Raw genomic sequence first — 227,029 nt, 5'->3', positions numbered from 1 at the left:
CCGGCCATGCCGGTTTCCAGCGACCCCAGGCAGCCCAGCTCGCCTTCAACCGAAACGCCGCAGGCGTGAGCCATGGCGACGGTTTGTTGGGTCACGCGGACGTTGTAGTCGTAGTCGGTCGGCGTCTTGCCGTCTTCGCCGAGGGAGCCGTCCATCATGACCGAGCTGAAGCCCAGTTGAATCGAGCGCTGGCAGACGTCAGGGCTGGTGCCGTGGTCCTGGTGCATGCACACCGGGATGTGCGGGAATTCTTCGATCGCGGCCAGGATCAGGTGACGCAAGAACGGCGCGCCGGCGTATTTGCGAGCGCCGGCCGAAGCCTGGACGATCACCGGGGAGTCAGTCTTGTCAGCGGCTTCCATGATGGCGCGCATCTGCTCAAGGTTGTTGACGTTGAAGGCTGGAACGCCGTAGCCGAACTCGGCTGCGTGGTCCAGCATCTGGCGCATGCTGATAAGTGCCATTGTGTGTGTCTCTCCCGGTTGAGGGTCGTTAATCGTGCCAGCCTGCCGGAGCGGCGGCGGCTATTCAAGTGATTGCAGATCGGGGGTTGAGGCCCGGTCTGGTGATTCGATAAAGCAAATTCTGAGAACTACGCAGAACTCTGTGGGAGCGAGCTTGCTCGCGAATGCATTTCAACATTCAACACAACTGCAAGCTGAACCAGTGTTTTCGCGAGCAAGCTCGCTCCCACATTGGGATCCGCTTCCACATCAGATCGGTGGTGTGTCAGTTACTGCGCCTTGCAGCCGCGGCCAATCAGGTCATTGGTGGCGACCCAGTACACCAGGCCTTCGTCACCCTTGACGTGAAACGCCAGCATGCCGTCGCTGTACAGCACGCCCGAAGCGCCCGGCTCTTCTTTCAGGCGATAGACCTGATCACCGCCGCCCAGTCGAACATCGACTTCCTTCTGGCCGGCATCGGCGTAACGCCACAGCACTTTGGCCTGGCTGTCGCAGGTCCAGGTGGTCCAGTTGTCCGCAGGCGCGGACGACTGAAACAGGTTCATCTGCGCGCAACCGGTCAACAATGCCAACGCCGCAATGGCGATCAAGCCTTTCATCCGTGTTCCTCGACTGACAGCGCACGCCGCCAGCCCTGCGTTAAAGAGTCAGACCGGTCAAGGACAACCATGTTCCTTGGCCGGGGTTTGCGTCTCGTATTTGTCCAGGCCGTCCGGCCCCGAGCGCTTGTTCAGCACCGGGTTGGTTTCAGCCTGCCAGTCGGCCTGGTAGCAGCCTTTCTGCGCTGCATCCGGCGCGGGCGTGGCCTCGGCCTTCGGGTTACTCCCGCAGGCCGCCAGCGTACCGGTCAGCAACAACAGCGCTAACGACTTGACCATCTGAACACTCCTTTGCCTGGCCAACCGGGCGGCCTCAGGCCTTGGCCCGGCTTTCCAGGACCTCAACGGCTGGCAGCACCTTGCCTTCGACGAATTCGAGGAACGCGCCACCACCGGTGGAAATGTAGGAGATTTGCTCGGCCACGCCATATTTATCGATGGCCGCCAGGGTGTCGCCACCGCCGGCAATGGAGAACGCGGCGCTGTCAGCGATGGCCTGGGCCAGCACTTTGGTGCCGTTGCCGAACTGATCGAATTCGAACACGCCGACCGGGCCATTCCACAGAATGGTTTTCGACGATTTCAGCAGTTCGGCGAAGTTGGCCGCGGTTTGCGGGCCGATGTCCAGAATCATGTCGTCAGCGGCAACGTCAGCGATCAGCTTGACGGTGGCTTCTGCGGTTTCGGCGAATTCTTTGGCGACGACTACGTCCACCGGCAGCGGCACGCTGACCTTGTCGGCGATGGCGCGCGCGGTGTCCAGCAGGTCCGGCTCGTACAGCGACTTGCCGACCGGGTGACCGGCGGCCGCCAGGAAGGTGTTGGCGATGCCGCCGCCAACGATCAGTTGATCGCAGATCTGGCTCAGGCTGTTGAGGACGTCGAGTTTGGTCGACACCTTGGAGCCGGCAACGATCGCAGCCATTGGCTTGGCCGGTGCGCCCAGCGCCTTGCCCAGTGCATCCAGCTCAGCGGCCAGCAGCGGGCCAGCCGCGGCGACCTTGGCGAACTTGGCAACACCATGCGTCGAACCTTCAGCGCGGTGAGCAGTGCCGAAGGCGTCCATCACGAACACATCGCAAAGGGCGGCGTATTGCTGGGCCAGGTCGTCGGCGTTCTTTTTCTCGCCCTTGTTGAAGCGCACGTTTTCGAACAGCACGATGTCGCCGGCCTTGACGTCAACGCCGCCCAGGTAATCGGCCACCAGCGGCACTTCGCGGCCCAGAGCCTTGCTCAGGTAGTCAGCGACTGGCTTGAGGCTGTTCTCGGCGGAGAACTCGCCTTCGGTCGGACGGCCCAGGTGCGAACACACCATCACCGCCGCGCCTTTTTCCAGGGCCAGCTTGATGGTCGGCAGCGAAGCCAGGATACGCGCATCGCTGGTGACAACACCGTCCTTGACTGGGACGTTGAGGTCTTCGCGGATCAATACGCGCTTACCTTGCAGATCGAGGTCGGACATCTTCAACACGGTCATGGGTCGCACTTCCTGAGTAACTGTTCTTAGAGAGCAGGTTTTTTTGAAATCGCTGTTTGCAGATAGTGGTCTGCAACGTCCAGCATTCGGTTGGCAAAACCCCATTCGTTGTCGAACCAGGCCAGGATGTTCACCAGTTTGGGGCCGGAAACACGGGTCTGACTGGCATCGACGATGGCCGAATGTGGGTCATGGTTGAAATCACAGCTGGCGTGCGGCAACTCGGTGTAGGCCAGCAGTCCCTTGAGCGGGCCGCTGGTGGCGGCTTCACGCAGGATCCGGTTGACCTCGCCCGCATCGGTCGCGGTGGCGGTCTGCATCGTGATGTCGAGGCAGGACACGTTGACCGTCGGCACGCGTACGGCTTTGGCCTGAATTCGCCCGGCAAGTTCCGGCAGCAGGCGCTCGATGCCACGCGCCAGACCAGTGGACACCGGGATCACCGACTGGAACGCCGAACGGGTGCGGCGCAGGTCTTCGTGGTGATAGGCGTCGATCACCGGCTGATCGTTCATCGCCGAGTGAATCGTGGTGATCGACACGTAATCCAGGCCGATCGCCTTGTCCAGCAGACGCAACAGCGGCACACCGCAGTTGGTGGTGCAGGAGGCGTTGGACACCAGCAGTTCATCGCCGGTCAGGCAATCCTGATTGACACCGTAGACGATGGTGGCGTCGACATCCGCCTCGCTGGCCATCGGTTGCGAGAACAGCACGCGGGGCGCGCCGGCGTCGAGGAAACGCTGGCCGTCTTCACGGGTGTGGTAGGCGCCGGAGCATTCGAGCACCAGGTCGGCGCCCAGCGCCGCCCAGTCGATGCCTTCGGGGGTGGCACTGCGCAGGACCTTCACGCAGTCGCCATTAATATGCAGACAATCGCCTTCTACACGCACTTCGCCGGGAAACCGGCCGTGAGTGGAATCAAAGCGTGTCAGGTATTCGATGCTGGCCATGTCCGCCAGATCATTGATCGCGACAATTTCAAACCCGGCCTTCTCGCCACGCTCGAACAACGCACGCAAGACGCAACGACCAATCCGGCCGTAGCCGTTGAGTGCAACTTTGTAGGGACGCGGTTGAGGCATGGGGTTCTCGATAGTATTCGCTAACAACACAACCCCATGTAGGAGTTGCCGGAGGCTGCGATCTTTTGATCCTGTTTTTAGATCAAGATCAAAAGATCGCAGCCTTCGGCAGCTCCTACAGGGAACGCGGCGACTTGGGTCGCCGCGCTATGTTTTAGTCTTCCAACAGCTCTTCAGCCTGACCCAGGATGTTGTCCAGGGTGAAACCGAATTCTTCGAACAGTGCCGAAGCCGGCGCCGATTCGCCGTAGGTGGTCATGCCGATCACGCGACCTTCCAGACCCACGTACTTGAACCAGAAGTCGGCGTGAGCCGCTTCGATTGCGATACGTGCGCTGACCTGCAGCGGCAGAACCGATTGCTTGTAGCCGGCGTCCTGCGCATCGAACACGCTGGTGCAAGGCATGGAAACTACGCGCACCTTGCGGCCTTGCCCGGTCAGTTTGTCGTAGGCCTGAACGGCCAGACCGACTTCCGAACCGGTGGCGATCAGGATCAGCTCAGGCTCGCCTGCGCAGTCCTTCAACACGTAACCACCGCGGCTGATGTCGGCGATCTGGCCGGCATCGCGTTCCTGATGCTGCAGGTTCTGACGCGAGAAGATCAGCGCCGATGGGCCGTCCTTGCGCTCCAGCGCGTTTTTCCAGGCCACCGCCGATTCAACGGCATCGGCTGGACGCCAGGTGTCGAGGTTCGGCGTGGAACGCAGGCTGGTCAATTGCTCGATCGGCTGGTGCGTCGGGCCGTCTTCGCCCAGACCGATGGAGTCGTGGGTGTAGACGTGGATCACGCGCTTCTTCATCAACGCCGACATGCGCACCGCGTTGCGCGCATATTCCATGAACATCAGGAAGGTCGCGCCGTAAGGCACCAGACCGCCGTGCAGGGACACGCCGTTCATGATCGCGGTCATGCCGAATTCGCGCACGCCGTAGTACATGTAGTTGCCGCTGGCATCTTCAGCGCTGACGCCTTTGCAACCTTTCCACAGGGTCAGGTTGGAACCGGCCAGGTCAGCCGAACCGCCGAGCAGTTCCGGCAGCAGCGGGCCGAACGCGTTCAGGGTGTTCTGGCTGGCTTTACGGCTGGCGATGGTTTCGCCTTTGGCCGCGACTTCAGCGATGTAAGCCGAGGCTTTTTCCGCGAAGTCAGCCGGCAGTTCGCCGCTCAGACGACGGATCAGTTCGTTGGCTTCGGTCGGGAATGCAGCAGAGTAGGCAGCGAAGCGCTGATCCCATTCGGCTTCGGCGGCACGACCTTTTTCCTTGGCATCCCACTCGGCATAGATGTCGGCCGGGATTTCGAACGGGCCGTGGTTCCAGTTCAGCGCCTGGCGGGTCAGAGCGATTTCCGCGTCACCCAGTGGGGCGCCGTGGCAGTCTTCCTTGCCCTGCTTGTTCGGCGAACCGAAACCGATGGTGGTCTTGCAGCAGATCAGGGTCGGCAGCGGGCTCTTGCGCGCGGTTTCGATGGCGGTCTTGATCTCTTCCGGATCGTGACCGTCGACGTTGCGGATCACCTGCCAGTTGTAGGACTCGAAACGCTTTGGCGTGTCATCGGTGAACCAGCCTTCGACTTCACCATCGATGGAAATACCGTTGTCATCGTAGAAGGCGATCAGCTTGCCCAGGCCCAGCGTACCGGCCAGGGAAGCGACTTCGTGGGAAATGCCTTCCATCATGCAGCCATCACCGAGGAACACGTAGGTGTGGTGATCAACGATGTTATGGCCAGGACGGTTGAACTGCGCGCCCAGAACCTTTTCAGCCAGCGCGAAGCCGACGGCGTTGGCCAGACCCTGACCCAGCGGGCCGGTGGTGGTTTCGACGCCCGGGGTGTAGCCGAATTCCGGGTGACCCGGGGTGCGGCTGTGCAGTTGACGGAACTGCTTGAGGTCATCGATCGACAGGTCGTAACCGGTCAGGTGCAGCAGCGAGTAGATCAACATCGAGCCGTGGCCGTTGGACAGCACGAAGCGGTCACGGTCGGCGAACGACGGGTTGCTCGGGTTGTGCTTGAGGTAGTCGCGCCAAAGTACTTCGGCGATATCTGCCATACCCATAGGGGCACCGGGATGGCCGCTGTTGGCTTTTTGCACGGCATCCATGCTGAGGGCACGAATGGCGTTGGCACGCTCACGACGGCTAGGCATCGCTGATCTCCTGGGTGTGAATAGATTGAAACGGAAAAAAGGAGGGCATTTTCCCTCACCGGAGCGCCTCGGGGCAATGACAGATAGTCATCCGAAGGCGTTTTTCCCGTGCTGGACGGCGGTTTCGTCTGGTGAAACCTTTCCGCTGTTCGTTTGTAGAGTTAACCAGTCAGTGAGAAGTGCCATCTATCGAGCAATATCAAAACTTTTTGATATTGCCCTTGCGGCGATTTCCCACCGTCACTAGACTGCTGCCCCATGAACTTACGCGTGCCTTCCATTCGCCATGACGATTGCGACGAGCTGGCGGTCCTGTGCAAGGCCGGTGGCGACCCGCTGCGCCTGAATGTATTGCGCGCGCTGGCCAACGATTCGTTCGGCGTACTGGAGCTGGCGCAGATTTTCGGCATTGGTCAGTCAGGCATGAGCCACCACCTCAAGGTGCTGGCCCAGGCCGATCTGGTAGCGACGCGCCGTGAGGGCAACGCGATTTTCTATCGCCGCGCCCTGCCCCACACTGAATTGCTGGGCGGCAAGTTGCATGCAGCACTGTTAGAAGAAGTCGACAATCTGGCGCTGCCGGAGGACGTGCAGGCACGGATCGCTCAGGTCCACGGGCAACGTGAAGCCGCCAGCCAGGATTTTTTCGCCCGGGTCGCAGAAAAATTCCGCGCCCAGCAAGACTTGATCGCAGGCCTGCCGCAGTACCGCGACAGCGTGCTGGCCCTGCTCGACAAACTGAACTTCAATGGTGCTGCCACGGCCATTGAAGTCGGCCCCGGCGATGGTGCTTTTCTGCCGGAACTGGCCCGCCGCTTCGGCACCGTAACCGCGCTGGACAACAGCCCGGCGATGCTCGAACTGGCGCGTCAGGTATGTGAACGTGAACGGCTGGCTAACGTCAGCCTGCAATTGGCCGATGCATTGAATGGCTCCAGCCTTCAGGCCGATTGCGTGGTACTGAACATGGTGTTGCACCATTTCGCCGCGCCGGCCGAAGCGCTCAAGCACATGGCCGGCCTGCTGCAACCGGGCGGTAGCCTGCTCGTGACAGAGTTATGTAGCCACAACCAGAGTTGGGCCAGGGAGGCCTGCGGTGATCTGTGGTTGGGGTTTGAACAGGACGATTTGGCCCGTTGGGCCACCGCTGCGGGACTCGTTCCCGGGGACAGCCTCTATGTAGGCTTACGTAATGGTTTCCAGATCCAGGTTCGCCACTTTCAGCGACCGGCTGGCGACACTCACCATCGGTAAATTCAGGAAAACATCGAGATGAGCGAATACTCCCTCTTCACCTCCGAGTCCGTGTCTGAAGGACATCCGGACAAAATCGCCGACCAGATTTCCGATGCGGTGCTGGACGCCATTATCGCCCAGGACAAACACGCACGCGTTGCCGTGGAAACCCTGGTCAAGACTGGCGTTGCCATCGTGGCCGGTGAAGTGACCACCAGCGCCTGGGTTGATCTGGAGCAGATCGTTCGTGACGTGATCTGCGACATCGGCTACACCAGCTCCGAAGTCGGCTTCGATGGCGCGACTTGCGGCGTGATGAACATCATCGGCAAGCAATCCCCTGACATCAACCAGGGTGTTGACCGCGCCAAGCCTGAAGATCAGGGTGCCGGCGACCAGGGCCTGATGTTCGGCTACGCCAGCAACGAAACCGACGTGCTGATGCCAGCGCCGATCACCTTCTCGCACCAGCTGGTGCAGCGTCAGGCCGAAGCCCGCAAATCGGGTCTGCTGCCGTGGCTGCGTCCAGACGCCAAGTCGCAAGTGACTTGCCGCTACGAAGGCGGCAAGGTTGTCGGTATCGACGCCGTTGTACTGTCGACCCAGCACAATCCTGAAGTGTCGTACAAAGACCTGCGCGAAGGCGTGATGGAGCTGATCGTCAAGCACGTGCTGCCTGCCGAACTGCTGAGCAAAGACACCCAGTTCCACATCAACCCGACCGGCCAGTTCATCATTGGCGGCCCGGTAGGTGACTGCGGCCTGACCGGTCGCAAGATCATCGTCGACAGCTACGGCGGCATGGCCCGTCACGGCGGCGGCGCGTTCTCCGGTAAAGATCCATCGAAGGTTGACCGTTCGGCAGCCTACGCCGGCCGTTACGTTGCCAAGAACATCGTCGCTGCCGGCCTGGCCGAGCGTTGCGAGATCCAGGTGTCCTACGCCATCGGTGTCGCTCAGCCGACTTCGATCTCGCTGAACACCTTCGGCACCGGCAAGATCAGCGATGACAAGATCATCAAACTGGTGCGTGAAGTGTTCGACCTGCGTCCATACGCAATCACCACCATGCTCGATCTGCTGCACCCGATGTACCAGGAAACTGCAGCCTACGGCCACTTTGGTCGTGCTCCGCAGACCAAGACAGTTGGCGAAGACACCTTCTCCACCTTCACCTGGGAAAAAACCGACCGCGCCGACGCTCTGCGTTCCGCTGCTGGTCTGTAAGCCCTCCCCGGCTGCAAAAAAAGCCCCGCACGGTTCGCGCCGTGCGGGGCTTTTTCATGCTTGCCAGGATCAAAAGATCGCAGCCTTCGGCAGCTCCTACAGATGAATGCGCTCCCCTGTAGGAGCTGCCGAAGGCTGCGATCTTTTGATCTTCATCGCCGAAACAAGAGGAAAAACTCCCACTCGACGTGGCTGAAAAATCCTGACTACCCTTCAAATTATCCCCATGAGCAAGGACGCTCACGATGCGCTTTTCTGTTTTGCTTTTTCTCAGTCTCGTAGGCCTGAGCAGCCACGCCACCCAATGTCCGAACTGGCCTGCCGCTCAGGCGCAAAACGAAATCACCGCCCTGCAACAGCAGATCGACCAATGGGACGACGCCTACCACCGCCAAGGCCGCTCGCTGATTGCCGACGAGCTCTACGATCAATCGCGCCTGCGGCTCAACCAATGGCGACAGTGCTTCCAGCAGCATTCAGCGCCCGAACCTTTGCGCACTGCCTCAGGCGCCATCGCTCATCCAATCGCCCACACCGGTCTGGACAAGCTTCACGAAGCCGTCGCCGTTCAAGCGTGGTTGAAGAATCGGCAGGATGTCTGGGTACAACCCAAGGTCGATGGTGTGGCCGTCACGCTGATCTACCGTCGCGGCCTGTTGCAGCAAGCGATCAGTCGCGGTGACGGCATCAGCGGTCAGGACTGGACAGCATCGGCGCAAAAGATCGGCGCCATTCCGCAACATCTGACTCAACCGCTGGACTTGCTGGTGCAAGGCGAACTCTATTGGCGCCTGCAGCAACATGTGCAAGCCAGCGCCGGCAGCGTCAATGCCCGCGCCACCGTTGCCGGGCTGATGAACCGCAAAACCTTGAATGCCGAACAGGCAGCCGGAATCGGCCTGTTTGTCTGGGACTGGCCACAAGGGCCAGCGAGTCTGCCGGAAAGAATATCGACGCTGGCAACCTTGGGATTCGCCGCAACGGCGCCATTCAGCCAGGCCATCGCCAACTTTGCCGATGCACAAAAATGGCGCGAGCATTGGTATCGATCGCCTCTGCCCTTCGCCACCGACGGCATTGTCCTGCGCCAGAGCCAGCGCCCACTGGCCGAGCGCTGGCAGGCAAGCGCGCCCTACTGGGCCGTCGCCTGGAAATACCCGTTTTCCCGAGCGCTGGCCGAGGTGCGCAAAGTGAATTTCAAAGTCGGCCGCAGTGGACGCATCACTCCGGTATTGGAGTTGTCGCCGGTGATGCTCGATGACCGCGAGATCAAACGCGTCAGCGCCGGCTCCCTCAAGCGCTGGCAGACGCTGGACATCCGCCCCGGTGATCATGTGGCAATCAGCCTGGCCGGCCTGACCATCCCGCGACTCGACAGTGTGGTGCTGCGCACTACCGAACGAGCCGCTCTCGATATTCCTGACAAGCGTGATTTCCACGCCCTGAGCTGCTGGCAACCGACTCCCGGTTGTGAAAGCCAGTTTCTCGCGCGCCTGACCTGGCTCAGTGGCAAACAAGGGCTGGCGCTGCAGAATGTCGGACGCGGCACCTGGGAGAAACTTCTGGAAACAGGCCGCCTGAACAACCTGCTGGATTGGTTGACCCTCGACGAGCCAGAGCTTGCTAACATTGCCGGCTTCGGCGAGCGCAGCAGCGCACGTCTGATCAACAGTTTTCACAGCGCCCGCCAACGGCCGTTCACCCAGTGGCTCAAAGCCTTGGGTTTACCGCCAACCGGTCAGGCACAGCTGGCCGACTCGTGGCAGGCGCTCGCACAACGCGACACCGAACAATGGCAGGCAGAGGCTGGAATCGGCCCGGGCCGCGCGGCGCAATTGAGCGCATTCTTCCGCGATCCGCAGGTGCTGGCCTTGAGTGAAACCTTACGCGCCGCCGGAATCGACGGCTTCTGATCACCCAATTCCGGCAGCCGGGAACCGAAGGAACGTCAGACGCTCAAACAGCGCAGTGCCACCGACCCGATTGCCTTCGCACATGGAGCTTTTATGAAATTTCTTGCACCGCTCGCTTTGCTGACCCTCTGTGGCGTTTTGGCCGCACCTGCGATGGCCGACGAAGATGCACCGGGCCTGACCGGTTGCGCCGCGAAGAAGCAGGGCATCATCAATCAGCTCGAACAGGCCAAATCCCGGGGCAACACCGATCAGCAGGCCGGTCTGCAAACCGCTCTGGATGAAGTGACCAAGAACTGCACCGATGCCGGCCTGAAGAAAGAACGCGAAAACAAGGTGCTGGAAGCCAAGCACGAAGTCAGCAAACGTCAGGCTGATCTCGACAAGGCGATGAAGAAAGGTGATCCGGAGAAGATCGACAAGCGCAAAAACAAACTCGCCGAGTCGCGCAAAGAACTGCAGGATGCGCTGGACCAGATCGATAAGTAACCGAAGGTTTGGTGAGGGAGATTTATGTGGTGAGGGGATTTATCCCCGATGGGCTGCGCAGCAGCCCCAAAACCATTCAATCGAGTCTTTCAGAAAGAACAGCAGGTTCACGACGGCTGCGCCGCCGATCGGGGCGGTGCGACGTTTCGCTAAATCCCCTCGCCACAATTGCTCAGCAGTTCAATGATCCCGAAACTCTTTATGGCAAGCGCTGCAGGCATCTTCGACTTTCTGCACCGCCGGTCCCAGGTTGCCGGCCTTGTACGGCTGAACCTTGCTGGCGATCACCAGTTCACCGGTGGCCGCCTCAAGGTTACGGGCCAATTCCTGAAAGCGGGCCTGACGCAGCCAGACATCGTCTTTGGCGCTGGTGTGATCCTCTTCGCGCACCTGCGGGAAATGCTTCCACGGCTCATGAGACAACGCATCAAGCTTCACCGCGCCTTCGGCGAATTTCGGCCCGTCGAACGGAATGCGTCCGCGCAACATGCCGCCCAGGTCTTCACCGGTCTTGAGCATCTGCTTGAAGATCGACTTACGTTGACCCAGCGGCGAATTCGGATCGACGCCGCCACAGGCGGACAAGGTCAGACAGGCCAGCAATACAACAGTAATTCTTTTAAGAGTCATGGTGGCTTCAGGTCACGGAATTCGGCGGCCAGTATCCTCGCGTCGCCGTCAAACACCAATAGCCCTATTAAAAATACGGGTTGCCCGAGCGCATGGAGCACTCGGGCAACCGGCACAGGAATCACTCCATGAACAGCCGTTTCAAGGCCTGGCGTCACCCGCTGATCGCAACCCTGCCGCTGCTGGCAATCCTTGCTGGCTGTACGGGCGGCGACAATGCCAAACCGAAAACCCACGCCTTGGCGACTTATTCCAGCGCCACCTGGGAAGCCCTGCCGGCGGTGTCCGACAGCGACCTGGTCGCCGGTTTCGGCTCGTGGCGCAGCGCCTGCACCCGACTCAAGGCTGATCCGATCTGGGGTGGCACCTGCGCGGCAGCCGCCAACGTGCCGCAGAGCGCCGGCGAAATTCGCGCGTTTCTCAAGCAGAACCTGGATGTGTTCGGGTTGCGCGCCGAACACGACAACCCCAACGGCCTGATCACCGGTTACTACGAGCCGGTCTACCCCGGCAGCCTGACCCCCACCGAAACAGCCAACGTGCCGGTATATGGCGTGCCCGAAGACATGATCATCGTGTCGCTGGACAGCATTTACCCCGAACTCAAGGGCAAGCGCCTGCGCGGTCGCCTCGAAGGCCGGGTGCTCAAGCCGTATGACGACGCCGCAACCATCGAATCCAAAGGCGTCAAAGCCCCGGTAGTGGCGTACCTGACCGATCCGATGAACCTGCAGTTTTTGCAGATCCAGGGTTCCGGGCGAATTCAGACACCGGACGGCAAACAACTGCGCATCGCCTACGCCGACCAGAACGGCCACCCGTACCGACCGATCGGTCGCTGGCTGGTGGAACAGGGCGAGTTGAAGAAAGAAGACGTGACCATGAGCGCGATCAGCAATTGGGCCAAGGCCAACCCGTCGCGCATTCCGGAGCTGTTGGGCAGCAACCCGAGTTATGTGTTCTTCACCCGTAACCCGGACAGCAACGAAGGCCCACGTGGTTCACTGAACGTACCGCTGACCGCCGGGTACAGCGCGGCGGTGGATCGCAAGGTGATTCCGTTGGGCAGTCTGCTGTGGTTGTCGACCACCCGTCCGGATGGCACCGCTCTGGTTCGCCCGGTCGCGGCGCAGGACACTGGCGGCGCGATTGCTGGCGAGGTGCGCGCGGACTTGTTCTGGGGCACCGGCGACGCAGCCGGGCAACTGGCCGGGGACATGAAACAGCAGGGGCAGATCTGGATGCTCTGGCCTAAAGGTGCGGCGTTGCCGCAAGTGCCCCAGGTCGCCGACAAACCTTGAAAAGCAAAAGATCGCAGCCTGCGGCAGCTCCTACAGGGGACATGTATCAACCTTGTAGGAGCTGCCGCAGGCTGCGATCTTTTGATCTTGCTTTACCTATACCGATACAAAGAAGAACGCAGCAATCAGCCCCATCCCGACGAACCACACCAGCGACCGCAAGATCGCCCAGTCCGCCAGATAGCAAATGATGTACAGCAGACGACTGGTGATAAACAGCACCGCCAGCACATTCACGGTCACTAGCTGCGCCGTTCCCACCAGATGCGCAACAATCACTGCGGCAGCAAATGCCGGCATCACTTCGAAGCTGTTCAGCTGCGCCGCATGCGCCCGTCGGGCGACGCCGCCCACGCTATCGAGAAAGTCCCGAGGATCATGATTGTCACTGAGCCGGAAACCGCCCGAGACCTTGGCCACAATCGTGCACACATACGGCAGGAAAATCGCGATCAATACACACCACAGAGCCACCGTCATAACGCCGTCCTTTTTCGAGTGTTGGAAATGGCGGGCGGTCAGAACTTCATTACCAGCATGCCGATCAGCACCAGCCCACAGGCTAAGAGCCGCGGTCTGCCGAAAGGTTCTTTCAGGTACCGCATGCCGAACAGCACCACCAGGATCACGCTGATTTCACGCAAGGCCGCCGCTTCGGCAATCGAGCCCAACTGCATCGCCCACAGCACCAGAGCGTAGCTGAACAACACGCAGAACCCGACCGCCAGCCCCAGCTTCCATTGCTCGCGCCAGAACACCAGAAATGCCGGGCGTTTGGCGACCCACGCCAGCAACGGAAACGGCCAGGCGCTGAGCAGTGTGACCCAGACCAGGTAATCCAGCGGATGCGACCAGCGCCGCAAGGCCTGGCCATCGATGTAGGTGTAGCAACCGATGCACAAGCCGATCAGCGCCACCACCGGCAGCATCGACCACGGCAAATGTTTACCACCACCGCCCTGCCAGAGCAGGCAGACCATGCCCAGCGGAATCAGCATGATCCCGAAGATCTGCTGCGTGGTGAGCACTTCGCCGGCGAAGATCAGGGTCAGCGCCAGTACCACCAGCGGCGACAAGCCGCGCATCAAGGGATAGACCAATCCGAGGTCGCCGACCCGATAAGCCTGGATCAGCAGATAGCGATACAGCAGCTCGAATGCTGCCGACGCCAGAATCCACGGCCAGATTTGCGCCGGTGGCAGGCTGATGAATGGAAAGGCCAGCGCCACGAACAACAGCGCCACCGTGTCCATGCACGCCACCACCAACAGCCGTTCGGCACTGAACTTGATCAGGGTATTCCACGTCGCATGCAACAGCGCCGCCATCAACACCAGAACTGTCGCCGCCACGTCCCACTCCTTGATTTTTTGTTGACCCTACACCAATGCGTACCACTGACCAACCGAGGGATGTGATTGTGTCCCCACCCCGAAACAGCCCATCCAACTTTCGCGCCGAAGAATCGGGGCGCTGTCTTTCCCCCCATCCAATGGAGCCCGGATGCTAGAACTTGTAGCCGCTTTTATCTGCCTCACCACCCTTCTCACCTTCGTCAATTACCGCTTCATCGGCCTGCCGCCGACCATCGGCGTCATGGTCACCGCGCTGATGTTCTCCCTGTTGCTGCAAGGCCTGAGTGTGCTCGGCTACCCCGGCCTCGAAGAACGCGTGCAGCAACTGATCGGCCAGATCGACTTCGGCGACCTGCTGATGAACTGGATGCTGTCGTTCCTGCTGTTCGCCGGCGCCCTGCACGTCAACCTCAACGATTTGCGCAGCTATCGCTGGCCCATCGGCCTGCTGGCGACGTTCGGCGTGCTGATCGCCACCGCTGTGATCGGCAGCCTCGCCTATTACATTTTTGCCCTGTTCGGCTGGCACGTGAGCTTCCTCTACTGCCTGCTGTTCGGCGCGCTGATTTCGCCGACCGACCCGATCGCGGTACTCGGCGTACTGCGTACCGCCAATGCCTCGAAACCGCTGAAAACCACCATCGTCGGCGAGTCGTTGTTCAACGACGGCACGGCGGTCGTGGTGTTCACCGTGCTGCTGGGCATCGCTCAGTTGGGTGAGACGCCGACCCTCAGCGCCACGGCCATGCTGTTCGTCCATGAAGCCCTTGGCGGCGTGCTGTTCGGCGGGCTGATCGGTTATGGGGTGTACCGGATGATCAAAAGCGTCCAGCAGCATCAGATCACGGTGATGCTGACCCTGGCGCTGGTGATCGGCGGTTCGGCGATGGCCACCGAGCTGCACGTCTCGGCGCCGATTGCGATGGTGGTGGCCGGCCTGATCATCGGCAACCTGGGGCGCAACCTGGCGATGAACGACATGACCCGCAAGTACCTCGACGGCTTCTGGGAGCTGCTCGATGACATGCTCAATGCGCTGCTGTTCGCACTGATCGGCATGGAGCTGTTGCTACTGCCGTTCAACTGGGCGCACGTGGCGGCGGCCAGTTTGCTGGCGCTGGCGATCCTGCTTTCGCGTTTGCTGACCGTGGCCCCGGCCATCGTTCTGCTGCGCCGCTGGCGCACAGTGCCGCGCGGCACCATCCGCATTCTGACCTGGGGTGGTTTGCGCGGCGGGGTCTCGGTGGCACTGGCGCTGGCCCTGCCGCTGGGCCCGGAGCGCGATCTGCTGCTGAGCATCACCTACATTGTGGTGCTGTCGTCGATCCTGTTGCAGGGTCTGACCATCGGCAAACTGGTCAAGCACGCCACCCGTGACGAGCCGACGACCATGGCTGAACCCGCACACCACTGATCATTTTCTGATCTGCTGCGGGTCAGGCTTTTCGGCCTGATCCGCAGCCCCTTTGGCCTTGCCTGTTTCCTTTGGCGCACCGCTTTCGCTGCGGATCTGCGCATGGCTGATCAGGGCAAAGATGCAACTGCCGCCGATGATATTCCCCGCCAGCGTCGGACCGGCAAACACCATCCAGAAATCACTCCACGGCAACTCGCCGGCAAACACCAGATACGAGACTTCTGCCGAACCGACCACGATGTGGGTGAAGTCGCCCAACGCCATCAGATAAGTGATGAGGATGATGATCCACATCTTCGCGCTCTCCATGGACGGGATCATCCAGACCATGGTGGCGATCATCCAGCCGGAGACGATGCCCTTGGCGAACATCTGGCTGGCGTGGTTCTCCATGACCTTGCGGCCGATTTCAAGGAAGGCGTGATCGGTCTTGGTGTCAAAGATCGGCAGCTCGAGCATCACGTACGCCACCAGAATCGTCCCGCACAAATTGCCGAACAGGACGACGCCCCACAAGCGGATCAACCGGCCAAAATTGGCCAGGGTCGGTTTGGTCATCACCGGGAGGACGGCGGTCAGGGTGTTTTCGGTGAACAGCTGCTGGCGGGCGAGAATCACCGCGAGGAAACCGGCACAGTAGCCGAAACTGGCGATGACCTTGAATTCGTCGCCCTCGGGCAGGCGCGAATTGAGCAGGCCCATGCCCATCAGCGACAGGCCCATGGTCAATCCGGCCGCGAGCGCCGACCACCACAACGCGGCGATGCTGCGCTCCAGTTCCTGATCGCCCTGAGTGCGGATGATTTCATGCAGAACCGCTGCGCGAGGCGGCTGGTTTTTCTCGACTTCATGTTGTTCATCGGTCGAGAGATTGGGGGTCTTGCCGTCTGTCGGGGTGGTCATGGCGTGGGAACCGGGTGGGGGGGCTTTCAGCTACGACCCTTGCCGTTCGGAATACGTTCTGTAGGAGCTGCCGAAGGCTGCGATCTTTTGATGTTGCTCGACCAAAACAAAGTCAAAAGATCGCAGCCTTCGGCAGCTCCTACAGGGCTTGCATTACTTGGTGACGAGCTCATCTTCCTTGAACTGATCTTTGACGTACTTGATCTCGGTCCGCCCGTGCGGCGCCGGCAGGCCGTCTTCGCCGAGGTTGACGAAGACCATCTTCTCGACCGTGAGGATGCTCTTGCGGGTGATCTTGTTGCGCACTTCGCAGGTCAGGGTGATCGAGGTGCGGCCGAACTCGGTGGCGGTGATGCCCAGTTCGATGATGTCGCCCTGGCGCGAGGCGCTGACGAAGTTGATTTCGGAAATGTACTTGGTCACCACGCGCTGATTGCCCAATTGGACGATCGCGTAGATCGCCGCCTCTTCGTCGATCCAGCGCAGCAGGCTGCCGCCGAACAGGGTGCCGTTGGGGTTCAGGTCTTCGGGTTTTACCCATTTGCGGGTGTGGAAATTCATGTTCACTCCTGAGCGTTTGCCGAAAGATGGCGCCATCTTGGCAGAGCGGGCGGTCAGGCTCCATGAGCCTTCTACTATGGTCGCTATTAACGATCTTCATCTGGCCGACAGAAACCCTTTGGAAGATCAGTCTAGACGGCTATAATCGCCCCCGTTTCAAAACGGTAACCTTCACTTGCTACCGTTTTCCCGCCACCTGTCCGAGGGGCGCTGCAGCAGGATCAACCTGTCAGGCTCGGATGGGGCGTTGACTGGCCACGGCCGGACACTAAACGCACAACGGCGCCCATTCGCATACATTACGAATGGAGGCTCTTCATGAGCGCTGTTATCACGCCTGCAGATTTTAACGATTACAAAGTTGCCGACATGTCCCTGGCCGCCTGGGGCCGTCGCGAAACCATCATCGCCGAGTCGGAAATGCCGGCACTGATGGGTCTGCGCCGCAAGTACGCCTCCGAGCAGCCGCTCAAGGGCGCGAAAATCCTCGGCTGCATCCACATGACCATTCAGACTGCCGTGCTGATCGAAACCCTGGTTGCCCTGGGTGCCGAAGTACGCTGGTCGTCCTGCAACATTTTCTCGACTCAGGATCAGGCCGCTGCGTCCATCGCCGCTGCCGGCATCCCGGTTTTCGCCTGGAAAGGCGAGACTGAAGAAGAGTACGAGTGGTGCCTGGAGCAGACCATCCTGAAAGATGGCCAGCCATGGGACGCCAACATGATCCTCGACGACGGCGGCGACCTGACTCAGCTGCTGCACGACAAGTACCCACAAGTACTGGATCGCGTTCACGGCGTGACCGAAGAAACCACCACCGGCGTTCACCGCCTGCTGGACATGCTGGCCAAGGGCGAGCTGAAAATCCCGGCGATCAACGTCAACGACTCGGTGACCAAGTCCAAGAACGACAACAAGTACGGCTGCCGTCACAGCCTGAACGATGCGATCAAGCGTGGTACCGACCACCTGCTGTCCGGCAAGCAAGCGCTGGTCATCGGTTACGGTGACGTGGGTAAGGGTTCGGCCCAGTCCCTGCGTCAGGAAGGCATGATCGTCAAGGTTTCCGAAGTTGACCCGATCTGCGCCATGCAGGCCTGCATGGACGGTTTCGAACTGGTTTCGCCGTTCATCGACGGGATCAACGACGGCACCGAAGCGAGCATCGACAAAGCGCTGCTGGGCAAGATCGACCTGATCGTGACCACCACCGGTAACGTCAACGTTTGCGACGCGAACATGCTCAAAGCCCTGAAGAAGCGCGCTGTTGTCTGCAACATCGGTCACTTCGACAACGAAATCGACACCGCTTTCATGCGCAAGAACTGGGCGTGGGAAGAAGTGAAGCCACAGGTCCACAAGATCCACCGTACCGGCCCGGGCGCTTTCGATGCACAGAACGACGACTACCTGATCCTGCTGGCCGAAGGCCGTCTGGTGAACCTGGGTAACGCCACCGGTCACCCGAGCCGCATCATGGACGGCTCGTTCGCCAACCAGGTACTGGCGCAGATCTTCCTGTTCGGCCAGAAGTACGCCGACCTGTCGCCAGCCCAGAAAGCCGAGCGTCTGACCGTTGAAGTACTGCCGAAGAAACTCGACGAAGAAGTGGCCCTGGAAATGGTGCGCGGCTTCGGCGGCGTGGTCACTCAACTGACCAAGCAACAGGCTGACTACATCGGCGTCACCGTCGAAGGCCCGTTCAAGCCGCACGCTTACCGCTACTGATTGGCTGAGCGTCAACGCGGTGTGCCTGGCGCACCGCGTTGCCTGACTGGCGCTGCTGACCGCTCTGTGTAGGAGCTGCCGCAGGCTGCGATCTTTTGATCTTCAAAGATCGCAGCCTGCGGCAGCTCCTACAGGGGTACAGCGTCCGGCTTACGTGTTTCCAAGGGTATGACCATGTCCCAAGACCGTCGCTACAGCTTTGAGTTCTTCCCGACCAAGACCGATGCTGGGCATGAAAAACTGCTCAACGTTGCCCGTCAGTTGGCAACGTACAACCCCGATTTCTTTTCCTGCACCTACGGCGCTGGCGGTTCGACCCGTGATCGCACTCTCAACACCGTTCTGCAGCTGGAAAGCGAAGTCAAAGTACCGGCCGCACCGCACTTGTCGTGCGTCGGCGACAGTAAAGACGACCTGCGCGGACTGCTGAACGAGTACAAGGCTGCCGGCATCAAGCGCATCGTTGCCCTGCGCGGTGACCTGCCATCCGGCATGGGCATGACCAGCGGCGAGCTGCGTCACGCCAATGAACTGGTGGAATTCATTCGTGAAGAAACCGGTGATCATTTCCACATCGAGGTTGCCGCTTATCCGGAGATGCATCCGCAAGCGCGCAACTACGAAGACGATCTCGCCAACTTCGTGCGCAAGGCCCGCGCCGGCGCCGACAGCGCGATCACCCAGTACTTCTTCAACGCCGACAGCTACTTCTACTTTGTCGACCGTTTGCAGGCGCTGGGCGTGGACATTCCGGTGGTACCGGGGATCATGCCGATCACCAACTACAGCAAGCTGGCGCGTTTCTCCGATGCCTGCGGTGCGGAAATCCCGCGCTGGATCCGCAAGCAACTGGAAGCCTACGGCGATGACAGCCAAAGCATTCAGCGCTTCGGCGAGCAAGTTGTCAGCGAAATGTGCGAACGCCTGCTGCAAGGTGGCGCACCAGGGCTGCACTTCTATTCCATGAACCAGGCCGAGCCTAGTCTGGCGATCTGGAATAACCTGAAGTTGCCGCGCTAAAAAGCATCAAAGCACAATCAAAAGATCGCAGCCTTCGGCAGCTCCTACAGGGGTGTCGTGGCTGCGATCTTTTGCTTTTGAATCCCCGAATTAGAGCTTGTGCAGGCACTTTCTGGCTCTTTCGCGTTTCTCGTCGTAATCTCAAGCCATGCCTTTGATCGCGCAATTATTCACGGTGCTGGTTTTTGCTTGCCTGAGCTTTGCCGCTCGGGGCGAGAAGTTGCGTATTGTCACCGAGCCGTGGGCACCTTACGTGTACGAAGAGGATGGCAAGAACCTCGGGCTGGACTACGAAACCACCGCCATTGTGTTCAAGCGCCTGGGGATTGAGGTCGAATGGCAGTTCCTGCCGTGGAAACGTTGTCTGTCGATGCTCGAAACCGGCCAGGCTGATGGCGCGCTGGATATTTTTCACAGCGATGAGCGCGATGCCACCCTGCTCTACCCCATCGAACCGCTGTCGGACGTCGAGTTCGTGATGTTCTACGCCAACGACCGGCCACACCCGTTCAGCAAACTCGAAGAACTCAAAGGCCTGACCATCGGCACCTCGCCGGGTTATCTGTACAGCCCTGACTTCAGCGAATCGACACTGTTCACCCGCGAACCGGCGCCAACCCACGAAGCCAACTTCGGCAAACTGCTGCGCGGGCGTATCGACTTGCTGATCACCGATCGCCGCGTCGGTCAGCATTTGCTCGATCAGTTGAATATCCGCGATCAAATCAGCGAAAACCCTACAGTGATCAGCCGCCAGAGCCAATATCTGGCCGTTCGCCGCAATGCCGGGATGGATCTGCTGGTGGCGCGTTTTGGCGCCGAGCTCAAGCGCTTCAAGCGCGAACCGGCCTACGCCGAGCTCAGCGCACGCTACGGCGCAGCCCCGGTCGATGCCGCGCCAATGAGCAACGTCTCGGCCAGCCGCAAAACCGTTGAGCAGCAGGAAAGCAGCGCGCAGTGATTGCTCTGTTATACTCCGGCGTTCCCGCCAGGCTCACGCCCGGACGCCCGGAACCGTAACAGGCCTCCAGTCCCGCTACAGCGCAGCTTTTCAGCCCGCGCGAGCGCTCCTGACGTGCCTTCGAGACCGCAGCAGGACCGGACGGGATCGCGTCCTCTTAAACGCGATTCGCGCCAGGCAAGACTCCCATTGGGCCAAGCCCTAACTAAAACAGGATTACTCATGTCCTTTGCTTCCCTCGGTCTCTCCGAGGCTTTAGTCCGTGCCATCGAAGATGCGGGCTATACCGAGCCTACTCCGGTGCAACAGCGGGCCATTCCCGCCGTGTTGCAAGGTCGCGACCTGATGGTTGCGGCACAGACAGGTACCGGTAAAACCGGCGGTTTCGCCCTTCCGATCCTGGAGCGGTTGTTCCCCAACGGTCACCCGGACAAATCCCAGCGTCACGGCCCGCGCCAACCGCGCGTCCTGGTCCTGACCCCGACCCGCGAACTCGCGGCCCAGGTTCACGAGAGCTTCAAGATCTACGCCCGTGACCTGAAATTCGTCAGCGCCTGCATCTTCGGCGGTGTCGGCATGAATCCTCAAGTCCAGGCCATGTCCCGTGGCGTTGACGTCCTCGTCGCCTGCCCGGGTCGCCTGCTTGACCTCGCCGGCCAGGGCAGCGTTGACCTGTCCCACGTCGAAATCCTTGTCCTCGACGAAGCCGACCGCATGCTCGACATGGGTTTCGTGCACGACGTGAAGAAAGTCCTCGCGCGTCTGCCGGCCAAGCGTCAGAACCTGCTGTTCTCGGCGACCTTCTCCAAAGACATCACCGACCTTGCCGGCAAGCTGCTGCACAACCCGGAACGCATCGAAGTCACGCCGCCGAACACCACGGTCGAGCGCATCGAGCAACGCGTGTTCCGTCTGCCGGCCAGCCACAAGCGTGCCCTGCTGGCGCACCTGATCACCGCCGGCGCCTGGGAACAGGTGCTGGTGTTCACCCGCACCAAGCACGGCGCCAACCGTCTGGCCGAATACCTGGACAAACACGGCCTGCCGGCTGTGGCGATCCACGGCAACAAGAGCCAGAACGCCCGCACCAAAGCCCTGGCCGACTTCAAGGCCGGTGAAGTGCGCATTCTGGTAGCGACCGACATCGCTGCTCGCGGTCTGGACATCGACCAGTTGCCACACGTGGTCAACTTCGAGCTGCCGAACGTCGATGAAGACTACGTGCACCGCATCGGCCGTACTGGCCGTGCCGGTCGTTCGGGCGAGGCGATCTCGCTGGTCGCGCCGGACGAAGAAAAACTGCTGAAAAGCATCGAACGCATGACCAAGCAGAAAATCGCCGACGGCGACCTGATGGGCTTCGATGCCAGCACCATCGAGGCCGAGAAGCCTGAAGTGCGCGAGCGTCCGGACATGCGCAACCCGCGCAACTCCCGCGGTCCGCGCGGCGACGGTCCGAATGGCGGCGGCGGTGGCGGCGGTCGTAAAGACAAAGGCAAAGACAAGGGCAAGGAAAAACCCGCCGGCGAACGCGGCGAGCGCCCTGCCCGTCAGCAGAAACCACGCGAAGGCACGCCGGCCCGCGAACAGCGTCCGAGCCAGCCACCACGCGCTGCTGCGGATCGTGCACCGGACGAGTTCCTCGACGACGATATCGATAACTTCGGTAACCGCGTCGATTACGTGCCGAAAGCTGCTCCAGCCGGTGGCCGTGGCCGTCGTCCGGGTGCTCCGGCACAAGGTGCAGGCGCAGGCGCTCCACGCGGTGGTCAATCGCAAGGTCGCCAGAACGGCCCGCGCAACAGCAATGGTTCGAGCACCGGCACTCCGCCGGGCAAACGCAACGGCCCGCGCAACGGCGCTCCGCGTGACGGCCAGGGCCGTCGTGACGAGTCCTCGCGCAACCGCCGTCCGGCTCGCGACGATCAGCAACGCGCCGAACCGGCCGTGCAGAACCCGCGCAGCACCGGGCCGAAGATCATGCACAAGGAGTCCAAGGCTGACCGCTTCCCGACACCTGAGCAGCTCGATCAACTGCCGACCCGTCCGCGCGGCGAAAAACCAGCCTTGCTGACCCGCAATCGCTGAGTTATCGCAGCCATTAAAAATGCCCCGGTTCGAAAGAGCCGGGGCATTTTTTATGCCGTCACGAATATCCCTGAATCACCGCATGTCCCCCTGTGTAGACCCAACACTGTGGAGAGGGGATTTATCCCCGATCGGCTGCGAAGCAGTCGCAAAACCATTCAACGCGGTATGCCTGATACCCTCGGTTGACGGTCATGGGGCCGCTGCGCGACCCATCGGGGATAAATCCCCTCGCCACAAAAGCCCGTACCACAGTGTGGATGTGTGCGTGTGGCGGGCAATAAAAAACGCCCTCGGCCTTACGACCGGGGGCGTTTTAGTGTGGCAGCGAAGTTATTTCGCTTTCACACCTTCAAACGAGATGTACAGGTCGACCTTGTCGGACTGTGGACCCAGATCCATCATCTTGCCGAAATCAGAGCGCTTGATGCTGGTGGTGCCTTCAAAGCCGGCACGGTAGCCGCCCCATGGATCCTTGCCTTCGCCCAAGAACACGGCCTTGACCACGATTGGCTTGGTCACGCCGTGCAGGGTCAGGTCGCCGGTCACGTCGGCAGTGTCTTTGCCATCGGCGTTCTTGCCGGTGGATTTGACGCTGGTGGAGACGAACTTGGCGTCAGCGTATTTGCCCACGTCCAGGAAGTCTTTGCTGGAGATGTGCTTGTCGCGCTCGGCGTGGTTGGTGAACACGCTGGCGGTTTTCACGTTGAATTCGATTTTGCTGTCTTCAGGCTTGGCGGCGTCAAAGCTGAACTTGCCGTCGATGTCCTTGAAGGTACCGGTGATGTAGCTGTAGCCCAGGTGGCTGATCTTGAAGTCGACGAAAGCGTGCTGGCCTTCCTTGTCGACGGTGTAATCAGCAGCCATCACGTTCGCGGACAGTACGGCAGAACCGATTGCCAGAGCGGCCAGAGTCTTTTTCAACATGCTTTCTTTTCCTTTGAGTCGAGGTTGAATTTCAGGCTTTGCGACCGAGCATTCGCGTCAGGGTCGCATCACGATCGATAAAGTGGTGCTTCAATGCTGCCAACGCATGGAGACCGGAAAAAATTACCAGCGCCCATGCCAGCCAGAGATGAATCACCCCAGCGGTATCTGCCTGATCCGGTAGCCCGGAAACCAGTGCAGGCACTTCAAACAGACCAAACACCGGAATCCCGACACCGTCTGCGGTGGAAATCAGGTAACCGGCAAGCATCACAGCGAACAGCCCGACGTACAGAAACCCGTGGCCGAATTTGGCGCCGATGCGGGTCATGCGGCTGTAGCTTTGCAGCGTCGGTGGCGGTGGGCTGATAAAGCGCCACAACACCCGCAACACCATCACACCCAGCAGCACCAGACCGATGCTCTTGTGCAGATCCGGCGCGTCTTTGCGCCAGCTGCTGTAGTAATCCAGCCCCACCATCCACAGACCCAGCGCAAACAGTCCGAAGACCGCCAGCGCCACGCCCCAGTGCATGAAGATGCTGACCCAACCATAGCGTGAAGCAGAGTTACGTAGCTGCATTGCCCAAATCCTGTGAGAACTGCGAACCAAGACTAGCGAGTTATCTATCGAATTAAAGCGGAAAATTTTGCTTTGAAATATCGAGAAATACGATCAAGAGTCTGTAAGTGGCTTGTTAAGGAAAGATTAACCGGGAAAAGTGTGGCGGGATGTCAGGTGGAAGATCCTGATGATGTGCTGTATGAACAGGCCTCATCGCGGGCAAGCCCGCTCCCACAGTGGACAATAGCGCACACAAACTCTGCGCTCACCGCAAAACCTGTGGGAGCGGGCTTGCCCGCGATGAGGTTCTCACAGGCAATAAAAAAGCGCGGCCGTAGCCGCGCTTTTCATTCACCGCAAAGCCTTACTGCGCTTTGCTGTCCGTGCCTGCCGCCGGAGCCGGCGCTGCAGTCGGTTTCGCCGCTGGCTTCTTCGCCGGCTCAGCCTTTTTCGCCGCAGGCTTGGCCGGGGCCTTTTTCGCCTCGGTTTTCGCTGCAGGCTTCTTCGCCGCAGGCTTGGCTGGCGCTTTCTTCGCCGGCTCGGTTTTCACCGGAGCAGCGGGTTTCGGCGCTTCTACCGGAGCTGGCGCAGGGGCTGGAGCCGGTGCAGGCGCTGGGGCTGCTGGAGCTGGAGCCGGCTCAGGCGCCTTCACAGGTTCTGGCTTCTTCTCGTCATCCGAACCGCCAAACAGGTTGCTGAAGAAGTTGCCCTTCTTCGCCGCCACGGCACCCGCCGCGCCTGCCGCTGCTGCGGCCGGAACCACTTTGACCGGTTCAAACGACTTGCCGGCGGCCAGGTCTTCAACCTGACTGGCCGCACGCTGACCAGTGCGCAGCGCGCCTTCCAGGGTGCCCGGATACAGGGTGTCGGTGTGCTCGCCCGCGAAGGTCACGCGTTGCAGCGGACGCTCCCACAGGCGCCAGAACTTGCTGATCTGGCCCGGACCGTAAGCCAGGTAAGCGCCGCCCATCGACGGATCGGTGCTGTAACGACGGATTTCATAACCGGTGAACGAGCCACGGGCCTGTGGATAAAACGCGTGCAGACGGATCAGCACCTGATCGACCATCTGCTTGTCGCCGAACGCCTGCATCACGCGGGCGTTGTCGCCGGACAGGTTGATCACCACATTGGCGCCGCCCTTCAGCGCCGGCTCGATCCAGAGCATGCCGAGGCCGGCGTTGCTGTAGATCTCACCGGACATACGCGCCTTGCTTTCCCACACCGGCGTCTTGAACTTCAACATGATCTGGTCGCGCCAGCCGTAGTTGGTGCCCTTGATCGCGGCCAGATGCTGGGCGTCCAGTGCCGGGGTCAGCGCAATCTTGTTCAGCGCGCGCAGCGGCACGGCCAGCACCACGTAATCAGCCTGGTAGCCGACACTGCCGACCTTGACGGTCACGCCATCCTTGTCCTGAGTGATCGCCGACACCGGCGAGTTGGTCTTGATGGTCTTGATCTGTTTGACGAAAGCCTGGGCCAGCACCTGGCTGCCGCCGACCAGACGCGAAGCACGCAGGTCGCGGTCGGAGACGCCGCGATACACACGGTTCTGCTGGGCGAAATACAGCAGCGACAGGCGCGAAGGCTCGTCGTAGTGGGTGCGGATGTCCTGGTTGATCAACTGACGCGCGGTGGCCGGCAGGTTCTGCTTGTCGAGCCAGCTCGACACGTTGATCTGGTCCAGCGCATGCAGGGTGTTGGTCGCGGCCGGGTTCTGCGGGTCGTCGATCGAACGGGCCAGATCGTCGAGGGTTTTCTGATAGCGCTTCAAGGCATCGGCGGTGGCCGGTTGCTTGGTCGCCAGATCGGCTGCGGAGAAATACTCGCCGTCGATCAGATAACCCGGGGTACGCACGAATTCAGGGGCCGGCGTGGTGCTCAGCTTGAAGGTCGAGACGTATTTGTTCAGCACCGGCTGGGTCTTGTCGTTGCCGATCCACTCGCTGGTGGCCATACCCGAGCGACCGCCCAGGCTCGGCTTGGCTTCCAGCAGGGTGACCTGCCAGCCCTTGTTTTGCAGCTCGTAAGCCGCGGTCAGGCCCGACAGGCCGCCGCCGATCACGATTGCGGTTTTATCCTTGGCCAGCGCCGTAACGCTGAACAGCCCCAACATCACCAGCGCACAGGCGCGCAGCCAACCGACAGACATTCAGCGAACTCCGGAAATACACGTAGGAAAAAAGCAGTTTTGCGGGTCAGACGACCCAAAGAACCGCGAAGAATACGTCAGCCATCAAAACGCCGCCAGCGACGTCTATCGGCCCATACAAAGTAGCTCAATCGACGCAATGGGTTGTCCCGGCGCGATGCATTGCATAGGCTTGCGCGATTGTTTGCCCGCGCCTGGCGCGAGCCGCCTCGAGGAGACTGTAAATGGGCCTGAATAACCAGTGGATGCAACGCGACCTCGCGGTGCTGTGGCATCCCTGCACCCAGATGAAAGACCACGAACAGCTGCCGCTGATCCCGATCAAGCGCGGTGAAGGCGTGTGGCTCGAAGACTTCGAAGGCAAACGCTACCTCGACGCCGTCAGCTCCTGGTGGGTCAATGTGTTCGGCCACGCCAACCCGCGCATCAACCAGCGCATCAAGGATCAGGTCGATCAGCTCGAACACGTGATTCTCGCCGGTTTCAGCCATCAACCGGTGATCGAACTGTCCGAGCGTCTGGTGAAGATGACCCCGGAAGGCCTGAACCGGGTGTTCTACGCCGATAACGGTTCGTCCTGCATCGAAGTCGCGCTGAAAATGAGCTTTCACTACTGGCTCAACCGCGGCCAGCCAAACAAGAAACGCTTCGTCACCCTGACCAACAGCTACCACGGCGAAACCATGGCAGCGATGGCGGTCGGCGACGTGCCGCTGTTCACCGAAACCTACAAAGCGCTGCTGATGGACACCATCAAGGTGCCAAGCCCGGATTGCTATCTGCGCCCCGAAGGCATGAGCTGGGAAGAACATTCGCGCAACCTGTTCGCCGCCATGGAACAGACGTTGGCAGAGCATCATGACAGCGTGGCGGCAGTGATCGTCGAACCGTTGATTCAAGGCGCCGGCGGCATGCGCATGTATCACCCGGTGTACCTCAAGCTGCTGCGCGAAGCCTGCGACCGCTACGGCGTGCACCTGATTCACGACGAAATCGCCGTTGGCTTCGGCCGCACCGGCACGATGTTCGCCTGTGAACAGGCTGGCATCCGTCCGGACTTCCTCTGCCTGTCCAAGGCCCTGACCGGCGGCTACTTGCCACTGGCGGCGTGCCTGACCACCGACGAGGTCTACAGCGCGTTCTACGACGACTACCCGACCCTGCGCGCCTTTCTCCACTCGCACAGCTACACCGGCAACCCGCTGGCCTGTGCGGCGGCGCTGGCGACGCTGGATATCTTCGAGCAGGACAACGTCATCGAGAACAACCAGGCACTGGCCCGGCGCATGGCCTCGGCCACTGCGCATCTGGTCGATCACCCGAATGTCTCGGAAGTGCGGCAGACCGGCATGGTGCTGGCGATCGAAATGGTCAAGGATAAAGCCACGAAAGAGGCCTACCCTTGGCAGGAACGTCGCGGTTTGAAGGTGTTCCAGCATGCGCTGGAGCGCGGCGCGCTGCTGCGGCCGCTGGGCAGCGTGGTGTATTTCCTGCCGCCGTACGTGATCACCCCGGAGCAGATCGACTTCCTCGCCGAAGTCGCCAGCGAAGGCATCGACATCGCCACTCGCGACAGCGTCAGCGTGGCGGTGCCGAAGGATTTCCACCCCGGTTTCCGTGATCCGGGCTGATGTCCATCAAAAGTTTGAGAAGAACCCTGTGGCGAGGGGATTCATCCCCGATGGGTGGCGAAGCCGCCCCAAAATCAGCAATCGCGGTGATTCAGAATAACCGCGCTCTATGATTTCACGACTGCTGCGCAGCCGATCGGGGATAAATCCCCTCTCCACAAAGCTCTGCACTACAGCCAATACGTGCCAATTTTTAGAGACCCACCATGAGACTGTCCCGCTTCTTTATCGACGCCCCCCTGAGCACCGGCGAACACGGACTGCCGGAAGCCCAGGCGCATTACATCAGCCGCGTGCTGCGCATGGCCGAGGGCGATGCGGTGCAGTTGTTCGACGGTTCCGGCCATGAGTTTCGCGGCGCGCTGGTGGAAGTCGGCAAGAAACGCGTCGTCGTACAGATCGACGAGCAGTTCGCCGGGCAGATTGAATCGCCGCTGCAGATCCACCTCGGCCAAGGCCTGTCCCGGGGCGAACGGATGGACTGGGCGATCCAGAAAGCCACCGAGCTGGGCGTGACGGAAATCACCCCGATCTTCAGCGACCGCTGCGAAGTGCGCCTGAAGGACGAACGCGCCGACAAGCGCCTGCTGCACTGGCGTCAGGTGGCGATCAGCGCTTGCGAGCAATGCGGTCGCTCGCGGGTGCCGGTGATTCATCCGCCGGTGTTGTTGGCCGACTGGCTGAAGCAAACCCAGGCCGAGTTGAAACTGGTGCTGCACCCGGTGGCCGAGCCGCTGGTGAGCCATGCCAAACCGGCGACCCTGGCGTTCCTGATCGGCCCCGAAGGCGGCTTGTCCGACGCCGAAGTCGAGCAAGCCAAGGCCAACGGTTTCCACGCCGCCCGCCTCGGCCCACGTGTGCTGCGTACCGAGACTGCGCCGGTGGTTGCACTGGCAGTGGCGCAGCAACTGTGGGGTGATTTCTAACCCGTCACTGCACCGGATCACTGATCGGTTTGGCGATGATTGCCTTGAGTTCGCTGGTCATCGGGAACTCAAGGTTCAAGCCTTTCGGCGGGATCGGCTGTTCGAACCACTTACGGTAGATCCCGTTGATCTCCCCCGAGCTGTACAGATCGGCCAGCGCGCCGTTCACCAGCGCGAGGAATGGCGGATCATCCTTGCGCACCATGCAGCTGTAGATTTCCCGCGATTGCTCCTCCCCCACCACGATCCAGTTGTGCGGGTCCCGCGCCTTGGCCCGCTCGCCGTAGAGCAATGCGTCGTCCATGTAGAAGACCGCTGCCCGTCCCGATTGCAGCATCTGAAAAGCCTCGCCGTGATCCTTGGCGCTGATCACGAACATGTTCAGTTTATGGTCGAGGTTGTAGCTCTTCAGATAGCGCTCGTTGGTGGTGCCGGCGGTGGTCACCACGTTCTTGCCGCGCAGGTCATCGAAGCTGTGGATGCCGCTGTCCTTTGCGGTCAGCAACTGCCCTTTGACGTAGATGAAACCGTAGGAGAACGCGACCTGTTTCTGCCGCTCGGCCGTCACCCCGGTGGAGCCGCACTCAAGATCAACCGTGCCGTTCTGCACCAGCGGAATCCGCGTCTGCGACGTCACCAGGTTGTACTTCACCTTCAGCTCCGGCAACGCCAGTTGCTGCTTGATCCGCTCGACAATCTTGCCCGCCAGCTCCACCGAATACCCCATCGGCTGCCCGGTGTGATCGCCCACATACGAGAACGGCACCGACGCATCGCGATAGCCCAGGGTGATGCTGTTGGCGCTGGCGATCTTGCCAAGCGCGCCGGTCAGCGGCACTTCATTGGCCTGTGCCTGGGCGCCGATGAACAGCGCCAGTGTGCAGCCGAGCAACGTGATTTTTTGCATTGTTATTCTCCGTTGTGGTTGGGGTGTTTTAGCAGAAACTGTCACGCCGCACGGGGATTGAGCCCGTGCAGGTCAATGGATGTACGCTGCTGACCGATCAGTTCGCTGAGCAACTGCCCGCTGCCGCAGGCCAGGGTGAAACCGAGCGCGCCGTGGCCGAGGTTGAGCCACAGATTGCGATACGCCGTGGCGCCCAACAACGGTACGCCGGTGGGGGTGGCCGGGCGCATGCCCGCCCATTCCACAGCCGCGTCGTAATTGCCGGCATCGGGAAAGGTGTCGCGGGCCTGGCGCTTGATCAGTGCCAACCGCTCGGGATCTACCGCCGGGTCGAAACCGACGATGTCGACCATCGCCGCCACCCGTAACTGTTCGCCGATGCGCGCGTAGACGATCTTGCGGTCGTAGTCGGTGATGCTCACGTCCGGCGCCCGATGCTCATCGCCGATCGGCACGGTCAGGCTGTAACCCTTCAGCGGATACAGCGGCAGGCGCAGGCCGGGCAGCGCCAGCAAAGGGCTTCGGTGCCCGGCGGCGATCACCAGTTGTTCAACTGGCAGGGTTTCGTTGCCAAGCTCAATCGCCGTAACGACGCCGTGGCTGTGGCGAATGCCGGTGACTGCCTGACCGAGGCGAAACTTGCAGCGACCCGACGCCGTCAATCGCGCCGCCAACTGCTGGCAGAAGGCGTGACAGTCGCCGACTTCTTCATCCGGCGTGTAGATCGCGCCTACAAACGGCGCATCGGTCAGTGCCGGTTCCAGCTGCGCACATTCGGCGGCGGACAACACCTGTTGTTGCTGCGGATCGGCCAAGCCCTTGCGCGCATGGTCGAAGCTGGCGGCATTGCGGAAGGTCACCAGTTTGCCGTTGCGCCGCCAGTTGAAACCGATGAGCCCGTCATCCTCGCGCCAGCGTTTCAGCGTGCTCTGGCTGAACAGCGCCAGACGCAACAGATGCGCCGCGTTTTCCCGGTTGACCGAGGTGCGGCAGGCGGCGAGAAACGACGCCATCCAGCGCCACTGCGCCGGGTCCAGACGCGGGCGCAGCTTGAGCGGCGAGTCGCCGCGCAGCATCCAGCCGATCGCCTGCAACGGCACGCCGGCATCGGCCAGCGGCGCCACATAGCGGTAGGACAACTGGCCGCCGTTGGCGAAGCTGGTTTCGCTGCCCAGCGACTGCCGCGCCTCGACCACTGTTACTTCGAAACCGTCGCGCACCAGCGCATAGGCCGTTGCCAACCCGATCACGCCGCCGCCGATGATGCACACACGCTGAGCCATGTCCGTCCCTATTTCTATGTGAAGACGAGGCTGAGGTTAGGATGAGGTGACAGGCGCCGAACAATGAATAAAGATGCCAGACCTATAAACAAAGGTTATGGACTCGCCATGCGCCTTCGCCACATCGAGATTTTTCAGGCCATTCGCCAGACCGGCTCGGTCAGCGCCGCTGCGCAATTGCTACACGTCTCTCAGCCGGCGGTGACCAAAGTGCTGCAGCACGCCGAGCAGCAGTTGGGCTTTCCGCTGTTTCTGCGGGTGCGCGGTAAATTGCAGGCGACTCCGGAAGCGCTGGAGCTGGAGCGCGAAGTCGACAAGGTCACGGAAAGTCTGCAAGGCGTGCGACGCCTGGCCCAAAGCCTGCGCCGCGAGCCCGGCCACAGCCTGCGGATCGGCGCGACCCCGGCGCTGGCGCTGTCGCTGCTGCCGCCGGCGATCCGGCAATGGACGGCACAGTTCCCGGACATCGCCTGCGAACTCTCCAGCGCCCACAGCCGCGAGCTGATGCAGAACCTGCTGATGCGCGAAGTGGACGTGGCCCTGACGTTGCAGTTGCCGGATCATCCGGGATTGAAGGCGCAGGCATTGGCCTCGGGCGTGTTGGTGGCGCTGGCGCCGAAAGGTTACTGGCCGGAGGAAGAAGCCGGTCAGCCGTTGCCGCTGATGGCGTTGGCGGGAGCACCGCTGATCGGGCTATCCAGCGCCGACCCGCTGGCTGCCCGACTCGACAGCTACCTGGAAGCGGTCGTGCCACCGCCTCGCGTGCGGATCGCCGTGCAGACGTATTCGCTGGCGCGGGCGATGGTGGAGTCTGGCGCCGGGGTGGCTGTGATCGACCCTTTCACGGCACTCGGTGCTTCGCCGACCAGCACCGTAATCCGCCCGTTGGCGCCGCCCTTGCCGATCACGTTGTACGCAGTGACCCGCGCCACCGAACCGCCACCGCATACCCTCGGCGACTTGTTGCAGATATTCAGCAGACGCGCGCAGATACAACTGCAAACCCTGGTCCCTGTGGGAGCTGGCTTGCCAGCGATTGCGGTGGCCCCATCAACACATGAGTGACTGACAGTCCGTCATCGCGGGCAAGCCCGCTCCCACAGGATTTGTGATGTTCTAAAGGACATAAAACAGAATCGCCACAAAGTGCAGCAGACTCCCGGCGATCACAAACAAATGCCAGATCCCATGCGCATGGCGTAACCGGTGATCCAGGGCAAAAAAGATGATCCCCACGGTGTACAACACCCCGCCCGACGCCAGCCAGGCAAACCCTGCCGTGCCCAGCGCCGCGATCAACGGTTTGACCGCCACCAGCACGATCCAGCCCATCACTGCGTAGATCACGATCGACAGGATTCGCGCTTCGGAGCGTGGCTTGATCTCCTGCAGGATGCCGATCAGCGCCAGCCCCCAGACAATCCCGAACAACGTCCAGCCCCACGGCCCGCGCAACGTCACCAGGCAGAACGGCGTGTAGCTGCCGGCGATCAGCAGATAGATGGAAAAGTGATCGACCTTCTTCATGATCGCTTTCTTGCGCCCGCGCACGCTGTGGTACACGGTCGAAGCGCTGTAGAGCACCAGCAAGGTAAAGGCGTAGATCGCCACGCTGACGATCTTCCACGGACTGCCGTCGAGGCTGGCAATCACCAGCATCCACACGCCGCCGATAAACGCAGCCACGGCCCCGACCAGATGCGTCCAGGCGTTGAGTTTTTCCCCGTGATACATGTGTCGCTCACCTCAAGATTCGTTACCGCAACGCGCAAGGCTCGGGCCTTGAGCGTAAAAGCGCAATGTTTCCGTTTAAAAGATCAAAAGATCGCAGCCTCCGGCAGCTCCTACAAAGAGCGGCGCATACCGGGCACAATCGGTTGATACCAAAAAGAGTCCGCGCCATGCTGATCGACGAAGAATTGACCCTGAAAAAACTCGAGGTGTTCCTCGCCTTCATGCGCACCGGCAATCTGGCGCGTGCCGCAGCCGAGTTGCAGACCAGCAATGTCAGCGTGCACCGGGCGATCCATTCGCTGGAAAGCGCCCTGCGCTGCCCGCTGTTCAAGCATGAAGGGCGCAACCTGACGCCACTGGAAAGCGCCTACGTGCTCGAAGAACGCGCGCAGAAGCTGATCCAGGACGTGGTCGAGAGTGTGCGCCTGACCCGCGAGGCCGCCGGTTTCTCCGCTGAACGCTTCAAACTCGGCTCGCTGTACTCGCTGACGGTGAAAACCGTACCGCAACTGATCATGGGCCTGAAGATCCGCCGCAGCGAACTCAACATCGACCTGATCCTCGGCTCCAACATCGACCTGCTGTACAAGCTGAAGAACATGGAAGTCGACGCGATTCTGGTGTCGCTGGACGACACCGTCAGCGACCCGGACTGCGAGCAGATCCCGCTGTTCTCCGACGACATTTTCCTCGCCACACCGGCAGATTCAAGGTTCGCCCAACGCAGTGAAGTCGATCTGGCCGAGGTGCGCGACGAAACCTTTATCACCCTGACCCAAGGCTTCGCCACCCATCAGGACGGCATTCGGGTATTCAAGCAGGCGGGGTTCGAGCCAAAGGTGGCGATGCAGGTCAACGACATCTTCACCCTGCTGAGCATGGTCAGCTCCGGGGTCGGCTATGCGCTGCTGCCAGGAAGGATTGCGGCGGTGTACGAGAATCGGGTGAAGCTGATCCCGTTGCAGGAGAAGTACCGCTTGCAGCAGCACATTGGCGTGGTGTTCTTGAAGGCCAAGGAGCGCGATCCGAATCTGCTGGCGTTGCTGGCGGAGTGTCGGATGTATGCCAATCGCCAGGTTTGAGACCGCGTCGCCTGCATCGCTGGCAAGCCAGCTCCCACAGGGTTTTGTGCTGATTCAGAAATCTTCTTACAACACAAAACCTGTGGGAGCTGGCTTGCCAGCGATGGCGTTAGACCCGACAACACAGAATCCGAAAGTCAGCCCACAATCCCGCGAACAATGAAGAACAACAGCGAAGGCCCAAGCAAGCACCCAAGCCCGGTGTGGAACGTCGCCGTCAACGCCCCATAAGGCACCAACCGCCGATCCGTCGCCGCCAGCCCTGCGGTCACCCCACTCACCGTCCCGGCCAGACCACCGAACACCATCGCCGAGCGCGGGTTATCCAGGCCCATCCAGCGCGCCGCGACCGGCGTGCCGACCATCACCAGAATCGCCTTGATCAACCCGGTGGCAATCGACAGCGCCATCACATCCGAGGTCGCGCCAATCGCTGCGCCAGTCACTGGGCCGACGATGTAGGTCACCGCGCCCGCGCCGATAGTGGTCATGCTCACCGCATCGCGATAGCCGAAGGCCCAGGCCATGCACGCGCCGACAATGAACGGCAACACCGTACCGAGCAGCAGCGCGATCACGCCAATCAACCCGGCCTTCTTCGCCTCGGTCGCCTGCACTTCGAACGCCGTGGCGACAATCGCGAAATCCCGCAGCATCGCCCCGCCCATCAGGCCGATGCCGGAGAACAGCGTCAGATCCGCCAGGCCTTTTTGCCCGCCAGTCAGGGTGCCGCCGACCCAGGCCAGCACCAGACCGATGACGATGGCAATCGCCGAGCCATGAATGCGCCCGAAGGTCAGGCGCTTGGAGAGAATCACCGAGACCCACATGATCACGCCGACGAAAGCGAACGCGGTAATCAGGCCGTTGTGTTCCAGACCGTTTTCAATGAGTGCCCACATGTCAGCGACCTCCTACCGGGGTACCGACCGGGGTGACTTCCACCGGTTCGTCGGGCAATGGCTCACCTTTATGAGTGCGGCTGATCAGGGCAATGGTGCAGCCACACACCACCACCGAACCGATGGCCGCCAGCACCGCCACCGGGCCGCCGTGCAGGGCGGTGACGACGTTCTGTTGCGCGGCCATCGCCACCACCACCGGAATGTACATCGCGCCCCAGAAGCCGACGCCCATCTCGCAATCCTTGGTCATGCCGCCGCGTTTCTGCATCCACAACCGCGCGCAGATCAGCAGGATCATGGCGATGCCGACCCCGCCGACGTTGGATTTGACGCCCAGCAACACGCCGAGCATGTCGCCCATGATCACCCCTGCCAGCGTACAGATCGCCAACAGCGCCACACCGTAAATAATCATTGTTGTAGTCCTCAAAGTGCATCGTCGAATGTTGTTTTTGTTGTTCGAAGCCTGAGTCGCGGCGGTTTAGGGTCGGCGGTCTCCCTCCTCTCGCAACAGCGCCTGCAGGGTATCGAGCCGCGCACTGTCGAAAGCAGTGACCGTGCCCGATTCGAACACCCGGCGCGCCAGCCCGGTCAGCACCGCACCGGGCGGCAGTTCGATTTGTAAACGTACGCCGCGCTCGTAAGCGCTTTGCACGGTGCCGCGCCAGTCCACCACGCGGCACATGTTGAAAGCGAGGTCATCACGCAGGGCTTCAGGCTTGATCAGCGGACGCGCGCGACTGCCACTCAGGTAAGCGATTGTCGGGCGCTTCAGTTCAACCTTGGCGAAGGCTTCGGCGAGGATTTGCGCAGGTTTTTCCAACAGCGGACAGTGCGACGGCACGCTCACCGCCAGACGTTTCGCCAGACCGGCGCCACGAATGCGCGCCAGTTCCGCCACCGCTTGCATCGCCTTGTCGCTGCCGGCAATTACCACCTGGTTATCGGCATTGATGTTGGCCAGGTACACCGGCGACTCCGCGCTGTGCACCTGCGCCAGCAGCGTTTCGACGGTGGATAACTGCAGACCGATAATCGCGGTCATGCCATAGCCCTGTGGATAAGCCTGCTGCATCAACTCGCCACGCAGGCTGACCAGATGCAACGCATCGCTGAAGCTCAGCGACCCGGCGACCACCGCTGCCGGGTACGCGCCGATGGACAGACCGGCGACGTAATCCGCCGTGAGTCCGTCCTGCAGCAACTGCCGCGAGGCAGCAACCCCGGCGATCAACAGGCACAGCTGAACCGGCCTTGTCGTGCGCAATGCTTCGCCGCAGTCCAGCAGCAAGACATCTTCACCGAGCACGTCGCTGGCCTCGGTCAAGGTTTCCCGAGGCAAACGCTGGAGCATGCCCGGTTGCTGCGCGCCCTGGCCGGGGAACACCAACAGTCTGCTCACGCTGCCTGCTCCTGCAGGTTCCACGGGTCAGCGACCAGACAGGCTTGATGCTGGTTTTTCAGCAGCACCCGGGCCGAACCGCTGGCCCATTCGCGTAGCGCCACAGCACCAAACGGCGTCTGCAATTGCATGTCCACTCGACACACGGCTTGATCAAAGAGCTCGACCAGTTTGCGTGCCTGATTACGCGTGATCATCTGCGGCGTACGCAAGATCAGATCGAGATCGCTGGCCGCGTGCATCGCCCTAAAACCACTGGCCAATTCAAACCCGACGCTGCCGCTGATACCCCAGACCCAACCGCAGTCATCAAGCATTGGCCGCAGTTGTTTGAGGGCCTGCATCACTGGCAGATCGCGCTCGCAATCGACATGACAAAGCGCTTCGGGGCTGACCCGACAGGCAATCGAATCGAGCGCCATAAACGCCGCCAGCCGCTGCTCACGCAACACACCGCGAATGCCCACCGCGATCCAAGCTTCAGCGCTCACCGCCCGCCGCACGACCACCGGTTGCCCGGCAGCCAGCGATTCGACTGCCCACTGCGGCGCATCCGCCGGCAACTGCGCCGGGGTCATGCCCCACAACAGATCGTGGGCCAGTGGCAGGTTCACCACTGCGCCCTCAGCAGTTCACGCACACGGCTGGACGCTTCACGATTTTTCGCGCCGAGACGCTTGCGCAAGTCAGTGCTGGAGATATCGTCGATGGCCTGTTTCAGGCATTCGGTCACCCGCGCCAGATCCTCCGCCGTCGGCTGCTCGATCTGCTGCACCGAGAGGGTTTCCCAGAGCAATCCGAGGCTGGCGTAGCTGTCGATGTCATAGGCCATCGGCGGCACGCTGGCGGCCAGTGCTTCCAGTTCCTCGACACTGCGCAGCGTCACTCGCGCCGCCGAGGCCTTGCCCATCGCATGCACCATCACCCCGGGATCGCGCAGGGCAATCAAGCGGTTGGCCTGATAACCGTGGGCCAGAAACGCCCCGGACATCGCCTTGCCCACCAGCAGCGCAATCACCGGATGCCCGGCCAGACGGGCGCGGGCATAACTGTCCGCCGCCCCGGCCAGGGCCTGATGAATGCCGAGGGCTTCTTCGCGACGACCGTAAGCCTGGCTCGGTACATCGACGATGGCGATGATCGGGCGTTTCCGTGTGTTGTCGCGATCTGCCGTGATTGCGTCATCCACCGCCTTGGCCAGGCCCCAGCCTTCGAGCAATCCGACTTCGCCGTTGCGAGCCCGTGGAAAACGGTTGTCGGGGTCAGCGACCACAGCGATCAATCGTCCGAGTTCACCGTCAGCAACCTTCAACGAGGGCGGCAAACCTTCGACCGCTTTCGTACCAACGCTCAGGGCGTTGAACCAGTTCAAACCGCGCACGGAATAACCACTCATGAGCGCTCTCCTTGATACAGATCGCGAACCACCGCAGGCTCGATTTGCTTATCGGTGTCCAGGCTCGCCAGACGTTCCAGGAACCAATCGGCACGCTGACTGCGCGGCCGCGTTGGCAAACCCTGTTGCAGCAACGCACCGACCTGCTGACGAATCTGCGCCACATCATCAGCGACATAACGATCCACCAGCTCACTGGCGAACCGCTGCTCGCCACCGGTCAGGCTCCAGATGAAGGGCCGGTCGCGGGAGTCGTATTCCTCGATCCCGGCTTCCTGCTCGATCACCTGCGGGCCATTGAGGCCGAGGCGCGCTTCCTGGGTCACCAGCAAATAGCTGCACAACGCAGCGGTAATCGACATGCCGCCGAAACAGCCGACGCTGCCCGCCACCACACCGACCACCGGTTGGTACTGCTGCAAATCGACAATCGCCGCATGAATATCGGCAATCGCCGCCAACCCGAGATTGGCTTCCTGCAAGCGCACGCCACCGGTTTCCAGCAGCAACACGGCGCGCGTCGGGATGCCTTTGCGGTTGTCTTCGGCGGCCAGTTCCAGCGCGCCGGCAATCTTCGCCCCGCCGACTTCGCCGAGGCTGCCGCCCTGAAACGCGCCCTCGATGGCGGCGATCACCACCGGCAAGCCGTCGAGGCTGCCTTTGGCAATCACCACGCCGTCATCGGCTTGCGGTACCACGCCCTGGCGTTCGAGCCACGGCGACATGACCCGTTGAAACGGGTCGAGCAATTCGCGGAAGGTCCCGGCATCGAGCAAGGCTTTCGCCCGTTGCCGCGCTCCGAGTTCGACGAAGCTGTGCTTGTGCAACAGCGCTGCGCTGTCAGTCATGGCCGATCTCCTCGAAACCTTGTTCCAGACGCAGACGCACCACCCCCGGCGTGGCGCCGAAATCGTGAATATCGATGGCCATCGCCGGCGGTGTGGTGCCGTCGAACATCCGCGCGAACAGGTGCTGCCAGCGCTGCTGCGCACCGTTGACCGAGGTCTGCACATTGATCGTCAGCTTGCCGGCCAGCCCCGGTTCGATCAGCACTTCCAGATCACCCGAGCCGACACAACCTACCAGCGCGCGCCCGCGTGGCGGCTGCCCGGCGGGGAATTCAAAGGATAAGGTTTCCATCAAAACGCTCCCTGAAGGATGCCATCGCGCTCGATTCGATCGAGCAGCAGCGTGGCGGCGAGCAAGTCGGCGGCGCCACCGGGCGAGGCATTCAATGCAATGAGTTGTTGATCCAGTGCGTGCAGGCGTCGACGCCCGCCGAGGCTGGCGCTGCCGCCGGAGTCGAGCACCGCTTGCGCGCCTTGTTGCATGGCGTGCAGGCCTTGTTCACCGGCGCGGTAGAGCACGCAGGTGTCGGCCAGATCGGTCATGATCGCCAGCAGCGCATCGAGCCGGGCATTCTGTTCGCCGTGGCCGCTGGCGCGGCTGCGTTTGAGTTGCGGCAGGCCACGTTGCAGCACGGACGGGAAGCCGAGTTGCGCTTCCTCACGGGCACCGCGTGCGCCGTAACGCAGGGCGACCTGAGCGCCGTGGCTCAGCGGTTTTGGTGCGTAGCGGTCATCGAGTAATGCCAGACGTGCGGCGCGAACAGAGACGGCGTTGGCGCTTGAGGATTTCGGTTCCAGCGCAGCGGCGGTCACCAGTAATCCCAGGGCCCAGATTGCGCCGCGATGGGTATTCACACCATTGGTGGTCGCGAGCATGGCTTGCTCGCCTTCGCGACCGGTGCGACCAATCGCTTCGCGCAACGGTAATCCGACTTCGCCCATGGCGCTCGCGGCTTCAGCCATTTCCTTGAACGCCGGCCACAACGACAACGCCGAAGCGTGCATCAGGCCCAGGTGCAGATCGGTGTGCGCGCCATTGCCACGCTGGTCGACCAGCGCCGGTTTCGGCGAGAGATCGGCTTCGTCGATCAGCGCATCCACCGCCAGATCGGCCATGCGTTCGCTCAGGCTCAGGGGTTTCGCTTGCAGATTGAGTGCGTGCATTACCAGCTCCTGAACTTGGCGGGCGGGTTGTACAGGCCGCCGGACCACTCGACCAGATCGGCCACGCTTTTCGCCGCCAGCAGTTCGCGGGTGGCGTCGGTGCGGCGGATGCCGAGGTCTTCGGGCAAGGCGATCAGGCCTTCGCGGCGCATGCGTTCGGTGTCTTTCGGGTTGTGGCGCAGGCCGATGGCAGTCACGCCCGCAACCGCAGCGATCATCGCTTGGCGTTCTTCCAGCGAGCGCGCCTTGTACAGGTAGGCGATGCCCTCTTCGGTGAGCAGGTGGGTAACGTCGTCGCCGTAGATCATGATCGGCGCCAGCGGCATGCCGCTTTTCTTCGCCACTTCCACCGCGTCGAGGGTTTCGACGAAGGTCGGTTTGCCGCCCTCCTGAAAGGTCTCGACCATTTGCACCACGAGTTTCTTGCCGCGTTCGAGCATCGGTTGCTGTGAATCGTCGTGGCGCATGTCGAGCCACGCCGGGGTGCCGTGACGCCGACCGCGCGGGTCGTGGCCCATGTTCGGCGCGCCGCCGAACCCGGCCAGGCGCCCACGGGTAACAGTGGAGGAATGGCCATCGCCGTCGACTTGCAGGGTCGCGCCGATAAACAGGTCCACCGCGTATTGCCCGGCCAGTTGGCAGAACATCCGGTTGGAACGCAGCGAGCCGTCGCGCCCGGTGAAGAACACGTCCGGGCGCGCGGCGATGTAGTTTTCCATACCGAGTTCGGTGCCGAAGCAATGCACGCTTTCGACCCAACCGCTCTCGATCGCCGGGATCAGGGTCGGGTGCGGGTTGAGCGTCCAGTTGCGACAAATCTTGCCTTTGAGGCCGAGGGATTCGCCGTAGGTCGGCAGGATCAACTCAATGGCAGCGGTGTTGAAACCGATACCGTGGTTGAGCGACTGCACGTTGTGTTTTTCGTAGATCCCGCGGATCGCCATCATCGCCATCAACACGTGCACCGGTTTGATGTGCCGTGGGTCGCGGGTGAACAGCGGTTCGATGTAGAACGGCTTGTCGGCCACCACCACGAAGTCGACCCACGAGGCCGGGATATCGACGCGGGGCAGTTCGCTGACGTCATCCACCAACTGGTTGACCTGAACGATGACGATGCCATCGCTGAACGCCGCCGGTTCGATCAGTGCCGGGGTGTCTTCGGTGCTGGGGCCGGTGTAGATGTTGCCGTTGCGGTCAGCCATGAACCCGGCCGAGAGCACGACGTTGGGGATCAGATCCACCACCAGCCGCGCGTAGAGTTCGATGTAGGTGTGAATCGCGCCGATTTCCAGCAGGCCGTCTTCGAGCAACTGGCTGATGCGCAGGCTTTGGGTACCGGCGAAGGAGAAATCGAGCTTGCGGGCGATGCCGCGTTCGAACAGATCCAGATGCTCGGAGCGACCGACGCTGGGCATGATCATGTGCAGATCATGCAGCTTGGCCGGATCGGCTTTGGCCAGCGAACGGGAAAGGAAATCCGCCTGCTTCTGGTTGTTGCCCTCCAGCACCACCCGGTCGCCGGGATGAATCAGCGCTTCGAGCGCGGCGACGATCTTGTCGCTTGGCAGTACCACACCGTCGGCCAGCCCGCGCACCTTGTCGAGACGCCACTGCTTCTCGTCACGCCGCCGCGTCCAGCGCGAGTCGGGGGAAATTGTTGTTGTCATGCTCACTCCACGGGGTTCGCTGTCGTGGAGCTACCTTAGGAGTGTCGGGTGGGGGCATCAATCAAGCGCGGTGGTGAATCATTACGATGAGCGTAACGTTTGACGACGCCTTCGCGAGCAAGCTCGCTCCCACAGGGTTTTGGGTTGTTCAATCACTATGTGACAACCCAAATCCCCTGTAGGAGCTGTCGAGTGAAACGAGGCTGCGATCTTTTGATCCTCAGAATCAAGATCAAAAGATCGCAGCGTGCCGCAGCTCCTACAGGGGAAGGCATTGCGCTTCTCAGTTCGTCGGCACCAACTTATCCAACACCCGATTTACCGCCAGCTCCGCCACCATCACCACCTGAGCAATGCCCTGCAGCGTCTTGCGGTGCGTGCCTTGCACCAGCGCCGCATGATTGTTGAGCATGACCGTGGCCGAGCCGAGGGATTCACTGGCGTCGGCCAACAGGGATTCACTGTCGGCGTCGGGGTTGGCCATATACAGCGTGTTGGGGGTGTAGGGCGTGGCCATGAGGTCGGGTTTTGGCGGGCCGAGGTAATGGTCGAGCGCGCGTTCGGCGGCTTCGTGGAATTTCTTTGATTCGGGGGCTTCGTAAGGGGATGCCGTGTCGGTGACCGGCGGGTTTGGCGTTACTTTGAACATGGACGACTTTCCTCTGTTGAGGCTGCGACTTTGCTGACTCAACTGGCCCTATCGCTGGCAAGCCAGCTCCCACAGGGTTTTGTGTGACTCACAAAATCCGAATACGACGCGGACACTGTGGGAGCTGGCTTGCCAGCGAAGAGGCCAGTCAGGGCAGCACAAAGGCTGGATCAGTGAACCAGCCCAGCCTCCACCAACAACTGCTCCAACCCCAACAAATCCGGGACCTTGGCCACCTGTTCCCCGACCTGCACCGCCGCCTGCTCCAGCGCACACAACGGCACATCGACATAACTCAACTGACTGTCGAGCTTGTACGAACGCGGAATCCCCTGCACCAGCAGCGCAATGAATTTCAGCTGCGGCAAGCCGCCGAGGGCGTTGAGGATGACGATCCGCGCGCGTTCGCCGATAACGATTTTCTGCCCGCACGCCGACTCGAAACTCAGCAGCGGAATCTGCCGCTCCCGCCAGCTCACCCGCCCCAGGTACCACGGCGGCGTGTCGAGGTCGAAGGCGCTGGCCTGGTAGTCGATCAGCTCGGCGACGGCGACGTTGGGCAGGATCAGGTTGCGGTCGGCCAGTGGCAGCAACAGGCCTGTGAGTTGGCTGCTGCGCGCGTTGTGGCGGCGCTCATGCATGTTTCTTGCTCCAGTGGGCAATGCTTTCGAGCAGCACCGATTCCTGATACGGCTTGCCGAGGTAGTCGTTGACGCCGATGGCCATCGCACGGTCGCGGTGTTTCTGCCCGGTGCGCGAGGTGATCATGATGATCGGCAGGTGCTGCAGACGTTCGTCGTGGCGCACCTGGGTGGCGACTTCGAAGCCGTCCATGCGCGGCATTTCGATGTCGAGCAGCATCAGGTCGGGCATGTGTTCTTCCAGCAGCAGCATGGCATCGACGCCGTCCTTGGCGGTCAGCACGTTCATGCCGTGGCGTTCGAGCAATCGGCTGGTGACCTTGCGCACGGTCACCGAGTCGTCGACCACCAGTACCAGCAGGGGTTTCTGCGGCTCACTGTCGATGTCCGCCTGCGCCGGATGCTGGGCGATCCGCGCCTGCATCGCGCGGATCGGCGCGAACAAATCAAGAATCAGCACCACCCGACCATCGCCGAGAATCGTCGCCCCGGACACTCCTTGCACCGCCGCGAACTGCGGGCCGAGGCTCTTGACCACAATCTCGCGAGTGCCGGCCATCGCATCGACCTGCACCGCGATGTGCCGGTCATTGCACTGCACCAGCAGCACCGGCAACGGCAGGCTCTGGCCGAGCAGTTTGGGGCGTGGCGCGGTTTTCAGCAGCTCGCCCAGATAGCACAGTTCGTAGCGCTGACCGGCGTAGTGGTAGCTCGGCGGGTCGTTGCGGTAGTGCGCCTCCAGATCATTCGGCAGCACGCGGACGATGCCTTCGATGGTGTTCAGCGGAATCGCGTACTGATCCTCACCACACTGCACCATCAGCGCGCGGTTGACCGACACGGTGAACGGCAGACGAATACGGAAATGCACACCCTGCCCCGGCACCGAGTCGATGCTCATGGTGCCGCCGAGCTGGCGGACTTCCTCATGAACCACGTCCATGCCGACGCCGCGCCCGGAAATCTGGGTGATCTTTTCCGCGGTGGAAAAGCCCGGCTGCAGGATGAACTGCAGCACGTCGCGGTCGCTGATCTCGGCGTCCGGTGCGAGCAGGCCGCGCTTGATCGCCTTGCGCCGCACCGCGTCCAGCGGCACCCCGGCGCCGTCGTCACGGATATCGAAAACGATGTCGCCGCCCTCGCGGGACAGGTCCAGGCTGATTGTGCCCTGCGCTGGTTTGCCCGCCGCCAGCCGCACTTCGGCAGACTCCAGGCCATGGTCGACGGCGTTGCGCAGCATGTGTTCCAGTGGCGCCGCCATGCGCTCCAGCACGTTGCGGTCCATCTCGCCTTCGGCGTTGTCGATGATGAAGGCGACGTCCTTGTTCAGCTCTTCGGCGACCTGCCGCACGATGCGTTTGAGGCGCGGCAACATCCGTTCGAACGGCACCATGCGCGTGCGCATCAGGCCTTCCTGCAACTCGGTGTTGATCCGCCCCTGTTGCTGCAACAGGTTCTCGGCGTCGTGGTTGCGGCGCTCGAGGGTTTCCTTGAGATCGAGCAAGTCGGAGGCGGATTCGAACAGTGCCCGCGACAGTTGCTGCAACTGCGAATGGCGGTCCATTTCCAGCGGGTCGAACTCTTCGTAACCGAGGCGTTCGGCATCGACTTGCTGACGGCTGAGAATCCGTCCCTGGGTTTCAGTGTCGAGCCGGCGCAACTGATCGCGCATGCGTTCGATGGTGGTTTCCATCTCGTTCAGCGCGGTTTGCGCATCGCTGACCTGCTGCTCGATACGCCCACGGAAAATCGAAGTTTCGCCGGCCAGATTGACCAGTTCATCAAGCAGTTCGGCGGAGACCTTGACCATGTCCGCGCCGGCATCGGCGGCAGGCACCGCAGGCTCGGTCTTGGCCGGCATCGGCAGCAACGGCGGCGTGTCGGGGGTCGCCGGATGGCTGAAATTCTGGATCGCGTTGATCAGCCGATCCGCCGGCGGGCAGGGCTGCCCGGCGCGCACGCCGTCGAGCATCTGCGCCAGGCGGTCATGCCCGCGCTGCACCAGCGCGAACAGTTCGGCGGACGGCTGCAGCACGCCGGTGGCGAGGCTTTCGTAAAGGAATTCGAGCTCATGGGCGAGGTCGCCGATCGGGCCGATCTCGACCATCCGCGCGCCGCCCTTGAGCGTGTGCAGATCGCGCAGCAGGGTTTCCACTTCCTGCCGATTGCCCGGCTCGGCCTGCCAGCGCAGCAACGCCGCGCCGGAGCTTTCGATGATGTCGAAACCCTCTTCGAGGAAGATGTCCAGCAGCTCCGGATCATGCGCCGCGCTGTCTGATTCAGCCGTCGGTTGCGCCGCTTCGGCAGTACCGGCGGCGCCCTGGCGGAACTGGCGGATCGTCTCGATCAGATCCTGCGCCGGGCGCAATGGTTGATGCGCCTGCAACTGCTCCAGCAACAAGGCCAAGCGGTCATGGCCCTTGTGCAGCAAGCGGCCCAGCGCATCGCTGTGACTGTAGCGACGATCCACCAGCCCTTCGTAAAGGCTTTCCAGCTCATGGGCCAGATCGCCGATGGCATCAACCTCGGCCATCCGCGCGCCACCCTTGAGCGTGTGCAAATCGCGCTGCAACGACGACAGCGGCGCAGCGTTGTCCGGGTCGCTCAACCAGCGTTGCAGGGCTTGCCCGGCACTGTCGAGAATGTCTACCGCTTCTTCGAGGAAAATCTCGACGATCTCGTCGTCCGGCGCAGTCTCGACATTGGCGCGGGACAGTTCGGCGGTGGCGGCACCCAGTTCGCTGATGCTCAAAGTGCGGCTGCCGTCGCTGCGGATCAGCCCCATCGCCGTCGGATCGAGGCTTTCATCGAGCAGTTCGTGCAAGGCGCGGATGCGCTGCGGCTGCGGGGTGATTTCCTGGCCGGCAGCCAGTTCGTCGAGCATGTTGATCAGCGCTTCATGAGCGTTCTGCGCTTCGTGGAAAAACCTGTCGCTGACCGCCAGGCTGCTTTCTTCGACGGCGCCATACAGGTCGAGCAAGGCTTCGCACAACACATCCACCGGCAGCAGATCGGCGAGGTGTGCGCCTTCGCCCAACGTGGTCAGCTCATCCAGCAGCGCACTGAGTTCCTGGCGCTCGCCGGGGTGTTGCTGCCAGCGTTGCAACAGGCTTTCGGCATCGAGCAGGATGTCCATGCCCTGGGCGAGGAAGTTGTTGATCAGTTGCGGATCGCGCTTGATCCGCAGGCCGGTGTTCGGCGCGCTGAGGATCGCTTCCAGACGTTCGGCCAGCAGCGTTTCGGTGCGTTTGATCAGCGACTGCGCACCGACAATCGGCGCCAGCGGATCGTGCTTGAGCTGGCGCAAACCAACGCGGAACAGGCCTTCGGCTTCGAGGAGCAATTCCACTTCATCCAGATCCAGTGGCAACTGATGCGCCTTGAACTCCCGCGCCAGTTTATCCAGCGGCGCGGCCAGTTCGGCAATCGGCAATACGCCGGCCATCGACGCACTGCCCTTGAGCGTGTGCAAGGCGCGCTGCAATTCGTCGCTGGCCGGCAGCGGCACATGCTCGGCGGCCTGATCGAGGAAGCGGTTGAGGCTGGCGAGGTGGGTTTCGGCCTCGTTGCGGAAGATCTCCAGCAACAGCGGATCGAGGGCCGCCACATCGTCGACGTCTTCGGCCGCCAGCGGCTCGACGCCTTTAGCCAGCGCATGCGCGCGGGCCGCCAGTTGATCGACATCGCTGCGCTGCCGCTGGCGCTGAGTGGCGAATTCGCTGATCAGTTCCGGCAGCAACAACACCGTGTCGGTGAGCAACTGCTGCACCTGCGCACCGGGCTCGACGCTGTGTTCCAGCACGCGGTTGAGCAGGTTTTCCACCGCCCAGGCCAACTCGCCAAGGATCAGCGCACGAACCATGCGCCCGCTGCCCTTCAAGGTGTGAAAAGCGCGGCGCAGTTCGGTCAGGGCGGCGCGGTCATGAGTGTCAGCCGTCCAGCGCGGCAGGTATTCGTGCAGGACTTCGAGGACTTCGTCGGTCTCTTCGAGGAACACTTCGCGCAGTTCATCGTCCACCGGTGCTTCATCGCGCGGCGGCGGCATCAGGCTGCCGGGGGTGATCAAGGCCGGCGGGTTGACTGCCGATACCGGACTGGCCAGCACCTCGGCCAGTGACTGCACGGTCTGCGGATCGTCCAGCGCCTGCAGGTCCTGCATCACCAGCGCTTCGCTGGGGCTGAGTACATCGTCGAGCAACGGCACGTGAGGTTCGCCGGGTGGCTCGTCAGGAAAGAAACCGAGGCTGACGAGGCTCTTCTGTGCAACATCCAGCAGTTGTTCATTCGGCGCTTGCGGGTCGTCGCTCAGGCGTTCGAGGTAATACTCGAGGCTGGTGATGACGTCGGCCAGATTATCCAGTTGCTGCCAGCCCGGCTGGTGCGGATCCAGCAGCAGGTGTTCGCGAATGAAGCTGTTGCAGGCTTCGACCAGACTCGCCGCCCGGCTCAGCGGAATCATCGCCAGCGCGCCGCGCACCTGGGTCAGCAACTCCGGCAACGGTTGCAGTTGCTGGCGATCCCAGTCGGCGTCGATGTAATCGACGATCATGTCCTTGGCCTGTTGCAGGCAGATGCGCGCTTCCTTGATCACGATCTGATGGATCTGCGTCAGGTCGGTGGTCGGCAGGCGCGCGTCTTCGGGACTTTCCGGCTCGACGGTGCCGACCATTCCGGCGAGGTTGGCTTCGACGTAGAGCAGCGCGCCGGCCACGTCCATCAGGGTCGCGTCATTCGGCTCGCGCTGGCCCTGAGCGAGGCTGAGGACCACCGCCAGTTGATCGATGATGACTTTGCGCGGCTGGCCAAAACCGAGCACCGCGAGGGTGTCGGCGATCTGCCGCAGCGGCGCCAGCAGGCTCTCCAGATCAGCAGTGTGCTGACGGTCGCTGCGCACGAACAGGTCGAGGCGCTCCTTGACCCGCACCAGCTCTTCGCACAGCGCCGCCAGCACCGAGCGCATCGCATCGCGGTCGGGGCCGGCCAGGCGCGCGCGTTCTTCGTCGACCATCGCGCTGTCGGGCAACGCGTCGTCCAGGGAGTAGCGATCTTTCATGGTCAGCATCTGCCCGGTGGGATGTTCGGCTTTGGCAATATAGAACAGCAGGCTTTTCAGCAACTCCGGCGGGGGCGGCTGATTGAGGCCGCGCGGGCCTTGTTCGAGCAGGCGCTTGAGTTCCTTGTCGGCGTCCTTGAACAGGCTGCGCAGCGCCGGACTGTTGGCGATGGCGCCTTCGCGCATGCCTTCGACCAGCGCTGAAGCGACCTGCCACAGCGGGCTCAACGGCGCATTGGCGCTCAGCGCTTCGAGGCGCTGGAAGACTTTCGCCAGGTAGTCGAGGTGTGTCTGGTCGTCCTGCTCGCGCAGCAACCCGACCAGCGCCATCTGCAGCATCTGGCGCAACTTGCGCAATACGTTGGGCCACTCGGCCGGCTCCAGCGCGGCCAGCGCTTCTGCGCTCAACGGCGGCAGGTCCGGCAATGGCGGGCTGAACAGGCTGGTTTCCGAGAGCAGGCTGTCGCCGCGCGCACTGCGCAGGTCGTTGATCAGCGGCAGCACCACCAACGGCAAGTCGCGGCGGGCGCTCTGCACCCGATCGAGGTAGATGGGCAATTGCCCGAAGGCTTGCAGCAGCAGGTGCAGGGCTTCGTCGCGATGGGCGACGCGCCCCTGCTGCAAGGCTTCGACCAGATGCTCCATTTCTTCGGCCAGCAACGCCGCGCCGTAGAACTCGACCATCTGCAAACTGCCGTGCACCTGATGGATATAGCCCAGGCACTCATCCAGCCCCGGCGCGGCCTGCGGGTCATCGAGCACGGTTTCAATCGCTTGATGCGCCTGCCTCAGCGTTTCGGCAATTTCACCCTTGACCCATTCGAGGGCCACGTAGTCGTGCCGGTCACCCATAACCACTCCACTCACGCCTTGTCCGTCGCGGACGCCGACGGCAAGGTGAAACCGGATACCGAACGGCGCAGCTGACTGGCCATCTTCGCCAGGTTGCCGATGCTCTCTGCGGTGGCGGTCGAGCCAGACGAAGTCTGCGAGGTGATCTGCTGGATCACGTTCATCGTCAGCGAGATTTGCCCGGCCGACGAGGTCTGCTGCTGTGCCGCGTTGGAGATGCTCTGGATCAGCGCCGCAAGGGTTTTCGAAACACCTTCGATTTCTTCCAGCGCCACACCGGCATCCTGCGCCAGTCGCGCGCCACGCACCACTTCGGTGGTGGTCTGCTCCATGGAAATCACCGCTTCGTTGGTGTCGGTCTGAATCGCCCTCACCAGCGTTTCGATCTGCCGGGTGGCGGCGGACGAACGTTCGGCCAGTCGCTGCACTTCATCGGCAACCACGGCAAAACCGCGTCCGGCGTCCCCGGCCATCGACGCCTGAATCGCCGCGTTGAGCGCGAGGATGTTGGTCTGGTCGGCAATGTCGTCGATCAGGCTGACGATGTCGCCGATTTCCTGCGACGACTCGCCCAGACGCTTGATGCGCTTGGCGGTGTCCTGAATCTGTTCGCGGATGTTGTCCATGCCGTGGATAGTGTTGTGCACCACCTCGTTGCCCTTGTTGGCGATTTCCACCGAGCGCTCGGCCACCGCCGAGGATTCAGCGGCGTTGGCCGAGACCTGATCGATGGACTGGGCCATATCGCTGATCGCGGTCGAGGCTTCGGAAATCTGCTGCGCCTGATGCTCCGAGGCCTGGGCCAGGTGCATGGCAGTGGCCTGGGTTTCCTGCACGGCGGCAGCCACCTGGCCGGCGGTGAGGTTGATGGTCGCGACCAGATCGCGCAGTTGGTCGACCGAATAGTTGATCGAGTCGGCGATGGTCCCGGTGAAGTCTTCGGTCACCGAGGCGGTCACCGTCAGGTCACCGTCGGCGAGGTCTTCGATCTCGTCGAGCAGGCGCATGATCGCGTTCTGGTTACGCTCGTTCTTCTCGGCGGTCTCGCGCAACTGGCGGTTGGTTTCGCGGACCATGACCATGCCGATCAGGATGATCGAGGCCAGTGCCAGCAAGCCCAGGACGTAGCCGCCAATGGTGTCGGTGCTGCGTCCGCCGGCAAGGTTTTCGAAACCGCTGGCGAGGTGCGAAGCCTCATCGAGCAGGGTCTGCGACAGGCTGAAGATGTTGCTCGCCGATTCACGGACCTTGAACAGCTCCGGCGAGGTTTCGAGGATTTCGTCCACGGAGCCGGAGACGAACTGGAACAGCTCGGAAATTTCACTCAGGCGCGCACGGGCATCGCGGTCTTCGACCTGGCTGATTTTCAGGGTCGGGTTGCCCTGCAACATACCGTTGAGCACCTGGCCGAAACGGGTGGCGTCGCGGCCAAAAGCGTCGGCCGCCTGCTGCGAGTTTTCGTCGCCAGCGAGTACGGTGTTGACCGCGCCGAGAATGCGTTCGGCCAGCAGCGATTGACGCTGGGCCATCGCCACTTGCGCCGCCGGGGCGCCGCGTTGCAGGAGAATTTCGACGACTTTTTCGTATTCGATCTGCAACTGCGGCACGGTTTCGGCCAGGGTCGCGGCGACCTGATGCAGCGAGAGTACGGTCTGTTCGCTGGAGAGAATCGCGTCGGTGTTTTTCAGCAGGCGTTCCCAATCCAGCTGCACCGCGCGCATTTCCGGGCGCACGGCGGCTGGCGCGGGTGGCAGGCCGGTGGCCGGGTCGCCCTTCTTCAGGTAACCCCAGCGCTGGGCAAAATCGTTGCGCGCATCGCTCAGCAGCTTGAACGCAGCGGCCTTGCCGGCGGCGGCCTCGGTGGCGTTCTTGGCGATGCGTTGCGACAGCACGCGCAGCTCACCGGCGTGGCCGATGTACTGCTTGTCGTAATTGGCCTGGGTGTTGAGGTAGGCGAAGTTGGCGAACAGCAGCATGATGAACACGATCAGTGCGATGAACAGCACGATGATCTGCGAACGACTGCGCGACCCTTCTGCCGACTTGCCTGTTTTTGCTTTTGTCATCGGTCCTCGCCTATGAAACCTGCCACGGTCCACTGTGGGATTTGTGGTGAGGGGATTTATCCCCGATGGGTCGCGCAGCGGCCCCAAAACTGAGTGGTATCTGGAACATCGCGAATGCAGGTTTTGGGTTGGCTTCGCCAACCATCGGGGATAAATCCCCTCGCCACAGACTCCCACCCCATAGATTTATGGTGCTTCGGCTATATCGCGACGCTCATGAACACCGGCGATTTGGCCAGCGCAAACAGGCTGAACACCCGCCAGTTCTGCTCACGCCGGAAATAGCCTTTGACGAACTCGGCCTTGGAGCCCTGGCGCTTGCTGATCGAGATCGGTTCGAAGCTGTCCTGCTCGAAGTGCTGCAGACCGAACACCTCATCCACCAGCAACCCGGCGAACACATCGTTGTGCTCCACCACCAACACACGCCGCTGTTTGCGCAGCGGTGACAGTTCGTGGCCGAAGAAACCACACAGGTCCATGATCGGCAGCAAGCGGCCACGCAGGTTAGCCACCCCTTTGACCCATGGCTTGACCCCGGGCAATTGAGTGCAGCGTGGTTCGTGCAGCACTTCGCTGACTTCACCCATCGGCGTCACGTACCAGTGCTCGCCGAGGCGAAAACCAATGCCGCTCCAGCGGTCCTGACGGCCGGGCTGCGACGGCAGGTCCGCCGCCAGCAGACGGCAGCGCTGGTCGATCTGCCACAGCAGCTCGAACGCGGTCAGCGACTGGTTCATGGCCGCGCGATCAACCGGCCAGCACGTTGTTCAGGGTCTTGATCAGCATGTCTTCTTCGACCGGTTTGGTCAGGTAATCCTTCGCGCCCTGGCGCGTGCCCCAAACCTTGTCGGTTTCCTGATCCTTGGTGGTGATGATGATCACCGGGATATGGCTGGTCTCGGCATCCTTGGTCAACTGGCGGGTGGCCTGAAAACCGTTGAGGCCGGGCATGACGATGTCCATCAACACTGCGTCGGGTTTTTCCTGACGGGCCAGGGCCACGCCGTCGGCGCCGTTCTCGGCCTTGAGCACTTCATGGCCGTGCTTTTCCAGCATGCCGGTGAGTTTGTACATTTCAGTCGGCGAATCATCGACGATCAGGATACGTGCCATGGTCTTCCCCATTTTTCTTGTCGACACCCGGCCCGCTGGCCGAGCGTCACTGTACGTGTCTTACTGCGGCAAAACGGCGGCAAAGCCCGGAACGTGGGCCTGAATCGCGTCGAGCAGTTCTTCCTTGCTGAAAGGCTTGGTCAAAAATTGATCAGAACCGACAATCCGCCCCTTGGCCTTGTCGAACAGCCCGTCACGCGACGACAGCATGATCACTGGCGTGGCCTTGAACGCACTGTTGTTCTTGATTAAAGCGCAGGTCTGATAACCATCCAGACGCGGCATCATGATGTCGACAAAAATGATCCCGGGGTGGTGGTCGGCGATCTTGGCCAGGGCGTCGAAACCGTCGATCGCCGTGATGACCTCGCAGCCCACATTTTTCAACAGCGTTTCGGCGGTGCGACGAATCGTTTTCGAGTCATCGATCACCATGACCTTCAAGGCGCTGGACTGCTGTTCCATAAGGGGGCTCTACCGTCGCCTTTGCGAATCAAATTGTCCGTTTTGCGATGAGTAATGGCTGGAAACCCTTGATGCTCAAGGGCCAGCACGCTATGCCAGCCTTTTTAGCACAGTCTCCAGATGCAATCTATCGACGGGTTTTTCCTTGACCGAAAACCCGCCCGGAGCCACTCTGGCGGCACTTTTTCAATACCGATCCGGTAGCCAATTTTCGAGGAAAACCCAATGAGCGTTCGCGTCGGGATTGTCATGGACCCTATCGCCAGCATTTCCTATAAAAAGGATAGCTCGCTGGCCATGCTGCTGGCCGCGCAGAAGCGTGGCTGGGAACTGTTCTACATGGAACAGCGCGACCTGTATCAGGCCGAAGGTCAGGCCCGGGCGCGCATGAAGCCGCTGAAAGTCTTCGCCAACCCGGAAAAATGGTTCGAACTGGACGCCGAGCAGGACAACCTGCTGAGCGACCTGGACGTGATCCTGATGCGCAAGGATCCGCCGTTCGACATGGAGTTCGTCTACTCCACCTACCTGCTGGAACAGGCCGAAACCGCCGGCGTGCTGGTGGTCAACAAACCGCAGAGCCTGCGCGACTGCAACGAGAAGCTGTTCGCCACGCTGTTCCCGCAGTGCACGCCGCCGACCATCGTCAGCCGCCGCGCCGATGTGCTGCGTGACTTCGCCGCCAAGCATGGCGACGTAATCCTCAAGCCGCTGGACGGCATGGGTGGCACTTCGATTTTCCGTCATCGCGCCGGCGACCCGAACCTGTCGGTGATTCTGGAAACCCTGACCGCCCTCGGCAATCAGCAGATCATGGGCCAGGCCTACCTGCCGGCGATCAAGGACGGCGACAAACGCATCCTGATGATCGACGGCGAGCCGGTGGATTACTGCCTGGCGCGAATTCCGGCTCAAGGCGAAACCCGTGGCAACCTCGCGGCCGGTGGTCGTGGCGAAGCGCGGCCGCTGACCGACAAGGATCGCTGGATTGCCGCCCAGGTCGGCCCGACCCTGCGCGAGAAAGGTCTGCTGTTCGTCGGTCTGGACGTGATCGGCGAAAACCTCACCGAAATCAACGTCACCAGCCCGACCTGCATCCGCGAAATCGACAACGCTTTCGGTACCGATATCGGCGGCATGCTGATGGACGCGATCGACAAGAAGCTGCAAGCCGCCGGCAAAAAGCCACAAGCTTGATGCACATCACATGCAGTCTGTCGCTTGAAGCGTGAAGCCCAAGGCGCGAAACCAACATTGCGTTATCATGCGCAGCCTCTGAAAAACGCGATGTTGGTTTTCTTGTCATGACCCTCCCGTCCGATCTGCCCGCAGAACTCGCCCAGCGTGGCGTGCGCCCGGCCGATCGCCTCGGATTTACCCTGTTTCTCGCGGCGCTGATTCATTTGGCGCTGCTGCTCGGCGTCGGCTTTACCATGGTCGAGCCCAAGCAGATCAGCAAAACCCTGGAAATCACCCTCGCCACCTTCAAGAGCGAAACCAAGCCGAAAAAGGCTGATTTCCTCGCTCAGGAAAACCAGGAAGGCAGCGGCACCCTCGACAAGAAGGCGATTCCCAAGACCACCGAGGTCGCGCCGTTCCAGGACAATCAGGTCAAGAAGGTCACCCCGCCCCCGGCCGCCAAACCGGAAGTGCGCGAAGCGGCGCCCAAGGCTGCGGTGACCACCGTGGCGCCGAAACAGCAAAAGGCGCCGACCAAGAAAGAAGAAACCAAAACCGAGACCAAACCCGCGGTCAACGCGCCGACATTCGACAGCTCGCAGCTGTCCAGCGACATCGCCAGCCTCGAAGCGGAACTGGCCAACGAACAGCAACTGTACGCCAAGCGCCCGCGCATTCACCGCTTGAGCGCGGCCTCGACCATGCGCGACAAGGGCGCCTGGTACAAGGACGACTGGCGCAAGAAGGTTGAGCGCATCGGCAACCTCAATTACCCCGAGGAAGCTCGGCGCAAGCAGATCTACGGCAACCTGCGCCTGATGGTCTCGATCAACCGCGATGGCTCGCTGTATGAAGTGCTGGTGCTGGAGTCCTCCGGCCAGCCGCTGCTGGATCAGGCGGCGCAGCGCATCGTCCGACTGGCGGCACCGTTTGCACCGTTTACCGGCGATCTGTCGGATATCGACCGACTGGAAATCATCCGCACCTGGAAATTCGCCCGGGGCGACAAGCTTTCCAGCAACTGACCGCCGGCATACAGGTTTTTTGTGGTGAGGGGATTTATCCCCGATCGGCTGCGAAGCAGTTGCAAAACCAGCACACGCGGTATGTCAGGCATATCACGTCAATGGATTGAGGGCCGCTTCGCGCCCCATCGGGGATAAATCCCCTCACCACAAAGGTTCAACTTCAACAATGGATCTGCGTTGTTCTCTGAACCTCAGCTTGTCAGTTCGCCCCTTGAACGCCACACTATCGCTCATGAAAAACGTCAGCCCCAGCTACCTCAAGCATCACTTCCTGATCGCCATGCCACACATGGCCGACCCGAACTTTGCCCACACCTTGACCTACATCGTCGAGCACACGGCCAATGGCGCCATGGGGCTGGTGGTCAATCGACCGCAAGAGCTGAATCTGGCTGACATCCTCGAGCAATTGCGCCCGGACATCGATCCGCCAGCGCTGTGCCAGCATGTGCCGATCTTCATCGGCGGCCCGGTGCAGACTGATCGCGGTTTCGTCCTGCACCCGGCCGGCAAGACCTTTCAGGCCACCGTTGAGCTCGAAGGTGATCTGGCGCTGTCCACTTCGCAGGACGTGCTGTTCGCCATCGCTGACGGCGTGGGCCCGGCGAAAAGCGTGATCACCCTCGGCTACGCCGGTTGGGAAGCCGGGCAACTGGAAGCCGAGCTGGCCGACAACGCCTGGCTGACCTGCCCGTACGACGCCGACATCCTGTTCAACACCAGCAGCGAGCTGCGCCTGGAAGCGGCGGCACGGCACCTGGGGATCAACCTCAGCCTGCTGACCAGTCAGGCGGGGCACGCCTGATGGCCCTGCGCCTGATTCTCGGCTTCGACTACGGCACCAAACAGATCGGCGTTGCGGTCGGCCAGGTGATTACCGGCCAGGCCCGTGAGCTGTGCACCCTGAAAGCGCAGAACGGCGTGCCCGACTGGAATCAGGTCGAAGCGCTGTTCAAGGAATGGAAGCCCGACGCCGTGGTGGTCGGCCTGCCGCTGAACATGGACGGCACGCCCAGCGAGATGTGCCTGCGTGCGGAGAAATTCGCCCGCCGCCTCAATGGCCGTTTCAATGTGCCCTTCTATACCCACGACGAACGCCTGACCACCTTTGAAGCCAAGGGTGAGCGACTGGTGCGTGGCGGGCAGAAAGGCAGTTACCGCGACAACCCGGTGGACGCCATCGCCGCCGCTCTGCTGCTGCAGGGCTGGCTCGATGAAAACACTGCATTGTTTGAATCCTGACAAGCGCTTCGGCGCTTTTCTTTTGGTTATAAACCCAGCCACGTCCGGCAGGACGCGGCTCGGAATCACGAAGGAGCATCCATGAGCCTGCCCAATCCCGCCGATCTGATCAGCCAGATGGCGACCCGCCTCAAGGCGCACCTTGCACAGCGTGATATCAGCGAACCGCGTTACATCGGCATCCGCACCGGCGGCATCTGGGTCGCGCAGGCCCTGCTCAAGGAATTGGCCAGCGATGCGCCATTGGGCACGCTGGATGTTTCCTTCTACCGCGACGACTTCAGCCAGAACGGCCTGCACCCGCAAGTGCGCCCCTCGGCCCTGCCCTTCGAGATCGAAGGCCAGCACCTGGTGCTGATCGATGACGTATTGATGAGCGGCCGGACCATCCGCGCCGCCATGAACGAACTGTTCGACTACGGCCGCCCGGCCAGCGTGACCCTGGTCTGCCTGCTCGACCTGGACGCCGGCGAGCTGCCGATCCGCCCGAACGTGGTCGGCGCGACCCTGTCGCTGGCCGCCAATGAGCGGGTCAAGCTGTCCGGCCCGGAGCCGCTGACGCTCGAACTGCAAGACCTGAATTCCTAACCCGCCCTTATTGAGAGTCCCCCTCGCGATGACGCCTCTAGATACCAAGCGCCCGCTGCAGCTCAATGATCAGGGCCAGCTGCGCCACTTCCTCTCGCTCGACGGCCTGCGCCGCGAGTTGCTGACGGAAATCCTCGACACTGCCGACTCGTTCCTCGAAGTCGGTGCCCGGGCGGTGAAGAAGGTCCCGTTGCTGCGCGGCAAGACCGTGTGCAACGTGTTCTTCGAAAACTCCACCCGTACCCGCACCACCTTCGAACTGGCGGCCCAGCGGCTGTCGGCGGACGTGATCACCCTGAACGTGTCGACTTCGTCGGCCAGCAAGGGCGAAACCCTGCTCGACACCCTGCGCAACCTCGAAGCGATGGCCGCCGACATGTTCGTCGTACGCCACGGTGATTCCGGCGCCGCACATTTCATCGCCGAGCATGTCTGCCCGCAGGTGGCGATCATCAACGGCGGCGACGGCCGTCATGCGCACCCGACCCAGGGCATGCTCGACATGCTCACCATCCGTCGGCACAAGGGCGGTTTCGAAAACCTCTCGGTGGCGATTGTCGGCGACATCCTGCACTCGCGGGTCGCGCGCTCGAACATGTTGGCCCTGAAGACCCTGGGCTGCCCTGACATCCGCGTGATCGCGCCGAAGACCCTGCTGCCGATCGGCATCGAGCAGTACGGCGTCAAGGTCTACACCGACATGAACGAAGGCCTCAAGGACGTCGACGTAGTGATCATGCTGCGCCTGCAGCGTGAGCGCATGAGCGGCGGCCTGCTGCCGAGTGAAGGCGAGTTCTACCGCCTGTTCGGCCTGACCACCGCACGTCTGGCCGGGGCCAAGCCCGATTGCATCGTCATGCACCCGGGGCCGATCAACCGTGGCGTGGAAATCGAGTCCGCGGTGGCCGACGGCCCGCACTCGGTGATCCTCAATCAAGTCACCTACGGCATCGCCATCCGCATGGCCGTGCTGTCGATGGCCATGAGCGGGCAAACAGCGCAACGTCAATTCGAGCAGGAGAACGCCCAGTGAAGCTCAGCATTCTCGGCGCCCGCGTCATCGATCCAAGCAGCGGCCTGGATCAAATCACCGATATCCACGTTGAAGCCTGCAAGATCGTCGCCCTCGGCGCCGCACCCGCCGGTTTCACTGCCGTTGAAACCATCGACGCTCAAGGCCTCGTTGCCGCGCCCGGGCTGGTCGATCTGAACGTCGCCCTGCGCGAACCGGGCTACAGCCGCAAAGGCAGCATCGTCAGCGAAACCCGCGCGGCGGCGGCGGGCGGTGTGACCAGTCTGTGCTGCCCGCCGAAAACCAAACCGGTACTCGACACCTCGGCCGTGGCCGAACTGATCCTCGACCGCGCCCGCGAAGCCGGCAACACCAAGGTGTTTCCGATCGGCGCGCTGAGCAAAGGCCTGGACGGCGAACAGCTGGCAGAGCTGGTGGCGCTGCGCGACGCCGGGTGTGTGGCGTTCGGCAATGGTCTGGAGAGTTTCCGCAACACCCGCACCCTGTGCCGGGCACTGGATTACGCGGCCACTTTCGACCTGACGGTGATTTTCAATTCGCAGGATCACGATCTGGCCGATGGCGGTCTGGCCCATGAAGGTGCCGTTGCCAGTTTCCTTGGCTTGCCGGGCATTCCGGAAACTGCGGAAACCGTGGCCCTCGCTCGCGATCTGCTGCTGGTCGAGCAGACCGGCGTGCGCGCGCACTTCAGCCAGTTGACCAGCGCGCGCGGCGTGGCCCTGATCGCTCAGGCGCAGGCCCGTGGCTTGCAGGTCACGGCGGATGTCGCCCTGTATCAGCTGATCCTTACCGATGAAGCGCTGATCGACTTCAGCAGCCTGTATCACGTGCAACCGCCGCTGCGCACCCGCGCCGACCGCGACGGCCTGCGTGAGGCGGTGAAGTCAGGGGTGATTTCGGCGATCTCCAGCCATCACCAGCCGCATGAGCGCGACGCCAAACTGGCGCCGTTCGGCGCGACCGAGCCGGGCATCAGCAGTGTGGAATTGCTGCTGCCGCTGGCGATGACGCTGGTTGAGGATGGCTTGCTGGACCTGCCGACCCTGCTGGCGCGCCTGAGCACTGGGCCTGCGGACGCGCTGCGTTTGCCGGCGGGCAAACTGGAAGTCGGTGGTGCGGCGGATATCGTGCTGTTCGACCCGAAAGCCTCCACCGTGGCCGGCGAAGGCTGGCTGTCGAAGGGCGAGAACTGCCCGTTCCTCGGGCACAGTCTGCCGGGTGTGGTGCGCTATACGCTGGTGGACGGGCGGATCAGCCACCAGGCGTAACCGGCTGCTGAGGGACATTGTGGCAAGGGGATTTATCCCCGATGGGCTGCGCAGCAGCCCTCGATCTACAACCGCGGTGATTTCAGTTCCTCCGCGGTTGAATGTTTTAGGGCCGCTACGCGCCCCATCGGGGATAAATCCCCTCGCCACAGGTTACTGAAAGGCGCCGCGATTCTGCGCGTTGCGCACCGAAACCTGATCATTCAGCGTCCAGAAGTCATACAGCACCCCGACAAAGAACAACCCGCCGGTCAGCAGATACAGCAATCCACTGATCCACTTGCCCTGGTACATCCGGTGCACGCCGAACACGCCCAGGAACGTCAGCAGAATCCACGCCACGTTGTATTCGATCGGCCCTGCGGTGAAACGCAGATCCGCCTCGCGATCCATTGCCGGGATCAGGAACACGTCGATCAGCCAGCCAATGCCCAGCAGACCGAAGGTGAAGAACCAGATCGTCCCGGTCACCGGCTTGCCGTAATAGAAGCGGTGAGCGCCGGTGAAACCAAAAATCCACAGCAGATAACCGATGATTTTGCTGTGCGTATCCTGCGGTGCAGCGACCTGCTGATAGCGGTTCATGAAGACCTCGATTCACACGATAGATAAATTTTCTTTAATTCTTTGTGACTTTTTTACATGTAGCCGACGTACGGCAAATGTTACCGTGTCGTCCGTCAAAGCCTTATAGCACCGGACTTCTGTCCGACAATTGCGTCCGTTTGCCGCTTGTTTGGTTCCGTTGCGCTCCGATGGAATCGACCAACGGCCTCGGAAGGGACAAAAAAGCTGTTATAAAGTTGCGCGCTACCACCTAAGAGCCACGCCTAATGCGACCATTTTTCAAGACATGGCTAACTATTTGCCTATTAATGCCACTGGCCGCCCACGCCACCAATCGTGAGCAACGTCTTCCCAACGTTAACGGTTTCACTCCTAAATCCCATGCTTCGGCTCCTTCGAGCAAGAGCAGCAAACAAACGAAACACACCACGCTCGCCAGCAAGAATCACGGCAAGCTGGTGCCACCGATGGCCAACAAGGAAAGCAGCAACGTCCTGAGCCGTGCGGTGAACGTCCTCGGTACTCCCTACCGTTGGGGCGGCAGCAGCCCAAGTAAAGGCTTCGACTGCAGCGGTCTGGTCAAATATGCATTCAACGACGCCACGTTCGACCTGCCACGCACCTCTAACGCCATGGCCAGCGGGCATGGTGAGAAAGTCGAACGCAAGGACCTGAAACCGGGCGACCTGATTTTCTTCAACATCAAGAGCCGCCGGGTCAACCACGTTGCCATCTACCTGGGCAACGACCGCTTCATCCACGCACCACGCCGTGGCAAAGCGGTCAGCATCGATACGCTGAACAAGCCGTACTGGGAACAGCACTACGTGGTTGCCAAACGTGTGCTGCCGAAAGAACCGGGCGGCAAGCAGATGCGCGTGGTTCAGCGCTAAGCTTTCTAATCAAGATCAAAAGATCGCAGCCTTCGGCAGCTCCTACACAAATCACTGTAGGAGCTGACGAAGGCTGCGATCTTTTGCGTTTGGCCTTTAGAAATTATCCGGCGTACGCGCCTTCTCCCGCGCATGCTCGCGGCTGATCAAGCCCTTGGTCACCAGATCCTTCAGGCACATGTCGAGTGTCTGCATCCCCAACGACCCACCGGTCTGAATCGCCGAATACATCTGCGCCACCTTGTCCTCGCGGATCAGGTTCCGGATCGCCGACGTTCCCAGCATGATTTCGTGCGCCGCCACCCGCCCGCCGCCGATCTTCTTGATCAGCGTCTGCGACACCACGGCCAGCAGCGACTCGGACAGCATCGAACGCACCATGGACTTCTCATCACCCGGGAACACATCGACAACCCGGTCGATGGTCTTGGCGGCCGACGTCGTGTGCAGCGTGCCGAATACCAGATGCCCGGTCTCGGCGGCAGTCAGTGCGAGGCGGATGGTTTCCAGGTCGCGCATCTCGCCCACCAGAATCACATCCGGGTCTTCGCGCAGCGCCGAGCGCAATGCCGTGGCGAAACTGCGGGTATCGCGATGGACTTCGCGCTGATTGATCAGGCATTTGCGCGATTCGTGGACGAACTCGATGGGGTCTTCGATGGTGAGAATGTGATGATGGCGATGGGTGTTGAGGTAGTCGATCATCGCCGCCAGCGTGGTCGACTTGCCGGAACCGGTCGGCCCGGTCACCAGCACCAGCCCGCGTGGCGCATCGGTGATCTTGCGAAACACATCGCCCATGCCGAGGTCTTCCATGCTCAGCACTTTCGACGGAATGGTGCGGAACACAGCGCCGGCGCCACGATTCTGGTTAAACGCATTGACCCGAAAACGCGCGACGCCGGGAACCTCGAACGAGAAATCCGTTTCCAGGTGTTTCTCGAAGTCGACGCGCTGGGTGTCGTTCATGATGTCGTAGATCAATTCGTGCACTTGCTTGTGATCCAGCGCCGGCAGATTGATCCGCCGCACATCGCCATCGACGCGGATCATCGGCGGCAGACCGGCCGACAGGTGCAGGTCGGAAGCGCCCTGTTTGGCGCTGAACGCCAGCAGTTCAGTGATATCCATAGCGTCCCTCAATTCCAGTAGAATGCCGCGAACCTTCAGACCGCCGGCGCCTCTTGATGTCCACGATAGCAGACAACATTCTCCAGGTTAGTTCGCGTATCCAGGCCGCGACCAAAGCGGCCAGTCGTGACGAACACAGCGTCCAGTTGCTCGCCGTCAGCAAAACCAAACCGGCGCAGGCCCTGCGTGAAGCCTACGCCGCCGGCCTGCGCGACTTTGGCGAGAACTATCTGCAGGAAGCCTTGGGCAAACAGCTCGAACTGGCCGACCTGCCCTTGATCTGGCACTTCATCGGCCCCATTCAATCGAACAAGACTCGCGCCATCGCCGAGCATTTCGACTGGGTGCACTCCGTGGATCGCCTGAAAATTGCCCAACGCCTGTCCGAACAGCGCCCGGCCGAGCTGCCGCCGCTGAACATCTGCATTCAGGTCAACGTCAGCGGTGAAGCCAGCAAGTCCGGTTGCACCCCGGCCGACCTGCCGGCGCTGGCCGAGGCCATCAGCACCCTGCCCCGGCTGAAATTGCGCGGGCTGATGGCGATTCCCGAGCCGACCGAAGATCGCGCCGAACAAGACGCCGCTTTTGCTGCCGTGCAACGTTTGCAGGCCAGCCTGAATCTGCCGCTCGACACACTTTCCATGGGCATGAGCCACGACCTCGAGTCGGCCATTGCCCAAGGCGCCACCTGGGTGCGGATCGGTACCGCCCTGTTTGGTGCCAGAGATTACGGTCAGCAATGACCGACAGCCATCTGAAAAAGGACCTGACATGAGCAACACACGTATTGCCTTTATCGGTGCCGGCAACATGGCCGCCAGTCTGATCGGCGGCCTGCGGGCCAAGGGTCTGCAAGCCAGCCACATTCGCGCCAGCGATCCGGGCGAAGAGACCCGCCAGCGCGTCAGTGCCGAACATGGCATCGAAACCTTCGCCGACAACGCCCAGGCCATCGACGGTGTCGACGTGATCGTGCTGGCGGTCAAGCCACAGGCGATGAAAGCCGTGTGCGAAGCCATCCGCCCGAGCCTGAAACCGCAGCAACTGGTGGTGTCGATCGCCGCCGGCATCACCTGCGCGAGCATGACCGCGTGGCTCGGCGAGCAGCCAATCGTGCGCTGCATGCCGAACACCCCGGCGCTGCTGCGTCAGGGCGTCAGCGGTTTGTACGCCACCAGCGAAGTGACTGCCGAACAGCGTCAGCAGGCTGAAGAGCTGCTGTCCGCCGTGGGCATTGCGCTGTGGCTGGACGAAGAGCAGCAACTCGATGCCGTGACCGCCGTCTCCGGTTCCGGTCCGGCGTACTTTTTCCTGCTGATCGAAGCGATGACTGCCGCTGGCGTCAAACTCGGCCTGCCAAAGGAAATCGCCGAACAACTGACCCTGCAAACGGCACTGGGCGCCGCGCACATGGCGGTATCCAGCGATGTCGACGCTGCCGAACTGCGCCGCCGCGTGACGTCGCCAAATGGCACCACAGAGGCCGCGATCAAATCATTCCAGGCTAACGGCTTCGAAGCCCTGGTAGAAAAAGCACTCGGCGCCGCCGCGCACCGCTCGGCCGAAATGGCCGAACAACTGGGCAAATAAGGAGCCTTACATGATTGGATTGAACACTGCAGCGGTTTACGTGCTGCAAACCCTCGGCAGTCTGTACCTGCTGATCGTGCTGTTGCGCTTCGTTTTGCAACTGGTGCGGGCGAATTTCTACAACCCGCTGTGCCAGTTCGTGGTCAAGGCCACCCAGCCGCTGCTCAAGCCGCTGCGCCGGATCATCCCGAGCATCTTCGGCCTCGACATGTCTTCGCTGGTGCTGGCAATTCTGGTGCAACTGGCCTTGATGGCCCTGACCCTGCTGCTGACCTACGGCACCACCGGCAACCCGCTGCAACTGTTCATCTGGTCGATCATCGGCGTGACCGCGCTGTTCCTGAAGATCTTCTTCTTCGCCCTGATCATCAGCGTGATCCTGTCGTGGGTCGCCCCAGGCAGCCACAACCCGGGCGCTGAACTGGTCAACCAGATCTGCGAGCCGGCGCTGGCACCGTTCCGCAAGATTCTGCCGAACCTCGGCGGTCTGGACCTGTCGCCGATCTTCGCCTTCCTCGCGCTGAAGCTGATCGACATGCTGGTGATCAACAATCTGGCGGCGATGACGATGATGCCGGAAATCCTGCGCCTGCTGATGTGAGCTGGTTTCGCTGGGACGGGGACGACTTGATCCTCGAATGTCATCTGCAACCGGCAGCCCGCAGCGATGATTTCGCCGGGCTGCACGGCGATCGCCTGAAGATCCGCCTCACGGCGCCGCCGGTCGAGGGCAAGGCCAATGCGTATCTGATGGGTTTTCTGGCCAAGGCGTTTGGCGTGTCCAAAAGCCAGGTCAGTTTGCTCAGCGGCGAGTTGAACCGGCAGAAACGGGTGAAGATCTGCTCGCCGAAGAAGCTGCCGGATTTGCCCGGATTGATGCGTCCAGCCTGATCCACTGTGGTGAGGGGATTTATCCCCGATGGGTCGCGAAGCGGCCCCCTTGTTGTTGCCAACCCCATTCTTCCGGCACGGCCAAAGATGGCAGGGCTGCTACGCAGCCATCGGGGATAAATCCCCTCACCACAAGGACTTCGTTCAATCAACGATCAGGCCTTATCGTTGCTTGCCGCTAACCCCCCCGGTCTTTAGACTTACGCCTCATTTCAACGAGAGCAGGGTCGATGCCAGCTGCCTTTCCCCCCGATTCTGTTGGTCTGGTGACGCCGCAAACGGCGCACTTCAGTGAACCTCTGGCTTTGGCCTGCGGCCGTTCGCTGCCCGCCTACGACCTGATCTACGAAACCTACGGCACGCTGAACGCACAGGCGAGCAACGCCGTGCTGATCTGCCACGCCTTGTCCGGGCATCATCATGCCGCCGGCTATCACAGCGTCGACGACCGCAAGCCCGGTTGGTGGGACAGCTGCATCGGCCCGGGCAAACCGATCGACACCAACAAATTCTTCGTGGTCAGCCTGAACAATCTGGGCGGCTGCAACGGCTCCACCGGCCCGAGCAGTATCAATCCGGAAACCGGCAAGCCATTCGGCGCCGACTTCCCGGTGCTCACCGTGGAAGACTGGGTGCACAGCCAGGCGCGTCTGGCTGACCGGCTCGGCATTCGTCAGTTCGCCGCCGTGATCGGTGGCAGCCTCGGCGGCATGCAGGCCTTGCAGTGGACGATCACCTACCCGGATCGCGTGCGTCACTGCCTGGCTATCGCCTCAGCGCCCAAGCTGTCGGCGCAGAACATCGCCTTCAACGAAGTCGCGCGTCAGGCGATCCTCACCGACCCGGAGTTCCACGGTGGCTCGTTCCAGGAAGCGGGCGTGATCCCCAAGCGCGGGCTGATGCTGGCGCGGATGGTCGGGCACATCACCTACCTGTCCGACGACTCGATGGGCGAAAAATTCGGTCGCGGCCTGAAGAGCGAAAAGCTCAACTACGACTTCCACAGCGTCGAGTTCCAGGTCGAAAGCTATCTGCGCTATCAGGGTGAAGAATTCTCCGGGCGTTTCGATGCCAACACCTATTTGTTGATGACCAAGGCGCTGGACTACTTCGATCCGGCGGCGAACTTCGACGATAACCTGGCGAAAACTTTTGAAAACGCCACCGCCAAGTTCTGCGTGATGTCATTCACCACCGACTGGCGCTTCTCCCCGGCCCGCTCGCGGGAACTGGTGGACGCGCTGATGGCGGCACGCAAAGACGTGAGCTATCTGGAAATCGATGCGCCACAGGGCCACGACGCCTTCCTGATTCCGATCCCGCGCTATTTGCAGGCGTTCGGCAATTACATGAACCGAATTACGGTGTGAACAAGCCATGAGAGCTGATCTGGAAATCATCCAGGAATGGATCCCCGCCGGCAGCCGCGTGCTCGACCTCGGCTGCGGCGACGGCGAACTGCTGACCTGGCTGCGCGACAACAAGAACGTCACCGGTTATGGCCTGGAAAACGACGCCGACAACATCGCCGAATGCGTGGCCAAGGGCATCAACGTCATCGAGCAGGACCTGGACAAGGGCCTGGGCAACTTCGCCAGCAACAGTTTCGACATCGTCGTCATGACCCAGGCCCTGCAAGCCGTGCATTACCCGGACAAGATCCTCGACGAAATGCTCCGGGTCGGTCGTCAGTGCATCATCACCTTCCCCAACTTCGGTCACTGGCGCTGCCGCTGGTATCTGGCAAGCAAGGGCCGCATGCCGGTGTCGGAATTTCTGCCGTACACCTGGTACAACACGCCGAACATTCACTTCTGCACCTTCGAAGACTTTGAAGAACTTTGTCGCGAACGTGATGCGAAGGTCATTGATCGGCTTGCCGTGGATCAACAGCACCGCCACGGGTGGGCCAGTAAGCTATGGCCTAATCTGTTAGGTGAGATTGGTATCTACCGCGTCAGCAGCCCGGTGCTTGCAGATCATCGGATCGCGGTCTGAACCACGACATTTCGAGGAGAACGATCATGGGTCGCTTGATTACTGTGCTATTGGCCGCCTGCCTGAGTCTGTCGGCGGTGGCCGCCGATGCCATCAAGGGCGAACGCAAGGAAGTGTTCGGTGACGTTACCGTGCATTACAACACCTTCAACTCGACCTTCCTGACACCCGAGATCGCCAAGGCAGCCGAGCTGATCCGCAGCAAGAACCAGGGCGTGATCAACGTCTCGGTGATCAAGGACGGCAAACCGCTGATCGCCAACGTCACTGGCACGATCAAAGACCTGACCAGCCAGAGCGTGACCCTGAACTTCCGCCAGGTCACCGAACAAGGCGCGATCTACTACATCGCCCAGTACCCGGTGGAGCAGCAGGAGACCCGCACCTTTGAAATCAAGGTGCAGAACGGCGACAAGATCAACACCATCAACTTCAACCAAGAACTCTTTCCCGGCGAATGATGAACCTCACGCAACTCGTACTGGCCAGCCATAACGCCGGCAAACTCAAGGAACTCCAGGCCATGCTCGGCGATTCGGTGCAACTGCGCTCGATCGGCGAATGGAGCAAGGTCGAACCGGAAGAAACCGGTCTGTCGTTCGTCGAGAACGCGATCCTCAAGGCGCGCAATGCCGCGCGCATCTCCGGGCTGCCGGCGCTGGCGGACGATTCCGGCCTGGCGGTGGATTTCCTTGGCGGCGCGCCGGGCATCTACTCGGCGCGCTATGCCGACGGCAAGGGTGATGCGGCGAACAACGCCAAACTGCTCGACGCGCTTAAAGACGTGCCGCAAGCCGAGCGCGGTGCGCAGTTCGTCTGCGTGCTGGCACTGGTGCGGCATGCCGATGATCCGCTGCCGATCCTCTGCGAAGGCCTGTGGCACGGGCGCATCCTGACCGCCGCCAGCGGCGAGCACGGTTTCGGCTACGACCCGCTGTTCTGGGTGCCGGAGCGTGACGTGTCCAGCGCCGAACTGAGCCCGGCCGACAAAAACCAGATCAGCCACCGCGCCCGTGCAATGGATCTGCTGCGCCAGCGTCTGGGTTTGAAATGACCGATAGTCACCCCGCGTCGTCGCTGATCATCGGCGGCGCCTCTTCGCCTCGGGCGCCGCTGCCGACGCTGCCGCCTCTGGCGCTGTACATCCACATTCCGTGGTGTGTGCGCAAATGCCCGTATTGCGACTTCAACTCGCACACCGCCAGCCCGGTGCTGCCGGAAGTGGAATACGTCGACGCGTTGCTGGCCGATCTCGATCAGGACCTGCACGCGGTGTATGGCCGTGAAATCAGTTCGATCTTCCTCGGTGGCGGTACGCCGAGTCTGTTCAGCGCCGAAGCCCTCGGGCGCCTGCTCAAAGGCGTCGAGCAGCGCATCCCGTTTGCGCACGACATCGAGATCACCCTGGAGGCCAATCCAGGCACCTTCGAGCAAGAGAAGTTCGTCGCGTACCGCAAGCTGGGGATCAATCGCCTGTCGATCGGCATCCAGAGCTTCCAGCAGCAGAAACTCGAAGCCCTCGGCCGTATCCACAACGGCGACGAAGCGGTGCGCGCGGCAGGTATGGCGCGTCAGGCCGGGTTCGATAACTTCAACCTCGATTTGATGCATGGCCTGCCCGACCAGTCGCTGGACGATGCCTTGAGCGATCTGCGCCAGGCCATCGAACTGAAACCGACGCACATCTCCTGGTATCAGCTGACGCTGGAACCGAACACGGTGTTCTGGAACCAGCCGCCGGTGCTGCCGGAAGACGACACGCTGTGGGACATTCAGGAAGCCGGACAAGCGCTGCTGGCCGCGCACGGTTACGCACAATACGAAGTCTCGGCCTACGCCCAGCCCGGACGCCCGGCACGGCATAACCTCAATTACTGGAGTTTCGGCGACTTCATCGGCATCGGCGCCGGCGCCCACGGCAAGCTCAGCCATCCGGACGGGCGCATTGTGCGCACCTGGAAGACGCGCTTGCCAAAGGACTATCTCAACCCGGCCAAGAGCTTCCAGGCTGGCGAAAAAGCGCTGAGCAACGATGAGATGCCATTCGAGTTCCTGATGAATGCCCTGCGCCTGACGGCCGGGGTGGAATCGCGCCTGTATCCGGAACGCACCGGCCTGCCGCTGGAAAGTCTCGCCGAACACCGCCGCGAGGCCGAACAAAGCGGCCTGATGCAGGTCGAACCGTCACGTCTGGCGGCCACCGAGCGCGGACAACTGTTCCTCAACGACTTGCTGCAGAAATTTCTGAGCTGAGCCTGACGCCCGCCCCAAGGAAAAACCCATGGATTTGATACTCGACCTGCTCGCTACCGTGTCCCGCTGGAGTCGCAGCAATCTCTCGGAAATCGCCCTGGCCCTGGTGGGCTGCCTGCTGGTGCTGTTCGGTGCCGACTTCAAAGGCTGGGTCGAGCAACGCCTGGGCAGCATCGCCGGCGCCCTGCGCGTACCGTTGATGGCCCTGCTGTGCGTGATCGGCAGCGGTGCCGCGCTGATCTACGCGACGCCGTGGGTGGTCAAGGGCCTAAGCCAGTTCAACAACTACAGCCTGGCGCCGGTGTTGCTGGTGGTGCTGGTGTTGATAGGCGTAGTCGCCGACCGCCGCTGATCTTTCAGTACCCCCAAAACAACTGTAGGAGCTGCGGCACGCTGCGATCTTTTGATCTTCAAATCAAGATCAAAAGATCGCAGCGTGCCGCAGCTCCTACATTCGATTGCGTCAAGAGACAGGGAAGTTCATGAGCAAAAAACTGTTGGACGAGACAAGCAAATTTCTCAGCTTCGTATTGCGCCACGAACCTCAGGCGATCGGTCTGGTGCTGGATTCTGAAGGCTGGGCGAATATCGACGCACTGATCAGCGGCGCTGCGCGTGACGGTCGTGAACTGGATCGCGAACTGATTGAAGCGATCGTGACAAGTAGCGACAAGAAGCGCTTCTCGATTTCCGAGGACGGCCAACTGATTCGTGCGGTTCAGGGCCACTCAACGAAAAGCGTGGATCTGCAGTTCGAGCAGAAACAGCCACCGCAAACGCTGTATCACGGCACAGCAACGCGCTTTCTTGATTCAATCAAAGAACAGGGTCTGATCCCGGGATCACGCCATCACGTGCACCTTTCCCAAGACATCGGCACCGCTTCGGCCGTCGGGAAGCGCTATGGCACCGTGGTGATTCTGCAAGTCGCCGCACGGCAGATGGAAGAACAGGGCTTCAAGTTCTTTCATGCCGAAAACGGCGTCTGGCTGACAGAGCATGTACCGGTGCGCTTCATCTCTACCCTGTAATTTCTCGAACACCCAAAACAACTGTGGGAGCGAGCTTGCTCGCGAAGGCGTAGTGTCAGTCAACTCAGCGTTGAATGATCCATCGCATTCGCGAGCAAGCTCGCTCCCACCGTTTTTATTGCATGTTGCTTAAGCGATTTTCTCGAACTTCAGATCCCACACGCCATGCCCAAGACGTTCGCCGCGGCGTTCGAACTTGGTGATCGGGCGTTCGGCCGGGCGCGGTACGCATTTGCCGTCTTCGGCGAGGTTGCGGTAACCCGGGGCGACGTTCATCACTTCCAGCATGTACTCGGCGTACGGTTCCCAGTCGGTGGCCATGTGCAGGATGCCGCCAACCTTCAGCTTGCTGCGCACCAGTTCGGCGAAGGACGCCTGAACGATGCGACGCTTGTGGTGACGGCTCTTGTGCCACGGGTCCGGGAAGAACAGCATCAGGCGATCGAGGCTGTTGTCGGCGATGCAGCGGTTGAGCACTTCGATCGCGTCGCAATCGTAGACGCGCAGGTTGGTCAGGCCCTGAGTCAGCACGCCGTTGAGCAGCGCGCCAACACCCGGACGGTGCACTTCAACACCGATGAAGTCCTCATCCGGCGCCGCCGCGGCCATTTCCAGCAACGAATGGCCCATGCCGAAACCGATCTCCAGCGAGCGCGGCGCCGAACGGCCGAACACTTGATCGTAATCCACCGGCGCGTCGGCCAGCGGCAGCACGTACAGCGGCGCGCCCTGGTCCAGACCACGTTGCTGGCCTTCGGTCATGCGCCCGGCGCGCATCACGAAGCTCTTGATGCGGCGGTGTTGGCGCTCGTCGCCCTCTTCCGTCTGGAGAGGCGTGTCGTTCGATTCAGTCATCAATGGCTCTTACTTGATCAGACCATCCAGCGGCGAAGAGGCGCTGGCATAGAGTTTTTTCGGCATGCGGCCGGCGAGGTAGGCCAAGCGGCCTGCGACGATCGCGTGTTGCATGGCTTGGGCCATCATCACCGGTTGCTGAGCATGGGCGATGGCCGAGTTCATCAGCACCGCGTCACAGCCCAGTTCCATGGCGATGGTGGCGTCGGAGGCGGTACCGACACCGGCATCCACCAGCACCGGAATCTTGGCTTCTTCGAGGATGATCTGCAGGTTGTACGGGTTGCAGATCCCCAGACCGGAACCGATCAGACCGGCCAGCGGCATGACCGCGATGCAGCCGATTTCCGCCAGTTGGCGAGCGATGATCGGGTCATCACTGGTGTAAACCATCACGTCGAAGCCTTCCTTGACCAGCGTTTCCGCGGCCTTGAGGGTTTCGATCACGTTGGGGAACAGGGTTTTCTGGTCAGCCAGCACCTCCAGCTTCACCAGATTGTGACCATCGAGCAGTTCACGAGCCAGGCGGCAGGTGCGCACGGCCTCGATAGCGTCGTAGCAACCGGCGGTGTTCGGCAGGAAGGTGTAGCGATCCGGCGACAGCACTTCGAGCAGATTCGGCTCGCCTTCGATCTGGCCCAGGTTGGTGCGGCGCACGGCGAAAGTGACGATCTCGGCACCCGAGGCTTCGATGGCCTGGCGGGTTTCTTCCATGTCACGGTACTTGCCGGTACCGACCAGCAAACGCGACTGGTAAGTACGACCGGCCAGGACGAAAGGCTTGTCGCTACGAACGATGCTCATGGGGAATCCTCTTTAGGGGTGAGGGTCTTGCAGAATTCTGTGCCCTTGCGGGCCGGGCGACTAGCCGCCGCCGATGGCGTGCACCACTTCAACATGGTCGCCGTCATTGAGAACGGTGTCGGCATGCTGACTGCGCGGGACGATATCCAGATTGAGTTCAACTGCCACCCGCCGACCGGTCAGGTCCATACGGGCAATCAGGGCCGCAACGGTTTCACCGTCGGGCAGTTCAAGGGATTCGCCGTTCAACTGAATGCGCATGCGCCAGGCCGCCATCATTTTTAGGGGGTGGCATTCTAGCCCGATCATGACCTAAAGGTCAGCACCAAGCGTCAAGCGGTTTACTGCAGGCGCCAGGCGGCAAGCCCAAGGCACAGCCAGCCGACCAGAAACGCCAGACCGCCGAACGGGGTAATGATGCCGAGCTTGCTGATGCCGGTGGTGGTCAGCACATACAGACTGCCGGAGAACAGCAGGATACCGAGGGTGAACGATGCCCCCGCCCAAGCGACGAGACGCCCCTGAATCTGCGAGGCCAACAGTGCAACACCAAACAACGCCAAAGCGTGCACCAGCTGATAGGTCACGCCAGTGTGGAAAATCGCCAGATACTCGGGGGTCAGGCGGTTTTTCAGGCCATGAGCGGCGAAGGCGCCAAGGCCCACACCGGTAAAACCAAAGAAAGCGGCCAGCATCAGAAAGCCACGCAGCATGTGGAACTCCAGTCAGACTCGTTCGGCAGGGTCTGTATAATGGCCCGCTCCATCGGTTCGGCCAAGCCATCTCTATGCTGCGTTCACTTTTGCGTCGTCTCACGAAGGCCCTGCTCTGGTTCGCGGGCGGCAGTGTATTGCTGGTGTTGCTGTTTCGCTTCGTGCCGCCGCCGGGCACGGCGCTGATGGTCGAGCGCAAGGTTGAATCCTGGGTCGACGGCGAGCCGATTGACCTGCAGCGCACCTGGAAACCGTGGGACGAGATCTCCGATGACCTCAAGGTCGCGGTCATGGCCGGCGAAGATCAGAAATTTCCCGAGCACTGGGGTTTTGACTTCGGCGCGATCCAGGCGGCGTTGGCCCACAACGAACTCGGCGGTTCGATTCGCGGCGCCAGCACCCTGAGCCAGCAAGTGTCGAAGAACCTGTTTCTGTGGTCGGGGCGCAGCTATCTGCGCAAAGGCCTGGAGGCCTGGTTTACTGCACTGATTGAAGTGTTCTGGCCCAAGCAGCGGATTCTTGAGGTTTATCTGAACAGCGTCGAGTGGGATGACGGGGTGTTTGGTGCCGAAGCGGCGGCGCGCCATCACTTTGGTGTGAGCGCCAAGTCACTGTCGCGGCAGCAGGCGAGTTATCTGGCGGCGGTGCTGCCTAACCCGCGCGTGTGGAGTGCGAGCCATCCGACAGCTTATGTATCGCGCCGGGCCGGGTGGATTCGCCAGCAGATGAGCCAGTTGGGCGGGACCAGTTATTTGCTGGGGCTGGATGATTCGCGTCGGGCGCCTTGGGCGCAATAGCCCTCACTGTTCTTATAGACACTGAAAATCCCTGTGGGAGCGGGCTTGCCCGCGATAGCGGTAGTTCAGCCACCATCTACATGACTGACCCGACGCCATCGCTGGCAAGCCAGCTCCCACAGGGATTAATGCCGCCCTGACATATGCGCATAAAAAAACGCCCCGATCATCGCTGATCGGGGCGTTTTTGTTTGCCTGAGCGCCGGTTACGCGGCGATCGACAACTTGAGCTTGTTCATCGCGCTCTTCTCGAGCTGACGGATCCGCTCGGCCGACACGTTGTACTTCTGTGCCAGGTCGTGCAGCGTGGCTTTCTCTTCTGCCAGCCAGCGCTGGTAGAGGATGTCACGGCTACGCTCGTCCAGCACTTCCAGCGCTTCGTGCAGGTTGTGGTTGGAGTTGTCGCTCCAGTCGGCATCTTCCAGTTGACGCGCCGGGTCGTACCGGTGGTCTTCCAGATAGTTGGCCGGCGACTGGAAAGCACTGTCGTCGTCAGCTTCTGCAGCCGGGTCGAAAGCCATGTCATGGCCGGTCAGGCGACTTTCCATCTCGCGCACTTCACGCGGTTCGACGCCGAGGCTTTCCGCCACACGGTGGACTTCCTCGTTGTTCAGCCATGCAAGACGCTTCTTCTGGCTGCGCAGGTTGAAGAACAGCTTGCGCTGGGCCTTGGTGGTCGCGACTTTCACAATGCGCCAGTTGCGCAGGATGAACTCGTGAATTTCCGCCTTGATCCAGTGCACGGCGAACGACACCAGACGCACACCCATTTCCGGGTTGAAGCGCTTTACAGCCTTCATCAGGCCGACGTTGCCTTCCTGGATCAGGTCAGCCTGAGCCAGACCGTAGCCGGAATAGCTACGGGCGATGTGTACGACAAATCGCAGGTGGGCGAGCACCATCTGCCGAGCCGCCCCAAGATCCTGCTCATAGTAGAGACTCTCGGCCAGTTCACGCTCCTGCTCCGGCGTCAGCAATGGAATGCTGTTGACGGTGTGCACATAGGCTTCCAGGTTCGCACCCGGAACCAACGCGTACGCAGGTTGCAAAGAATTGGTCATGCGAAAAAACCTCCCACTTACATACTCGTGCCTCTCGGCACTGCGAAAAATTGACCGGGAATTCAAGTGCAAGTTCCCAAAAAAACCGCAAGGTCAATCACGCGCAAAAAAGATTCTACTTCGGCGCCAGCTCCCTGAGATGACGTGCGACTGCAATCCATGCACCGATATAACCCAACAGCACCGCGCCAAGCAAGAGCGACAGACCGTCGGCAACTGGCACTCCGGCCAGCGCGAAATCACTGCCGTACAAGCCGGCCAGTCCAACCACCGCGTCGTTCAGCCAGTTCAGGCCGAACGCCAGCACACCCCAGGACAGAACCCCCGCACCGAAGCCATACAACGCGCCCATATAAAGGAAGGGGCGACGTACATAGCTGTCAGTGCCGCCGACGAGTTTAATCACTTCTATCTCTGTGCGGCGGTTTTCAATATGAAGACGAATGGTATTGCCTATCACCAAAAGTAATGCAGACACCAAAAGCACCGTCAGACCGAAGACAAAACGGTCACCGAGCTTGAGGATGGCGGCCAGACGCTCGACCCAGACTAGATCAAGTTGCGCCTGTTGTACCTTCGGCAGCTCGGAAAGTTTTTGTCTTAATGCTTCCAGAGTCGGCTTGTCGACCTCGTTCGGGGTCACCAGCACCACGCCCGGCAGCGGGTTCTCCGGCAGCTCGCGCAGGGCTTCGCCCAGACCGGACTGCTGCTGAAACTCTTCCAGCGCCTGATCACGACCGACATATTCGGCATCAGCGACGCCGGGCATGCCTTTGATCTGCTCGCGCAACGACTCGCCCTGCGCGGGCGTGGCATCCAGTTGCAGGTACAACGAAATCTGCGCCGCCCGCTGCCACGAACCGCCGAGACGCTCGACGTTGTTGATCAGCAGCGACAGGCCCATCGGCAAGCTCAGCGCCACGGCCATCACCATGCAGGTGAAGAAGCTGCCGATCGGCTGCTTGCCAAGGCGACGCAGGCTGTCGAGCAGGCTGGCGCGGTGACTTTCAATCCACGAACGCAACAGCGTGGAGAAGTCCGGGCCATCGTCATCGTCGTGTTTTTTCTTCTTCGGCGGTTGCGGGTCGGCGGCCTTCGGGGCCACGCGCTCGGAAACCTTCGGACTGCGTGTCGCACTCATACGCCGGCCTCCCCGTCGCCGATCAGTCGGCCGCGTTGCAAGGTCAGCATGCGGTGCCGCATGCGCGCAATCAGGGCCAGGTCGTGACTGGCGATCAGCACGCTGGTGCCCAGCCGGTTGATGTCTTCGAAGACGCCCATGATCTCGGCCGCCAGGCGCGGGTCGAGGTTACCGGTCGGTTCGTCCGCCAGCAGCAGCGCCGGACGGTGGACGATGGCGCGGGCGATACCGACGCGCTGCTGTTGACCAGTGGACAGGTCGCCGGGGTACAGATCGGTTTTATCCGACAGCGCCACGCGCTCCAGCGCCGAATCGACGCGCTTGGCGATCTCGGCCTTGGACAACCCGAGAATCTGCAGCGGCAGCGCGACGTTGTTGAACACCGTGCGATCGAACAGCAACTGGTGATTCTGGAACACCACGCCGATCTGCCGGCGCAGGAACGGAATCTGCGCGTTACTGATGGTGCTCAGGTCCTGCCCGGCCAGCAGCAGTTTGCCGCTGGTCGGACGCTCCATCGCCAGCAACAGGCGCAACAGCGTGGATTTACCAGCACCGGAGTGACCGGTGACAAACAGAAACTCGCCACGACGGACTCGAAAGCTCAGCTCATGCAAGCCGACGTGACCGTTCGGGTAGCGTTTACCGACCTGTTCGAAACGAATCATGAACGCTCCCGCTCGGCAAACAGTGCCTGGACAAAGGGTTCGGCTTCAAAGGTACGCAGATCGTCGATGCCTTCACCGACGCCGATGTAGCGGATCGGCAGGCCAAACTGCTTGGCCAGGGCGAAAATCACCCCGCCCTTGGCGGTGCCGTCGAGCTTGGTCAGCGCCAGGCCGGTCAGTTCGACGGTCTGGTTGAATTGCTTGGCCTGGTTGATGGCGTTCTGACCGGTGCCGGCGTCGAGCACCAGCAACACTTCGTGCGGCGCGTCGGCGTCGAGCTTGCCGATCACCCGGCGAACTTTCTTCAGTTCTTCCATCAGGTTGTCTTTGGTATGCAGACGACCGGCGGTGTCGGCGATCAGCACGTCAATGCCACGGGCCTTGGCGGCCTGCACGGCGTCGAAGATCACTGAAGCCGAGTCCGCGCCAGTGTGCTGGGCGATCACCGGGATCTTGTTGCGCTCACCCCAGACCTGCAACTGCTCAACGGCAGCGGCGCGGAAGGTGTCACCGGCGGCGAGCATGACTTTCTTACCTTCCAGCTGCAGCTTCTTCGCCAGCTTGCCGATGGTGGTGGTCTTGCCGGCGCCGTTGACGCCAACCACCAGAATCACGAACGGCTTGGTCTGCGAGGCGATTTTCAGCGGCTGTTCGACCGGTTTCAGCATCGCCGCCAGCTCGGCCTGCAGCGACTTGTACAGCGCGTCGGCATCGGCCAGCTCCTTGCGGGCGACCTTCTGAGTCAAGCGCTGGATGATCTGCGTAGTGGCTTCGACACCGACGTCGGCGGTCAGCAGACGCGTTTCCAGCTCATCGAGCAAATCGTCATCAATGGTTTTACGGCCGAGAAACAGGCTGGCCATGCCCTCGCCGATGCTGGCGCTGGTTTTCGACAGGCCTTGCTTGAGGCGGGCGAAAAAGCCGACTTTGGTTTCTTCGCTGCGCGGGGCTTCCACTGGCGTTTCAGCGACGACTTCTACCGGCACCACCGGAGCAGCGACGACCGGTGCAGGTGCAGGCTGCTGAACGACCGGCGCAACAGGGGCGACGAACACCGGGGCCACGGGTTCGGGAACAACCTGCGCAGGCTCGACAACCGGCTCAACCACTGGCGCCGGAGCGACTTCAGGGACGAACGCGGCAGGCGCCGGAATCGGCGGCGTCACATGCGGCGCGGCCTCTTCGACCAACGCCACCGGCTCTTCCGCCACCGGCAAGGTCAGCCACGGCTCGACCGCCGGCGTCAGTGACAGCTCGGCCGCCACCGGGGTTTCAGGTTCTGGCTCGGGCTCGACCGGTTGCAGCACCGGCTCGGCAATCGGCAGCACGATCGGCGCCGGCTCTTCTTCTATAGCAGGCGCTGGCGTCGGAGCCGGTTCAGGAATCGCGGGCGGCTGTTCGACGACGGGTTCCTGCGGTTTCTTACGCAGCCATCCGAACAGGCTTTTCTTCTCGCCAGCCGCAGCTGGGGTCTTCTTGTCGTCGTTGGAACCAAACATGGAGGACGGCTATCTCACGGTAGCGACGCGCCATAAGGGCGCCCCGGCAAATAAATATTCGATGCAGAACAGACTGTGTTTCATCCAGCTTGTTCACGCGCAACATTTTGTCGAGGCGCCAGCGGCACCCCAAAGATTCGTATTAACGAAGGACTAAACCGGAAAAATCGGCGAAAAAGCGAAGTCTAGTCGATAAACCGCAGCTTTCTGCCGCCAACCTATACAACCGGATCAGGCCTGAAAACCTGATAGGCGTGGTCGCCGGTAAAACGGATCAGTATCCTAGCACCCTCTCGCCCGCCGACGCTAAGACCAAGCGGGCAGCCCAACAGGTTAAAAAACAAATGAATGCTCTAGCCCGCCGCGCTGCAGGCCTGCTGCTCAGCACAGTCTGCTTGCCCCTTTCGGCCCTGGCGGCCGACCCGCAACCGACCCACGAATTCACCCTCGACAACGGCCTGAAGATCGTCGTGCGCGAAGACCATCGCGCGCCAGTCGTGGTATCGCAGGTCTGGTACAAGGTCGGCTCCAGCTACGAAACCCCGGGCCAGACCGGTCTGTCCCACGCGCTCGAGCACATGATGTTCAAGGGCAGCGAGAAAGTCGGCCCCGGCGAAGCCTCGCTGATCCTGCGTGACCTGGGCGCCGAAGAAAACGCCTTCACCAGTGACGACTTCACCGCCTATTACCAGGTGCTGGCCCGCGACCGTCTGGGCGTAGCGTTCGAACTGGAAGCCGACCGCATGGCCAATCTGCGCCTGCCGGCTGACGAATTCGCCAAGGAAATCGAAGTCATCAAGGAAGAGCGCCGCCTGCGCACCGATGACAAGCCGATGTCCAAAGCCTACGAGCGCTACAAGGCGATGGCTTACCCGGCCAGCGGCTACCACACGCCGACCATCGGCTGGATGGCGGATCTTGACCGAATGAAGGTTGAGGAGCTGCGTCACTGGTATCAATCCTGGTATGTGCCGAACAATGCCACGCTGGTGGTGGTCGGCGACGTCACCCCCGATGAAGTGAAGACCCTCGCCCAGCGCTACTTCGGGCCGATTGCCAAGCGCGACGTACCGCCAGCGAAGAAACCGCTGGAACTGGCCGAGCCGGGTGAGCGCCAGATCACCCTGCATGTGCAGACCCAACTGCCTAGCCTGATGCTCGGCTTCAACGTGCCAAGCATTGCCACTGCTGAAGACAAGCGCTCGGTCAACGCCCTGCGCCTGATCTCGGCGCTGCTCGACGGCGGCTACAGCGGGCGCATCCCGACGCAACTGGAGCGCGGCGAAGAGCTGGTTTCCGGCGGTTCGTCGAGCTACGACGCCTACACCCGTGGCGACAGCCTGTTCACCCTGTCGGCGACGCCGAACACGCAGAAGAACAAGACCATGGCGCAAGCTGAAGCCGGTCTGTGGAAACTGCTGGAACAACTGAAAACCACCGCACCGTCCGCCGAAGAGCTGGAACGCGTGCGGGCACAGGTTATTGCCGGCCTGGTGTTCGAACGCGATTCGATCACCAGTCAGGCCACCGCCATCGGCCAACTGGAAACGGTCGGGCTGTCGTGGAAGTTGATGGACACCGAACTTGCCGATCTGGAAAGCGTAACCCCGCAAGACATCCAGAACGCCGCCAAGCTGTATTTCACCCGCGAACGTCTCAGCGTCGCCCATGTCCTGCCACTGGAGACGACTCATGAGTGAGCGCAAATCCCCACGCCTGCTGCTCGGTTTGATCGCCATCGCCGTGATCGGCTCTGCCGCGTTCTATCTGATGCCCGGAGTCAAACCCGACGCCAGCGAAGCGCTGGACAACGCCAAGACCAGCCAGAAGCTGCAATCGCTGGCCGAACTCGACGGCAAGGCCCCGGCCAGCCGCAAGCTCGACGTGCAAACCTGGAACACCGCCGAAGGCGCCAAGGTGCTGTTCGTCGAAGCCCATGAGCTGCCGATGTTCGATATGCGCCTGATCTTCGCCGCCGGCAGCAGTCAGGACGGCAATGCACCGGGCCTGGCAGTCCTGACCAATGCCATGCTCAACGAAGGCGTGGCCGGCAAGGACGTCGGCGCCATCGCCCAAGGCTTCGAAGGCCTCGGTGCGGATTTCGGCAACGGCGCCTACAAGGACATGGCGCTGGCTTCGCTGCGCAGCCTGAGTGCCGCCGACCAGCGCGAGCCGGCGCTCAAGCTGTTCTCCGAAGTGGTAGGCAAACCGACGTTCCCGGCCGACTCCTTCGCGCGCATCAAGAATCAGATGCTCGCCGGTTTCGAGTACCAGAAACAGAACCCCGGCAAACTCGCCAGCCTTGAGCTGATGAAACGTTTGTACGGCGACCACCCTTACGCGCATTCCAGCGACGGCAACCCGCAGAGCGTGCCGAAGATCACTCTGGCGCAACTGCGTGAGTTCCACGCCAAGGCCTACGCGGCGGGCAACGTGGTGATCGCGCTGGTCGGTGACCTGTCGCGCGCCGAAGCCGAGGCGATTGCCAATCAGGTCTCCGGCGCCCTGCCGAAAGGCCCGGCATTGTCGAAAATCGCCCAGCCGCAGGAACCGAAGGCCAGCGTCAATCACATCGAGTTCCCGTCCAAGCAAACCAACCTGTTGCTCGCGCAACTGGGTATCGACCGTGACGATCCGGATTACGCGGCGCTGTCGATGGGCAACCAGATCCTCGGTGGCGGCGGTTTCGGCACCCGGCTGATGAGCGAAGTGCGCGAGAAGCGCGGCCTGACCTACGGCGTGTATTCCGGGTTCAGCCCGATGCAGGCTCGCGGCCCGTTCATGATCAACCTGCAGACCCGCGCGGAAATGAGCGAAGGCACGCTGAAACTGGTGCAGGACGTGCTCGCCGATTATCTGAAGACCGGCCCGACCCAGAAAGAACTCGACGACGCCAAGCGCGAGCTGGCCGGCAGCTTCCCGCTGTCCACCGCAAGCAACGCCGATATCGTCGGCCAACTGGGCGCCATGGGCTTCTATAATCTGCCGTTGAGCTATCTGGATGACTTCATGCGTCAGTCCCAGAGCCTGACTGTCGAGCAGGTCAAAGACGCGATGAACAAACACCTGAGCACGGACAAACTGGTCATCGTCAGCGCTGGCCCGACCGTGCCGCAAAAGCCGTTACCGGCCCCATCTGATAAACCTGCCGAGCAACCGCTCGGGGTTCCGGAGCATTAATGGCTACTCGTCCTAAAAAACCTGCGCAGAACGTTCACAACGGTGTGAACCAGCTGCGCATCATCGGCGGCGAATGGCGCAGCCGTAAACTGAGCTTCCCCGATGCGCCGGGGCTGCGCCCGACGCCGGACCGCGTGCGCGAAACCCTGTTCAACTGGCTCGCGCCGTATGTGGCCGGGGCCAAAGTGCTGGACCCGTTCGCCGGCAGCGGCGCGCTGTTTCTTGAAGCACTGTCGCGTGGCGCGGCCATGGGCCAGGCGCTGGATGCCAGCCACGTTGCCGTGTCGAGCCTGAAGGAACACCTCGGCACCCTGCGCTGCACCAACGGCCAGGTGCAGACCGCCGACGCGCTGCGTTATCTGGAGACCCAGGTCGCCACGCCGTTCGATCTGGTATTTCTCGATCCGCCGTTCAACCAGAACCTGTTGCCAGCGGTCTGCACCTTGCTGGAAGAACGCCAATGGCTGGCGCCGGATTCGTGGATCTACACTGAAAGCGAGACCGCGCCTTCGACGCTGGGCCTGCCGGGCAACTGGCGCCTGCACCGCGAGCAGAAATCCGGGCGGGTGTACTACGCGTTGTGGCAACGTATGGCCGTTAACTGAAAATATTGAACAACCCTGTGGCGAGGGAGCTTGCTCCCGCTGGACTGCGCAGCGGTCCCCAAAAGGGCCGCTTCGCGCCCCAGCGGGAGCAAGCTCCCTCGCCACAAAAGGTGTGTGTCCTCTGGAAACTGAACGCTTCACCCCCGCCCTCGGCCTCGGTAATCCGCACCTGCAAACCTTGTGGGGGCCGCTGTGGCGCAAAACCGTCCACCTTGATCGCGAGCGTGAACGCCTGTGGCTGGATGACGGCGACTTCCTCGACCTCGACTGGCATGGTCCGCACAGCGCCGAGGCCCCGTTGGTGCTGGTGCTGCATGGGCTGACCGGTTCTTCAAATTCACCTTACGTCGCCGGGATCCAGGCCGCGCTCGCCGCCCAAGGCTGGGCCAGTGTCGCGCTGAACTGGCGCGGCTGTTCCGGCGAGCCCAACCTGCTGCCGCGCAGTTACCATTCCGGTGCCAGCGAAGACCTCGCCGAAGCCATCAGACACCTGCGCGCCAAGCGCCCGCTGGCGCCGCTGTATGCGGTTGGTTATTCGTTGGGTGGCAATGTGTTGCTCAAGCATCTGGGCGAGACCGGCAGCGACAGCGGCGTGCTCGGTGCGGTGGCCGTGTCGGTGCCGTTTCGGCTTGATCAGTGTGCCGACCGCATTGGCCAGGGTTTCTCCAAGGTCTATCAAGCGCACTTCATGCGCGAGATGGTCGCCTACATCAAGAACAAGCAGCGCCAGTTCCAGCATGACGGGCGTGAGGATGGCCTGGCAGCCCTGGCGGCGCTCGGTTCGCTGGAGAACATGCGCACCTTCTGGGACTTCGACGGCCGGGTCACCGCGCCGCTGCACGGTTTCACCGATGCCGAGGATTACTATCGACGGGCGTCGAGTCGTTACTTTCTCGGTGAAATCCGCACCCCAACCCTGATCATTCAGGCGGCTGACGACCCGTTCGTGTTTCCGCACAGTTTGCCGACTGCCGAGGAGCTGTCCACCAGCACCCAGTTCGAATTGCAAGCCAAGGGCGGGCACGTCGGCTTTGTCGATGGCACGTTGCGCCAGCCCGGCTATTACCTGGAACGGCGCATTCCGCAATGGCTGGCCCGTGTGACGTCGTGAGCGATCAGGGCGAGTCGATCCGCTTCTGGCAAACCGCGCCGCTGGCCGGGGTCGAGTTGCTGTCGGCTCGCTACATCGAGCATCGCTTCGCCCCGCACGTCCACGACGGTTATGTGATCGGCATGATCATGGCCGGCGCCCAGCGTTATCGCTATCGCGGCGCCGAACACCTGGCCGGCAGCGGCACGCTGGTGCTGATCAATCCGGACGAATTGCACACCGGGCACAAGGGCACTGAGGATGGCTGGCTGTACCGGGCGTTTTATCCCGATACCGGACAGATCGTGTCCTTGCTCGAAGAACTGGAACTGCCCTGCGCGCCGATGCCGGCGTTTGGCGCGACGCTGTACCGCGACCCGGATCTGGTCAACGGCTTCTGTCAGTTGCACCGTTTGCTGGAAAGCCCCGCCACCGCACTGCAACAGCAGACGGTGTGGCGCGAAATGATGATGCTGTTGTTGCAGCGACATGCGGCGGTGCAGATCAACGGCAGCCCGGGCAAGGAACATCGCGCGGTGGTGATGGCCAAGGAGCTGCTGCACGCGCAACTGGCGGCGCCGCCATCGCTGGAAGAACTGGCGGCCGCTGTGAATCTGTCGCCCTTCCACTTCGCCCGTGTCTTCCGCCGCGCCACCGGCATGCCGCCGCACACCTGGCTGATGCAGCAGCGCATCGCCACGGCCCGGGGTTTATTGCAGAGTGGTTGCCTGCCGGTGGAAGTCGCCATGCAGTTGGGTTTTGCCGACCAGAGTCATCTGAGCCGGCAGTTCAAGCAGGTGTATGGCGTGGGGCCGGCGGCGTATCGCAGTGCCCGCGTGGAGCGCTAAAAGATCGCAGCCTGCGGCAGCTCCTACAGGGAAATGCATTCCAATGTAGGAGCTGCCGAAGGCTGCGATCTTTTGATTTTAATCGCCTGTGGCAATGCCCCGAGCAGGCTCGTTGATCCATTCACTCCACGACCCGGCATACAACGAACCCAGCGGATACCCCGCCAGGCACAACGCAAACAGGTTGTGACACGCCGTCACCCCGGAACCGCAATAAGCGACCAGGTCCGTCGGCGAACGCTCGCCGAGTTTCGCCGCAAAACGCTGCTTGAGCTGCTCCGCTGGCAGGAACCGCCCGTCGCTGCCGAGGTTCTCGGTAAACGCCGCGCATTGCGCCCCGGGAATGTGCCCGGCAATCGGGTCGATCGGTTCCACCTCACCCTTGAAGCGCGGCAAGGCCCGGGCATCGAGCAATGTCAGCGACGGCTGCGTAAGGCGCTTGTGCAATTGCTCGGCGCTCAGCAGCAGTTTCATGTCTGGCTGACCACTGAAGTTGCCCCGGCTGACCGACGGCGCATCCAGGCTCAGCGGCAACCCCGCCGCGTGCCAAGCCTTGAGGCCGCCGTCGAGAATGAACACGCCATCGCGCTTGCCCAGCCACGCCAGCAACCACCAGGCCCGGGCCGCATAGGCACCGGGGCCGTCGTCGTACAAAACCACGTCGCTGTCGGCATTGATGCCCCAGGCCTGCAGACGCTCGATCAACGCCGCCGGCTCGGGCAACGGGTGACGTCCGGTCACGCCTTTGACCACTTTGCCACTGAGGTCGCGTTCAAGGTCGGCGAAGCGGGCGCCGGCGATGTGCCCTTCGGCATAGCTGCGCTGCCCGTAGTCCGGGTCTTCGAGGGCAAAACGACAATCGAGAATCACCAGCCCCGGCTGCTCCTTGCGGGCATCCAGTGCGGTCGGGCTGAGCAGTTGCGCAATCGGCATGACGGACTCCTGTGAGCGACTTCGAAATGGGTTACCGCCCTTCCTCGAGGGCCTGGGCCAGCGGTACGTAGAACTCGTCGAACAAGGCATTCACCTCTTCGCGGGCCTGATCGGTGACGAATCCGGCTTCCAGCACCAACACCTGATACACGCCGCGCTTGATGGCCTGCTCGCTGAGGTGGTTGGAGTTTTCCCGGGTGGTGCACAGAAAGCGCACCCACGAGGTGAGGATGATCCAGGCATTGATCGTCAGGGATTCGATCTGCACCCGGTCCATCTTGAGAATGCCCGCGGCGACAAAGCCCTCGTAGATCGCCATGCCCTGGATCACGCAGCGCTGGGAAAAACGCCGGTAGCGCGCGGCCAGATCCGGGTCACTGTCGAGCAGGTGTTCCAGATCCCGATGCAGAAAGCGGTAGCCCCACATCGCCGACAGCAGCTCCTTGAGGTAATAGCGCTTGTCTTCGACGGTAGCGGCACGCCCCTGCGGCGGGCGCAGAAAGCTGTCGACCAAACTTTCGTACTCACTGAACAGCACGGCGATGATCGCCTGCTTGTTGGGGAAGTGGTAGTACAGATTGCCCGGAGAAATCTCCATGTGCGCGGCAATGTGATTGGTGCTGATGCTGCGCTCGCCCTGCTGATTGAACAGTTCGAGGCTGTTCTGCACGATGCGCTCGCTGGTTTTTATTCGTGGGGCCATGGCTTGAGCTTTAATTCAGAGTGCGGTGAGGGGCATCTTACGACCTAACCGGAATTGGATAAAACAAAGCTGTGTCGGGAAGTCATTTGACTTTCTAGAGCATAGACTCTAAAAAGTCCTCACTACAATAAATCCGGAGCCGACGATGACTGCCGACATTGCTTATCTGCAAACGCTGCAACAGCCCCTAGAAGAGCTGGATCGGCTGTTCGCGGCACAGCGCGCCGCCTACACAGCCAACCCGATGCCACCGGCGGCCCAGCGTCAGCAATGGCTCAAAGCGTTGCGCGAGATGCTCAGCAATGAGCGCCAGGCCTTGATCGACGCCATCAGCGCAGATTTCAGTCATCGCAGCGCCGATGAAACCCTGCTTGCCGAGCTGATGCCCAGCCTGCACGGTATCCATTACGCCAGCCGCCACCTCAAGGGCTGGATGAAGTCGTCGCGACGCAAAGTCGGCATAGCCTTTCAGCCGGCGTCAGCGAAAGTCGTGTACCAGCCGCTCGGCGTGGTCGGCATCATCGTCCCGTGGAACTACCCGCTGTATCTGGCCATCGGTCCACTGGTCGGCGCACTCGCGGCGGGCAACCGGGTGATGCTCAAACTCAGCGAATCGACCCCGGCCACCGGCCAACTGCTCAAAACCCTGCTGGGACGAATTTTCCCCGAAGACCTGGTCTGCGTGGTGCTCGGCGAGGCCGACATCGGCGTGGCGTTCTCCCGTCTGCGCTTTGATCACTTGCTGTTCACCGGCGCCACCAGCATCGGCAAGCATGTGATGCGCGCGGCGGCGGAAAACCTGACCCCGGTAACACTCGAACTGGGCGGCAAGTCCCCGGCCATTGTCTCCGGCGACGTACCGCTCAAGGACGCCGCCGAACGCATCGCCTTCGGTAAAACCCTCAACGCCGGCCAGACCTGCGTCGCGCCCGATTATGTGCTGGTGCCGCAAGACCGTGTCGGCGCGTTCGTCGAAGCCTATCGCCAGGTGGTCAACAATTTCTATCCGACCCTCGCCGACAACCCGGACTACACCGCGATCATCAACGAGCGCCAACTGGCCCGGCTCAACAGTTATGTCAGCGACGCCACCAGCAAGGGCGCGCTGCTGATTCCGCTGTTCGAACAAGGCCAGGGCCGGCGCATGCCGCACAGCCTGCTGCTGAACGTCACCGACGAGATGACCGTGATGCAGGACGAAATCTTCGGCCCGCTGCTGCCGATCGTGCCGTATCAGGATCTCGATCAGGCGTTTGCCTACATCAATCAGCGCCCGCGTCCTCTGGCGCTTTACTACTTCGGCTACGACAAACGCGAACAGAACCGCGTGCTGCACGAAACCCACTCCGGCGGCGTGTGCCTGAACGACACCTTGTTGCACGTGGCGCAGGACGACATGCCATTCGGCGGCATCGGCCCGTCGGGCATGGGCCACTATCACGGCCACGAAGGCTTCCTGACTTTCAGCAAGGCCAAGGGCGTACTGATCAAACAGCGCTTCAACGCCGCGAAGTTGATCTATCCGCCGTACGGCAAATCGATCCAGAAACTGATCCAGAAGCTGTTCATCCGCTAATCGTCGTCACCGCCGGGTAATAACAACAATGCACCCAAGCCTGACCGAAACACCTGCCCTGTCGCGCCGTGGCCTGCTGAAATTCAGCCTCGGTGCCACTGCGTTCCTCGCCACCGCCGGCCTTGGCGCCAGCCTCAGTGGTTGCTCATCGAGTGTCGCGGCCAATGGCTTCGTCACTTTGCGCGACGGCGACCTGCTGTTTCTGCGCGCCTTGATTCCGATCATGCTCGAAGGCGCCGTGGACACCGAGAAAATGCCCGGTGCGGTGGATGGCACTCTGAAGTCGCTGGACTTCAGCCTCGATCACCTGTCGCCGGAGATGCTCAAACTCACCCGACAACTGTTCGACGTGCTCGGCATGGCCGTCACCCGCGGGCCGCTCACCGGGATCTGGGGCAGTTGGGAAAACGCCAGCCCCGAGGCGATGCGTCACTTCCTTGAACGATGGCAGAACAGTTCATTGAGCCTGCTGCGCATGGGCCATAGCTCATTGCAGCAAATGGTGATGATGGCCTGGTACACCCGCGCCGAGTCCTGGGGCCATTGCGGCTACCCCGGCCCGCCCACGGTCTGAAATCGAGTCGCGCCCTTCGCGAGCAGGCTCGCTCCCACATTTGCAATGCGATTCCCCTGTGGGAGCGGGCTTGCTCGCGAAGAGGCCCGCCAGAACAACAAAAACAAGAGAACCTGATCCATGCCCGTACCCGACCCGTTCCGCGAAGGCCTTGCCCGTGGCTGGAAAACCTACAACGGCGCACAACTGACCGACGACCTGACGCTGCAAACCGACGTGGCCATCATCGGCAGCGGTGCCGGAGGCGGCACCACGGCGGAAATCCTCAGCGCCGCCGGTTACAAAGTGCTGCTGATCGAAGAAGGCCCGCTCAAGACCAGTTCCGACTTCAAAATGCTTGAAGACCAGGCCTACAGCAGCCTCTATCAGGAAGGCATCGGCCGCATGAGCAAGGACGGCGCGATCACCATTCTGCAGGGTCGTGCGGTGGGCGGCACCACGCTGATCAACTGGACGTCGAGCTTCCGCACGCCCGAGCCGACCCTCGAACACTGGGCCAGGGAACACAACGTCAAAGGCCACAGCCCGGCCGAGATGGCGCCGTGGTTCGAGAAAATGGAACAGCGCCTCGGCGTCGCGCCATGGAGGGTCCCGCCCAATGCCAACAACGACGTGATCCGCAAGGGCTGCGAGCAACTCGGCTACAGCTGGCACGTGATCCCGCGCAACGTGCGTGGCTGCTGGAACCTTGGCTATTGCGGCATGGGCTGCCCGACCAATGCCAAGCAGTCGATGATGGTCACCACCATTCCGGCGACCCTGGAAAAGGGCGGCGAGCTGCTGTACCTGGCCCGCGCGGAAAAACTGTTGATCAGCGGCGACAAAATCACCGGCCTGCAATGCGTGGCGATGGACGAGCGCTGCGTCGCGCCGACCGGACGCAAAATCACGGTCAAAGCCCGGCATTACGTGCTGGCGGGCGGCGGCATCAACAGCCCGGCCCTGCTCTTGCGTTCAGACGCGCCGGACCCGCATCAGCGCCTCGGCAAACGCACCTTTTTGCATCTGGTTAACATGTCTGCGGGGCGCTTCGACGAGGTGATCAATCCGTTCTACGGCGCGCCGCAGTCGATCTACTCGGATCATTTCCAGTGGAAAGACGGCACCAGCGGGCCGATGGGCTACAAACTCGAAGTGCCACCGCTGCAACCGGCACTGGCGGCAACGCTGCTCGGCGGTTTCGGTACGCAGAACGCCGAACACATGGCTGATCTGCCGCGCACGCACGCGATGCTGGCGCTGCTGCGCGACGGTTTCCACCCGGACAGCCCCGGCGGCAGTGTCGAACTGCGCGGTGATGGCTCGCCAGTGCTCGACTATCAAGTCTCGTCTTACGCCTGGGAGGGCTTGCGTCGCGCGTTTCACAGCATGGCCGAGATCCAGTTCGCCGGCGGCGCGAAAGCGGTAATGCCGATGCACGCCGATGCGCGCTACGTGAACACCCTGGCCGAGGCGCGCAAATTGATCGACGGTCTGAGCCTTGAGCTCTATCGCACGCGGCTGGGCAGTGCCCACGTGATGGGCGGTTGCGCAATGGGTGAAGACCCGAAAAACGCAGTCACCGACAGCCTTGGCCGGCATCATCAACTGAGCAATCTTTCGGTTCACGACGGCTCGCTGTTCCCCACCAGCATTGGCGCCAACCCGCAATTGTCGGTGTATGGACTGACCGCACAACTGGCGACATCCCTCGCCGATCGGCTGAGAAATCCGTGAAAAAAACGGTTTATCGCGTCGTCTATAGTGCTTTCTTACCCAACAGGCGACTTGGCCGACCGGGACGGCTGCGATACCATCCGACTCCCCAACGGACTCCCGCCAGGACGACGCGATGAACCGAGTGTTGTACCCAGGTACCTTCGACCCTATTACCAAAGGGCATGGCGATCTGGTCGAACGCGCCTCGCGCCTGTTCGATCACGTGATCATTGCGGTCGCCGCCAGCCCGAAGAAAAATCCGCTGTTCCCGCTGGAACAACGGGTTGAGCTGGCTCGCGAGGTCACCAAACACCTGCCCAACGTCGAAGTGGTCGGCTTCTCGACGCTGCTGGCGCATTTCGCCAAAGAGCAGAACGCCAATGTGTTCCTGCGCGGTCTGCGTGCGGTGTCGGACTTCGAATACGAATTCCAGCTGGCCAACATGAACCGCCAGTTGGCCCCGGACGTCGAGAGCCTGTTTCTCACCCCGTCCGAGCGTTATTCGTTCATTTCCTCGACGCTGGTGCGGGAAATCGCCGCGCTGGGCGGCGATATCAGCAAGTTCGTGCACCCGGCCGTGGCCGATGCCCTGACCCTACGCTTCAAAAAGTAGGAGCTGCCGAAGGCTGCGATCTTTTGCTTTTAAAGATTGCAGTCTCGTGCACTTGATCGCAGCCGCGTGCACTGTTCTCGCCAATGCGGCACAATTGCGCGCATTGATTTATTGCGCCCGGGCCTGCCGCCCCGGCTGGAGTTAGCATGTCCCTGATCATCACCGACGATTGCATCAACTGCGACGTCTGCGAACCCGAGTGCCCGAACGCCGCCATTTCTCAAGGCGAAGAGATCTATGTGATCGACCCGAACCTGTGCACCCAGTGCGTCGGCCATTACGACGAACCGCAGTGCCAGCAGGTCTGCCCGGTGGATTGCATTCCACTGGACGAGGCGCATCCGGAGACTGAAGAACAGTTGATGGAAAAGTACCGCAAGATCACCGGCAAGGCCTGAGTCCTTCAGCGCCTGTTCCGACGCCATCGCGGGCAAGCCCGCTCCCACAGGGTTGTGTGGTGATACACAAATCGTGTGAACACCGAAATCCTTGTGGGAGCGGGCTTGCCCGCGATGAGGCCATCAATGACACCGCTGATCTCGGATCAGCTCACTCACGCTGCTCAAACCCCTCCCCCGTACACCCCAGACACCGCACAAAAGCAGCTTTCGCCGGATCCACCACCAGCGCCTGTCCCGCATCGCCTACCCCGCCACCCAGCGCGGTAAACGGCAATGACACCACAAACACCCCCGCACCCAGCACCGTTGCCACCACCAATAAAGGTCGGGCAATCAGCAAATCGCCGATCATGGCGTAGGCGGGAGGGTTCTGAATGGCGTAGCGCGGATCACCGCTGCCGTTTTCCGTGGCCTGAACGGCCAGGCTGGAACACAGCAGCAGTGTGACAAACAGGGCTTGCAAGGACTTCATGGCACGATCCTTCGGGCTGAACAGTGAGACCACTCACTATAGACCGTAGGACTTTTTCAGCTTTTTGCCTCAGGTCTGACAGCGCGGACAGAACACACTGGCCCGTTGCCCCAGCTTCACTTCCCGCAGACCGGTGCCGCAGACCTTGCAGTGCTCACCGCCACGACCATAAACGAAGAGCTCCTGCTGGAAGTACCCCGGTTGCCCGTCGCCGCCAATGAAATCACGCAACGTGGTGCCGCCGCGCTCGATGGCCGCAGCGAGGATGCGTTTGATCTCGATCGCCAGCTTCAGGTAACGCGCCCGGGAAATGCTTTTGGCTTCGCGGCGCGGATCGATCCCGGCGGCGAACAGCGCTTCGGTCGCGTAAATGTTGCCGACGCCGACCACCACCGCGTTGTCCATGATGAACGGCTTGACCGCCATCGAACGCCCGCGTGACAACTGGAACAGGCGCTCGCCGTCGAACAGATCGGTCAATGGCTCCGGCCCGAGGCGAATCAGCAGTTCGTGATTGAGCGGATCGGTACTCCACAGCATCGCACCGAAGCGGCGCGGATCGGTGTAGCGCAGGGCCAGCCCGGATTCCAGCTCGATATCGACATGCTCATGCTTGGCCGCCGGCATCCCGGCCTCAACCAGCCGCAAGTTACCGGACATGCCCAAGTGGCTGATCAGCGTGCCGACTTCGGCGTTGATCAGCAAATACTTGGCCCGCCGCTCGACCAGCACGATGCGCTGTCCGGACAGGCGCACATCGAGGTCTTCGGGGATCGGCCAGCGCAGCCGGCGATCCCGCACGATCACCCGGCTGACGCGCTGGCCTTCCAGGTGCGGAGCAATGCCCCGGCGGGTGGTTTCGACTTCCGGCAGTTCAGGCATGGCGTCCTCGAATCAATGCGCGCCGAGGTCGCGGATGGTCTGTTTGAGGGTTTCGAAATCGTAGTCCGACAGGCCCACGTAATCGAGAATCAGCGCACCGATGCTGTTCCACTCGTGGTCCTCGGTCTGATTGCCCAGCACCCGATACGACGCACAGATGTGTTCGGCCATCTTCAGGATCGCCAGCAGATTCTTCATCTGGCTGTTGCGCGAGGATTCGTCGCTGAAGATCGCCAGCGCATTGTGGTGATTGGCGATCGCCGTGCTGACATGTTCCGGCAGGCGCCACGACTTGGCGGTGTAATAGCCCACCACCGCGTGGTTGGTGTTGAACTCGCTGTTCTCGGTGTCCACCACCCGGCATTCGGCGCTGGCGTTGGCGTAAGCCTTTTCCAGTACCGACATGTAGTTGGGGAAGCGCTGCAGCATCAACGGCACGCCGCAATCGTGGAACAGGCCCAAGGCGTAGGCTTCATCGCCGGCCTGGGTGCCGATGCGCTTGGCCAGGGTCAGGCACGTCATCGCCACGTCCTGGGCGGTATCCCAGAAACGGTTGAGGGTGACGATGGTGTCGTCGTTCATCTCGCCCTTGATCGACTGCGCGTTGATCAGGTTGATGATCGAACGGCTGCCCAACAGGTTCACCGCACGCTGGATCGAGGTGATCTTGTTGCTCAGGCCGTAATACGGCGAATTGACGATTTTCAGCAGCGAACCGGACAGGCCGGGATCCTGAGAGATCAGCTTGGCGATCACCTCCAGGTCCGGGTCGGGCATGTACTGCTCCATTTGCAGATCCACCATGATCTGCGGCTGCGCCGGCACACTGATGCCTTGCAGGGATTGTTGAATCTGTTCGGTGGTCAGCTCTTGGGACATAAGTACACACTCTGGGACAGGCGGCGATTCTAACCTCTAAAAACCGCACGACGACACACCAGTGGGCAATTGTCAGGAACTTTCATTCGCGCTCAGGCTTCGGACTCTGTAAGGCCGACCGGACAATCAAGCACCGGCTCGGCGGTAATTTCCCGCAGACTCAGGAGCTTATCGATGACTACCTCCCTCACCGGCAAACGCGTTGCCATTTTGGTAACAGACGGTTTCGAACAGGTCGAGTTGACCGGCCCCAAGCAGGCACTCGAGCAGGCCGGCGCCCAGGTCGACATCCTTTCCGCCGAGGCCGGCAAGGTCAAAGGCTGGCACCACGACAAACCGGCGGATGAGTTCAAGGTCGACCAGACCTTTCAAGGTGCCAGCAGCGAGCAGTACGACGCGATCGTCCTGCCGGGCGGCGTACAGAACTCCGACACCATCCGCATCGACCAGGACGCCCAGCATCTGGTGAAAACCGGGGCCTCCGCCGGCAAACCGATTGCGGTGATCTGCCATGGCGGCTGGTTGCTGATTTCCGCCGGGTTGGTCAACGGCAAAACCATGACCAGTTTCAAGACACTCAAGGATGACCTGGTGAATGCCGGGGCCAACTGGGTCGACAAGGAAGTGGTCAAGGACGGTCATCTGATCAGCAGCCGGCAGCCGGATGATATTCCGGCGTTCAACAAGGAGCTGATCGACGCGCTGTCAGCCTGATCCGTGGGCTACTGAATTCATGTGGTGAGGGGATTTATGTGGCGAGGGGATTTATCCCCGATGGACAGCGCAGCTGTCCCAAATCGATTCACGCGGTCAGTCAGACAACTGCGTTCGGGGTTTGCGGCTGCTATGCAGCCGATCGGGGATAAATCCCCTCGCCACAGTAAACTCCTTCATCACTGATTGCCCTTGCCACATGTCCACTCACCAGCCAATCAGGCCGAGCAACACGCTATACTCCCGCTCTTTTTTCCGGAGCGACGTCATGTCCCTGCCTAGCCTGCGCCTTAAAGCCAACGCCGACCGTCGCCTGCGCAACGGCCACTTGTGGGTCTACAGCAACGAAATCGATGTGGCCGCCACGCCACTGCACGGCTTCAAGGCCGGCGATCAGGCGATCCTCGAAGCCGCTGGCGGCAAGCCGCTGGGCATCGTCGCCATGAGCCCGAACAACCTGATCTGCGCGCGTCTGCTGTCGCGCGACATCAAGTTGCCGCTGGACAAGTCGCTGCTGGTGCACCGCCTGAACGTGGCCCTGTCACTGCGCGAGCGTCTGTTCGACAAGCCGTTCTACCGCCTGGTCTACGGCGACTCCGATCTGCTGCCAGGTCTGGTAGTCGACCGTTTCGGCGACATCCTCGTCGTGCAGATCGCCTCGGCGACCATGGAAGCGCATAAAGATGCTGTGATCGCTGCACTGACCCAAGTGCTCAAGCCGAGCGGCATCCTGTTCAAAAACGATTCCGCCGCCCGTGATGCCGAAGGCCTCAACCGCTACGTCGAAACCGTGTTCGGCCTGGTGCCGGAGTGGGTAGCCCTGGAAGAGAACGGTGTGAAATTCGAAGCGCCGGTCATTGGCGGCCAGAAAACCGGCTGGTTCTACGACCACCGCATGAACCGCGCCCGCCTCGCCCCTTACGCCAAAGGCAAACGCGTCCTCGACCTCTATAGCTACATCGGTGGCTGGGGCGTGCAGGCTGCTGCGTTCGGCGCCAGTGAAGTGTTCTGCGTCGATGCATCGGGCTTTGCCCTCGACGGCGTCGAGCGTAACGCCGCGCTGAACGGCTTCGCCGACAAGATGACCTGCATCGAAGGCGATGTCTTTGAAGCGCTGAAGGAACTCAAGGCCAGCGAAGAACGTTTCGACGTGATCGTTGCCGATCCGCCTGCGTTCATCAAGCGCAAGAAAGACATGAAGAACGGCGAAGGCGCCTACCGTCGCCTGAACGAGCAAGCCATGCGCCTGCTGACCAAGGACGGCATTCTGGTCAGCGCTTCATGCTCCATGCACCTGCCGGAAGACGACCTGCAGAACATCCTGCTGACCAGCGCCCGTCACCTGGACCGCAACATCCAGTTGCTCGAACGCGGCGGTCAAGGCCCGGACCATCCGGTACACCCGGCAATCGCCGAGACTCGCTACATCAAGAGCATCACCTGCCGTCTGCTGCCGAACAGCTGATAGGCTCATGAAACGGGGAGCCTGCGGGCTTCCCGTTGCTTTACGGCGATGCAATATCGTCGAATTCCTTTCCTTTTCCTACAACTAACTTCCTACATGTACGCAGGACATTTCCCTGCGCGTTGAATTTCAAGAACTAATACTTACAAACTTGACCTTGCAGCACATCCACTCCGACAAAATTAATAGAAATTTCCTACCCAAGTATCGCTTGCCAATAATTCATTACAACCTATTATTAAGTTGTCACCACGACGGTGACATTCACTCTCAATGAACAAGGAGTTCATACTTATGAAAGCAATTACTCTGGAAACCAACAAAATCGCAAACCTGGCTTTTCTGGTTGCGCCTAAAGCCCGCTAAGTAAACCGGAACGCTGGGGAGTGCCGGCACCCCAGCGTTCTTTCGACTACGCCCAGAGTGATGAATACAACATGTACATCAATCCTTATTTATTCATATTGCCGCGCTCGCCCGGACAAATAGTCTGGAACTACAAAGACCACACTCAACATGAACTGGACCTGAGCTACTCTTGTCGACTTGCACAACTAATCAATAATCCGGAACAGTTCGACAGACGCAACATAATAGACTCACAACTTCTAAACGCAGGCATATTAACCGTTGCAAAAATAGACAGTCCGCCATGGGGCTGGGACGAGCTGTCGAAGATTTATCATATTGGTACCCAGAACATTCCCTGCGAACAGACGCCCCAGAATATTCATGAGTGGTCCAGGCAATACCTGAACCATTGCAGTGCGGTGCTGACCACACCGGCACCCGCTCAAGATCGCTCGATACTTGAAGACGCACCTCGAATCGCCCTCCCCGCCTCTGCGGCCCTGACCGTCGCCAGCCTGGGTAATGTCCTGCGCTTGAGAAAAACCTGCCGCTCCTTTACTGGCGAAGCGATCACGCTCGGCGACGTCGGCACGCTGATGTATCTCACACTGGGTTTTCTTCACCATCGCGACCATGACCGCGACGAAAGCATCGCCGAAGGCCTCGGCGCCCGTCGCAGCAGTCCCTCCGGGGGTGGACTGAATGCCTGTGAAGGCTTTCTTCTGGCACGCAATATCGAGGGTCTTGAACCGGGCCTCTACGCCTATCACCCGGCAGAACACGCGCTCACCCGGGTCAACCCATTGCCCGAACCTGCGCTCGGCCATTTGCTGGCGGGCCAGCATTTCATCAATAACCTGCCTCTGGGCCTGTTCATCACCGCTCGTTTCGACAAGCTCTGGTGGAAGTATGAACACTCGCGCGCCTATCGCATGGCGTTCGTCGAGGCGGGTCATCTGTCGCAGACCTTTCAACTGGTGGCCACGGCGCTGGGCCTGGGAACGTGGCTGACCGGGGCATTCGCTGATCGGCAGGTCGAAGCCCTGCTCAAGCTCGAAGGCAGCGCTGAACAACCGTTGTTCTTTGTCGGCTGCGGTGCCAGCGACGGTCAGGCAATGTGTCAGGAAATGCGCGAGCTGTTGCTGGAGACGCGGACATGAACGTGCCATCCACGGATCTTCCCGAAGCGCCAACGTCCTGGGCGCTTCGATTCACCCTCGGCGACTGGAACAACCACGCTTCGGTACGCACCAGCCGGCACGACTACCAGTTGCCGGAAGACCTGCCGTTGCAACTGCAGACCCGCTTCTGGTTCCCGCCGGCCTTCCTGCCGTATCTGTCCCATCCGGCCATCGAAGCCGCAGGCAGCAAGGTCATGCATCGGCTGGCAGCCAGCCACCTGGTGCACTTCCTGGACTACACCACGCTGCTTGAACACCGCATCGTCAACCGCGCCGTGGAAACCATCGTCCACGGCGAGTTGCCCGCCTACATTCCTTCACGGATGAAAACCGCCGCGCTGCAACTGTATACCGACGAGGGTTATCACGCGCTGTTCTCCCATCATCTGGCCGAACAGATCGCCGAACTGCATGGTTTTACCGGTCGCCCGCAGATGCCGCTGCGCATCACTCGCCTGACCGGCCAGATTGCCCGAACGCCGGAGAGTAAACGCCCACTGGCATGGTTTCTGCTGGGTTTCGTCTCGGAAACCATCATTGCCCGGGAGCTGCTGGATGTGTGTCGGGAAACGCTGGTCAGCAGCGTGAATGACATGTTGCGCGATCACCTCGCTGACGAAGCGCGCCACAGCCGGTTTTTTTCCGAAGTCTTCCACTACCTCTGGTTGACCCTGAACAGCCGCCAGCGCGCCTTCGTTGCCAGAACCTTGCTGGAGACCCTGGCGACCTTCTTCGAAGTGGACGAGCAATGGCTGCACCAAAGTCTGCGCCGCGCCGGTATCGGCGAAGGTGCGATCAAGGAAATCCTCGACAGCCTGACCAACGAGCACGCCAGCCGCCAGCGTGCCAGATCCGGAGCCGTGGCCACACTTGCCGCACTCGAAAGGGCCGGATTTTTCGCGCTACCCAACAACCGCAAACTTTTCGCCAAGGCAGGACTGATCGATGCGTGAAGGAAGAAAGGCAGTCACAACCCGACAACGCCGCGGGGCGGTCAGTCTGCTGTTGGCCATGGTGCTGCTGGGTGTGTTTCCGCTGGATGTTCTGCTGCCTTCGTTCCCGGCGCTGGCCGAACACTTCGCCCGCACTCCAGCCGATATTGCCCTGTCGATCAGCCTGTTCGCCGTGGGCATTGCCTTTGCCCAACTGGTGATCGGGCCGTTGTCCGACGTCATCGGGCGCAAGGGACTTTTACTCGCCGGGATGGGAGTCTCGATCCTCGGCGCCATCGGTTGCGTGATGACCAGTCACTACACGCTGTTCATGACCTTTCGCATCGTGCAGGCCATCGGCTGCGGCTGTTTTGTCCTGTCGCAGGCGCTGGTACAGGATCTGTTCGATGGCAAGGAGCGCGATCGCCTGCGAATCCTGATGGTGACCGCCACCGGGATCTTCATCTCTCTGTCACCGCTGGCTGGCAGCTTCCTGCAAGCGACCCTGGGTTGGCGCGGAAGCTTCTGGCTGTTCATCGTTTTGGCGGCAGTGGTGTTGCTCAAAGCCTGGCTGTTTCTGGAGGGTGGGCGGCCAGCCGCCAAGGCTACACCGCTCAATTTTCTCAGCGCCTATCGACGGGTGCTCAGGGATTTCGAGTTCGTCGGCTATTGGCTGATCTCGGCTTTCGCGTTCGCCTGCCACTTCTCGTTCATCGTCATTTCGCCGTTGATCTTCATGGATCAATTGCAGCTGTCAGCCTACGACTTCTCACTGATCCTGCTGATCTACGGTGCGGCCTATGTTGCTGGCGGGATCGTCGCCACACTGCTGAGCCGGCGAATCTCGCCGGGAAAGCAAATGGTGGTGGGGCTGAGCCTGATCCTGCTGGCGGGGCTGGTGATGTTGTTCATGGCCAGGCACCTTGCGCTCTCAGCGACCACAGTGCTGATTCCGATGTTGATCTGCACCGCCGGCACCACTATCACACGCCCTGCAGCCACCTCGCGGGCCATGGGCCTGTTTCCCGAGAATGCCGGCACCTCGGCCTCCGCCGGCAGTACGATCATTTTCATTTGTGGTGGCTTGATCAGCGCCTTGATCAGCCTGAGCCCAAGCAACCTGCAAGCCACCCTTGGCTACTGTTTTGTTCTGCTCAGTTGCATCGCACTGGCATTGAACAAGCGGATCAGCCATCGCGCCAGCGTCATCGAAAACGGCGCCGTCACGCCCTCTGGCAGCGATTGAGCCTGCCAGTCGTCCTGCCACACGCACCGTCGGCACTGGAACAACGCTTTGCGCCATTCCCTCCGGGCGCCAGCGGTGTAGAATCGGCTGATTCATCGCCATTCATCCCCCGGCGGGTTTATGAGCTCAGGCTGAGGCAAGCGGCGATCCCGCAAAGTCATCGGCAACATCCAGGACACACGGCCATTTCTGAGTGTTCCAGACGTCAATAGAAGCTCACTCCCTTTTGATACCTGATTTAGCCGCCCGGAGTGCTCCATGCCAGATTACCGCTCGAAAACATCCACCCACGGCCGCAACATGGCCGGCGCCCGCGCACTGTGGCGCGCCACCGGGATGAAAGATGACGACTTCAAGAAGCCGATCATCGCCATTGCCAACTCCTTTACCCAGTTCGTGCCGGGCCACGTGCACCTCAAAGACCTCGGTCAACTGGTCGCTCGTGAGATCGAACGCGCCGGTGGCGTCGCGAAAGAATTCAATACCATCGCCGTGGATGATGGCATCGCCATGGGTCACGACGGCATGCTGTATTCGCTGCCGAGCCGCGAGATCATCGCCGACTCCGTCGAATACATGGTCAACGCCCACTGCGCCGACGCCATCGTCTGCATCTCCAACTGCGACAAGATCACCCCGGGCATGCTGATGGCCGCCCTGCGCCTGAACATTCCGGTGATCTTCGTTTCCGGCGGCCCGATGGAAGCCGGCAAGACCAAACTCGCTTCCCACGGCCTCGACCTCGTCGACGCCATGGTGATCGCCGCCGACTCCAGCGCTTCTGACGAGAAGGTTGCCGAGTACGAGCGCAGCGCCTGCCCGACCTGCGGTTCATGCTCCGGCATGTTCACCGCCAACTCGATGAACTGCCTGACTGAAGCCCTGGGCCTGGCATTGCCGGGCAACGGTTCGACCCTCGCGACCCACAGCGACCGCGAGCAGCTGTTCCTGCAGGCCGGCCGCACCATCGTCGAGCTGTGCAAGCGCTACTACGGCGAAAACGACGAGTCCGTGCTGCCGCGCAACATCGCCAACTTCAAGGCGTTCGAGAACGCGATGATGCTCGACATCGCCATGGGCGGTTCGACCAACACCATCCTGCACTTGCTGGCTGCGGCTCAGGAAGCCGAGATCGATTTCGACCTGCGCGACATCGACCGTCTCTCGCGCAGCGTGCCGCAACTGTGCAAGGTCGCGCCGAACATCCAGAAATACCACATGGAAGACGTGCACCGCGCCGGCGGCATCTTCAGCATCCTCGGTTCGCTGGCCCGTGGCGGCCTGCTGCACACCGACCTGCCGACCGTGCACAGCCGCAGCATGGAAGAAGCCATCGCCAAGTGGGACATCACCCAGACCACCGACGAAGCCGTGCATCACTTCTTCAAGGCCGGCCCGGCGGGCATCCCGACCCAGACCGCGTTCAGCCAGTCGACTCGTTGGGAAACCCTCGATGACGACCGTGAAAACGGCTGTATCCGCAGCTTCGAACACGCCTATTCGAAAGAAGGCGGCCTGGCCGTGCTGTACGGCAACATCGCTCTCGACGGTTGCGTGGTGAAAACCGCCGGCGTCGACGAGTCGATCCACGTCTTCGAAGGCAACGCGAAGATCTTCGAAAGCCAGGACAGCGCGGTGCGCGGCATCCTCGCCGACGAAGTGAAGGAAGGCGACATCGTCATCATTCGCTACGAAGGCCCGAAAGGCGGCCCGGGCATGCAGGAAATGCTCTACCCGACCTCGTACCTGAAGTCCAAAGGTCTGGGCAAAGCCTGTGCGTTGCTCACCGACGGTCGTTTCTCTGGCGGTACTTCCGGCCTGTCGATCGGCCACGCTTCGCCAGAGGCTGCGGCCGGTGGCGCGATCGGTCTGGTGCAGGACGGCGACAAAGTGCTGATCGACATTCCGAACCGCTCGATCAACCTGTTGGTCAGCGATGAAGAACTGGCTGCACGCCGGGTCGAGCAGGACAAGAAAGGCTGGAAACCGGTCGAACAGCGTCCACGCAAAGTGACCACCGCCCTGAAGGCCTACGCCCTGCTGGCGACCAGCGCCGACAAGGGTGCGGTGCGTAACAAGGCGATGCTCGACGGGCTGTAAGTTTTAGCCGTCGAATAAAAATGCCCCGCCAAGTGCGGGGCATTTTTTGCCTGATCGAATCAATGGGTGAACATGGGGGCCCCATCGCTGGCAAGCCAGCTCCCACAGGGATTTACGGTGTTCTCACCATTTGTGTTTCACCTTGGACACTGTGGGAGCTGGCTTGCCAGCGATGGGAGCGACCCGGTCTTACTGAATGTCCTCTGGCTTGACGATCACCCAGTTTTTGTCCGCCGTCACCGGCAACCCTTCCTTGGCCTGGGCCGCCGCGTGCTTGGCCATCATGCCGTTCAATTGAGTCATGTATTTGTCCTTGCGGTTGACCCACAAGTGAATGCCGCCCTTGGCTACATCCACATCGTGGAACAGCATGTAGCCGTCGCTGCTCGGGGTGTCGCCGCCCACCAGTACCGGTTTTTTCCACTCGTCGATGTAGGTCAGGATCGCCGCATGCTTGCCGGCCATCCAGGTCGCCGGGGTCCACAGGTACGGCGTCAGTTCGAGGCCGAGGTTGGCCTTCTCGTCATACTTGCCGGCGGTGATCTGTTTGCGCGCAGTGGTCAGTTCGCCGGTTTCGCGGTTCTTCAGCAGCGTGGTCACGCCGATCACGTTTTGCGGTTTGACGTTGTAGCCGTACTTCGGATCGGCCGCGACCATGCGTACCAGTTCTTCCGAGGCAGCGGTCATCACGTAGACCTCGATGCCATTCTCCATCAACTTGTTGTACAGCTCGGCCTGGCCGGTGAAGACTTTCGGCGGCTGCACATCGAGGTTCTTCACCACGTCGCCGTCGTAATAGGTCGCCGGCACCGGTTTGCCCGACGCCATCAGCTCATCGACGTAGCCTTTGAGTTCCTTGAGGGTAAAGCCGGAGAACACCTGCGCCACCCACGGGTAGCAGACCATGTCGTCGACTTCGCACAGGCGATAGTAGTAACTGAACAGGCTTTCCTTGTGGTCGGCGGTGTCCTTGAACGGCATCAGCTTCAGGGAGGGATCGAGTTTGTCGCGGGTGATCAGGCCCTTGTTTTCCATGAACGGCAGCAACGACTCTTCGAGGTCATAGCGGTAACTGGTGTTGTCCATGTCGAACACCGCGTAGTTACCTTTGTTGGCGTTGGCCGCGATCATCGCGTCCAGTGCCTTGGCCTGATCCGCCGGCCAGTGCTTCAGATCGGTGGCGAATGCGTGGGCGGCCAAGCCCAATCCAAGCACCACAGCGAGCATTTTCGGTGCGAACTTCATCGACGTTTTCTCCCTGACTGAAAGACATCGACGCTAACAAATAAGTGTGACAGTCCTCGTCTGTCAGCGACCGCTTACGTCTCCTCAACGCCAGTTGCATTGCCGAGAGCGACAAGCGCTTATTCCAAAAACGACGGACGACCTGCTATTTCGGTATTAATTCATTGGAAATCAAACTGTTAGGCTTGCCGGTTCGCAGTTGCCCCAGAAGGTGACTGGCACAAGTCTTATCGGAGTCTTCATGAATCTGCCGCTGATCCTCAATCTGCTGGTGTTCCTCGCCCTGCTCTTCGGTCTGGCGCAAACCCGCCACACGACGTGGAGCCTGGCGAAAAAAGTCCTGCTCGCACTGGTGCTGGGCGTGGCGTTCGGCGTGGCCCTGCACACCGTTTACGGTGCCGGCAATCCGGTGCTGAAAGCCTCGATCGGCTGGTTCGATCTGGTCGGCAACGGTTACGTGCAGTTGCTGCAAATGATCGTGATCCCGCTGGTGTTCGCTTCGATCCTCAGCGCGGTGGCACGTCTGCACAACGCGTCGTCGCTGGGCAAGATCAGCTTCCTGACCATCGGCACGCTGCTGTTCACCACCGCGATTGCGGCGCTGATCGGTATCGGCCTGACCAACCTGTTCGGCCTCACCGCCGAAGGCCTGGTCGCCGGTACTCAGGAAATGGCCCGTCTGCAAACCATCCAGACCGACTACGCTGGCAAGGTCGCCGACCTGAATGTGCCGCAGCTGCTGCTGTCGTTCATTCCGCAGAACCCGTTCGCCGACCTGGCCCGGGCCAAGCCGACCTCGATCATCAGCGTAGTGATCTTCGCGGCTTTCCTCGGGGTCGCGGCGCTGCAACTGCTCAAGGATGATGCCGAGAAAGGTCAGAAAGTGATCAACGCCATCGACACTTTGCAAGCCTGGGTGATGCGTCTGGTGCGTCTGGTGATGAAGCTGACCCCGTACGGCGTGCTGGCGCTGATGACCAAAGTGGTCGCCGGTTCCAACCTGCAAGACATCATCAAGCTCGGCAGTTTCGTCGTGGTTTCGTACCTCGGTCTGGGCCTGATGTTCGTGGTGCATGGCCTGCTGGTGTCAGCGGCCGGGATCAACCCGCTGCGGTTCTTCCGCAAGATCTGGCCGGTGCTGACGTTCGCGTTCACCAGCCGTTCCAGCGCGGCGAGTATTCCGCTGAGCATCGAAGCGCAGACCCGTCGTCTGGGCATTCCGCAGTCGATCGCCAGTTTCGCCGCCTCGTTCGGTGCGACCATCGGCCAGAACGGTTGCGCCGGCCTGTACCCGGCGATGCTCGCGGTGATGGTGGCGCCAACGGTCGGCATCAATCCGCTGGATCCGCTGTGGATCGCGACGCTGGTGGCAATTGTGACCCTGAGCTCGGCCGGTGTGGCCGGTGTGGGTGGCGGCGCGACGTTCGCCGCACTGATCGTGCTGCCGGCGATGGGTTTGCCGGTGTCACTGGTGGCGCTGCTGATTTCGGTTGAGCCGCTGATCGACATGGGCCGTACGGCGTTGAACGTGAGTGGTTCGATCACGGCCGGTGCGATTACCAGTCAGGTGATGCAGCAGACGGATAAAGCGCTGCTGGATGCGGATGAGCATGCGGAGCTTGCTCAGGCTTGATGTAAAGCAAGATCAAAAGATCGCAGGCTTCGCCAGCTCCTACAGGGGACATGCGTAAACCTTGTAGGAGCTGCCGCAGGCTGCGATCTTTTAGGCTTTTTCCCAGACTTCGAAGTTGTACGCGGGCTTGTCGCCCTCAGCCGGATTCGGCACGTTCGACACCAGCTTCCACTGGTTCAGGTCAAACTCCGGAAACCACGCATCCCCTTCCGGGCTCAGCGCCACACGGGTCAGATACAGACGATCGGCCTGCGCCAGCCCTTGCGCATACAACTGCGCGCCGCCAATCAGCATCAACTCATCGACGCCCTGCGCTTTCGCCCATTCCTCGGCACGCACCACCGCGGCTTCCAGCGACGGATACACCTCCGCGCCTTCCAACACCAAATCTGGCTGGCGGCTGACGACGATGTTCAAGCGCCCCGGCAGCGGACGACCGAGCGAATCCCAGGTCTTGCGGCCCATGATGATCGGCTTGCCGAGGGTCGTGGCCTTGAAGTATTTGAAGTCCCCCGGCAGGTGCCAGGGCATGCTGTTGTCGACGCCGATCACACGGTTTTCACCGAGGGCTGCGATCAGGCTGAGGGGGAGTGATTTAGTCATGCCGGCGAGGATACCAGAGCCTCGCTTGACCCGATAAGCGCCACAGCGGTTATGCTCACTGCTCAATCGAGCAACGGAATGGCGCGTGACTGAACTGACTCCCCTGCAAAACCTCTGGTTGACGGAAACCATCCGCCTGCGCGAAGAACACGCAGGTACCCTGGAGGATCTGGAAGCCAATCGACTGGCCCGCGCGGCCGGCGGCGATCTGCCGAGCCGTATTCAGCGCCGGGCGGCGTGGCTGGCCGAGCGCGACGGGCTGAGCACGGCACTCAAGCACTGGCTGCAGGGCGCGCGTCTGGCGCTGGTGCTGCTGGTGATTTTCGCGCTGCTGAGCGGCGCCGGACTGGCCTTCGCCGCACTGAGCCCGTCACCGGTGAATGTGTTCTGGGCCTTGGGCAGCCTGCTCGGGTTGAACCTGATTCTGCTACTGAGCTGGGCGCTGGGGCTGATCTTTGCCGGAGAACACGGCGCCACTCTCGGGCGCCTCTGGTTGTGGCTCAGCGAAAAATTCGCTCGCGATGCCAAAGCCGCGCAACTCGCGCCGGCCCTGCTACTGATGCTGCAACGCAAAAAACTCAATCGCTGGGCCCTCGGCACATTGGTCAATGGCCTGTGGTTGCTGGCGATGCTCAGCGCACTGGTGCTGCTGCTGATGCTGATGGCGACCCGGCGCTATGGCTTCATCTGGGAAACCACCATTCTCAGCGCCGACACCTTTATCAACCTGACCCAAGCCCTCGGCGCGCTGCCGGCGCTGCTCGGCTTCAACGTGCCGACCGTAGAGATGATCCGCGCCAGTGGCGACGCGGCGCTGGGTATCGAAAGCGCGCGACAGGCCTGGGCGACCTGGCTGGTTGGCGTGCTGGTGGTCTACGGCGTGCTGCCGCGTCTGCTGCTGACGCTGTTGTGTTTCTGGCGCTGGAATCGCGGCAAAGCCGCGCTGGCGCTGGACCTGAACCTGCCCGGTTACGCCCAGTTGCGTGAACGGCTGATGCCGACCAGCGAACGCCTCGGCATTAACGACGCGGCACCTGAGCAGTTGCATCGCGTCGAAAGCAGCGTCAGCGAACACGCCAGCGAGGGCGCCCTGCTGGTCGCCATCGAACTCGACGATCAACGCTCCTGGCCGCCAGCGCTGCCGAAAACCGTGAGCAACGCCGGAATCCTCGACAGCCGCGAATCGCGCAACAAACTCCTGGAGCAACTCAGCCGTTTCCCTCCGGCACGCCTGCTGATCGCCTGCGATCCACGGCGCTCGCCGGATCGCGGCAGCCTCGCGCTGATCGCCGAACTGGCGCGCAACGCCAGCGCCACCCGCGTCTGGCTGCTGCAAGCACCGCCCGGTGAAGCGCTGGACAGCGCCCGCCTGGGCGACTGGCACGTCGCGTTGCAACAACTGGAGCTGCCGTTCGCCGATTGCGCACCGATGAACTGGCTGGAGAACGGTCATGACTGATGCCCGCAAAGCCCCGCTGAAACTCGCGGTGGTCGGCCACACCAACGTCGGCAAGACCTCGCTGCTGCGTACACTGACCCGCGACGTCGGTTTCGGCGAAGTCTCGCACCGGCCCAGCACCACTCGACATGTCGAGGGTGCGCGGTTGTCGGTGGACGGCGAGCCGCTGCTCGATCTTTACGACACGCCGGGGCTGGAAGACGCCATTGCCCTGCTGGATTTTCTCGAGCGTCTGGAGCGCCCCGGCGAACGCCTCGACGGCCCGGCGCGACTGGCGCGGTTTCTCGACGGCAGTGAGGCGCGCCAGCGTTTCGAACAGGAGGCGAAAGTCCTGCGACAGCTACTCGCCTCTGACGCCGGTCTGTATGTGATCGACGCCCGCGAACCGGTGCTGGCCAAGTATCGTGACGAACTCGAAGTGCTGGCCAGTTGCGGCAAACCGCTGCTGCCGGTGCTGAATTTCGTCAGCAGCGCCAACCATCGCGAACCGGACTGGCGCGAAGCGTTGGCGCGGCTCGGCCTGCATGCGTTGGTGCGGTTCGACAGCGTTGCGCCGCCGGAAGATGGCGAGCGGCGCCTGTACGAAAGCCTCGCGCTGCTCTTGGAAAACGCCCGGCCGCAACTGGAACGCTTGATCGCCGATCAACAGGCCCAGCGCCTGGCGCGCCAGCAAAGTGCGGCACGCCTGATCGCCGAATTGCTGATCGATTGTGCGGCGTGCCGGCGCAGCGTGGTCAGCGACGCCGAGCAGGAACAGCAAGCCATCAGCGAACTGCGCAAAGCCGTGCGTCAGCGTGAACAGAAATGCGTCGAAGCGTTGCTCAAGCTCTATGCGTTTCGCCCGCAGGATGCGGCGGCCAGTGATCTGCCGTTGCTCGATGGGCGTTGGGGCGATGATCTGTTCAACCCGGAAACCCTGAAGCAACTCGGCGTGCGCGTGGGCGGCGGGATTGCTGCCGGTGCCGCAGCCGGGGCTGGCGTGGATTTGCTGGTCGGCGGAATCACCCTCGGCGCTGCGGCGTTGGCCGGTGCGATTGCCGGCGGCGCGCTACAGACTGCGCGCAGTTATGGCAGTCGCCTGCTGGGCAAGATCAAGGGCCAGCGCGAATTGACCGTGGATGACGGGGTGCTGCGGCTGTTGGCGTTGCGCCAGCGGCAGTTGCTGCTGGCGCTGGATCAGCGCGGGCATGCGGCGATGGACGCGGTTCAGGTCGCCACCCCGCAGGACAAGAGCTGGCGCGAAGGCAAGTTGCCGGATGCGCTGAGCAAGGCGCGGGCGCATCCGCAGTGGTCGTCGCTCAATCCGCATGCGAAGTTGAATCAAGCGGAGCGGCAGGAGCAGATTGAGTTTCTGGCTGCAGATTTGTAGCGCCCGGACTGACGCTATCGCTGGCAAGCCAGCTCCCACAGTGTTCTCGGTGAAACCTGTTTTTGTGACCAACCGAGATACCTGTGGGAGCTGGCTTGCCAGCGATGGCAGCCACTCGGTTCCAAGACCTAAGAAGACAAAAGACGCACCGCTTTCTCCTTAAACACCTGAAGGTCAATTACCGGTATATCCATCTCCTTGGCCAACTCATCCCACTGCCGCATGCGCAAACTCACGGCACACAACGGATCACGCTCGAACGCATCAGCCTCGGCCTCCGTCATCACCCCGCCCTGATACTCCAGCGTCCGGCGACTCGCTTCACTCAGGCGTTCGAAATACCCAGGCTCACGCAACGTCAGGTAACGCTTGGCCTCAACGTGATATTGCACCAGCCGCGCCAGGCGCTCGCTGAATCCGGCCTCACGCAAATAGTCCGCACCCAGGCGCTCATGGCTGACCACGCCATAGCCGCCCATGTTCTCGGCGCCCTCGGCACACAAATGGCCGATGTCATGGAAGAACGCCGCCAGCACCACTTCATCATCAAACCCTTCAGCCATAGCCAACTGCGCGGCCTGAGACATGTGCTCGATCTGCGACACCGGCTCGCCGATGTAGTCGCTGTTACCGAAGCGTTCGTACAAGTTGAATACCCGGGCGACAATTTGTGGGTGATCCATCAGATTTCCTCCAGCAACCGCGCGACATTGCGTTCGGCCAATGCCGGGCCGACGCTCATGCCGACGCCGGTGTGCATCAACGCCACACTCAGCCCCGGTGCCGGGCGCAGCAACGAAAACGGTCCCGGCCCCCGGGCACCGTAGACGCCCTGCCAGCGCTCGAGCACTTGCACCTTGCAGCCCAGCGTCTGTTCGGCCAGATCGAGCATCCAGTTGTCCACTTGCTCGGCATTGAACGGCGACGGATCGCTGCCGTAATGGTGCGAGTCGCCGATAATCAGCTCGCCATACGGCGTCGGGCTGATCAGCAGGTGAATGCCGTTGTCGTGCAGGTGCGGCTGTTCACGCAGGATCTGCGCCTGCACCACCGCCGCTTGCGGCAGGTCGGCGAAAGCGCCGTAGTGCACGCAGCTCAAACCGGTGAGCAGGGCGTGTTGCAGATTCAGCTCGACTTGCGGTTTGGCGCGGAGCATTTGCAGGCGGCAGATCTGCGGATCGAGCGCGGCAATCGGCTCGGCCAGCAGGGTCTGATAATCGTGGCCGGAGCAGACGATGATCTGCTTCGTCGTGAAACTGCCGGCGGTGCTGTGCAGGCGCCCGGGTTCGACGTCGCGCACCAGCGTCGAGAAGTGAAACTCGACGCCGAGGTCGCGGCGCAGGTAGTCGATCAGCGCGGGGATTGCTTCGCGCGAGTACAGCTGTTGATCGTCCAGGCCGTGCAATGCAGCACGGTGGTGACTGAACTGGCCGTGGTACAGATCACGCAGTGCGGCGCCACGCAGCAAGGCCACGTTGTAACCGTGCTCCACGGCGCGACCGTTGCAGAAAGCTTCGAGCACGTGTTCTTCGGCTTCGCTGCGGGCGAACAGGTACGAGCCGTTGCGCTTGATGTGCAGACCGGCGAGTTGCGCCCAGTCGCCCCAGATCTCGCGGCTGGCCTTGGCCAGTTCGAGCATCTGGCCCGGCGGCTGGCCGGTGACCAGCGCCTGACCGAAGTTGCGCACCGAAGCGCCGAGGGGCGTGGCGGTGCGTTCGAAAACGCTGACCTTGAGGCCGCGTTTGGCGGCGGCGTAAGCGTGGGACAGGCCGAGGATGCCGGCGCCGACGATCAACAGATCTTTGTGTTGGGTCATTTAGAGGTGTCCTGAATGAGAGACCGTCATCGCTGGCAAGCCAGCTCCCACAGGTATCGAGGTGTTCACAAAATTCGTGTTCACCGCAAAACCTTGTGGGAGCTGGCTTGCCAGCGATGAGGCTCTGTCAGTCGATAAGATCTTACTTGGCAGCTACTTTCTCGGACTTGCCGTCATAGCGCTTGCGCCATTCGGTAAGGATCTCGTCGCGATTCTTCGAGGCCCAGGCGAAGTCGTTCTTGATCAGGCGCTGCTCGTAGTCGGCCGGCAGTTCGGTCTGCGGCTTGGCGATGCCCGGCTGCGCAAGAACCGCGAAGTTCTCCTTGTACAGATCCATCGCCTCGGCGCTGGTGGAGAAGTCCGCGAGTTTTTTCGCCGCGTCTTCATGCGGCGTGCCTTTGATCACCGCAGTCGCTTCGATCTCCCAGCCCAGGCCTTCTTTCGGCAGGATGATGTCCAGCGGCGCGCCCTGGCGTTTCAGCTGTACCGCCGGGTATTCGAAGGAAATGCCGATCGGGAACTCACCCGCAGCAGCCAGTTTGCACGGCTTGGAACCGGAGTGAACATACTGGCCGATGTTCTGGTGCAGACCGTCCATGTAGGCCCAGCCCTGTTTCTCGCCGAAGGTTTGCAGCCATGCGCTGACGTCGAGGAAACCGGTGCCGGAGGATGCCGGGTTCGGCATGACGATCTTGCCCTTGTACTCAGGCTTGGTCAGATCCTGCCAGCTCACCGGTTTACTCAGTCCCTGCTTCTCGGCTTCGACGGTATTGAAGCAGATGGTCGCGGCCCACACGTCCATCCCGACCCAGGCTGGCGGGTTGGCGGCGTCGCGGTAGTTCGCGCCGATCTTGCCCAGATCCTTCGGCGCGTAGCTTTGCAGCATGCCCTGCTGATCGAGGATCGCCAGGCTCGAAGCGGCCAGGCCCCACACCGCGTCAGCCTGTGGACGGGCCTTTTCGGCCAGCAGCTTGGCGGTGATGATCCCGGTGGAGTCGCGCACCCACTTGATCTCGACGTCCGGGTTGGCCTTTTCGAACGCAGCCTTGTAGGCGGTCAGTTGTTCGGCTTCGAGGGCGGTGTACACCGTCAACTCGGTTTTTGCCGCGAAGGCATTCAGGCTGAAAGTAGCGAGCACAGCAGCGGCCAGGGCCATAGGCTTGAACATGATCGTTTTCCTGTCTTGAGTTGAGGTTGGGAAAATCAGTGACCGGGCGCGGTTTGCCGCCAGGCCTGGGAACGGCGCAACAAGCCGCGCGAAGCCCACGCCAGCAGCAAGGACACGCCCGCCGAGGTGAACAGAATCAGGGTCGACATCGCTGCCGCGCCGCCGACGTTGCCAGCGTCGTCCATGTTCAACACCGCCACCGCCGCGAGGATGGTGTCGGGGCTGTAGAGGAAGATCGCTGCGGAAACCGTGGTCATCGCCGAGACGAACAGGTAGCGCACGATGTCCAGCAGCGCCGGCAGGCAGATCGGCACGGTGACGCGCAGGTAGTGGCGGTACAGCGGCGCCTTGAGCGACAGCGCGGCGGCCTCGAACTCGGCGTCGAGCTGGCGCAGCGCGGTGGTCGCGGTCATTTGTGCGGTGGTCAGATAGTGAGCAATGGTGCAGACGATCAGCAGGGTCATCGTGCCGTACAGCACGTGCAGCGGGTTGCCGCTGAGGTTGAAGAAGAAGACGTAACCCAGACCGAGCACCAGCCCCGGCACTGCCATCGGCACGAAACTGAGCATGCGCAACGTCAGGTTGAGGCCGCGTTGGCTGCGGGTTTTCTCCATCAGGTAAGCGCCAGTGAAGATCAGCACGCTGCCAATCAGCGCCGTGCCCAGCGCCATCTTCAAGCTGTTGCTGTACGCAAGCCAGCCACCGCCGGCGGTCTCGTTGAACTGATAGTGATTGAGCGACAGCGACAGGTTGTACGGCCAGAACTTCACCAGCGAGGAAAACACTGCCATGCCGAACACCAGCAGCAACGCCGCACTGATCAACAAAACAATCGCCAGATAGCAGCCATCACGCAACTTCGACGGCGTCGGTTTGAACACTTGTGCACGGCCACTCATGGAATCGCCGTGACGCCGACGCAACCAGGCATCGACGCCGAAGCTGAACAGCGCCGGCAGCAACAGCACCATGCCGATCAACGCACCGCGGCCGAATTGCTGCTGGCCGACCACGGCTTTGTAGGCCTCCAGCGCCAGCACTTGATAGTCGCCACCGACCACCACCGGCACGCCGAAATCGGTGATGGTCAGGGTGAACACCAGACAGAACGCGGCGAATACCGCTTGCCGGGTCGCCGGCCAGGTGATGCTGCGAAAGGCTTTCGCCGGACTGGCACCCATGCTCGACGCCGCATCGAACAGCCGCGCATCGGCCAGCGTCAACGCCGACAGCAGAATCATCAACGCATGGGGAAAGGTGTAGATCACCTCGCCCAACACAATGCCCCAGAACCCGTAGATGTTGTCCGAGAGCAGTCCACGCAACATGCCTTGGTTGCCGAACAGATAAACCAGTGCGATACCCGGCAGCATCGACGGCGCCATCAACGGCAGCAGGGAGATCCCGCGCCAGAGGCCCTTGGCCGGAATCAGAGTGCGCTGCAGAGCGTAGGCAAACAGGTAGGCCAGCGGGACGACGATGGCCGCGACGCTGAGGGAAACCTTCAGGCTGTTGCCGAGCAGCCAGTGGAAATTCTCGCTGTTCACCAATTCCTTCGCAGCGAGCCAGCCACCGCCCTGCCCGGCCTCGCTGCTGAAGCCGCGCCAGAAGATCGCCAGCAACGGCAGCAAAACCGCGACACCAAGCAGCAACAACAGCACGAGTTTGCCGCCGAGGACGAAGATCCGGTCACCGACCTCGGCCCCGGACACTCGCCGCGCCTGCTTGTGCGGTAGCGGCAGTGCGATGTTCGCGCTCATCAGGCAAACACCTGCAGGCTGCGCGGTGGCAAGGCGACCATGATCTGCTGGGCGCCGAGGCGCGGCATGGCTTCCGGCGCCAGTTCGGCGAGCAGAGCGTGGCCCGGCAGTTGATCGAGTTCGAAGCTCATGCGGCAGCGATTGCCGAGGAACGTGATCTCGCGAACCTTGGCCGGGAACAGGTTTTCTTCGTGCACCAGCGGATTGACGTTGATCGCTTCCGGACGGCAGAACAGTCGGCCCGAAGCGCCGCTCACGCTGCCATCCGCCAGACGCACATCCATCCCGCCAACCCGGGCGTGACTGGCGCTGCTGCGCTGGAACGGCAGCCAGTTGCCCTGCCCGACGAACTCGGCCACGAACGGCGTGGCCGGGCGGTTATAGATGTCCTGCGGGGTGGCGTACTGCTCGACCCGACCGTTGTTCATCACGGCGATGCGGTCGGCCATCAGCATGGCTTCGTCCTGATTGTGGGTGACCATCAGGGTGGTGATGCCGAGGTTGCGCTGCAATTGGCGCAGTTCGGTGCACAGATGCTCGCGGACGCGGGCGTCCAGCGCCGACATCGGCTCATCAAGCAATAACAGCGACGGCGCCGGGGCCAGGGCGCGAGCCAGCGCGACTCGCTGTTGCTGACCGCCGGACAACTGGCCTGGGTACTTTTTCTCACTGCCGCTGAGGCCGACCAGCTCCAGCATCTGCCCGACGCGACGGCGTACTTCGTCACGACCACTGCCGGCGAGGCCGTAGGCAATGTTCGCTTCGACGGTCAGATTGGGGAACAGCGCGTAGGACTGGAACAGGATCCCGTAATCCCGGGCCTGCGGCGCAAGGTGCGAGACGTCGCGGTCGCCGAGGTACAACTCGCCGCTGTCCTGCTTCTCCAGCCCGGCGATGCAGCGCAACAGCGTGGTCTTGCCGCAGCCCGACGGGCCGAGCAGGCACACCAGCTCACCGGCGGCGACGTCGAGGGAGACGTTATCCAGTGCGGTGAAGGCGCCGAAGCGTTTCTGCACGCCGCGCACTCTCATCGGCGCACCGGGATTGGTCAGGGCAGTTGCGATGGCAGGATTCATGGACAGACCTCATCAAGCAGATGGGGCCAATCCTAGAGTTGTAATGCGTCCGTCATGTGGCAGTGAGGCAAAAACGGCCGATAGTGGTATTCGGGGATTTTGGTTGAAAGTCAAAAGATCGCAGCCTTCGGCAGCTCCTACAGGGTACGCATTCCAACGTAGGAGCTGCCGAAGGCTGCGATCTTTTGATATTCAGGCCGGGGACATTTCCTGAGCCAAGCCGAGGAAGGCCGCCGGCAACCGCGCACCCTTGCGCTCCTTGAGGCAATACAGGTACTCGGGAATCTGCGGCGCATTCTCGATGGTCAGCACGCGCAACTGCGGATCATGCGGCACTTCCTGGCGGGCAATGATGCTGATGCCGATATTGCGCAGCACCGCCTCGCGGATCGACTCACGGCTGCCGATCTCCAGCAACGGGCCAAAACTGACCCCGGCGCTTTCCAGCAACTCCTCGGTCAAACGGCGGGTGGTCGAACCCGACTCGCGCATCAGCAAGGTATGCCCGGCCAGCGCACTCAACGCCACATGCTCCTGCGCCGCCAGCGGATGATTGCGATGCACCGCCAGCACCAGCGGATCGCTACCCAATACCCGGCGAATCAACCGCGCATCCTCAAGCAACTGCGACGACGCCGCGACATCGACCCGGTAATCCTCCAGCGCTTCGAGCACCTGCTGCGAGTTGCCGATTTCCACCGACACTTCCACCTGCGGCAGACGCTCGCGGAAGGTCTTCACCAGATCGAGGATGTAATACGGCGCAGTGGCAGCGATGCGCAACGTGCCCTGCACCTGACCGCTGTTGCGCAGGAAGAACTCGATGTCGGCCTCCTGCTGCAACAGCGTCTTGACCATCGGCAGCAACCGCGCGCCTTCGTCGCTGACACTCAAACGACGGCCGCCACGGTAGAACAGCTCCACCGAATACTGGCTTTCCAGATTGCGAATCTGCGTGGTCACGGTGGGTTGGCTGAGGCCGAGCTTTTTCGCCGCCAGCGTAATGCTGCCCAGGCGGGCGACCATATAAAACGCTTTCAGCTCGGCACTCAGCACAACCATCCCTCATCGTTTATTTACGCAGCAGGCGCAAACCGTTGAACACCACCAGCAGGCTCACGCCCATGTCGGCAAACACCGCCATCCACATGGTGGCGAGTCCGGCGAAGGTTACCGCAAGAAAGATAGCCTTGATCACCAGGGCCAAGGCGATGTTCTGTTTCAGGATGCTCGCGGTGTCGCGCGACAGGCTGATGAACGCGGGGATCTTGCGCAGATCGTCGTCCATCAGGGCGACATCGGCGGTTTCAATCGCGGTGTCGGTGCCGGCGGCCGCCATGGCGAAACCGATCTCGGCGCGGGCCAGTGCCGGGGCGTCGTTGATGCCGTCGCCAACCATGCCGACCCGATGCCCCTGTGCATAAAGCTCTTCGATAGCCTGCAGCTTGTCGGTCGGCAGCAAGTCGCCCTTGGCCTGATCGATACCGACCTGCGCGGCAATCGCCTGCGCGGTGTGAACGTTGTCGCCGGTCAGCATCAAGGTTTTCACGCCCAGTGCGTGCAACTGGCGGATCGCTTCGCGACTGGATTCCTTGACTGTGTCGGCCACGGCGAACAGCGCCAGCGGACCAGAACTGTCGAGCAGCAACACCACGGATTTGCCCTGTTTCTCCAGCGCAAACAGCTTCTCTTCGAGTTGCGGCGAGCACAGGCCCAGCTCCTCGACCAGACGGTGGTTGCCCAAGTGATAGGTCTGGCCGTTGACCTGGCCCTTCACGCCACGACCGGCCAGCGCTTCGAAGTTATCCACACTCAGCACGGCGAGGTTTTTATCCACAGCCGCATTGGCGATCGCCAGCGACACCGGGTGATCGGAGCGCCCGGCCAGCGCGGCGGCAATCGCCGGAGCGCTGGCGTCAGCGGTCGGGTTGAGCGACAGGTAATCGGTCTGCACCGGTTTGCCGTGGGTGATGGTGCCGGTCTTGTCCAGCGCCAGATAATCGAGCTTGAAACCGCCCTCCAGATAAACGCCGCCCTTGACCAGAATCCCTTTGCGCGCCGCCGCCGCGAGGCCGCTGACGATGGTCACCGGGGTGGAGATCACCAGTGCGCACGGGCAGGCCACCACCAGCAACACCAGCGCACGGTAGATCCAGTCGAACCACACCGCGCCCATGAACAGCGGCGGAATGATCGCCACGGCCAGCGCCAGCACGAACACCACCGGGGTGTAGATTTTCGAGAATTGATCGACGAAGCGTTGGGTCGGAGCGCGCGCACCCTGCGCCTGCTCGACGGCGTGGATGATCCGCGCCAGGGTCGAGTTGTTCGCTGCCGCAGTCACCGTGTACTCCAGCGAGCCGGCCTGGTTGATGGTGCCGGCGAAGACTTTATCGCCGATGGTTTTCTCCACCGGCAAGCTTTCGCCGGTGATCGGCGCCTGATCGATGGTCGAGCTGCCGCTGACGACTTCGCCGTCCAGGGCGATGCGCTCGCCGGGTTTTACCCGTACACGGGCGCCGAGTTCGACGCTTTTGACCTCTTGTTCGATCCAGTTGCCATCGGCCTGCTGCACCGTGGCTTGTTCCGGGGTCATTTGCATCAGGCCGCTGATGGCGTTGCGCGCACGATCCAGCGAGCGCGCTTCGATCAGCTCGGCCACGGTGAACAGGAACATCACCATTGCCGCTTCCGGCCACTGCCCGATCAACACCGCACCGGTCACCGCGATGCTCATCAGCGCATTGATGTTGAGGTTACGGTTCTTCAGGGCGATCCAGCCCTTTTTATAGGTGGTCAGGCCGCCGCTGAGGATCGACACCAGCGCAATGATCGCCACCACCCAGGTCGGCGCGGCGTTGGTGAAGTGAATCACTTCGGCGGCGAGCGCACCGAAACCGGACAGCGCCAACGGCCACCAGTGTTTTTTTACCGGCGCTGGGGTCGGGGCTTCGTCGCCCGCCTCCAGCGGCTCGGCGTGCATGCCCAGCGAGGTGATCGCCTCGGTGATCGGCGCGGTGTCCGGCAGATTGTGGGTCACGCCGAGCACGCGGTTGATCAGGTTGAATTCCAGTTGCTGCACACCGGCCAGTTTGCCGAGTTTGTTCTGGATAAGCGTCTGCTCGGTCGGGCAGTCCATCGCTTCGATGCGGAAGCTGCTCAGTCGGGCGTCAGCACTGGTTTTCTCGCTCAGTTGCACCAACGCAGGCGCAGCAGCTGTCGACGAGCAGCAAGAATCTTCGTGCGAATGAACCGGTGCCGGTGCTGCGGCTTTCGACCCGCAGCAGGAATCGCCGCCATGTTCGTGCTTATGCAAAGGCTGCAATTTATGGCTGTGGCTATGATCGTGCCCGTCGCCGGGCTTGTGGGTGTGCTGGGAATCGCTCATTGGTCGCGTCCATGAAGGTGCCTGTTGCCAAGTAAAGACCCTGTAGCCACTATAGGGTCAAGCACCCATTTGGAGATGGCCGTCATGAAGATCGGAGAACTGGCGAAACTCACCGACTGCGCCGTGGAAACCATCCGCTATTACGAGCGCGAAAACCTGCTGCCGGAACCGGCGCGCAGCGATGGCAACTACCGCGTCTACACCCAGGCCCACGCCGAACGCCTGACCTTCATCCGCAACTGCCGCACCCTCGACATGACCCTCGAAGAAATCCGCAGCTTGCTGGCCATGCGTGACAGCCCGCAGGATCAGTGTGCAAGCGTCAATACGTTGATCGACGAACACATCCAGCACGTGAAAGCGCGGATTGATGGCTTGCTGGCGCTGCAGACGCAACTGCTCGACCTGCGCCAACGCTGTGGCGAAGGGCCGGGGGCGGATCAGTGCGGGATTTTGCAGCGGCTGGAGGTGAGTGGTGGCGTCGTCGCAACCGAAGTCGAACATTCCCACGTAGGCCGCAGCCACGGCCATTGACAACACCACAAAATATTGTGGGAGCTGGCTTGCCAGCGATAGCGGTTTTACAGACACATCAATGTTGAATGTGCTGCCGTCATCGCTGGCAAGCCAGCTCCCACAGGTTTAATGGCAGTCTGTCAGACCGCCATTGGCGCGGTCATCGGCGCGTGGTGCTCGTAACCTTCCAGCGAGAAATCGCTCGGCTCCACCAGCTCCAGCCACTCCGGCTGGTATACACCGGTCTTGGCAAACTCCGGCACGCGGTCGGAGATTTTCAGTTTTGGCATGGCGAACGGCTCGCGCTTGAGCTGTTTGTTGAGCATGTCCAGATGGTTCTCGTAGACGTGCGCATCACCGATGAAATAGGTGAACCAGCGCGGCGTGTAACCGGTCAGGCGCCCGATCAGGCTGAGCAGCGCGGCGCCTTCGGTGAGGTTGAACGGCGTGCCCAGACCCAGGTCGTTGGAGCGGATGTACAGGGTCAGGGAGATCTCTTTGGTCTCTACATTCGGATGGAACTGGTACAGCAGATGGCATGGCGGCAGGGCCATTTCATCGAGCTGGGCGCAGTTCCAGCCGTGGAACAGGATGCGGCGGCTGCCCGGATCCTTGATGATCGTGTCGACGCACTGGCGCACCTGATCGATGGCTTTGTACAGCACCACATAGGCCTGGCCGTCTTCCTCGCCCTGGGCGATCTGCTTGTAGCCGTTGCTCAGAGTCTGTTCGATGGCGGCGGTGTTGCTCAGCGGGATCTGCTTGTACGCCGGCCATTTGCGCCATTGCACGCCGTAGATTTCGCCGAGGTCGTCTTCGCCCTGACGGAACGGGTTGGCCAGCCACTGCGCGTTTTCGTTGGCGTTCTGGTCCCAGACCTTGCAGCCCAGCGCACGGAATTCAGCGGCATTGTTCACCCCACGCAGAAAACCGCACATCTCGCCGATGGCCGATTTGAAGGCCATCTTGCGGGTGGTGATCGCCGGGAAACCTTCCTGCAGATCGAAACGCAGCATCGCACCCGGGAAACTGATGGTGTTGATGCCGGTGCGGTTGGCCTGTTTGGTGCCGTTCGCAATGACGTGCGAGACCAGTTCGAGATATTGCTTCATGAGTTACCTGTGTCCTTTGAGCCCCGGCGTCGCGCGCCGGGGTTCGTAGTTTAAGCGGTCGGCGCGAGCGGCGCTGCCGGCGCACGACGATAGGCCAGCCAGATCAGGAATAGCCCGCCGACAATCATCGGCACGCACAGCACTTGGCCCATGGTCAGCCAGTTCCAGGCCAGGTAGCCCAGTTGCGCGTCCGGCACGCGGACGAACTCGACGATGAAACGGAAAATGCCGTAAAAAAGCGCGAACATGCCCGATACCGCCATGGTCGGGCGCGGTTTACGCGAGAACAGCCACAGGATCAGGAACAGCGCCACGCCTTCGAGCGCGAACTGATACAGCTGCGACGGGTGACGCGGCAGCTGCGCCGGATCGCTGAACGGCGGGAAGATCATCGCCCACGGCACGTCGGTCGGCTTGCCCCACAGCTCGGCGTTGATGAAGTTACCGATACGCCCGGCGCCCAGACCGATCGGCACCATCGGCGCAACGAAGTCCATCAGCTGGAAGAAGGTCTTGCCGTTACGCTTGCCGAACCACAGCGCGGCGAGCATCACCCCGATGAAACCGCCGTGGAACGACATGCCACCCTTCCACACTTCGAAAATCAGCGTCGGGTTGGCGATGTAAGCGCTCAGGTCATAGAACAGCACGTAACCCAGACGTCCACCGACAATCACCCCCATCGACAGCCAGAACACCAGATCGGAGAGCTTCTCCTTGGTCCAGGTCGGGTCGAAACGGTTGAGCCGGCTCGACGCCAGCAGCCATGCGCCGCCGATGCCGACGAGGTACATCAGGCCGTACCAGTGGATTTTCAGCGGACCGATGGCCAGGGCCACCGGGTCGATCTGCGGGTAAGGCAGCATTGCGACTCCTCGTTAGAGTTGAAACCAAAATTCCCGGGCGACGCTGCCACCTCAGGATTAAGCCAGGATTGCGGCCTGCTCTGAACCAGAGGCTCAGAGCAGGAAATTCAGACCCACGCAGAACAGCAAAGCGGCGAACAGCCGTTTCAGCAAGCGCGGCGACAACTTGTGCGCCAGACGCGCGCCGAGACGGGCGAACACCATGCTGGTCAGGGCAATGCCCAGCAGCGCCGGCAAATAAACAAAACCGAGACTATGCGGCGGCAACAACGGATCATGCCAGCCCAGAATCATGAAACTTAAGGCACTGGCCAGCGCAATCGGCAGGCCACAAGCCGACGACGTCGCTACGGCTTGCTGCATCGGCACGCTGCGCCAGGTCAGGAACGGCACGGTCAGCGAGCCGCCGCCGATCCCGAAAATCGCCGAGGCCCAGCCAATCACACTGCCGGCCACGGTCAGACCGAGTTTGCCCGGCACCGTTCGACTGGCCTTGGGTTTGACCTCCAGCGCCAGTTGCACGGCAATCACCAAGGCGAACACGCCGATGATCTTCTGCAGGTTCGGCCCGGAAATCGCCTCGGCGGTCAGCGCCCCAAAACCGGCGCCGAGCAGAATGCCCACGGTCATCCACATGAAGATCGGCCAGCGCACCGCACCACGTCGATGGTGTTCACGCACGGCATTGACCGAAGTGAAGATGATGGTCGCCAGCGATGTCCCTACCGCCAGATGCGTGAGGATCGACTGATCGAATCCCTGCAAGGTAAAACTGAACACCAGCACCGGGACAATAATGATCCCGCCGCCCACCCCGAACAGCCCGGCCAGCACGCCCGCACAGGCGCCCAACGCCAGATAGAGCAGAAATTCCATGACCGTCTCCCAGACGCATCCCCAAAACCGGAGCGGCATGGTAACGGATGCATGCCCTTTGGCTCCACTGACGATGGATGCACGGACGCCGACTGCGTAGAGTGAGCAAAAAACACACAAGGACCACCTTATGTGCCTGATCGTTTTCGCCTGGCGTCCGGGCCATGCCCAGCCGCTGATCGTCGCGGCCAACCGTGACGAGTTCTACGCCCGCCCGAGCCTGCCGCTGGCGCCATGGACCGACGCGCCGCACGTACATGCCGGGCGCGATCTTGAGGCGGGCGGCACCTGGTTGGGGATCGGCGCCAATGGGCGCTTTGCCGCGCTGACCAATATCCGCGATCCGCACCAGCCTCCGGCGCGTAAATCGCGGGGCGAGCTGGTGGCGCGGTTTCTCGCGGGCGATGCGTCGATTGATGATTATTTAAGCGATGTGGTCGCGCGCTCGCCGGAGTACGCCGGGTTCAACCTGCTGCTGGGCAATGCCCACGAGCTGTGGCACTTCAATGCGCGAACGTCCGAGCCGGTGATGCTCCAACCCGGGGTTTACGGGCTGTCGAATGCCGGGCTGGATACGCCGTGGCCGAAACTGCTCAAGGCCAAGGCTGCCCTGAGCGCGGTGCTGGACGATCCACAACCTGCGCGGTTGCTGGAGTTGCTGGGCGATGCGCAAACCGCACCGTTTGCCGAACTGCCGGACACCGGAGTCGGGCTGGCGACCGAATCACTGCTGTCGAGCGTGTTCATTGCCAGCCAGAGTTACGGGACGCGGGCGAGTACGGCGTTGATTGTGCAGGCGGACGGCACGCGGCGGATGGTCGAGCGCAGTTTCGGGCCGTATGGCGGCCACTTGGGGGCGGTGGAGCTTGTGGTTTAGCGGTGCCGGATAGAACGCCATCGCTGGCAAGCCAGCTCCCACAGGTATCTTCGTTGTTCACACATTTTTAGTGTTCACAGGAGATCCTTGTGGGAGCTGGCTTGCCAGCGATGAGGCCATCAGCCTTTTAAAGGGCCTTGTTGACCGCCGGCGGATTCATCTTCGACAAGCCGAGATTCTTCAGCGCCAGTTGCAGCGAGCTGTGGATAACCTGCGGATTGTCGATGGTCATCAGCTCGGCCAGCAGGTCCTTGGCCTTGCTCAGGTTGATCTGGCGCAGCATCCACTTCACTTTCGGCAGGTTGGTGGCGTTCATCGACAGGCTGTCGAAGCCCATCGCCATCAACAGCACCGCCGCTGCCGGATCACCCGCCATTTCGCCGCAGATGCTCACCGGCTTGCCTTCGGCATGCGCGTCGCGCACCACAGTCTGCAGGGCTTGCAGCACCGCCGGGTGCAGGTAGTCGTAGAGATCGGCCACTCGCGGGTTGTTGCGGTCGACCGCCAGCAGGTACTGGGTCAGGTCGTTGGAGCCGACCGACAGGAAGTCCACCTGGCGCGCCAGTTCCCTGGTCTGATACACCGCAGCCGGAATCTCGATCATCACCCCGATCGGCGGCATCGGCACGTCGGTGCCTTCGTCGCGCACTTCGCCCCAGGCACGGTGGATCAGGTGCAGGGCTTCTTCGAGTTCGTGGGTGCCGGAGATCATCGGCAGCAGGATCCGCAGGTTGTTCAGGCCTTCGCTGGCCTTGAGCATCGCACGGGTCTGCACCAGGAAGATTTCCGGGTGGTCGAGGGTCACGCGAATCCCGCGCCAGCCGAGGAACGGGTTGTCTTCCTTGATCGGGAAGTACGACAGCGATTTGTCACCGCCGATGTCCAGACTGCGCATGGTCACCGGTTGCGGGTGGAACGCGGCGAGCTGCTCGCGGTAGATCGCCAGTTGTTCCTTCTCGCTTGGGAAGCGCTGGTTGATCATGAACGGCACTTCGGTGCGGTACAGGCCGACACCCTCGGCGCCGCGCTTCTGCGCCCGCGCCACATCGGCCAGCAGACCGGTGTTGACCCACAACGGCATGCGGTGCCCGTCGAGGGTCACGCACGGCAGGTCACGCAGGGTATCGAGGCCCAGCGCCAGTTGTTTCTCTTCTTCGACCACCTCGGCGAACTGCTTGCGCAGCACGTCGCCAGGGTTGGTGTAGACCTCGCCGCGGGTGCCATCGACGATCACTTCGATACCGTCGACCTTGGCGTACGGCAGATCGACCAGGCCCATCACCGTCGGAATGCCCATGGCCCGGGCCAGGATCGCGACGTGGGAGTTGCCCGAACCGAGGACCGACACCAGACCGACCAGCGTGCCTTCCGGCACCTCGCCGAGCATCGCCGGCGTCAGTTCTTCGCTGACCAGAATGGTTTTTTCCGGGTAGACCAGGTTCTGCTGACGCTCTTCCTGCAGGTAAGCCAGCAGGCGCCGGCCAAGGTCTTTGACATCCGACGCACGCTCGCGCAGGTAGGCGTCGTCCATCAGTTCGAAACGGTTGACGTGCTCAGTGACCACCTGGCGCAGCGCGCCCTGGGCCCACTGGCCGGTCTTGATCACGGTGGTGATTTCGCTGCCCAGCGAGGCATCGTCGAGCATCATCAGGTAGACGTCGAACAGCGCGCGCTCTTCCGGACGCAACTGGGTCGCAAGTTTGGCGGACAAGGCGCGCATGTCGGCGCGCACGCCTTCGATGGCGGTCTTGAACAGCGCCAGTTCGGCGTCGATGTCGGTGATGTGCTTGTCCGGCACCACGTCCAGATCCGCTGGCGGCAGCATCACCACGGCAGTACCGACGGCAGCACCCGGCGAACCCGGTACGCCGACGAACTTGGCTTCCTGAATACCCTTGCCCTGACGGCCCAGGCCACGGATCGAACCGGTGGCCTCGGCGTGGGCGATCACGCCAGCGAGCTGCGCGCTCATGGTCACGAGGAAGGCTTCTTCACCTTCATCGAACTGGCGGCGTTCTTTCTGCTGGATGACCAACACGCCGACGACGCGGCGGTGGTGAATGATCGGCGCCCCGAGGAAGGAGGCGTAGCGCTCCTCGCCGGTTTCGGCGAAGTAGCGGTAGCGCGGGTGATCCGCGGCGTTTTCGAGGTTCAGGGGTTCTTCACGCGTGCCGACCAGACCCACCAGACCTTCGTTGGGTGCCATGCTGACCTTGCCGATCGAGCGCTTGTTCAAGCCCTCGGTGGCCATCAGGACGAAGCGGTTGGTCTCGGGATCAAGCAGGTAGACCGAGCAGACCTGGCTGCCCATGGCCTCTTTGACGCGCAACACAATAATCCCCAACGCCGCCTTGAGATCCTTGGCGGAGTTAACTTCCTGGACGATCTTGCGCAGCGTATTGAGCATGGCTCGGGGTCGAACTCCGTCGTCAGTCGCGCGCTAAAAGGCGCGGGGCAAGCTCTTTGAGGGCGCGTCGATACACCTCGCGCTTGAATGTCACCACCTGGCCCAACGGATACCAATAACTGACCCAGCGCCAGCCATCGAACTCCGGTTTACCGGTCAAATCCATCCGCACCCGCTGCTCGTTGGAGATCAGGCGCAGGAGAAACCATTTCTGTTTCTGGCCGATGCACAGCGGTTGGCTGTGGGTACGCACCAGACGTTGCGGCAAACGATAGCGCAACCAGCCCCGGGTACAGGCCAGTATTTCAACATCTTCACGTTCCAGGCCAACTTCTTCGTTCAGCTCGCGGTACAAGGCGTCTTCCGGCGTCTCCTCGGGGTTGATTCCCCCTTGCGGAAACTGCCAGGCATCTTGATTGATACGGCGAGCCCATAGCACCTGGCCGGCGTCATTCGTCAGAATGATCCCGACATTGGGGCGGAAACCATCGGGGTCGATCACGGCAACAACCTCGCAAACGCATGTCGCCGCATTGTTCCACAAAGCTTGATAAGGCGGCAACGAAGGTTCCTACCTTATGTGCACTCTTGTGAAAAGACCGTATTCTTGTCGCCTTTTTACTGACTTTTCAGCGGGTAACTGCAATGCGCCTGGCTCTATTCGATTTGGACAACACCCTTCTGGGCGGCGACAGCGATCACGCCTGGGGCGACTATCTGTGCGAGCGCGGCTTCCTCGATCCGGTGGCGTACAAGCAGCGTAACGACGAGTTCTACCAGGATTACCTGGCCGGCCAGCTGGATAACGCCGCGTACCTGAACTTCTGCCTGGAAATCCTCGGTCGCACCGAAATGGCCGTGCTTGAGCAGTGGCATAACGATTACATGCGCGACTGCATTGAGCCGATCATGCTGCCCAAGGCGCTGGAGTTGCTGAAACAGCACCGTGACGCCGGGGACAAACTGGTGATCATCACCGCCACCAACCGCTTCGTCACCGCGCCGATTGCCGTGCGTCTGGGCGTTGAAACCCTGATCGCCACCGAGTGCGAGATGGTCGATGGCCGCTACACCGGGCGCAGCACCGACATTCCGTGCTTCCGCGAAGGCAAGGTGACGCGCCTGAATCGCTGGCTCGACGAAACCGGGTATTCGCTGGATGACAGCTATTTCTACAGCGATTCGATGAATGACCTGCCGCTGCTGGAGCAGGTGGCGAACCCGGTGGCCGTGGATCCGGATCCGAATCTGCGGGCCGAGGCCGAGAAGCGTGGCTGGCCAGTCATTAGTCTGCGCGGCTGATATAGCTATCGCTGGCAAGCCAGCTCCCACAGGTCTTTCAGGTGGTCACACCATTTGTGTTCGCTACAGATCCTGTGGGAGCTGGCTTGCCAGCGATTGAAGCAACGCGGTCTCAAGCCTTAAACAGGCTTGGCGCCCATCAACCCGGCAATGGCGATAAAGCAGACAACACTGAACAACGCCAAGGCAAAAGTGAACCTGCCAACGCCGCCCGGCGCCTTGCGCAAGCGATTCAAGCGCACCAGCAACCAGAACCACGCCAGCGCCGCCACGGTGTACAGCACGCTGGAGGCCAGCAGCCAGGTCTGCCCCAGCGGCCAGCCGACCAGATGCACCATGCCCCAGCCGGTGAACGGCATGCTCAACAACGCCAGGCCCATCAACAGCCAGATGAACACCCGTGGCCGTTGCAAGGTGCGGCTGCCCGCCGTTGCATCACCTTTGCGTTTTGCCAGAAAAACCCAGACTCCCAACCCGAGCGCACCGGCCAGCAACACTACAGTGGCGACAATGTGCGCGGCTTTCAGGGCAGTTAACGTTTCCATTGTTCGATTTCCTCAGGGCCTGCCCATCAGCGTAGCCGCTTAGCCAAGAAACAACTGATAGGCCGGGTTTTCGCTTTCATCCCAGTACGGATAACCGATTTCCTCAAGCGCCGCCGGCACCAGATGGCGCTCGTCATGCGGTACTTGCAGGCCCGCGACCACCCGGCCGTCAGCTGCGCCGTGGTTGCGGTAGTGGAACATCGAGATGTTCCAGCGCCCGCCGAGCTTGTTGAGGAAGTTGAACAGCGCGCCCGGGCGTTCCGGGAATTCGAAGCGGAACACCACTTCGTCGATCACGTGCGCTGCGTGGCCGCCGACCATGTGGCGGATGTGCAACTTGGCCAGTTCGTTGTCGGTCAGGTCGAGTACCGGGAAACCCTGCTCGGTCAGGCTCGCCAGCAGCGCGCTGCGCGGGTCGTTTTCCGGGTGCGTCTGCACGCCGACGAAGATGTGTGCTTCGCTGCCGGTGTTGTAGCGATAGTTGAATTCGGTGATCTGGCGCTTGCCAATCGCTTCGCAGAAGGCTTTGAAACTGCCGGCCTTCTCAGGAATGGTCACGGCGATGATCGCCTCGCGACCCTCGCCCAGCTCGGCGCGCTCGGCGACGTGGCGCAGGCGGTCGAAATTGACGTTGGCTCCGGAGTCGATGGCGACGAAGGTCTGGCCACTGACGCCGCGCAGTTCGACGTACTTCTTGATCCCGGCCACGCCCAAGGCGCCGGCAGGTTCGGTGATCGAGCGGGTATCGTCGTAGATATCCTTGATTGCCGCGCAGATCTCGTCGGTGCTGACAGTTATCACTTCGTCGACGTAGTCTTTGCAGATGTCGAAGGTGTGCTGGCCGATCTGTGCCACCGCCACGCCGTCGGCGAAGATGCCCACGGTCGGCAGTACCACGCGCTCACCGGCGGCCATGGCCGCTTGCAGGCAGTTGGAGTCGTCCGGCTCGACGCCGATGACCTTGATGTCCGGACGCAGGTATTTCACGTACGCCGCGATACCGGCAATCAGACCGCCGCCGCCAACCGGCACGAAGATCGCGTCCAGCGGTTGCGGGTGCTGGCGCAGAATTTCCATCGCCACGGTGCCCTGCCCGGCAATGGTGTGCGGATCGTCGTACGGGTGGATGTAGACGTAGCCCTTTTCATCGACCAGTTTCAGCGAGTAGGCCAGCGCTTCCGGGAACGAATCGCCGTGCAGCACGACTTTGCCGCCGCGCGAACGCACGCCTTCGACCTTGATCTCCGGAGTAGTCTTGGGCATGACGATGGTCGCTTTCACGCCCAGCACTTTCGCCGCCAGCGCCAGACCCTGCGCATGGTTGCCCGCCGACGCGGTGACCACGCCACGGGCGCGCTCTTCGTCGGTCAGCTGGGTCAACTTGTTGTAGGCGCCGCGAATCTTGAACGAGAACACCGGCTGCAAGTCTTCACGCTTGAGCCAAATGTCATTGCCCAGCCGCTCGGAGAGCTGGCGAGCGTTCTGCAGCGGGGTTTCTACGGCAACGTCATAAACGCGCGAGGTGAGGATCTTTTTGACGTACTGTTCGAGCATCGGAAAGCATCACTGGCGATTGGGCGGGACCGACGAGTCTAACCCGGCTTTTGCCCGGGCGACCACACTGAACAGGGGGTTTTAGCCGGGGCGAACAGTTTGTGATGTAAACCTCATTGTGGTGAGGGGATTTATCCCCGATCGGCGGCGCAGCCGTCGTCAACCTGAGAGCGCAATATTTGCGAGGGGTGCTGGGAGCGCTTCGCCCTCCATCGGGGATAAATCCCCTCACCACAGGAGTTTTCGCCGGGCATGGGGGCTATAATGCCGGCCTTTCCGAACTCACCTTGCCCGCTTCCGGAGCCCGCATGACCCAGGATCAACTCAAACAGGCAGTGGCTCAGGCCGCCGTCGACTTCATCCTCCCGAAACTCGATGACAAGAGCATCGTCGGGGTCGGCACCGGCTCCACCGCCAACTGCTTCATCGATGCGCTGGCCCAGCACAAGGGCGCGTTCGATGGCGCGGTCGCCAGTTCCGAAGCCACTGCCGCGCGCCTCAAGGGCCACGGCATTCCGGTGTATGAGCTGAACACTGTCAGCGACCTGGAGTTCTACGTCGACGGCGCCGACGAGAGCGACGAACACCTGAACCTGATCAAGGGCGGCGGCGCCGCCCTGACCCGCGAGAAGATCGTCGCGGCCGTGGCCAAGACCTTCATCTGCATCGCCGACGCCAGCAAACTGGTGCCGGTGCTGGGCGAATTCCCGCTGCCGGTGGAAGTGATCCCGATGGCCCGCAGCCACGTCGCCCGCCAACTGGTGAAACTGGGCGGCGACCCGGTGTACCGCGAAGGCGTGCTGACCGACAACGGCAACATCATCCTCGACGTGTTCAACCTGCAGATCACCAACCCGGTGGAGCTGGAGGCGCAGATCAACGCGATCGTCGGCGTGGTCACCAACGGTTTGTTCGCGGCGCGCCCGGCGGATCTGCTGTTGCTGGGCACCAGCGAAGGTGTAAAAACGCTGAAGGCTGAGTAAGCAGAGACTGCCCGCCATTTGTAGTCAGATGCAAAACCTGTAGGAGTGAAACCTGTGGCGAGGGGATTTATCCCCGATGGGCAGCGAAGCGGCCCCAAGAGCTGGGACCGCTGCGCAGTCCATCGGGGATAAATCCCCTCGCCACAGAGCTCACTCCTACTTTTTTGTGGTGTTGATCAGTTTTGCGCAGGTTTCCTGAAGACGTAAAACAGGTTCGGCTCACTCACCAGATACAACGTTCCGTCATCATCCATCGCCATGCCTTCGGCTTGCGGCACGCTCTTGTGCAAACCCTGCCGGCCCTTGTTCAGCGACAAGGTGCTCAGCGGACGTCCATCAACATCCAGTTCCAGAATCAGCCCCGACTCGTCGGACAGCGCCAACAAATGGCCGCTGCGCTCGTCGTATTGCAGGCTCGACAGATCGCGCACGAACATCCCCGCATCGCGCTTGGGATTATTGATCACGTGCACCGCGTAGGATTTTTCTGGATTGAAGTGCGGAAATCCGTGCACTTCATAAATCAGCATCGGGTCGCGCTCCTTGGCCACGAACAGGCGTTTGCCCACCGAGTCATACGCCAGGCCCTCGAAGCCCTTGTTGCCGCTCATGTGCACGCCAAGTGTCATCTGTTCGGCATCCGCCGCATCGAGGAAGGTCGTGTCCTGCTCAAGATGCACCTTGATCAGCCGTTGCTCTCGCTCGTCGGTGATCACATAGGTGTCGGCACTGATGAACTCCACCGCTTCGGCATCGCCAAAGCCGATCAGTGCGATGCGCCGCAGGAGCTTGCCGTCGAGCGACAACTCGACCAATTCGGCGTGCTTATTGGTCACGGTGAACAGGCTTTTGCGCAGCGGATCGTAGGTCAGCGCCGACACATCGTCGTTCAGCCCGTCGATGACCCTAGCCTCGACCTCGACCCGGTACTGATCCAGACCGATGGCCTGGCTGCTTAACGGTTGCCACACACTGTGCAGGTTGAACCAGGCGCGCTCGAACAGGCGCAGGTATTGGCCGATCGCGATCAACGCGATCAGGGCAATCACTGACAGGATGGCAAACAGGGGCTTGGGACGGGCAAGTCGACGCATTCAGGCAGGCTCGGGATCAAAACAGGCGGATGAAATATCACGCCTGTCTGAACTGAAGCTTAATGGCCACTTGCCTCAGGCCACAAGACGCCCCTGTGTAGGAGCTGCCGCAGGCTGCGATCTTTTGATCTTGAAAACAAAAGCAAAAGATCGCAGCCTGCGGCAGCTCCTACATGAGGGTTAGTGAAAGGTGGTTATTTCTGCTTTTCGAAGCGATAGAACAGGTTCGGCTCACTGACCATGTACAGCGTACCGGCGTCGTCCATGGTCACGCCTTCGGCGCGGGGAATGGTGCTCTTCAAACCGTTGAAGCCGCCCAGCAGGGTCATGAAGCTGACTTGCTCGCCCTTCTCGTCCAGCTCCAGCAACAGATGCGAATCAGCGGACAGCACCAAGGTGTGGCCGGTACGCGGGTCGATGGCCAGCGCCGAGAGGTTGCGGATATCCAGCTCATCATTGGCCAGCTTCTGCTTGTCACCCTTGAGGATCTGGCTGCCGTCGCTTTTCCAGGTGAACAGCGCCGGCGGCCGCTCTTCGCCCAGCAGCAACTGCTGGTTGCGCGGATCCCAGGTGATTGCCTCAAATGCCTTGTTCTGGTTTTTCGACGGACCGAGGTCGTATTTCGGGAAATCGGCGATATTCAGTTCGCGGGTATTGGCATCGACCTTGACGATGGTCAGCAGGTGTTCGCGCTCATCGACGATCGCCATCAGGCCGTTTTCCAACACGGTCACGCCTTCCGGATTGCTCCAGCCCACCAGCGGCATCTTGCGTAGCACATCACCCTGCAGGGTCAGTTCGACCAAAAACGGGTTCTTGCCCATCACTGAAAACAGGGTTTTGGTCTGCGGGTTGTAGGACAGGTCAGAGGCCTCGTCCTTTTCCATGCCCGGCAGCAGTTTGCCGTCGATGACTACACGATAGTCCGGCAACCAGATGCTCGCTTTTTGCTCGGCCTGGCTTTCGAAACGCTCGCGCAACCAGAGCAGGCCACGGTCGTCCCAATGCATGGCAAACGCCAGGCCATACGCGGCGGCAAGCACCAGCAACAGCCAGACATACCAGCGCAGGGCAAAACGTGAGCGACGAGGAGGATTGAGCTGTGTTTGAGCTGACATCAGGGACGCGTTCCGAAAATTCAGGCTATGGGTAATAGCACAAAGAGGCCGGCTCAGACGCCAGAATGAGAGGAATTATCCGGACAGAATGTGAAAAAAACGGCAAATGGCGGCATTGCCGTGCGCTGCCAGCCATCTTCCGGGCACCACAAAGCAATGTGGGAGCGAGCACTGTGGTGAGGGGATTTATTCCCGATGGGCTGCGAAGCGGCCCCAAAAACTGGGACTGCTGCGCAGGCCATCGGGGATAAATCCCCTCACCACAACAGGCTCGCACACAGGGTGTTACCGTTTCGCGGTCAGCGCACGCTGCTGCTGAAGCTGCTCGCGCCAACCAGTTCCAGCACGATGTCGTCGCCGACGTTCAGCGGGCCGACGCCCACTGGCGTGCCGGTGAGGATCACGTCGCCGGCCTGCAGCGAAAAGCAGCCGGCCATGTGCTGGATCATCGGCACGATCGGGTTGAGCATCGCGCTGCTGTTGCCGTCCTGACGCACTTCACCGTTGATGGTCAGGCGAATGCCGATGTCGGTCAGGTCTGGGAACGTGCTGCCGACCACGAACGGGGCAATCACCGCCGCGCCGTCGAACGACTTGGCGATTTCCCATGGCAGGCCCTTGGACTTGAGCTCGGCCTGCTTGTCGCGCAGGGTCAGATCCAGCGCCGGAGCGAAACCGGAGATCGCATCCAGCACTTCTTCGCGGCTCGGTTTGGTCGACAGCGGCTTGCCGATCAACACGGCGATTTCCGCTTCGTAGTGCACCGAGCCGCGCTCGGTCGGAATGCTGAACCCGCCTTCCAGCGGCACCACGCAACTGCCCGGCTTGATGAACAGCAACGGTTCGGTAGGCACCGGATTGTCCAGTTCCTTGGCGTGTTCGGCGTAATTACGGCCAATGCACACCACTTTCCCGATCGGGAAGTGAATGCGCGTGCCGTCGACGTACTGGTGCTGATAGCTCATTTACCGACTCCTGCCTTCATTGATTCAGGGGATTGCCAATCAAACCGCGAAGATCTTGCCCGGGTTCATGATGCCGTTCGGGTCGAACACCGCTTTGACCGCCTTCATGTACTCGATTTCGACCGGCGAACGGCTGTACGTCAAGTAGTCGCGCTTGGTCATGCCCACGCCGTGTTCGGCGGAGATCGAACCGTTGTATTTCTCGACGGTTTCGAACACCCACTTGTTGACGGTCGCGCACTTGGCGAAGAACTCATCCTTGCTCAGGTTATCCGGCTTGAGGATGTTCAGGTGCAAGTTGCCGTCACCGATATGGCCGAACCAGACAATTTCGAAATCCGGGTAATGTTCACCGACGATCGCGTCGATTTCCTGCAGGAATGCCGGGACTTTCGACACGGTGACCGAGATGTCGTTCTTGTACGGCGTCCAGTGCGAGATCGTCTCGGAGATGTACTCGCGCAACTTCCACAGGTTGTGCAGCTGGGTTTCGCTCTGGCTCATCACGCCGTCCAGCACCCAGCCCTGCTCGACGCAGTGTTCGAAGGTTTCCAGCGCGGTGTTGGCCACTTCTTCGCTGGTTGCTTCGAATTCCAGCAACGCATAGAACGGGCACTCGGTGTCGAACGGCGCCGGTACGTCGCCACGGCCCAGCACTTTGGCCAGGGCCTTGTCGGAGAAGAATTCGAACGCGGTCAGGTCAAGCTTGCCCTGAAAGGCATGAAGCACCGGCATGATCGAGTCGAAGTCGGCGGTGCCGAGGACCATCGCGGTGAGGTTTTTCGGCGCGCGATCCAGACGCATGGTCGCTTCGACCACAAAACCCAAAGTGCCCTCAGCACCAATGAATAACTGGCGAAGGTCGTAACCGGTGGCGTTCTTGATCAGGTCTTTGTTCAGCTCCAGCACATCACCCTTGCCGGTGACCACTTTCAGGCCAGCGACCCAGTTACGGGTCATGCCGTAGCGAATCACCTTGATCCCGCCGGCATTGGTGCCGATGTTGCCGCCAATCTGACTGGAACCGGCCGACGCGAAGTCCACCGGGTAATACAGGCCGTTTTCTTCGGCGACGTTTTGCAGGTGTTCGGTGACCACGCCGGGCTGGCACACGGCGGTGCGATCGGTAAGGTTCACGTCGAGAATCTGGTTCATGTAGTCGAACGACACCACCACTTCGCCATTCGCGGCGACGGCGGCGGCGGACAGCCCGGTGCGCCCGCCCGACGGCACCAGCGCCACTTTGTGGGTATTGGCCCAGCGGACGACGGCCTGCACCTGCTCGATGGTCTTGGGAAACACGATGGCGCTCGGCGCGGGCGCGAAGTGCTTGGTCCAATCCTTGCCGTACGCATTCAGGGAGTCGGCGTCGGTCAGGACCTTGCCAGGCTCGACCAGGGTCTTCAGTTCATCAATCAGGGCAGGATTGGTCATCGACAGAACTCTCGAACAATTCATGGTCATCCTGAAGACGCTTCACGTCGCAGGAATGAGTGTTTCGCGGGGTGGCTATGCTAGCATACCGACCCCGCAGGCCAGTGCCCAAGGCCAGTTCTGCGGTGACGGCTTTCTTGCCGTGCGGGTCAGCTCCAGGCTGCTCCCCTCCCTGCCATTTTTCTCCGGGATACAGGTTTACGCAGATGAGCAAGACTTCTCTCGATAAGAGCAAGATCAAGTTCCTTCTTCTCGAAGGCGTCCACCAATCGGCTGTCGACGTCCTCAAGGCGGCGGGCTACACCAGCATCGAATACCTGACAGGCTCCTTGCCGGAAGCCGAGCTCAAGGAAAAGATCGCTGATGCTCACTTCATCGGCATTCGTTCGCGCACCCAACTGACCGAAGAGATCTTCGATCACGCGAAGAAGCTGGTCGCGGTCGGCTGTTTCTGCATCGGCACCAACCAGGTTGACCTGAGTGCTGCCCGCGAGCGCGGTATCGCCGTGTTCAACGCGCCGTACTCCAACACCCGCTCCGTCGCGGAACTGGTGCTGGCCGAAGCGATCCTGCTGCTGCGCGGCATCCCTGAGAAAAACGCTTCCTGCCACCGTGGCGGCTGGATCAAGTCCGCAGCCAACTCCTTCGAGATCCGTGGCAAGAAACTCGGCATCGTCGGCTACGGCTCGATCGGTACGCAGCTGTCGGTTCTGGCGGAAGGCTTAGGGATGCAGGTGTTCTTCTACGACACCGTGACCAAGCTGCCGCTGGGCAACGCCACTCAAGTCGGCAACCTGCACGAGCTGCTGGGCATGTCCGACATCGTCACCCTGCACGTTCCGGAAACCGCTGCGACCCAGTGGATGATCGGCGAGAAGGAAATCCGCGCCATCAAGAAGGGCGGCATCCTGATCAACGCCGCGCGCGGCACCGTGGTCGAGCTGGACGCCCTGGCGGACGCGATCAAGGACAAGCACCTGATCGGCGCGGCCATCGACGTGTTCCCGGTAGAGCCACGCTCCAACGACGAAGAGTTCGAAAGCCCGCTGCGTGGCCTGGACAACGTGATCCTGACCCCGCACATCGGTGGCTCGACTGCCGAAGCCCAGGCCAACATCGGTCTGGAAGTGGCGGAGAAACTGGTCAAGTACAGCGACAACGGTACTTCGGTGTCGTCGGTGAACTTCCCGGAAGTGGCCCTGCCGGCTCACCCTGGCAAGCACCGTCTGCTGCACATCCACGAGAACATTCCGGGTGTAATGAGCGAGATCAACAAGGTCTTCGCCGAAAACGGCATCAACATCTCCGGTCAGTTCCTGCAGACCAACGAGAAAGTCGGTTACGTGGTGATCGACGTCGACGCCGAGTACTCGGAGCTGGCGCAAGAGAAGCTGCAACACGTCAACGGCACCATCCGCAGCCGCGTGCTGTTCTGATCGAACGCCGAGCAATGAAAAAGGGAGCCTTCGGGCTCCCTTTTTCATGCACCGCCGGAAACTTATTTGACGTTGACGGTGATTTTCTTCGAGACGATTGGCGGATCGAACGGCATGTGGCCGCTGTCGCCCAGTTCCAGCTGCAAGGTGTGCTTGCCCGGGGCCAGTTTGATCGTGGCCTCGGTCTGCGCCTTGCCGAAGTGCATGTGATTGGCGTCATTCGGAATCGGTGCGCCCGCCGCCGGCATTTGGTCGACGTCGATCAGCAGGTGATGGTGACCGGTGTTCTTGGTAACGTCACCGGCCGGTGCCAGCGCAACGTCCTTGACCCCGAACTTGACCTTGAACTCCTGAGAAACCGTGGCCCCGTCTTCGGGAGAAACGATGAACACTTCGGCACCTTTAGGCGCCGGGGTCGCTGCACTGGCCAGCACTGAAACACCCATCAACAGGCCAGCCAAGGCTGCTCGTGACATAAACGTTTTCATTCTCTTCTCCAGTTTTTCCGTAAAATCCGCGCGGTCATGACAACTTCATGACCATTCGTTGTCGAAGGCACTCGACAACCATAGCAAAGCGAGCCTGACTCAGAGCATCGCAATAATGATTTCAAAGGAGTGACCATGCGCCTTCTGCCTGGCCTGATCTGCCTGCTACCCCTTTTGAGCCCACTGGCTCACGCCGAACTGATTGATGACGTCAACGACCGTGGCGAGTTGCGCATTGCCCTTGAGGCTAATACACCGCCCTTCAATTTCAAGGATGGCGACACACTCACGGGGTTCGAGGTCGAGCTTGGGCAACTGCTGGCCAACGAGCTGGATGTACGCGCCGACTTCATCGTCACCGACGAAGCCGACCTGCTCCAGGGCGTTGAAAGCGGCAAGTACGACGTCGCGCTCAACCACATAGCACTGACACCTGAACTCAAGGATCGTTTCGACTTCAGCGAGTCTTACGGCAAGGTCGACTCGCAGCTATGGGCGAAGAAAGATGAGCAGCCACGGCCAATGGTGCTGGTGCAGGCGCTGACTGAAGAGAAGCCGAAAGCGACCCAGGTGGAGCTGGCGATTCCGTTTCAGAAGGGTAATCCGGCATTTCACGCCAGCCTGGAAGGTGCGTTGCAGCGGATCAAGGCCGATGGGCGGTTGGCGGCGCTGTCCGCGAAGTGGTTCACCGAACCGTAGGAGCGGCCGCAGGCTGCGATCTTTTGATCTTGATTTTGAAGATCAAGAGATCGCAGCCTCGTTTCACTCGACAGCTCCTACAGGGGGTTTGTGGTGGGCTTTTAGTCGAGGTGGGTCAGGGCCATTGCAGCTTGTGGCAGCTCCAGCTCACTGAAAACTTGAACCCCATGGCGTTTGAGCAGCGCAGCCGTCACGCCTTCTCCCGAGACCTTCACCCCACTGAACGTCCCGTCATAAGTCAGCAGATTCCCGCAGGAAGGGCTGTTGGCCTTGAGCACCGCGACGCGGATGCCGTGTTTGTGCACCAGCGCCAGCGCTTGCTGCGCGCCGTCGAGAAACTGCGCGCTGACGTCCTCGCCTTCGGTGGTGATCACCGCCGCCTTGCCATCGAGCACGTCGGTGCCCTGCCCGCCGGGGATTTCCGCCGCAGCACGCGGGGTCGGCAAACCACCGGCCACTTCCGGACACAGCGGCACTACACGGCCTTCGGCGATCCACTGTTCGAGCAAGTCGAACGGCCCGCTGGCCCCGCCGTCGTAACGCACGCGGTGGCCCAACAGGCAGCGGCTGACCAGAATCTTCTGCATCTCAGAACGGCTCGTTGCCACGGCGACGAAACCAGCCGGTCAGCGACAGGCGTTCGCGCTGCGCCGGCAACACTTCATGCGGTACTTCGCCAGAGAGGAACACCACCAGACAGCCGCCGGTGGGTTGCACGTCATGCACCCGGTCTTCGCTCAGGTACATGCGCAACTGACCGCCGTCTTCCGGCAGCCAGGCGTCATTGAGATAGACCACCGCCGAGACCATGCGCCGGTCATCGTCGCGAAAACGGTCGACGTGCTTGCGGTAGAACGCGCCCGGCGGATACAGGGCGAAGTGGCACTCGAAATCCTCAAGCCCGAGGAACAACCCGCGATTGAGCGCCTCGCGCAGACTCTCCATCAGATTCAGATAACGGTCGCTGGCCTCGGCCTGGCCCGGGTCGATCCACTGGATGTGGTCGCCACGAATGCCCTCGCGAATCTCCGAAAACGGCCCACGGCCTACCGCTGCCGGCGCCAGTTCGCCCTCGGCCTCACGTTTGCGGCACTCGGCCGCCAGCTCACGGGTCAAACCCGCGGGCAGGAAAATGTTCTGCTGCGACCAGCCATGCTCGGCCAGGTCGTCGACGATGCGTAACAGCAGCGGGTGTTCAGAGGATATTTGCATGGCGCGCATAGTATGCCGGCGGCAGGAAATCCGACAGAGCCACGCGGCGGCTTGATACGAATTCTCGACAAGTACCGGCACCGCACGGAGAATAGTCCGCTGCTGACAGGAGTCCCTATGCGCCGTTTGCTTTTTTCACTGTTGATGTTCTGCGTTTTGCCCGCCTGGGCGGACGGCCACGATCAGCTATACAAGATCGCCGGCTGGCCAGATCAACGTGCGCATTTCAACGATGCCCTGAGCGCCGCGCAGCAGCGCTACCAGAACAACCTGCCACCGGCGGTGTTCCAGGCCCTGGTCAATAACAGCAACCAGCGCTTCGCCCCCCAGGCCATGGATCAGCGTGCCGAAGCGCAGCTGCGCCAGCACCTTGCCGATCCACAACCGGCGCTGACCTTTTTTCAATCGCCGCTGGGCAAGAAAATCGTCGCCGCTGAATTGCTCGCCACCCGTCGCGATCAACTGGCGAAGAACGCCAAAGGCTTGCCGAAGATGCAGGTCAGCGACAGCCGTCTGCTGATCATCGGCCATCTGGCGCAAGCCCTGCCGGCGCGCGAGGCCGGCGCCGAAGTCAGTCTGGCGATTGCCGGCGTGGCGGCGGACAGCCTGAGTTCGATGATCCCCGGCCTGCTCGGCGGCGGTCAGGCGCAAGGCATGTTGAACGGTCAGCGCCAGCGCCTGATGGAGCAGATCGGCGCCGATTTGAACAACACGCTGCTCTACGTTTATCGCGATCTGTCGGACGACGAACTGGAGCAGTTCGCGACCTTTGCCGAGTCCAGCGAGGGCAAGGCGTATTACCAGGCAGCGCTCGCAGCGATCCGGGCGGGTTTGGCGGTGGGGCAAAGCTCTTCGAACCTTGGCCAGTAAGCTTTATCACCTTTCAGACCGCCATCGCTGGCAAGCCAGCTCCCACAAGGATTTTCATCTAATACAGAGTTTGTGAACGCCGGAAAACCTGTGGGAGCTGGCTTGTCAGCGATGAGGCCAGCAACTCCCCTAGAGATTCCGCCCCCTGATCCGCTTGTTCAGAAACTCGAAATACTCCTCGCGCATCTCCAGCGTCTCGTTCGCCAGATGATGCCGCGCTTGCGGCAGCAACAGAATCTGCGGCCGGTCGAATTTCCACTTCAGCACCTGCAAGTTGTGCTGCCAGTCCACGGTCATGTCCGCCTGCCCCTGAATGATCAGCGGCCGTCGCGGACTTTTTTTCGCGTGTTCGACGCGGATGATCCAGCGCGACAGCGCACCGACCCACGCGGTCGGCAAGCGTTTGGGCTGTAACGGATCGGCCTGCAGAAACGGCAGGAAATCCGGGTCGTTGGAGTTCTCGCTGAAGCGCCGGGCGATGCCTCGCACGAAAGGTCTGAGCAGGTAATAACTGAGCTGCGACCAGCCCCAGGCGCGCGGACGCACCAGCGGCGCCAACAGAATCAAATGGCCTTGCGCCGGGCTGCCCTCGCCATGATTGAGTACATGGTCGACGACGATCGCGCCGCCGGTGCTTTGCCCGCACAGGTGCCAGGGTTGCGGCAGGGCAATCGAACCGGCTTCGGCGAACAGCGCCTGCAAGGCGTCCTGATATTCAGAGAAATCACGGATGCTCGCCCGCGGCCCACTCGACAAACCATGCCCCGGCAAGTCGCAGGCAATAACAGCAAAATCCTGATCCAGTGCCCACTCGATGACATGCCGATACAGCCCGGTGTGATCGTAAAAACCGTGCAGCAGAAACAGCGTGCCCTTGACCTTCTCCGGCCACCAGCAATGGCTGACCAGCTCATATCCGTCCACTTCGAACCGGCCCATGCCGCGCCAGACATCGCGCTCGGGGAAATCGGTTTTATAAAACCGCTGATACGCCTTCGCCTCGTCCGACAACGGCTGCCACTGGGCCAAAGGCTTGAGGCTGGCGCGTAAATGATCGGCATCGAAAGTTTCAGGCATGCGGGTATTCCAAAGCGGTAAACAGACTTTATCGGCCTGCGATATTCATCTGTTGCGGCAAGCATGGCAAGCTAGCCCCCCTTCGAGGATCGAAAAACCATGCGCTCGCCCTACCGCACCGCACTGTTTGCCAGCCTGCTCGCGCTTGTGTGTGCCGGGGTGCTGTGGGCGGCGTACGACTGGTTTCAGGGGCGTTATCTGCGTGCGTTCAGTCAGCACACCGCGGTGTTTTCCGGTGATTCGCTGCGTCTGCCAGATGAACTGGCCGGCCCCGGCAAAATCCGCCTCGTGCACTTCTGGGATCCGGCCTGCCCATGCAACGTCGGCAATCAACAGCACCTGACGGAAATGGTCGAGCAGTTCGGTCCGCGCGGTGTGGAGTTCTTCGCCGTGCAAAAGGCTGGCAGCCACGGCCAGTTGCCCGCGACCCTGAGCAATCTGAAAAACATCACGGTGTTGCCCGGTTCCGATCAGGTACCGGCCAGCCCCGCCGTGGCGATCTGGGACCGCAGCGGCAAACTGGCGTATTTCGGCCCCTACAGTGAAGGCCTGACCTGCAACTCCAGCAACAGCTTTATTGAACCGATCCTCAACGCGCTGATGGATGATCGACCGGTCAACGCCACCCACACCCTGGCGGTCGGTTGTTACTGCCCTTGGCCGGTGGTGGTGCAGTAAGGCATTCCGGACTTTTCGAGGACAGCGATGCACGGCACGGAAGGTCTGTGCTAATTGTTTGCAGCCCGACGGGCGGCAATCCCGCATGCACAAGGAGTCACCACGAAACGCGTCTTCACCGTTCTTGCCTTGCTCATCGTTGTCCTGCTCGCCAGCGTCGGCGCCTACCTCTACAGCAAGCAACCGACGCGTCAGGGTCAGGTGGAGCTGCGCAACCTGCAGGGTTCGGTGACCGTGCGTTACGACGAACGCGGGGTGCCGCACATCCGCGCCGAAAACGAAACCGATCTGTATCGCGCCCTCGGCTACGTGCACGCTCAAGATCGCCTGTTCCAGATGGAAGCCATGCGCCGCCTCGCGCGTGGCGAGTTGGCCGAAGTGCTAGGGCCGAAGCTGCTCGACACCGACAAACTGTTCCGCAGCCTGCGCATCCGCGAACGCGCCGCCCGTTATGTCGCCAGTCTCGATAAGCAGTCACCGGCGTGGAAGGCCCTGCAAGCTTATCTGGACGGCATCAACCAGTATCAGGACAGCCACGCTGCGCCGATCGAGTTCGACGTGCTGGGCATCCCCAAGCGGCCGTTTACGGCAGAGGACAGCATCAGCGTCGCCGGTTACATGGCCTACAGCTTTGCCGCCGCGTTTCGCACCGAACCGCTGCTGACCTACGTGCGCGACCAACTCGGCGCCGATTACCTCAACGTCTTCGACCTCGACTGGCAGCCCCAAGGCGTGCTCGCCAAAGGTCACGCCAAGAAGACGCCGACCCTTGCCGCCGACGACTGGAAAGACCTCAACGCTCTCGCCCGCCTCAGCGAGCAGGCGCTGATTGAAAACGGCCTGCCGCAATTCGAAGGCAGCAATGCCTGGGTGATTGCCGGCAGTCGCAGCCAGAGCGGCAAACCGCTGCTGGCCGGCGACCCGCACATTCGTTTCTCGGTGCCTTCGGTGTGGTACGAAGCACAACTGTCGGCGCCGGGGTTTGAGCTTTACGGCCATCATCAGGCGCTGGTGCCGTTCGCGTTCCTGGGGCACAACCTGGATTTCGGCTGGAGCCTGACCATGTTCCAGAACGACGATCTGGATCTGATCGCCGAGAAGGTCAACCCGGACAACCCGAATCAAGTCTGGTACCACGGCCAGTGGAGCGATCTGCTCAGCACCGAGCAGCAGATCGCGGTGAAGGGCCAGGCGCCGGTGACGCTGACCTTGCGCCAGTCGCCCCATGGCCCGATCGTCAACGATGCGCTCGGCACTGCCGCCGGCAAGACACCGATCGCCATGTGGTGGGCGTTTCTCGAAACACCGAATCCGATCCTCGAAGGCTTCTACCAGCTCAACCGCGCCGACACCCTGGCCAAGGCCCGCGCTGCGGCGGCGAAGGTGCAGGCGCCGGGGCTGAACATCGTTTACGCCAACGCCAAGGGTGACATCGCCTGGTGGGCTTCGGCGCTGTTGCCCAAACGCCCGGCCGGGGTCAAACCGGAGTTCATTCTCGACGGCAGCGGCAATCAGGCGGACAAGGATGGTTACTACCCGTTCAGCGCCAACCCGCAGGAGGAAAATCCGCCGCGCGGCTACATCGTCTCGGCCAACTTTCAGCCGCTGTCGCCGACCGGGATGGAGATTCCCGGTTACTACAACCTCGCTGATCGCGGCCAGCAGCTCAATCGCCAGCTCAGCGACAAGAGCCTGAAGTGGAGCAACGAGGCCAACCAGCAGCTGCAACTGGGCACCACCACCGGTTATGGCCCGCGTACCCTGGCGCCATTGCTGCCGGTGCTGCGTGAAGTGGTGAGCGATCCGGCGCAACTGAAACTGGTCGAGCAACTGGCGCAGTGGCAAGGCGACTATCCGCTGGATTCGGTCAACGCCACAGTGTTCAACCAGTTCCTCTACGACCTCGCCGATGCGGCGATGCGTGATGAGCTGGGCAACGATTTCTTCGAGACCCTGCTGTCGACCCGGGTGATCGACGCCGCCCTGCCGCGCCTGGCGGCGAACGCCGATTCACCGTGGTGGGACAACCGCACCACGCCGAACAAGGAGACTCGCGCCGACATCGTCAAAGCGGCGTGGCAGGCGAGCATCGCACACCTGAAACAGACCCTCGGCGACAATCCGTCCGACTGGCAATGGGGCACGGCGCACACCCTGACCCATGGCCATCCATTGGGTCAGCAGAAGCCGCTGGACCGCATCGTCAATGTCGGGCCGTTCGCTGCGCCGGGCAGCCACGAAGTGCCGAACAACCTCTCGGCCAAGCTTGGCCCGGCGCCATGGCCAGTGACTTACGGGCCTTCGACGCGGCGGCTGGTGGACTTCGCCGACCCGGCACACAGCCTGACCATCAACCCGGTCGGCCAGAGCGGCGTGCCGTTCGACAGCCACTATGACGATCAGGCTGAAGAGTACGTCGAGGGGATGTATGTGCAGGCGCATTTCAGCGAGGAAGAGGTGACGGCCAATACGCGCAGTACGTTGAAGCTGTTGCCGGCGCGGGCTGCGCAATAGATTTGTGCTGGCTGGTCTGGCCCCATCGCTGGCAAGCCAGCTCCCACAGGATTTTCAGTGAAGACAGATTATGTGAACACCCGAGAAACCTGTGGGAGCTGGCTTGCCAGCGATGGGGCCCTTAAGAACACAAGAGACCTTCAGAGCATCAACGCAAAATTCAGCCGAAACTGCTGCGGCGTCACCCCCAACCGGCGATTGAACACACTGCGCATGTGCTGCGCATCGCGAAACCCGCACTGATAGGCCACGGTCTTCAGCGGTGCCGTGGTGCTTTCCAGCAGTACTCGCGCCGCATCCACTCGCGCACTTTCGACGAACTCTGCCGGGGTGACCCGAGCCTCACGGGCAAACACCCGGGAAAAATTGCGCGCGCTCATGTTCGCCGCGTTCGCCAGATCGGCAATCGTCAGATCGCCGGTGAGGTTGGCCAGCACATACAACTGCACCATCGCCACCGCCGAGGTCGGCTCCGCATGCGGTGTGAGGAACGGGCTGAACTGCGATTGCCCGCCCGAGCGCTGAGTGAACACCACCAGCCGTTTGGCCACGCTCAGCGCCACGTCAGCGCCGTGATCGCGGGCCAACAGGTACAGCGACAGATCGATCCCCGCCGTCACCCCGGCCGAGGTATAGAGCGCACCGTCCTCGACATACAGGCGATCGGCTTCGACCCGCGCCGATGGACACAATTGCGCCAGCGCTTGGGCATCGTTCCAGTGAGTGGTCACCGTTCGCCCGTCCAGCAGCCCCGCCCGCGCCAGCATGAACGCGCCGTTGCAGATCGAGCCAAAACGCCGCGCACGGGCACTGGCCTCGCGCAGCCAGGTGTCGAAGCCTTTGCCGAAATCCAGAAACGGTAACTGCGGGCCGCCGGCGACCAGCAGCAAGTCCCAGGCGTCGAGCGCCTCGCTGAAGTGCCGGTGAGCGCTGAGGTTCAGGCCATTGGAGCAAGCCATCGGCCCGCGTTCGACGCCGATCACCTCCAGCCGATAGTGATCCTCGGGGGGCAGAAAACGATTGGCCTCGGCAAACACATCCATCGGCCCGCTGACATCCAGCGCCTGCACGCCGGGGAACACCACGATGGCGATGGTTCTGTTCATAAGCCTCCTTGGGGATCTTTGTGGCGAGGGGATTCATCCCCGATCGGCTGCGCAGCAGTCGTAGATCCTCACTGCGCGGTTTACCTGATTCGCCGAAATAGCAGGTTTTGGAACTGCTGCGCAGTCCATCGGGGATGAATCCCCTCGCCACAGGTTCGGTGTCTGCTGTTTTAAGTGAGTTGGCACGATTTGCAGGTCGATTGGCAAGGATCGCAGCCATGGGTTGATTGTCCGTGCAGTGCCTCGGGGAACAGACTTTGTCCATCAGCGCCACAACGGCGTTTTCGACGAGGAAACACCTTATGAGCACGACCATTGCCGGCATCAAAATCCCCGACAGCGCCCTCGCCCGGGCCACCACCGAGTACATTCGCGACATCGAATCCGACCTGCTCTACCACCACTCGCGCCGGGTGTTTCTGTTCGGTGCGCTGAGCGGCGAACGCCAACAACTGACCTACAACCCGGAGCTGCTGTATGTCGGCGCGATGTTCCACGACCTTGGGCTGGTCGAGGGCTATCGCAGTGCCGACGAGCGTTTCGAAGTGGATGGCGCCAACGCGGCAGCGGCGTTTCTCAAACCGTACGGGCTGAGTGATGACGACATCGAGCAGGTCTGGCTGTCGATTGCCCTGCACACCACGCCGGGCGTGCCCAAACATCTGCGGCCGACCGTGGCACTGGTGACGGCGGGTGTCGAGATGGACGTATTGGGGATGGATTACGCGGCGTTCAGCAGCACCCAGCGCGAGGCGGTGGTGCATGCGCATCCACGCGGGGAAGGTTTCAAGGAGTGCATCATCTGCGCGTTTGCCGACGGCTTGCGCCATCGTCCGCAGACCACGCTCGGCAACGTGAAGACCGATGTGCTGGTGGATCAGGAGCCGGGGTTCAGGCCGATGAACTTTGTCGAGGTCATCCGTACATCCCCTTGGATTTCCTGAGCTCCAAAAGCAAAAGATCGCAGCCTGCGGCAGCTCCTACAGAGATTGCATCCACTGTAGGAGCTGCCGCAGGCTGCGATCTTTTTGCCCGTCAGGCCGCTTCCGGTGCAGGCGCGCGGCGCACGTCCGGTTGTTTCCACGAATCGGCGGCGCCTTCTTCGATGGCTTGCTGGATGGCTTTCTTGCGCGCTTCTTCGGCGCGGCGGCTGAAGAACCACACCAGGAAGGTCACCAGCGATACCGCCAGCAGAATCAGGCTGGCCACGGCATTGATCTCCGGCTTCACGCCCAGACGCACCGCCGAGAACACTTCCATCGGCAGGGTCGTCGAACCCGGGCCGGAGACGAAGCTCGCCAGTACCAGATCGTCCAGCGACAGCGCGAACGACATCATGCCGCCCGCTGCCAACGAAGGCGCGATCATCGGGATGGTGATCAGGAAAAACACCTTCCACGGCCGCGCACCCAGATCCATTGCTGCCTCTTCGATCGACAGGTCCAGCTCACGCAGACGCGCCGACACCACCACCGCCACATACGCCGCACAGAACGTCGTGTGGGCGATCCAGATGGTGACGATGCCACGTTCCTGCGGCCAGCCGATCATCTGCGCCATGGCCACGAACAGCAGCAACAGCGATAGACCGGTGATCACTTCGGGCATCACCAAAGGCGCCGTCACCAGGCCACCGAACAGCGTGCGGCCCTTGAAGTGGGTGATGCGGGTCAGGACGAACGCGGCGAGGGTGCCCAGCGCCACAGCGGCAACCGCGGTGTAGCAGGCGATTTCCAGGGAGCGCACTACCGAGCCCATCAGTTGCGTGTTGTCGAGCAGGCCGACGTACCACTTGATCGACCAGCCGCCCCATACCGTCACCAGTTTCGAGGCGTTGAACGAGTAGATCACCAGGATCAGCATCGGCAGGTAGATGAACAACAGACCCAGAACCAGCATCAGGCTGGAGAAACGGAAGCGCTTCATTCTTTACCCTCCATTTCCTTGGCCTGACTGCGGTTGAACAGGATGATCGGCACAATCAGGATCGCCAGCATCACCACCGCCAGGGCGGACGCCACCGGCCAGTCACGGTTGTTGAAGAACTCTTGCCAGAGCACTTTACCGATCATCAGGGTTTCCGGACCGCCAAGCAGTTCCGGGATCACGAACTCGCCGACCACCGGGATGAACACCAGCATGCAGCCGGCAATGATCCCGTTCTTGGACAGTGGAATGGTGATTTTCCAGAAGCTGTTGAAGGTGCTCGAACCGAGGTCGGCAGCAGCCTCCAGCAAGCTGTGATCGTGCTTCACCAGGTTGGCGTACAGCGGCAGGATCATGAACGGCAGGTACGAGTAGACAACACCGATGTACACCGCGAGGTTGGTGTTGAGGATCTGCAGCGGCTCGTCGATCCAGCCCATGCTCATCAGGAAGCCGTTGAGCAGGCCGTTGTTGCTGAGAATGCCCATCCACGCATACACACGGATCAGGATCGCGGTCCAGGTCGGCATCATGATCAGCAGCACCAGCACCGTCTGCAGCTCTTTACGGGCGCTGGCGATGGCGTAGGCCATCGGGTAGCCGATCAGCAGGCACAACAGCGTGCTGAAGAACGCCATCTTCAGCGAGCCAAGGTACGCGGCGATGTACAACTCGTCGTCGCCGAGCATTGCGTAGTTGCCAAGGTTCAGCAGCAGTTGCAGCTTCTGCTCGGCGAAGGTGTAGATCTCGGTGTACGGCGGAATGGCCACATCGGCTTCGGCAAAGCTGATCTTCAGGACGATGAAGAACGGCAGCATGAAGAACAGGAACAGCCAGATGAAGGGAACCCCGATGACCAACTGGCGGCCACCGGGAATTATTCGATTGAGCCGGCGTTTGAATTTGCGCATGTTCATGAGCGAAGTACCACGCCGCTATCGTCTTCCCACCACACGTAAACCTGATCACCCCAGGTCGGACGCTGGCCGCGACGCTCGGCGTTGGCAACGAACGACTGCACCAGCTTGCCGCTCGGCAATTCGACGTAGAACACCGAGTGCCCACCGAGGTAGGCGATGTCATGCACCTTGCCGCTCGACCAGTTGTATTCGCAGGTCGGCATCTCGGCGGTGACCAGCAGCTTCTCCGGACGAATCGCGTAGGTCACGGATTTGTCCTGCACCGAAGTGCTGATGCCGTGGCCGACATAGATCTGCCGGTCGAGGTCCTTGCAGGTGATGGTCGCGTGGCCTTCAGCGTCGTCGATCACTTCGCCTTCGAAGATGTTCACGTTGCCGATGAATTCGCAGACCAGACGGCTGGTCGGGGTTTCGTAGATGTCGATCGGGCTGCCGATCTGGGCGATCCAGCCCAGGTGCATGATCGCGATGCGCTCGGCCATGGTCATGGCCTCTTCCTGGTCGTGGGTCACCATCACGCAGGTCACGCCCACACGCTCGATGATTTCCACCAGCTCCAGCTGCATCTGCGAACGCAGTTTCTTGTCCAGTGCGCCCATGGGTTCGTCGAGCAGCAGCAGTTTCGGCCGCTTGGCCAGCGAACGCGCCAGGGCCACACGCTGCCGCTGACCGCCGGACAGTTGATGCGGCTTGCGCTTGGCGTACTGGCTCATCTGCACCAGTTTGAGCATCTCGGCCACGCGCGCATCGATCTCGGCGTTGGGGATCTTGTCCTGCTTGAGGCCGAAGGCGATGTTCTGCGCCACGGTCATGTGCGGGAACAACGCGTACGACTGGAACATCATGTTGATCGGTCGCTCGTACGGCGGCATGTCGGTGATGTCGACGCCGTCGAGGAAAATGCGCCCCTCCGTGGGCCGTTCGAACCCTGCCAGCATCCGCAGCAGTGTGGATTTGCCCGATCCCGAACCGCCGAGCAGGGCGAAAATTTCGCCCTTCTTGATTTCCAAGGACACATCGTCCACGGCAATCGTCTCGTCGAACTTCTTCGTGACCCGGTCGATTTTGACCAACACCTGCTTAGGTGTCTGGTCGCCCTCGAGGGCTTTCTTATAGGCGCCGGAGGCAACTGCCATTTACGAAACTCCCAGAAAAAAACAGTGCAGTTCGCCCCATGCGGACGAACCCAGGATAGTTTGTGCCTTACTTGCCCGACTTGACCTTGGTCCAGCTACGGGTCATCAAACGCTGAATATTGGGTGGCAACTCGACCGACACGTAAGTCTTGTCGAGGACTGCTTGCGGTGGATAAACCGCTTCATCGGTGCGGATGGACTGCTCCATCAGCTTGTCCGACCCCGGGTTGGGGTTGGCGTAACCGACGTAATCACTGACCTGGGCGATCACCTCAGGTTTCAGCAAATAGTTGATGAAGGCGTGGGCCTCTTTGACGTTGGACGAGTCCTTCGGAATCGCCAGCATGTCGAACCACAGCGCGCCGCCCTCTTTCGGAATCGAGTAGGCGATGTTCACACCCTTCTTGGCTTCCTCGGCACGGTGTTTGGCCTGGAAGATGTCACCGGAGAAACCAATGGCCACGCAGATGTCGCCGTTGGCCAGATCACCGATGTATTTCGAGGAGTGGAAGTAGGTGACGTAAGGACGCACGGCCAGCAGTTTGTCGGTGGCCTTGGCGTAATCCTTCGGATTGGTGCTGTTGGCGTTCAGGCCCATGTAGTTGAGCACGGTCGGCATCATTTCATCGGCCGAGTCGAGGAACGCGACGCCACAGCTGTGCAGCTTCTTGATGTTCTCCGGTTCGAACAGCACGCTCCAGGAGTCGATCTTGTCGATACCGAGCACGGCCTTGACCTTGTCGACGTTGTAGCCGATGCCGTTGGTGCCCCACAGGTACGGCACCGCGTACTGGTTGCCCGGATCGTTCTGCTCCAGGCGCTTGAGCAGCACCGGATCGAGATTCGCATAGTTCGGCAGCTGCGACTTGTCGAGCTTCTGGAACGCGCCTGCCTTGATCTGCTTGCCAAGGAAGTGGTTCGACGGCACGACCACGTCGTAACCGGTACGCCCGGCCAGCAGCTTGCCTTCCAGGGTCTCGTTGGAATCGAACACGTCGTACACCGGTTTGATCCCGGTTTCTTTCTGGAAGTCGGCCAGGGTGGTCTCGCCGATGTAATCCGACCAGTTATAAATATGCACCGTACCGGCGGCCTGGGCTCCGACAGCGATCGTCAGGCCGGCAGTGGCCAGCAGGGCTTTGCGCAAAGAAGAAAAAATAGGCAAGTGGAGGTCCTCTAATTTAGTTGGGCCCAAGTTGCCCCGTGCTGCCTGACAGTCACGGTTGCCCGGCAACAAAACCGGCGCGCAACTTACCTTCGAAAAACCGATCCAGCAAAACTTTCTGTCATTTAATTGATCCGCTGACCGCCGTCATGGCGACGACAGCCAGCGGTTGCTGCTTCAAACCGGCTTATTTACCGGATTTGATCTTGGTCCAGCTGCGGGTCATTTCGCGCTGGGTAGCGGCCGGCAAGTCGGCGATCGCATACAGCTTGGCCTGCACGTCGGCTGGCGGGTAAATGCCTGGATCGCTGGTGATGTCTTTTGCCACCAGAGCGGTCGCAGCAGCGTTACCGTTCGGGAAGCGTACAGCGTTGGTGATGCCGGCCATGACTTCAGGCTTCTGCAGGAAGGTCATGAACTTGTAGGCGCCTTCGACGTTTTCGGCATCTTTAGGGATGGCGACCATGTCGAAGAAGCTGCCAGCGCCTTCTTTCGGAATGGCATAGCTGACTTTCACCTTGTCACCGGCCTCGGCGGCACGGGACTTGGCCTGCTGCACGTCACCCGAGTAACCGACCGCTACGCAGATGTTGCCGTTGGCCAGGTCCGAGATGTACTTGGAGGAGTGGAAGTAGGTGATCGAAGGACGAATCTTGAGGAACAGGTCCTCGGCTTTCTTGATGTCTTCTTTCTTCTGGGTGTCGGTAGGCAGGCCCAGGTAGTGCAGTGCGACCGGGAGCATTTCGGTCGGCGAATCGAGGAAGCTCACACCGCAGCCCTTGAGCTTGGCGATGTTTTCCGGCTTGAGCAGCACGTCCCACGAGTCGATGGTGTCGACGCCCAGCGCGGCCTTGACCTTCTCCGGGTTGTAACCGATACCGATCGAACCCCACATGTACGGGAAGGCGTGCTTGTTGCCCGGATCGCTGACCGACACGGCCTTGAGCAGGTCCTGGTTCAGGTTTTTCCAGTTAGGCAGCTTGGACTGGTCCAGCTCCTGATAAACACCGGCCTTGATCTGCTTGGCCAGGAAGTTGTTCGACGGCACAACGACGTCGTAACCGGATTTGCCCGCCAGCAGTTTGGCTTCCAGGGTTTCGTTACTGTCGAATACGTCGTAAACGACTTTGATCCCGGACTCTTTCTCGAAGTTGGCAATGGTGTCCGGAGCGATGTAGTCGGACCAGTTGTAAACGTGCAGTACCTTGTCGTCCGCGTGAACCGCACCCGCCATCATGCCCGCGACGGACAGCGCGAGAAGAGTCTTGCCAGCAAGCTTTTTACCTAATGCCTTCATGCGTCATGCTCCAAATTTTTCTTTTTTGAACCACTTTGTTCAGCGGCCGAACCCCGACAACTGGAACTGCGGCTAGTCTGGCAAGATCGGAGGCGGTCTTTCAAGAAAAGGCCCACCTTTCTGACACCTTCGAGCGAGAGCGCCGCAGCTCCCCCGCTCGAAGCCTAGCACTTAGGCTTGCAACGCACTGAGGGTCAGGTCCAGGCACTTGCGTGCCTTGGTCACCAGCTCATCGATCTCCGCCTTGCTGATCACCAGCGGCGGCGCAATGATCATGGTGTCGCCCACGGCGCGCATGATCAGGCCGTTATCGAAGCAGAACTGCCGGCAGATCATGCCCACGCCCCGGCCTTCGTAACGCTTGCGAGTGGCCTTGTCCTGCACCAGCTCGATCGCCCCCAGCAAACCGACGCCGCGCACTTCGCCCACCAACGGGTGGTCGTTGAGTTCGCGCAGACGTTTCTGCAAATACGGTGCCGTTTCGTTGTGCGCGTTCTCGATAATTTTCTCGTCGCGCAGAATCCGGATGTTTTCCAGACCCACCGCTGCCGCCACCGGGTGCCCGGAGTAGGTGAAGCCGTGGTTGAAGTCGCCACCTTCGTTGAGCACCTTCACCACATCGTCACGGACGATCAGGCCACCCATCGGGATGTAACCGGAGGTCAGGCCTTTGGCGATGGTCATCATGTCCGGTTTCAGGTCGTAGAAATCCGAACCGAACCACTCGCCGGTACGGCCGAAACCGCAGATCACCTCATCAGCGACGAACAGAATGTCGTACTTGGCGAGGATTTCCTTGATGCGCGGCCAGTAGGTATCAGGCGGAATGATCACGCCGCCGGCGCCCTGGATCGGCTCGGCAATGAACGCACCGACGTTGTCCACGCCGACTTCAAGAATCTTCTCTTCCAGCTGATTGGCGGCCCAGATGCCGAACTCTTCCGGCGACCTGTCGCCGCCCTCGGCGAACCAGTACGGTTGGGCGATGTGGACGATGCCCGGAATCGGCAAGTCGCCCTGTTCGTGCATATAAGTCATGCCGCCCAGGCTCGCGCCGGCCACGGTGGAACCGTGGTAACCGTTCTTGCGGCTGATGATGACTTTCTTGTTCGGCTGGCCCTTGATCGCCCAGTAGTGGCGAACCATGCGCAGCATGGTGTCGTTGCCTTCGGAGCCGGAGCCGGTGAAGAACACATGGTTCATGCCTTCAGGCGCCACGTCGGCGATGGCCTTGGCCAGTTCCAGCGCCGGCGGGTGCGCGGTCTGGAAGAACAGGTTGTAGTAAGGCAGTTCGCGCATCTGCTTCGCGGCTGCGTCAGCCAGCTCATCGCGGCCATAACCGATCGCCACGCACCACAGACCCGCCATGCCATCGAGGATCTTGTTGCCCTCGCTGTCCCACAGGTACACGCCCTTGGCGTTGGTGATGATCCGTGGGCCCTTCTCTTTCAGTTGCTTGAAGTCGCTGAACGGGGCCAGGTGGTGATCGCTGCTCAGGGCTTGCCACTCACGGGTTTGCGGGTTGTTGCTGGTCATGCCAATTCTCCTTGTTATCGGTGAAGGCGCGGCTGCTGCCAGCCGCGCCCGGCGTATCAGACGGCGAAGAGCAGGTACTCACGCTCCCAGGAACTGATCACGCGCTTGAAGTTTTCATGCTCGGCCCGCTTGACCGCGACGTAGCCGGTGATGAAGGTCTTGCCCAGGTATTTCTCGATGGTTGCGCTGTTTTCCATACGCTCCAGCGCGTCTTCGATGGTCAGCGGCAGGCGCAGGTTGCGGCGTTCATAGCCGCGACCGACCACCGGCGCGCTTGGATTGAGGCCTTCGACCATACCGATGTAACCGCAGAGCAGGCTCGCGGCAATCGCCAGGTACGGGTTGGCGTCGGCGCCCGGCAGGCGGTTTTCCACGCGGCGGTTCTGCGGGCCGGCATCCGGGACGCGCAGGCCCACGGTGCGGTTCTCTTCGCCCCACTCCACGTTCACCGGCGCCGAAGTGTCCGGCAGGAAGCGGCGGAACGAGTTGACGTTCGGCGCGAACAGCGGGAGCAATTCCGGGATCAGTTTCTGCAGGCCACCGATGTGGTGCAGGAACAGCTGGCTCATGGTCCCGTCTTCATTGGAGAACACGTTCTTGCCGGTCTCGATGTCGATGATGCTCTGGTGCAAGTGCATCGCACTGCCCGGCTCGCCGGTCATCGGCTTGGCCATGAAGGTGGCGGCCACGTCGTGCTTGAGCGCGGCTTCGCGCATGGTGCGCTTGAACACCAGGATCTGGTCGGCCAGCGACAGTGCATCGCCGTGACGGAAGTTGATTTCCATCTGTGCCGTGCCGTCTTCGTGGATCAGCGTGTCGAGGTCCAGCTCCTGCAGTTCGCACCAGTCGTAGACGTCCTCGAACAGCGGGTCGAACTCGTTCGCCGCTTCGATGGAGAACGACTGACGCCCGATTTCCGGACGGCCCGAGCGGCCGATCGGCGGCTGCAGCGGATAGTCGGGGTCGTCACTGCGCTTGGTCAGGTAGAACTCCATCTCCGGCGCCACGATCGGCTGCCAGCCCTTGTCGGCGTAGAGTTTCAGGACTTTCTTGAGCACGTTGCGCGGCGACAGCTCGATCGGGTTGCCTTGCTTGTCGTAGGTGTCGTGGATCACCTGAGCGGTCGGCTCTATGGCCCACGGCACCAGGTATACGGCGTTCTGATCGGGGCGGCAGATCATGTCGATGTCGGCCGGGTCGAGCAGTTCGTAATAGATGTCGTCTTCGACGTAGTCGCCGGTCACGGTCTGCAACAGCACGCTTTCCGGCAGGCGCATGCCCTTTTCGGCGATGAACTTGTTGGTCGGCGAGATCTTGCCCCGGGTGATACCGGTCAAGTCGCCGATCATGCATTCGACTTCTGTGATCTTGTGGTCTTTCAACCAATCGGTGAGCTGGTCGAGGTTGTTACTCATAAATGCCTCTGGGCTGAGTCTCCTGACATCGTGTCAGGCAAAGTTTGACGCCGTGGCGTCGCGTTAAAGGGGGTTTGCTTGCGCGCAGTGCCGGCTTACGCCTGGCACCGCGCATCGACAATGAAAGAGGAGCTTACCTGCCCTTTACGCTGGCGTTGCATTTCCTGTGCACATTCAAGGCGTGCAGAATCATGAGCACGGCTGGGGAAGCGGCACAGGCTTTGGGACTCAAAGGGATCTATATTGAAGGAAGGCGCCATAAACAGAATGCTTTGCCGTACGTCCAGAATAACGGACGCTGCCGTTTGGCCTGATGCGGACGAGGACATCGTCGACAGCCCGCGAGCCTTGCGGGCTGCACTCCGGACGGATTTGTCGCCACTGATGTGTTGAGCATGCAGACCGGACTGTTGCGAGCAGTCGGTGATGCCGATTAACGGCAGGCGAGACATGAAGCACCCCGGTATTATTGCTGTTATGGGTTTGATCGGAGCTTAGCCTTGTTCATTTTTTTACACAACACCCCCGTAAAAAATACAACACGGCCTGCTCAAGCCCGCGGGTGCCAAGCGTCCCAAGGACAAAAAACTGCCCCAAAGTGCCCCATAAATGCCCTTGCAGCGCTTTTTTAGGGCAAAAAAGGCCTCGCTTGACTTCGGCATGCCGTTCGGGTTGACTGAAACCAGAAAAGATCAATGATTGATATTTTTAACAACAAAGGTGTTGCATCATGTCGGTACCCCCGCGTGCCGTTCAGCTTAACGAAGCGAACGCGTTCCTTAAGGAACATCCTGAGGTTCTGTACGTTGACCTTCTGATTGCGGATATGAATGGTGTGGTGCGCGGCAAGCGCATCGAACGCACCAGCCTCCACAAGGTTTACGAGAAAGGCATCAACCTGCCGGCCTCTCTATTTGCTCTGGATATCAATGGTTCTACGGTGGAAAGCACCGGCCTGGGTCTGGACATCGGCGACGCCGACCGGATCTGCTATCCAATCCCCGATACCCTGTGCAACGAGCCATGGCAGAAGCGCCCGACCGCGCAACTGTTGATGACCATGCACGAACTCGAAGGCGACCCGTTCTTCGCCGATCCGCGCGAAGTGCTCCGTCAAGTTGTTGCAAAGTTTGACGAGCTCGGCTTGACCATCTGCGCAGCCTTCGAGCTGGAGTTCTACCTGATTGACCAGGAAAACGTGAACGGCCGCCCTCAGCCGCCACGCTCGCCGATTTCCGGCAAACGCCCGCACTCGACTCAGGTCTACCTGATCGACGACCTCGACGAATACGTCGACTGCCTCCAGGACATTCTGGAAGGCGCCAAAGAGCAAGGCATCCCGGCCGACGCCATCGTCAAGGAAAGTGCCCCGGCGCAGTTCGAAGTGAACCTGCACCACGTCGCCGACCCGATCAAGGCGTGCGACTACGCGGTACTGCTCAAGCGTCTGATCAAGAACATCGCCTACGACCATGAAATGGACACCACCTTCATGGCCAAGCCGTACCCGGGCCAGGCGGGTAACGGTCTGCATGTCCACATCTCGGTGCTCGACAAAGATGGCAAGAACATCTTTGCAAGCGAGGATCCCGAGCAGAACGCCGCGCTGCGTCACGCGATCGGCGGTGTGCTCGAGACCCTGCCGGCGCAGATGGCTTTCCTCTGCCCGAACGTCAACTCGTACCGTCGCTTCGGCGCGCAGTTCTATGTACCGAACTCGCCGTGCTGGGGCCTGGACAACCGCACCGTGGCGATCCGCGTACCGACCGGCTCTGCCGATGCCGTGCGTATCGAACATCGCGTGGCCGGCGCCGACGCCAACCCGTACCTGCTGATGGCTTCGGTTCTGGCCGGTGTGCATCACGGTCTGGTGAACAAGATCGAACCGGGCGCTCCGGTCGAAGGCAACAGCTACGAGCAGAACGAACAAAGCCTGCCGAACAACTTGCGCGATGCCCTGCGTGAGCTGGACGACAGCGAGGTGATGGCCAAGTACATCGATCCGAAATACATCGATATCTTCGTCGCCTGCAAGGAAAGCGAGCTGGAGGAGTTCGAACACTCCATCTCCGACCTTGAGTACAACTGGTATCTGCATACCGTTTAAGCGGTTTGCAGGAATAAAAAACGCTGCCGGCCATTACAGCCCGCAGCGTTTTTTTATGGCAGAACACAAACCCCTGTGTTGGGTGTGAAGGGCCGCCTGCGGCGGATCGCTGGCAAGCCAGCTCCCACATGCTCTTCGTCGAGCATAGATTCCAAGTACAAAAACATTCCTTGTGGGAGCTGGCTTGCCAGCGATGGCGTCCGGGCAGACAACATCGAACCCGGCTCGTACAATGCCCGCTGCCCCGCAGGAGACTTTCATGACGCGTCCCGCCCCCGTCCGCAAACCCCGTGCCCGCAGCCAGGCGCGCATCGACTCGATACTCGACGCCGCGCGCACGCTGCTGGCTGCCGAGGGTGTGGCCAGCCTGTCGATCTACAGCGTCGCCGAACGCGCGCAGATTCCGCCCTCCTCGGTCTACCACTTCTTCGCCAGCGTCCCGGCGCTGCTCGAAGCCTTGACCGCCGACGTGCACGCGGCGTTTCGCGCCTGCCTGCAAGCGCCGATCGACCACGACGCCCTGCGCGACTGGCGTGACCTGTCACGGCTGGTCGAGGAGCGGATGCTGGAGATCTACGACGAAGACGCTGCGGCCCGCCAGTTGATCCTCGCCCAACATGGCCTGACCGAAGTGACCCAGGCCGACCGGCAACACGACATCGAACTCGGCGACCTGATGCACAAGTTGTTCGACCATCACTTCGAATTGCCGCGACTGCCGAACGATGTCGACGTGTTTGCGCTGGCGATGGAACTGGGCGACCGCGTGTATGCGCGCTCGGTGCAGCAGCACGGACAGATCACGCCGCGCATGGCCGAGGAAGGGATGCGGGTGTTTGATGCCTATCTCGGGTTGTATCTGCCGCCTTATCTGCCTAAACGCTAAAAGATCGCAGCCTTCGGCAGCTCCTACAGGCGCGCATTCCCTTGTAGGAGCTGCCGAAGGCTGCGATCTTTTGATCTTCAAAAAGAAAAACCCCGAAGGGCTCACGCCTTTCGGGGTTATTTTTTACTCACAGGCTTACAACTTGGCGATCGACACCTCGGTGGATTTCACGAAGGCGATCACTTCGCTGCCCACCGCCAGTTCCAGCTCCTTGACCGAGCGGGTGGTGATCACCGAAGTGACGATGCCGGAGGCGGTCTGCACGTCGATTTCCGACAGCACGTCGCCGAGAACGATCTCCTTGATCGAGCCTTTGAACTGGTTGCGCACGTTGATGGCTTTGATAGTCATGGCTTTGATTCCTGTCGTTGGAGGTAACTTGAGTTATTGAGCCCAGCGCAATTGCGTAGGCAGTGGTGAAACAGGTTCCGGCTCCGGCGGCTCGCCGGGCAGGGACAGAACACGGTTGAGCACTTCGGTCTCCAGCGCCGCCAGTCGATGCGATCCGCGCACTCGCGGACGTGGCAGCTCCACTGGCAGGTCGAGGCCGACTTCGCCGTCCTCGATCAGAATCACCCGGTCGGCAATCGCCACCGCTTCGCTGACGTCATGGGTCACCAGCAGCACGGTGAACCCATGCTTCTGCCAGAGGCGTTCGATCAGTTGCTGCATCTCGATGCGGGTCAGCGCATCCAGCGCACCCAGCGGCTCGTCGAGCAACAGCAGGCGCGGCTGGTGAATCAGCGCCCGGGCCAGCGCCACACGCTGCTTCTGCCCGCCGGACAAAGCGGCCGGCCACTCGTTGGCGCGATCGGCCAGACCCACCGCTTCCAGCGCCTCCAGCGCTTGCGGGCGCCAGTTGCCTTTAAGGCCGAGGCCAACGTTGTCGATGATCTTTTTCCACGGCAGCAGCCGTGCTTCCTGGAACATCAGCCGGGTGTCTTCGCGCGCATCGCTCAGCGGTGCGGCACCGGCCAACAGGTCGCCGCCAGTCGGTTGATCGAGGCCGGCGAGCAGACGCAGGAAGGTGCTCTTGCCGCACCCGCTGCGCCCGACCACGGCGACGAATTGCCCCGCCGGAATGTGCAGGTCGATGTCGCGCAGCACCTGTCGCGCACCAAAGGTTTTCTGCAGGTTGCGCACCACCAGCGGAATCCCGCGCAGCAGGCGTGGAGGTTGTTGAGCAGTCATGCCGCACCTCCCTTGGCAACCTGATAAGCCGGGTGCCAGCGCAACCACACACGTTCAAGTCCACGGGCCGCGAGGTCGGCGAGTTTGCCGAGCACCGCGTAAAGCAGGATCGCCAGCACCACCACATCGGTCTGCAAAAACTCCCGGGCATTCATCGCCAGATAGCCGATGCCGGAGCTGGCGGAAATGGTTTCGGCAACGATCAGCGTCAACCACATGAAGCCCAGCGCAAAGCGCACGCCGACCAGAATCGAAGGCAGCGCGCCCGGCAAAATCACCTGCCAGAACAGGCTGAAACCGCTCAAGCCATAACTGCGCGCCATCTCCACCAGCGCCGGATCGACGTTGCGGATGCCGTGATAGGTGTTGAGGTAGATCGGGAACAACGTGCCCAACGCGACCAGGAAAATCTTTGCCGACTCGTCGATGCCGAACCACAGGATCACCAGCGGAATCAGCGCCAGGTGCGGCACGTTGCGAATCATCTGCACCGAGCTGTCGAGCAGGCGTTCGCCCCACTTCGACAGGCCGGTGATGAAACCCAGCACCAGGCCGATGCTGCCGCCGATGGTGAAGCCCAGCGCCGCGCGCCAGCCGCTGATCGCCAGGTGCGTCCAGATCTCGCCGCTGCGCACCAGACTGACACCGGCCTCGATCACTGCCACCGGTGCCGGCAGGATCCGCGTCGACAACCAACCGGCCGACACCGACAACTGCCACACCGCCAGCAGGAGCACCGGCAACGCCCAGGGCGCGAGGCTGTGGATAAATTTGTTCATGGCGCGCCTCAGCTCTGCGACGCGGCTTTGGGAAGAATGTCGTTGGCCACCATCTCGCCGAACGGGCTGACGTAACCGGCGCTTTTCGGCAGCTCCGGACGCTCGATGTCGAGGTGCGGGAACAGCAGTTCAGCGACGCGATACGACTCTTCGAGGTGTGGATAACCGGAGAAGATGAACGTATCGATGCCCAGATCCGCGTATTCCTTCACACGGGCGGCCACGGTCGGGCCATCGCCGACCAGCGCCGTACCCGCACCGCCCCGCACCAGACCGACGCCGGCCCACAGGTTCGGGCTGACTTCGAGGTTGTCGCGACTGCCGCCGTGCAGCGCGGCCATGCGTTGCTGACCAACCGAATCAAAGCGCGCCAGTGACGCCTGCGCACGCTTGATGGTGTCGTCGTCCAGATGCGAGATCAGCCGGTCGGCTGCTTGCCAGGCTTCGGCGTTGGTTTCGCGCACAATCACATGCAGACGAATGCCGAAACGCACAGTACGTCCGAGTCTGGCGGCTTTGGCGCGCACCTGCTCGATCTTCTCGGCGACTGCCGCTGGCGGCTCGCCCCAGGTCAGGACCATCTCGACCTGTTCGGCAGCGAGATCCTGCGCCGCTTCCGAGGAGCCACCGAAGTACAGCGGTGGGCGCGGTTGCTGGATCGGCGGATAGAGCAGTTTGGCGCCCTTCACGCTGATGTGTTCGCCGTCGTAATCGACGGTTTCGCCTTCCAGCACCCGACGCCAGATGCGGGTGAATTCCACCGAAGCCTGATAACGCGCTTCGTGATCGAGGAACAGACCATCACCGGCCAACTCTTCCGGGTCGCCACCGGTCACCAGGTTGAACAGCGCGCGACCGCCGGACAGACGATCCAGGGTCGCTGCCTGCCGCGCGGCCACCGTCGGGGAAATGATCCCGGGGCGCAGGGCGACAAGGAATTTCAGACGCTGGGTCACCGGGATCAGCGACGCGGCCACCAGCCACGAGTCTTCGCACGAACGGCCGGTGGGAATCAGCACGCCGCCAAAACCCAGACGATCCGCCGCTTGCGCGACCTGTTGCAGATAACCGTGGTCAACGGCGCGGGCGCCTTCGGCGGTGCCAAGGTAATGGCCGTCGCCGTGGGTAGGCAGGAACCAGAAGATGTTGAGGCTCATGGAGTGGTCTCCTTGGGGATTCGATTTACTGGGCTTGGGTAACCGAGCTTTGGGCCACAGCGGCCGGTGGTGTCCAGATCACATCCTTGATGCTCAACGGCTTGGGAATCAGCTTGAGCTGGTAGAAGGTGTCGGCGATTTTCTGTTGCGCGGCGACCACGTCCGGGGTCAGAAACAACGCACCGTAGCCCTGGCGTTTCACCGAGGTCAGGGTGATATCCGCCGGCAGGCCGAGCAGTGGCGCGACCTGTCGGGTCACGTCTTCAGGATTGGCTTTGGACCACTCGCCCACGGCGCGCACTTCTTCGACGAGGGTCTTGATCACCTCGGGATTTTTCTGCGCGTAAGGTTTGGTCGCGAGGTAGAACTGATGGTTGTCGACGATGCCTTTGCCGTCACGCAGGGTGTGCGCTTGCAGCTGTTGCTCGGCAGCAGCCTGGTACGGATCCCAGATTACCCAGGCGTCGACGCTGCCGCGTTCGAACGCGGCGCGGGCATCGGCCGGCGGCAGGAATACGGTCTGGATATCGGAGTATTTGAGGCCGGCATCTTCAAGGGCGCGCACCAGCAGGTAGTGCACGTTGGAGCCTTTGTTCAGCGCGACTTTCTTGCCCTTCAGATCGGCGACCGATTTGATCGGCGAGTCTTTCGGTACGAGGATCGCTTCGCTGTTCGGCGCTGGCGGCTCGTAGGCGACATAGAGCAGGTCAGCACCGGCAGCCTGAGCGAATACCGGTGGGGTCTCGCCGGTAACACCGAAGTCGATCGAGCCGACGTTCAGGCCTTCGAGCAGTTGCGGGCCGCCGGGGAATTCAGTCCATTGCACGTCCACGCCTTGGGCGGCCAGACGCTTTTCCAGAGTGCCTTTGGCTTTGAGCAGCACCAGCGTGCCGTATTTTTGATAACCGATCCGTAGAGTCTCGGCCTGAGCTTGAGTAATGGCGCCGAAGGACACAGCCGCAGCAAACAGAGCGACCAGACCACGACGCAAAAATACAGTGCGCATAGCGCTCTCCTTTTTGCTGTTGGGTTTTGGCTGCACCTGCTTGGCCGTTAGCGGCTGAGTAAGGTGAGTGGAGCAAATTCGGGTAAGGCTTAAATGCTCCAGCGAGCACTCAACAAACGTTCATTCAACAGCCCCGGCTCCAGCGGTTTCGGCCGGCGGGCCATGGCACTGACAAACTGCTCCAGTGCTTCATGCAGACGCCGTTCCAGCGCTGGCGCCAGTTGCGCCTGGGCGCTGCCTTCGCCGTAAGCGATCTGGCTGTCCTCGGCGAAAATGCCCTGGAGCATTTCCTGGGCTTTCAATGCCGACAGCACTGGCTTGAGGGCGTAATCGACCACCAGCATGTGGGCGATGCTGCCGCCCGTGGCCATCGGCAGCACAATCTTGTGGTTCAGGGCGCGTTCCGGGAGCAGATCGAGCACGGTCTTCAGTGCGCCGGAAAACGACGCCTTGTACACCGGCGTGGCGATCAGCAGACCGTCGGCGTTTTCAATCTGCGCCAGCAGGTCGAGCACCTTCGGGCTGTCGAAGCGGGCGTGAAGCAAGTCTTCGGCCGGGAAGTCCCGCACCTGATAACTCACCACTTCCACCCCCTGCTCCTGCAACCAGCGTTGCGAGCGCTCCAGCAACACCCCGGAACGGGAGCGCTGGCTGGGACTGCCACCGAGTGAGACGACCAGCATTCAGACAATTCCTTGCGCGTTACAGGCGATTCGCGGGTTGCGATCTCGCTTCAATGGAGTGACCTTACCAGCTGATTTATATATCCATAAATCATATTTATTCATTTGGTTATGCATTTAAGAGATATGAGGTTTGCTTTGTTCCGGGCAAAAAAACAGGCCGTGAAAACGGCCTGAAATCCCCTGCTTTGTGGTTCTGAATTCTGTACTGCCCGGACTGACGCCTTCGCGAGCAGGCTCGCTCCCACAGGGAGACTGCATTTCAAATGTGGGAGCGAGCCTGCTCCGGGTGGCGTTCCGACGAAAGCGCCGGTAGTTACAAGAAATATCTCACTGGATTCACTTATTCGGCTGCGGCGTCAGGCGCAGGTATGGTTTCACCGCACGATAGCCTTTGGGGAAGCGCCGCTTGATCTCTTCCTCATCCTTGAGCGACGGCACGATCACCACCTCCTCACCGTCCTGCCAGTTGGCCGGGGTGGCCACCTTGTAGTTGTCGGTAAGCTGCAGCGAATCGATCACCCGCAGGATCTCGTGGAAGTTGCGTCCGGTGCTCGCCGGGTAGGTGATGGTCAGGCGGATCTTCTTGTTCGGATCGATGACGAACAGCGAACGCACGGTCAGCGTGTCGTTGGCGTTCGGGTGGATCAGATCATAGAGATCGGACACCTTGCGATCGGCATCGGCCAGGATCGGGAAGTTGACGATGGTGTTCTGGGTTTCGTTGATGTCTTCGATCCACTTGTGGTGCGAGTCCACCGGGTCCACCGACAGCGCAATGGCTTTGACGCCGCGCTTGCTGAACTCATCCTTGAGCTTGGCGGTGAAGCCCAGCTCGGTGGTGCACACCGGGGTGAAGTCGGCCGGGTGGGAGAACAGCACACCCCAGCTATCGCCCAGCCACTCGTGGAAACGAATCTTGCCGGCGCTGGAATCCTGTTCGAAATCGGGGGCGATGTCGCCGAGTCTGAGGCTCATGGTGCTGCTCCTGATGAGTTGTTGGAGAACTCAACTGTAGCTTGGGATTTGCCATCATGAAAAAGAATAAATAACTAGATATCTAGCACTTAAAGGAATATTAAACATCGTTCACTGGACGCTCGCCGCCATCGCGACGAACATCGACCCCAAGGTTCGAGAAGGCCTTGAGTAGCTGCAAAAGAGGGAAATTTCGGGACAGGCTTACGGGGGTGAGCCTGACCCGAAAATGCAAAAGCCCCGTCCGGCGCAATGCCGGACGGGGCTTTTTTACATCAGCCGCTTGAGCGCGCTATTACAGCAGCGGGATCGAGTAGCTGACGATCAGGCGGTTTTCGTCCTGGGAACGGGTGTTCGCCAGGTCGGTACGCCACATCGCGTTTTTCCAGGCAACGCCGAGGTTCTTCAGCGGACCTTCCGGAATCACGTAACCGATGGTCAGGTCACGTTCCCACTCGGTTTTTTCGCCCAGCGGAGTGTCGATGTTGTTGCCACGCAGGTAGATCACGTTGGCGGTCAGGCCAGGAACGCCGATCTTGGCGAAATCGTAGCCGTAGCGAGCCTGCCAGGTACGCTCGCCAGCACGGGCGAACTTCTGGATCTGCATGTCGGTGATGGTGCTGTTCGACGAGCCGTCACCCTGGTTCAGCCAAGGGAAGTCGCTGTCGCCTTTGGTGTACTGGTAACCGGCACCGAAGGTGTGACCTTCAACCGAGTACAGGGCCAGGTAGCTGTACAGATCGTTGTCGACTTTGCCCTTGACGGTTTTGCCACCGTAGTAACCGCTGGTGTAGTAGGCAGCGGTATCGCCGTTGGCACCGTTGTCGCGGCTGCGGTAGTAACGCAGGTCGCTTTTCAGTACGCCCGGGCCGATTGCCCAGTTGTGTACCAGACCCAGGAAGTTCTGCGAGTAGAAGTCTTTCAGCTCACCGTAGTAGTACGAAGCGGTCAGGTCTTTGGTGACCTTGTAGTCCGCACCACCGTAGTAGAACTTGTTGCTGAACACGCCTTTGTCATAGTTCGAACCAGCGTTCGCACCGGCAATCGACATGTTCTCGTTGTTGCTGGAGTTACGACCTTTCACGGCCTCGACCTGACCGGCAGTCAGGGTCAGATCCTTGAACTCGTTCGAGGTGATCGCTTCACCCTGGAAAGTTTGCGGCAGCAGACGGCCGTCGTTGTACTTGATGACCGGGTTGTTCGGCATCAGGGTACCGACTTTCAGTTCGGTCTGAGAGATCTTGACCTTGCCGGTCACGCCCAGGCTGGCGAAGTCATGCACGGCACGGTTGCCATCGCTTGGGAACACGGTGCCGCCCGACGCGGTACCGGCGGAGTTGCCACTGGTGGCCGGGCTGGAATCCAGACGCACGCCGTACAGGCCGATCGCGTCAACACCGAACTGCACGGTGCCTTGGGTGTAGCCGGAGATGAAACGCAGATCGAAGCCTTGGCCCCACTCTTCGTTCTTGTTCGCACCAGCGCCATCACGGTTGTCGGTGTTGATGTAGAAGTTACGCAGCCCCAAAGTGGCCTTGCTGTCTTCGATGAAACCGGCGGCGCCTGCCTGCTGCGCCAAAACCCCTACGGCCACAGCCAGGGCCAAGGTGGACTTGTTCATGTAAAGCTCCTCTCGTTTCTAATTCTTGTGTTCCTGGCCCGGGGTCTGATGCCCTGGATCCTAAGATGCGCGATTAGCGCCAGACCGTGACTGACAAGTCAATCGTAACCTTGTGTGTCTACGACCAAGGTCTAATCGCAGTGATTTGGTCCGTGCAGAGTAAAGATTTCCTGATAAACCCAAAAAGAATTTATTCATTCTTTTTCATATCATTTCGAAATATGGCCAGTATCGTGCCACCTCCGCCGGGAAACAGCGTATCGGCGACTAAGCTCATTCCTAAATGGTATTTGTTAGCCTTTTTTTATATCGATTAGCTTTGGCGCAACCCCGATTCGTCAAACCCTATCGAAAAGGCGACGCCATGATGGCCAAACGCGCACTATCTAGTCAATTTGTTACAGTTTGTGTATCAGCGCTGATTTCTTTTTCCGCCCATGCCGCCAACCTTACCGTTGGCTATCAAACCGGTATCGACCCGAGCAAAGTCCCTCAGGCCGACGGCGTCTACGAGAAGACCATCGGCGAGAAAATCGACTGGCGTCGCTTCAATAGCGGCCCGGAAGTTGTGACAGCCCTTGCATCGGGCGACGTACAGATCGGCAACCTTGGCTCCAGCCCTCTGGCAGCGGCCGCTTCTCGCAATCTGCCGATCGTCGCTTTCATTGTTTCAGCGCAGATCAACGCCGCCGAGGCGCTGGTGGTGCGCAATGGCAGCGGGATCAATACCCCGCAGGACCTGGTCGGCAAGACCATCGCCACGCCTTTCGTTTCCACCTCCCACTACAGCTTGCTCGGCGCACTCAAGCACTGGGGCCTGGACACCTCGAAAGTCAAAGTGGTGAACCTGCAGCCCGCAGAAATCGCAGCGGCATGGAAGCGTGGGGATATAGATGGCGCGTTTGTCTGGTCGCCGGCGCTGGGGGAAATCCGCAAGACCGGCAAGACCCTGACCGATGCCGCACAAGTCGGCCAATGGGGCGCACCGACCTTCGAAGTCTGGGTCGCGCGCAAGGACTACGCCGAGAAGCATCCTGAGGTGGTGGCCAAGTTTGCCAAGGTCACTCTAGACGCATTTGCCGATTACGCCAGCCATAAAGACAGCTGGACGGCGGACTCGGCGCCGGTGCAGAAAATCGCCAAATTGACCGGTGCCAATGCGGCCGACGTGCCGGAGCTGCTGGCCGGTTCGGCCTTCTCGGATGCCAAGGCGCAGCAAACCACCGCACTGCTGGATGGCGGCACGGCCAAGGCGATAGGTGAGACGGCGAAGTTTTTGAAGGAACAGGGCAAGGTCGAGACGGTGCTGCCGGATTATTCGCCGTACGTCAGCGCGAAGTTTGTAACCGAAAACAATTGAATAGGTGGTGAGGGGATTCATCCCCGATGGACTGCGCAGCAGTCCCCTGCTTTTGGTGAAGCGGGGGCCGCTACGCGGCCCATCGGGGATGAATCCCCTCGCCACAAAAGTCCCGCGCTAATCTTCAGAGAGTCTTTTCGAAGATCTTCGAGTTCCGCTGATAGTTGTACAGCGACGCCCGCGCCGCCGGCAGGCGCTCGACGCTGCTAGGCTCGAAGCCACGTTCACGGAACCAGTGCGCGGTGCGGGTGGTGAGGACGAACAGGGTTTTCAACCCTTGCGCCCGGGCACGGGTCTCGATGCGCTCCAACAGTTCATCGCCGCGACCGCCATGGCGGTACTCCGGATTCACCGCCAGGCACGCCAGCTCACCGGCGTCCGAATCGGCAATCTGGTACAGCGCCGCACAAGCAATGATCATCCCTTCACGCTCAACCACACTGAACTGCTCGATTTCGCGCTCCAGCACTTCGCGCGAGCGACGCACCAGAATCCCCTGCTCTTCCAGCGGGCTGATCAGGTCAAGCAAACCGCCGACGTCTTCAATCGCCGCCTCGCGCACCAGTTCGAATTGCTCCTGAGCGACCAGCGTACCGCCACCATCGCGGGTGAACAGTTCGGTCAGCAGTGCACCGTCCTCGGCATAGCTGACGATATGGCTGCGCGCGACGCCGCCACGGCAGGCCTCGGCGGCGGCATCCAGCAGTTCGGCCTGATAATTGTTGCCCAGACGCGCCAGATGCGCAGGCACCTGTTGTGGCCGCAGTTCGCGCACCAGTTTGCCGTTTTCGTCGATCAGACCGAGGTCAGCGCCGAACAGCAACAGTTTGTCGGCACCGAGGTCGATGGCGGCGCGGGTGGCGACGTCTTCGCAGGCGAGGTTGAAGATTTCCCCGGTCGGCGAGTAGCCCAGCGGCGACAGCAGCACGATCGAGCGCTCGTCGAGCAGGCGATTAATGCCTTTACGGTCGACCCGGCGCACTTCGCCGGTGTGGTGATAGTCGACGCCTTCGAGCACGCCGATCGGCCGCGCCGTGACCAGGTTGCCGCTGGCCACCCGCAGACGCGAGCCTTGCATCGGCGACGAGGCCATGTCCATCGACAGCCGCGCTTCAATGGCGATGCGCAACTGACCGACTGCATCGATCACGCATTCCAGGGTCGCTGCATCGGTGATGCGCATGCCGTGGTGGTAGTGGGGGGTCAGGCCGCGAGCGGCGAGGCGGGTTTCAATCTGCGGACGCGAACCGTGGACCAGCACCAGACGCACGCCGAGGCTGTGCAACAGCACCAGGTCGTGGACGATGTTGCCGAAGTTCGGATGCTCCACGCCGTCGCCGGGCAGCATGACGACGAACGTACAGTCGCGGTGGGCATTGATGTAAGGGGACGCGTGACGAAGCCAATTGACGTATTCGGGCATGAACCTGGGCCTGTAATAAATAGCAGCCGGAAAAAAGGGCGAAACGGAAAACGCACAGCGGGCTGATGGTTATCGTCGGAACAGGCTTGGCGACACGCGCGCTCTCCTCATGAATACGGGTTCGATTCCCATTAATTTAACGACTTTCCCTGTAGGAGCTGCCGCAGGCTGCGATCTTTTGACTTTGTTTTTAAAAGACAAGATCAAAAGATCGCAGCCTTCGGCAGCTCCTACAAGGGATGTGTTCAATTCTTCAGGCAGTAATGTTCAATCAACTGCCGCAATAGGTGCACGGTAGGCTGCAAACGTGACATTTCGAGGTATTCGCCGGGCTGGTGGGCACAGGCGATGTCGCCGGGGCCGAGCACGATGGTTTCGCAGCCAAGGCGCTGAAGATAAGGCGCTTCGGTGCCAAACGCTACTGCTTCGGCACGGTGGCCGGTGAGCTTTTCGGCGATGCGCACCAATTCGGCGTCTTCGGCCTGTTCGAACGGCGGCACTTCCGGGAACAATGGTTTGTAATCGATCTTCACCTGATGCCGCTCGGCCACCGGATTGAGCTTGCGCAGGATTTCCGCGCGCAGGACTTTCGGGTCCATGCCCGGCAGCGGGCGCAGGTCGAACTCCAGCGAACACTGGCCACAGATGCGGTTGGGGTTATCTCCGCCATGAATACAGCCGAAGTTCATCGTCGGTTGCGGCACGCTGAACTGCGGATTGTTGAATTCACGCTGCCACAGCAGGCGCAAACCGCGCAGTTCGCCGATGGCATCGTGCATCGCTTCGAGGGCACTGTGCCCCAGACGCGGATCCGACGAATGGCCGCTCTGCCCGAGGATATCGATGCGCTCCATCATGATGCCCTTGTGCATGCGAATCGGCTTGAGCCCGGTCGGCTCGCCGATCACCGCCGCACGGCCCAGCGGCTTGCCGGCCTCGGCCAGCGCGCGAGCACCGGACATCGAGCTTTCCTCATCACAGGTGGCGAGAATCAGCAGCGGTTGCTTGAACGGTTGATCGAGCAGCGGCTGCACGGCCTCGATGATCAGCGCGAAAAAGCCCTTCATGTCGCAACTGCCCAGCCCGACCCAGCGGCCGTCAACTTCGGTAAGCTTCAGCGGATCGGTCTGCCACAGCGCATCGTCATAAGGCACGGTATCGCTGTGCCCGGCCAGCACCAGACCGCCGGGGCCGCTGCCGTAACTGGCGAGCAGATTGAATTTGCCGGGGCTGACCTGCTGGATATCGCAGCTGAAGCCCAGATCACCCAGCCAGCCGGCGAGCAAATCGATCACCGCCCGGTTGGACTGATCCAGGCCCGGTTGGGTGCAACTGACCGACGGTGCGGCGATCAGTGCAGCGAACTGGTCTTGCATGGACGGCAAAGGCATCGCTGACTCCAACTCCCGATTTGAAGTCCATCATAGAGCCATCCGGCGCTCGGAATAAACCGCCGCAGGGCGTAGGAAGTTTGAGTCCTGTACACTGCACGGCCTTGGCAGCCACACATTCCCCCGGCTGCGCTCCCGATCCTGGATTTTCCGGCCATGCAGAAAGAAACCGAAATCAAACTCCGCGTCAGCCGCGAAACCCTCGCTGCCCTGCGCGAGCACCCGCTACTGAAAAAACGCAACAAAAATGGCTGGGAACGCCGTGAGTTGATGAACCAGTACTTCGACACCCCCGAGCGCGATCTGGCTCAGGCCAAAGTCGCCCTGCGCCTGCGCAAGGACGGTGACGAAGTGATTCAGACCCTCAAGACCCGCGGCCAGAGCGTGGCCGGTCTGTCCGAGCGTAATGAGTACGACTGGAAATTGCCCAAAGCCAAGCTCGACGTGAAGAAACTCGACGGCGAATGCTGGCCCGAGTCGCTGGCCGAGCTGGACAAGAAAACCCTGAAACCGATCTTCACCACCGATTTCGTCCGCGAGCGTGCGGAAATCGCCTGGGGCCGCGGCAAGGCCAAAGTGGTCATCGAAGCTGCGCTGGACCTCGGTCACGTGGTGGTCGGCAAACAGAAAGAAGAAATCTGCGAGCTGGAACTGGAGCTGCGCGAAGGCGAGCCGGCCGCACTGCTGGAACTGGCCGCCGAACTGGCCGAAACCCTGGCCCTGATGCCGTGCGACATCAGCAAGGCCGAACGCGGCTACCGTCTGTACGACGCCAACAGCTACTCGCTGAGCCTGCCCGCGCCGCAACTGACCCCGGAAACCCCACTCGACGACGCCTTCGCCGCACTGGCCTGGCACTTGCTCGGCAGCAGCCAGCGTCTGGCCGAACAATATCGTTTCAATGGCCACTGGCGCCTGCTGCAGGACTGGGTCGAGAACCTCGCCGAAATGCGCGCCCTGCTCAGCAGCCTCGGCCAGGCGGCACCGCGTCCGGCCACTCACGACCTGCGCGTGGCGCTGGACGCATTGCTCGAAGACTGGCGCCCGCTGGTGCAGGTCGGCATCGAAGACGAAGACGTACGCAAGGCGGCGCCGGAGCAATTCCTCGAAGAACTGGAAGATCCGCGCTGGGGCCTGTTCTCGCTGACCGCATCACGCTGGCTGCTGGCCCGCGCCTGGACCGCCGAGCGCAACACCCGCGGCAACCGCCAGGGCGCCGCGCAACTGCACAGCTGGCTGCCGCGTCTGCTGGGCGAGGAAGCCACCTCCCTGCAATTGCAGCGCTATCAGCAGCAGCCGGAAGATCTGGCCGAGCAACTGCCGCGCATCGAACGCATCCAGGTCTGGCTGCACCACGCGCGCAACGTGCTGGAGATCCCGGAAATGGATCGCCTGTACGGCGAGCTGAACAAACTGGCGCAACTGGCCAATGAGCCGACCATCACTGACGAACTGCTCGATGCGCGCAAGCAGCAGGCGATTGCGGTTTATCAGAATCGTGCGTGGAAAATGCTGCTGCGCATGTGATGACTGTGTGGTGAGGGGATTCATCCCCGATGGACTGCGCAGCAGTCCCTGCTTTCGACTAAAGCGGGGCCGCTTCGCGACCCATCGGGGATAAATCCCCTCGCCACAGAGGCCATCAGCGCATGACCGGCAGGCTAGTGGTGGACTTGATCTCCGACAGCGCCACAATCGAATTGACCTCCTGAATCCCCGGCACCAGCGACAGTTTCTCGAAAAAGAACCGCTCATACGCCTCGATGTCCGCCGCGACAATCCGCAACAGAAAATCTACCGCGCCCATCAGCACGTAGCACTCCAGAACCTCCGGAAAACCGCGAATCGCCTCGGTGAATTCGGTGAAGTTCGACCGCCCGTGGGCGTTGAGTTTGATCTCGGCGAAGATCTGCGTGTTCAGGCCGATCTTCTTGCGATCAAGCAAGGTCACCTGGCCGCGAATGATGCCCTCCTCCTTCATCCGCTGAATGCGCCGCCAGCACGGTGACTGCGACAGGCCCACCTGCTCGGCGATCTGAGCGCTGGACAAGGAAGCGTCCTCTTGCAGCAGGGCGAGAATCCTGCGGTCGTAGCTGTCCAGCTCGCTGTGCATAGAAAAACCTCAAATATGAATTCATGCGAATCAAACCGGTCGATCATTCGCCAATAACATCGATCTTAGCCAAGAAATGCCCGGCACCGAATGTAAAAATTTCTCTAGTGTTTTTTTGGAGACTCGCCATGCCGCACCTCGAAGCCGTGAATACCGCTCCAACCCGGGCCGATGTCTGGAACGTCAACAACAGCCATTGCCTGGCGCAGTATCAGATCCTCGCCGAAGCCGAGCCGGATCTGCTGGTGCGGGTGCTGAACCTGTTCGCGCTGCAGTTCCTCACGCCTGAACAGGTCAATGTGCAGCGGATGGACGACTTGATGTCGATCGACATCGTCATGGGCGGTTTCAGTTGGCATCGTGCCCAAGTAATTGCGGAAAAACTTCGTAACCTGATCAGCGTCTGCTCGGTCAACCTGCAAAACGCCGACGCGGCGTGGGATACGCCCGCGCAAGCGGTTGGCTGAAAAATCCGGCAACGGCTTTGTCGGGTAGTGGCCCAACGGTCTGCGGGGCCACGACTATCCTTTGCGAACTGTCGTTCAAAAGGAGCCCGCATGTCCGTTCAACTCGCCACTCAGGACCGCTGGCTGGATCTCAACGATGTGTTGCGTGAATTGGTCGCCCAAGGCTTCATCAGCCAGGATTCGGCGGAGCAGGCGCTCAATGCCCGACGCCGCCACGCGACCCACGGCCAGCAGCACCCGCTGGAGTTCATTGCCAGCCAGCAACTGGATGACCTCAGCCGTCCGGGTAAACATCTGGATCTGGAAAGCCTGACCCTGTGGCTGGCGCAGCAGGCCGGCCAACCGTACATGCGCATCGACCCGTTGAAGATCAACGTCGCCGCCATCACCCCGCTGATGTCCTACGCCTTTGCCCAGCGGCACAGGATTCTTGCGGTGGCGGTCGACCGCGACGCCGTGGTCGTTGCCAGCGCCCAGCCCTACGTCACCGGCTGGGAGGCTGACCTGACACACGTGCTGAAGCTGCCGATCAAACGGGTGGTCGCCAACCCGGTGGACATCCAGCGCTTCAGTGTCGAGTTCTTCCGCCTGGCCAAATCGGTCAGCGGCGCCAGCAATGCCGATCAGCAAAGCGGCAACCTCGGCAACTTCGAACAACTGCTCAACCTTGGCGCCAGCGATCAGGAGCCGGACGCCAACGATGCGCATATCGTCAACATCGTCGACTGGCTGTTCCAGTACGCCTTCCAGCAACGCGCCAGCGATATCCACATCGAACCGCGCCGCGAACAAGGCACCGTGCGCTTTCGTATCGACGGCGTGTTGCACAACGTCTATCAATTCCCGCCGCAGGTGACCATGGCGATCGTCAGCCGCCTGAAAAGCCTCGGGCGGATGAACGTCGCCGAGAAGCGCAAACCCCAGGACGGCCGGGTCAAAACCAAGACCCCGGACGGCGGCGAGGTGGAGCTGCGGCTCTCGACGCTGCCCACCGCGTTTGGCGAAAAAATGGTCATGCGGATTTTTGACCCGGAAGTGCTGCTCAAGGACTTCGATCAGTTGGGCTTTTCCGCCGATGACCTGCGCCGCTGGCAGGACATGACCCGCCAGCCCAACGGCATCATCCTGGTCACCGGGCCAACCGGTTCGGGCAAGACCACCACGCTCTACACCACGCTGAAGAAACTGGCGACGCCGGAGATCAACCTCTGCACCATCGAAGACCCGATCGAAATGGTCGAGCCGGCGTTCAATCAGATGCAGGTGCAGCACAACATCGAGCTGAGTTTCGCCGCTGGGGTGCGTGCGTTGATGCGACAGGACCCGGACATCATCATGATCGGCGAGATTCGCGACCTGGAAACCGCGGAAATGGCGATTCAGGCGGCACTCACCGGCCACCTGGTGCTGTCGACCCTGCACACCAACGATGCCCCCAGCGCTATCAGCCGGTTACTCGAACTCGGCGTGCCGCACTACCTGATCAAGGCCACGGTGCTCGGGGTCATGGCCCAGCGTCTGGTGCGTACCTTGTGCCCGCACTGCAAGGCGCCGCTGACGCTGGAAGAGGAGGACTGGCAGACCCTGACCCGCCCCTGGCAGGCGCCGCTGCCGGGCAATGCGCAACGGGCGATCGGCTGCCTGGAGTGCCGCGACACCGGTTATCGCGGGCGCGCCGGGGTTTACGAAATCATGCAACTGAGCGACAGCCTCAAAACCCTCATCACCCCGGACACCGACCTTACCGCCATCCGACGGCAAGCCTTCAAGGAAGGTATGCGCAGCCTGCGCCTTTCAGGTGCGCAGAAGGTCGCGGCAGGGCTGACCACCCTTGAAGAGGTGCTGCGGGTGACACCGCAGAGCGAGCAGAAATAGGCCGCTACGGAACCGGATCGGGGAATCGTTATCCAACGCCGTAGTTAACCCCCAGGAGTCACTCAATCATGCGTCTCAAACTTGCTGTCGCCACCCTTGCCTTGCTGTCCCTTCCCGTTGGTTCAGCGATGGCCGACAGCTTTTGGCGTAACGTCATTTCGTCCGGCGCCACCACCGGTTCGACCTACCTGACCTTCAAGGATCACAAGCTGATCGTTGCCGCGCAGGACGACGCCGGCAGCTTCGTCGCCAGCGATGGCGGCATCCGTGGGCCGTACCTGGAAGCAGCGATGCAGAAAGTCCGCGCCGACAATCCGGGCCTGCAGGCCACGGACATGGAACTGGCGAATGCGATTCTGGCGAAGAACGCAGTGGCCTCCGAGTAAGCCAGGCGCCAACAAAAATGCCGCTCGATCGAGCGGCATTTTTTTAAGCAAAAAGCAAAAGATCGCAGCCTTCGGCAGCTCCTACAGGGATCAGTGTAGGAGCTGCCGAAGGCTGCGATCTTTTGCTCTTCAGCGGTAATCGTCCACCGGGACGCAAGCACAAAACAGATTGCGATCCCCATAAACGTTATCCACCCGATTCACCGCCGGCCAATACTTGTGCGCCTTGGTGTGTGCATCCGGGGTGATGCCCTGCTCGATGCTGTAAGACCGCTCCCAGACTCCGGTGACATCGGCCAAGGTATGTGGAGCACGCTTGAGCGGGTTGTCTTCCGCCGGCCAGTTGCCGTTCTGCACTTCGGTGATTTCCGCACGGATGCTCAGCATGGCGCCGATAAACCGGTCCAGTTCGGCCTTGGATTCGCTCTCGGTCGGCTCGACCATCAACGTCCCCGGCACCGGGAATGACATGGTCGGCGCATGGAAACCGTAGTCCATCAGGCGCTTGGCGACGTCTTCTTCGCTGATCCCGGTCTGCGCCTTCAACGGCCGCAGATCAAGAATGCACTCATGGGCCACCCGCCCGTTGCGCCCGGTGTAGAGCACCGGGAATGCGCCGGATAAATGCTGCGCCAGATAGTTCGCGGCGAGGATCGCCACTTCGCTGGCATCCGCCAGTTGCGGCCCCATCATCGCGATGTACATCCAGCTGATCGGCAAAATACTCGCACTGCCCCACGGCGCCGCGCTGACTGCGCCGTTCTGCGGCAGCGGGCCGTCAATCGGCACGACCGGGTGATTGGCAACGAACGGCGCCAGATGCGCGCGAATACCGATCGGCCCCATGCCCGGCCCGCCACCGCCGTGGGGAATGCAGAAAGTCTTGTGCAGGTTCATGTGCGACACGTCGGCGCCGATGTCCGCCGGCCGCGCCAGCCCGACCTGCGCATTCAGATTGGCGCCGTCCATGTACACCTGCCCGCCATGCTTGTGGATAACTTCGCAGATTTCGCTGATGCCCTCCTCGTACACGCCGTGAGTCGACGGGTAGGTCGCCATCAGGCACGACAACTTGTCCCCCGCCGCGGCCGCCTTGGTTTTCAGGTCGTCCAGATCGACGTTGCCGGCCTCGTCGCACTCGACGATCACCACGCGCATCCCGGCCATCTGCGCCGAGGCCGGGTTGGTGCCGTGGGCCGAGGACGGGATCAGGCAGATATCCCGCGCGCCCTGATGCCGGCTCTCGTGATATTTGCGAATCGCCAGCAGCCCGGCGTACTCGCCCTGAGCCCCGGAGTTGGGCTGCATGCAGATCGAGTCGAACCCGGTGATCGCGCACAGCCAGCGCTCCAGTTCTTCGATCATCAAGGTGTAACCGACTGCCTGTTCCCGAGGCGCAAACGGGTGCAGGTTGGCAAACTGCGGCCAGGTGATGGGGATCATCTCGCTGGTGGCGTTGAGTTTCATGGTGCAGGAGCCCAGCGGGATCATCGACTGGTTAAGCGCCAGATCCTTGTTCTCCAGTTGCTTGAGGTAGCGCAGCATCTCGGTTTCGCTGTGATGCGCGTTGAACACCGGATGGCGCAAGTAAGGCGTCTTGCGCTGGAGGCTGTCGGGGATGCCTGAAACCAACGTTTCTGTATCGAGTTGCTCGACGTTCAAACCATGATCGGCGCCGAGCAGCACGTCGAACAGCTTCGCCACCGTGTTTTCATCGCACGTCTCGTCGAGGCTCAACCCCACTCGGCCACGGCCGAGAATCCGCAGGTTGATCTGCGCAGCCTTGGCGATGTCGATGATCGCGCTCTGCGCGCCGCCAACCTCCAGCGTGAGGGTGTCGAAAAACTGCCCGTTAACCCGCGCAATACCATGGCGCTCAAGGCCCGCCGCCAGGATGCAGGTCAAGCGGTGCACGCGCTGGGCGATGCGTTTCAAGCCTTGCGGCCCGTGATACACCGCGTAGCAACTGGCGATGTTGGCCAGCAGCACCTGCGCGGTGCAGATGTTCGAGTTGGCCTTCTCGCGGCGAATATGTTGCTCACGGGTTTGCAGGGCCATGCGCAACGCGACGTTACCGCGTGCGTCTTTCGACACGCCGATGATCCGCCCCGGAATCGCCCGTTTGTACTCCTCACGGCTGGCAAAAAACGCTGCGTGCGGGCCACCGTAGCCCATCGGTACGCCAAAGCGCTGGGACGAACCGAACACCACGTCCGCGCCCAGTTCACCCGGCGGCGTCAACAGCAACAGGCTCAGCAGATCGGTGGCGACACACGCTAACGCCTGCTGCGCGTGCAACTGATCGATGACCGGACGCAGATCACGGATCTCGCCATGAGTGTCGGGATACTGCAGCAACGCGCCGAATACCTGATGCTGGTTGAGGTTATCCACAGCGTCGATGATCAACTCGAAGCCGAAACCTTCGGCGCGGGTCTGCACCACGGAGATGGTTTGCGGATGACAGTTCTCATCGACGAAAAACAGATTGCTCTTCGACTTCGCCACACGCTTGGCCAGCGCCATGGCTTCTGCAGCGGCGGTGGCTTCGTCGAGTAACGAGGCGTTGGCCAGTTCAAGTCCGGTGAGGTCGATGGTCAGTTGCTGAAAATTCAGCAACGCTTCGAGACGGCCCTGGGCGATCTCCGGTTGATACGGGGTGTAGGCGGTGTACCAACCGGGATTTTCCAGCACATTGCGCAGGATGACCGTCGGCGTGAGCGTGCCGTGGTAGCCCATGCCGATCAGGCTGGTCCAGACCTGATTCTGCTCGGCGTAACCGCGCAGCTTGGCCAGCGCCGCTTGCTCATCAAGGGCCGGCGGCAAGTCCAGCGCCCGGTTCAGGCGAATGCCCGGCGGCACCGTCTGCTCGATCAGTTCAACCCGGCTGCCCAGACCGAGGCTGTCGAGCATCGCCTGTTGCTCGGCAACGTCGGGGCCCAAATGGCGGCGCAGGAAGGCTTCGGGGTCGCGTAACTGGCTCAAGGATGGCAACTGGGACATGACGGGCTCTCTCTTGGCTGCTCGGCGTCAATGCAACACGGTCAAACCAGCATAGCAGCCGATTCCGACGCGCACGGCTTGGCGGCAGCGGGGGTTCCGGGGCATGCTGTAGCGCCTGCATCAGGCGTCCAACTTCCGGATGATCGAACCCTCATGAGCCAACTGCCGTTCCTGCCGTTTTCCAAACCTGTCATTGATGAAGCCACGATTGCCGCCGTCGGCGATGTGCTGCGCTCCGGCTGGATCACCAGCGGGCCGAAGGTCCAGGCCTTTGAAGCGCAGTTGTCGGAATATTTCGGCGGACGCCCGGTGCGCACCTTCAACTCCGGCACCTGCACCATGGAAATCGCCCTGCGCATCGCCGGCATTGGCCCGGGTGACGAAGTGATCACCACGCCGATTTCCTGGGTCGCCACCGCCAACGTGATCCTCGAAGTCGGCGCCACCCCGGTGTTCGCCGACATCGACCCGGTGACCCGCAACATTGATCTGGACAAGCTCGAGGCAGCGATCACCCCACGCACCAAAGCGCTGATTCCGGTGTACCTCGCCGGCCTGCCGGTGGACATGGATCGGCTATATGCCATCGCGCACAAACACAATCTGCGCATCGTCGAAGACGCCGCGCAGGCGTTGGGTTCGAGCTGGAATGGTCAGCGCATCGGCGCCACTGGCGACTTCGTGTCGTTCAGTTTCCAGGCCAACAAGAACGTGACCTGTTCCGAGGGCGGCTGTCTGGTGCTGAATACTCCGGAAGAAGCGCGGCTGGCGGAGAAATATCGCCTGCAAGGCGTAACCCGCAACGGCTTCGACGGTCTCGACGTTGATGTGCTCGGCGGCAAGTTCAACATGACCGACGTCGCCGCAACCATCGGTCTGGGTCAATTCGCCCATATCGAGGCGCTGACCGCCCATCGTCAGGAACTGGCCCGTCATTACTTCAAATGTTTTGGCGATGACTTCGAAGCGATCTATGGCGCGCAATTGCCGCCCGCGGATTTCACTCACAGCAACTGGCACCTGTTTCAGCTGGTCCTGCCGGAGCGCAAGGACGGCTTGCCGGCCCGCGCTACGTTCATGGAACAGATGCAGGCACACGGCATCGGCATCGGCTATCACTACCCGCCGATTCATTTGCTGAGTCTGTACCGCGAGCGCGGTTTCAAGGAAGGGATGCTGCCGGTGGCCGAGCGCGTCGGGCGACTGATTGTGTCGCTGCCGATGTTCACCAGCATGACCAGGGACGATGTCGAGCGTTCGGTGGCGGCAGTCAAAGCCGTATTGCAGCCCTGATCAATGTAGGCGCTGCCGCAGGCTGCGATCTTTTGATCTTGCTTCAAAAACAAAATCAAAAGATCGCAGCCTGCGGCAGCTCCTACAGGGGCGAGATTACTCGTCGATGCTTTTCTGGTAGGCGGTAGCGTCGAGCAGATTGTCCAGCTCGGACTTGTCGCTTGGCTTGAGCTTGAAGATCCAGGCGGCGTACGGATCGTTGTTCAGTTCTTCCGGCGAGTCAGCCAGTGCTTCGTTGACCGCGGTCACTTCGCCGCTGATCGGCGAGTAGATGTCGGACGCCGCTTTCACGGACTCGACCACACCGGCCGCTTCACCGGCTGCAAACACCTTGCCCACTTCAGTCAACTCGACAAACACCACATCGCCCAGCGCTTCCTGCGCGTGATCGCTGATGCCCACGGTAACGGTGCCGTCGGCTTCCAGACGCGCCCACTCATGACTTTCGGCAAAACGCAGTTCAGCGGGGATATTGCTCATGCTCGGTGTCCTCAAGAAATTGTCAGCGGTCAGGCCCGCCGGAAAAGGTCAGATCAAGGTTTTGCCATGGCGCACGAAGGTCGGTTTGACCACTCGTACCGGATACCACTTGCCACGGATTTCCACTTCGGCGCGGTCGGCAGTGGCCATCGGTACACGCGCCAGGGCAATCGATTTGCTTAGCGTAGGAGAGAAACTACCACTGGTGATCTCTCCTTCGCCAACATCGGCGATACGAACCACCTGATGGGCACGTAAAACACCGCGCTCCTCAAGCACCAGCCCCACCAGTTTGTGCGCAACGCCGGCGGCTTTTTCCGCTTCCAGCGCAGCACGCCCGATGAACTGCCGCGAGGTCGGTTCCCAGGCAATGCTCCAGGCCATATTGGATGCCAGCGGCGACACATCTTGATGAATGTCCTGGCCGTAGAGGTTCATCCCGGCCTCGACCCGCAACGTATCGCGGGCGCCGAGGCCGATCGGCGAAATGCCGGCACCGACCAGATCGTTGAAAAATCCCGGCGCCTGCTCGGCCGGCAAGGCGATTTCCAGGCCATCCTCACCGGTGTAGCCGGTGCGCGCAATGAACCAGTCGCCATCGACGTGAGCTTCGAACGGTTTGAGATGTTTGATCAGTTCGGCGCGGGACTGGGTCACCAGTTCGGCAATTTTCTGCCGGGCCTGCGGGCCTTGAATGGCGAGCATCGCCAGATCCTGACGCTCATGCAATTGCACGTCGTAACCGGCGACCTGCGCCTGCATCCACGCCAGATCCTGGTCGCGAGTGGAGGCGTTGAACACCAGACGATAACGGTCTTCGAGGCGATAGACGATCATGTCGTCGACGATGCCGCCACGCTCGTTGAGCATCGTGCTGTAGAGCGCGCGGCCGGGTCGGTGCAGGCGCTCGACGTCATTGGCCAGCAAATGCTGCAGCCAGGCCTTGCCCTGGACACCGGTGACATCGATCACGGTCATGTGGGAAACATCGAACACCCCGCAATCGCGGCGCACCTCATGGTGTTCCTCGACCTGCGAGCCGTAATGCAGTGGCATGTCCCAACCGCCAAAATCGACCATCTTCGCGCCGAGGGCGAGATGCAGGTCATACAGAGGCGTACGCTGTCCCATGGGTTTCTCCTTCCGGGCGTGGCGAAGGTGCGGACAGCCGCTGCACGGGGTGAAAGCCGCTAAATAGAAGGCTTTCAGCCGATTTCAGCGAACGGGTCTGTCAGACGAACCGCACCGAATGCCGCGCATTGTAGCCGCATGATTCAGCTCTCACTACTAAGTGTTTCGGTGCGCCGAGCGGCGGATCAGGCCAATGACCGGTAACAGGCCGACCAACACCAGGGTCAGCGCCGGCAGCGACGCCCGCGCCCACTCGCCCTCACTGGTCATTTCGAAGATCCGCACCGCCAGCGTGTCCCAGCCAAACGGGCGCATCAGCAGGGTCGCGGGCATTTCCTTGAGCACATCGACAAACACCAGCAGCGCCGCACTCAGCGTGCCGGGCAGCAACAGCGGCAGATACACTTTGAAAAACAGTCGCGGCCCACTGACACCGAGGCTACGTGCCGCTTCGGGCAATGAGGGCCGTATACGCGCCAGACTGTTTTCCAGCGGCCCGTACGCCACCGCGATGAAACGCACCAGATAGGCCATCAGCAACGCCGCCAGACTGCCCAGCAGCAGCGGCTTGCCGGCGCCGCCGAGCCAGCCCGACAGCGGGATCACCAGTTCGCGGTCGAGATAACTGAACGCGAGCATGATCGACACAGCCAACACCGAGCCCGGCAGTGCATAACCGAGATTGGCCAGACTGACCCCGGAACGGATCGCCGGGGTCGGCGCCAGTCGTCGGGCGAAGGCCAGCAGCAATGCGACGCTGACGGTGATTAACGCCGCCATGCCGCCCAGATACAGGGTGTGCAGGATCAGCCCGGCGTAACGCTCATCGAGATCGAAGCGCCCGCGCTGCCAGAACCAGACAATCAGTTGCAGGACTGGAATCACGAATGCGCAAGCAAACACCAGAGCGCACCAGCCGGTCGCCGCGAACGCCTTGATCCCGCGCAGGTGATACAACGCCTTGACCCGTGGCCGCTCGTTGCTCGCCCGATTGGCGCCGCGCGCGCGCCGTTCGCCGTACAGCACCAGCATCACCACCAGCAGCAACAGACTGGCCAGTTGCGCCGCGCTGGGCAGGCTGAAGAAGCCGTACCAGGTCTTGTAGATGGCGGTGGTGAAGGTGTCGAAATTGAACACCGAAACAGCACCGAAATCCGCCAGCGTCTCCATCAGCGCCAGCGCCACACCGGCGCCAACCGCCGGACGCGCCATCGGCAACGCCACCCGCCAGAACGCCTGCCATGGCGATTGCCCGAGTACCCGCGCCGCCTCCATCAAGCCTTTGCCCTGCGCGAGAAACGCGGTGCGCGCCAGCAGGTAGACGTAGGGATAAAACACCAGCACCAGCACCACAATCACCCCGCCGGTGGAGCGCACGCGTGGTAGGCGCAAGCCGCTGCCGAACCATTCACGCAACAGGGTTTGCACCGGGCCGGCGAAGTCCAGCAGGCCGACGAAGACGAACGCCAGCACGTAGGCCGGGATGGCGAACGGCAGCATCAGCGCCCAGTCGAGCCAGCGCCGCCCGGGGAATTCGCAGAGGCTGGTGAGCCACGCCAGACTGACACCGAGCAGCGTCACACCGACGCCAACGCCCAGCACCAGCGTCAGGGTGTTGCCGAGCAGGCGCGGCATCTGGGTTTGCCACAGGTGCGACCAGATCTGCTGATCGATGGTCTGCCACGACAGCAGCAGGACACTCAGGGGCAACAGCACCAGCGCGGCAATGGCGAGGACGATGGGGTACCAGCGGCGTTGGGCGGGGTGGGCCAAGGGGGTTCTCTAATAAATCGTGGGTCGGCGCAAGCGTAATGCCAGCCCCAATTGTGGCGAGGGGATTTATCCCCGATCGGATGCGCAGCATTCGTAAAAACTACGCCCGCGGTGTATCAGTACGCTTTGATTAAGGGCATTGGGGGTGCTTCGCACCCCATCGGGGATAAATCCCCTCGCCACAGGATATAACCAAGGTTTTAGTTCCAGCCCGCCCGATCCATCATGCGGATCGCTTCAGCCTGTCGCTTGCCCGCCACTTCCACCGGCAAGGTGTCAGCGACGAACTTGCCCCACGCTGCCACTTCTTCCGAAGGTGCCACCGCCGGGTTGGCCGGGAATTCCTGGTTCACGTCGGCGAAGATTTTCTGCGCTTCAGGTGTGGTCATCCATTCGACCAGCGCCTTGGCTGCCTCCGGGTGCGGTGCATGTTGGGTCAGGCCGATACCGGACAGGTTGACATGCACGCCGCGATCGGCCTGATTCGGCCAGAACAGTTTCACTGGCAGGTCCGGTTTCTGTTTGTGCAGGCGACCGTAGTAGTAGGTGTTGACGATGCCGACGTCGCACTGCCCGGCGTTGATCGCTTCCAGCACCGCGACGTCGTCGGAGAACACGTCCGTGGACAGGTTGTTGACCCAGCCCTTGAGGATCTTCTCGGTCTTCTCGGCGCCGTGCACTTCGATCATGGTCGCGGTCAGCGACTGGTTGTAGACCTTCTTCGCCGTGCGCAGACACAGGCGTCCTTCCCAGTTCTTGTCGGCCAGCGCTTCGTAGGTGGTCAACTCGCCCGGTTTAACCCTTTCGGTGGAATAGGCGATGGTCCGCGCGCGCAGGCTCAGGCCGGTCCAGGCGTGGGTCGAGGAGCGATATTGCGCAGGAATGTTGGCGTCGATGGTCTTCGAGGTGAACGGCTGCAGAATGCCCATCTGCTCGGCCTGCCAGAGGTTGCCGGCATCGACGGTCAGCAGCAGGTCGGCGGTGGCGTTTTCGCCTTCGGCCTTGATCCGCTGCATCAGCGGCGCTTCCTTGTCGGTGATGAACTTGATCTTCACCCCGGTTTTCGCGGTGTAGGCGTCGAACACCGGTTTGATCAGCTCGTCGATACGCGATGAGTAGACCACCACCTCGTCGGCGGCCTGGGCGGTGGTGCTGCCGATCAGGGTCAGGGCCAGTGCGGTCAGAAGACGCTTGGGTGCCAACATGGGAGTGATCTCTCGGTCGGAAAATGTGGGCCAAATGATAAGGACTCACATTTACCAGCTCAATCGAACACTTGGGCAAGGAGTTACCAGATGTTGCACAGGGCAACACACCCCTGTAGGAGCTGCCGAGTGAAACGAGGCTGCGATCTTTCGATCTTAAACCAAGATCAAAAGATCGCAGCCTTCGGCAGCTCCTACAGAGAGCGTTATCGACTCAGGGTTTGGCGAGCGCGGGGAGGTCGCCTGTGAGGCCAAGTGCTTCACGAACAAAGAGAGCCTTGGCCTCCGGCATCTGCTCCACCAGCTTCAACCCGGCGTTGCGCAACCAGCGTACCGGCAACGGGTCGGCCTGGAACAAGCGTTCGAAGCCCTCCATCGCCGCCATCAGCGCGAGGTTGTGCGGCATGCGTCGACGCTCGTAACGGCTCAGCACCTTCACGTCCGCCAGGCGCTCGCCGCGTTCCGCGGCTTGCAGCAGCACTTCAGCCAGCACCGCCGCATCGAGGAAACCCAGGTTGACGCCCTGCCCGGCCAACGGGTGAATGGTGTGCGCCGCATCGCCAATCAGCGCCAGCCCTTCGGCGACATAGCGCTTGGCGTGACGTTGACGCAGCGGCACGCACAGCCGTGGGTCAGCGCTGAGCACTTCGCCCAGGCAACCTTCGAACGCACGCTCCAGCTCACGGCAGAACGCGGCTTCATCCAGCGCCATCAGGCGTTCGGCTTCACTCGGCGTGGTCGACCAGACGATCGAGCACCAGTCTTGCTGCCCGTCACGCTCCAGCGGCAGAAACGCCAGCGGCCCGTGATCGGTAAAACGCTGCCACGCGGTCATCCGGTGCGGCTTGCTGCTGCGCACGCTGGTAACGATGGCATGGTGCAGGTAATCCCACTCGCGGGTGGCGACGCCGGTCAGACGGCGCACCGCCGAATGGGCGCCATCCGCCGCGATCACCAGCGGCGCACGCAACTGGCGACCATCGGCCAGGGTCAGCAGCCAGTCGTCACCGGAACGACGCATCTGCTCCAGCCGTGCGTTGGCCAGCATGCCCAGATCGCAATCGTGCAAACGATCGAGCAAGGCATCCTGCACCACGCGGTTTTCGACGATATGACCGAGCACTTCGGCATGCACACTGCTCGCCGAGAAATGAATCTGCCCGGTGCCGCTGCCGTCCCACACATGCATGTCGGTGTACGGGCTGCTGCGGCGTTTGGCGATGCCGTCCCAGACGCCAAGGCGTTCGAGAATCCGCTGGCTGGCCGCCGACAAGGCGCTCACTCGCGGCTCGAACGGCGCGGCGGCATCGAACGGTTTGACGCTCAGCGGGCTGCCGTCGAGCAGCAACACTTCCAGGCCACTGTCCTGCAACGCCAACGCGAGGGCGCTGCCGACCATTCCGGCTCCGACAATCAGCAGATCTGCGCGCATTTCCATGCTTTAAGCCTGTCTCGCTGGCGGCATGCGCCGCCCGTAAAGGGTTTTAGCGAGCGCGCCAGTTAGCGGCGCGCTGCTGAAAGTGAAAGTGCCGACCCGCCGCTCAAGCATCCGGCCGCGTCCCCAGCCCCATGGCCTGACGGGCAAACCAGCGCTTGGCCGGTGGCAGCAGATCGAGACCGAGCAAGCCAATGTTGCGCCCCAGCGACACCAGCGGCTGGGTGCTGCCGAACAGGCGGGTGACCTGATCGGAGAAGCCCACGGTGAGTTCCTGATCTAGGCGCTGGCGCTCGCGATAGGCCTGCAACGTGGCGAAGTCGCCCAGCGGCTGGTCACTGGCGAGCAGCGCCGCGGCCAATGCATCGGCATCGCGCAAGGACAGGTTGAAACCCTGCCCGGCAATCGGGTGCAGGCTGTGTGCAGCGTTGCCGAGCACCGCCAGATGCGAGCGCACTTGCTCCTCGGCCTCGACCAAGGACAGTGGGTACAGATGCCGCGCACCGACCTGTTTCAAGGTGCCGAGGCGGTAGCCGAACACGCCCTGCAGTTCGCTGAGGAAATCGCGCTCGCTCAAGTCTGCCAAACGCTGCGCGTCCATGCCCAGGCGGGTCCAGACCAGCGCACAGCGGTTGTCCGGCAGCGGCAGCAAGGCCATCGGCCCTTCGTCGGTGAAACGCTCGAAGGCCATGCCGTAGTGCGCTTCGCTCGGGGTGATGTTGGCGATCAGCGCGCTCTGGTTGTACGGACGCTTGCGCACGTTGATGCCCAATTGTTCGCGCAAACCGGAACGGCCACCATCGGCGAGCACCGCCAGATCGCACTCGATGCTGGTTTCATCGTTGAGGGTCAGGCGATAACCGTCGGGCAGCGGCTCCATGCGCGTAACCTCCGCCGGGCAACGCCAACTGATCACGTCTTTATCCAGATGCTGCCACAGGCACTGGCCGAGCCAGGCATTCTCCACCACATAACCGAGCGCCGGCACGCCCTCTTCCATCGCCGACAGACGGGCGGTGGAGAAGCGACCCCGATCGGAGACGTGAATCTGTTTGATCGGCTCGGCGCGGCGGGAAATCTCCTGCCACACGCCCAGCCGCTGATAGATCTGCCGTGAACCGAAGGACAGCGCCGATGAACGGGCGTCGTAGCTCGGCTGCCAACTGTCGCCGGGGGCGAACGGTTCGATCAGGACGATCTTCCAGCCGCGCGCCTTGGCCCCAGCCTGCAAGGCCAACGCCAGACTGGCGCCGACCAGACCGCCGCCGATGATTGCCAGATTGACTCGACTCATGCCGCGTGGGTCCGTGCTTGCGCCATCAGCGCTTCGATCTCGGCGACGGTTTTCGGTACGCCGCTGGTCAATATTTCACAACCGGTCTTGGTCACTACCACGTCATCCTCGATGCGCACGCCAATGCCGCGCCATTTCTTTGCTACGTTCTGGTTGTCCGGGGCGATGTAGATGCCCGGCTCCACGGTCAGCGCCATGCCGACCTCCAGCACCCGCCATTCGCCGCCGACCTTGTATTCGCCGACGTCGTGTACATCCATGCCCAGCCAGTGCCCGGCACGGTGCATGTAAAACGCTTTATAAGCTTCGGTCGCGATCAATTCGTCGACCTCGCCTTGCAGCAATCCAAGTTTTACCAGCCCCGTGGTAATCACCCGAACCGTGGCTTCGTGCGCCTGATTCCAGTTTTTGTTCGGGGCGATTTCAGCGACTGCGGCTTCCTGCGAGGCCAGCACCAACTCGTAAATCGCTTTTTGCTCTGGCGAGAACTTGCCGTTGACCGGCCAGGTGCGAGTGATGTCGCTGGCGTAGCAGTCGATTTCGCAACCGGCGTCGATCAATACCAGATCGCCGTCCTTGAGCAGCGCGTCATTCTGCTGGTAATGCAGGATGCAGCTGTTGCGTCCGGCGGCGACAATCGAGCCGTAAGCCGGCATCTTCGCCCCGCCCTTGCGAAACTCGTAATCGAGCTCGGCTTCCAGGCTGTACTCGTACAGTCCCGGCCGGCTGGCCTGCATCGCGCGGATATGCGCCTGAGCGGAAATCCGCGCTGCTTCGCGCATCACCTTCACTTCTGCCGCCGATTTATACAGGCGCATGTCGTGCAGCAGGTGATCCAGGGCAACGAATTCGTTCGGCGGCTGGGCGCCGAGGTGCGCCTTGGAGCGGATCACGTTGATCCAGTCCATCAGGTGCCGGTCGAACTCCGGGTTGCTGCCCATCGCCGAATACACCCGATCGCGGCCTTCGATCAGGCCCGGCAGGATGTCGTCGATGTCGGTAATCGGGAACGCGTCGTCAGCGCCGTAATCACGGATCGCGCCTTCCTGCCCGGCGCGCAGACCGTCCCACAACTCACGTTCGGCGTTGCGTTCACGGCAGAACAGCACGTACTCGCCATGCTCGCGGCCGGGCATCAGGACGATGACCGCCTGCGGTTCGGGGAATCCACTGAGGTACTGAAAGTCGCTGTCCTGACGATAGACATGCTCGACGTCGCGGTTGCGAATGGCCACCGCGGCGGCGGGCAGGATCGCGATGCTGTTGGGTTCCATCTGCGCCATCAGGGCCTTGCGGCGACGGCTGTATTCCGCTTTGGGGATATGGGTCATGGGCAGATGGCTTTCCCTGGCACGCGATTAATGCAGCGACGGCTTGGCGGCTGGCGGCACGTCGGCTTTTCTGGTTTCCGAGAACAGCAGCAGCGGCGCGACGCGCAGATACTCCATGACTTCCATGTAGTCGGTTTCGCCGTCTTCGGACTCTTCCAGGGCATCTTGCACCTGGGAAATCGCGGCCAGATCCTGCAGCACTTCGGTCGCTTCGGTGCTGAGCATGCTGCTGTCGCGGCAGTTCAGGCCGAAACCGCTGAGGAAGCCCTGGCACCATTGGCCCAGTGCAGCGGCGCGGTCGGCCAGCGGCGCATCATCGGTCGGCAGCAGCAGAACGACGGTCACGTCGCTGCCAGTCAACTCACCCTTGACCATTTCTTGCAGGCCGATCAGGGCGTTGCGGACGTTGTCCTGGATATCGCCTTCGAGCAGTTCGGCGGCGTCGATCAACCAGCCTTCGTTATCGAAGCCGGCGCCGGCGCAGCTGCGGCCGAGCAGCAGGCCATGCAGTTCGGCAGGCGAGACGTTGTGGCCGCTGGCAGTCAGCAGGGTGGCAAAGGCTTGGTACGGGGAATTCGCAATGGTCATGGGCAGCTAGGCGCCAGACGGCGCTATGTCTAGAATGAAGGCCTTGTATCCTACATCGACAGACTCGCCAAGACTATTAAAGGCTGTCCGCCAGCTATCCCATCAGACAGACTCCGACTCAGTGGACACAATGGAAGACACCAACCTGCAAGCGCTGATGGCCAGACTCGAACTGCTGATTAGTCGAGTGGAGCAACTTAAGAGTCAAAACGCACTCTTACTAGCTCAGGAAAAGACCTGGCGCGAGGAACGCGCTCACCTCATTGAAAAAAACGAAATCGCCCGGCGTAAGGTCGAATCGATGATTTCGCGCCTCAAGGCCCTGGAGCAAGACTCATGAGTTCAAGCAATAGCGTTACCGTGCAGATCCTCGACAAAGAATATTCGATCATCTGCCCCCAGGAAGAACGCAGCAATCTGGTCAGCGCCGCCCGCTACCTGGACGGCAAGATGCGCGAGATCCGCAGCAGCGGCAAAGTCATCGGCGCCGACCGTATCGCCGTGATGGCCGCGCTGAATATCACCCACGACCTCTTGCACAAAGAAGAGCGCCCGGACATCCAGGCCAGCGGCTCGACCCGTGAACAGGTGCGCGACTTGCTCGATCGTGTCGATCTGGTGCTGGCGACCGATCCGGACGTCACCAAGGGCTGATTCGCCGGGCCGCTTGAGGTATACTCGCGGCACTCCCTGGGGTGCTTGCCAGTTGACGATGTCCCTGAGCCGATTTGCACTACCCTGGAGGTTGCACGTTGGGCTGGTGTGCATGTCCGCCAGACGGAAAGCCTTAAAGTCTACTGCATCCTCCACCTTGAACTTTCGGGTTCAAGGGCTAAGTTGACAGCGGTTCATCCGGGGAGCCTGATTCGAATCCGATGCCGGTTTTTGCCGGCATCGGATTTTTTATGCGTGCGTTTTCGCCCTCACCTGCCGAAGCCGAACCATGACCGAACCCGCGCTGCTGCCCCGCCCGCAACTCCGCCGCCTTCTGCGCAAGGCGCGCCGCGCATTGACCCCGAGCGAACAACGCCAGGCAGCCAAAGGCCTGTTCCGCCAACTGGCGCAAGACCCGCACTTTCGCCGGGCCAGATACATTTCCCTGTACCTGCCCACCGACGGTGAAATCGACCCGCGCCTGCTGCTGCGCGAAGCCCAGCGGCGCGGCAAGGCCACCTACCTGCCAGTGCTCAGTGCCTGGCCGCGAACCAAAATGGTGTTCCAGCGGATTCGCCCGGGCGACAAGCTCAAGCCCAATCGCTTTCGCATTCTCGAACCGCGAGCCAATCTGGCTCAGCAACGCAGGATCTGGACCCTGGATCTGGTGCTGTTGCCACTGGTGGGATTTGACGATGTCGGCGGACGGCTGGGGATGGGCGGCGGATTCTACGACCGCAGTCTGGCCTACCTGGCCCGGCGCAAAAACTGGCGCAAGCCGACGTTGCTGGGGCTGGCCCATGAATGTCAGAAGGTCGAACGCCTGGCGCAGGCCAGCTGGGATGTACCGTTGCAGGGCACGGTCACCGATAAGGCGTGGTATGTCGCAGGGTAGACGCCGCGCAGGTCAGCGGCGTCGGGAAGGCTGTTTCAGCGCTTGAACGCGGTCGACTGTTGGACCTGCTGCGCGACTTCAATCGGTGCATCGGTCTTGCTCGTCCACAGACTTTGCGCATAACCGGTGGTTACGACGCCGAGGCCGAACAAAATAACCAAAGTCCATAGCAAATCCGGTTTGCGTTTCATCGATTGCCCCCCTCAAGGCACATCATCACGATGACAGCAGCGGTTTCCGTTCGTAGGCCGTGCAGCAGCGTCAAGCTTTAAAGGCCGGCATTTTGCGACAACGTGAACCCGGGCGCAAATGCTGACGTCAACCGACCGTCGGTTTGTCATAAAATTGCCCGACAACCTGTCCAATCACCGCTTGAGGAGCAAAAGACATGGCCTATTGGCTGATGAAATCCGAGCCGGACGAACTCTCGATCAAAGGCCTGGAGACACTCGGCAAAGCGCGCTGGGACGGGGTTCGCAACTATCAGGCGCGCAATTTCCTGCGGGCGATGGCGGTCGGGGATGAGTTCTTTTTCTACCACTCCAGTTGCCCGGAGCCGGGGATTGCCGGAATCGGCAGGATTATTCAGGCAGCGTACCCGGATCCCACCGCACTGGACCCCGAAAGCCATTACTTCGACCCGAAAGCCACGCCCGAGAAAAACGCCTGGAGTGCAATCGATGTTGCACACGTCGAGACCTTTGCCCGGGTGCTGAAACTGGATTATCTGAAGCAGCAGACCGCATTGGCCGAGATGCCGCTGGTGCAAAAAGGCAGCCGTCTTTCGGTCATGCCGGTGACCGCCGAACAGTGGGCCGTCGTGCTCGGTTTGCGCTGAGAACTCTCCGGTCACGGTTTTTTACCCGAAAAAAGGGCTAGGCTTGGCGCTCATTTGACTGACATCAAGCGAGTGGAACGCTTGAACAGTCAGACTGGACGCCACAGCCGCAGGATGCCCCCATGTCGACGCACAGCCGTTCTTCACTTCTATATGCCGGTTCGCTCCTGGTGTTACTCGCCGCCGCGGGTGGCCTCGGTTACTGGATGTCGATCAGCAGCCGGCTGGTCGAGGGGCTGTCGATGGGCAACGGGCGCCTGGAAGCCACCGAGGTGCAGATCGCCAGCAAGACGCCCGGGCGCCTGGCCGAGGTGCTGGTGGATGAAGGCGACAAGGTCAGCAAAGGACAACTGCTGGCGCGCATGGACACCCGCACCCTCGAAGCCCAGCGCAATCAGGCCGAAGCCGAAGTCCTGCGCGCCCGGGAGAATCTCAACGCCGCTCAGGCCAATGTGCAGTTGCGTCAGAGTGAGCTGCTGCTGGCCCAGCAAGAGCTCGGCCGCTCGCAGTCACTGTTCAAGCACGGTTACGTCAGCGCGCAGATCATCGATCAACTGCAGTCGCGAATTGGCACCGGCAACGCTGCGGTGACCGCAGCCCGCGCCCAGGTATCTGCGGTCAGCGCAACAATCGGCGCAGCGCAGGCGCAGGTGGCGCAGCTGACCAGCGAAATCGACGACAGCCTTCTGCGCGCGCCGATTGATGGCGTGATCCAGCTGCGCATGGCCGAACCCGGCGAAGTGCTGGGTGCCGGCGGCCGGGTCTTGTTGCTGATCGATCCCAACGACCAGTACATGAACCTCTATCTGTCAGCTGCGGTGGCCGGGCGCCTGGCCGTGGGCGACGAGGCGCGCGTGTTGCTTGATGCCTTGCCCGATAAACCGCTGCCGGCAAAAATCAGTTTCGTCGCGGCCAAATCGCAATTCACCCCCAAAGAAGTCGAGACCCGCGACGAGCGACAAAAACTGGTGTTCCGCGTCAAGTTGCGCCTGACCCAGCCCAGCGCCGTGCCACAGGCCAAGCCCGGCATGCCCGGCGCCGGCTATGTGCGGATCGCACCTGTCGAATGGCCGGCCAATCTGCAATGAGCAGCCTTGCGGTTCAAGCGAACGGTATCGCCCACCGCTACGGCAAACAGCAAGCGCTGAAGGAGATCGCCTTCAGCCTGCCCGCCGGAACCCGCTGCGGGTTGATCGGCCCCGATGGCGCGGGCAAGTCCAGCCTGCTGGGGTTGATCGCCGGCGTGAAAACCCTGCAACAAGGGCAACTGCAAGTGCTCGGAGGCGCGATCCAGGATCGCCGGCATCGCGACACACTCTATGCACGTATCGCCTTCATGCCGCAGGGGCTGGGCGGCAACTTGTACCCCGAGCTGTCGATCCGCGAGAACATCCAGTTCTTCTCGACGCTGTTTGGCCTGTCCAGGGCTGAAAGCGAGCAACGCATGCACAGCCTGTTGCTCGCGACCGACTTGCTGAAATTTGCCGAGCGCCCCGCCGGCAAGTTGTCCGGCGGCATGAAGCAGAAACTCGGGCTGTGCTGCGCGCTGATCCATGAGCCCGACCTGTTGATCCTCGATGAGCCGACTACTGGCGTCGACCCGCTCTCGCGCCGGCGTTTCTGGGAGCTGGTCGACGATGTGCGCAGCCAGCGCCCGCAACTGACGCTGCTGGTCGCCACGGCGTATATGGAAGAAGCCGAGCAATTCGAGCATTGCCTGATGCTCGACGCCGGCCAGTTGATCGCCACCGGCCTGAGCCGCGAGCTGGCGGCCGTCACCCCCAGCGGCAAACTCGATGACGCCTTTACCCATTTCCAGGGTGACAGCCAGCACGACGCTCAACCGCTGGTGATTCCACCGCGCACCGGCAACAGCAACGACATCGCCATCCAAGCCCACGACCTGACGCTGCGCTTCGGCGATTTCACCGCCGTGGATCACGTCAGTTTTGCCATTGGGCGTGGCGAGATTTTCGGCTTTCTTGGCTCCAACGGCTGCGGCAAGACCACTACCATGAAGGTTCTGACCGGGCTGATGCCGGCCAGTGAAGGCAGTGCGACGCTGCTCGGTAACCCGGTAAACGCCAAGGATCTGGCCACGCGCAAGCGGGTCGGGTTCATGTCGCAGAGCTTTTCGCTGTATGGCGAACTCAGTGTGCGACAGAACCTCGAACTGCACGCGCGGCTGTTCGACCTGCCCAAAACCGAGAGCGCACAGCGCATCGAGGCATTGATTCAGCGCTTCAATCTGCTCGCGGTCGCCGACCAGCCATCCGGGGCATTGCCATTGGGCCTGCGCCAGCGTCTGTCGCTGGCGGTGGCAGTGCTGCACCGCCCGGAAGTGCTGATCCTCGACGAGCCGACCTCCGGCGTCGATCCGGCAGCCCGCGATGACTTCTGGCGACTGTTGATCGAGTTGTCCCGTGAACAAGGCGTGACGATCTTCCTCTCCACGCACTTCATGAACGAAGCGCAGCGCTGCGACCGCATCTCACTGATGCACGCCGGCAAGGTTCTCGCGTGCGATACCCCGGCGGCACTGCAACGCCAGTTCGCTGGAGAGACGCTGGAAGCGGCCTTCGTCACCTGCCTGGAACAGGCTCAGGGCGCTCAGGCATTGGCGCCTTTAACCGAGCCGCAGATGGCGCCGCCGACCGCAGCGACAACCCCGGTGCCGCGTCACGGTTTCAGCCTCGGTCGCCTGCTGGCGGTGGCCCGTCGCGAAGGCAAGGAACTGCTGCGCGACAAGGTGCGCATGGCGTTCGCACTGGCGGGGGCGATTTTCATGATGGTGATTTTCGGCTACGGGATTTCCCTGGACGTGGAAAACCTCGCGTTCGCCGTGTACGACCAGGATCAGACGCCGCAGAGCCGGGCTTATCTTGAAGCGTTTCGCGGCTCCCGCTACTTCGACGAGCAGCCGGCCATTCGTAATCCACAGGAGCTGCACCGGCGCCTGCAACGCTCGGAAATCAAACTGGCACTGGAAATCCCGCCCGGATTCGGCCGCGATTTGTACGCCGGGCGCCAACCCGCTGTGGCGGCGTGGCTGGATGGCGGCATGCCGTTTCGCGCCGAAACCAGCCGCAACTATGTTGAAGCCGTGCACCTGGCCAATCTGCAACAACTGGCCGAGCAAAGCAGCCCGGCGCTGGCCCGCCCGGCGGCCGCCAGTCTGCAAACCCGCTTTCGCTACAACCAGGACGTGGTCAGCGTCAACGCCATCGGCCCCGGGGTCATGGCGCTGATCCTCGCCTTTATTCCAGCGATGCTGACGGCGTTGGGCATCGTGCGCGAAAAGGAGTTGGGCTCGATCACCAATTTCTACGCCACGCCCCTGACCCGCTTGGAGTTTCTGCTGGGCAAGCAGGCGCCGTACCTGCTGGTCAGTCTGGTCAACCTCGCGGTGCTGGTGGCGATGAATCGCTGGCTGTTCGGCGTGCCGTTCAAGGGCAGCCTGCTGACGCTGGCATTCGGCGGCCTGCTGTACGTGCTGGCGACCACCAGCATGGGCCTGCTGATTTCGGCGTTCACCCGCACGCAAATCGCCGCGATCCTCGGCACCATGATCATCACCAGCCTGCCGACCATCCAGTTCTCCGGGCTGATCGTGCCGCGCTCGTCGCTGGAGGGTGCGGCTGCGGTGATGGGTATGCTGTTTCCCGCGGGGCACTTCCTCGACATCGCGGTGGGCACGTTCACCAAAGCGCTGGACGTGCGTCAGCTGTGGCCGCAGTGCCTGGCGCTGTTCGGGTTCTTTGTCGGGTTCACCGGGCTGAGCCTGATCATGCTGAAAAAGCAGGAGGCCTGATGCACAAGTTCGCGCACATCCTGCGCCTGGGCCTCAAGGAACTGACCAGCCTGCGCCATGACAGCGTGTTGCTGCTGTTCCTGTTCTACGCCTTCACCGTGGCGATTTACATGCCCGCCGCCGGCTCGGTGATCGGCGTGCACAACGCCAGCGTGGCGATCGTTGACGAAGACCACAGCGCCCTCTCGCGCCAGTTGGCCCAAGCTCTGCAGCCGCCGGAGTTCCAGACGCCGGTGCTGTTGCCTTACCCTCAGCTGGACCAGGTGATGGACAGCGGTCAATACACCTTCGTCATCAACATCCCGGCGGGCTTTCAAACCGATCTGCTGGCGGCGCGGCAACCGGCGATTCAGGTCAATGTCGACGCCACGGCCATGAGCCAGGCGTTCATGGGCGCTGGCTACATTGGCCGGATCTTCCAGCGCGAGTTACTCGACTATGCAGGTCAGGGTGAAGCAGCGACCAAGGCACCCGTGCAACTGACTACTCGCGCCCTGTTCAACACCAATCTGGAGGGTGGCTGGTTTCTGGCGGTGATTCAGATCGTCAACAACATCACCATTCTGGCGATCATCCTCACCGGCACGGCGCTGCTGCGCGAACGCGAACACGGCACGCTCGACCATTTGCTGGTGCTGCCGCTGACGGCGCTGGAAATCATGCTGGCGAAAATCTGGAGCAACCTGCTGGTGGTGGTGCTGTGCACCTGGTTGTCGCTGGAAGTGGTGGTCAAAGGCCTGCTGGATGTGCCGTTGGCTGGCTCGATGAGCCTGTTTTTGCTGGTGACGGCGGTTTATCTGTTTGCCAGCACCGCGCTGGGCATCTTTCTGGCGACGCTGGCGCGTTCGACGCCGCAGTTCGGCCTGCTGGCGATTCCAGTGATCATCCCGATGTTGCTGCTGTCGGGCGGCAGCACACCGCTGGACAGCATGCCGCAATGGTTGCAGTGGGTGATGCAGGGCTCGCCGTCCACGCACTTTGTCAGCCTCAGCGCCGCGATTCTGTTTCGCGACGCCGGGCTGAGCGTGGTCTGGCCGGACTTGCTGGCGCTGACAGCCATCGGCCTGCTGTTCTTCCTCATCGCGCTGGCACGCTTTCGCAAGAGCCTGGCGTCCTGAACAGCGGCCAGCGTGTTTACTGAATGATCAGGTTGTTGAACAGCAGATCTTCAACCACCGGCTTGCCGGTCTCGTCATTCATCACTTGCTGGGTCTGCTTCAGGGCTTCCTGACGCAGCTTTTCCTTGCCTTCGATGCTGCCCATCGCCTCGGTGGTCTGCTGAGTGAACAGCGCCACCAGTTGATTGCGGATCAGCGGCTCGTTGGCCTTGACCAGTTTGGTCGCCTCTTCACCGGTCACACGCAGCGCCACGTCGGCCTTGTAGACCTTCAGCTTCGGCGTGCCGTCCAGCCCGTAATTGCCCACGAACGGCGGGCTCAGGGTGATGTAGTTGACTTTCGGCGCCTCGCCTTCTTTGGCTTCTTCGGCCAGCGCTGCCACAGGCAGAGACAGGGCCAGCAACAACATGATCCACGCTTTCACAATTCGCTCCTTATCCGGTTTGCGGCCTAGCATAACGACCCGCCGCGCAAGCACAAGCTTATGGCTGACTATCAGGGCCGGGCATGCTCGTTGACCCGTTGACTGACATACCTACACTTATCGGCCATCACTCCCAAAGGAATAGCCCTGATGAAAGCCGTGCTGTGCAAAGCCTTCGGCCCTGCCGAATCGCTGGTGCTGGAAGACGTCGCCAGTCCTGTCGCGAAGAAGAACGAAATCTTGCTGGAGGTGCACGCCGCCGGGGTCAACTTCCCGGACACGCTGATCATCGAGGGCAAGTACCAGTTCAAGCCGCCCTTCCCGTTTTCCCCCGGGGGCGAAGCGGCTGGGGTGGTCAGTGCCGTCGGTGAAAAGGTCAGCCATCTGAAAGTGGGCGACCGGGTCATGGCCCTGACCGGCTGGGGCAGTTTCGCCGAACAGGTCGCGGTGCCGGGCTACAACGTGCTGCCGATCCCGCCGTCGATGGATTTCAACACCGCCGCCGCGTTCAGCATGACCTACGGCACTTCGATGCACGCCCTCAAGCAACGGGCAAACCTGCAACCGGGCGAGACCCTGCTGGTGCTCGGCGCTTCGGGCGGCGTCGGCCTGGCGGCAGTGGAGATCGGCAAAGCCATGGGCGCCCGGGTCATTGCCGCCGCCAGCAGCGCGGAAAAACTCGCCGTGGCCAAGGCCGCCGGTGCCGATGAACTGATCAACTACAGCGAAACCAGCCTCAAGGACGAAATCAAACGCCTCACCGACGGCCAGGGCGCCGACGTGATCTACGACCCGGTCGGCGGCGACCTGTTTGACCAGGCCATTCGCGCCATCGCCTGGAACGGCCGCCTGCTGGTGGTCGGCTTCGCCAGCGGACGCATCCCCGAACTGCCGGTCAACCTCGCGCTGCTCAAAGGTGCAGCCGTGCTCGGCGTGTTCTGGGGCTCCTTCGCCCAGCGCCAGCCACAGGACAACGCAGCAAACTTCCAGCAACTGTTCGGCTGGTTCGCCGAAGGCAAGCTGAAACCGCTGGTGTCGCAGGTGTACCCGCTGAGCAACGCGGCGCAGGCGATCAACGATCTGGGGCAGCGCAAGGCGGTGGGCAAGGTGGTGGTGCAGGTGCGCTGAGTTTTTCCCGGCCGGCGCCCCTTGGAGCCGGCCCGGTTCGCGCCAGGCAGCAACACAGCTTCACTCTCAGCGGCGCTGGTTATCAAAGCAACTCACGAACCTCTCCCGGCAGAAAACTCATGTATCTCCGCATGGGGGCCTCCCGGCAGCCTCTGACGATCATCGGTACGCGCCGATTCATCCTGGCGATGATTGCCAGACGTTGATCATCGGCCAACTGACTCTTGTGGATCGCGTTCGAAACGTAAGCGCGGGTGTAATGAAACACGTCCGCGTCGACCCAGGCGTACTCAGGCATGTTCCTGAAACTGCCAGTGATGACATGACACTTCACTGACTTCAGCCACTGATTGAGGTGGATCGGCTCGTCCCGGCCCAGTCGAAAGAGCATCGGTGCCACCACGGGCTGTTCTGCAGGCCGCCCGTCTTCAGCCGTCCAGGGCTTGAAGCGCCACTGTGTTATCGCGTCTTTGACCGCCTCAGCCAGATCAGGGTGATCACTTTGCACAATGCTGATCGCGCTGACCGAACCATCCGCCTTGACGACAAAACTGACCCTGACTTCGCCTTCGACCCCGGCCCTGTGCAACAGCTTCGGGTAAATCGGCTTGGGATTGTTTTCCGGTATGAGTAACCCTTCCGCTGCCAGCGCAAGACTGAAGATCGTCAATAAAAGCCCAGCAAAGAACCACCGCATGATCTCGCCCCTTCCCGATTGAGATGCCTGTCCGGCAACAACAGAAAGGTTACGGAGCACTGCCTGTTAACTGAATGGCGCAGCTTCGCTATTGAATGCAGGACATTTCCTGATCCTGACAAGAAAACAGGCGAACGCCCTGCGCAACGGGCTTCAGGTACATTTTCTGACGGATGTTTAGCCGCCACTGGTCGCTGCCGCGTCGCCCGGCAACAAATGTTCCTGAACCTTCAGACTGCGAGACGGAATCAGCCGTCCCTTGTCATCGAAGCGCAAAACGATCAGCCAGTCGAAGACTTCATCCGGCCATCTTTCCTGCCCCATCAGCGCCGTGGGGTCGCCACCAAAGGCCTTGAGCAGTTTATTGATGTGGCCGTGGTGCCAGGCGATCAGCACCGTTTGCGCCTGATTGCTTTTGCGCAACAGTTTGACCAATTGATGCAGATCGCCATTGACGTAGGGCTGCTCGATCGCGAGGTTCAGTTGTTGGGCCAGCGGGGTCAGGGTCAGGCGTGAGCGCGAACTCTCCGGGGTGTCGCCTGCAGCGATCAAACGCTGCGGGGTGAGCGCTTGGCCGTCGAGTTGCAGCGCAGAGAAATAGTCGACGTAGGCGGCTGCACGCTGTTCGCCCCGGGCGTTGAGCACAGATCCGACATCCGGTTTTTCCGCATGACGGATGATCAGCACCGTGGCGTTGCGCAGGCCGGAATGGGAAGGATGATCGGTGACGATCAATGTCAGCAGCACAACGGCGAGCCCCGCCGCCACCAAGAACCTCGGCACCAACATGCGAACCTTCAGGGCCATTTCCTATCTCTGCTGATCAATTGGCTGAACGGGCCGCGAGTCTATGCCACACCATGTTGATAAGTGGTGAAAACGTCCTGTTTTTACAGCTGAGCGACAGGTTCGTAAAAGAACATGCGACTTCCAACATTTTCCGCTGTTTTGCCGATGCGAACCGGTGCTATTTTCGGTAACGAAACTGTAACATTCGCATCCGCAGTCAAAACAAGAAATCTGGAGCTCTTGAATGTTTGCTTTCTTTCGTCCTGCCGCACATCAGGCTCCATTGCCTGAAGAAAAAATAGACAGCACTTATCGACGCCTGCGCTGGCAGATCTTCGCCGGTATTTTCTTTGGCTACGCGGGTTACTACCTGCTGCGCAAAAACTTCTCGCTGGCCATGCCGTACCTGATCGACGAGGGCTACAGCCGTGGCGATCTGGGTCTGGCGATGTCGGCCATCGCGATTGCCTACGGTCTGTCGAAGTTCCTGATGGGCCTGGTCTCCGACCGTTCCAACCCGCGTTATTTCCTGCCGTTCGGCTTGCTGGTGTCGGCCGGGGTGATGTTCATTTTCGGTTTCGCGCCGTGGGCGACGTCCAGCGTGACCATGATGTTCATCCTGCTGTTCATCAACGGCTGGGCCCAGGGCATGGGCTGGCCGCCGAGCGGGCGCACCATGGTGCACTGGTGGTCGCAGAAGGAACGGGGCGGCGTGGTCTCGGTGTGGAACGTGGCGCATAACGTCGGCGGCGGTCTGATCGGCCCGCTGTTCCTGATCGGCATGGGCCTGTTCAATGACTGGCACGCAGCGTTCTACGTCCCGGCAGCGGTAGCGCTGGGCGTAGCGGTGTTTGCCTTCATCACCATGCGCGACACCCCGCAATCGGTCGGTCTGCCGCCGATCGAGAAGTACAAGAACGATTACCCGGAAGGCTACGACGCCAGCCACGAAGACGAATTCAGCGCCAAGGAAATCTTCGTCAAATACGTGCTGCGCAACAAAATGCTCTGGTACATCGCCATGGCCAACGTCTTCGTCTACCTGCTGCGCTACGGCGTACTGGACTGGGCGCCGACCTACCTGAAAGAAGCCAAGCACTTCGACGTCGACAAGACTTCGTGGGCTTACTTCTTCTACGAGTGGGCGGGCATTCCGGGCACGCTGCTGTGCGGCTGGATGTCGGACAAGATCTTCCGTGGCAACCGCGGCCTGACCGGCATGGTGTTCATGGCACTCGTGACCGTGGCGACGCTGGTGTATTGGCTGAACCCGGCCGGCAACCCGACCGTGGACATGATCGCGCTGTTCTCGATCGGTTTTCTGATCTACGGCCCGGTGATGCTGATCGGTCTGCAGGCGCTGGAGCTGGCACCGAAGAAAGCCGCCGGCACGGCAGCAGGCTTCACCGGTCTGTTCGGCTATCTGGGCGGTTCGGTCGCGGCGAGTGCGGCGATGGGCTATACCGTTGACCACTTCGGCTGGGACGGTGGTTTTGTCCTGCTGGTGGGCGCTTGCCTGCTGTCGATGGCCTTCCTCGCCCCGACGCTATGGCACAAGCAAGTCGCCAGTCAGAGTCGCGAAGCCGTCGCCTGATCGGCTTTTGCCTGACAGCGCTTGAGCCGCGCCTCCAGATTTCGATCCGGCATGGCGTGGCTGCGCAGGGCGTGGGCGGTCTGCTCGACATAATCGCGAGTGGTGCCGTAGCGCCCGCAAGCGCTTTCGAACACCTGACTCAGCACATGATCCGGCAAGTTGCCGGCATAGCTGGGCAGGTGTCGCTCCAGAACAAACCCCAACGCCTGAACCTGACTGCCATCTTCGAGCCGGCAGTTCAGCCAGTGCGGGCGATAGGACGGGAACGGCATCTCGCGTTTCCACAGCGCGTACAGCGCAGCGTCGAGATTCTCTTCCGGCAGCCGATAGGCGAAGCCGCTGCATGAACCGCCACGATCCAGACCAAACACCAGCCCAGGCATTTCCGGCGTTCCACGATGCTCATGCGACCACAGGTACAAGCCGCGATGGTAACCGTGGACTCGCCCGCGCACCCGCTCTACCGCCGTGCACTCCGGGCGCCAGATCAGCGAGCCGTAAGCAAACAGCCACACCGGCCCACCCTTGTGGCGCGCCATGGTCGATTGCATCGAGACGAGAAGTTGTTCGTGGGTCAGCTGCGGCCCCAGATCGAGCCGCGGAGGGTAAGCCAGATTCACAAAAGCAGATTCAATGGCGGTCATGACGGAAGTGTTCGGCCCCGCAAGTATTACAAGATGTAAGCACAATTCGCTTGATAGAACATATAGCAGTAACTGTAAAACGAAAAGTGCTAAAGGATGTATGACCCGCCTGACAATGATAATGCGGGATCATCTGCCCGGTTATCCGGTTTTATATAGCCTAATACCCTTGCAGCAATATCTTAAATACCCGAACGAAATATGCATAAGCCTTCGCTTGTTCAGGTTTCGTTCATGAAGGCGCGGGAAACTTCCTACTAAAATGTCGGACTTTCTTTCTTCTCCGTCGCTGAACGCCAACGTATAACGGCCTTCCTCTGGCGCAAGCCATCCCGTTTAACCGAGGCTGCACAATGAACCTCCCAAGACTTCTGACCGTATTGCTGATGACTCAGACCGGCCATGCATTGGCCGCGGACGATGCGCAGGACACGGGCTTCTGGTATGCCCAGACCAGCGTCTACACCCGACATTATTCGCCCGACCCCGAGCACAATAATCATCAGGACTTGATCGGCATCGAACGCAATCAGGCTTCGGGCTGGGTCTTTGGCGGGGCAACTTTCCGTAATTCGTTCCGCCAGCGCTCGAACTACGCCTATGCCGGCAAGCGCTATGACAGCCGTGAGTATCCGGTGTATTTGAAAGTCACGGGCGGGCTGTTGCAGGGTTATCGTGGTGATTACAAGGACAAGATCCCGTTGAACCGCTATGGCGTTGCGCCAGTGATCATTCCGTCCATCGGGACTCACTACGGCCCATTGGCTGCCGAGCTGGTGTTTCTCGGCGCCAATGCGGCGATGGTGACTAGCGGTGTACGTTTCTAGGGGCGGGGCTCAAGATCGCGGCGCATAGGCAAATACGTCGGCGCGCATCTGGTGCGCATCCATGCCCGCTTCCACCAGCGCATCCAGCGTGCCGTAGACCATCGCCGGCGAGCCGCTGGCGTAGACGTGCAGGGCCTTCAGATCGGCGAAGTCCTCGCACACGGCCTGGTGCAACATCCCGCAGCGCCCTTCCCAACCGCACTGGTCGCTGACCACTTTGTGCAGGAACAGATTGGGCAGCTTCAGCCATTCGTCCCAATGCTCGATGTCGTAGAAATCTTCCGGGCGGCGCACGCCCCAGTACAGATGCACCGGGTGCTTGAAGCCGTTGGCGCGGCAGTGTTCGATCAAGCTGTGAATCTGGCCCATGCCGGTGCCGGCGGCGATCAGCACCAGCGGCCCGTCAGGCAATTCGGCGAGGTGGGTGTCGCCGAACGGCAGTTCGACGCGCACCAGCGGGTTGCGCTGCAGTTGCTCGATCAGGCTCAGCGCACTGGCCTCACGGGCCAGCACGTGGATTTCCAGATCCCGTCCGCCGTGCGGTGCCGAGGCCATGGAGAACGCTGACTTTTCACCGTTCTCGCGCTCGATCATCAGGTACTGCCCGGCGTGATAACGCGGTGGCTTGCCGGCCGGCGCACGCAGGCGCACGCGCCAGGTGTCGCCGCCGACGTCCCGGCATTCGATGACCTGACACGACAGGCTGCGCACCGGCAGTTCTCCCAGCGCGAGCACGCCATCCCACAGCAGGACGCAGTCTTCCAGCGGCTCGGCTATGCAAGTGTAGAACTCGCCGTGGTCATGCACCTTGCCGGCCTGTTCGACCCGGCCCTCCACCAGCAGCGCCGCACACACGTGGCAATTGCCGTTGCGACAGCTTTGCGGGCAGTCGTAGCCCAGGCGCCGCGCACCATCGAGAATCCGCTCGCCGGGCCGTATCTCAAGCACCGCTCCGGAGGGCTGCAGGGTTACACGCATCAATCTATTCCTAACTGATTCCAGATGGCATCGATCCGCCGGGTGACGGCGTCGTCCTTGACGATCACACGGCCCCACTCGCGAGTGGTTTCGCCCGGCCACTTGTGGGTGGCATCCAGGCCCATTTTCGAGCCCAGGCCCGAGACCGGCGAGGCGAAGTCGAGGTAGTCGATCGGCGTGTTGTCGATCATCACCGTGTCGCGCTTGGGGTCCATGCGCGTGGTGATGGCCCAGATCACGTCGTTCCAGTCGCGGGCATTGATATCGTCGTCAGTGACGATAACGAACTTGGTGTACATGAACTGTCGCAAAAACGACCAGACACCGAGCATCACGCGCTTGGCATGCCCCGGATACGACTTCTTCATTGTCACCACGGCCATGCGGTACGAGCAGCCTTCCGGCGGCAGGTAGAAGTCGGTGATTTCCGGGAATTGCTTCTGCAGGATCGGCACGAACACTTCATTCAGCGCAACGCCGAGAATTGCCGGCTCATCCGGCGGACGGCCGGTGTAGGTGCTGTGGTAGATCGGCTTGATCCGGTGGGTGATGCGTTCGACGGTGAACACCGGGAAGCTGTCGACTTCGTTGTAGTAACCGGTGTGGTCGCCGTACGGGCCTTCATCGGCCATCTCGCCCGGATGGATCACGCCTTCGAGGATGATCTCGGCAGTGGCCGGCACTTGCAGGTCGTTGCCACGGCACTTGACCAGCTCGGTGCGGTTAGCGCGCAGCAGGCCGGCGAAGGCGTATTCGGAGAGGCTGTCCGGCACCGGCGTCACGGCGCCGAGGATGGTCGCCGGGTCGGCGCCCAGCGCGACCGACACCGGGAACGGCTGGCCCGGATGCTTTTCGCACCACTCGCGGAAGTCCAGCGCGCCGCCACGGTGGCTGAGCCAGCGCATGATTACCTTGTTGCGGCCGATCACTTGCTGACGGTAAATACCGAGGTTCTGGCGCTCCTTGTTCGGGCCTTTGGTGACGGTCAGGCCCCAAGTGATCAGCGGGCCGACGTCGCCGGGCCAGCAGGTCTGCACCGGCAGCATCGCCAGGTCGACGTCGTCGCCTTCGATGACCACTTCCTGGCACACCGCGTCTTTGACGACTTTCGGTGCCATCGAAATGATCTTGCGGAAGATCGGCAGTTTCGACCACGCATCCTTCAATCCCTTCGGCGGCTCCGGCTCCTTGAGGAAAGCCAGCAGCTTGCCGATCTCGCGCAGTTCGCTGACCGACTCGGCGCCCATGCCCATGGCCACCCGCTCCGGGGTGCCAAACAGGTTGCCGAGCACCGGGATGTCGTAGCCGGTCGGCTTCTCGAACAGCAGCGCCGGGCCCTTGGCCCGCAGTGTGCGGTCGCACACCTCGGTCATCTCCAGCACCGGCGAGACGGGAATCTGGATGCGTTTCAACTCTCCGCGCTGCTCAAGCTGCTGCACGAAATCCCGAAGATCCTTGAATTTCATTGACGATGGCACCCTCAAAATAGGCGTACATCCTACCTGCTATGCAGCCCTGTGGCAGCCTGTCGCTGCTTACTTGGCTGCATTGGTCTGCGCTTTTCCACGGTTTTCCCGGGCTTGCAGGCTCATAAACAGCGGCTCGAGGATCGGCGCAACGAAGCGTGCACCGACTTCGGACAAGTGATTGTCGTCGGTGTACAGCGAATAGCCGCCAAGTTCAGCGTGGCACAAGCCTTTGTCATCGCACAGCCGTGGCGTCGGATCGACCACACGCACGGCCGGATCCTCCTGCGCAAGTTGCGCAAACAGCTGACTGATGAACACCTGGCGTTTGTGGTGCGCCTCGACGTCCAGCCCGACGTCATCGACCGGACGATCGAGCATCGCCAGACGTGTCAGCCGATAGGGCGGACTGAACGCCTGCAACGGCGCTTCTTTCACCAGCCACACGCGATGCCCGCCGGCACGCAATTGCGCCACTCGGGCCCGCAGACCTTCGGCCAGGCGCCGCTCGGCGTCGGCACGATCATAGCGACCATCGGTGGTTCTCAGCACATGACCCAGATCACCTTTGGCATCGCCGTACAGGTACAGGCTCCAACGCGCAACCAGCACCACATCGCTGACCGATTGCGCCTTCAGCCCCTGCTCGACACGCTGGTTGAAACGCGCACAGACACCGTCATGTTCCAGCCCATCGACCGGAATGCAGCCGGGAGAACTGGCCAGGATCACGCTCACGCCGTGGGCCTTGGCGCCGTCATCGAACACCGGGATCAGCGCCGTGGCGTGACTGTCGCCCCAGACCATGGCGCGGCTCGGCAGGTCCGTCATGCCGTAATGGCAGAACAGCTTGTCGTCCGGGGTCTTGTCATCCGCCAGACACGCCATCAGCTCCGGCCGCCACTCGCGCCCCTTGGCGTATTGCAGGGCCTGCTCGGACAAGCGCCATGGCAGGCCATCGGTCCAGCGCAGCGATTGCCCGGCCAGACCGAGCACCAGGATGCCGCAGAAACCGGCAAGCAGAATCTGCCGACGACCGGCGAGCAAACGCCGTTCGCGGAACGGCGTTTCGACGAATTTCCACGACAGATAACCCAGCACCAGGGTCAGCAGGATCAACCCGGCCGTATCGAGCGCGCCCGGCTCATCGACGCTGGCGTAGCTGGAAAACACGAACACCGGCCAGTGCCACAAGTACCAGGAATAGGAAATCAGGCCGAGGCCGACCATCACCCGACTGCTCAACAATTGACCAACCAGCGTTTCGCGATGACCGTTGGCCAGAATCAGCAGCACCACGCCCAGCACCGGCAGCAGCGCGGTCGCTCCCGGGAACGGCGTCGACTTGTCGTAGACGAACACTGCCAGCAGGATCAACCCCATGCCCAGCAGGCTCAAGGCTTGGGCGGCCAGCGGTTTCAAACGCCAGGCGTGTTTCGGTGCAATCGCCAGCATCGCCCCGGCGAGCAACTCCCAGGCACGCATCGGCAACAGGAAGAAAGCCTTTTCCGGATGATGCTGGATCGCCCACACACTCAGCCCGAACGACACCAGCAGCACAGCGAACAGCGCCAGCCGCCAGTGTTTCAACCGGCTCGAGAGCAACGTCAGCAGCAGCGGGAAGAAGATGTAGAACTGCTCTTCCACCGCCAGTGACCAGGTATGGAGCAGCGGTTTCAGGTCAGAGGCGACGTCGAAGTAACCGTCCTGGCGCATGAACAGGATGTTCGAGACGAACGTCACCTGATAGCGCACCGAACGCCCCAGTTCTTCGTAGTCCTTGGGCGCCAGCAGGAACCAGCCCACCGCCAGCACCGCAATGATCATCGCGAACAGCGCCGGCAGAATCCGCCGCGCACGCCGAGCCCAGAACTCGACGAAACTGAAACGCCCGGCTTGACGCTGGTTCCAGATGATCGAGGTGATGAGGTAACCGGAGATCACGAAGAACACGTCCACGCCGACAAAACCGCCGGTAAACCCCGGAACGCCAAAGTGGAACAGCACCACGGCGATCACCGCGACTGCGCGCAGGCCGTCGATATCCCTTCGATAAGCGAGTGTGCTCATAAAATCTTTAATGCCAATCAGGTGGTGGTTTTTATACAGCGCGAGCCCGAGTCGAGAGGCTCGCGAGCGCTGCTGGTTGTATTGCCCGATCACAGACCTTAACAGATCAGGAATCGCTCATTGCCGAGACAAATTTCATGCAAAAAAAAGGCGCCCCCGCGAGGGCGCCTTTTTCCGCTTCAACTGGCGATGTTACTTGCGTTTCATCGACAGGAAGAACTCGTCGTTGGTCTTGGTCGTTTTCAGCTTGTCGACCAGGAACTCGATGGCCGCCACTTCGTCCATCGGGTGCAGCAGCTTGCGCAGGATCCACATGCGCTGCAGTTCGTCGTCGGCAGTCAACAACTCTTCGCGGCGGGTGCCGGAGCGGTTGATGTTGATGGCCGGGAACACACGCTTCTCGGCGATCTTGCGATCCAGAGGCAGCTCCATGTTGCCGGTACCCTTGAACTCTTCGTAGATCACTTCGTCCATCTTCGAGCCGGTTTCAACCAGCGCGGTGGCGATAATGGTCAGCGAGCCGCCTTCTTCGATGTTGCGCGCAGCACCGAAGAAACGCTTCGGTTTCTCCAGGGCGTGAGCATCGACACCACCGGTCAGCACCTTGCCGGAGCTCGGGATCACGGTGTTGTAGGCACGGGCCAGACGGGTGATGGAGTCGAGCAGGATCACCACGTCCTTCTTGTGTTCGACCAGGCGCTTGGCCTTCTCGATCACCATTTCGGCAACCTGCACGTGACGGGTCGGCGGCTCGTCGAAGGTCGAGGCAACCACTTCGCCGCGCACGGTGCGCTGCATTTCGGTCACTTCTTCCGGACGTTCGTCGATCAACAGCACGATCAGGTGCACTTCAGGGTTGTTACGCGCGATGTTCGCCGCGATGTTCTGCAGCATGATCGTCTTACCGGCTTTCGGCGGTGCAACGATCAGACCACGCTGGCCTTTGCCGATCGGGGCGCACAGGTCGATCACACGACCGGTCAAGTCTTCGGTGGAACCGTTACCGGCTTCCATCTTCATGCGCACGGTCGGGAACAGCGGGGTCAGGTTCTCGAAGAGAATCTTGTTCTTCGCGTTCTCCGGACGATCGAAGTTGATCGTGTCGACCTTGAGCAGGGCAAAGTAACGCTCGCCTTCCTTTGGAGGGCGGATCTTGCCAACGATGGTGTCACCGGTGCGCAAGTTGAAACGACGGATCTGGCTCGGCGAGACGTAGATATCGTCCGGGCCGGCGAGGTAGGAAGCGTCAGCGGAGCGCAGGAAGCCGAAGCCGTCCTGGAGAATCTCCAGCACGCCATCACCGGAGATTTCCTCGCCGCTTTTCGCGTGCTTTTTCAGCAGGGAGAAAATCACGTCCTGCTTGCGCGAACGGGCCATATTTTCTATGCCCATCTGTTCGGCCAATTCGAGCAGTTCGGTAATCGGCTTTTGCTTGAGTTCAGTCAGATTCATATAGGAATGACGTAATCATTTATGGAGGGGGGGAAATTAAGCTTTTGGCTTAATGAGGCCGCGCCGCGGAGAAGGCGACAGGATCGCGAACTTGTTCGAAAAGGAGTGCGTCGGCGACGGCTAGCAGGGGGCAGTGGAGAAACCAGTGCGGGGCCGAATGTACCACCTGAGTTTCGGAGCGTCTAGCCCTGAATACGCAAAAAGCCCCGCAAATTGCGAGGCTTTTTTTCGGCGATTTACAGCGACGCTTAGATGTTGGCGTCGAGGAAAGCAGCCAGTTGCGACTTCGACAGGGCGCCGACTTTGGTCGCTTCAACGTTGCCGTTCTTGAACAGCATCAGCGTCGGGATACCACGCACGCCGTGCTTGGCCGGGGTTTCCTGGTTTTCGTCGATGTTCAGTTTGGCAACGGTCAGCTTGCCTTTGTAGGTCTCGGCAATCTCGTCCAGAACCGGAGCGATCATTTTGCAAGGGCCGCACCATTCAGCCCAGTAGTCGACCAGTACAGCGCCTTCGGCCTTGAGTACGTCGGCTTCGAAGCTGGCGTCGCTAACGTGTTTGATCAGATCGCTGCTCATGGAATTCTCCAGGTTGTAAGCAAAAAAACGTGGCCCATCATATCCGCCCTTCCCTTGTTCAGGAAGCCGCAGTTGATTGAGTCTTGCTATGGCACCCCATGAGTCTGGGTATAGCCCAAGTCACGCGGCGGCGGGGGCGATGAAGGCGATCCCGGTGCGCAGCGCCGCGTTGCGCACGTGCTCTTGCATGGCCTTCTGGGCGGCGGCGGAGGCCCGGCGCGCGAGGGCGCGGAGGATCTTGCGGTGCTCCTGCCAGGTTTCCATCGCCCGCTCGGCGCGGATGAACGGTAGCTTCTGGCTTTCCAGAAAGATCTCGGCGCTGGCGGTGAGGATGCTCAGCATCGCCTGATTGCCGCTGGCCAGCAGAATGCGCCGGTGGAATTCGAAGTCGAGTTTCGCCGCAGCCTCGAAGTCCCCAGCCTTCAATTGCTCGCGCATCGCCGCAACGTTGTCCTCCAGCGCATCCAGGTCAAACGTGCTTAAGGTCACCGCCGCCAGCCCGGCGGCAAAACCCTCCAGCGCATAGCGCAACTGAAAGATGTCGAGCGGCGAGGCCTGCGCTGCGAACGGCCAGCCCGGCGCATTGTCACCCTGCGCAATGTCCACCGGTGCCTGCACGAACACGCCTTTGCCCGGCTGGATGCTGACCACGCCCAGCGCACTGAGCGACGACAACGCCTCCCGCAACGACGCCCGACTGACCCCCAGTTGCACCGCCAGATCCCGTTGCGACGGCAACGCATCGCCCGCACCGAAACCCTGCTCAGTGATCAGTTTGCGTATGGCTTGCAGCGCCACTTCGGGTACGGCGCGGGAGATCGAGTTCATGGTTTTTCAGACGAGCCAGGCCAAGGTGCGGCTAGTTGTAAAGCTATTCGCCGGATCCGGCAAGTCGTGCCCCAGCAGGGTTCGGCGCCCACTGCCGGTGCGCTATCGGGGTGCGAAAAACAACCTGACTGTTCAGACCAGTAAGACCGAACAAACCCGGCAAACCTGCGGCCTGCCGGGGATAAATCCGGGTATTGGCACGGCCCGTGCTCTGTCCGATCGCAGAAATCACTTCCCGTCGATCCGGAGATTTGCCATGACCCTGCGTTACCGAGCCCTCCTCGCCGCTCTGTTTTCCAGCCTGATGCTGAGCCAGATCCCCGCCCACGCCGATGGCCTGGAAGACGTGGTCAAACGCGGCACACTGAAAGTTGCCGTGCCTCAGGACTTCCCGCCATTCGGCTCGGTCGGCCCGGACATGAAACCCCGTGGCCTGGATATCGACACGGCGAAGCTGCTGGCTGATCAACTTAAGGTCAAACTCGAACTGACCCCGGTCAACAGCACCAACCGCATCCCGTTCCTCACCACCGGCAAGGTCGACCTGGTGATCTCCAGCCTCGGCAAGAACCCGGAGCGCGAGAAAGTCATCGACTTCTCCCACGCCTACGCGCCTTTCTACCTCGCGGTGTTCGGCCCGCCTGATGCCGCCGTCACTACGCTCGACGACCTCAAGGGCAAAACCATCAGCGTCACCCGTGGCGCGATCGAAGACATCGAGCTGACCAAGGTCGCCCCCGAAGGCGTGACCATCAAGCGCTTCGAGGACAATAACTCGACCATCGCAGCCTACCTCGCAGGGCAAGTCGATCTGATCGCCAGCGGCAACGTGGTGATGGTGGCGATCAGCGAGAAGAACCCGAAACGCGTGCCGGCGCTGAAAGTGAAGCTCAAGGATTCGCCGGTCTACGTCGGCGTGAACAAGAACGAGCCCGCGCTGCTGGGCAAGGTCAACGAGATTCTCGCCACCGCCAAGGCCGACGGCGCGCTGGAGAAAAACTCGCAGACCTGGCTCAAAGAGCCGCTGCCGGCCGACCTCTGATCGGTCGCGCGGGAGACAATCGATGGCTTATCAGTTCGATTTCATGCCGGTGGTGCAAAACACCGACCTGCTGCTGCGCGGCGCGCTGTTCACCCTGGAGCTGACGGCGATTGGCGCGCTGTTCGGGGTCGGCGTGGGCATCGTCGGCGCACTGGTGCGGGCGTGGAACATCCGCCCGTTCTCGGCACTCTTCGGCGTCTACGTCGAGTTGATCCGCAACACGCCATTTCTGGTGCAACTGTTCTTCATCTTCTTCGGCCTGCCCTCGCTCGGGGTGCAGATTTCCGAGTGGCAGGCGGCGGTGCTGGCGATGGTGATCAACCTCGGCGCGTATTCGACCGAGATCATCCGCGCCGGCATCCAGGCGATTCCGCGCGGACAACTGGAAGCCGCTGCCGCACTGGCGATGAGCCGTTTCGAAGCGTTCCGCCATGTGGTCCTGCTGCCGGCGCTGGGCAAGGTCTGGCCGGCCCTGAGCAGCCAGATCATCATCGTCATGCTCGGTTCGGCGGTGTGTTCGCAGATCGCCACCGAGGAGCTGAGCTTCGCCGCCAACTTCATTCAGTCGCGCAACTTCCGCGCCTTTGAAACCTATGCGCTGACCACACTGATTTACCTGTGCATGGCGCTGCTGATCCGCCAGTTGCTGAACTGGATCGGCCGCCGCTATATCGCGAGGAGCAGCCAATGAGCGACTTCACCTTCTGGGACATCCTGCGCAACCTGCTCACCGGCCTGCAATGGACGCTGGCGTTGTCGCTGGTGGCGTTCATTGGCGGCGGGATCGTCGGGCTGCTGATTCTGATCATGCGCATCTCGAAAAACCCGTTGCCGAGCAATATCGCCCGCACCTGGATCGAGCTGTTCCAGGGCACACCGCTGCTGATGCAGCTGTTTCTGGTGTTCTTCGGCGTGGCGCTGGCCGGAATCGAGATCTCGCCGTGGATGGCGGCGGCGATTGCCCTGACATTGTTCACCAGCGCCTATCTGGCGGAGATCTGGCGCGGTTGCGTCGAAGCGATCCCCAATGGCCAGTGGGAAGCCTCGTCGAGCCTGGCGCTGAATCCGCTGGAGCAGTTGCGCTACGTGATCCTGCCGCAGGCGCTGCGCATCGCGGTGGCGCCGACCGTGGGCTTCTCGGTGCAGGTGGTCAAGGGCACGGCGGTGACCTCGATCATCGGTTTCACCGAGCTGACCAAGACCGGCGGCATGCTCGCCAACGCCACCTTCGAACCGTTCATGGTCTACGGCCTCGTTGCCCTCGGCTACTTCCTGCTCTGCTACCCCTTGTCGCTCAGTGCGCGCTACCTGGAAAGGAGACTGCATGCCTCTGCTTAGAATTTCCGCCCTGCATAAATACTACGGCGATCACCACGTGCTCAAAGGCATCGACCTGAGCGTCGAGGAAGGCCAGGTGGTGGCGATCATCGGCCGCAGCGGCTCGGGCAAATCGACCCTGCTGCGCACCCTCAATGGCCTGGAGTCAATCAACGACGGAGTGATCGAAGTCGACGGCGAATACCTCGACGCCGCCCGCGCCGACCTGCGCAGCCTGCGGCAGAAAGTCGGCATGGTGTTCCAGCAGTTCAACCTGTTCCCGCATCTGACCGTCGGCGAAAACGTGATGCTCGCGCCGCAAGTGGTGCAGAAAGTACCGAAGGCCAGGGCGGCCGAACTGGCGCGCAAGATGCTCGAACGCGTCGGCCTGGGGGAGAAGTTCGACGCCTTCCCGGATCGGTTGTCTGGCGGGCAGCAACAGCGCGTGGCAATTGCCCGGGCCTTGGCGATGTCGCCGAAAGTGCTGCTGTGCGACGAGATCACCTCGGCGCTGGACCCGGAACTGGTCAATGAAGTGCTGGCCGTGGTGCGCCAACTGGCGAAAGAAGGCATGACGCTGATCATGGTCACCCACGAAATGCGTTTCGCCCGGGAAGTCGGCGACAAACTGGTGTTCATGCACCATGGCAAGGTGCATGAGGTAGGGGATCCGAAGGTGTTGTTTGCCAATCCGCAGACAGCGGAGCTGGCGAACTTCATTGGTACCGTTGAAGCGACAGCCTGAAGGTTATTCCGGGACTTTAGCGGCCCCTTCGCGGGCAAGCCCGCTCCCACAGGGTTCTGCTGCGGAACATGATTGTGTGTTCGACACAAAAACCTGTGGGAGCGAGCTAGCTCGCGAATGGCCGCGCCGCGGTCTCAAGCTTTTATGCGCAGGATCAACGGTTTGAACCATGCGCGTTGGCGCCAGCGTTTGATCGTGGCACGATGGCGGGGTTATCGACCGAGACCCCCTGACCATGCCGCAATCCAAAGCCAAGAATCTGTCCCTGATCGCCGCAATCGACCTGGGCTCCAACAGCTTCCACATGGTCGTGGCCAAGGCCCAGAACGGTGAAATCCGCATTCTGGAGCGCCTCGGAGAGAAAGTGCAGCTTGCCGCCGGTATCGACGATGAGCGCCATCTCAACGAAGAATCGATGCAGCGCGGGCTCGATTGCCTCAAGCGTTTTGCCCAACTGATCAACGGCATGCCGCTGGGCGCCGTGCGAATCGTCGGCACCAACGCCCTGCGCGAAGCGCGCAATCGTCTGGAATTCATCCACCGCGCCGAAGAAATCCTCGGTCATCCGGTGGAAGTCATCTCCGGCCGTGAAGAAGCGCGGCTGATTTATCTGGGCGTGTCACACACCCTCGCCGACACCCCGGGCAAGCGTCTGGTGGCCGACATCGGCGGCGGCAGTACCGAATTCATCATCGGGCAGCGGTTTGAACCGCTGCTGCGCGAAAGCCTGCAAATGGGCTGCGTCAGCTTCACCCAGCGCTACTTCAAGGACGGTAAGATCACCCCGGCTCGTTACGCCCAGGCGTACACGGCGGCGCGGCTGGAGATCATGAGCATCGAACACGCCCTGCACCGCCTGACGTGGGATGAAGCCATCGGCTCCTCGGGCACCATCCGCGCCATCGGCCTGGCGCTGAAGGCCGGCGGGCATGGCACCGGCGAAGTGAATGCCGAAGGCCTGGCCTGGCTCAAGCGTCGCCTGTTCAAACTGGGTGACGTCGACAAGATCGATTTCGAAGGCATCAAACCTGACCGCCGGGCGATCTTCCCCGCGGGTCTGGCAATTCTCGAGGCGATCTTCGACGCCCTCGAACTGCAACGCATGGATCACTGCGAAGGCGCACTGCGTGAAGGCGTGCTCTACGACCTGCTTGGCCGCCATCACCACGAAGACGTGCGCGAACGCACCCTGACCTCGTTGATGGAGCGTTATCACGTCGACCTGGAACAAGCCGCGCGAGTTGAACGCAAAGCGCTGCACGCCTTTGATCAGGTCGCCGCAGACTGGGAGCTGGATGACGGCATCTGGCGCGAACTGCTCGGCTGGGCGGCGAAAGTCCACGAAGTCGGCCTCGACATCGCGCACTACCACTATCACAAGCACGGCGCCTACTTGATCGAGCACTCGGACCTTGCCGGGTTCTCCCGCGAAGACCAGCAAATGCTCGCCCTGCTGGTGCGTGGCCACCGCCGCAACATTCCCAAGGACAAGTTCGCCGAGTTCGGTGACGACGGCGACAAGCTGATCCGCCTGTGCGTGCTGCTGCGCTTCGCGATCCTGTTCCACCACATCCGTGGCACCCAGGCGATGCCGCAAGTGGTGCTGCACGCCAAGGGCAACACCCTCGACGTGGAATTCCCGGAGCACTGGCTGGATGAGAATCAGCTGACTCAGGCTGACTTTGACCTTGAGGCCGACTGGCTGACCCGGGTGGGCATTGTCCTAACCGTCCATTGACAGTCCCCTGTAGGAGCTGCCGAAGGCTGCGATCTTTTGATCTTGTTTTTTAAGATCAACATCAAAAGATCGCAGCCTTCGGCAGCTCCTACACAGGTCGGTGTTTGGCGTACAAAAAAGGCGATCCCGAGGGATCGCCTTTTTATTTCACCTTAAACCGAGGCTTAGCTGCTCACCGGCAGAATCGGGCTGCCCAGGCGTTCCAGCAACGTCGCCTGCGCACTGCGCGGGTTCTGGTTACCGGTTGGCGTGTTGCGGATGTAACGACCATCCGACTGCAGGCTCCAGCTGTGGGTGTTGTCGGTCAGGTACAGCTCCAGCTCTTTCTTGACGCGAGTCAGCAGCTTCTTGCCTTCCACCGGGAAGCAAGTCTCGACGCGCTTGTCGAGGTTGCGCTCCATCCAGTCGGCGCTGGAGAGGAACATCTGCTCCTCGCCGCCGTTGAGGAAGTAGAACACTCGAGTGTGTTCAAGGAAGCGACCGATGATCGAGCGCACATGGATATTGTGCGAAACCCCGGCAATGCCCGGACGCAGGCAGCACATCCCGCGCACCACCAGATCGATGCGCACGCCGGACTGGCTGGCCTTGTACAGCGCGCGGATGATCTTCGGATCGGTGAGCGAGTTGAACTTGGCGATGATGTGCGCCGGTTTGCCTTCGACGGCGAACTGGGTTTCCCGGGCAATCATGTCGAGCATGCCCTTCTTCAGGGTGAACGGCGCATGCAACAGCTTCTTCATACGCAGGGTTTTACCCATGCCGATCAACTGACTGAACAGTTTGCCGACGTCTTCGCACAGGGCGTCGTCGGAAGTCAGCAGGCTGTAGTCGGTGTACAGACGGGCGTTGCCGGCGTGGTAGTTACCGGTGCCGAGGTGCGCGTAACGCACGATCTCGCCGGCCTCGCGACGCAGGATCAGCATCATCTTGGCGTGGGTCTTGAAGCCGACCACGCCGTAAATCACCACCGCACCGGCCGCTTGCAGACGGCTGGCCAGTTGCAGGTTGGACTCTTCGTCGAAGCGGGCGCGCAGTTCGATGACCGCGGTCACTTCCTTGCCGTTGCGCGCGGCGTCCACCAGCGCATCGACGATTTCCGAGTTGGCGCCGGAGCGGTACAGGGTCTGGCGCACAGCCAATACATGCGGGTCTTTCGCCGCCTGGCGCAGCAGGTCGACCACCGGGGTAAACGACTCGAACGGGTGCAGCAACAGGATGTCCTGCTTGCTGACGACACTGAAAATGTTCTCGCTGTTCTGCAGCAGTTTCGGGATCTGCGGGGTGAACGGCGTGTATTGCAGCTCCGGGTGGCTGTCCAGACCGGTGATGCTGAACAGACGGGTCAGGTTGACCGGGCCGTTGACCTGATACAGCTCGGTTTCGCTCAGGTTGAACTGCTTGAGCAGGTAGTCCGAGAGGTGTTTCGGGCAGGTGTCGGCGACTTCCAGACGCACCGCATCACCGTAGCGCCGCGAGAACAGCTCGCCACGCAGGGCGCGCGCAAGGTCTTCGACGTCTTCGGAGTCGAGCGCCAGGTCAGCGTTTCGGGTCAGGCGGAACTGGTAGCAGCCCTTGACCTTCATGCCCTGGAACAGGTCATCGGCGTGGGCGTGGATCATCGACGACAGGAACACATAGTTGTCGCCCGGGCCGCCGACTTCTTCCGGAACCTTGATGATCCGAGGCAGCAGGCGCGGTGCCGGAATGATCGCCAGACCGGAATCGCGACCGAAGGCGTCGATGCCTTCCAGTTCGACGATGAAGTTCAGACTCTTGTTTACCAGCAACGGGAATGGATGCGTCGGGTCGAGGCCGATCGGGGTGATGATCGGCGCGATCTCGTCGCGGAAATAGCGGCGCACCCAGGTTTTGATCTTGGTCGTCCAGTGACGGCGACGGATGAAGCGCACCTGATGCTTTTCCAGCTCCGGCAGCAGGATGTCGTTGAGGATCGCGTACTGGCGATCAACGTGACCGTGCACCAGCTCGCTGATCCGCGCCAGCGCCTGATGCGGTTGCAGACCGTCGGCACCGGCCTGTTCCCGGGCGAAGGTGATCTGCTTCTTCAGGCCGGCGACGCGGATTTCGAAGAACTCGTCGAGGTTGCTGGAGAAGATCAGCAGAAACTTCAGCCGCTCCAGCAACGGATAGGACTCGTCCAGCGCCTGCTCCAGCACGCGGATGTTGAACTGCAGTTGCGAAAGCTCTCGGTGGATGTACAGGCTGCTGTCATCCAGGCCCGGGATCGCAATCACTGGCGCCGCCGCGACGGCTTCGGTGACCGGCGCGGGCGGCGCAGGTTCGAGTTCCGGCGGGGTTTCGGTGATTTGCTCCACCACCGGTTGAGCTTCTTTTACTGCAACTTCAGTGAGTCCTTCGGTATTCATCGAATGTTCCTGGGAGGGCTATTTCTGCTCTCGTAACAATTGAGCGGCGCGGACAGCAAAGTAAGTCAGGATGCCATCAGCGCCGGCACGTTTAAAGGCGGTCAGTGACTCGAGAATCACCGCCTCGCTCAACCAGCCATTCTGGATCGCCGCCATGTGCATGGCGTATTCGCCGCTAACCTGATAGACGAAGGTCGGCACTTTGAAGGCATCTTTTACCCGGAAAAGAATGTCCAGGTACGGCATGCCGGGTTTGACCATGACCATGTCCGCGCCTTCAGACAAGTCCGCGCCAACTTCGTGCAACGCTTCATCGCTGTTGGCCGGGTCCATCTGATACGAGGCTTTGTTGGCCTTGCCCAGATTCGCTGCCGAACCCACGGCATCGCGGAACGGCCCGTAATAGGCGCTGGCGTACTTGGCCGAGTAGGCCATGATCCGCACATTGACGTGGCCGGCGATCTCCAGCGCTTCGCGGATCGCCTGGATCCGACCGTCCATCATGTCTGACGGTGCCACGACCTGAGCGCCGGCTTCAGCGTGGGACAGCGCCTGCTTGACCAGTGCGTCGACGGTGATGTCGTTCTGCACGTAGCCTTCTTCGTCGAGAATGCCGTCCTGCCCATGGGTGGTGAACGGATCGAGGGCGACGTCAGTGATCACTCCCAGTTCGGGAAACCGCTCACGCAACGCACGAGTGGCGCGCTGGGCAATGCCCTGCGGGTTCCAGGCTTCGGCGGCGTCGAGGGATTTCAATTCGACAGGCGTAACCGGGAACAGCGCCAGCGCCGGAATGCCCAGTTCGACCCATTTCGCCGCTTCTTCAAGCAGCAGATCGATGGTCAGGCGCTCGACGCCGGGCATCGAGGCCACGGCTTCGCGACGGTTCTCACCGTCAAGCACGAACACCGGCAGGATCAGGTCATCGACCGTCAGCACGTTTTCCCGTACCAGCCGACGCGAAAAATCATCGCGACGGTTGCGGCGCAAACGGGTAGCGGGGAACAAACGGTTGGCAGGGGTAAAGCTCACGGCAGACTCCTGAGCCCGCGCAAACGGGCGAGCGTGACAGTTATAGACGGCCATTATGACGAACAGATTACAGTTGTGCGTACCCCGTGACATGTAGCCGCATTCCATTGTTAGCGTAGGAATTGTTCACGTCGAGACACATTTCGACACTTTCCTGAATGTGTCCGAAGGGTTAGGCTGCGCGTTCATTTCGCCAGCACCCAGACAATGCTCCAACAATTTCTGCATGACTTCGGCTACTTTGCCCTGTTTCTCGGCACGTTCTTCGAAGGCGAAACCATTCTGGTGCTCGCAGGCTTCCTCGCGTTCCGTGGATACATGGACATCAACCTGGTGGTGGTCGTGGCGTTCTTCGGCAGCTATGCCGGCGATCAGCTGTGGTACTTCCTGGGGCGCAAGCACGGGCGCAAATTGCTCGCGCGCAAGCCGCGTTGGCAGATGATGGGCGACCGGGCGCTGGAACATATCCGCAAGCATCCGGACATCTGGGTCCTGAGCTTTCGCTTCGTTTACGGCCTGCGCACGGTGATGCCGGTGGCGATCGGCCTGTCGGGTTATCCGCCAGGACGTTATCTGCTGCTGAACGGCATCGGCGCAGCGATCTGGGCCACCGCTCTGGCGGCCGCCGCCTACCACTTCGGCGCGGTGCTCGAAGGCATGCTCGGCAGCATCAAGAAGTACGAGTTGTGGGTGCTCGGCGCGCTGCTGATTCTTGGCGTTGGTCTGTGGCTGCGTCGCCGCTTCAAGAATGCGCGCCTGGCCAAGCAGGTTTACGCCGATGAACAAGCCGCAAAAGCCGCGCGCCTGCTTCAGGCAGAACACACCAAACCCGCCGAGCCTAAGACGCCAGCCGAATAACACGCTGGCGACAGCAATACAGCCCGATGCCACTGAGCAGGCTGTAACCGAGCAGACCAGCCCAGGCCAACGGGCTGGCTGGCCATAGCCCGAGCAGCGGCGCCAGCCACACCAGCGGCACATTCGACCCCAGCCGCAGCAGCTCGACCTTCAGTGCCCACGGGCGATTCTCCAGCATCACCCCCAGCGCGAACAAACCCCACGCCACTACACCCCACCCCAGTAGCAGCGCGGCGGTCGACAGATGTTGCGCCTGCCCCATCAGGTCACTGCCCAGCGCGATATAGACGCAGAACTGCAGCGCCACATACCACTGGCGACGGCTGTCCAGCGGCACCTCGTACTTGCGGAAGCGGCTCAAGTCGGGTTTGGTCAGCGGGTACTTCGCCGCCACATCCGCCGGACGCCAGCCGGTGCGCATGAACCAGATCCGCAGCTTGTCCCACTTGCTCTCGGCACGGCGTGCGTCGTCCCACAACTGCACATAGAACTGCATATTGGCCCACAGCGGATTCCAGCTCGCCAGCGGCGTGGTCACACCGAAAACCACCGGCTCGTTGTCGTCCTCTTCCTGAAACGTACCGAACAACCAATCCCAAAGAATGAACACCCCGCCGTAGTTGCGATCCATGTAGAGAGCGTTCTGTGCATGGTGGGCCCGATGATTGGATGGCGTGACGAAGAACCACTCGAACCCGCCGAGCTTGGGAATGTGCCGGGTGTGAACCCAGAACTGATACAGCAGATTCATCGCCGCGACGCTGACGAACACCAGCAGCGGCACGCCAAGCACGGCCATCGGCAGGTAGAAGATCCAGCCCAGCACAAATCCGGTACTGGTCTGGCGCAACGCCGTGGAGAGGTTGTATTCCTCGCTCTGGTGATGCACCGAATGCGCGGCCCAAAGAATGTTGCGCTCGTGGCCCAGGCGATGCAGCCAGTAATAGCAGAAGTCATAGAAGACAAAGGCCAGCACCCAGACCCAGAGACGGTCTGCCGGCAACCTGAGCAACGCCAGGTGTTCCAGGGCAAACGCATAGGTCACCAGCCCCAGGCCTTTGGTCAGCAGGCCGGTGGTGGTCGACAACACCCCGGCGCTGAGGCTGTTGACCGAGTCGGCGAGGCGATAGTGTCGGGTCCCGCGCCAGCGATCGGCAAGCAGTTCGGCGGCAATCAGCACGAAGAAAAATGGCACTGCATACAGAATGAAGTCCATGGCGCGCCCCGGTCGGATTCTATGGACAGATCCTAGGTCTAGCCGCCCTTTTCCCCTATGGCAACGTACGACAATTTAGTGGACATTTAGCGCCATGAATCTGGAGAGAAACCCATGAGCAAAAAAGTTGCAGTGATCCTGTCCGGCAGCGGCGTGTACGACGGCGCCGAGATCCACGAGAGTGTCATCACCCTGTTGCGCCTGGATCAACGCGGCGCGCAGGTGCAGTGCTTCGCGCCGAACATCGCGCAATTGCATGTGATCAATCACCTGACCGGTGAAGAAATGCCCGAAACGCGCAACGTCCTGGTGGAATCGGCGCGCATTGCCCGCGGCAACATCAAGGACATCCGTGAGGCCGACGTCGAAGACTTCGACGCGCTGATCGTGCCTGGCGGCTTTGGCGCCGCGAAGAACCTCTCGAACTTCGCCGTCGAAGGTGCCGGCTGCACGGTGCAGCCTGAGGTGCTGGCCTTGGCTGAAGCCTTTGCCGAAGCGGGCAAACCGGTGGGCCTGATGTGCATCTCGCCGGCACTGGCGGCGAAAATCTACGGCCCGGGCGTAACCTGCACCATCGGCAACGATGCCGATACCGCCACCGCAATGAACAAGATGGGCGCCAGCCACGAAGACTGCGCGGTGACTGACATCATCGAAGACAAGGCTCGCAAACTGGTAACGACCCCGGCTTACATGCTGGCGCAGAACATCAGTGAAGCGGCTTCGGGGATCAACAAGCTGGTCGACCGGGTGCTCGAACTAACCCACGAGAACGATGCCTGACACGACCTTTCTGAAGGTTTTTGTGGTGAGGGGATTTATCCCCTCACCACAGGAATACGGTTGAATCAGGACTGACGTGCAAGGCGGGTGAGAATCCGGTCCAGCGCATTGGCAAACGCCTGTTTCTCACGCTCGCCGAACGGCGCCGGGCCGCCGCTGATCTGACCCTGCTCACGCAGGTCGGTAAACAGGTTGCGTACGGCCAGGCGCTCGCCCATGTTCTGCGCGTCGAACTCCTTGCCGCGCGGGTCAAGCGCCGCTACACCTTTCTTCACCAGGCGATCGGCCAGCGGAATATCGCTGCAGATCACCAGCTCTCCGGGCACCGCGTGCTCGACCAGATAATCGTCCGCCGCATCCGGGCCGCTGGGCACCACGATCAGCTTGACGATGGCCAGCCCCGGTTTGATCTGCGGTTGCCCCGCCACCAGCACCACTTCGAACCGGCGCTTGAGGGCGAACTTCACCACCAGCTCCTTGGCGGCCCGCGGGCAGGCGTCGGCATCGATCCATACGCGCATCATTTTTTCCTCTTCTAAAAGCATCGCGGGCAAGCCGCGCTCCCACAAGGTTAACGCTAAACCTGTGGGAGCGTGGCTTGCCCGCGAATGTGAGCGCAGCGAATGCTCTTAAGCAATCACCCGCTTCTTCTCGGCCATCCGGCTGCGCCCATACAACACTACAATCGCCAGAATCGCCACGGCCTGCGCCGATAGCGAATAAGCGTCGGCATGAATCCCCAGCCAGTCGAAATCGAAGAACGCCACCGGCCGCGTGCCGAAGATCCCGGCTTCCTGCAACGCCTTCACGCCATGCCCGGCGAACACCACCGACAACGCGCAGAGCAGACCGGCGTTGATGCTGAAGAACAGCGCCAGCGGCAGTTTCGCCGAGCCACGCAGGATCACCCAGGCCAGACCGATCAGCAGCACCAGCGCCGTCGCACCACCGGCCAGCACCGCATCATGCCCGGCGGGGCCGGCCTGCAGCCACAGGGTTTCGTAGAACAGGATCACTTCGAACAGCTCGCGGTACACCGAGAAGAACGCGAGGATCGCAAAACCAAAGCGCCCGCCGCCGCCCACCAGACTCTGCTTGATGTAATCCTGCCAGGCCGCGGCGTGCCGCCGGTCGTGCATCCACACGCCGAGCCACAGCACCATGACGCTGGCGAACAGCGCCGTCGCGCCTTCGAGCAATTCACGCTGCGAGCCGCTGACGTCGATCACATACGCCGCCAGCGCCCAGGTACCCAGACCGGCGAGCAGCGCCAGGCCCCAGCCGACATTGACGCTGCGCACCGCCGATTGCTGGCCGGTATTGCGCAGGAACGCAAGGATCGCCGCCAGCACCAGAATCGCTTCGAGGCCTTCGCGCAGCAGAATCAGCAGACCGGAGATGTAGCTCAGCGACCAGCTCAGGCCATCGCTGCCAAGCAGTTCGGCAGACGCTTTGAGCTTGCCCTTGGCCGCGTCCAGGCGCTCTTCGGCCTGCGCCATCGGCAGACCATCCTGCAACGACTGACGGTAGGCCATCAGCGATTTTTCGGTGTCCTTGCGTACGTTGGCGTCGACGTTATCCAGCGAACTTTCGACCAGTTCGAAACCTTCCAGATACGCCGCCACCGACAGGTCATAGGCCTGATCACGATCACCGGCGCGGTATGCCGCCAGGCTTTTGTCCAGCGTCGCGGCGGTGTAGTCGAGCAATTGCGCCGGGCCGCGTTTGACCTGCGGTGGCTGCGCGCGCTGGGCACGGAAGGTCGCGGCGACTGGCGCACCTTCGGCGGCCTGTACTTCGGCCGGCGTCTGGCGTGCCAGATCAGCGATATTGAAGGTCTTGTCGGACTTGGCGGCGGCCGGGTCGGCACTGAAGCCGGCGATGTAGGTCGCCAGATCCCAGCGCTGACGGTCGTCCAGTTGATCGGCGAACGCCGGCATGTCGGTGCCTTCGACACCTTGGCCGAGGGTGCTGTAGATCGCGTACAGGCTCAGATGATCCATCCGCGCGGCATCGCGCAGGTTGGCCGGTGGCGGCGCCATGCCGAGGCCCGCCGGACCGTCACCGGCTCCGTTGGCACCGTGACAAACCGAGCAGTTTTGCGCATACAGCGGCGCGCCACGGGTCGGATCCGGCGTGATGATCGGCGCCTGGCTGACCTCATACGCCACCGCCAGTTTCGCCCCCAGTTGCCGGGCCTGACGGGCGACGTCGGCACCGTCCTGCTTTGCCGTGATAGCCGCATGCAGAGCCGCGACGCCCTGCTCCAGCGCAGCCTTCTCCGGTTTGGCCGGCAGACCGCCGATCAGCCCTTGCAGCACTTGGGTGAATTCCAGCTGCTCGCGGTATTCGCCGTCATCGACAACTTTGCCCGCTTCGACCGTCGGCGGGTAGTCGGCGCTGATGTAATCGAGCAGGTGCAGCGCTTGCGGGGCGCCTTCCACCGTGTCGGCCAGCAGGTTGAAGCTGCTCAGGGCGCACAACGGGAACACCAGCCAGGCCAGAAATCGGGACGCGGCAGTCATGAATGAGTCTCAAATGGAAATGCGAAGTTACATATTGTTCACTTCGAACGCTTTTCACTCAAGCGTTGTCGACGTACGCCACCTGGGACGGGTGCCATGAACCTGCGAAAACGGACGAATCACTTAGCCACTACCGCACTCTATACTGCGCCACCTCATTGCATTTGCCGCTCAAGGACGAACCCTCTTCATGCGCCATAACATGCTGCTACCCCTGTTGATCGCCACCGTTGTGCAACTGAACGGTTGCGGTGCGTATCGCAATTACGATCTGGAGCTGCAACAGACCACCGCCCCGCTCAAAAACGGCAACATCGAAGGTGCCCTGTCGGTGATCGAAGCGAACAATCCGGACCCGGAAAAAGACCTGCTCTACTACTTCGAAAAAGGCGCCGTACTGAGTGCCGGCGGCGATTTTGCGCAAAGCCAGACCACCTGGCGCAGCGCCGAACAGATGATTATCGAACGCCAGGACACAATCCAGACCACTGGTGACAAGTTGCTTGCAGCAATGGGCGATCACTGGGGCAGCATCATCAACGACAAGCTGCGCCGCTACGATGGCTACGACTATGAAAAGGTCATGCTGACCACGCAAATGGCCCTCAATCAGTTGGCGCTAAATGACTTCGATGGCGCTCGCGCCGACATCAAGAAAACCCACGAGCGCGAAGCGCTGATCGCTCGGCAACGGGAGCTGGAATACGAAAAAATCGAGGAAGCAGCCAAGGCCCAGGGCGCACGTGTGCATTACAGGGATCTGCAGGGCTACCCGGTGGTAATGCTCGAATCGCCTGCGGTGATTGCCCTGAAAAACGGTTACCAAAGTGCATTCAGTCACTATCTCGCGGGCTTCACTTATGAAGCGCTGGGTGAAAAGGATCTTGCCGCGCCCGGATATCGTCAGGCCATTGAACTGCGCCCGGACGTAGCCTTTTTTCAACAGGCACTGCGCGACCTCGACAGCCCCGGACTCAAGGCCGATGAAAGCGACGTGCTGATCATTGTGCAAAGCGGGCTGGCACCTGCCCGCAGTTCAGTACGCGTGCCGTACCCGGTGAAGCTGGCAGACGGGCAAGTCATCGTCGCCAACATTTCGTTTCCGGTGATGGTGCCGGACACCTCAACCCCGCCGGTCAGTCAGGTGAGTATCGATGGTCGCCAGAAGAAACTGATCGCGGTTAACAGCATCACCGAAATGTCCTTGCGCACGCTGCGTGACGACATGCCCGGGATTATCCAGCGCACGACCTATCGGGCATTCCTCGCCGCAGATGTTCAAGGCACGGACAATCGACGCAACCCGAGCAAGGCGTCCTACGTGACTCACTGGGACAATTTCGAACACGCTGACACCCGCACCTGGCGCACCCTGCCTGACCTGACGCAGGTTGTGCGCCTGCGCCTGAAAAAGGGCGAGCATCTGATCAGCCTGTCGAATACCACGGCGCCGCTGAAGATCCGTATCGACCAGCACCGGCAGATGATCGGCCTGCGCGTGCTCGGTGGACAGATTTACGCCAACGGCAGCGCTTTTCAGTCCCGCACCTCGCTGGAAAATCGAGTATCCAGCCTGAAATAAGTAATGGCACCAAACTAACAAGTGCGATTAAAAAGCTATTACATGGCCACCATCGCCCGCTTATAATGCCGCGCCCTCGCTATAGCGACGCGGCATAAAAGCTCCTCTGGTTATGAGGAATTGGCAGGAGGCCAGCGCCACTGTCGATGGGTCACACCAGCCCGACCAGCACCGGCGGCTGATGCAGTTACTAGCTCAGGGAAGAAGTACCCCCATGGCATTGCGCACTCCCACCTTGATCGCGCTCAGCGCTGTCACTCTGCTGTCCGGCTGTTCGGCGTTTCGCAACTACGATTCGGAACTGGCCCAGACCAACCAGCAACTGGCCACCGGCAACGTCGACGCCGCGCTGAGCCTGCTGGAAAAGAACAACACCGGCCCCGACAAAGATCTGCTCTATTACTTCGAGAAAGGTGAGTTGCTGCGCGCCAAGGGTGACCTGTCCGGCAGCCAGAACGCCTGGACCAGCGCCGACCAGGTGGTCGGTCAGTGGGAGGATTCGGTCAAGCTCGACTCCGGCAAATACCTGGCCCAGTTCGGCAGCTTCATCGTCAACGACAAGGTCCGTCGCTACGAAGGTTACGACTACGAGAAAGTCATGCTGACCACCCAGATGGCCCTCAACCTGCTGGCCGTCAACGACTTCGATGGCGCCCGCACCGCGATCAAGAAAACCCACGAACGTGAAGCGGTGATCGCCGACCTGCGCGACAAGGAATACCTCAAGAGTGAGGAAGAGGCCGAAAAAGAAGGGATCAAGACTCAGTACAAGGATCTGCAAGGCTACCCGGTCGCCAGCCTCGACGCGCCGGAAGTGGTCAGCCTGAAAAACAGCTACCAGAGTGCGTTCAGCCATTACCTGGCCGGTTTCGTCTACGAAGCCCTGGGCGAGAAAGACCTGGCTGCACCGGGCTACCGCAAGGCGGCCGAACTGCGCCCGAACACCCCGCTGCTGGAGCAGGCGCTGGTCAACCTCGACAAGCCGAGCAAGTCCGACGACAGCGACATCCTGATCGTGGTGCAAAGCGGTCTGGCACCTTCGCGCGATTCGATCCGCGTGCCGCTGCCATTGCCGATCTCCAACAATGTGGTGATCACTCCACTGTCGTTCCCGATCATCAAGCCGGACACCTCCACCGCACCGTTCGCGCAGATCGGTGTCGATGGCCAGCAAGTCAACCTGACGGCCCTCAACAGCACCACCGCCATGTCCCGCCGTGCCCTGCGCGATGACATGCCGGGGATCATCGTGCGCACCACCGTGCGCGCAATCACCAAAGGCGTGGCGCAGAAGAAGATCAACGAAACCAACCCGCTGGCCGGTCTGGCCGTGGGTATTTCTTCAGCTGTGCTGGAAGGTGCCGATACCCGTACGTGGCGTACCCTGCCGGACAACACCCAAGTGGTGCGTCTGCGCTTGAAGAAAGGCGAGCACCAAGTCAGCCTGCCGAGCGCCGTCGGCGGTTCGCTGGTCAAGGTCACCGTCGATCAGCGTTATCAAGTGATCAGCCTGCGCGCCGTGGGCAATCAGGTATTTGCCGGCGGCGTCGCCGCCCATGTCATCCCGAGCGCCGGCGCGACCAACGTCGCCAGCCTCAAACAACCTTAAGAACGGAGTCTTTGCATGCGCTTGAAACTCATCGCCGTTGCCGCCCTCGCCGTCCTGGCCAGCGGCTGCGCCACCCCGCCACCGCCGGAGCCGGGTAGCGCCGCGAGCAAGGTCGTGGCCATGGGCCCGCAGAAACACATCGCGGTCGGCGCCATGCGCGTCGCCCGCGAGAACGGCTTCATGACCGTCAATGTGCAGTTGACCAACACCCTCAACAGCAACAAGACGTTCTACTACCGCTTCGCCTGGCTCGGTGCGGAAGGTTTCCCGATCGCCGAGGAAGAAGTCTGGAAAAGCCAGATGATGTACGGCGCTCAGACCAGCTTCATCCAAGGCATCGCCCCGACCCCGAAAGCCGTGGACTTCCGTCTCGAACTCAAGACGCCTTAAGCCCGCCAACCTATTCCTGTATTAGAGAGCATTCCCATGTTTGCACGCTTTTCCCTGATCGCTGTCCTCGCCCTGCTGGCCTCCGGTTGCGCCAACACCTCGCCGACCCTGGGTAGCAAGAACATCAGCTACGGCGACACCAAAGCGGTTGAAACCGTGACCAACGAATTCGGTTCGACCGACCTGCAGATGATCGCCGAATCGATGACCCGCTCCCTGGCCCAGTCCGGCATTCTGCAGGGCCGCCCGGTGGTGCAGGTCTACGACGTGAAAAACAAGACCAGCGAGTACATCGATACCCGCGAAATCACCACCAGCATCAAGACTCAGCTGATGAAATCCGGCACCGCCCGCTTCGCCAGCGACAACACCGCGATGCAGAGCCAGGTCGATCAGCTCAAGCTGCAAAACCAGAGCGGCCTGTACAAGAAGAGCACCGTGGCCAAGACCGGCAACATGATCGCCGCCAAATACCGTCTGGAAGGCTCGATCAGCTCGATCGTCAAGCGCAGCAGCGACTACAAGGACGTCTTCTACAAATTCAGCCTGCAACTGATCGACGTCGAAAGCGGTCTGGCCGAGTGGATGGACGAAAAAGAGATTCGCAAAACCACGGAGCGTTAAGCAATGCGCGCATGGATTGGCATGATGGCCCTGGCTTGCGCGTTCAGCGTGCAAGCGGCCCCGAAAGTCGCGGTAACGGATCTGGCGTATCAGGAACGTGTGGAGCAGTACATCCACATCGTTTCGGCGCAGAGCAATTACCGCGAGGGTTACTACAGCTCCAGTGGTTCGTCGAACTACAACGAGCTGGAAGCGACCACCAGCTACATCGAACAGGGTGAACTGCGTAAATTCACCGGCGACATCAAGGGCGAGATCCTGCGCACCGGGATGTTCCAGCTGGTGCAGGGCACGCCGTACACCGCATCGTCCAAGGGTGACGTCTACGACGTGATCAAGCGCATCAAGGCCGGCAGCTTCAAAGGCGCCGACTACGTGCTGTTCGGCACCGTATCCGACATCGACTTCACCCAGGACATGAACGAGCTGGCGCACACCGACAGCTATTCGGCGGTGCTGGGTCTGACGCTGGTGGCGGATTTCAGCCTGATCAACACCAAGACCTACGAGATCACCTCGGCCTTCACGGCGATGGGTGAAGCGCAGGACACCAAACTGGTGAACGGCCGCGACATCAAGATCTCGCTGAACCGCCCGCGGGTGGTGCGTGAAGTGTCGAAAGCCCTGGGCGAAGACGTCGCCGGGCAACTGAGCATGCAGCTCGGTGGCGGCGGTTACGAGCAGCCGCGCGAGGCACAGCAGCGCAACAATCTGCCGCGTGATACCGCGCCGGTGATTTTGCACTAGTCGGCTGAGTGAATAACTCTGTGGTGAGGGGATTCATCCCCGATGGACTGCGCAGCAGGCCCCTTCTTGTCAGGTCAAGAGCGGGGCCGCTTCGCGCCCCATCGGGGATGAATCCCCTCGCTACAACGGAGTTCACTGGAGAAATCAGTAGGAATAAAAAGGCGACCCCAAGAGGTCGCCTTTTTTCTGCCTGCGGGTTTTACACCACCGCTTTACGCAACGTCGCCATGAACGCAGCGGCGCCAATGAACAGCCCGGCAAACGTGCGGTTCATGCGTTTCTGCTGCTTCGGCGTGCGCAACAGGCGTAGCACCTTGGACGCCAAACCCGTGTAGCCAGCCATGACAACCAGATCCACGCAGATCATGGTCACGCCGATCACCAGGTACTGCATTAGCAGCGGTGCGTGGGGATTGATGAACTGCGGCAGCACCGCCAGCATGAACACCAGCGCCTTGGGGTTACTGATGTTGACCAGGAAGCCGCGAAACACCAACGCCAGCGGTTTGCCGATCGGCCGGACTGCCGCGTCATCGCTCATGTCCATGGGCAGCGCACGCCATTGCTTGACCGCCAGATAGACCAGATAGGCCACACCGAACCATTTGATCGCATAGAACGCGGTGGCCGAAGCAGTGAGGATCGCGCCGACCCCAGCACCGACAATCGCAATCTGTACCGCCAGGCCGACTTGCAGGCCCAATGCGTTCCAGTAACCGCGCCAGAAACCGTATTGCAGGCCGCTGGACATCGACGCAATGGCGCCAGCACCCGGGGACAGACTGATCACCCAGCAGGCGGCAAAGAATGCCAGCCATGTTTGAAGCTCCATCGCACACCTCGACTCTGAATCGTGACAGACGTCAAAGCTAATGCGGTTTGGGCCTAAAAGCAAAAGATCGCAGCCTGCGGCAGCGCCTACATTGAAATACGATCCCTGCAGGAGCTGCCGCAGGCTGCGATCTTGTGATCTTGTCTGGAAAAACTACTTCTCGAACCCGCTGGACGGAAACACATCGCTGCCGCGCCAACGCCGCACCGAGCGCTGGAAGAACAGGCTGTTCGGCACTTGCACCATGGCGCTGCCAGTGCCCAGTTCCTCTGCCTCGATCAACGTGGTGTAAAGCAGATTGATCGCCACCACCCGGCCTTTGACCCCGGGTTTGTCAGTGGTGTCGACCAGTTCCACCACATCGCCGAGGCGGAACGGGCCGACGGTGAAGATCAGGATCGCGCAGAGCAGGTTCGACAGCACACTCCACATCGCGAAGAACGCCACCGCCGCCACCGCGACGAAACCCGACAGCGCCGTCCACAACACCGTGGCCGACACCCCGAGGCGCTCCAGCACAAAGATCAGCGCACTGCCCATGATCAGCCAGCGCAGACCGCCACGCAGCGGCATCAGCAACTGCGGCGGAAACGGGTAGCGCTCACCCAGACGGGTCAGGCCTTTGGCAACGAAGCGCTGGGCCAGATAGCCGGCCAGCAGGATCAGCAGAATCTGCACGCCGAGCCAGATCGGCTCGACCCACACCGCCGGCAATGGCCACTTGAACGCGTCCATCAGGACAGCGCCTCCAGCTCCGCCTGCATGCTTTCCAGCGTCTCGAGCGCCTCCATCCAGGCTTCTTCCAGCTCAGCTTCGCGCACTTTCAGCCTGGCCTGCTCGGCCAGCAGATCACGCAACTCGTTCTTGCGCGCCGGCTCGTAGATATCGCTGTCGCCGAGGCTGGCATCCACCTTGGCGAGTTTCTCGTGCAGCTTGCCGAGCTCGGCTTCGAGCTTGTCGGCTTCGCGCTTGTGCGGCGCCAGTTGCTGACGCAATGCAGCGGCGGCCTGGCGCTGGGCCTTCTTGTCGGTTTTGTCCGGGTTAACCGGCGTGTTGCTGACCGGCGCGTTGCGCTGGCGGTATTCCACCAGCCAGCGCGCGTAATCTTCAAGGTCGCCATCGAACTCTTCGACCTTGCCGTCCGCGACCAGGTAGAAGTTGTCGGTGGTGCTCTTGAGCAAGTGCCGATCGTGAGACACCACCAGTACCGCGCCGCTGAATTCCTGCAGCGCCATGGTCAGCGCCAGGCGCATTTCCAGGTCGAGGTGGTTGGTCGGTTCGTCGAGCAGCAACAGGTTCGGCCGCTCCCAGGCGATCAACGCCAGGGCCAGACGCGCTTTTTCGCCACCGGAGAAATTCAGTACCGGCTCGTCGATCCGCGCGCCACGGAAGTCGAAACCGCCAAGGAAGTCGCGCAGGGTCTGCTCGCGTTCGGTCGGCGCCAGACGCTGCAGGTGCAGCAACGGGCTGGCCTTGGCATCCAGCGAGTCGAGTTGATGCTGAGCGAAGTAGCCAACCACGGTGTTCTCGCCGCGTGTCAGACGCCCGGCCAGCGGTTCGAGCTCGCCGGCGAGGTTCTTGATCAGGGTCGACTTACCGGCACCGTTCGGCCCGAGCAGGCCGATCCGCGCACCCGGGGTCAGTTGCAGCTTGACCTTCTCCAGGATGGTTTTGTCGCCGTAACCCAGACGCGCATCGGACAGGTCGATCAGCGGGCTGGAGATCTTGGTCGATTCACGAAAGACGAAGTCGAACGGCGAATCCACGTGGGCCGCCGACAGCTCTTCCATGCGCTCCAGCGCCTTGATCCGGCTTTGCGCCTGACGGGCCTTGGTGGCCTGGGCCTTGAAGCGGGCGATGTAGCTTTCCATGTGCGCACGTTGCGCCTGCTGCTTCTCGTAGGCCTGTTGCTGCTGGGCCAGACGCTCGGCACGGGCACGCTCGAACGCGGTATAGCCGCCCCGGTACAGGGTCAGTTTGCGCTGATCGACATGGGCCACGTGATCGACCACTTCATCGAGGAAGTCGCGGTCGTGGGAAATCAGCAGCAAGGTCCCCGGGTAGCTTTTGAGCCACTCTTCGAGCCAGATGATCGCGTCGAGATCCAGGTGGTTGGTCGGTTCGTCGAGCAGCAACAGGTCCGACGGACACATCAAGGCCTGCGCCAGGTTCAGACGCATCCGCCAGCCACCGGAGAAATCGCCTACCTGACGATCCATCTGCTCGTTGGTGAAACCCAGACCGGCGAGCAACTTGCGCGCCCGCGCGTCGGCGGTATAGCCGTCGGCGCTGTCGAGTTCGGCGTGCAGGCGAGCCAGCGCCGTGCCATCGTGGGCCGCTTCGGCCACGGCGAGGTCACGTTGCACCTCACGTAGACGCAGGTCGCCATCGAGCACATAGTCGACCGCCAGACGCTCGAGGGTGTCGACCTCCTGGCGCATGTGCGCGATCCGCCAGTCGGCCGGCAGCAGACAATCGCCCGAGTCCGGGTGCAACTCGCCGCGCAGCAAGGCGAACAGGCTGGATTTGCCGGCGCCGTTGGCACCGATGAGGCCGGCTTTATGGCCGGCGTGCAGGGTCAGCTCGGCGTCTTCTAGCAGACGTTGCGGGCCACGCTGTAAAGTCAGGTTCTGAAGTCGGATCATAATGGCGGCGGAGTCTACCAGCTTCGCTCACAACTGGCGCGAGTAGCACGATGTCCTCTGACCTGTGGAGCTTTTCCCTTGCCACCTACGCCCGACCGGGCGTGGAACCTGCCTGCCTGCAACTGCAAGCGGCGGGGGCCAACGTCTGCCTGCTGCTGTGCGGTCTGTGGTTGGAACAACGTGGCGTGGCCTGCGACGAACAACGCCTGGAGCAGTTGAAAACGCTGGTGGGGCCTTGGGATGCGGAGGTGGTGCAGCCACTGCGTGCGTTGCGCACTCAATGGAAAACCCTGGCCGAGGAAGATTCGGTACTCAAAGGGTTGCGAGAACAAATGAAAGCGCTGGAGCTGGAAGCCGAACGGCATCTGCTGTGGCAACTGGAACAGGCTGCGCAGGACTGGCCGCGTGATGAAGTATCAGCGTCCGGGCAATGGCTGGAGAGTCTGGCGGGATCGACCACCAGCCCGAACCGCGACGCGCTGCAAGTGCTGCGCGTCGCGGCAACCGGCACTTAGGAAGCGCTGGTCGGGTTGCTGCTGACGCTCGACGCAGCGGCTGGCGTTGGCGCCGTCGTGGTGGTCGAGGTAGAAGCGGTTGGAGCAGGTGCAGCGGCCGGCGCCGGAGCAGCTGGCTTGGCAGCCGGTGCAGTCGCCGGTTTGGCGGCAGCTGGTTTGGCGGCAGTTGGTTTGGCAGCCGCCGGTTTTTTCGCGGCGGGTTTTGCAACCGGCTTGGCGGCGGGTTTAGCGGCTACTGGTTTGGCAGCAGGCTTGGCCGCAGCGGTCGCAGGTTTTGCTGCTGCAGGTTTGGTAGCTGGTTTGGCCGCGGTTTTAGCAGCAGGCTTGGCCGCTGGTTTGGCAGCAGGTTTTGCCGCGACCGGTTTGGCCGCAGTTTTTGCTGCCGGTTTCGCAGCGGCGGTTTTCGCGACAGGTTTGGCAGCCGGTTTTACCGCGACTTTGGCAGCTGGTTTAGCAGCAGCGGTTTTTACCGGAGCGGCTTTGCGCGCAGCAGGTTTTGCCGCTGGCTTGGCAGCCGGTTTTGTCGCTGCAGGTTTGGCAGCGGCAGTACGAGCAGCCGGTTTCGCAGCGCTCGCCGCAGCCGGTTTTTTCACTGCGGTTTTGGCAGCAGGTTTGGCGGCGGTTTTAGCCGGTGCCTTGGCCGCTGGTTTTGCCGCTGGCTTGGCTGCAGCAGTTTTCGCCGGCGCTTTTGCCGCCGCAGGTTTCGCGGCCGCTTTCTTCGCAGGCACTGCTGCAGGTTTTGCTGCGCGAGAGGTCAACGCCTTGCCGGCGGCTTCTTGCACACGACCGACACCCTGGGCCAGTTTCAGGCTTTCCTGGGCGTCGCGCTTGAGTTGCAGAATGTAGCTGCGAGTGTCGGACTGGCGATTCTTCAGCGCATCGAGCAGGTCTTCGAGTTCTTTGACGGCAGCCTTGGCCTTGTTCTGCGCCTTGGCTTTACCGGCAGCGGCTGCGTCCTGCAATTTGGTGCGGGATTTGTGCAGCTTTTCTTGCGCCTTGCCGCGTTGCTTTTCCAGTTTGGCGAGCAGTTTTTCAGCATCAGCCAAGGCTTGGGAGCAAGCGTTTTCCAAATGCTCGAGCAGGCTGCCCGAGAGTTGTTGGAGTAAGTGCAACGGAGTGTTTACAGGCTTCTTGGTGGCCGACATGGTTTACCTCCTGGCTGACGTGAGTGCGGCTCATACTAGACCTCTGCAGTTACCGCCGCTAGGTCATCTTGACAGTAACGAAACCGTTGCGTTGCAACGAAGCGAAAATGTTCTGCACAAAGACAAAAGCAGTTCACCGTTGCAGACGTTCGCGCTGGCATAATCGCCCGCATCTCAGGACGGAGTGTGC

214 protein-coding genes, 1 other RNA gene and 1 riboswitch (1 of these 216 only partly in view) are annotated in these 227,029 nt (G+C 61.4%); of the genes, 95 read left to right on the top strand and 120 right to left on the bottom strand.

The features are described 5' to 3' along the window. From fba to tkt, 6 genes are all read right to left on the bottom strand, one after another. A protein-coding gene (gene fba, locus AB1J88_RS22905; protein ID WP_041063423.1) for a class II fructose-bisphosphate aldolase crosses the window boundary here: on the bottom strand, nt 1–464 show its start. The gene continues 601 nt to the left of window position 1, outside the view; the window shows 464 of its 1,065 coding nt (coding positions 1–464); its start codon is at nt 462–464; its stop codon lies beyond the left edge, outside the window. A gap of 269 nt (nt 465–733) precedes the next feature. After that, nucleotides 734–1,066 (bottom strand): MliC family protein, encoded by a 333-nt coding sequence (locus AB1J88_RS22900; protein WP_430292040.1) that lies wholly within the window; start codon nt 1,064–1,066, stop codon nt 734–736. Nucleotides 1,067–1,123: 57 nt separating this feature from the next. Then, on the bottom strand, nt 1,124–1,345 hold the full coding sequence (locus AB1J88_RS22895) for a hypothetical protein (protein ID WP_007961876.1): 222 nt from the start codon (nt 1,343–1,345) through the stop codon (nt 1,124–1,126). Between the two features lie 34 nt (nt 1,346–1,379). Next, complete coding sequence (locus tag AB1J88_RS22890; protein WP_430292039.1) at nt 1,380–2,543, bottom strand: phosphoglycerate kinase; 1,164 nt, start codon at nt 2,541–2,543, stop codon at nt 1,380–1,382. A 26-nt stretch (nt 2,544–2,569) separates the two neighbouring features. Then, entirely contained in the window at nt 2,570–3,628 is a 1,059-nt protein-coding gene (gene epd, locus AB1J88_RS22885; RefSeq protein ID WP_430292038.1) for an erythrose-4-phosphate dehydrogenase, read from the bottom strand. Between the two features lie 154 nt (nt 3,629–3,782). Beyond that, nucleotides 3,783–5,780: a transketolase gene (tkt, locus tag AB1J88_RS22880; RefSeq protein ID WP_041063434.1), complete on the bottom strand. Its 1,998-nt coding sequence runs from the start codon at nt 5,778–5,780 to the stop codon at nt 3,783–3,785. A 258-nt stretch (nt 5,781–6,038) separates the two neighbouring features. On the opposite strand from tkt, the gene AB1J88_RS22875 reads away from it, so the two are divergent. From AB1J88_RS22875 to AB1J88_RS22860, 4 genes are all read left to right on the top strand, one after another. After that, complete coding sequence (locus AB1J88_RS22875) at nt 6,039–7,034, top strand: ArsR/SmtB family transcription factor (protein ID WP_430292037.1); 996 nt, start codon at nt 6,039–6,041, stop codon at nt 7,032–7,034. A gap of 18 nt (nt 7,035–7,052) precedes the next feature. Continuing rightward, nucleotides 7,053–8,243, top strand: coding sequence for a methionine adenosyltransferase (metK, locus tag AB1J88_RS22870; protein ID WP_027610621.1), 1,191 nt, complete (start codon nt 7,053–7,055; stop codon nt 8,241–8,243). Nucleotides 8,244–8,488: 245 nt separating this feature from the next. Then, nucleotides 8,489–10,156, top strand: a complete 1,668-nt coding sequence (gene ligB / locus AB1J88_RS22865; protein ID WP_430292036.1) for an NAD-dependent DNA ligase LigB — start codon at nt 8,489–8,491, stop codon at nt 10,154–10,156. 93 nt (nt 10,157–10,249) lie between these two features. After that, nucleotides 10,250–10,645, top strand: coding sequence for a DUF1090 domain-containing protein (locus AB1J88_RS22860; RefSeq protein WP_108184057.1), 396 nt, complete (start codon nt 10,250–10,252; stop codon nt 10,643–10,645). Between the two features lie 180 nt (nt 10,646–10,825). Here AB1J88_RS22860 and AB1J88_RS22855 read toward each other — a convergent pair whose 3' ends face one another. Next, nucleotides 10,826–11,275: a c-type cytochrome gene (locus AB1J88_RS22855; RefSeq protein ID WP_222017944.1), complete on the bottom strand. Its 450-nt coding sequence runs from the start codon at nt 11,273–11,275 to the stop codon at nt 10,826–10,828. Nucleotides 11,276–11,403: 128 nt separating this feature from the next. Here AB1J88_RS22855 and mltA point away from each other — a divergent pair, with 128 nt between their 5' ends. Next, nucleotides 11,404–12,576: a murein transglycosylase A gene (gene mltA, locus AB1J88_RS22850; protein ID WP_430292035.1), complete on the top strand. Its 1,173-nt coding sequence runs from the start codon at nt 11,404–11,406 to the stop codon at nt 12,574–12,576. Between the two features lie 96 nt (nt 12,577–12,672). Here the strand turns inward: mltA and AB1J88_RS22845 are convergent, their stop codons facing one another. Continuing rightward, nucleotides 12,673–13,056, bottom strand: coding sequence for an MAPEG family protein (locus tag AB1J88_RS22845; protein WP_027610617.1), 384 nt, complete (start codon nt 13,054–13,056; stop codon nt 12,673–12,675). A 38-nt stretch (nt 13,057–13,094) separates the two neighbouring features. After that, nucleotides 13,095–13,928 carry an EamA family transporter gene (locus AB1J88_RS22840; protein ID WP_041063447.1) on the bottom strand — a complete coding sequence of 278 codons (834 nt, stop codon included), beginning with the start codon at nt 13,926–13,928 and terminating at the stop codon, nt 13,095–13,097. 151 nt (nt 13,929–14,079) lie between these two features. Here AB1J88_RS22840 and AB1J88_RS22835 point away from each other — a divergent pair, with 151 nt between their 5' ends. Continuing rightward, entirely contained in the window at nt 14,080–15,345 is a 1,266-nt protein-coding gene (locus AB1J88_RS22835; RefSeq protein ID WP_430292034.1) for a cation:proton antiporter, read from the top strand. On the opposite strand, the gene AB1J88_RS22830 is transcribed toward AB1J88_RS22835, so the two are convergent. Next, nucleotides 15,346–16,251 carry a formate/nitrite transporter family protein gene (locus AB1J88_RS22830; RefSeq protein WP_086793620.1) on the bottom strand — a complete coding sequence of 302 codons (906 nt, stop codon included), beginning with the start codon at nt 16,249–16,251 and terminating at the stop codon, nt 15,346–15,348. Nucleotides 16,252–16,404: 153 nt separating this feature from the next. Next, nucleotides 16,405–16,812 (bottom strand): acyl-CoA thioesterase, encoded by a 408-nt coding sequence (locus AB1J88_RS22825; protein WP_003229043.1) that lies wholly within the window; start codon nt 16,810–16,812, stop codon nt 16,405–16,407. Between the two features lie 196 nt (nt 16,813–17,008). Continuing rightward, nucleotides 17,009–17,107: riboswitch (S-adenosyl-L-homocysteine riboswitch) on the top strand. 23 nt (nt 17,108–17,130) lie between these two features. Here AB1J88_RS22825 and ahcY point away from each other — a divergent pair. The 4 genes from ahcY to AB1J88_RS22805 all read left to right on the top strand — a co-directional run bounded on the left by ahcY (nt 17,131) and on the right by AB1J88_RS22805 (nt 22,609). Next, on the top strand, nt 17,131–18,540 hold the full coding sequence (gene ahcY, locus AB1J88_RS22820) for an adenosylhomocysteinase (RefSeq protein WP_007959684.1): 1,410 nt from the start codon (nt 17,131–17,133) through the stop codon (nt 18,538–18,540). A gap of 174 nt (nt 18,541–18,714) precedes the next feature. Further along, complete coding sequence (gene metF / locus AB1J88_RS22815) at nt 18,715–19,560, top strand: methylenetetrahydrofolate reductase [NAD(P)H] (RefSeq protein ID WP_003229047.1); 846 nt, start codon at nt 18,715–18,717, stop codon at nt 19,558–19,560. A 148-nt stretch (nt 19,561–19,708) separates the two neighbouring features. After that, nucleotides 19,709–20,521, top strand: a complete 813-nt coding sequence (locus AB1J88_RS22810; protein ID WP_041063457.1) for a substrate-binding periplasmic protein — start codon at nt 19,709–19,711, stop codon at nt 20,519–20,521. A gap of 222 nt (nt 20,522–20,743) precedes the next feature. Further along, the gene (locus AB1J88_RS22805; protein ID WP_108591838.1) at nt 20,744–22,609 is read left to right on the top strand and encodes a DEAD/DEAH box helicase; all 1,866 of its coding nucleotides are present in this window, start codon (nt 20,744–20,746) and stop codon (nt 22,607–22,609) included. A 333-nt stretch (nt 22,610–22,942) separates the two neighbouring features. Here AB1J88_RS22805 and AB1J88_RS22800 read toward each other — a convergent pair whose 3' ends face one another. The 3 genes from AB1J88_RS22800 to AB1J88_RS22790 all read right to left on the bottom strand — a co-directional run bounded on the left by AB1J88_RS22800 (nt 22,943) and on the right by AB1J88_RS22790 (nt 26,253). Beyond that, nucleotides 22,943–23,536, bottom strand: coding sequence for a YceI family protein (locus AB1J88_RS22800; protein WP_096795740.1), 594 nt, complete (start codon nt 23,534–23,536; stop codon nt 22,943–22,945). 31 nt (nt 23,537–23,567) lie between these two features. Continuing rightward, a complete protein-coding gene (locus tag AB1J88_RS22795; RefSeq protein WP_047596555.1) occupies nt 23,568–24,119 on the bottom strand; it encodes a cytochrome b in 552 nt (183 codons plus the stop codon). Between the two features lie 346 nt (nt 24,120–24,465). Beyond that, complete coding sequence (locus AB1J88_RS22790) at nt 24,466–26,253, bottom strand: flavin monoamine oxidase family protein (protein WP_430292033.1); 1,788 nt, start codon at nt 26,251–26,253, stop codon at nt 24,466–24,468. A 224-nt stretch (nt 26,254–26,477) separates the two neighbouring features. Here AB1J88_RS22790 and AB1J88_RS22785 point away from each other — a divergent pair, with 224 nt between their 5' ends. Both AB1J88_RS22785 and AB1J88_RS22780 read left to right on the top strand, forming a co-directional pair. Next, nucleotides 26,478–27,884, top strand: coding sequence for an adenosylmethionine--8-amino-7-oxononanoate transaminase (locus tag AB1J88_RS22785; RefSeq protein WP_024164438.1), 1,407 nt, complete (start codon nt 26,478–26,480; stop codon nt 27,882–27,884). Nucleotides 27,885–28,090: 206 nt separating this feature from the next. Then, nucleotides 28,091–28,810: a 16S rRNA (uracil(1498)-N(3))-methyltransferase gene (locus AB1J88_RS22780; RefSeq protein ID WP_430292032.1), complete on the top strand. Its 720-nt coding sequence runs from the start codon at nt 28,091–28,093 to the stop codon at nt 28,808–28,810. 4 nt (nt 28,811–28,814) lie between these two features. Here AB1J88_RS22780 and AB1J88_RS22775 read toward each other — a convergent pair whose 3' ends face one another. Beyond that, on the bottom strand, nt 28,815–29,717 hold the full coding sequence (locus AB1J88_RS22775) for a transporter substrate-binding domain-containing protein (RefSeq protein WP_430292031.1): 903 nt from the start codon (nt 29,715–29,717) through the stop codon (nt 28,815–28,817). Between the two features lie 41 nt (nt 29,718–29,758). Next, nucleotides 29,759–31,000 (bottom strand): D-amino acid dehydrogenase, encoded by a 1,242-nt coding sequence (locus tag AB1J88_RS22770; RefSeq protein WP_430292030.1) that lies wholly within the window; start codon nt 30,998–31,000, stop codon nt 29,759–29,761. Nucleotides 31,001–31,108: 108 nt separating this feature from the next. Between AB1J88_RS22770 and AB1J88_RS22765 the strand changes: the two genes are divergently transcribed. Continuing rightward, complete coding sequence (locus AB1J88_RS22765; RefSeq protein ID WP_222017932.1) at nt 31,109–32,065, top strand: LysR family transcriptional regulator; 957 nt, start codon at nt 31,109–31,111, stop codon at nt 32,063–32,065. Nucleotides 32,066–32,116: 51 nt separating this feature from the next. Here the strand turns inward: AB1J88_RS22765 and trhA are convergent, their stop codons facing one another. Next, nucleotides 32,117–32,734, bottom strand: a complete 618-nt coding sequence (gene trhA, locus AB1J88_RS22760) for a PAQR family membrane homeostasis protein TrhA (protein WP_007964065.1) — start codon at nt 32,732–32,734, stop codon at nt 32,117–32,119. 167 nt (nt 32,735–32,901) lie between these two features. Between trhA and AB1J88_RS22755 the strand changes: the two genes are divergently transcribed. Next, the gene (locus AB1J88_RS22755; protein WP_222017930.1) at nt 32,902–33,816 is read left to right on the top strand and encodes a LysR family transcriptional regulator; all 915 of its coding nucleotides are present in this window, start codon (nt 32,902–32,904) and stop codon (nt 33,814–33,816) included. 137 nt (nt 33,817–33,953) lie between these two features. On the opposite strand, the gene madM is transcribed toward AB1J88_RS22755, so the two are convergent. From madM to pilG, 16 genes are all read right to left on the bottom strand, one after another. Further along, nucleotides 33,954–34,718, bottom strand: coding sequence for a malonate transporter subunit MadM (gene madM, locus AB1J88_RS22750; RefSeq protein ID WP_047297120.1), 765 nt, complete (start codon nt 34,716–34,718; stop codon nt 33,954–33,956). A 1-nt stretch (nt 34,719) separates the two neighbouring features. Next, entirely contained in the window at nt 34,720–35,136 is a 417-nt protein-coding gene (madL, locus tag AB1J88_RS22745; RefSeq protein WP_003229065.1) for a malonate transporter subunit MadL, read from the bottom strand. A 66-nt stretch (nt 35,137–35,202) separates the two neighbouring features. Continuing rightward, a complete protein-coding gene (mdcH, locus tag AB1J88_RS22740) occupies nt 35,203–36,123 on the bottom strand; it encodes a malonate decarboxylase subunit epsilon (protein WP_430292029.1) in 921 nt (306 codons plus the stop codon). After that, nucleotides 36,120–36,740: a malonate decarboxylase holo-ACP synthase gene (locus AB1J88_RS22735; protein ID WP_430292028.1), complete on the bottom strand. Its 621-nt coding sequence runs from the start codon at nt 36,738–36,740 to the stop codon at nt 36,120–36,122. Before AB1J88_RS22735 ends, mdcH begins: the two co-directional genes overlap by 4 nt. After that, the gene (gene mdcE, locus AB1J88_RS22730; protein ID WP_430292027.1) at nt 36,734–37,519 is read right to left on the bottom strand and encodes a biotin-independent malonate decarboxylase subunit gamma; all 786 of its coding nucleotides are present in this window, start codon (nt 37,517–37,519) and stop codon (nt 36,734–36,736) included. Before mdcE ends, AB1J88_RS22735 begins: the two co-directional genes overlap by 7 nt. After that, the gene (locus AB1J88_RS22725) at nt 37,516–38,367 is read right to left on the bottom strand and encodes a biotin-independent malonate decarboxylase subunit beta (protein WP_430292026.1); all 852 of its coding nucleotides are present in this window, start codon (nt 38,365–38,367) and stop codon (nt 37,516–37,518) included. Before AB1J88_RS22725 ends, mdcE begins: the two co-directional genes overlap by 4 nt. Continuing rightward, entirely contained in the window at nt 38,360–38,659 is a 300-nt protein-coding gene (locus AB1J88_RS22720; RefSeq protein ID WP_003229075.1) for a malonate decarboxylase subunit delta, read from the bottom strand. The genes AB1J88_RS22725 and AB1J88_RS22720 overlap by 8 nt, the downstream gene beginning before the upstream one ends. Continuing rightward, the gene (locus AB1J88_RS22715) at nt 38,659–39,531 is read right to left on the bottom strand and encodes a triphosphoribosyl-dephospho-CoA synthase (protein ID WP_430292025.1); all 873 of its coding nucleotides are present in this window, start codon (nt 39,529–39,531) and stop codon (nt 38,659–38,661) included. Before AB1J88_RS22715 ends, AB1J88_RS22720 begins: the two co-directional genes overlap by 1 nt. After that, entirely contained in the window at nt 39,531–41,201 is a 1,671-nt protein-coding gene (gene mdcA, locus AB1J88_RS22710) for a malonate decarboxylase subunit alpha (RefSeq protein ID WP_430292024.1), read from the bottom strand. The genes AB1J88_RS22715 and mdcA overlap by 1 nt, the downstream gene beginning before the upstream one ends. A 283-nt stretch (nt 41,202–41,484) precedes the next feature. Beyond that, a complete protein-coding gene (locus AB1J88_RS22705) occupies nt 41,485–41,850 on the bottom strand; it encodes a DUF6124 family protein (protein WP_198759791.1) in 366 nt (121 codons plus the stop codon). A gap of 170 nt (nt 41,851–42,020) precedes the next feature. Then, on the bottom strand, nt 42,021–42,491 hold the full coding sequence (locus AB1J88_RS22700) for a chemotaxis protein CheW (RefSeq protein WP_086792248.1): 471 nt from the start codon (nt 42,489–42,491) through the stop codon (nt 42,021–42,023). Continuing rightward, a complete protein-coding gene (locus AB1J88_RS22695) occupies nt 42,484–48,396 on the bottom strand; it encodes an Hpt domain-containing protein (protein WP_430292713.1) in 5,913 nt (1,970 codons plus the stop codon). The genes AB1J88_RS22700 and AB1J88_RS22695 overlap by 8 nt, the downstream gene beginning before the upstream one ends. Before the next feature lie 11 nt (nt 48,397–48,407). Continuing rightward, on the bottom strand, nt 48,408–50,462 hold the full coding sequence (locus AB1J88_RS22690; RefSeq protein ID WP_041063506.1) for a methyl-accepting chemotaxis protein: 2,055 nt from the start codon (nt 50,460–50,462) through the stop codon (nt 48,408–48,410). A 200-nt stretch (nt 50,463–50,662) separates the two neighbouring features. After that, nucleotides 50,663–51,202 carry a chemotaxis protein CheW gene (locus AB1J88_RS22685; RefSeq protein ID WP_007964098.1) on the bottom strand — a complete coding sequence of 180 codons (540 nt, stop codon included), beginning with the start codon at nt 51,200–51,202 and terminating at the stop codon, nt 50,663–50,665. Between the two features lie 10 nt (nt 51,203–51,212). Further along, nucleotides 51,213–51,578: a twitching motility response regulator PilH gene (gene pilH / locus AB1J88_RS22680; protein WP_025109154.1), complete on the bottom strand. Its 366-nt coding sequence runs from the start codon at nt 51,576–51,578 to the stop codon at nt 51,213–51,215. 60 nt (nt 51,579–51,638) lie between these two features. Further along, on the bottom strand, nt 51,639–52,043 hold the full coding sequence (gene pilG / locus AB1J88_RS22675) for a twitching motility response regulator PilG (protein ID WP_003229093.1): 405 nt from the start codon (nt 52,041–52,043) through the stop codon (nt 51,639–51,641). 225 nt (nt 52,044–52,268) lie between these two features. Between pilG and gshB the strand changes: the two genes are divergently transcribed. The 7 genes from gshB to AB1J88_RS22640 all read left to right on the top strand — a co-directional run bounded on the left by gshB (nt 52,269) and on the right by AB1J88_RS22640 (nt 58,381). Continuing rightward, nucleotides 52,269–53,240 carry a glutathione synthase gene (gene gshB, locus AB1J88_RS22670; protein WP_430292023.1) on the top strand — a complete coding sequence of 324 codons (972 nt, stop codon included), beginning with the start codon at nt 52,269–52,271 and terminating at the stop codon, nt 53,238–53,240. 107 nt (nt 53,241–53,347) lie between these two features. Beyond that, nucleotides 53,348–54,247 carry an energy transducer TonB gene (locus AB1J88_RS22665; RefSeq protein WP_041063513.1) on the top strand — a complete coding sequence of 300 codons (900 nt, stop codon included), beginning with the start codon at nt 53,348–53,350 and terminating at the stop codon, nt 54,245–54,247. Nucleotides 54,248–54,482: 235 nt separating this feature from the next. Further along, nucleotides 54,483–55,055, top strand: a complete 573-nt coding sequence (locus tag AB1J88_RS22660) for a YqgE/AlgH family protein (protein WP_011336368.1) — start codon at nt 54,483–54,485, stop codon at nt 55,053–55,055. Then, complete coding sequence (ruvX, locus tag AB1J88_RS22655) at nt 55,055–55,492, top strand: Holliday junction resolvase RuvX (protein ID WP_003229101.1); 438 nt, start codon at nt 55,055–55,057, stop codon at nt 55,490–55,492. Before AB1J88_RS22660 ends, ruvX begins: the two co-directional genes overlap by 1 nt. Before the next feature lie 81 nt (nt 55,493–55,573). Next, nucleotides 55,574–56,080 carry a bifunctional pyr operon transcriptional regulator/uracil phosphoribosyltransferase PyrR gene (gene pyrR, locus AB1J88_RS22650; protein ID WP_027610583.1) on the top strand — a complete coding sequence of 169 codons (507 nt, stop codon included), beginning with the start codon at nt 55,574–55,576 and terminating at the stop codon, nt 56,078–56,080. Between the two features lie 28 nt (nt 56,081–56,108). Beyond that, complete coding sequence (locus tag AB1J88_RS22645; protein ID WP_041063517.1) at nt 56,109–57,113, top strand: aspartate carbamoyltransferase catalytic subunit; 1,005 nt, start codon at nt 56,109–56,111, stop codon at nt 57,111–57,113. Beyond that, nucleotides 57,110–58,381: a dihydroorotase gene (locus tag AB1J88_RS22640; RefSeq protein WP_198759796.1), complete on the top strand. Its 1,272-nt coding sequence runs from the start codon at nt 57,110–57,112 to the stop codon at nt 58,379–58,381. Before AB1J88_RS22645 ends, AB1J88_RS22640 begins: the two co-directional genes overlap by 4 nt. Nucleotides 58,382–58,534: 153 nt before the next feature. Here AB1J88_RS22640 and AB1J88_RS22635 read toward each other — a convergent pair whose 3' ends face one another. After that, nucleotides 58,535–58,966, bottom strand: coding sequence for an NINE protein (locus AB1J88_RS22635; RefSeq protein WP_041063521.1), 432 nt, complete (start codon nt 58,964–58,966; stop codon nt 58,535–58,537). 248 nt (nt 58,967–59,214) lie between these two features. Here AB1J88_RS22635 and AB1J88_RS22630 point away from each other — a divergent pair, with 248 nt between their 5' ends. Continuing rightward, nucleotides 59,215–59,841 (top strand): C40 family peptidase, encoded by a 627-nt coding sequence (locus AB1J88_RS22630; RefSeq protein ID WP_086792257.1) that lies wholly within the window; start codon nt 59,215–59,217, stop codon nt 59,839–59,841. Between the two features lie 96 nt (nt 59,842–59,937). On the opposite strand, the gene AB1J88_RS22625 is transcribed toward AB1J88_RS22630, so the two are convergent. After that, on the bottom strand, nt 59,938–60,972 hold the full coding sequence (locus AB1J88_RS22625) for a type IV pilus twitching motility protein PilT (protein ID WP_422610248.1): 1,035 nt from the start codon (nt 60,970–60,972) through the stop codon (nt 59,938–59,940). Between the two features lie 56 nt (nt 60,973–61,028). On the opposite strand from AB1J88_RS22625, the gene AB1J88_RS22620 reads away from it, so the two are divergent. The 11 genes from AB1J88_RS22620 (at nt 61,029) to AB1J88_RS22570 (ending at nt 68,735) form a co-directional block, all read left to right on the top strand. After that, entirely contained in the window at nt 61,029–61,715 is a 687-nt protein-coding gene (locus tag AB1J88_RS22620) for a YggS family pyridoxal phosphate-dependent enzyme (RefSeq protein WP_430292022.1), read from the top strand. 28 nt (nt 61,716–61,743) lie between these two features. After that, nucleotides 61,744–62,562 carry a pyrroline-5-carboxylate reductase gene (proC, locus tag AB1J88_RS22615; RefSeq protein ID WP_027610579.1) on the top strand — a complete coding sequence of 273 codons (819 nt, stop codon included), beginning with the start codon at nt 61,744–61,746 and terminating at the stop codon, nt 62,560–62,562. Between the two features lie 10 nt (nt 62,563–62,572). Further along, on the top strand, nt 62,573–63,163 hold the full coding sequence (locus AB1J88_RS22610; protein ID WP_027610578.1) for a YggT family protein: 591 nt from the start codon (nt 62,573–62,575) through the stop codon (nt 63,161–63,163). Beyond that, on the top strand, nt 63,160–63,453 hold the full coding sequence (locus AB1J88_RS22605) for a DUF167 domain-containing protein (protein ID WP_430292021.1): 294 nt from the start codon (nt 63,160–63,162) through the stop codon (nt 63,451–63,453). Before AB1J88_RS22610 ends, AB1J88_RS22605 begins: the two co-directional genes overlap by 4 nt. 230 nt (nt 63,454–63,683) lie before the next feature. Then, complete coding sequence (gene metX / locus AB1J88_RS22600; RefSeq protein ID WP_430292020.1) at nt 63,684–64,823, top strand: homoserine O-succinyltransferase MetX; 1,140 nt, start codon at nt 63,684–63,686, stop codon at nt 64,821–64,823. A 7-nt stretch (nt 64,824–64,830) separates the two neighbouring features. Then, nucleotides 64,831–65,451 carry a methionine biosynthesis protein MetW gene (metW, locus tag AB1J88_RS22595; protein ID WP_047297140.1) on the top strand — a complete coding sequence of 207 codons (621 nt, stop codon included), beginning with the start codon at nt 64,831–64,833 and terminating at the stop codon, nt 65,449–65,451. 26 nt (nt 65,452–65,477) lie between these two features. Beyond that, nucleotides 65,478–65,912, top strand: a complete 435-nt coding sequence (locus AB1J88_RS22590; protein WP_086792263.1) for a DUF4426 domain-containing protein — start codon at nt 65,478–65,480, stop codon at nt 65,910–65,912. After that, nucleotides 65,909–66,505: an RdgB/HAM1 family non-canonical purine NTP pyrophosphatase gene (gene rdgB, locus AB1J88_RS22585; RefSeq protein WP_041063545.1), complete on the top strand. Its 597-nt coding sequence runs from the start codon at nt 65,909–65,911 to the stop codon at nt 66,503–66,505. Before AB1J88_RS22590 ends, rdgB begins: the two co-directional genes overlap by 4 nt. Then, complete coding sequence (hemW, locus tag AB1J88_RS22580) at nt 66,502–67,704, top strand: radical SAM family heme chaperone HemW (protein WP_430292019.1); 1,203 nt, start codon at nt 66,502–66,504, stop codon at nt 67,702–67,704. The genes rdgB and hemW overlap by 4 nt, the downstream gene beginning before the upstream one ends. 28 nt (nt 67,705–67,732) lie before the next feature. Further along, the gene (locus tag AB1J88_RS22575; RefSeq protein ID WP_003229134.1) at nt 67,733–68,056 is read left to right on the top strand and encodes a DUF3392 domain-containing protein; all 324 of its coding nucleotides are present in this window, start codon (nt 67,733–67,735) and stop codon (nt 68,054–68,056) included. Between the two features lie 130 nt (nt 68,057–68,186). Then, on the top strand, nt 68,187–68,735 hold the full coding sequence (locus AB1J88_RS22570) for an RNA 2'-phosphotransferase (RefSeq protein ID WP_430292018.1): 549 nt from the start codon (nt 68,187–68,189) through the stop codon (nt 68,733–68,735). 129 nt (nt 68,736–68,864) lie between these two features. Here the strand turns inward: AB1J88_RS22570 and trmB are convergent, their stop codons facing one another. The 4 genes from trmB to AB1J88_RS22550 all read right to left on the bottom strand — a co-directional run bounded on the left by trmB (nt 68,865) and on the right by AB1J88_RS22550 (nt 71,107). Then, entirely contained in the window at nt 68,865–69,590 is a 726-nt protein-coding gene (gene trmB / locus AB1J88_RS22565) for a tRNA (guanosine(46)-N7)-methyltransferase TrmB (RefSeq protein WP_222017900.1), read from the bottom strand. A 9-nt stretch (nt 69,591–69,599) separates the two neighbouring features. Next, the gene (locus AB1J88_RS22560; RefSeq protein WP_007964131.1) at nt 69,600–70,394 is read right to left on the bottom strand and encodes a thiazole synthase; all 795 of its coding nucleotides are present in this window, start codon (nt 70,392–70,394) and stop codon (nt 69,600–69,602) included. A 60-nt stretch (nt 70,395–70,454) separates the two neighbouring features. Next, nucleotides 70,455–70,655: a sulfur carrier protein ThiS gene (gene thiS / locus AB1J88_RS22555; RefSeq protein WP_161794890.1), complete on the bottom strand. Its 201-nt coding sequence runs from the start codon at nt 70,653–70,655 to the stop codon at nt 70,455–70,457. Between the two features lie 80 nt (nt 70,656–70,735). Further along, nucleotides 70,736–71,107, bottom strand: a complete 372-nt coding sequence (locus AB1J88_RS22550) for a DUF423 domain-containing protein (protein WP_041063556.1) — start codon at nt 71,105–71,107, stop codon at nt 70,736–70,738. 74 nt (nt 71,108–71,181) lie between these two features. On the opposite strand from AB1J88_RS22550, the gene mtgA reads away from it, so the two are divergent. Then, nucleotides 71,182–71,904, top strand: a complete 723-nt coding sequence (gene mtgA / locus AB1J88_RS22545) for a monofunctional biosynthetic peptidoglycan transglycosylase (RefSeq protein ID WP_430292017.1) — start codon at nt 71,182–71,184, stop codon at nt 71,902–71,904. Nucleotides 71,905–72,110: 206 nt separating this feature from the next. On the opposite strand, the gene rpoH is transcribed toward mtgA, so the two are convergent. The 4 genes from rpoH to ftsY form a co-directional block, all read right to left on the bottom strand. Then, nucleotides 72,111–72,965, bottom strand: coding sequence for an RNA polymerase sigma factor RpoH (gene rpoH / locus AB1J88_RS22540; protein WP_003229146.1), 855 nt, complete (start codon nt 72,963–72,965; stop codon nt 72,111–72,113). 115 nt (nt 72,966–73,080) lie between these two features. Next, the gene (gene ftsX, locus AB1J88_RS22535) at nt 73,081–74,106 is read right to left on the bottom strand and encodes a permease-like cell division protein FtsX (protein WP_007964135.1); all 1,026 of its coding nucleotides are present in this window, start codon (nt 74,104–74,106) and stop codon (nt 73,081–73,083) included. Then, complete coding sequence (gene ftsE, locus AB1J88_RS22530; protein WP_003229148.1) at nt 74,103–74,774, bottom strand: cell division ATP-binding protein FtsE; 672 nt, start codon at nt 74,772–74,774, stop codon at nt 74,103–74,105. The genes ftsX and ftsE overlap by 4 nt, the downstream gene beginning before the upstream one ends. Further along, nucleotides 74,771–76,273, bottom strand: a complete 1,503-nt coding sequence (gene ftsY, locus AB1J88_RS22525; RefSeq protein ID WP_430292016.1) for a signal recognition particle-docking protein FtsY — start codon at nt 76,271–76,273, stop codon at nt 74,771–74,773. Before ftsY ends, ftsE begins: the two co-directional genes overlap by 4 nt. 344 nt (nt 76,274–76,617) lie before the next feature. Between ftsY and AB1J88_RS22520 the strand changes: the two genes are divergently transcribed. The 5 genes from AB1J88_RS22520 (at nt 76,618) to AB1J88_RS22500 (ending at nt 81,996) form a co-directional block, all read left to right on the top strand. Further along, nucleotides 76,618–77,973 carry a M16 family metallopeptidase gene (locus AB1J88_RS22520; RefSeq protein WP_430292015.1) on the top strand — a complete coding sequence of 452 codons (1,356 nt, stop codon included), beginning with the start codon at nt 76,618–76,620 and terminating at the stop codon, nt 77,971–77,973. Next, nucleotides 77,966–79,453, top strand: coding sequence for a M16 family metallopeptidase (locus AB1J88_RS22515; protein ID WP_430292014.1), 1,488 nt, complete (start codon nt 77,966–77,968; stop codon nt 79,451–79,453). The genes AB1J88_RS22520 and AB1J88_RS22515 overlap by 8 nt, the downstream gene beginning before the upstream one ends. Continuing rightward, complete coding sequence (gene rsmD, locus AB1J88_RS22510; protein WP_041063575.1) at nt 79,453–80,058, top strand: 16S rRNA (guanine(966)-N(2))-methyltransferase RsmD; 606 nt, start codon at nt 79,453–79,455, stop codon at nt 80,056–80,058. The genes AB1J88_RS22515 and rsmD overlap by 1 nt, the downstream gene beginning before the upstream one ends. A 112-nt stretch (nt 80,059–80,170) precedes the next feature. Further along, a complete protein-coding gene (locus AB1J88_RS22505) occupies nt 80,171–81,169 on the top strand; it encodes a hydrolase (RefSeq protein WP_430292013.1) in 999 nt (332 codons plus the stop codon). After that, on the top strand, nt 81,145–81,996 hold the full coding sequence (locus AB1J88_RS22500) for an AraC family transcriptional regulator (protein WP_174377000.1): 852 nt from the start codon (nt 81,145–81,147) through the stop codon (nt 81,994–81,996). The genes AB1J88_RS22505 and AB1J88_RS22500 overlap by 25 nt, the downstream gene beginning before the upstream one ends. A 78-nt stretch (nt 81,997–82,074) precedes the next feature. Here AB1J88_RS22500 and AB1J88_RS22495 read toward each other — a convergent pair whose 3' ends face one another. Continuing rightward, a complete protein-coding gene (locus AB1J88_RS22495; RefSeq protein ID WP_430292012.1) occupies nt 82,075–82,929 on the bottom strand; it encodes a sulfurtransferase in 855 nt (284 codons plus the stop codon). Between the two features lie 31 nt (nt 82,930–82,960). Next, nucleotides 82,961–83,632, bottom strand: a complete 672-nt coding sequence (locus tag AB1J88_RS22490; RefSeq protein WP_007964152.1) for a TetR/AcrR family transcriptional regulator — start codon at nt 83,630–83,632, stop codon at nt 82,961–82,963. A 145-nt stretch (nt 83,633–83,777) separates the two neighbouring features. Here AB1J88_RS22490 and AB1J88_RS22485 point away from each other — a divergent pair, with 145 nt between their 5' ends. The 5 genes from AB1J88_RS22485 to AB1J88_RS22465 all read left to right on the top strand — a co-directional run bounded on the left by AB1J88_RS22485 (nt 83,778) and on the right by AB1J88_RS22465 (nt 88,491). Further along, entirely contained in the window at nt 83,778–85,208 is a 1,431-nt protein-coding gene (locus tag AB1J88_RS22485) for a coniferyl aldehyde dehydrogenase (protein ID WP_430292011.1), read from the top strand. 28 nt (nt 85,209–85,236) lie between these two features. Next, nucleotides 85,237–85,782, top strand: a complete 546-nt coding sequence (locus tag AB1J88_RS22480) for a twin-arginine translocation pathway signal protein (RefSeq protein ID WP_430292010.1) — start codon at nt 85,237–85,239, stop codon at nt 85,780–85,782. 120 nt (nt 85,783–85,902) lie between these two features. Then, entirely contained in the window at nt 85,903–87,498 is a 1,596-nt protein-coding gene (locus tag AB1J88_RS22475) for a GMC family oxidoreductase N-terminal domain-containing protein (protein WP_430292009.1), read from the top strand. A 115-nt stretch (nt 87,499–87,613) separates the two neighbouring features. After that, nucleotides 87,614–88,093 (top strand): pantetheine-phosphate adenylyltransferase, encoded by a 480-nt coding sequence (gene coaD / locus AB1J88_RS22470; RefSeq protein ID WP_003229157.1) that lies wholly within the window; start codon nt 87,614–87,616, stop codon nt 88,091–88,093. Between the two features lie 146 nt (nt 88,094–88,239). Continuing rightward, on the top strand, nt 88,240–88,491 hold the full coding sequence (locus tag AB1J88_RS22465; RefSeq protein ID WP_003195146.1) for a YfhL family 4Fe-4S dicluster ferredoxin: 252 nt from the start codon (nt 88,240–88,242) through the stop codon (nt 88,489–88,491). A gap of 151 nt (nt 88,492–88,642) precedes the next feature. Here AB1J88_RS22465 and AB1J88_RS22460 read toward each other — a convergent pair whose 3' ends face one another. The 3 genes from AB1J88_RS22460 to AB1J88_RS22450 all read right to left on the bottom strand — a co-directional run bounded on the left by AB1J88_RS22460 (nt 88,643) and on the right by AB1J88_RS22450 (nt 90,673). Continuing rightward, nucleotides 88,643–88,966: a hypothetical protein gene (locus AB1J88_RS22460; protein WP_041063610.1), complete on the bottom strand. Its 324-nt coding sequence runs from the start codon at nt 88,964–88,966 to the stop codon at nt 88,643–88,645. Between the two features lie 69 nt (nt 88,967–89,035). Beyond that, on the bottom strand, nt 89,036–89,848 hold the full coding sequence (mutM, locus tag AB1J88_RS22455) for a bifunctional DNA-formamidopyrimidine glycosylase/DNA-(apurinic or apyrimidinic site) lyase (RefSeq protein WP_430292008.1): 813 nt from the start codon (nt 89,846–89,848) through the stop codon (nt 89,036–89,038). A gap of 12 nt (nt 89,849–89,860) precedes the next feature. Continuing rightward, entirely contained in the window at nt 89,861–90,673 is an 813-nt protein-coding gene (locus AB1J88_RS22450; RefSeq protein WP_174377003.1) for an HDOD domain-containing protein, read from the bottom strand. A gap of 228 nt (nt 90,674–90,901) precedes the next feature. Here AB1J88_RS22450 and AB1J88_RS22445 point away from each other — a divergent pair, with 228 nt between their 5' ends. From AB1J88_RS22445 to ilvD, 6 genes are all read left to right on the top strand, one after another. Next, nucleotides 90,902–91,441 (top strand): type 1 glutamine amidotransferase domain-containing protein, encoded by a 540-nt coding sequence (locus AB1J88_RS22445; RefSeq protein ID WP_086792286.1) that lies wholly within the window; start codon nt 90,902–90,904, stop codon nt 91,439–91,441. 268 nt (nt 91,442–91,709) lie between these two features. Then, nucleotides 91,710–92,906 (top strand): class I SAM-dependent rRNA methyltransferase, encoded by a 1,197-nt coding sequence (locus tag AB1J88_RS22440; RefSeq protein ID WP_041063621.1) that lies wholly within the window; start codon nt 91,710–91,712, stop codon nt 92,904–92,906. A gap of 437 nt (nt 92,907–93,343) precedes the next feature. After that, the gene (locus tag AB1J88_RS22435; RefSeq protein WP_430292007.1) at nt 93,344–94,417 is read left to right on the top strand and encodes a SagB family peptide dehydrogenase; all 1,074 of its coding nucleotides are present in this window, start codon (nt 93,344–93,346) and stop codon (nt 94,415–94,417) included. After that, entirely contained in the window at nt 94,414–95,391 is a 978-nt protein-coding gene (locus tag AB1J88_RS22430) for a diiron oxygenase (protein WP_430292006.1), read from the top strand. Before AB1J88_RS22435 ends, AB1J88_RS22430 begins: the two co-directional genes overlap by 4 nt. Then, entirely contained in the window at nt 95,384–96,616 is a 1,233-nt protein-coding gene (locus AB1J88_RS22425) for a multidrug effflux MFS transporter (RefSeq protein WP_430292005.1), read from the top strand. Before AB1J88_RS22430 ends, AB1J88_RS22425 begins: the two co-directional genes overlap by 8 nt. 258 nt (nt 96,617–96,874) lie before the next feature. Continuing rightward, on the top strand, nt 96,875–98,716 hold the full coding sequence (gene ilvD, locus AB1J88_RS22420; RefSeq protein ID WP_007964170.1) for a dihydroxy-acid dehydratase: 1,842 nt from the start codon (nt 96,875–96,877) through the stop codon (nt 98,714–98,716). A gap of 189 nt (nt 98,717–98,905) precedes the next feature. On the opposite strand, the gene AB1J88_RS22415 is transcribed toward ilvD, so the two are convergent. After that, nucleotides 98,906–99,961, bottom strand: a complete 1,056-nt coding sequence (locus AB1J88_RS22415; protein WP_430292004.1) for a haloacid dehalogenase-like hydrolase — start codon at nt 99,959–99,961, stop codon at nt 98,906–98,908. A gap of 241 nt (nt 99,962–100,202) precedes the next feature. Between AB1J88_RS22415 and AB1J88_RS22410 the strand changes: the two genes are divergently transcribed. Then, on the top strand, nt 100,203–101,594 hold the full coding sequence (locus AB1J88_RS22410; protein ID WP_097088937.1) for an L-cystine transporter: 1,392 nt from the start codon (nt 100,203–100,205) through the stop codon (nt 101,592–101,594). Between the two features lie 90 nt (nt 101,595–101,684). On the opposite strand, the gene AB1J88_RS22405 is transcribed toward AB1J88_RS22410, so the two are convergent. Then, nucleotides 101,685–102,197 carry a dihydrofolate reductase gene (locus AB1J88_RS22405; RefSeq protein ID WP_102354912.1) on the bottom strand — a complete coding sequence of 171 codons (513 nt, stop codon included), beginning with the start codon at nt 102,195–102,197 and terminating at the stop codon, nt 101,685–101,687. Nucleotides 102,198–102,282: 85 nt separating this feature from the next. Here AB1J88_RS22405 and AB1J88_RS22400 point away from each other — a divergent pair, with 85 nt between their 5' ends. Both AB1J88_RS22400 and AB1J88_RS22395 read left to right on the top strand, forming a co-directional pair. Next, complete coding sequence (locus tag AB1J88_RS22400; RefSeq protein WP_430292003.1) at nt 102,283–103,656, top strand: DUF2868 domain-containing protein; 1,374 nt, start codon at nt 102,283–102,285, stop codon at nt 103,654–103,656. Next, nucleotides 103,649–105,025 (top strand): GTPase/DUF3482 domain-containing protein, encoded by a 1,377-nt coding sequence (locus AB1J88_RS22395; protein ID WP_430292002.1) that lies wholly within the window; start codon nt 103,649–103,651, stop codon nt 105,023–105,025. The genes AB1J88_RS22400 and AB1J88_RS22395 overlap by 8 nt, the downstream gene beginning before the upstream one ends. Nucleotides 105,026–105,153: 128 nt before the next feature. Here the strand turns inward: AB1J88_RS22395 and AB1J88_RS22390 are convergent, their stop codons facing one another. From AB1J88_RS22390 to AB1J88_RS22360, 7 genes are all read right to left on the bottom strand, one after another. Then, nucleotides 105,154–105,708 carry a phosphonate degradation HD-domain oxygenase gene (locus tag AB1J88_RS22390; protein WP_430292001.1) on the bottom strand — a complete coding sequence of 185 codons (555 nt, stop codon included), beginning with the start codon at nt 105,706–105,708 and terminating at the stop codon, nt 105,154–105,156. Continuing rightward, the gene (locus AB1J88_RS22385; protein WP_430292000.1) at nt 105,708–106,841 is read right to left on the bottom strand and encodes a TIGR03364 family FAD-dependent oxidoreductase; all 1,134 of its coding nucleotides are present in this window, start codon (nt 106,839–106,841) and stop codon (nt 105,708–105,710) included. The genes AB1J88_RS22390 and AB1J88_RS22385 overlap by 1 nt, the downstream gene beginning before the upstream one ends. A 142-nt stretch (nt 106,842–106,983) precedes the next feature. Further along, the gene (locus AB1J88_RS22380) at nt 106,984–108,009 is read right to left on the bottom strand and encodes a putative 2-aminoethylphosphonate ABC transporter substrate-binding protein (RefSeq protein ID WP_430291999.1); all 1,026 of its coding nucleotides are present in this window, start codon (nt 108,007–108,009) and stop codon (nt 106,984–106,986) included. 35 nt (nt 108,010–108,044) lie between these two features. Beyond that, entirely contained in the window at nt 108,045–109,769 is a 1,725-nt protein-coding gene (locus tag AB1J88_RS22375) for a putative 2-aminoethylphosphonate ABC transporter permease subunit (RefSeq protein ID WP_430291998.1), read from the bottom strand. Then, on the bottom strand, nt 109,769–110,845 hold the full coding sequence (locus tag AB1J88_RS22370; protein WP_430291997.1) for a putative 2-aminoethylphosphonate ABC transporter ATP-binding protein: 1,077 nt from the start codon (nt 110,843–110,845) through the stop codon (nt 109,769–109,771). The genes AB1J88_RS22375 and AB1J88_RS22370 overlap by 1 nt, the downstream gene beginning before the upstream one ends. A 192-nt stretch (nt 110,846–111,037) precedes the next feature. Further along, on the bottom strand, nt 111,038–111,901 hold the full coding sequence (locus AB1J88_RS22365; RefSeq protein ID WP_098968462.1) for a LysR family transcriptional regulator: 864 nt from the start codon (nt 111,899–111,901) through the stop codon (nt 111,038–111,040). 16 nt (nt 111,902–111,917) lie between these two features. Continuing rightward, the gene (locus AB1J88_RS22360) at nt 111,918–114,233 is read right to left on the bottom strand and encodes a heavy metal translocating P-type ATPase (RefSeq protein WP_430291996.1); all 2,316 of its coding nucleotides are present in this window, start codon (nt 114,231–114,233) and stop codon (nt 111,918–111,920) included. An 84-nt stretch (nt 114,234–114,317) separates the two neighbouring features. Here AB1J88_RS22360 and cadR point away from each other — a divergent pair, with 84 nt between their 5' ends. Then, on the top strand, nt 114,318–114,767 hold the full coding sequence (gene cadR, locus AB1J88_RS22355) for a Cd(II)/Pb(II)-responsive transcriptional regulator (RefSeq protein ID WP_007964189.1): 450 nt from the start codon (nt 114,318–114,320) through the stop codon (nt 114,765–114,767). Between the two features lie 122 nt (nt 114,768–114,889). On the opposite strand, the gene AB1J88_RS22350 is transcribed toward cadR, so the two are convergent. The 3 genes from AB1J88_RS22350 to AB1J88_RS22340 all read right to left on the bottom strand — a co-directional run bounded on the left by AB1J88_RS22350 (nt 114,890) and on the right by AB1J88_RS22340 (nt 117,603). Beyond that, nucleotides 114,890–115,861: a thymidylate synthase gene (locus AB1J88_RS22350; RefSeq protein ID WP_430291995.1), complete on the bottom strand. Its 972-nt coding sequence runs from the start codon at nt 115,859–115,861 to the stop codon at nt 114,890–114,892. A gap of 50 nt (nt 115,862–115,911) precedes the next feature. Beyond that, on the bottom strand, nt 115,912–116,727 hold the full coding sequence (gene lgt, locus AB1J88_RS22345) for a prolipoprotein diacylglyceryl transferase (RefSeq protein WP_007965581.1): 816 nt from the start codon (nt 116,725–116,727) through the stop codon (nt 115,912–115,914). Nucleotides 116,728–116,820: 93 nt separating this feature from the next. Next, nucleotides 116,821–117,603, bottom strand: coding sequence for a sulfite exporter TauE/SafE family protein (locus AB1J88_RS22340; RefSeq protein WP_047297179.1), 783 nt, complete (start codon nt 117,601–117,603; stop codon nt 116,821–116,823). A gap of 130 nt (nt 117,604–117,733) precedes the next feature. Between AB1J88_RS22340 and AB1J88_RS22335 the strand changes: the two genes are divergently transcribed. Then, entirely contained in the window at nt 117,734–118,480 is a 747-nt protein-coding gene (locus tag AB1J88_RS22335; RefSeq protein ID WP_430291994.1) for an NRDE family protein, read from the top strand. Nucleotides 118,481–118,607: 127 nt separating this feature from the next. On the opposite strand, the gene ptsP is transcribed toward AB1J88_RS22335, so the two are convergent. Further along, complete coding sequence (ptsP, locus tag AB1J88_RS22330; RefSeq protein WP_041072165.1) at nt 118,608–120,887, bottom strand: phosphoenolpyruvate--protein phosphotransferase; 2,280 nt, start codon at nt 120,885–120,887, stop codon at nt 118,608–118,610. A 22-nt stretch (nt 120,888–120,909) separates the two neighbouring features. Further along, on the bottom strand, nt 120,910–121,389 hold the full coding sequence (locus AB1J88_RS22325) for an RNA pyrophosphohydrolase (RefSeq protein WP_003229203.1): 480 nt from the start codon (nt 121,387–121,389) through the stop codon (nt 120,910–120,912). Between the two features lie 143 nt (nt 121,390–121,532). Between AB1J88_RS22325 and AB1J88_RS22320 the strand changes: the two genes are divergently transcribed. Continuing rightward, nucleotides 121,533–122,189, top strand: coding sequence for an HAD family hydrolase (locus tag AB1J88_RS22320; RefSeq protein WP_430291993.1), 657 nt, complete (start codon nt 121,533–121,535; stop codon nt 122,187–122,189). A gap of 119 nt (nt 122,190–122,308) precedes the next feature. Here AB1J88_RS22320 and AB1J88_RS22315 read toward each other — a convergent pair whose 3' ends face one another. Beyond that, nucleotides 122,309–122,734 (bottom strand): DUF2269 domain-containing protein, encoded by a 426-nt coding sequence (locus AB1J88_RS22315; protein ID WP_430291992.1) that lies wholly within the window; start codon nt 122,732–122,734, stop codon nt 122,309–122,311. A 39-nt stretch (nt 122,735–122,773) separates the two neighbouring features. Further along, a complete protein-coding gene (gene ilvA / locus AB1J88_RS22310) occupies nt 122,774–124,288 on the bottom strand; it encodes a threonine ammonia-lyase, biosynthetic (RefSeq protein WP_041072159.1) in 1,515 nt (504 codons plus the stop codon). 308 nt (nt 124,289–124,596) lie between these two features. Between ilvA and rpiA the strand changes: the two genes are divergently transcribed. Next, nucleotides 124,597–125,271 (top strand): ribose-5-phosphate isomerase RpiA, encoded by a 675-nt coding sequence (rpiA, locus tag AB1J88_RS22305; protein WP_166221608.1) that lies wholly within the window; start codon nt 124,597–124,599, stop codon nt 125,269–125,271. A gap of 176 nt (nt 125,272–125,447) precedes the next feature. Here rpiA and AB1J88_RS22300 read toward each other — a convergent pair whose 3' ends face one another. The 4 genes from AB1J88_RS22300 to AB1J88_RS22285 all read right to left on the bottom strand — a co-directional run bounded on the left by AB1J88_RS22300 (nt 125,448) and on the right by AB1J88_RS22285 (nt 129,882). Beyond that, nucleotides 125,448–126,365 carry an SdiA-regulated domain-containing protein gene (locus AB1J88_RS22300; protein ID WP_430291991.1) on the bottom strand — a complete coding sequence of 306 codons (918 nt, stop codon included), beginning with the start codon at nt 126,363–126,365 and terminating at the stop codon, nt 125,448–125,450. Between the two features lie 194 nt (nt 126,366–126,559). Next, nucleotides 126,560–127,483: an SdiA-regulated domain-containing protein gene (locus tag AB1J88_RS22295; protein ID WP_430291990.1), complete on the bottom strand. Its 924-nt coding sequence runs from the start codon at nt 127,481–127,483 to the stop codon at nt 126,560–126,562. Between the two features lie 299 nt (nt 127,484–127,782). Then, entirely contained in the window at nt 127,783–128,448 is a 666-nt protein-coding gene (locus AB1J88_RS22290) for a fumarylacetoacetate hydrolase family protein (protein ID WP_027610530.1), read from the bottom strand. A gap of 39 nt (nt 128,449–128,487) precedes the next feature. After that, nucleotides 128,488–129,882 carry an FAD-binding oxidoreductase gene (locus AB1J88_RS22285; RefSeq protein WP_121182511.1) on the bottom strand — a complete coding sequence of 465 codons (1,395 nt, stop codon included), beginning with the start codon at nt 129,880–129,882 and terminating at the stop codon, nt 128,488–128,490. A gap of 206 nt (nt 129,883–130,088) precedes the next feature. Between AB1J88_RS22285 and serA the strand changes: the two genes are divergently transcribed. Then, nucleotides 130,089–131,318 (top strand): phosphoglycerate dehydrogenase, encoded by a 1,230-nt coding sequence (gene serA / locus AB1J88_RS22280; RefSeq protein WP_003229219.1) that lies wholly within the window; start codon nt 130,089–130,091, stop codon nt 131,316–131,318. A 62-nt stretch (nt 131,319–131,380) separates the two neighbouring features. Here serA and AB1J88_RS22275 read toward each other — a convergent pair whose 3' ends face one another. After that, nucleotides 131,381–131,806: a DUF4399 domain-containing protein gene (locus AB1J88_RS22275; protein ID WP_041072147.1), complete on the bottom strand. Its 426-nt coding sequence runs from the start codon at nt 131,804–131,806 to the stop codon at nt 131,381–131,383. 135 nt (nt 131,807–131,941) lie between these two features. Between AB1J88_RS22275 and AB1J88_RS22270 the strand changes: the two genes are divergently transcribed. Next, entirely contained in the window at nt 131,942–132,505 is a 564-nt protein-coding gene (locus AB1J88_RS22270; protein WP_430291989.1) for a transporter substrate-binding domain-containing protein, read from the top strand. 101 nt (nt 132,506–132,606) lie between these two features. Here the strand turns inward: AB1J88_RS22270 and AB1J88_RS22265 are convergent, their stop codons facing one another. Together AB1J88_RS22265 and AB1J88_RS22260 are read right to left on the bottom strand one after the other, a co-directional pair. Then, the gene (locus AB1J88_RS22265; protein WP_430291988.1) at nt 132,607–133,092 is read right to left on the bottom strand and encodes a DUF523 domain-containing protein; all 486 of its coding nucleotides are present in this window, start codon (nt 133,090–133,092) and stop codon (nt 132,607–132,609) included. Nucleotide 133,093: 1 nt separating this feature from the next. Then, a complete protein-coding gene (locus tag AB1J88_RS22260; RefSeq protein WP_041072141.1) occupies nt 133,094–133,726 on the bottom strand; it encodes a 2OG-Fe(II) oxygenase in 633 nt (210 codons plus the stop codon). A gap of 108 nt (nt 133,727–133,834) precedes the next feature. Between AB1J88_RS22260 and AB1J88_RS22255 the strand changes: the two genes are divergently transcribed. Continuing rightward, the gene (locus tag AB1J88_RS22255; RefSeq protein ID WP_108589223.1) at nt 133,835–134,587 is read left to right on the top strand and encodes a DUF2059 domain-containing protein; all 753 of its coding nucleotides are present in this window, start codon (nt 133,835–133,837) and stop codon (nt 134,585–134,587) included. Nucleotides 134,588–134,716: 129 nt separating this feature from the next. Here the strand turns inward: AB1J88_RS22255 and AB1J88_RS22250 are convergent, their stop codons facing one another. Beyond that, on the bottom strand, nt 134,717–135,664 hold the full coding sequence (locus AB1J88_RS22250; protein WP_430291987.1) for an alpha/beta hydrolase: 948 nt from the start codon (nt 135,662–135,664) through the stop codon (nt 134,717–134,719). 99 nt (nt 135,665–135,763) lie between these two features. Here AB1J88_RS22250 and AB1J88_RS22245 point away from each other — a divergent pair, with 99 nt between their 5' ends. Both AB1J88_RS22245 and AB1J88_RS22240 read left to right on the top strand, forming a co-directional pair. Next, complete coding sequence (locus tag AB1J88_RS22245; RefSeq protein ID WP_430291986.1) at nt 135,764–136,342, top strand: DUF6436 domain-containing protein; 579 nt, start codon at nt 135,764–135,766, stop codon at nt 136,340–136,342. A 78-nt stretch (nt 136,343–136,420) separates the two neighbouring features. After that, nucleotides 136,421–138,856, top strand: a complete 2,436-nt coding sequence (locus tag AB1J88_RS22240) for a penicillin acylase family protein (protein WP_430292712.1) — start codon at nt 136,421–136,423, stop codon at nt 138,854–138,856. A 140-nt stretch (nt 138,857–138,996) separates the two neighbouring features. On the opposite strand, the gene AB1J88_RS22235 is transcribed toward AB1J88_RS22240, so the two are convergent. Then, entirely contained in the window at nt 138,997–139,962 is a 966-nt protein-coding gene (locus AB1J88_RS22235) for a GlxA family transcriptional regulator (protein ID WP_041072131.1), read from the bottom strand. A gap of 302 nt (nt 139,963–140,264) precedes the next feature. On the opposite strand from AB1J88_RS22235, the gene AB1J88_RS22230 reads away from it, so the two are divergent. Next, nucleotides 140,265–140,906, top strand: coding sequence for an HD domain-containing protein (locus tag AB1J88_RS22230; RefSeq protein ID WP_430291985.1), 642 nt, complete (start codon nt 140,265–140,267; stop codon nt 140,904–140,906). Nucleotides 140,907–140,997: 91 nt separating this feature from the next. Here the strand turns inward: AB1J88_RS22230 and AB1J88_RS22225 are convergent, their stop codons facing one another. The 7 genes from AB1J88_RS22225 to AB1J88_RS22195 all read right to left on the bottom strand — a co-directional run bounded on the left by AB1J88_RS22225 (nt 140,998) and on the right by AB1J88_RS22195 (nt 149,357). Continuing rightward, complete coding sequence (locus tag AB1J88_RS22225; protein ID WP_041072127.1) at nt 140,998–141,888, bottom strand: ABC transporter permease subunit; 891 nt, start codon at nt 141,886–141,888, stop codon at nt 140,998–141,000. Continuing rightward, nucleotides 141,885–142,766, bottom strand: a complete 882-nt coding sequence (locus AB1J88_RS22220; RefSeq protein WP_174377002.1) for an ABC transporter permease subunit — start codon at nt 142,764–142,766, stop codon at nt 141,885–141,887. Before AB1J88_RS22220 ends, AB1J88_RS22225 begins: the two co-directional genes overlap by 4 nt. A gap of 35 nt (nt 142,767–142,801) precedes the next feature. After that, on the bottom strand, nt 142,802–143,944 hold the full coding sequence (locus tag AB1J88_RS22215; RefSeq protein ID WP_003229245.1) for an ABC transporter ATP-binding protein: 1,143 nt from the start codon (nt 143,942–143,944) through the stop codon (nt 142,802–142,804). A 67-nt stretch (nt 143,945–144,011) separates the two neighbouring features. Then, complete coding sequence (locus tag AB1J88_RS22210; protein WP_041072123.1) at nt 144,012–145,109, bottom strand: polyamine ABC transporter substrate-binding protein; 1,098 nt, start codon at nt 145,107–145,109, stop codon at nt 144,012–144,014. A gap of 187 nt (nt 145,110–145,296) precedes the next feature. Then, nucleotides 145,297–146,406: a polyamine ABC transporter substrate-binding protein gene (locus AB1J88_RS22205; protein ID WP_041072121.1), complete on the bottom strand. Its 1,110-nt coding sequence runs from the start codon at nt 146,404–146,406 to the stop codon at nt 145,297–145,299. A 171-nt stretch (nt 146,407–146,577) separates the two neighbouring features. Further along, entirely contained in the window at nt 146,578–147,942 is a 1,365-nt protein-coding gene (locus AB1J88_RS22200; protein ID WP_041072119.1) for an aspartate aminotransferase family protein, read from the bottom strand. Between the two features lie 56 nt (nt 147,943–147,998). Next, entirely contained in the window at nt 147,999–149,357 is a 1,359-nt protein-coding gene (locus AB1J88_RS22195; protein WP_007967993.1) for a glutamine synthetase family protein, read from the bottom strand. A 730-nt stretch (nt 149,358–150,087) separates the two neighbouring features. Between AB1J88_RS22195 and AB1J88_RS22190 the strand changes: the two genes are divergently transcribed. Next, nucleotides 150,088–151,464, top strand: coding sequence for a glutamine synthetase family protein (locus tag AB1J88_RS22190; protein WP_003229254.1), 1,377 nt, complete (start codon nt 150,088–150,090; stop codon nt 151,462–151,464). A gap of 259 nt (nt 151,465–151,723) precedes the next feature. Beyond that, nucleotides 151,724–152,350 (top strand): TetR/AcrR family transcriptional regulator, encoded by a 627-nt coding sequence (locus AB1J88_RS22185; protein ID WP_430291984.1) that lies wholly within the window; start codon nt 151,724–151,726, stop codon nt 152,348–152,350. A 135-nt stretch (nt 152,351–152,485) separates the two neighbouring features. Here AB1J88_RS22185 and AB1J88_RS22180 read toward each other — a convergent pair whose 3' ends face one another. The 8 genes from AB1J88_RS22180 to AB1J88_RS22145 form a co-directional block, all read right to left on the bottom strand. After that, nucleotides 152,486–152,701 (bottom strand): TOBE domain-containing protein, encoded by a 216-nt coding sequence (locus tag AB1J88_RS22180; RefSeq protein ID WP_007967989.1) that lies wholly within the window; start codon nt 152,699–152,701, stop codon nt 152,486–152,488. Between the two features lie 33 nt (nt 152,702–152,734). Further along, nucleotides 152,735–153,541, bottom strand: a complete 807-nt coding sequence (gene ssuB, locus AB1J88_RS22175; RefSeq protein ID WP_430291983.1) for an aliphatic sulfonates ABC transporter ATP-binding protein — start codon at nt 153,539–153,541, stop codon at nt 152,735–152,737. Next, a complete protein-coding gene (gene ssuC / locus AB1J88_RS22170) occupies nt 153,538–154,320 on the bottom strand; it encodes an aliphatic sulfonate ABC transporter permease SsuC (RefSeq protein ID WP_027610511.1) in 783 nt (260 codons plus the stop codon). The genes ssuB and ssuC overlap by 4 nt, the downstream gene beginning before the upstream one ends. Before the next feature lie 8 nt (nt 154,321–154,328). Then, on the bottom strand, nt 154,329–155,477 hold the full coding sequence (ssuD, locus tag AB1J88_RS22165; protein WP_041072113.1) for an FMNH2-dependent alkanesulfonate monooxygenase: 1,149 nt from the start codon (nt 155,475–155,477) through the stop codon (nt 154,329–154,331). Between the two features lie 25 nt (nt 155,478–155,502). Beyond that, nucleotides 155,503–156,483, bottom strand: coding sequence for a sulfonate ABC transporter substrate-binding protein (locus AB1J88_RS22160; RefSeq protein ID WP_430291982.1), 981 nt, complete (start codon nt 156,481–156,483; stop codon nt 155,503–155,505). A gap of 89 nt (nt 156,484–156,572) precedes the next feature. Continuing rightward, nucleotides 156,573–157,166, bottom strand: coding sequence for an NADPH-dependent FMN reductase (gene ssuE, locus AB1J88_RS22155; protein ID WP_430291981.1), 594 nt, complete (start codon nt 157,164–157,166; stop codon nt 156,573–156,575). A 339-nt stretch (nt 157,167–157,505) separates the two neighbouring features. Then, nucleotides 157,506–158,144, bottom strand: a complete 639-nt coding sequence (locus AB1J88_RS22150) for a peroxiredoxin (protein ID WP_041072107.1) — start codon at nt 158,142–158,144, stop codon at nt 157,506–157,508. A gap of 295 nt (nt 158,145–158,439) precedes the next feature. Beyond that, nucleotides 158,440–159,765 carry an OprD family porin gene (locus tag AB1J88_RS22145; protein WP_041072104.1) on the bottom strand — a complete coding sequence of 442 codons (1,326 nt, stop codon included), beginning with the start codon at nt 159,763–159,765 and terminating at the stop codon, nt 158,440–158,442. Between the two features lie 364 nt (nt 159,766–160,129). Here AB1J88_RS22145 and tauA point away from each other — a divergent pair, with 364 nt between their 5' ends. After that, nucleotides 160,130–161,125, top strand: a complete 996-nt coding sequence (tauA, locus tag AB1J88_RS22140; RefSeq protein ID WP_430291980.1) for a taurine ABC transporter substrate-binding protein — start codon at nt 160,130–160,132, stop codon at nt 161,123–161,125. Between the two features lie 124 nt (nt 161,126–161,249). On the opposite strand, the gene argA is transcribed toward tauA, so the two are convergent. Further along, nucleotides 161,250–162,548: an amino-acid N-acetyltransferase gene (gene argA, locus AB1J88_RS22135; RefSeq protein WP_007967974.1), complete on the bottom strand. Its 1,299-nt coding sequence runs from the start codon at nt 162,546–162,548 to the stop codon at nt 161,250–161,252. A gap of 245 nt (nt 162,549–162,793) precedes the next feature. Next, nucleotides 162,794–163,939, bottom strand: a complete 1,146-nt coding sequence (gene argE, locus AB1J88_RS22130) for an acetylornithine deacetylase (RefSeq protein WP_041072182.1) — start codon at nt 163,937–163,939, stop codon at nt 162,794–162,796. Between the two features lie 156 nt (nt 163,940–164,095). Between argE and AB1J88_RS22125 the strand changes: the two genes are divergently transcribed. Next, nucleotides 164,096–165,466, top strand: a complete 1,371-nt coding sequence (locus tag AB1J88_RS22125) for an inorganic triphosphatase (protein ID WP_430291978.1) — start codon at nt 164,096–164,098, stop codon at nt 165,464–165,466. 115 nt (nt 165,467–165,581) lie between these two features. On the opposite strand, the gene AB1J88_RS22120 is transcribed toward AB1J88_RS22125, so the two are convergent. Continuing rightward, a complete protein-coding gene (locus AB1J88_RS22120; RefSeq protein ID WP_025112016.1) occupies nt 165,582–166,052 on the bottom strand; it encodes an Lrp/AsnC family transcriptional regulator in 471 nt (156 codons plus the stop codon). 128 nt (nt 166,053–166,180) lie between these two features. On the opposite strand from AB1J88_RS22120, the gene AB1J88_RS22115 reads away from it, so the two are divergent. The 3 genes from AB1J88_RS22115 (at nt 166,181) to AB1J88_RS22105 (ending at nt 168,780) form a co-directional block, all read left to right on the top strand. Next, on the top strand, nt 166,181–166,519 hold the full coding sequence (locus AB1J88_RS22115; RefSeq protein ID WP_108184141.1) for a hypothetical protein: 339 nt from the start codon (nt 166,181–166,183) through the stop codon (nt 166,517–166,519). Between the two features lie 90 nt (nt 166,520–166,609). Further along, nucleotides 166,610–168,394, top strand: a complete 1,785-nt coding sequence (locus AB1J88_RS22110) for a GspE/PulE family protein (RefSeq protein WP_430291977.1) — start codon at nt 166,610–166,612, stop codon at nt 168,392–168,394. 65 nt (nt 168,395–168,459) lie between these two features. Next, entirely contained in the window at nt 168,460–168,780 is a 321-nt protein-coding gene (locus AB1J88_RS22105) for a DUF2388 domain-containing protein (RefSeq protein WP_169843014.1), read from the top strand. A 129-nt stretch (nt 168,781–168,909) separates the two neighbouring features. Here the strand turns inward: AB1J88_RS22105 and gcvP are convergent, their stop codons facing one another. Further along, nucleotides 168,910–171,783 carry an aminomethyl-transferring glycine dehydrogenase gene (gcvP, locus tag AB1J88_RS22100; RefSeq protein WP_430291976.1) on the bottom strand — a complete coding sequence of 958 codons (2,874 nt, stop codon included), beginning with the start codon at nt 171,781–171,783 and terminating at the stop codon, nt 168,910–168,912. Between the two features lie 153 nt (nt 171,784–171,936). On the opposite strand from gcvP, the gene AB1J88_RS22095 reads away from it, so the two are divergent. Beyond that, nucleotides 171,937–173,076 (top strand): DegT/DnrJ/EryC1/StrS family aminotransferase, encoded by a 1,140-nt coding sequence (locus AB1J88_RS22095; protein ID WP_430291975.1) that lies wholly within the window; start codon nt 171,937–171,939, stop codon nt 173,074–173,076. A 96-nt stretch (nt 173,077–173,172) separates the two neighbouring features. On the opposite strand, the gene gcvH is transcribed toward AB1J88_RS22095, so the two are convergent. The 8 genes from gcvH to AB1J88_RS22055 form a co-directional block, all read right to left on the bottom strand. Next, on the bottom strand, nt 173,173–173,556 hold the full coding sequence (gene gcvH, locus AB1J88_RS22090) for a glycine cleavage system protein GcvH (RefSeq protein ID WP_430289953.1): 384 nt from the start codon (nt 173,554–173,556) through the stop codon (nt 173,173–173,175). A gap of 48 nt (nt 173,557–173,604) precedes the next feature. Beyond that, nucleotides 173,605–174,687: a glycine cleavage system aminomethyltransferase GcvT gene (gene gcvT, locus AB1J88_RS22085; protein WP_430291974.1), complete on the bottom strand. Its 1,083-nt coding sequence runs from the start codon at nt 174,685–174,687 to the stop codon at nt 173,605–173,607. A gap of 156 nt (nt 174,688–174,843) precedes the next feature. After that, nucleotides 174,844–176,460 carry an ABC transporter permease gene (locus AB1J88_RS22080; RefSeq protein ID WP_430291973.1) on the bottom strand — a complete coding sequence of 539 codons (1,617 nt, stop codon included), beginning with the start codon at nt 176,458–176,460 and terminating at the stop codon, nt 174,844–174,846. 200 nt (nt 176,461–176,660) lie between these two features. After that, nucleotides 176,661–177,665 carry an extracellular solute-binding protein gene (locus AB1J88_RS22075; RefSeq protein WP_041072084.1) on the bottom strand — a complete coding sequence of 335 codons (1,005 nt, stop codon included), beginning with the start codon at nt 177,663–177,665 and terminating at the stop codon, nt 176,661–176,663. Between the two features lie 214 nt (nt 177,666–177,879). Next, nucleotides 177,880–179,097: a 2-octaprenyl-3-methyl-6-methoxy-1,4-benzoquinol hydroxylase gene (locus AB1J88_RS22070; RefSeq protein ID WP_430292711.1), complete on the bottom strand. Its 1,218-nt coding sequence runs from the start codon at nt 179,095–179,097 to the stop codon at nt 177,880–177,882. A gap of 109 nt (nt 179,098–179,206) precedes the next feature. Next, nucleotides 179,207–180,394: a 2-octaprenyl-6-methoxyphenyl hydroxylase gene (ubiH, locus tag AB1J88_RS22065; protein WP_430291972.1), complete on the bottom strand. Its 1,188-nt coding sequence runs from the start codon at nt 180,392–180,394 to the stop codon at nt 179,207–179,209. Beyond that, nucleotides 180,391–181,725: a Xaa-Pro aminopeptidase gene (gene pepP, locus AB1J88_RS22060; RefSeq protein WP_430291971.1), complete on the bottom strand. Its 1,335-nt coding sequence runs from the start codon at nt 181,723–181,725 to the stop codon at nt 180,391–180,393. Before pepP ends, ubiH begins: the two co-directional genes overlap by 4 nt. 27 nt (nt 181,726–181,752) lie before the next feature. Then, entirely contained in the window at nt 181,753–182,313 is a 561-nt protein-coding gene (locus AB1J88_RS22055; RefSeq protein ID WP_095668055.1) for a YecA family protein, read from the bottom strand. A gap of 130 nt (nt 182,314–182,443) precedes the next feature. Here AB1J88_RS22055 and AB1J88_RS22050 point away from each other — a divergent pair, with 130 nt between their 5' ends. The 4 genes from AB1J88_RS22050 to AB1J88_RS22035 all read left to right on the top strand — a co-directional run bounded on the left by AB1J88_RS22050 (nt 182,444) and on the right by AB1J88_RS22035 (nt 183,862). Next, the gene (locus AB1J88_RS22050; RefSeq protein WP_222017815.1) at nt 182,444–182,653 is read left to right on the top strand and encodes a TIGR02449 family protein; all 210 of its coding nucleotides are present in this window, start codon (nt 182,444–182,446) and stop codon (nt 182,651–182,653) included. Beyond that, complete coding sequence (locus tag AB1J88_RS22045) at nt 182,650–182,967, top strand: cell division protein ZapA (protein WP_008055229.1); 318 nt, start codon at nt 182,650–182,652, stop codon at nt 182,965–182,967. Before AB1J88_RS22050 ends, AB1J88_RS22045 begins: the two co-directional genes overlap by 4 nt. Nucleotides 182,968–182,997: 30 nt before the next feature. After that, nucleotides 182,998–183,176: non-coding RNA, 6S RNA (ssrS, locus tag AB1J88_RS22040), on the top strand. Nucleotides 183,177–183,256: 80 nt separating this feature from the next. Further along, nucleotides 183,257–183,862, top strand: coding sequence for a 5-formyltetrahydrofolate cyclo-ligase (locus AB1J88_RS22035; RefSeq protein ID WP_430291970.1), 606 nt, complete (start codon nt 183,257–183,259; stop codon nt 183,860–183,862). Nucleotides 183,863–183,897: 35 nt separating this feature from the next. Here AB1J88_RS22035 and AB1J88_RS22030 read toward each other — a convergent pair whose 3' ends face one another. Then, on the bottom strand, nt 183,898–184,053 hold the full coding sequence (locus AB1J88_RS22030; RefSeq protein WP_086792358.1) for a hypothetical protein: 156 nt from the start codon (nt 184,051–184,053) through the stop codon (nt 183,898–183,900). Nucleotides 184,054–184,250: 197 nt separating this feature from the next. Here AB1J88_RS22030 and AB1J88_RS22025 point away from each other — a divergent pair, with 197 nt between their 5' ends. The 4 genes from AB1J88_RS22025 to AB1J88_RS22010 all read left to right on the top strand — a co-directional run bounded on the left by AB1J88_RS22025 (nt 184,251) and on the right by AB1J88_RS22010 (nt 189,629). Then, nucleotides 184,251–184,700, top strand: coding sequence for an EVE domain-containing protein (locus tag AB1J88_RS22025; RefSeq protein WP_047297220.1), 450 nt, complete (start codon nt 184,251–184,253; stop codon nt 184,698–184,700). Between the two features lie 122 nt (nt 184,701–184,822). Beyond that, a complete protein-coding gene (locus AB1J88_RS22020) occupies nt 184,823–185,788 on the top strand; it encodes an HlyD family secretion protein (protein ID WP_041072069.1) in 966 nt (321 codons plus the stop codon). Further along, entirely contained in the window at nt 185,785–188,511 is a 2,727-nt protein-coding gene (rbbA, locus tag AB1J88_RS22015) for a ribosome-associated ATPase/putative transporter RbbA (protein ID WP_430291969.1), read from the top strand. Before AB1J88_RS22020 ends, rbbA begins: the two co-directional genes overlap by 4 nt. After that, complete coding sequence (locus AB1J88_RS22010; RefSeq protein WP_222017811.1) at nt 188,511–189,629, top strand: ABC transporter permease; 1,119 nt, start codon at nt 188,511–188,513, stop codon at nt 189,627–189,629. The genes rbbA and AB1J88_RS22010 overlap by 1 nt, the downstream gene beginning before the upstream one ends. Before the next feature lie 16 nt (nt 189,630–189,645). Here the strand turns inward: AB1J88_RS22010 and AB1J88_RS22005 are convergent, their stop codons facing one another. After that, nucleotides 189,646–190,053: a flagellar basal body-associated protein FliL gene (locus AB1J88_RS22005; protein WP_027610485.1), complete on the bottom strand. Its 408-nt coding sequence runs from the start codon at nt 190,051–190,053 to the stop codon at nt 189,646–189,648. A 150-nt stretch (nt 190,054–190,203) separates the two neighbouring features. On the opposite strand from AB1J88_RS22005, the gene AB1J88_RS22000 reads away from it, so the two are divergent. Then, nucleotides 190,204–191,181, top strand: coding sequence for an NADPH:quinone oxidoreductase family protein (locus AB1J88_RS22000; protein ID WP_115985873.1), 978 nt, complete (start codon nt 190,204–190,206; stop codon nt 191,179–191,181). Nucleotides 191,182–191,263: 82 nt separating this feature from the next. Here AB1J88_RS22000 and AB1J88_RS21995 read toward each other — a convergent pair whose 3' ends face one another. Further along, on the bottom strand, nt 191,264–191,878 hold the full coding sequence (locus AB1J88_RS21995; RefSeq protein WP_430291968.1) for an energy transducer TonB: 615 nt from the start codon (nt 191,876–191,878) through the stop codon (nt 191,264–191,266). 177 nt (nt 191,879–192,055) lie between these two features. Next, on the bottom strand, nt 192,056–192,685 hold the full coding sequence (locus tag AB1J88_RS21990; RefSeq protein ID WP_430291967.1) for a flagellar basal body-associated protein FliL: 630 nt from the start codon (nt 192,683–192,685) through the stop codon (nt 192,056–192,058). Between the two features lie 226 nt (nt 192,686–192,911). Between AB1J88_RS21990 and glpT the strand changes: the two genes are divergently transcribed. Further along, nucleotides 192,912–194,261, top strand: coding sequence for a glycerol-3-phosphate transporter (gene glpT, locus AB1J88_RS21985; protein WP_003229323.1), 1,350 nt, complete (start codon nt 192,912–192,914; stop codon nt 194,259–194,261). On the opposite strand, the gene AB1J88_RS21980 is transcribed toward glpT, so the two are convergent. Further along, the gene (locus tag AB1J88_RS21980) at nt 194,237–194,905 is read right to left on the bottom strand and encodes a gamma-glutamylcyclotransferase (RefSeq protein ID WP_041072057.1); all 669 of its coding nucleotides are present in this window, start codon (nt 194,903–194,905) and stop codon (nt 194,237–194,239) included. The genes glpT and AB1J88_RS21980 overlap by 25 nt on opposite strands. Before the next feature lie 353 nt (nt 194,906–195,258). Between AB1J88_RS21980 and AB1J88_RS21975 the strand changes: the two genes are divergently transcribed. Beyond that, on the top strand, nt 195,259–195,732 hold the full coding sequence (locus AB1J88_RS21975; RefSeq protein ID WP_430291966.1) for a sn-glycerol-3-phosphate transporter: 474 nt from the start codon (nt 195,259–195,261) through the stop codon (nt 195,730–195,732). Between the two features lie 9 nt (nt 195,733–195,741). Here the strand turns inward: AB1J88_RS21975 and AB1J88_RS21970 are convergent, their stop codons facing one another. From AB1J88_RS21970 to AB1J88_RS21945, 6 genes are all read right to left on the bottom strand, one after another. Further along, nucleotides 195,742–196,710 (bottom strand): CDP-6-deoxy-delta-3,4-glucoseen reductase, encoded by a 969-nt coding sequence (locus tag AB1J88_RS21970; RefSeq protein WP_414903995.1) that lies wholly within the window; start codon nt 196,708–196,710, stop codon nt 195,742–195,744. Continuing rightward, complete coding sequence (gene ubiD, locus AB1J88_RS21965; RefSeq protein ID WP_430291965.1) at nt 196,710–198,176, bottom strand: 4-hydroxy-3-polyprenylbenzoate decarboxylase; 1,467 nt, start codon at nt 198,174–198,176, stop codon at nt 196,710–196,712. Before ubiD ends, AB1J88_RS21970 begins: the two co-directional genes overlap by 1 nt. A gap of 69 nt (nt 198,177–198,245) precedes the next feature. After that, nucleotides 198,246–200,246, bottom strand: coding sequence for an acyltransferase family protein (locus AB1J88_RS21960; RefSeq protein ID WP_430291964.1), 2,001 nt, complete (start codon nt 200,244–200,246; stop codon nt 198,246–198,248). A 192-nt stretch (nt 200,247–200,438) separates the two neighbouring features. Then, the gene (rho, locus tag AB1J88_RS21955) at nt 200,439–201,698 is read right to left on the bottom strand and encodes a transcription termination factor Rho (RefSeq protein ID WP_003229334.1); all 1,260 of its coding nucleotides are present in this window, start codon (nt 201,696–201,698) and stop codon (nt 200,439–200,441) included. A gap of 248 nt (nt 201,699–201,946) precedes the next feature. Next, nucleotides 201,947–202,276 carry a thioredoxin TrxA gene (trxA, locus tag AB1J88_RS21950; protein ID WP_003206727.1) on the bottom strand — a complete coding sequence of 110 codons (330 nt, stop codon included), beginning with the start codon at nt 202,274–202,276 and terminating at the stop codon, nt 201,947–201,949. Between the two features lie 120 nt (nt 202,277–202,396). Next, the gene (locus AB1J88_RS21945; protein ID WP_430291963.1) at nt 202,397–203,104 is read right to left on the bottom strand and encodes a FadR/GntR family transcriptional regulator; all 708 of its coding nucleotides are present in this window, start codon (nt 203,102–203,104) and stop codon (nt 202,397–202,399) included. A 256-nt stretch (nt 203,105–203,360) separates the two neighbouring features. Here AB1J88_RS21945 and AB1J88_RS21940 point away from each other — a divergent pair, with 256 nt between their 5' ends. The 5 genes from AB1J88_RS21940 (at nt 203,361) to ppx (ending at nt 207,946) form a co-directional block, all read left to right on the top strand. Beyond that, a complete protein-coding gene (locus AB1J88_RS21940; protein ID WP_096796124.1) occupies nt 203,361–204,146 on the top strand; it encodes a transporter substrate-binding domain-containing protein in 786 nt (261 codons plus the stop codon). Between the two features lie 22 nt (nt 204,147–204,168). Continuing rightward, complete coding sequence (locus AB1J88_RS21935) at nt 204,169–204,837, top strand: amino acid ABC transporter permease (RefSeq protein WP_027610474.1); 669 nt, start codon at nt 204,169–204,171, stop codon at nt 204,835–204,837. Then, nucleotides 204,834–205,484: an amino acid ABC transporter permease gene (locus AB1J88_RS21930; RefSeq protein WP_095137639.1), complete on the top strand. Its 651-nt coding sequence runs from the start codon at nt 204,834–204,836 to the stop codon at nt 205,482–205,484. The genes AB1J88_RS21935 and AB1J88_RS21930 overlap by 4 nt, the downstream gene beginning before the upstream one ends. Continuing rightward, the gene (locus tag AB1J88_RS21925) at nt 205,471–206,208 is read left to right on the top strand and encodes an amino acid ABC transporter ATP-binding protein (protein ID WP_430291962.1); all 738 of its coding nucleotides are present in this window, start codon (nt 205,471–205,473) and stop codon (nt 206,206–206,208) included. Before AB1J88_RS21930 ends, AB1J88_RS21925 begins: the two co-directional genes overlap by 14 nt. 235 nt (nt 206,209–206,443) lie before the next feature. Continuing rightward, nucleotides 206,444–207,946, top strand: coding sequence for an exopolyphosphatase (ppx, locus tag AB1J88_RS21920; protein WP_430291961.1), 1,503 nt, complete (start codon nt 206,444–206,446; stop codon nt 207,944–207,946). A gap of 164 nt (nt 207,947–208,110) precedes the next feature. Here ppx and ppk1 read toward each other — a convergent pair whose 3' ends face one another. Together ppk1 and hemB are read right to left on the bottom strand one after the other, a co-directional pair. Beyond that, nucleotides 208,111–210,336, bottom strand: coding sequence for a polyphosphate kinase 1 (gene ppk1, locus AB1J88_RS21915; protein ID WP_041072035.1), 2,226 nt, complete (start codon nt 210,334–210,336; stop codon nt 208,111–208,113). An 18-nt stretch (nt 210,337–210,354) separates the two neighbouring features. After that, a complete protein-coding gene (gene hemB, locus AB1J88_RS21910) occupies nt 210,355–211,368 on the bottom strand; it encodes a porphobilinogen synthase (protein WP_041072033.1) in 1,014 nt (337 codons plus the stop codon). Nucleotides 211,369–211,575: 207 nt separating this feature from the next. Between hemB and AB1J88_RS21905 the strand changes: the two genes are divergently transcribed. Next, complete coding sequence (locus AB1J88_RS21905) at nt 211,576–212,226, top strand: DedA family protein (protein ID WP_198758792.1); 651 nt, start codon at nt 211,576–211,578, stop codon at nt 212,224–212,226. On the opposite strand, the gene AB1J88_RS21900 is transcribed toward AB1J88_RS21905, so the two are convergent. Beyond that, on the bottom strand, nt 212,207–213,442 hold the full coding sequence (locus AB1J88_RS21900) for a sterol desaturase family protein (protein WP_430291960.1): 1,236 nt from the start codon (nt 213,440–213,442) through the stop codon (nt 212,207–212,209). The genes AB1J88_RS21905 and AB1J88_RS21900 overlap by 20 nt on opposite strands. Before the next feature lie 114 nt (nt 213,443–213,556). Here AB1J88_RS21900 and elbB point away from each other — a divergent pair, with 114 nt between their 5' ends. Beyond that, complete coding sequence (gene elbB / locus AB1J88_RS21895; RefSeq protein WP_430291959.1) at nt 213,557–214,225, top strand: isoprenoid biosynthesis glyoxalase ElbB; 669 nt, start codon at nt 213,557–213,559, stop codon at nt 214,223–214,225. A 65-nt stretch (nt 214,226–214,290) separates the two neighbouring features. Here elbB and AB1J88_RS21890 read toward each other — a convergent pair whose 3' ends face one another. Together AB1J88_RS21890 and AB1J88_RS21885 are read right to left on the bottom strand one after the other, a co-directional pair. Continuing rightward, entirely contained in the window at nt 214,291–214,746 is a 456-nt protein-coding gene (locus AB1J88_RS21890) for a YaiI/YqxD family protein (RefSeq protein WP_047297238.1), read from the bottom strand. 108 nt (nt 214,747–214,854) lie between these two features. Continuing rightward, nucleotides 214,855–216,750 carry an FTR1 family protein gene (locus AB1J88_RS21885; protein WP_430291958.1) on the bottom strand — a complete coding sequence of 632 codons (1,896 nt, stop codon included), beginning with the start codon at nt 216,748–216,750 and terminating at the stop codon, nt 214,855–214,857. 190 nt (nt 216,751–216,940) lie between these two features. On the opposite strand from AB1J88_RS21885, the gene AB1J88_RS21880 reads away from it, so the two are divergent. The 5 genes from AB1J88_RS21880 (at nt 216,941) to AB1J88_RS21860 (ending at nt 221,702) form a co-directional block, all read left to right on the top strand. Then, nucleotides 216,941–218,332: a COG3014 family protein gene (locus tag AB1J88_RS21880; RefSeq protein WP_430291957.1), complete on the top strand. Its 1,392-nt coding sequence runs from the start codon at nt 216,941–216,943 to the stop codon at nt 218,330–218,332. 214 nt (nt 218,333–218,546) lie between these two features. After that, nucleotides 218,547–219,941: a COG3014 family protein gene (locus AB1J88_RS21875; RefSeq protein WP_430291956.1), complete on the top strand. Its 1,395-nt coding sequence runs from the start codon at nt 218,547–218,549 to the stop codon at nt 219,939–219,941. A 15-nt stretch (nt 219,942–219,956) separates the two neighbouring features. Beyond that, complete coding sequence (locus tag AB1J88_RS21870; RefSeq protein ID WP_047297242.1) at nt 219,957–220,331, top strand: YcfL family protein; 375 nt, start codon at nt 219,957–219,959, stop codon at nt 220,329–220,331. 36 nt (nt 220,332–220,367) lie between these two features. Then, on the top strand, nt 220,368–220,955 hold the full coding sequence (gene lpoB, locus AB1J88_RS21865) for a penicillin-binding protein activator LpoB (RefSeq protein WP_003229365.1): 588 nt from the start codon (nt 220,368–220,370) through the stop codon (nt 220,953–220,955). Between the two features lie 3 nt (nt 220,956–220,958). Beyond that, nucleotides 220,959–221,702: a penicillin-binding protein activator LpoB gene (locus AB1J88_RS21860; RefSeq protein WP_121182580.1), complete on the top strand. Its 744-nt coding sequence runs from the start codon at nt 220,959–220,961 to the stop codon at nt 221,700–221,702. Between the two features lie 199 nt (nt 221,703–221,901). Here the strand turns inward: AB1J88_RS21860 and rhtB are convergent, their stop codons facing one another. From rhtB to AB1J88_RS21845, 3 genes are all read right to left on the bottom strand, one after another. Beyond that, complete coding sequence (gene rhtB, locus AB1J88_RS21855; RefSeq protein WP_430291955.1) at nt 221,902–222,534, bottom strand: homoserine/homoserine lactone efflux protein; 633 nt, start codon at nt 222,532–222,534, stop codon at nt 221,902–221,904. Between the two features lie 153 nt (nt 222,535–222,687). Next, nucleotides 222,688–223,269: a mechanosensitive ion channel family protein gene (locus AB1J88_RS21850; protein WP_003229371.1), complete on the bottom strand. Its 582-nt coding sequence runs from the start codon at nt 223,267–223,269 to the stop codon at nt 222,688–222,690. Then, nucleotides 223,269–225,179, bottom strand: coding sequence for an ATP-binding cassette domain-containing protein (locus tag AB1J88_RS21845; RefSeq protein ID WP_222017786.1), 1,911 nt, complete (start codon nt 225,177–225,179; stop codon nt 223,269–223,271). The genes AB1J88_RS21850 and AB1J88_RS21845 overlap by 1 nt, the downstream gene beginning before the upstream one ends. Nucleotides 225,180–225,229: 50 nt before the next feature. On the opposite strand from AB1J88_RS21845, the gene AB1J88_RS21840 reads away from it, so the two are divergent. Beyond that, nucleotides 225,230–225,694, top strand: coding sequence for a TIGR02444 family protein (locus AB1J88_RS21840; protein ID WP_222017784.1), 465 nt, complete (start codon nt 225,230–225,232; stop codon nt 225,692–225,694). Here the strand turns inward: AB1J88_RS21840 and AB1J88_RS21835 are convergent. Then, on the bottom strand, nt 225,691–226,839 hold the full coding sequence (locus tag AB1J88_RS21835) for an AlgP family protein (RefSeq protein ID WP_430291954.1): 1,149 nt from the start codon (nt 226,837–226,839) through the stop codon (nt 225,691–225,693). The two genes, AB1J88_RS21840 and AB1J88_RS21835, sit on opposite strands and share 4 nt — an antisense overlap. Nucleotides 226,840–227,029 lie beyond the last annotated feature (190 nt).

Origin of the sequence: Pseudomonas sp. S8 (genome assembly GCF_050473925.1) — a bacterium.
In the GTDB taxonomy this organism is placed as follows: domain Bacteria; phylum Pseudomonadota; class Gammaproteobacteria; order Pseudomonadales; family Pseudomonadaceae; genus Aquipseudomonas; species Aquipseudomonas parakoreensis.
This window is presented reverse-complemented; position numbering and strand designations above follow the sequence as displayed.

Bases quoted from the DNA above. Each gene is read 5' to 3' on its own strand.
- AB1J88_RS22235 (WP_041072131.1), bottom strand. From the start codon at position 139,962: ATGAACAGAACCATCGCCATCGTGGTGTTCCCCGGCGTGCAGGCGCTG.
- AB1J88_RS22520 (WP_430292015.1), top strand. From the start codon at position 76,618: ATGAATGCTCTAGCCCGCCGCGCTGCAGGCCTGCTGCTCAGCACAGTC.
- AB1J88_RS22635 (WP_041063521.1), bottom strand. From the start codon at position 58,966: ATGAACCGCTATCAGCAGGTCGCTGCACCGCAGGATACGCACAGCAAA.
- ssuD (WP_041072113.1), bottom strand. From the start codon at position 155,477: ATGAGCCTCAACATCTTCTGGTTCCTGCCTACCCACGGCGACGGCCAT.
- AB1J88_RS22250 (WP_430291987.1), bottom strand. From the start codon at position 135,664: ATGCCTGAAACTTTCGATGCCGATCATTTACGCGCCAGCCTCAAGCCT.
- gcvT (WP_430291974.1), bottom strand. From the start codon at position 174,687: ATGGGACAGCGTACGCCTCTGTATGACCTGCATCTCGCCCTCGGCGCG.
- AB1J88_RS22045 (WP_008055229.1), top strand. From the start codon at position 182,650: ATGAGTTCAAGCAATAGCGTTACCGTGCAGATCCTCGACAAAGAATAT.
- epd (WP_430292038.1), bottom strand. From the start codon at position 3,628: ATGCCTCAACCGCGTCCCTACAAAGTTGCACTCAACGGCTACGGCCGG.
- AB1J88_RS22590 (WP_086792263.1), top strand. From the start codon at position 65,478: ATGGGTCGCTTGATTACTGTGCTATTGGCCGCCTGCCTGAGTCTGTCG.
- serA (WP_003229219.1), top strand. From the start codon at position 130,089: ATGAGCAAGACTTCTCTCGATAAGAGCAAGATCAAGTTCCTTCTTCTC.
- AB1J88_RS22560 (WP_007964131.1), bottom strand. From the start codon at position 70,394: ATGAGCATCGTTCGTAGCGACAAGCCTTTCGTCCTGGCCGGTCGTACT.
- AB1J88_RS21930 (WP_095137639.1), top strand. From the start codon at position 204,834: ATGAGCGACTTCACCTTCTGGGACATCCTGCGCAACCTGCTCACCGGC.
- AB1J88_RS22690 (WP_041063506.1), bottom strand. From the start codon at position 50,462: ATGACAAAAGCAAAAACAGGCAAGTCGGCAGAAGGGTCGCGCAGTCGT.
- rpiA (WP_166221608.1), top strand. From the start codon at position 124,597: ATGACCCAGGATCAACTCAAACAGGCAGTGGCTCAGGCCGCCGTCGAC.
- AB1J88_RS22290 (WP_027610530.1), bottom strand. From the start codon at position 128,448: ATGAGCTATCAGCACCAGTACGTCGACGGCACGCGCATTCACTTCCCG.
- AB1J88_RS21835 (WP_430291954.1), bottom strand. From the start codon at position 226,839: ATGTCGGCCACCAAGAAGCCTGTAAACACTCCGTTGCACTTACTCCAA.
- AB1J88_RS22785 (WP_024164438.1), top strand. From the start codon at position 26,478: ATGGGCCTGAATAACCAGTGGATGCAACGCGACCTCGCGGTGCTGTGG.
- AB1J88_RS21850 (WP_003229371.1), bottom strand. From the start codon at position 223,269: ATGGACGCGTTCAAGTGGCCATTGCCGGCGGTGTGGGTCGAGCCGATC.
- AB1J88_RS22435 (WP_430292007.1), top strand. From the start codon at position 93,344: ATGTACATCAATCCTTATTTATTCATATTGCCGCGCTCGCCCGGACAA.
- thiS (WP_161794890.1), bottom strand. From the start codon at position 70,655: ATGCGCATTCAGTTGAACGGCGAATCCCTTGAACTGCCCGACGGTGAA.
- cadR (WP_007964189.1), top strand. From the start codon at position 114,318: ATGAAGATCGGAGAACTGGCGAAACTCACCGACTGCGCCGTGGAAACC.
- madM (WP_047297120.1), bottom strand. From the start codon at position 34,718: ATGTGGGCACTCATTGAAAACGGTCTGGAACACAACGGCCTGATTACC.
- AB1J88_RS21995 (WP_430291968.1), bottom strand. From the start codon at position 191,878: ATGCGGTGGTTCTTTGCTGGGCTTTTATTGACGATCTTCAGTCTTGCG.
- pilG (WP_003229093.1), bottom strand. From the start codon at position 52,043: ATGGAACAGCAGTCCAGCGCCTTGAAGGTCATGGTGATCGATGACTCG.
- rhtB (WP_430291955.1), bottom strand. From the start codon at position 222,534: ATGGAGCTTCAAACATGGCTGGCATTCTTTGCCGCCTGCTGGGTGATC.
- AB1J88_RS22160 (WP_430291982.1), bottom strand. From the start codon at position 156,483: ATGCGCACTGTATTTTTGCGTCGTGGTCTGGTCGCTCTGTTTGCTGCG.
- AB1J88_RS21890 (WP_047297238.1), bottom strand. From the start codon at position 214,746: ATGCGCGTATGGATCGATGCCGACGCCTGCCCGCGGGCCGCCAAGGAG.
- AB1J88_RS21880 (WP_430291957.1), top strand. From the start codon at position 216,941: ATGCGCCATAACATGCTGCTACCCCTGTTGATCGCCACCGTTGTGCAA.
- AB1J88_RS22410 (WP_097088937.1), top strand. From the start codon at position 100,203: ATGAATCTGCCGCTGATCCTCAATCTGCTGGTGTTCCTCGCCCTGCTC.
- AB1J88_RS22890 (WP_430292039.1), bottom strand. From the start codon at position 2,543: ATGACCGTGTTGAAGATGTCCGACCTCGATCTGCAAGGTAAGCGCGTA.
- AB1J88_RS22350 (WP_430291995.1), bottom strand. From the start codon at position 115,861: ATGAAGCAATATCTCGAACTGGTCTCGCACGTCATTGCGAACGGCACC.
- AB1J88_RS22805 (WP_108591838.1), top strand. From the start codon at position 20,744: ATGTCCTTTGCTTCCCTCGGTCTCTCCGAGGCTTTAGTCCGTGCCATC.
- AB1J88_RS22185 (WP_430291984.1), top strand. From the start codon at position 151,724: ATGACGCGTCCCGCCCCCGTCCGCAAACCCCGTGCCCGCAGCCAGGCG.
- AB1J88_RS21900 (WP_430291960.1), bottom strand. From the start codon at position 213,442: ATGGACTTCATTCTGTATGCAGTGCCATTTTTCTTCGTGCTGATTGCC.
- AB1J88_RS22275 (WP_041072147.1), bottom strand. From the start codon at position 131,806: ATGAAAACGTTTATGTCACGAGCAGCCTTGGCTGGCCTGTTGATGGGT.
- AB1J88_RS21905 (WP_198758792.1), top strand. From the start codon at position 211,576: ATGCTCCAACAATTTCTGCATGACTTCGGCTACTTTGCCCTGTTTCTC.
- AB1J88_RS22795 (WP_047596555.1), bottom strand. From the start codon at position 24,119: ATGCAGCTACGTAACTCTGCTTCACGCTATGGTTGGGTCAGCATCTTC.
- AB1J88_RS22620 (WP_430292022.1), top strand. From the start codon at position 61,029: ATGTCCACGATAGCAGACAACATTCTCCAGGTTAGTTCGCGTATCCAG.
- AB1J88_RS21885 (WP_430291958.1), bottom strand. From the start codon at position 216,750: ATGACTGCCGCGTCCCGATTTCTGGCCTGGCTGGTGTTCCCGTTGTGC.
- AB1J88_RS22035 (WP_430291970.1), top strand. From the start codon at position 183,257: ATGACCGAACCCGCGCTGCTGCCCCGCCCGCAACTCCGCCGCCTTCTG.
- AB1J88_RS22830 (WP_086793620.1), bottom strand. From the start codon at position 16,251: ATGACCACCCCGACAGACGGCAAGACCCCCAATCTCTCGACCGATGAA.
- AB1J88_RS22370 (WP_430291997.1), bottom strand. From the start codon at position 110,845: ATGAATCCTGCCATCGCAACTGCCCTGACCAATCCCGGTGCGCCGATG.
- AB1J88_RS22835 (WP_430292034.1), top strand. From the start codon at position 14,080: ATGCTAGAACTTGTAGCCGCTTTTATCTGCCTCACCACCCTTCTCACC.
- metK (WP_027610621.1), top strand. From the start codon at position 7,053: ATGAGCGAATACTCCCTCTTCACCTCCGAGTCCGTGTCTGAAGGACAT.
- glpT (WP_003229323.1), top strand. From the start codon at position 192,912: ATGTTTGCTTTCTTTCGTCCTGCCGCACATCAGGCTCCATTGCCTGAA.
- ssuB (WP_430291983.1), bottom strand. From the start codon at position 153,541: ATGACTGCTCAACAACCTCCACGCCTGCTGCGCGGGATTCCGCTGGTG.
- metX (WP_430292020.1), top strand. From the start codon at position 63,684: ATGCCAGCTGCCTTTCCCCCCGATTCTGTTGGTCTGGTGACGCCGCAA.
- AB1J88_RS22845 (WP_027610617.1), bottom strand. From the start codon at position 13,056: ATGACGGTGGCTCTGTGGTGTGTATTGATCGCGATTTTCCTGCCGTAT.
- AB1J88_RS22200 (WP_041072119.1), bottom strand. From the start codon at position 147,942: ATGACCAGCAACAACCCGCAAACCCGTGAGTGGCAAGCCCTGAGCAGC.
- ftsX (WP_007964135.1), bottom strand. From the start codon at position 74,106: ATGAGTGCGACACGCAGTCCGAAGGTTTCCGAGCGCGTGGCCCCGAAG.
- AB1J88_RS22245 (WP_430291986.1), top strand. From the start codon at position 135,764: ATGCGCTCGCCCTACCGCACCGCACTGTTTGCCAGCCTGCTCGCGCTT.
- AB1J88_RS22780 (WP_430292032.1), top strand. From the start codon at position 28,091: ATGAGACTGTCCCGCTTCTTTATCGACGCCCCCCTGAGCACCGGCGAA.
- pyrR (WP_027610583.1), top strand. From the start codon at position 55,574: ATGAGCCTGCCCAATCCCGCCGATCTGATCAGCCAGATGGCGACCCGC.
- metW (WP_047297140.1), top strand. From the start codon at position 64,831: ATGAGAGCTGATCTGGAAATCATCCAGGAATGGATCCCCGCCGGCAGC.
- AB1J88_RS22390 (WP_430292001.1), bottom strand. From the start codon at position 105,708: ATGGATCACCCACAAATTGTCGCCCGGGTATTCAACTTGTACGAACGC.
- ilvA (WP_041072159.1), bottom strand. From the start codon at position 124,288: ATGCTCGAACAGTACGTCAAAAAGATCCTCACCTCGCGCGTTTATGAC.
- AB1J88_RS21925 (WP_430291962.1), top strand. From the start codon at position 205,471: ATGCCTCTGCTTAGAATTTCCGCCCTGCATAAATACTACGGCGATCAC.
- AB1J88_RS22215 (WP_003229245.1), bottom strand. From the start codon at position 143,944: ATGGCAGTTGCCTCCGGCGCCTATAAGAAAGCCCTCGAGGGCGACCAG.
- AB1J88_RS22125 (WP_430291978.1), top strand. From the start codon at position 164,096: ATGCAGAAAGAAACCGAAATCAAACTCCGCGTCAGCCGCGAAACCCTC.
- mtgA (WP_430292017.1), top strand. From the start codon at position 71,182: ATGCTGCGTTCACTTTTGCGTCGTCTCACGAAGGCCCTGCTCTGGTTC.
- AB1J88_RS22395 (WP_430292002.1), top strand. From the start codon at position 103,649: ATGACTGATGCCCGCAAAGCCCCGCTGAAACTCGCGGTGGTCGGCCAC.
- trmB (WP_222017900.1), bottom strand. From the start codon at position 69,590: ATGACTGAATCGAACGACACGCCTCTCCAGACGGAAGAGGGCGACGAG.
- mltA (WP_430292035.1), top strand. From the start codon at position 11,404: ATGAACAGCCGTTTCAAGGCCTGGCGTCACCCGCTGATCGCAACCCTG.
- AB1J88_RS21875 (WP_430291956.1), top strand. From the start codon at position 218,547: ATGGCATTGCGCACTCCCACCTTGATCGCGCTCAGCGCTGTCACTCTG.
- gshB (WP_430292023.1), top strand. From the start codon at position 52,269: ATGAGCGTTCGCGTCGGGATTGTCATGGACCCTATCGCCAGCATTTCC.
- argA (WP_007967974.1), bottom strand. From the start codon at position 162,548: ATGCCCGAATACGTCAATTGGCTTCGTCACGCGTCCCCTTACATCAAT.
- AB1J88_RS22440 (WP_041063621.1), top strand. From the start codon at position 91,710: ATGTCCCTGCCTAGCCTGCGCCTTAAAGCCAACGCCGACCGTCGCCTG.
- AB1J88_RS22495 (WP_430292012.1), bottom strand. From the start codon at position 82,929: ATGCCGATTGCGCAACTGCTCAGCCCGACCGCACTGGATGCCCGCAAG.
- AB1J88_RS22270 (WP_430291989.1), top strand. From the start codon at position 131,942: ATGCGCCTTCTGCCTGGCCTGATCTGCCTGCTACCCCTTTTGAGCCCA.
- gcvH (WP_430289953.1), bottom strand. From the start codon at position 173,556: ATGAGCAATATCCCCGCTGAACTGCGTTTTGCCGAAAGTCATGAGTGG.
- AB1J88_RS22725 (WP_430292026.1), bottom strand. From the start codon at position 38,367: ATGACTGACAGCGCAGCGCTGTTGCACAAGCACAGCTTCGTCGAACTC.
- AB1J88_RS22255 (WP_108589223.1), top strand. From the start codon at position 133,835: ATGCGCCGTTTGCTTTTTTCACTGTTGATGTTCTGCGTTTTGCCCGCC.
- AB1J88_RS22375 (WP_430291998.1), bottom strand. From the start codon at position 109,769: ATGAGCGCGAACATCGCACTGCCGCTACCGCACAAGCAGGCGCGGCGA.
- AB1J88_RS21990 (WP_430291967.1), bottom strand. From the start codon at position 192,685: ATGGCCCTGAAGGTTCGCATGTTGGTGCCGAGGTTCTTGGTGGCGGCG.
- mutM (WP_430292008.1), bottom strand. From the start codon at position 89,848: ATGCCTGAACTGCCGGAAGTCGAAACCACCCGCCGGGGCATTGCTCCG.
- ubiH (WP_430291972.1), bottom strand. From the start codon at position 180,394: ATGAGTCGAGTCAATCTGGCAATCATCGGCGGCGGTCTGGTCGGCGCC.
- AB1J88_RS22790 (WP_430292033.1), bottom strand. From the start codon at position 26,253: ATGTCTGTCGGTTGGCTGCGCGCCTGTGCGCTGGTGATGTTGGGGCTG.
- AB1J88_RS22115 (WP_108184141.1), top strand. From the start codon at position 166,181: ATGCCGCACCTCGAAGCCGTGAATACCGCTCCAACCCGGGCCGATGTC.
- AB1J88_RS22875 (WP_430292037.1), top strand. From the start codon at position 6,039: ATGAACTTACGCGTGCCTTCCATTCGCCATGACGATTGCGACGAGCTG.
- AB1J88_RS22660 (WP_011336368.1), top strand. From the start codon at position 54,483: ATGAAAAACGTCAGCCCCAGCTACCTCAAGCATCACTTCCTGATCGCC.
- rbbA (WP_430291969.1), top strand. From the start codon at position 185,785: ATGAGCAGCCTTGCGGTTCAAGCGAACGGTATCGCCCACCGCTACGGC.
- coaD (WP_003229157.1), top strand. From the start codon at position 87,614: ATGAACCGAGTGTTGTACCCAGGTACCTTCGACCCTATTACCAAAGGG.
- AB1J88_RS21840 (WP_222017784.1), top strand. From the start codon at position 225,230: ATGTCCTCTGACCTGTGGAGCTTTTCCCTTGCCACCTACGCCCGACCG.
- ppk1 (WP_041072035.1), bottom strand. From the start codon at position 210,336: ATGAATACCGAAGGACTCACTGAAGTTGCAGTAAAAGAAGCTCAACCG.
- madL (WP_003229065.1), bottom strand. From the start codon at position 35,136: ATGATTATTTACGGTGTGGCGCTGTTGGCGATCTGTACGCTGGCAGGG.
- trhA (WP_007964065.1), bottom strand. From the start codon at position 32,734: ATGTATCACGGGGAAAAACTCAACGCCTGGACGCATCTGGTCGGGGCC.
- AB1J88_RS22550 (WP_041063556.1), bottom strand. From the start codon at position 71,107: ATGCTGCGTGGCTTTCTGATGCTGGCCGCTTTCTTTGGTTTTACCGGT.
- AB1J88_RS22500 (WP_174377000.1), top strand. From the start codon at position 81,145: ATGGCTGGCCCGTGTGACGTCGTGAGCGATCAGGGCGAGTCGATCCGC.
- hemW (WP_430292019.1), top strand. From the start codon at position 66,502: ATGACCGATAGTCACCCCGCGTCGTCGCTGATCATCGGCGGCGCCTCT.
- AB1J88_RS22285 (WP_121182511.1), bottom strand. From the start codon at position 129,882: ATGACCAATCCTGCCCTGATTGATGAACTGAAGACCCTGGTCGAGCCT.
- AB1J88_RS22300 (WP_430291991.1), bottom strand. From the start codon at position 126,365: ATGCGTCGACTTGCCCGTCCCAAGCCCCTGTTTGCCATCCTGTCAGTG.
- gcvP (WP_430291976.1), bottom strand. From the start codon at position 171,783: ATGTCCCAGTTGCCATCCTTGAGCCAGTTACGCGACCCCGAAGCCTTC.
- AB1J88_RS22490 (WP_007964152.1), bottom strand. From the start codon at position 83,632: ATGGCCCCACGAATAAAAACCAGCGAGCGCATCGTGCAGAACAGCCTC.
- rsmD (WP_041063575.1), top strand. From the start codon at position 79,453: ATGGCTACTCGTCCTAAAAAACCTGCGCAGAACGTTCACAACGGTGTG.
- rpoH (WP_003229146.1), bottom strand. From the start codon at position 72,965: ATGACCAATTCTTTGCAACCTGCGTACGCGTTGGTTCCGGGTGCGAAC.
- AB1J88_RS22715 (WP_430292025.1), bottom strand. From the start codon at position 39,531: ATGCACGCACTCAATCTGCAAGCGAAACCCCTGAGCCTGAGCGAACGC.
- AB1J88_RS22900 (WP_430292040.1), bottom strand. From the start codon at position 1,066: ATGAAAGGCTTGATCGCCATTGCGGCGTTGGCATTGTTGACCGGTTGC.
- AB1J88_RS22430 (WP_430292006.1), top strand. From the start codon at position 94,414: ATGAACGTGCCATCCACGGATCTTCCCGAAGCGCCAACGTCCTGGGCG.
- AB1J88_RS22340 (WP_047297179.1), bottom strand. From the start codon at position 117,603: ATGGAATTTCTGCTCTATCTGGCGTTGGGCGCCTGTGCGGGCGTGCTG.
- AB1J88_RS22445 (WP_086792286.1), top strand. From the start codon at position 90,902: ATGACTACCTCCCTCACCGGCAAACGCGTTGCCATTTTGGTAACAGAC.
- AB1J88_RS21980 (WP_041072057.1), bottom strand. From the start codon at position 194,905: ATGACCGCCATTGAATCTGCTTTTGTGAATCTGGCTTACCCTCCGCGG.
- AB1J88_RS22575 (WP_003229134.1), top strand. From the start codon at position 67,733: ATGGATTTGATACTCGACCTGCTCGCTACCGTGTCCCGCTGGAGTCGC.
- AB1J88_RS22075 (WP_041072084.1), bottom strand. From the start codon at position 177,665: ATGTTGGCACCCAAGCGTCTTCTGACCGCACTGGCCCTGACCCTGATC.
- ptsP (WP_041072165.1), bottom strand. From the start codon at position 120,887: ATGCTCAATACGCTGCGCAAGATCGTCCAGGAAGTTAACTCCGCCAAG.
- ahcY (WP_007959684.1), top strand. From the start codon at position 17,131: ATGAGCGCTGTTATCACGCCTGCAGATTTTAACGATTACAAAGTTGCC.
- AB1J88_RS22030 (WP_086792358.1), bottom strand. From the start codon at position 184,053: ATGAAACGCAAACCGGATTTGCTATGGACTTTGGTTATTTTGTTCGGC.
- ppx (WP_430291961.1), top strand. From the start codon at position 206,444: ATGCCGCAATCCAAAGCCAAGAATCTGTCCCTGATCGCCGCAATCGAC.
- AB1J88_RS22095 (WP_430291975.1), top strand. From the start codon at position 171,937: ATGAGCCAACTGCCGTTCCTGCCGTTTTCCAAACCTGTCATTGATGAA.
- AB1J88_RS22225 (WP_041072127.1), bottom strand. From the start codon at position 141,888: ATGAAGCGCTTCCGTTTCTCCAGCCTGATGCTGGTTCTGGGTCTGTTG.
- AB1J88_RS22800 (WP_096795740.1), bottom strand. From the start codon at position 23,536: ATGTTGAAAAAGACTCTGGCCGCTCTGGCAATCGGTTCTGCCGTACTG.
- AB1J88_RS22415 (WP_430292004.1), bottom strand. From the start codon at position 99,961: ATGAAGTTCGCACCGAAAATGCTCGCTGTGGTGCTTGGATTGGGCTTG.
- mdcA (WP_430292024.1), bottom strand. From the start codon at position 41,201: ATGACAACAACAATTTCCCCCGACTCGCGCTGGACGCGGCGGCGTGAC.
- AB1J88_RS22515 (WP_430292014.1), top strand. From the start codon at position 77,966: ATGAGTGAGCGCAAATCCCCACGCCTGCTGCTCGGTTTGATCGCCATC.
- ligB (WP_430292036.1), top strand. From the start codon at position 8,489: ATGCGCTTTTCTGTTTTGCTTTTTCTCAGTCTCGTAGGCCTGAGCAGC.
- AB1J88_RS22050 (WP_222017815.1), top strand. From the start codon at position 182,444: ATGGAAGACACCAACCTGCAAGCGCTGATGGCCAGACTCGAACTGCTG.
- AB1J88_RS21940 (WP_096796124.1), top strand. From the start codon at position 203,361: ATGACCCTGCGTTACCGAGCCCTCCTCGCCGCTCTGTTTTCCAGCCTG.
- AB1J88_RS22625 (WP_422610248.1), bottom strand. From the start codon at position 60,972: ATGGATATCACTGAACTGCTGGCGTTCAGCGCCAAACAGGGCGCTTCC.
- ftsE (WP_003229148.1), bottom strand. From the start codon at position 74,774: ATGATTCGTTTCGAACAGGTCGGTAAACGCTACCCGAACGGTCACGTC.
- ftsY (WP_430292016.1), bottom strand. From the start codon at position 76,273: ATGTTTGGTTCCAACGACGACAAGAAGACCCCAGCTGCGGCTGGCGAG.
- mdcE (WP_430292027.1), bottom strand. From the start codon at position 37,519: ATGAGTGGTTATTCCGTGCGCGGTTTGAACTGGTTCAACGCCCTGAGC.
- AB1J88_RS22645 (WP_041063517.1), top strand. From the start codon at position 56,109: ATGACGCCTCTAGATACCAAGCGCCCGCTGCAGCTCAATGATCAGGGC.
- AB1J88_RS22465 (WP_003195146.1), top strand. From the start codon at position 88,240: ATGTCCCTGATCATCACCGACGATTGCATCAACTGCGACGTCTGCGAA.
- elbB (WP_430291959.1), top strand. From the start codon at position 213,557: ATGAGCAAAAAAGTTGCAGTGATCCTGTCCGGCAGCGGCGTGTACGAC.
- AB1J88_RS22315 (WP_430291992.1), bottom strand. From the start codon at position 122,734: ATGGAAACGTTAACTGCCCTGAAAGCCGCGCACATTGTCGCCACTGTA.
- proC (WP_027610579.1), top strand. From the start codon at position 61,744: ATGAGCAACACACGTATTGCCTTTATCGGTGCCGGCAACATGGCCGCC.
- AB1J88_RS22685 (WP_007964098.1), bottom strand. From the start codon at position 51,202: ATGAACCAGTCGCTGACCGCGTTCGAGCTGCTGTGGCAGATCGACCAG.
- AB1J88_RS22775 (WP_430292031.1), bottom strand. From the start codon at position 29,717: ATGCAAAAAATCACGTTGCTCGGCTGCACACTGGCGCTGTTCATCGGC.
- AB1J88_RS21870 (WP_047297242.1), top strand. From the start codon at position 219,957: ATGCGCTTGAAACTCATCGCCGTTGCCGCCCTCGCCGTCCTGGCCAGC.
- AB1J88_RS22335 (WP_430291994.1), top strand. From the start codon at position 117,734: ATGTGCCTGATCGTTTTCGCCTGGCGTCCGGGCCATGCCCAGCCGCTG.
- AB1J88_RS22705 (WP_198759791.1), bottom strand. From the start codon at position 41,850: ATGTTCAAAGTAACGCCAAACCCGCCGGTCACCGACACGGCATCCCCT.
- AB1J88_RS22150 (WP_041072107.1), bottom strand. From the start codon at position 158,144: ATGAGCCTCAGACTCGGCGACATCGCCCCCGATTTCGAACAGGATTCC.
- AB1J88_RS22630 (WP_086792257.1), top strand. From the start codon at position 59,215: ATGCGACCATTTTTCAAGACATGGCTAACTATTTGCCTATTAATGCCA.
- lgt (WP_007965581.1), bottom strand. From the start codon at position 116,727: ATGCTGCCTTACCCGCAGATCGACCCGGTGGCCCTGGCCATCGGTCCG.
- AB1J88_RS21945 (WP_430291963.1), bottom strand. From the start codon at position 203,104: ATGAACTCGATCTCCCGCGCCGTACCCGAAGTGGCGCTGCAAGCCATA.
- AB1J88_RS22380 (WP_430291999.1), bottom strand. From the start codon at position 108,009: ATGTTCAAGCCTATGGCCCTGGCCGCTGCTGTGCTCGCTACTTTCAGC.
- rho (WP_003229334.1), bottom strand. From the start codon at position 201,698: ATGAATCTGACTGAACTCAAGCAAAAGCCGATTACCGAACTGCTCGAA.
- AB1J88_RS22825 (WP_003229043.1), bottom strand. From the start codon at position 16,812: ATGAATTTCCACACCCGCAAATGGGTAAAACCCGAAGACCTGAACCCC.
- ruvX (WP_003229101.1), top strand. From the start codon at position 55,055: ATGGCCCTGCGCCTGATTCTCGGCTTCGACTACGGCACCAAACAGATC.
- AB1J88_RS22070 (WP_430292711.1), bottom strand. From the start codon at position 179,097: ATGCGCGCAGATCTGCTGATTGTCGGAGCCGGAATGGTCGGCAGCGCC.
- AB1J88_RS22295 (WP_430291990.1), bottom strand. From the start codon at position 127,483: ATGTCAGCTCAAACACAGCTCAATCCTCCTCGTCGCTCACGTTTTGCC.
- AB1J88_RS22475 (WP_430292009.1), top strand. From the start codon at position 85,903: ATGCCCGTACCCGACCCGTTCCGCGAAGGCCTTGCCCGTGGCTGGAAA.
- AB1J88_RS21960 (WP_430291964.1), bottom strand. From the start codon at position 200,246: ATGAGCACACTCGCTTATCGAAGGGATATCGACGGCCTGCGCGCAGTC.
- AB1J88_RS22755 (WP_222017930.1), top strand. From the start codon at position 32,902: ATGCTGATCGACGAAGAATTGACCCTGAAAAAACTCGAGGTGTTCCTC.
- AB1J88_RS21975 (WP_430291966.1), top strand. From the start codon at position 195,259: ATGAACCTCCCAAGACTTCTGACCGTATTGCTGATGACTCAGACCGGC.
- tauA (WP_430291980.1), top strand. From the start codon at position 160,130: ATGATGGCCAAACGCGCACTATCTAGTCAATTTGTTACAGTTTGTGTA.
- ssuE (WP_430291981.1), bottom strand. From the start codon at position 157,166: ATGCTGGTCGTCTCACTCGGTGGCAGTCCCAGCCAGCGCTCCCGTTCC.
- AB1J88_RS21845 (WP_222017786.1), bottom strand. From the start codon at position 225,179: ATGATCCGACTTCAGAACCTGACTTTACAGCGTGGCCCGCAACGTCTG.
- rdgB (WP_041063545.1), top strand. From the start codon at position 65,909: ATGATGAACCTCACGCAACTCGTACTGGCCAGCCATAACGCCGGCAAA.
- AB1J88_RS22485 (WP_430292011.1), top strand. From the start codon at position 83,778: ATGACTGCCGACATTGCTTATCTGCAAACGCTGCAACAGCCCCTAGAA.
- AB1J88_RS22120 (WP_025112016.1), bottom strand. From the start codon at position 166,052: ATGCACAGCGAGCTGGACAGCTACGACCGCAGGATTCTCGCCCTGCTG.
- trxA (WP_003206727.1), bottom strand. From the start codon at position 202,276: ATGAGCAGCGATCTGATCAAACACGTTAGCGACGCCAGCTTCGAAGCC.
- AB1J88_RS22405 (WP_102354912.1), bottom strand. From the start codon at position 102,197: ATGACTAAATCACTCCCCCTCAGCCTGATCGCAGCCCTCGGTGAAAAC.
- AB1J88_RS22010 (WP_222017811.1), top strand. From the start codon at position 188,511: ATGCACAAGTTCGCGCACATCCTGCGCCTGGGCCTCAAGGAACTGACC.
- AB1J88_RS22055 (WP_095668055.1), bottom strand. From the start codon at position 182,313: ATGACCATTGCGAATTCCCCGTACCAAGCCTTTGCCACCCTGCTGACT.
- AB1J88_RS22855 (WP_222017944.1), bottom strand. From the start codon at position 11,275: ATGACTCTTAAAAGAATTACTGTTGTATTGCTGGCCTGTCTGACCTTG.
- AB1J88_RS22860 (WP_108184057.1), top strand. From the start codon at position 10,250: ATGAAATTTCTTGCACCGCTCGCTTTGCTGACCCTCTGTGGCGTTTTG.
- ssuC (WP_027610511.1), bottom strand. From the start codon at position 154,320: ATGAACAAATTTATCCACAGCCTCGCGCCCTGGGCGTTGCCGGTGCTC.
- lpoB (WP_003229365.1), top strand. From the start codon at position 220,368: ATGTTTGCACGCTTTTCCCTGATCGCTGTCCTCGCCCTGCTGGCCTCC.
- AB1J88_RS22110 (WP_430291977.1), top strand. From the start codon at position 166,610: ATGTCCGTTCAACTCGCCACTCAGGACCGCTGGCTGGATCTCAACGAT.
- AB1J88_RS22020 (WP_041072069.1), top strand. From the start codon at position 184,823: ATGTCGACGCACAGCCGTTCTTCACTTCTATATGCCGGTTCGCTCCTG.
- AB1J88_RS22320 (WP_430291993.1), top strand. From the start codon at position 121,533: ATGCGCCTGGCTCTATTCGATTTGGACAACACCCTTCTGGGCGGCGAC.
- AB1J88_RS22360 (WP_430291996.1), bottom strand. From the start codon at position 114,233: ATGAGCGATTCCCAGCACACCCACAAGCCCGGCGACGGGCACGATCAT.
- AB1J88_RS21860 (WP_121182580.1), top strand. From the start codon at position 220,959: ATGCGCGCATGGATTGGCATGATGGCCCTGGCTTGCGCGTTCAGCGTG.
- AB1J88_RS21935 (WP_027610474.1), top strand. From the start codon at position 204,169: ATGGCTTATCAGTTCGATTTCATGCCGGTGGTGCAAAACACCGACCTG.
- AB1J88_RS22720 (WP_003229075.1), bottom strand. From the start codon at position 38,659: ATGGAAACCTTATCCTTTGAATTCCCCGCCGGGCAGCCGCCACGCGGG.
- AB1J88_RS22425 (WP_430292005.1), top strand. From the start codon at position 95,384: ATGCGTGAAGGAAGAAAGGCAGTCACAACCCGACAACGCCGCGGGGCG.
- AB1J88_RS22025 (WP_047297220.1), top strand. From the start codon at position 184,251: ATGGCCTATTGGCTGATGAAATCCGAGCCGGACGAACTCTCGATCAAA.
- metF (WP_003229047.1), top strand. From the start codon at position 18,715: ATGTCCCAAGACCGTCGCTACAGCTTTGAGTTCTTCCCGACCAAGACC.
- AB1J88_RS22665 (WP_041063513.1), top strand. From the start codon at position 53,348: ATGACCCTCCCGTCCGATCTGCCCGCAGAACTCGCCCAGCGTGGCGTG.
- AB1J88_RS22700 (WP_086792248.1), bottom strand. From the start codon at position 42,491: ATGCATGAGCGCCGCCACAACGCGCGCAGCAGCCAACTCACAGGCCTG.
- AB1J88_RS22570 (WP_430292018.1), top strand. From the start codon at position 68,187: ATGAGCAAAAAACTGTTGGACGAGACAAGCAAATTTCTCAGCTTCGTA.
- AB1J88_RS22180 (WP_007967989.1), bottom strand. From the start codon at position 152,701: ATGACTATCAAAGCCATCAACGTGCGCAACCAGTTCAAAGGCTCGATC.
- AB1J88_RS22810 (WP_041063457.1), top strand. From the start codon at position 19,709: ATGCCTTTGATCGCGCAATTATTCACGGTGCTGGTTTTTGCTTGCCTG.
- AB1J88_RS22610 (WP_027610578.1), top strand. From the start codon at position 62,573: ATGATTGGATTGAACACTGCAGCGGTTTACGTGCTGCAAACCCTCGGC.
- AB1J88_RS22190 (WP_003229254.1), top strand. From the start codon at position 150,088: ATGTCGGTACCCCCGCGTGCCGTTCAGCTTAACGAAGCGAACGCGTTC.
- AB1J88_RS22195 (WP_007967993.1), bottom strand. From the start codon at position 149,357: ATGAGTAACAACCTCGACCAGCTCACCGATTGGTTGAAAGACCACAAG.
- tkt (WP_041063434.1), bottom strand. From the start codon at position 5,780: ATGCCTAGCCGTCGTGAGCGTGCCAACGCCATTCGTGCCCTCAGCATG.
- AB1J88_RS22895 (WP_007961876.1), bottom strand. From the start codon at position 1,345: ATGGTCAAGTCGTTAGCGCTGTTGTTGCTGACCGGTACGCTGGCGGCC.
- AB1J88_RS22770 (WP_430292030.1), bottom strand. From the start codon at position 31,000: ATGGCTCAGCGTGTGTGCATCATCGGCGGCGGCGTGATCGGGTTGGCA.
- AB1J88_RS22260 (WP_041072141.1), bottom strand. From the start codon at position 133,726: ATGCGCGCCATGCAAATATCCTCTGAACACCCGCTGCTGTTACGCATC.
- AB1J88_RS22480 (WP_430292010.1), top strand. From the start codon at position 85,237: ATGCACCCAAGCCTGACCGAAACACCTGCCCTGTCGCGCCGTGGCCTG.
- AB1J88_RS22460 (WP_041063610.1), bottom strand. From the start codon at position 88,966: ATGAAGTCCTTGCAAGCCCTGTTTGTCACACTGCTGCTGTGTTCCAGC.
- argE (WP_041072182.1), bottom strand. From the start codon at position 163,939: ATGCCTTTGCCGTCCATGCAAGACCAGTTCGCTGCACTGATCGCCGCA.
- AB1J88_RS22765 (WP_222017932.1), top strand. From the start codon at position 31,109: ATGCGCCTTCGCCACATCGAGATTTTTCAGGCCATTCGCCAGACCGGC.
- AB1J88_RS22000 (WP_115985873.1), top strand. From the start codon at position 190,204: ATGAAAGCCGTGCTGTGCAAAGCCTTCGGCCCTGCCGAATCGCTGGTG.
- AB1J88_RS21970 (WP_414903995.1), bottom strand. From the start codon at position 196,710: ATGCGTGTAACCCTGCAGCCCTCCGGAGCGGTGCTTGAGATACGGCCC.
- AB1J88_RS22145 (WP_041072104.1), bottom strand. From the start codon at position 159,765: ATGAACAAGTCCACCTTGGCCCTGGCTGTGGCCGTAGGGGTTTTGGCG.
- AB1J88_RS22205 (WP_041072121.1), bottom strand. From the start codon at position 146,406: ATGAAGGCATTAGGTAAAAAGCTTGCTGGCAAGACTCTTCTCGCGCTG.
- AB1J88_RS22695 (WP_430292713.1), bottom strand. From the start codon at position 48,396: ATGGGTGACCGGCACGACTACGTGGCCCTCGAATGGGTCAAGGGTGAA.
- AB1J88_RS22385 (WP_430292000.1), bottom strand. From the start codon at position 106,841: ATGACCCAACACAAAGATCTGTTGATCGTCGGCGCCGGCATCCTCGGC.
- AB1J88_RS22265 (WP_430291988.1), bottom strand. From the start codon at position 133,092: ATGCAGAAGATTCTGGTCAGCCGCTGCCTGTTGGGCCACCGCGTGCGT.
- ilvD (WP_007964170.1), top strand. From the start codon at position 96,875: ATGCCAGATTACCGCTCGAAAACATCCACCCACGGCCGCAACATGGCC.
- ubiD (WP_430291965.1), bottom strand. From the start codon at position 198,176: ATGAAATTCAAGGATCTTCGGGATTTCGTGCAGCAGCTTGAGCAGCGC.
- AB1J88_RS22230 (WP_430291985.1), top strand. From the start codon at position 140,265: ATGAGCACGACCATTGCCGGCATCAAAATCCCCGACAGCGCCCTCGCC.
- pepP (WP_430291971.1), bottom strand. From the start codon at position 181,725: ATGACCCATATCCCCAAAGCGGAATACAGCCGTCGCCGCAAGGCCCTG.
- pilH (WP_025109154.1), bottom strand. From the start codon at position 51,578: ATGGCACGTATCCTGATCGTCGATGATTCGCCGACTGAAATGTACAAA.